This is a genomic window from Streptomyces lincolnensis, assembly GCF_021173675.1.
Classification (GTDB): domain Bacteria; phylum Actinomycetota; class Actinomycetes; order Streptomycetales; family Streptomycetaceae; genus Streptomyces; species Streptomyces lincolnensis_B.
Map to the genome: position 1 here is coordinate 287,199 of NZ_JAIHON010000001.1, position 227,261 is coordinate 514,459.

General features: G+C 72.4%; 204 protein-coding genes and 3 pseudogenes (2 of these 207 cut by a window edge). 93 read left to right on the forward strand and 114 right to left on the reverse strand.

The features are described 5' to 3' along the window. The 4 genes from K4B79_RS01215 to K4B79_RS01230 form a co-directional block, all read right to left on the reverse strand. Positions 1-1,563, reverse strand: the 5' portion of a protein-coding gene (locus tag K4B79_RS01215; protein ID WP_232024732.1) for a vWA domain-containing protein. The gene continues 168 nt to the left of window position 1, outside the view; the window shows 1,563 of its 1,731 coding nt (coding positions 1-1,563); its start codon is at positions 1,561-1,563; its stop codon lies off the left edge, out of view. 59 nt (positions 1,564-1,622) lie between these two features. Continuing rightward, positions 1,623-2,684, reverse strand: coding sequence for an ATP-binding protein (locus tag K4B79_RS01220; RefSeq protein WP_232024257.1), 1,062 nt, complete (start codon positions 2,682-2,684; stop codon positions 1,623-1,625). A 314-nt stretch (positions 2,685-2,998) separates the two neighbouring features. Beyond that, the gene (locus tag K4B79_RS01225) at positions 2,999-5,098 is read right to left on the reverse strand and encodes a phage holin family protein (RefSeq protein WP_232024258.1); all 2,100 of its coding nucleotides are present in this window, start codon (positions 5,096-5,098) and stop codon (positions 2,999-3,001) included. Positions 5,099-5,183: 85 nt separating this feature from the next. After that, the gene (locus K4B79_RS01230; protein ID WP_232024259.1) at positions 5,184-5,585 is read right to left on the reverse strand and encodes a hypothetical protein; all 402 of its coding nucleotides are present in this window, start codon (positions 5,583-5,585) and stop codon (positions 5,184-5,186) included. Between the two features lie 83 nt (positions 5,586-5,668). Between K4B79_RS01230 and K4B79_RS01235 the strand changes: the two genes are divergently transcribed. Together K4B79_RS01235 and K4B79_RS01240 are read left to right on the forward strand one after the other, a co-directional pair. Next, complete coding sequence (locus tag K4B79_RS01235; RefSeq protein WP_232024260.1) at positions 5,669-6,442, forward strand: MBL fold metallo-hydrolase; 774 nt, start codon at positions 5,669-5,671, stop codon at positions 6,440-6,442. After that, positions 6,439-7,059, forward strand: a complete 621-nt coding sequence (locus K4B79_RS01240; protein ID WP_232024261.1) for a DedA family protein — start codon at positions 6,439-6,441, stop codon at positions 7,057-7,059. Before K4B79_RS01235 ends, K4B79_RS01240 begins: the two co-directional genes overlap by 4 nt. A gap of 95 nt (positions 7,060-7,154) precedes the next feature. Here the strand turns inward: K4B79_RS01240 and K4B79_RS01245 are convergent, their stop codons facing one another. From K4B79_RS01245 to K4B79_RS01260, 4 genes are all read right to left on the reverse strand, one after another. Then, on the reverse strand, positions 7,155-8,207 hold the full coding sequence (locus K4B79_RS01245) for an MBL fold metallo-hydrolase (protein WP_232024262.1): 1,053 nt from the start codon (positions 8,205-8,207) through the stop codon (positions 7,155-7,157). Beyond that, complete coding sequence (locus K4B79_RS01250; protein ID WP_232024263.1) at positions 8,204-9,454, reverse strand: aminotransferase class I/II-fold pyridoxal phosphate-dependent enzyme; 1,251 nt, start codon at positions 9,452-9,454, stop codon at positions 8,204-8,206. Before K4B79_RS01250 ends, K4B79_RS01245 begins: the two co-directional genes overlap by 4 nt. 185 nt (positions 9,455-9,639) lie before the next feature. Then, positions 9,640-10,317, reverse strand: a complete 678-nt coding sequence (locus K4B79_RS01255; RefSeq protein WP_232024264.1) for a hypothetical protein — start codon at positions 10,315-10,317, stop codon at positions 9,640-9,642. A gap of 180 nt (positions 10,318-10,497) precedes the next feature. Then, the gene (locus tag K4B79_RS01260) at positions 10,498-11,295 is read right to left on the reverse strand and encodes an RNA polymerase sigma factor SigF (protein ID WP_232024265.1); all 798 of its coding nucleotides are present in this window, start codon (positions 11,293-11,295) and stop codon (positions 10,498-10,500) included. Positions 11,296-11,563: 268 nt separating this feature from the next. Here K4B79_RS01260 and K4B79_RS01265 point away from each other — a divergent pair, with 268 nt between their 5' ends. Continuing rightward, positions 11,564-13,360, forward strand: a complete 1,797-nt coding sequence (locus K4B79_RS01265) for a thiamine pyrophosphate-requiring protein (protein ID WP_232024266.1) — start codon at positions 11,564-11,566, stop codon at positions 13,358-13,360. 72 nt (positions 13,361-13,432) lie between these two features. Here the strand turns inward: K4B79_RS01265 and K4B79_RS01270 are convergent, their stop codons facing one another. The 3 genes from K4B79_RS01270 to K4B79_RS01280 form a co-directional block, all read right to left on the reverse strand. Then, positions 13,433-15,382, reverse strand: coding sequence for a protein-arginine deiminase domain-containing protein (locus tag K4B79_RS01270; protein ID WP_232024267.1), 1,950 nt, complete (start codon positions 15,380-15,382; stop codon positions 13,433-13,435). Positions 15,383-15,604: 222 nt separating this feature from the next. After that, the gene (locus tag K4B79_RS01275; protein ID WP_374208404.1) at positions 15,605-16,531 is read right to left on the reverse strand and encodes a universal stress protein; all 927 of its coding nucleotides are present in this window, start codon (positions 16,529-16,531) and stop codon (positions 15,605-15,607) included. A gap of 72 nt (positions 16,532-16,603) precedes the next feature. Beyond that, a complete protein-coding gene (locus tag K4B79_RS01280; protein ID WP_232024269.1) occupies positions 16,604-16,774 on the reverse strand; it encodes a hypothetical protein in 171 nt (56 codons plus the stop codon). Positions 16,775-16,903: 129 nt separating this feature from the next. Here K4B79_RS01280 and K4B79_RS01285 point away from each other — a divergent pair, with 129 nt between their 5' ends. The 5 genes from K4B79_RS01285 to K4B79_RS01305 are packed head-to-tail and all read left to right on the forward strand — an operon-like array spanning position 16,904 to position 21,073. Next, positions 16,904-17,290 (forward strand): DUF2795 domain-containing protein, encoded by a 387-nt coding sequence (locus tag K4B79_RS01285; protein WP_232024270.1) that lies wholly within the window; start codon positions 16,904-16,906, stop codon positions 17,288-17,290. A gap of 44 nt (positions 17,291-17,334) precedes the next feature. Further along, positions 17,335-17,760, forward strand: a complete 426-nt coding sequence (locus tag K4B79_RS01290; protein ID WP_232024733.1) for a CBS domain-containing protein — start codon at positions 17,335-17,337, stop codon at positions 17,758-17,760. Beyond that, positions 17,757-18,425, forward strand: a complete 669-nt coding sequence (locus tag K4B79_RS01295) for a diguanylate cyclase (protein ID WP_232024271.1) — start codon at positions 17,757-17,759, stop codon at positions 18,423-18,425. The genes K4B79_RS01290 and K4B79_RS01295 overlap by 4 nt, the downstream gene beginning before the upstream one ends. Positions 18,426-18,431: 6 nt before the next feature. Beyond that, on the forward strand, positions 18,432-18,974 hold the full coding sequence (locus tag K4B79_RS01300; RefSeq protein ID WP_232024272.1) for a type 1 glutamine amidotransferase domain-containing protein: 543 nt from the start codon (positions 18,432-18,434) through the stop codon (positions 18,972-18,974). Further along, positions 18,974-21,073, forward strand: a complete 2,100-nt coding sequence (locus K4B79_RS01305) for a catalase (protein WP_232024273.1) — start codon at positions 18,974-18,976, stop codon at positions 21,071-21,073. The genes K4B79_RS01300 and K4B79_RS01305 overlap by 1 nt, the downstream gene beginning before the upstream one ends. A gap of 41 nt (positions 21,074-21,114) precedes the next feature. Here the strand turns inward: K4B79_RS01305 and K4B79_RS01310 are convergent, their stop codons facing one another. Then, a complete protein-coding gene (locus K4B79_RS01310; RefSeq protein WP_232024274.1) occupies positions 21,115-21,393 on the reverse strand; it encodes a DUF6158 family protein in 279 nt (92 codons plus the stop codon). 64 nt (positions 21,394-21,457) lie between these two features. Here K4B79_RS01310 and K4B79_RS01315 point away from each other — a divergent pair, with 64 nt between their 5' ends. Next, positions 21,458-22,573: a baeRF2 domain-containing protein gene (locus K4B79_RS01315; protein ID WP_232024275.1), complete on the forward strand. Its 1,116-nt coding sequence runs from the start codon at positions 21,458-21,460 to the stop codon at positions 22,571-22,573. A gap of 258 nt (positions 22,574-22,831) precedes the next feature. Here the strand turns inward: K4B79_RS01315 and K4B79_RS01320 are convergent, their stop codons facing one another. After that, positions 22,832-24,451 carry an ATP-binding cassette domain-containing protein gene (locus K4B79_RS01320; RefSeq protein WP_232024276.1) on the reverse strand — a complete coding sequence of 540 codons (1,620 nt, stop codon included), beginning with the start codon at positions 24,449-24,451 and terminating at the stop codon, positions 22,832-22,834. A 105-nt stretch (positions 24,452-24,556) separates the two neighbouring features. On the opposite strand from K4B79_RS01320, the gene K4B79_RS01325 reads away from it, so the two are divergent. From K4B79_RS01325 to K4B79_RS01335, 3 genes are all read left to right on the forward strand, one after another. Then, entirely contained in the window at positions 24,557-26,050 is a 1,494-nt protein-coding gene (locus K4B79_RS01325) for a bifunctional phosphatase PAP2/diacylglycerol kinase family protein (protein WP_232024277.1), read from the forward strand. A gap of 122 nt (positions 26,051-26,172) precedes the next feature. Next, a complete protein-coding gene (locus tag K4B79_RS01330; RefSeq protein ID WP_232024278.1) occupies positions 26,173-26,994 on the forward strand; it encodes a methyltransferase domain-containing protein in 822 nt (273 codons plus the stop codon). 42 nt (positions 26,995-27,036) lie between these two features. Then, entirely contained in the window at positions 27,037-27,207 is a 171-nt protein-coding gene (locus tag K4B79_RS01335) for a hydrophobic protein (protein WP_232024279.1), read from the forward strand. A gap of 43 nt (positions 27,208-27,250) precedes the next feature. Here K4B79_RS01335 and K4B79_RS01340 read toward each other — a convergent pair whose 3' ends face one another. The 13 genes from K4B79_RS01340 to K4B79_RS01400 are packed head-to-tail and all read right to left on the reverse strand — an operon-like array spanning position 27,251 to position 37,017. Then, positions 27,251-27,535, reverse strand: coding sequence for a gas vesicle protein K (locus K4B79_RS01340; RefSeq protein ID WP_232024280.1), 285 nt, complete (start codon positions 27,533-27,535; stop codon positions 27,251-27,253). Between the two features lie 17 nt (positions 27,536-27,552). Further along, a complete protein-coding gene (locus tag K4B79_RS01345) occupies positions 27,553-27,735 on the reverse strand; it encodes a gas vesicle protein (RefSeq protein ID WP_020133312.1) in 183 nt (60 codons plus the stop codon). 3 nt (positions 27,736-27,738) lie between these two features. Further along, on the reverse strand, positions 27,739-28,518 hold the full coding sequence (locus K4B79_RS01350) for a GvpL/GvpF family gas vesicle protein (RefSeq protein WP_232024281.1): 780 nt from the start codon (positions 28,516-28,518) through the stop codon (positions 27,739-27,741). Next, positions 28,515-28,850, reverse strand: a complete 336-nt coding sequence (locus K4B79_RS01355) for a gas vesicle protein (protein ID WP_232024282.1) — start codon at positions 28,848-28,850, stop codon at positions 28,515-28,517. Before K4B79_RS01355 ends, K4B79_RS01350 begins: the two co-directional genes overlap by 4 nt. Beyond that, positions 28,847-29,995: an SRPBCC family protein gene (locus K4B79_RS01360; protein WP_232024283.1), complete on the reverse strand. Its 1,149-nt coding sequence runs from the start codon at positions 29,993-29,995 to the stop codon at positions 28,847-28,849. The genes K4B79_RS01355 and K4B79_RS01360 overlap by 4 nt, the downstream gene beginning before the upstream one ends. Further along, positions 29,992-30,687, reverse strand: a complete 696-nt coding sequence (locus K4B79_RS01365; protein ID WP_232024284.1) for a DNA primase — start codon at positions 30,685-30,687, stop codon at positions 29,992-29,994. Before K4B79_RS01365 ends, K4B79_RS01360 begins: the two co-directional genes overlap by 4 nt. Further along, on the reverse strand, positions 30,684-30,947 hold the full coding sequence (locus K4B79_RS01370) for a gas vesicle protein GvpG (protein ID WP_232024285.1): 264 nt from the start codon (positions 30,945-30,947) through the stop codon (positions 30,684-30,686). Before K4B79_RS01370 ends, K4B79_RS01365 begins: the two co-directional genes overlap by 4 nt. Before the next feature lie 9 nt (positions 30,948-30,956). After that, the gene (locus tag K4B79_RS01375) at positions 30,957-31,727 is read right to left on the reverse strand and encodes a GvpL/GvpF family gas vesicle protein (protein WP_232024286.1); all 771 of its coding nucleotides are present in this window, start codon (positions 31,725-31,727) and stop codon (positions 30,957-30,959) included. After that, entirely contained in the window at positions 31,724-32,149 is a 426-nt protein-coding gene (locus tag K4B79_RS01380) for a gas vesicle structural protein GvpA (protein WP_232024287.1), read from the reverse strand. Before K4B79_RS01380 ends, K4B79_RS01375 begins: the two co-directional genes overlap by 4 nt. 52 nt (positions 32,150-32,201) lie before the next feature. Beyond that, a complete protein-coding gene (locus K4B79_RS01385; RefSeq protein ID WP_232024288.1) occupies positions 32,202-32,570 on the reverse strand; it encodes a gas vesicle protein GvpO in 369 nt (122 codons plus the stop codon). Between the two features lie 45 nt (positions 32,571-32,615). Then, on the reverse strand, positions 32,616-33,575 hold the full coding sequence (gene ligD / locus K4B79_RS01390) for a non-homologous end-joining DNA ligase (protein ID WP_232024289.1): 960 nt from the start codon (positions 33,573-33,575) through the stop codon (positions 32,616-32,618). Further along, the gene (locus K4B79_RS01395; RefSeq protein WP_232024290.1) at positions 33,572-35,419 is read right to left on the reverse strand and encodes a transketolase; all 1,848 of its coding nucleotides are present in this window, start codon (positions 35,417-35,419) and stop codon (positions 33,572-33,574) included. Before K4B79_RS01395 ends, ligD begins: the two co-directional genes overlap by 4 nt. Beyond that, the gene (locus tag K4B79_RS01400; RefSeq protein WP_232024291.1) at positions 35,416-37,017 is read right to left on the reverse strand and encodes an NAD(P)/FAD-dependent oxidoreductase; all 1,602 of its coding nucleotides are present in this window, start codon (positions 37,015-37,017) and stop codon (positions 35,416-35,418) included. The genes K4B79_RS01395 and K4B79_RS01400 overlap by 4 nt, the downstream gene beginning before the upstream one ends. Before the next feature lie 165 nt (positions 37,018-37,182). On the opposite strand from K4B79_RS01400, the gene K4B79_RS01405 reads away from it, so the two are divergent. Next, positions 37,183-38,145 (forward strand): LLM class F420-dependent oxidoreductase, encoded by a 963-nt coding sequence (locus tag K4B79_RS01405; RefSeq protein ID WP_232024292.1) that lies wholly within the window; start codon positions 37,183-37,185, stop codon positions 38,143-38,145. Positions 38,146-38,163: 18 nt separating this feature from the next. Continuing rightward, entirely contained in the window at positions 38,164-39,255 is a 1,092-nt protein-coding gene (locus K4B79_RS01410; protein WP_232024293.1) for an enolase C-terminal domain-like protein, read from the forward strand. 44 nt (positions 39,256-39,299) lie between these two features. Here the strand turns inward: K4B79_RS01410 and K4B79_RS01415 are convergent, their stop codons facing one another. Both K4B79_RS01415 and K4B79_RS01420 read right to left on the reverse strand, forming a co-directional pair. After that, positions 39,300-40,352 (reverse strand): SDR family oxidoreductase, encoded by a 1,053-nt coding sequence (locus K4B79_RS01415; RefSeq protein WP_232024294.1) that lies wholly within the window; start codon positions 40,350-40,352, stop codon positions 39,300-39,302. 6 nt (positions 40,353-40,358) lie between these two features. After that, positions 40,359-40,859 carry a phage holin family protein gene (locus K4B79_RS01420; RefSeq protein WP_232024295.1) on the reverse strand — a complete coding sequence of 167 codons (501 nt, stop codon included), beginning with the start codon at positions 40,857-40,859 and terminating at the stop codon, positions 40,359-40,361. 137 nt (positions 40,860-40,996) lie between these two features. Here K4B79_RS01420 and K4B79_RS01425 point away from each other — a divergent pair, with 137 nt between their 5' ends. Next, complete coding sequence (locus tag K4B79_RS01425; RefSeq protein ID WP_232024296.1) at positions 40,997-41,347, forward strand: VOC family protein; 351 nt, start codon at positions 40,997-40,999, stop codon at positions 41,345-41,347. Between the two features lie 14 nt (positions 41,348-41,361). On the opposite strand, the gene K4B79_RS01430 is transcribed toward K4B79_RS01425, so the two are convergent. After that, positions 41,362-42,261: an arginase family protein gene (locus tag K4B79_RS01430; RefSeq protein ID WP_232024297.1), complete on the reverse strand. Its 900-nt coding sequence runs from the start codon at positions 42,259-42,261 to the stop codon at positions 41,362-41,364. 59 nt (positions 42,262-42,320) lie between these two features. Here K4B79_RS01430 and K4B79_RS01435 point away from each other — a divergent pair, with 59 nt between their 5' ends. Then, a complete protein-coding gene (locus tag K4B79_RS01435) occupies positions 42,321-42,668 on the forward strand; it encodes a DUF6204 family protein (protein ID WP_232024298.1) in 348 nt (115 codons plus the stop codon). On the opposite strand, the gene K4B79_RS01440 is transcribed toward K4B79_RS01435, so the two are convergent. From K4B79_RS01440 to K4B79_RS01470, 7 genes are all read right to left on the reverse strand, one after another. Next, entirely contained in the window at positions 42,646-43,206 is a 561-nt protein-coding gene (locus K4B79_RS01440) for a GNAT family N-acetyltransferase (protein WP_232024299.1), read from the reverse strand. The genes K4B79_RS01435 and K4B79_RS01440 overlap by 23 nt on opposite strands. 55 nt (positions 43,207-43,261) lie before the next feature. Further along, positions 43,262-43,492 carry a LapA family protein gene (locus tag K4B79_RS01445; protein WP_232024300.1) on the reverse strand — a complete coding sequence of 77 codons (231 nt, stop codon included), beginning with the start codon at positions 43,490-43,492 and terminating at the stop codon, positions 43,262-43,264. Positions 43,493-43,567: 75 nt separating this feature from the next. Then, positions 43,568-44,491: a S66 peptidase family protein gene (locus tag K4B79_RS01450; protein ID WP_232024301.1), complete on the reverse strand. Its 924-nt coding sequence runs from the start codon at positions 44,489-44,491 to the stop codon at positions 43,568-43,570. Further along, positions 44,488-46,443 (reverse strand): S9 family peptidase, encoded by a 1,956-nt coding sequence (locus K4B79_RS01455; RefSeq protein WP_232024302.1) that lies wholly within the window; start codon positions 46,441-46,443, stop codon positions 44,488-44,490. The genes K4B79_RS01450 and K4B79_RS01455 overlap by 4 nt, the downstream gene beginning before the upstream one ends. A 16-nt stretch (positions 46,444-46,459) precedes the next feature. Further along, entirely contained in the window at positions 46,460-47,764 is a 1,305-nt protein-coding gene (locus K4B79_RS01460; RefSeq protein WP_232024303.1) for a M20/M25/M40 family metallo-hydrolase, read from the reverse strand. Then, on the reverse strand, positions 47,757-48,590 hold the full coding sequence (locus K4B79_RS01465) for a M55 family metallopeptidase (RefSeq protein ID WP_232024304.1): 834 nt from the start codon (positions 48,588-48,590) through the stop codon (positions 47,757-47,759). Before K4B79_RS01465 ends, K4B79_RS01460 begins: the two co-directional genes overlap by 8 nt. A 134-nt stretch (positions 48,591-48,724) precedes the next feature. Beyond that, on the reverse strand, positions 48,725-49,810 hold the full coding sequence (locus K4B79_RS01470; RefSeq protein WP_374208405.1) for a heme/hemin ABC transporter substrate-binding protein: 1,086 nt from the start codon (positions 49,808-49,810) through the stop codon (positions 48,725-48,727). 96 nt (positions 49,811-49,906) lie between these two features. Between K4B79_RS01470 and K4B79_RS01475 the strand changes: the two genes are divergently transcribed. The 4 genes from K4B79_RS01475 to K4B79_RS01490 all read left to right on the forward strand — a co-directional run bounded on the left by K4B79_RS01475 (position 49,907) and on the right by K4B79_RS01490 (position 55,153). Next, positions 49,907-50,716, forward strand: coding sequence for a hypothetical protein (locus K4B79_RS01475; RefSeq protein ID WP_232024306.1), 810 nt, complete (start codon positions 49,907-49,909; stop codon positions 50,714-50,716). Positions 50,717-50,745: 29 nt separating this feature from the next. Further along, positions 50,746-51,705, forward strand: a complete 960-nt coding sequence (locus K4B79_RS01480) for an HtaA domain-containing protein (protein WP_232024307.1) — start codon at positions 50,746-50,748, stop codon at positions 51,703-51,705. A 200-nt stretch (positions 51,706-51,905) separates the two neighbouring features. Further along, a complete protein-coding gene (locus K4B79_RS01485; protein ID WP_232024308.1) occupies positions 51,906-52,445 on the forward strand; it encodes a hypothetical protein in 540 nt (179 codons plus the stop codon). Between the two features lie 86 nt (positions 52,446-52,531). Continuing rightward, positions 52,532-55,153 (forward strand): immunoglobulin domain-containing protein, encoded by a 2,622-nt coding sequence (locus K4B79_RS01490; RefSeq protein ID WP_232024309.1) that lies wholly within the window; start codon positions 52,532-52,534, stop codon positions 55,151-55,153. 54 nt (positions 55,154-55,207) lie between these two features. On the opposite strand, the gene K4B79_RS01495 is transcribed toward K4B79_RS01490, so the two are convergent. The 5 genes from K4B79_RS01495 to K4B79_RS01515 all read right to left on the reverse strand — a co-directional run bounded on the left by K4B79_RS01495 (position 55,208) and on the right by K4B79_RS01515 (position 62,889). Next, entirely contained in the window at positions 55,208-56,155 is a 948-nt protein-coding gene (locus K4B79_RS01495) for an SMP-30/gluconolactonase/LRE family protein (protein WP_232024310.1), read from the reverse strand. Positions 56,156-56,333: 178 nt separating this feature from the next. After that, a complete protein-coding gene (locus K4B79_RS01500; protein WP_232024311.1) occupies positions 56,334-57,059 on the reverse strand; it encodes a class I SAM-dependent methyltransferase in 726 nt (241 codons plus the stop codon). 151 nt (positions 57,060-57,210) lie between these two features. Further along, the gene (locus tag K4B79_RS01505; RefSeq protein ID WP_232024312.1) at positions 57,211-59,676 is read right to left on the reverse strand and encodes a SpoIIE family protein phosphatase; all 2,466 of its coding nucleotides are present in this window, start codon (positions 59,674-59,676) and stop codon (positions 57,211-57,213) included. A gap of 184 nt (positions 59,677-59,860) precedes the next feature. Beyond that, a complete protein-coding gene (locus K4B79_RS01510; protein ID WP_232024313.1) occupies positions 59,861-62,299 on the reverse strand; it encodes an MFS transporter in 2,439 nt (812 codons plus the stop codon). 146 nt (positions 62,300-62,445) lie between these two features. Next, positions 62,446-62,889, reverse strand: a complete 444-nt coding sequence (locus tag K4B79_RS01515) for an SRPBCC family protein (RefSeq protein WP_232024314.1) — start codon at positions 62,887-62,889, stop codon at positions 62,446-62,448. A gap of 171 nt (positions 62,890-63,060) precedes the next feature. On the opposite strand from K4B79_RS01515, the gene K4B79_RS01520 reads away from it, so the two are divergent. The 4 genes and pseudogenes from K4B79_RS01520 (at position 63,061) to K4B79_RS01530 (ending at position 66,482) form a co-directional block, all read left to right on the forward strand. Next, positions 63,061-64,098 carry an Rv2578c family radical SAM protein gene (locus K4B79_RS01520; RefSeq protein ID WP_232024315.1) on the forward strand — a complete coding sequence of 346 codons (1,038 nt, stop codon included), beginning with the start codon at positions 63,061-63,063 and terminating at the stop codon, positions 64,096-64,098. A gap of 136 nt (positions 64,099-64,234) precedes the next feature. Further along, positions 64,235-65,812 carry an alpha/beta hydrolase gene (locus K4B79_RS01525; protein WP_232024316.1) on the forward strand — a complete coding sequence of 526 codons (1,578 nt, stop codon included), beginning with the start codon at positions 64,235-64,237 and terminating at the stop codon, positions 65,810-65,812. Positions 65,813-65,833: 21 nt separating this feature from the next. Next, positions 65,834-65,912 (forward strand): annotated as a pseudogene (locus K4B79_RS48520) (RidA family protein); the annotation flags it as partial. Between the two features lie 42 nt (positions 65,913-65,954). Next, positions 65,955-66,482, forward strand: a complete 528-nt coding sequence (locus tag K4B79_RS01530) for a GNAT family N-acetyltransferase (protein WP_232024317.1) — start codon at positions 65,955-65,957, stop codon at positions 66,480-66,482. A gap of 4 nt (positions 66,483-66,486) precedes the next feature. On the opposite strand, the gene K4B79_RS01535 is transcribed toward K4B79_RS01530, so the two are convergent. Then, a complete protein-coding gene (locus K4B79_RS01535; protein ID WP_232024318.1) occupies positions 66,487-67,071 on the reverse strand; it encodes an adenylosuccinate lyase in 585 nt (194 codons plus the stop codon). Between the two features lie 370 nt (positions 67,072-67,441). On the opposite strand from K4B79_RS01535, the gene K4B79_RS01540 reads away from it, so the two are divergent. The 11 genes from K4B79_RS01540 (at position 67,442) to K4B79_RS01590 (ending at position 82,865) form a co-directional block, all read left to right on the forward strand. Beyond that, positions 67,442-69,259, forward strand: coding sequence for a 3-hydroxyacyl-CoA dehydrogenase family protein (locus tag K4B79_RS01540; RefSeq protein WP_232024319.1), 1,818 nt, complete (start codon positions 67,442-67,444; stop codon positions 69,257-69,259). A gap of 199 nt (positions 69,260-69,458) precedes the next feature. Continuing rightward, positions 69,459-70,259 (forward strand): TetR family transcriptional regulator, encoded by an 801-nt coding sequence (locus tag K4B79_RS01545; RefSeq protein ID WP_232024734.1) that lies wholly within the window; start codon positions 69,459-69,461, stop codon positions 70,257-70,259. Between the two features lie 382 nt (positions 70,260-70,641). Then, positions 70,642-71,979, forward strand: a complete 1,338-nt coding sequence (gene ccrA / locus K4B79_RS01550; protein WP_232024735.1) for a crotonyl-CoA carboxylase/reductase — start codon at positions 70,642-70,644, stop codon at positions 71,977-71,979. 9 nt (positions 71,980-71,988) lie between these two features. Continuing rightward, entirely contained in the window at positions 71,989-74,040 is a 2,052-nt protein-coding gene (locus K4B79_RS01555; protein ID WP_232024320.1) for a protein meaA, read from the forward strand. After that, the gene (locus K4B79_RS01560; protein WP_232024321.1) at positions 74,037-74,999 is read left to right on the forward strand and encodes an HpcH/HpaI aldolase/citrate lyase family protein; all 963 of its coding nucleotides are present in this window, start codon (positions 74,037-74,039) and stop codon (positions 74,997-74,999) included. Before K4B79_RS01555 ends, K4B79_RS01560 begins: the two co-directional genes overlap by 4 nt. A 5-nt stretch (positions 75,000-75,004) precedes the next feature. Next, entirely contained in the window at positions 75,005-75,517 is a 513-nt protein-coding gene (locus K4B79_RS01565) for a MaoC family dehydratase (protein WP_232024736.1), read from the forward strand. A gap of 2 nt (positions 75,518-75,519) precedes the next feature. Further along, entirely contained in the window at positions 75,520-76,725 is a 1,206-nt protein-coding gene (locus K4B79_RS01570; RefSeq protein WP_232024322.1) for an acyl-CoA dehydrogenase family protein, read from the forward strand. Positions 76,726-76,895: 170 nt separating this feature from the next. Further along, positions 76,896-77,552, forward strand: a complete 657-nt coding sequence (locus tag K4B79_RS01575) for a phosphatidylserine decarboxylase (RefSeq protein ID WP_232024323.1) — start codon at positions 76,896-76,898, stop codon at positions 77,550-77,552. A 22-nt stretch (positions 77,553-77,574) separates the two neighbouring features. Beyond that, on the forward strand, positions 77,575-78,393 hold the full coding sequence (gene pssA, locus K4B79_RS01580) for a CDP-diacylglycerol--serine O-phosphatidyltransferase (protein ID WP_232024737.1): 819 nt from the start codon (positions 77,575-77,577) through the stop codon (positions 78,391-78,393). A gap of 87 nt (positions 78,394-78,480) precedes the next feature. Continuing rightward, positions 78,481-81,735: an AfsR/SARP family transcriptional regulator gene (locus K4B79_RS01585; protein ID WP_232024324.1), complete on the forward strand. Its 3,255-nt coding sequence runs from the start codon at positions 78,481-78,483 to the stop codon at positions 81,733-81,735. Further along, positions 81,732-82,865 carry a class I SAM-dependent methyltransferase gene (locus K4B79_RS01590; protein WP_232024325.1) on the forward strand — a complete coding sequence of 378 codons (1,134 nt, stop codon included), beginning with the start codon at positions 81,732-81,734 and terminating at the stop codon, positions 82,863-82,865. Before K4B79_RS01585 ends, K4B79_RS01590 begins: the two co-directional genes overlap by 4 nt. Positions 82,866-82,911: 46 nt before the next feature. Here the strand turns inward: K4B79_RS01590 and K4B79_RS01595 are convergent, their stop codons facing one another. The 5 genes from K4B79_RS01595 to K4B79_RS01615 are packed head-to-tail and all read right to left on the reverse strand — an operon-like array spanning position 82,912 to position 87,775. Beyond that, on the reverse strand, positions 82,912-84,183 hold the full coding sequence (locus tag K4B79_RS01595; protein WP_232024326.1) for an ABC transporter substrate-binding protein: 1,272 nt from the start codon (positions 84,181-84,183) through the stop codon (positions 82,912-82,914). Then, positions 84,180-85,280 (reverse strand): branched-chain amino acid ABC transporter permease, encoded by a 1,101-nt coding sequence (locus K4B79_RS01600; RefSeq protein WP_232024327.1) that lies wholly within the window; start codon positions 85,278-85,280, stop codon positions 84,180-84,182. Before K4B79_RS01600 ends, K4B79_RS01595 begins: the two co-directional genes overlap by 4 nt. Then, entirely contained in the window at positions 85,273-86,163 is an 891-nt protein-coding gene (locus K4B79_RS01605; protein WP_232024328.1) for a branched-chain amino acid ABC transporter permease, read from the reverse strand. The genes K4B79_RS01600 and K4B79_RS01605 overlap by 8 nt, the downstream gene beginning before the upstream one ends. Further along, positions 86,160-86,972, reverse strand: coding sequence for an ABC transporter ATP-binding protein (locus K4B79_RS01610; RefSeq protein ID WP_232024329.1), 813 nt, complete (start codon positions 86,970-86,972; stop codon positions 86,160-86,162). The genes K4B79_RS01605 and K4B79_RS01610 overlap by 4 nt, the downstream gene beginning before the upstream one ends. Before the next feature lie 8 nt (positions 86,973-86,980). Continuing rightward, the gene (locus K4B79_RS01615) at positions 86,981-87,775 is read right to left on the reverse strand and encodes an ABC transporter ATP-binding protein (protein ID WP_232024330.1); all 795 of its coding nucleotides are present in this window, start codon (positions 87,773-87,775) and stop codon (positions 86,981-86,983) included. 232 nt (positions 87,776-88,007) lie between these two features. Between K4B79_RS01615 and K4B79_RS01620 the strand changes: the two genes are divergently transcribed. After that, the gene (locus K4B79_RS01620; RefSeq protein WP_232024331.1) at positions 88,008-89,204 is read left to right on the forward strand and encodes a PucR family transcriptional regulator; all 1,197 of its coding nucleotides are present in this window, start codon (positions 88,008-88,010) and stop codon (positions 89,202-89,204) included. Between the two features lie 39 nt (positions 89,205-89,243). Here K4B79_RS01620 and K4B79_RS01625 read toward each other — a convergent pair whose 3' ends face one another. Further along, positions 89,244-90,362 (reverse strand): glycerate kinase, encoded by a 1,119-nt coding sequence (locus tag K4B79_RS01625; protein ID WP_232024738.1) that lies wholly within the window; start codon positions 90,360-90,362, stop codon positions 89,244-89,246. Between the two features lie 192 nt (positions 90,363-90,554). Between K4B79_RS01625 and K4B79_RS01630 the strand changes: the two genes are divergently transcribed. The 3 genes from K4B79_RS01630 (at position 90,555) to K4B79_RS01640 (ending at position 93,037) form a co-directional block, all read left to right on the forward strand. Further along, a complete protein-coding gene (locus tag K4B79_RS01630; protein ID WP_232024332.1) occupies positions 90,555-91,628 on the forward strand; it encodes an ADP-ribosylglycohydrolase family protein in 1,074 nt (357 codons plus the stop codon). 61 nt (positions 91,629-91,689) lie between these two features. Then, a complete protein-coding gene (locus K4B79_RS01635) occupies positions 91,690-92,184 on the forward strand; it encodes an NUDIX domain-containing protein (RefSeq protein ID WP_232024333.1) in 495 nt (164 codons plus the stop codon). 85 nt (positions 92,185-92,269) lie between these two features. Further along, positions 92,270-93,037: an SIR2 family NAD-dependent protein deacylase gene (locus K4B79_RS01640; protein WP_232024334.1), complete on the forward strand. Its 768-nt coding sequence runs from the start codon at positions 92,270-92,272 to the stop codon at positions 93,035-93,037. On the opposite strand, the gene K4B79_RS01645 is transcribed toward K4B79_RS01640, so the two are convergent. The 3 genes from K4B79_RS01645 to K4B79_RS01655 all read right to left on the reverse strand — a co-directional run bounded on the left by K4B79_RS01645 (position 93,034) and on the right by K4B79_RS01655 (position 97,060). After that, the gene (locus K4B79_RS01645) at positions 93,034-93,546 is read right to left on the reverse strand and encodes a methylated-DNA--[protein]-cysteine S-methyltransferase (RefSeq protein WP_269462963.1); all 513 of its coding nucleotides are present in this window, start codon (positions 93,544-93,546) and stop codon (positions 93,034-93,036) included. The two genes, K4B79_RS01640 and K4B79_RS01645, sit on opposite strands and share 4 nt — an antisense overlap. Before the next feature lie 11 nt (positions 93,547-93,557). Next, entirely contained in the window at positions 93,558-95,045 is a 1,488-nt protein-coding gene (locus tag K4B79_RS01650; protein WP_269462964.1) for an AlkA N-terminal domain-containing protein, read from the reverse strand. A gap of 80 nt (positions 95,046-95,125) precedes the next feature. After that, positions 95,126-97,060 carry a heavy metal translocating P-type ATPase gene (locus K4B79_RS01655; RefSeq protein WP_232024741.1) on the reverse strand — a complete coding sequence of 645 codons (1,935 nt, stop codon included), beginning with the start codon at positions 97,058-97,060 and terminating at the stop codon, positions 95,126-95,128. Between the two features lie 57 nt (positions 97,061-97,117). On the opposite strand from K4B79_RS01655, the gene K4B79_RS01660 reads away from it, so the two are divergent. Further along, on the forward strand, positions 97,118-97,477 hold the full coding sequence (locus K4B79_RS01660) for an ArsR/SmtB family transcription factor (protein ID WP_232024335.1): 360 nt from the start codon (positions 97,118-97,120) through the stop codon (positions 97,475-97,477). A gap of 75 nt (positions 97,478-97,552) precedes the next feature. On the opposite strand, the gene K4B79_RS01665 is transcribed toward K4B79_RS01660, so the two are convergent. Then, entirely contained in the window at positions 97,553-101,461 is a 3,909-nt protein-coding gene (locus K4B79_RS01665; RefSeq protein ID WP_232024336.1) for a glycoside hydrolase family 2 TIM barrel-domain containing protein, read from the reverse strand. Positions 101,462-101,742: 281 nt separating this feature from the next. Between K4B79_RS01665 and K4B79_RS01670 the strand changes: the two genes are divergently transcribed. Next, complete coding sequence (locus tag K4B79_RS01670; protein ID WP_308280361.1) at positions 101,743-102,606, forward strand: response regulator transcription factor; 864 nt, start codon at positions 101,743-101,745, stop codon at positions 102,604-102,606. 172 nt (positions 102,607-102,778) lie between these two features. Here K4B79_RS01670 and K4B79_RS01675 read toward each other — a convergent pair whose 3' ends face one another. Together K4B79_RS01675 and K4B79_RS01680 are read right to left on the reverse strand one after the other, a co-directional pair. Then, the gene (locus tag K4B79_RS01675; protein WP_232024337.1) at positions 102,779-104,026 is read right to left on the reverse strand and encodes an FAD-dependent monooxygenase; all 1,248 of its coding nucleotides are present in this window, start codon (positions 104,024-104,026) and stop codon (positions 102,779-102,781) included. 71 nt (positions 104,027-104,097) lie between these two features. Next, positions 104,098-105,108, reverse strand: a complete 1,011-nt coding sequence (locus K4B79_RS01680) for a helix-turn-helix domain-containing protein (RefSeq protein WP_232024338.1) — start codon at positions 105,106-105,108, stop codon at positions 104,098-104,100. 71 nt (positions 105,109-105,179) lie between these two features. On the opposite strand from K4B79_RS01680, the gene K4B79_RS01685 reads away from it, so the two are divergent. The 9 genes from K4B79_RS01685 (at position 105,180) to K4B79_RS01725 (ending at position 114,438) form a co-directional block, all read left to right on the forward strand. Next, positions 105,180-106,469, forward strand: a complete 1,290-nt coding sequence (locus K4B79_RS01685; RefSeq protein WP_232024339.1) for an MFS transporter — start codon at positions 105,180-105,182, stop codon at positions 106,467-106,469. 9 nt (positions 106,470-106,478) lie between these two features. Beyond that, positions 106,479-107,087 carry an adenylyl-sulfate kinase gene (cysC, locus tag K4B79_RS01690; protein WP_269462965.1) on the forward strand — a complete coding sequence of 203 codons (609 nt, stop codon included), beginning with the start codon at positions 106,479-106,481 and terminating at the stop codon, positions 107,085-107,087. Beyond that, complete coding sequence (cysD, locus tag K4B79_RS01695) at positions 107,084-108,034, forward strand: sulfate adenylyltransferase subunit CysD (protein WP_232024341.1); 951 nt, start codon at positions 107,084-107,086, stop codon at positions 108,032-108,034. Before cysC ends, cysD begins: the two co-directional genes overlap by 4 nt. A 2-nt stretch (positions 108,035-108,036) precedes the next feature. Next, positions 108,037-109,281, forward strand: coding sequence for a sulfate adenylyltransferase subunit 1 (locus K4B79_RS01700; RefSeq protein ID WP_232024342.1), 1,245 nt, complete (start codon positions 108,037-108,039; stop codon positions 109,279-109,281). A 49-nt stretch (positions 109,282-109,330) separates the two neighbouring features. Further along, complete coding sequence (locus K4B79_RS01705; protein ID WP_232024343.1) at positions 109,331-110,047, forward strand: HAD family hydrolase; 717 nt, start codon at positions 109,331-109,333, stop codon at positions 110,045-110,047. A gap of 13 nt (positions 110,048-110,060) precedes the next feature. Further along, on the forward strand, positions 110,061-111,374 hold the full coding sequence (locus K4B79_RS01710) for a transaldolase family protein (protein WP_232024344.1): 1,314 nt from the start codon (positions 110,061-110,063) through the stop codon (positions 111,372-111,374). Between the two features lie 32 nt (positions 111,375-111,406). Further along, positions 111,407-112,555 carry a hypothetical protein gene (locus K4B79_RS01715; protein WP_232024345.1) on the forward strand — a complete coding sequence of 383 codons (1,149 nt, stop codon included), beginning with the start codon at positions 111,407-111,409 and terminating at the stop codon, positions 112,553-112,555. A 77-nt stretch (positions 112,556-112,632) separates the two neighbouring features. Then, a complete protein-coding gene (locus K4B79_RS01720; protein ID WP_232024346.1) occupies positions 112,633-113,520 on the forward strand; it encodes a family 3 encapsulin nanocompartment shell protein in 888 nt (295 codons plus the stop codon). A 3-nt stretch (positions 113,521-113,523) separates the two neighbouring features. After that, a complete protein-coding gene (locus K4B79_RS01725) occupies positions 113,524-114,438 on the forward strand; it encodes a sulfotransferase (protein ID WP_232024347.1) in 915 nt (304 codons plus the stop codon). On the opposite strand, the gene K4B79_RS01730 is transcribed toward K4B79_RS01725, so the two are convergent. From K4B79_RS01730 to K4B79_RS01760, 7 genes are all read right to left on the reverse strand, one after another. Continuing rightward, positions 114,416-114,949, reverse strand: coding sequence for an O-acetyl-ADP-ribose deacetylase (locus K4B79_RS01730; RefSeq protein WP_232024348.1), 534 nt, complete (start codon positions 114,947-114,949; stop codon positions 114,416-114,418). The genes K4B79_RS01725 and K4B79_RS01730 overlap by 23 nt on opposite strands. Next, the gene (locus K4B79_RS01735) at positions 114,946-116,355 is read right to left on the reverse strand and encodes a phytoene desaturase family protein (RefSeq protein ID WP_232024349.1); all 1,410 of its coding nucleotides are present in this window, start codon (positions 116,353-116,355) and stop codon (positions 114,946-114,948) included. Before K4B79_RS01735 ends, K4B79_RS01730 begins: the two co-directional genes overlap by 4 nt. Before the next feature lie 89 nt (positions 116,356-116,444). After that, positions 116,445-117,287, reverse strand: a complete 843-nt coding sequence (locus K4B79_RS01740) for an inositol monophosphatase family protein (RefSeq protein WP_232024350.1) — start codon at positions 117,285-117,287, stop codon at positions 116,445-116,447. Positions 117,288-117,393: 106 nt separating this feature from the next. After that, the gene (locus tag K4B79_RS01745) at positions 117,394-119,247 is read right to left on the reverse strand and encodes a gamma-glutamyltransferase family protein (RefSeq protein WP_232024351.1); all 1,854 of its coding nucleotides are present in this window, start codon (positions 119,245-119,247) and stop codon (positions 117,394-117,396) included. Between the two features lie 129 nt (positions 119,248-119,376). Continuing rightward, positions 119,377-120,195 (reverse strand): class I SAM-dependent methyltransferase, encoded by an 819-nt coding sequence (locus K4B79_RS01750; protein ID WP_232024352.1) that lies wholly within the window; start codon positions 120,193-120,195, stop codon positions 119,377-119,379. 40 nt (positions 120,196-120,235) lie between these two features. Continuing rightward, the gene (locus K4B79_RS01755; protein ID WP_232024353.1) at positions 120,236-120,901 is read right to left on the reverse strand and encodes a response regulator; all 666 of its coding nucleotides are present in this window, start codon (positions 120,899-120,901) and stop codon (positions 120,236-120,238) included. Beyond that, positions 120,898-122,013, reverse strand: coding sequence for a sensor histidine kinase (locus K4B79_RS01760; protein WP_232024354.1), 1,116 nt, complete (start codon positions 122,011-122,013; stop codon positions 120,898-120,900). The genes K4B79_RS01755 and K4B79_RS01760 overlap by 4 nt, the downstream gene beginning before the upstream one ends. A gap of 166 nt (positions 122,014-122,179) precedes the next feature. Here K4B79_RS01760 and K4B79_RS01765 point away from each other — a divergent pair, with 166 nt between their 5' ends. Together K4B79_RS01765 and K4B79_RS01770 are read left to right on the forward strand one after the other, a co-directional pair. Then, a complete protein-coding gene (locus K4B79_RS01765; protein ID WP_232024355.1) occupies positions 122,180-123,256 on the forward strand; it encodes a carboxymuconolactone decarboxylase family protein in 1,077 nt (358 codons plus the stop codon). A 112-nt stretch (positions 123,257-123,368) separates the two neighbouring features. Then, positions 123,369-124,034 carry a hypothetical protein gene (locus tag K4B79_RS01770; protein ID WP_232024356.1) on the forward strand — a complete coding sequence of 222 codons (666 nt, stop codon included), beginning with the start codon at positions 123,369-123,371 and terminating at the stop codon, positions 124,032-124,034. Between the two features lie 31 nt (positions 124,035-124,065). On the opposite strand, the gene K4B79_RS01775 is transcribed toward K4B79_RS01770, so the two are convergent. The 9 genes from K4B79_RS01775 to K4B79_RS01815 all read right to left on the reverse strand — a co-directional run bounded on the left by K4B79_RS01775 (position 124,066) and on the right by K4B79_RS01815 (position 135,731). Next, on the reverse strand, positions 124,066-125,622 hold the full coding sequence (locus K4B79_RS01775) for an NCS1 family nucleobase:cation symporter-1 (protein ID WP_232024357.1): 1,557 nt from the start codon (positions 125,620-125,622) through the stop codon (positions 124,066-124,068). Between the two features lie 113 nt (positions 125,623-125,735). Further along, positions 125,736-126,755, reverse strand: coding sequence for a TIGR03842 family LLM class F420-dependent oxidoreductase (locus tag K4B79_RS01780; RefSeq protein WP_232024358.1), 1,020 nt, complete (start codon positions 126,753-126,755; stop codon positions 125,736-125,738). Positions 126,756-126,766: 11 nt separating this feature from the next. Further along, positions 126,767-128,170 carry a dihydropyrimidinase gene (gene hydA, locus K4B79_RS01785; RefSeq protein WP_232024359.1) on the reverse strand — a complete coding sequence of 468 codons (1,404 nt, stop codon included), beginning with the start codon at positions 128,168-128,170 and terminating at the stop codon, positions 126,767-126,769. Between the two features lie 124 nt (positions 128,171-128,294). Then, complete coding sequence (locus K4B79_RS01790) at positions 128,295-129,137, reverse strand: nitrilase-related carbon-nitrogen hydrolase (RefSeq protein WP_232024360.1); 843 nt, start codon at positions 129,135-129,137, stop codon at positions 128,295-128,297. A gap of 155 nt (positions 129,138-129,292) precedes the next feature. Continuing rightward, on the reverse strand, positions 129,293-130,861 hold the full coding sequence (locus K4B79_RS01795) for a PucR family transcriptional regulator (protein WP_232024361.1): 1,569 nt from the start codon (positions 130,859-130,861) through the stop codon (positions 129,293-129,295). Positions 130,862-130,889: 28 nt separating this feature from the next. Further along, a complete protein-coding gene (locus K4B79_RS01800; protein ID WP_232024362.1) occupies positions 130,890-132,176 on the reverse strand; it encodes an aspartate aminotransferase family protein in 1,287 nt (428 codons plus the stop codon). After that, positions 132,173-133,015, reverse strand: coding sequence for a nitrilase-related carbon-nitrogen hydrolase (locus K4B79_RS01805; RefSeq protein ID WP_232024363.1), 843 nt, complete (start codon positions 133,013-133,015; stop codon positions 132,173-132,175). Before K4B79_RS01805 ends, K4B79_RS01800 begins: the two co-directional genes overlap by 4 nt. Before the next feature lie 192 nt (positions 133,016-133,207). Then, positions 133,208-135,334: a hypothetical protein gene (locus K4B79_RS01810; RefSeq protein ID WP_232024364.1), complete on the reverse strand. Its 2,127-nt coding sequence runs from the start codon at positions 135,332-135,334 to the stop codon at positions 133,208-133,210. Positions 135,335-135,479: 145 nt separating this feature from the next. After that, a complete protein-coding gene (locus K4B79_RS01815) occupies positions 135,480-135,731 on the reverse strand; it encodes a helix-turn-helix domain-containing protein (protein ID WP_232024365.1) in 252 nt (83 codons plus the stop codon). Between the two features lie 32 nt (positions 135,732-135,763). Between K4B79_RS01815 and map the strand changes: the two genes are divergently transcribed. Both map and K4B79_RS01825 read left to right on the forward strand, forming a co-directional pair. Continuing rightward, positions 135,764-136,531 carry a type I methionyl aminopeptidase gene (map, locus tag K4B79_RS01820; protein ID WP_232024366.1) on the forward strand — a complete coding sequence of 256 codons (768 nt, stop codon included), beginning with the start codon at positions 135,764-135,766 and terminating at the stop codon, positions 136,529-136,531. A gap of 173 nt (positions 136,532-136,704) precedes the next feature. Continuing rightward, complete coding sequence (locus K4B79_RS01825) at positions 136,705-139,275, forward strand: ATP-dependent Clp protease ATP-binding subunit (RefSeq protein ID WP_232024367.1); 2,571 nt, start codon at positions 136,705-136,707, stop codon at positions 139,273-139,275. A 6-nt stretch (positions 139,276-139,281) separates the two neighbouring features. Here K4B79_RS01825 and ggt read toward each other — a convergent pair whose 3' ends face one another. Then, positions 139,282-141,078 carry a gamma-glutamyltransferase gene (ggt, locus tag K4B79_RS01830; RefSeq protein ID WP_232024368.1) on the reverse strand — a complete coding sequence of 599 codons (1,797 nt, stop codon included), beginning with the start codon at positions 141,076-141,078 and terminating at the stop codon, positions 139,282-139,284. Between the two features lie 144 nt (positions 141,079-141,222). Here ggt and K4B79_RS01835 point away from each other — a divergent pair, with 144 nt between their 5' ends. Together K4B79_RS01835 and K4B79_RS01840 are read left to right on the forward strand one after the other, a co-directional pair. Continuing rightward, complete coding sequence (locus K4B79_RS01835; RefSeq protein ID WP_232024369.1) at positions 141,223-141,981, forward strand: hypothetical protein; 759 nt, start codon at positions 141,223-141,225, stop codon at positions 141,979-141,981. A gap of 116 nt (positions 141,982-142,097) precedes the next feature. Continuing rightward, a complete protein-coding gene (locus tag K4B79_RS01840) occupies positions 142,098-143,663 on the forward strand; it encodes a CocE/NonD family hydrolase (protein ID WP_232024370.1) in 1,566 nt (521 codons plus the stop codon). Between the two features lie 163 nt (positions 143,664-143,826). On the opposite strand, the gene K4B79_RS01845 is transcribed toward K4B79_RS01840, so the two are convergent. After that, positions 143,827-144,570, reverse strand: a complete 744-nt coding sequence (locus K4B79_RS01845; RefSeq protein WP_232024371.1) for an amino acid ABC transporter ATP-binding protein — start codon at positions 144,568-144,570, stop codon at positions 143,827-143,829. Between the two features lie 126 nt (positions 144,571-144,696). Continuing rightward, positions 144,697-145,104, reverse strand: a complete 408-nt coding sequence (locus K4B79_RS01850; protein WP_232024372.1) for a DUF6278 family protein — start codon at positions 145,102-145,104, stop codon at positions 144,697-144,699. Positions 145,105-145,394: 290 nt separating this feature from the next. On the opposite strand from K4B79_RS01850, the gene K4B79_RS01855 reads away from it, so the two are divergent. Further along, complete coding sequence (locus K4B79_RS01855; protein WP_232024742.1) at positions 145,395-147,116, forward strand: SGNH/GDSL hydrolase family protein; 1,722 nt, start codon at positions 145,395-145,397, stop codon at positions 147,114-147,116. A 41-nt stretch (positions 147,117-147,157) separates the two neighbouring features. Here K4B79_RS01855 and K4B79_RS01860 read toward each other — a convergent pair whose 3' ends face one another. The 8 genes from K4B79_RS01860 to K4B79_RS01895 all read right to left on the reverse strand — a co-directional run bounded on the left by K4B79_RS01860 (position 147,158) and on the right by K4B79_RS01895 (position 157,897). Next, complete coding sequence (locus tag K4B79_RS01860) at positions 147,158-147,937, reverse strand: exodeoxyribonuclease III (protein ID WP_232024373.1); 780 nt, start codon at positions 147,935-147,937, stop codon at positions 147,158-147,160. Positions 147,938-147,967: 30 nt separating this feature from the next. Further along, positions 147,968-148,603 carry an MBL fold metallo-hydrolase gene (locus K4B79_RS01865; RefSeq protein WP_232024743.1) on the reverse strand — a complete coding sequence of 212 codons (636 nt, stop codon included), beginning with the start codon at positions 148,601-148,603 and terminating at the stop codon, positions 147,968-147,970. 51 nt (positions 148,604-148,654) lie between these two features. Then, positions 148,655-149,953: a bifunctional 3-oxoadipate enol-lactonase/4-carboxymuconolactone decarboxylase PcaDC gene (pcaDC, locus tag K4B79_RS01870; protein ID WP_232024374.1), complete on the reverse strand. Its 1,299-nt coding sequence runs from the start codon at positions 149,951-149,953 to the stop codon at positions 148,655-148,657. A gap of 164 nt (positions 149,954-150,117) precedes the next feature. Further along, complete coding sequence (locus K4B79_RS01875) at positions 150,118-152,307, reverse strand: SWIM zinc finger family protein (RefSeq protein WP_232024375.1); 2,190 nt, start codon at positions 152,305-152,307, stop codon at positions 150,118-150,120. Next, on the reverse strand, positions 152,304-155,138 hold the full coding sequence (locus K4B79_RS01880) for a DEAD/DEAH box helicase (RefSeq protein ID WP_232024376.1): 2,835 nt from the start codon (positions 155,136-155,138) through the stop codon (positions 152,304-152,306). The genes K4B79_RS01875 and K4B79_RS01880 overlap by 4 nt, the downstream gene beginning before the upstream one ends. A gap of 93 nt (positions 155,139-155,231) precedes the next feature. Further along, on the reverse strand, positions 155,232-155,813 hold the full coding sequence (locus K4B79_RS01885) for a sugar kinase (protein WP_232024377.1): 582 nt from the start codon (positions 155,811-155,813) through the stop codon (positions 155,232-155,234). Continuing rightward, a complete protein-coding gene (locus K4B79_RS01890) occupies positions 155,810-156,958 on the reverse strand; it encodes an ROK family glucokinase (RefSeq protein ID WP_067442398.1) in 1,149 nt (382 codons plus the stop codon). The genes K4B79_RS01885 and K4B79_RS01890 overlap by 4 nt, the downstream gene beginning before the upstream one ends. Before the next feature lie 201 nt (positions 156,959-157,159). Further along, positions 157,160-157,897 (reverse strand): GntR family transcriptional regulator, encoded by a 738-nt coding sequence (locus K4B79_RS01895; RefSeq protein ID WP_232024744.1) that lies wholly within the window; start codon positions 157,895-157,897, stop codon positions 157,160-157,162. A gap of 129 nt (positions 157,898-158,026) precedes the next feature. Here K4B79_RS01895 and K4B79_RS01900 point away from each other — a divergent pair, with 129 nt between their 5' ends. Further along, a complete protein-coding gene (locus K4B79_RS01900) occupies positions 158,027-159,049 on the forward strand; it encodes a Gfo/Idh/MocA family protein (RefSeq protein ID WP_232024378.1) in 1,023 nt (340 codons plus the stop codon). Between the two features lie 44 nt (positions 159,050-159,093). On the opposite strand, the gene K4B79_RS01905 is transcribed toward K4B79_RS01900, so the two are convergent. From K4B79_RS01905 to K4B79_RS01915, 3 genes are all read right to left on the reverse strand, one after another. After that, a complete protein-coding gene (locus K4B79_RS01905; protein WP_232024379.1) occupies positions 159,094-160,278 on the reverse strand; it encodes a cytochrome P450 family protein in 1,185 nt (394 codons plus the stop codon). 121 nt (positions 160,279-160,399) lie between these two features. Beyond that, on the reverse strand, positions 160,400-161,080 hold the full coding sequence (locus K4B79_RS01910; RefSeq protein WP_232024380.1) for a response regulator transcription factor: 681 nt from the start codon (positions 161,078-161,080) through the stop codon (positions 160,400-160,402). A gap of 198 nt (positions 161,081-161,278) precedes the next feature. Continuing rightward, entirely contained in the window at positions 161,279-162,556 is a 1,278-nt protein-coding gene (locus K4B79_RS01915; protein WP_232024381.1) for a sensor histidine kinase, read from the reverse strand. 171 nt (positions 162,557-162,727) lie between these two features. Between K4B79_RS01915 and K4B79_RS01920 the strand changes: the two genes are divergently transcribed. Then, on the forward strand, positions 162,728-162,928 hold the full coding sequence (locus K4B79_RS01920; protein ID WP_232024382.1) for a hypothetical protein: 201 nt from the start codon (positions 162,728-162,730) through the stop codon (positions 162,926-162,928). Positions 162,929-162,961: 33 nt separating this feature from the next. On the opposite strand, the gene K4B79_RS01925 is transcribed toward K4B79_RS01920, so the two are convergent. Further along, the gene (locus K4B79_RS01925) at positions 162,962-163,357 is read right to left on the reverse strand and encodes a ribonuclease domain-containing protein (RefSeq protein WP_232024383.1); all 396 of its coding nucleotides are present in this window, start codon (positions 163,355-163,357) and stop codon (positions 162,962-162,964) included. Positions 163,358-163,560: 203 nt separating this feature from the next. Here K4B79_RS01925 and K4B79_RS01930 point away from each other — a divergent pair, with 203 nt between their 5' ends. Then, positions 163,561-164,319, forward strand: coding sequence for an SDR family oxidoreductase (locus K4B79_RS01930; protein WP_232024384.1), 759 nt, complete (start codon positions 163,561-163,563; stop codon positions 164,317-164,319). Positions 164,320-164,563: 244 nt separating this feature from the next. Here the strand turns inward: K4B79_RS01930 and alc are convergent, their stop codons facing one another. Both alc and allB read right to left on the reverse strand, forming a co-directional pair. Then, on the reverse strand, positions 164,564-165,748 hold the full coding sequence (alc, locus tag K4B79_RS01935; RefSeq protein ID WP_232024385.1) for an allantoicase: 1,185 nt from the start codon (positions 165,746-165,748) through the stop codon (positions 164,564-164,566). A 55-nt stretch (positions 165,749-165,803) separates the two neighbouring features. Continuing rightward, complete coding sequence (gene allB / locus K4B79_RS01940) at positions 165,804-167,141, reverse strand: allantoinase AllB (protein WP_232024386.1); 1,338 nt, start codon at positions 167,139-167,141, stop codon at positions 165,804-165,806. Positions 167,142-167,432: 291 nt separating this feature from the next. Between allB and K4B79_RS01945 the strand changes: the two genes are divergently transcribed. Both K4B79_RS01945 and K4B79_RS01950 read left to right on the forward strand, forming a co-directional pair. Then, on the forward strand, positions 167,433-168,230 hold the full coding sequence (locus K4B79_RS01945) for an IclR family transcriptional regulator (RefSeq protein ID WP_232024387.1): 798 nt from the start codon (positions 167,433-167,435) through the stop codon (positions 168,228-168,230). Then, positions 168,227-168,871, forward strand: coding sequence for a DUF6304 family protein (locus K4B79_RS01950; RefSeq protein WP_232024388.1), 645 nt, complete (start codon positions 168,227-168,229; stop codon positions 168,869-168,871). The genes K4B79_RS01945 and K4B79_RS01950 overlap by 4 nt, the downstream gene beginning before the upstream one ends. A gap of 218 nt (positions 168,872-169,089) precedes the next feature. On the opposite strand, the gene K4B79_RS01955 is transcribed toward K4B79_RS01950, so the two are convergent. Continuing rightward, positions 169,090-169,380, reverse strand: coding sequence for a DUF5955 family protein (locus K4B79_RS01955; protein ID WP_232024389.1), 291 nt, complete (start codon positions 169,378-169,380; stop codon positions 169,090-169,092). A 207-nt stretch (positions 169,381-169,587) separates the two neighbouring features. Here K4B79_RS01955 and K4B79_RS01960 point away from each other — a divergent pair, with 207 nt between their 5' ends. Further along, entirely contained in the window at positions 169,588-170,190 is a 603-nt protein-coding gene (locus K4B79_RS01960; protein WP_232024390.1) for a nucleotidyltransferase family protein, read from the forward strand. A 185-nt stretch (positions 170,191-170,375) separates the two neighbouring features. Then, entirely contained in the window at positions 170,376-172,010 is a 1,635-nt protein-coding gene (aceB, locus tag K4B79_RS01965) for a malate synthase A (RefSeq protein WP_232024391.1), read from the forward strand. Here aceB and K4B79_RS01970 read toward each other — a convergent pair. Next, positions 172,000-172,329, reverse strand: coding sequence for a SelT/SelW/SelH family protein (locus K4B79_RS01970; RefSeq protein WP_232024392.1), 330 nt, complete (start codon positions 172,327-172,329; stop codon positions 172,000-172,002). The genes aceB and K4B79_RS01970 overlap by 11 nt on opposite strands. Continuing rightward, positions 172,326-173,231, reverse strand: a complete 906-nt coding sequence (locus K4B79_RS01975) for a HipA family kinase (RefSeq protein WP_232024393.1) — start codon at positions 173,229-173,231, stop codon at positions 172,326-172,328. Before K4B79_RS01975 ends, K4B79_RS01970 begins: the two co-directional genes overlap by 4 nt. 160 nt (positions 173,232-173,391) lie before the next feature. Here K4B79_RS01975 and K4B79_RS01980 point away from each other — a divergent pair, with 160 nt between their 5' ends. Further along, complete coding sequence (locus tag K4B79_RS01980; protein ID WP_232024394.1) at positions 173,392-174,333, forward strand: glycoside hydrolase family 16 protein; 942 nt, start codon at positions 173,392-173,394, stop codon at positions 174,331-174,333. 133 nt (positions 174,334-174,466) lie between these two features. Next, a complete protein-coding gene (locus tag K4B79_RS01985) occupies positions 174,467-176,323 on the forward strand; it encodes a serine/threonine-protein kinase (protein ID WP_232024395.1) in 1,857 nt (618 codons plus the stop codon). A gap of 15 nt (positions 176,324-176,338) precedes the next feature. On the opposite strand, the gene K4B79_RS01990 is transcribed toward K4B79_RS01985, so the two are convergent. After that, positions 176,339-177,865, reverse strand: coding sequence for an IucA/IucC family protein (locus tag K4B79_RS01990; protein ID WP_374208406.1), 1,527 nt, complete (start codon positions 177,863-177,865; stop codon positions 176,339-176,341). Between the two features lie 123 nt (positions 177,866-177,988). Here K4B79_RS01990 and K4B79_RS01995 point away from each other — a divergent pair, with 123 nt between their 5' ends. From K4B79_RS01995 to K4B79_RS02005, 3 genes are all read left to right on the forward strand, one after another. Further along, a complete protein-coding gene (locus K4B79_RS01995; RefSeq protein WP_232024397.1) occupies positions 177,989-179,488 on the forward strand; it encodes an IucA/IucC family protein in 1,500 nt (499 codons plus the stop codon). A 65-nt stretch (positions 179,489-179,553) separates the two neighbouring features. After that, complete coding sequence (locus K4B79_RS02000) at positions 179,554-180,825, forward strand: VWA domain-containing protein (RefSeq protein ID WP_232024398.1); 1,272 nt, start codon at positions 179,554-179,556, stop codon at positions 180,823-180,825. After that, entirely contained in the window at positions 180,825-181,637 is an 813-nt protein-coding gene (locus K4B79_RS02005; protein WP_232024399.1) for a hypothetical protein, read from the forward strand. The genes K4B79_RS02000 and K4B79_RS02005 overlap by 1 nt, the downstream gene beginning before the upstream one ends. Positions 181,638-181,739: 102 nt before the next feature. Here the strand turns inward: K4B79_RS02005 and K4B79_RS02010 are convergent, their stop codons facing one another. Further along, the gene (locus tag K4B79_RS02010; RefSeq protein ID WP_232024400.1) at positions 181,740-182,366 is read right to left on the reverse strand and encodes a winged helix-turn-helix transcriptional regulator; all 627 of its coding nucleotides are present in this window, start codon (positions 182,364-182,366) and stop codon (positions 181,740-181,742) included. An 86-nt stretch (positions 182,367-182,452) separates the two neighbouring features. Between K4B79_RS02010 and K4B79_RS02015 the strand changes: the two genes are divergently transcribed. The 6 genes and pseudogenes from K4B79_RS02015 to K4B79_RS02040 all read left to right on the forward strand — a co-directional run. Continuing rightward, positions 182,453-183,661, forward strand: coding sequence for a pyridoxal phosphate-dependent aminotransferase (locus K4B79_RS02015; RefSeq protein ID WP_232024401.1), 1,209 nt, complete (start codon positions 182,453-182,455; stop codon positions 183,659-183,661). Positions 183,662-183,763: 102 nt separating this feature from the next. Continuing rightward, the gene (locus K4B79_RS02020; RefSeq protein ID WP_232024402.1) at positions 183,764-186,145 is read left to right on the forward strand and encodes a hypothetical protein; all 2,382 of its coding nucleotides are present in this window, start codon (positions 183,764-183,766) and stop codon (positions 186,143-186,145) included. Positions 186,146-186,184: 39 nt separating this feature from the next. Next, complete coding sequence (locus K4B79_RS02025; RefSeq protein ID WP_232024403.1) at positions 186,185-186,598, forward strand: hypothetical protein; 414 nt, start codon at positions 186,185-186,187, stop codon at positions 186,596-186,598. A gap of 212 nt (positions 186,599-186,810) precedes the next feature. Continuing rightward, complete coding sequence (locus K4B79_RS02030; RefSeq protein ID WP_232024404.1) at positions 186,811-187,431, forward strand: hypothetical protein; 621 nt, start codon at positions 186,811-186,813, stop codon at positions 187,429-187,431. Positions 187,432-187,484: 53 nt separating this feature from the next. Beyond that, on the forward strand, positions 187,485-187,907 hold the full coding sequence (locus K4B79_RS02035; protein ID WP_232024405.1) for an acyl-CoA thioesterase: 423 nt from the start codon (positions 187,485-187,487) through the stop codon (positions 187,905-187,907). Between the two features lie 128 nt (positions 187,908-188,035). Further along, a pseudogene (locus tag K4B79_RS02040) lies at positions 188,036-188,626 on the forward strand (MFS transporter); the annotation flags it as partial. 99 nt (positions 188,627-188,725) lie between these two features. Here K4B79_RS02040 and K4B79_RS02045 read toward each other — a convergent pair. Continuing rightward, a complete protein-coding gene (locus K4B79_RS02045; protein ID WP_269462970.1) occupies positions 188,726-189,577 on the reverse strand; it encodes an SDR family oxidoreductase in 852 nt (283 codons plus the stop codon). A 97-nt stretch (positions 189,578-189,674) separates the two neighbouring features. On the opposite strand from K4B79_RS02045, the gene K4B79_RS02050 reads away from it, so the two are divergent. Continuing rightward, positions 189,675-190,478 carry a helix-turn-helix domain-containing protein gene (locus K4B79_RS02050; RefSeq protein ID WP_232024407.1) on the forward strand — a complete coding sequence of 268 codons (804 nt, stop codon included), beginning with the start codon at positions 189,675-189,677 and terminating at the stop codon, positions 190,476-190,478. Here K4B79_RS02050 and K4B79_RS02055 read toward each other — a convergent pair. The 7 genes from K4B79_RS02055 to K4B79_RS02085 all read right to left on the reverse strand — a co-directional run bounded on the left by K4B79_RS02055 (position 190,465) and on the right by K4B79_RS02085 (position 196,093). Then, positions 190,465-191,865 carry a nucleobase:cation symporter-2 family protein gene (locus K4B79_RS02055; protein ID WP_232024408.1) on the reverse strand — a complete coding sequence of 467 codons (1,401 nt, stop codon included), beginning with the start codon at positions 191,863-191,865 and terminating at the stop codon, positions 190,465-190,467. The genes K4B79_RS02050 and K4B79_RS02055 overlap by 14 nt on opposite strands. Before the next feature lie 242 nt (positions 191,866-192,107). Continuing rightward, positions 192,108-193,484 carry an 8-oxoguanine deaminase gene (locus tag K4B79_RS02060; RefSeq protein ID WP_232024409.1) on the reverse strand — a complete coding sequence of 459 codons (1,377 nt, stop codon included), beginning with the start codon at positions 193,482-193,484 and terminating at the stop codon, positions 192,108-192,110. Between the two features lie 105 nt (positions 193,485-193,589). Next, positions 193,590-194,483: a factor-independent urate hydroxylase gene (gene pucL, locus K4B79_RS02065; RefSeq protein ID WP_232024410.1), complete on the reverse strand. Its 894-nt coding sequence runs from the start codon at positions 194,481-194,483 to the stop codon at positions 193,590-193,592. Position 194,484: 1 nt separating this feature from the next. Next, positions 194,485-194,880, reverse strand: a complete 396-nt coding sequence (gene uraH, locus K4B79_RS02070; RefSeq protein WP_232024411.1) for a hydroxyisourate hydrolase — start codon at positions 194,878-194,880, stop codon at positions 194,485-194,487. A gap of 5 nt (positions 194,881-194,885) precedes the next feature. Further along, positions 194,886-195,395, reverse strand: coding sequence for a 2-oxo-4-hydroxy-4-carboxy-5-ureidoimidazoline decarboxylase (gene uraD, locus K4B79_RS02075; RefSeq protein WP_232024412.1), 510 nt, complete (start codon positions 195,393-195,395; stop codon positions 194,886-194,888). A gap of 84 nt (positions 195,396-195,479) precedes the next feature. After that, positions 195,480-195,845, reverse strand: a complete 366-nt coding sequence (locus tag K4B79_RS02080; protein ID WP_232024413.1) for a helix-turn-helix domain-containing protein — start codon at positions 195,843-195,845, stop codon at positions 195,480-195,482. Further along, positions 195,842-196,093 (reverse strand): thiamine-binding protein, encoded by a 252-nt coding sequence (locus tag K4B79_RS02085; protein WP_232024414.1) that lies wholly within the window; start codon positions 196,091-196,093, stop codon positions 195,842-195,844. The genes K4B79_RS02080 and K4B79_RS02085 overlap by 4 nt, the downstream gene beginning before the upstream one ends. 136 nt (positions 196,094-196,229) lie before the next feature. Here K4B79_RS02085 and K4B79_RS02090 point away from each other — a divergent pair, with 136 nt between their 5' ends. Beyond that, positions 196,230-197,051: a TIM barrel protein gene (locus tag K4B79_RS02090; protein ID WP_232024415.1), complete on the forward strand. Its 822-nt coding sequence runs from the start codon at positions 196,230-196,232 to the stop codon at positions 197,049-197,051. A gap of 25 nt (positions 197,052-197,076) precedes the next feature. Continuing rightward, on the forward strand, positions 197,077-197,970 hold the full coding sequence (locus tag K4B79_RS02095) for a 2-hydroxy-3-oxopropionate reductase (RefSeq protein ID WP_232024416.1): 894 nt from the start codon (positions 197,077-197,079) through the stop codon (positions 197,968-197,970). 475 nt (positions 197,971-198,445) lie between these two features. On the opposite strand, the gene K4B79_RS02100 is transcribed toward K4B79_RS02095, so the two are convergent. Further along, the gene (locus tag K4B79_RS02100) at positions 198,446-198,994 is read right to left on the reverse strand and encodes a hypothetical protein (RefSeq protein WP_232024417.1); all 549 of its coding nucleotides are present in this window, start codon (positions 198,992-198,994) and stop codon (positions 198,446-198,448) included. 269 nt (positions 198,995-199,263) lie between these two features. Here K4B79_RS02100 and K4B79_RS02105 point away from each other — a divergent pair, with 269 nt between their 5' ends. Then, entirely contained in the window at positions 199,264-199,413 is a 150-nt protein-coding gene (locus K4B79_RS02105; RefSeq protein ID WP_232024418.1) for a hypothetical protein, read from the forward strand. A gap of 73 nt (positions 199,414-199,486) precedes the next feature. Here K4B79_RS02105 and gcl read toward each other — a convergent pair whose 3' ends face one another. Then, complete coding sequence (gcl, locus tag K4B79_RS02110) at positions 199,487-201,271, reverse strand: glyoxylate carboligase (protein ID WP_232024419.1); 1,785 nt, start codon at positions 201,269-201,271, stop codon at positions 199,487-199,489. Positions 201,272-201,518: 247 nt separating this feature from the next. On the opposite strand from gcl, the gene K4B79_RS02115 reads away from it, so the two are divergent. Together K4B79_RS02115 and K4B79_RS02120 are read left to right on the forward strand one after the other, a co-directional pair. After that, complete coding sequence (locus tag K4B79_RS02115) at positions 201,519-202,337, forward strand: hypothetical protein (protein WP_232024420.1); 819 nt, start codon at positions 201,519-201,521, stop codon at positions 202,335-202,337. A 131-nt stretch (positions 202,338-202,468) separates the two neighbouring features. Further along, positions 202,469-202,981: a GNAT family N-acetyltransferase gene (locus K4B79_RS02120; RefSeq protein WP_232024421.1), complete on the forward strand. Its 513-nt coding sequence runs from the start codon at positions 202,469-202,471 to the stop codon at positions 202,979-202,981. A gap of 10 nt (positions 202,982-202,991) precedes the next feature. On the opposite strand, the gene K4B79_RS02125 is transcribed toward K4B79_RS02120, so the two are convergent. Continuing rightward, entirely contained in the window at positions 202,992-204,572 is a 1,581-nt protein-coding gene (locus K4B79_RS02125) for an AMP-binding protein (protein ID WP_232024422.1), read from the reverse strand. Continuing rightward, on the reverse strand, positions 204,569-206,239 hold the full coding sequence (locus K4B79_RS02130) for an AMP-binding protein (RefSeq protein WP_232024423.1): 1,671 nt from the start codon (positions 206,237-206,239) through the stop codon (positions 204,569-204,571). The genes K4B79_RS02125 and K4B79_RS02130 overlap by 4 nt, the downstream gene beginning before the upstream one ends. A gap of 131 nt (positions 206,240-206,370) precedes the next feature. Between K4B79_RS02130 and K4B79_RS02135 the strand changes: the two genes are divergently transcribed. From K4B79_RS02135 to K4B79_RS02145, 3 genes are all read left to right on the forward strand, one after another. After that, positions 206,371-207,222 carry a helix-turn-helix transcriptional regulator gene (locus tag K4B79_RS02135; RefSeq protein ID WP_232024745.1) on the forward strand — a complete coding sequence of 284 codons (852 nt, stop codon included), beginning with the start codon at positions 206,371-206,373 and terminating at the stop codon, positions 207,220-207,222. A gap of 142 nt (positions 207,223-207,364) precedes the next feature. Continuing rightward, complete coding sequence (locus K4B79_RS02140; protein ID WP_232024424.1) at positions 207,365-210,184, forward strand: ATP-binding protein; 2,820 nt, start codon at positions 207,365-207,367, stop codon at positions 210,182-210,184. A gap of 273 nt (positions 210,185-210,457) precedes the next feature. Beyond that, entirely contained in the window at positions 210,458-211,249 is a 792-nt protein-coding gene (locus K4B79_RS02145) for a S1 family peptidase (protein ID WP_232024425.1), read from the forward strand. A gap of 134 nt (positions 211,250-211,383) precedes the next feature. On the opposite strand, the gene dmpI is transcribed toward K4B79_RS02145, so the two are convergent. Together dmpI and K4B79_RS02155 are read right to left on the reverse strand one after the other, a co-directional pair. After that, positions 211,384-211,566, reverse strand: coding sequence for a 4-oxalocrotonate tautomerase DmpI (dmpI, locus tag K4B79_RS02150; protein ID WP_232024426.1), 183 nt, complete (start codon positions 211,564-211,566; stop codon positions 211,384-211,386). A gap of 109 nt (positions 211,567-211,675) precedes the next feature. Further along, on the reverse strand, positions 211,676-212,542 hold the full coding sequence (locus tag K4B79_RS02155; protein WP_232024427.1) for a LysR family transcriptional regulator: 867 nt from the start codon (positions 212,540-212,542) through the stop codon (positions 211,676-211,678). A 602-nt stretch (positions 212,543-213,144) separates the two neighbouring features. Between K4B79_RS02155 and K4B79_RS02160 the strand changes: the two genes are divergently transcribed. Next, on the forward strand, positions 213,145-213,615 hold the full coding sequence (locus K4B79_RS02160) for an FxLYD domain-containing protein (RefSeq protein WP_232024428.1): 471 nt from the start codon (positions 213,145-213,147) through the stop codon (positions 213,613-213,615). A 39-nt stretch (positions 213,616-213,654) separates the two neighbouring features. Here K4B79_RS02160 and K4B79_RS02165 read toward each other — a convergent pair whose 3' ends face one another. Then, positions 213,655-214,758 (reverse strand): winged helix DNA-binding domain-containing protein, encoded by a 1,104-nt coding sequence (locus tag K4B79_RS02165; protein ID WP_232024429.1) that lies wholly within the window; start codon positions 214,756-214,758, stop codon positions 213,655-213,657. A 164-nt stretch (positions 214,759-214,922) separates the two neighbouring features. Between K4B79_RS02165 and K4B79_RS02170 the strand changes: the two genes are divergently transcribed. From K4B79_RS02170 to K4B79_RS02180, 3 genes and pseudogenes are all read left to right on the forward strand, one after another. Then, complete coding sequence (locus K4B79_RS02170) at positions 214,923-216,077, forward strand: magnesium and cobalt transport protein CorA (protein ID WP_232024430.1); 1,155 nt, start codon at positions 214,923-214,925, stop codon at positions 216,075-216,077. Between the two features lie 55 nt (positions 216,078-216,132). Next, positions 216,133-216,288, forward strand: a pseudogene (locus tag K4B79_RS02175) (AzlD domain-containing protein); the annotation flags it as partial. A gap of 91 nt (positions 216,289-216,379) precedes the next feature. After that, entirely contained in the window at positions 216,380-217,108 is a 729-nt protein-coding gene (locus tag K4B79_RS02180) for an SDR family NAD(P)-dependent oxidoreductase (RefSeq protein WP_232024746.1), read from the forward strand. A 110-nt stretch (positions 217,109-217,218) separates the two neighbouring features. Here the strand turns inward: K4B79_RS02180 and K4B79_RS02185 are convergent, their stop codons facing one another. After that, positions 217,219-217,866: a DUF3105 domain-containing protein gene (locus K4B79_RS02185; RefSeq protein ID WP_232024431.1), complete on the reverse strand. Its 648-nt coding sequence runs from the start codon at positions 217,864-217,866 to the stop codon at positions 217,219-217,221. Between the two features lie 169 nt (positions 217,867-218,035). Then, positions 218,036-218,491 carry a hypothetical protein gene (locus tag K4B79_RS02190; protein ID WP_232024761.1) on the reverse strand — a complete coding sequence of 152 codons (456 nt, stop codon included), beginning with the start codon at positions 218,489-218,491 and terminating at the stop codon, positions 218,036-218,038. Positions 218,492-218,613: 122 nt separating this feature from the next. On the opposite strand from K4B79_RS02190, the gene K4B79_RS02195 reads away from it, so the two are divergent. Next, complete coding sequence (locus tag K4B79_RS02195; protein ID WP_232024432.1) at positions 218,614-218,949, forward strand: ArsR/SmtB family transcription factor; 336 nt, start codon at positions 218,614-218,616, stop codon at positions 218,947-218,949. Continuing rightward, positions 218,949-219,698: a cation transporter gene (locus K4B79_RS02200; RefSeq protein WP_232024433.1), complete on the forward strand. Its 750-nt coding sequence runs from the start codon at positions 218,949-218,951 to the stop codon at positions 219,696-219,698. The genes K4B79_RS02195 and K4B79_RS02200 overlap by 1 nt, the downstream gene beginning before the upstream one ends. Before the next feature lie 31 nt (positions 219,699-219,729). Here the strand turns inward: K4B79_RS02200 and K4B79_RS02205 are convergent, their stop codons facing one another. From K4B79_RS02205 to K4B79_RS02215, 3 genes are all read right to left on the reverse strand, one after another. After that, positions 219,730-220,620 (reverse strand): phytanoyl-CoA dioxygenase family protein, encoded by an 891-nt coding sequence (locus K4B79_RS02205; protein ID WP_232024434.1) that lies wholly within the window; start codon positions 220,618-220,620, stop codon positions 219,730-219,732. 15 nt (positions 220,621-220,635) lie between these two features. Continuing rightward, complete coding sequence (locus K4B79_RS02210) at positions 220,636-221,241, reverse strand: TetR/AcrR family transcriptional regulator (protein ID WP_232024435.1); 606 nt, start codon at positions 221,239-221,241, stop codon at positions 220,636-220,638. Between the two features lie 145 nt (positions 221,242-221,386). Continuing rightward, positions 221,387-222,907, reverse strand: coding sequence for an FAD-dependent monooxygenase (locus K4B79_RS02215; protein WP_232024436.1), 1,521 nt, complete (start codon positions 222,905-222,907; stop codon positions 221,387-221,389). A gap of 252 nt (positions 222,908-223,159) precedes the next feature. On the opposite strand from K4B79_RS02215, the gene K4B79_RS02220 reads away from it, so the two are divergent. Both K4B79_RS02220 and K4B79_RS02225 read left to right on the forward strand, forming a co-directional pair. After that, positions 223,160-223,336 (forward strand): hypothetical protein, encoded by a 177-nt coding sequence (locus tag K4B79_RS02220; protein ID WP_232024437.1) that lies wholly within the window; start codon positions 223,160-223,162, stop codon positions 223,334-223,336. 245 nt (positions 223,337-223,581) lie between these two features. Next, on the forward strand, positions 223,582-223,791 hold the full coding sequence (locus K4B79_RS02225; protein WP_232024438.1) for a hypothetical protein: 210 nt from the start codon (positions 223,582-223,584) through the stop codon (positions 223,789-223,791). Between the two features lie 13 nt (positions 223,792-223,804). On the opposite strand, the gene K4B79_RS02230 is transcribed toward K4B79_RS02225, so the two are convergent. Both K4B79_RS02230 and K4B79_RS02235 read right to left on the reverse strand, forming a co-directional pair. Continuing rightward, positions 223,805-224,140: a YnfA family protein gene (locus K4B79_RS02230; protein WP_067442213.1), complete on the reverse strand. Its 336-nt coding sequence runs from the start codon at positions 224,138-224,140 to the stop codon at positions 223,805-223,807. 652 nt (positions 224,141-224,792) lie between these two features. Next, a complete protein-coding gene (locus tag K4B79_RS02235; protein ID WP_232024439.1) occupies positions 224,793-225,599 on the reverse strand; it encodes an SAM-dependent methyltransferase in 807 nt (268 codons plus the stop codon). A gap of 213 nt (positions 225,600-225,812) precedes the next feature. Here K4B79_RS02235 and K4B79_RS02240 point away from each other — a divergent pair, with 213 nt between their 5' ends. Further along, positions 225,813-227,261, forward strand: the 5' portion of a protein-coding gene (locus K4B79_RS02240; protein WP_232024440.1) for a purine-cytosine permease family protein. The gene runs 234 nt beyond the window's last position; the window shows 1,449 of its 1,683 coding nt (coding positions 1-1,449); its start codon is at positions 225,813-225,815; its stop codon lies off the right edge, out of view.

Consider the following 227,261-nt stretch of genomic DNA (forward strand, 5'->3'; position numbering starts at 1 on the left):
GCCGGGCTGCAGCACGGTCCCGCCGCGGCCGTGCACCCGCACCCGGCCGGCGATCTCGGTGACCGGGAGATAGCCGGCGTCGTGCGGGGCCGCGTCGCAGAACACGACCCGCGCGGCCGGTACGTCACGGGCCTCGGCGTACGAGGCGATCGCGCCGAGGGCCTTGCCGAGCAGTACCCGGTCCATCGAGCCGGAGGTGTCCAGGACGACGCCGAAGGTGCAGCGGGCGACCTCCTCGGGCGGGAAGTACCGTCCCGCCCGAGGGATGTCGGGGGTGGCGGCCTGGCGGCGCGCGGGACGGGCGTAGGTCCGTACCGGTTCGGGGCGGGGCACGAACTCGTCGAACCAGCGGGCCAGCCGGGCGTCCCAGGGCAGTGGCGGGTGGCTGAGCGCGCGGATCTCCTCGACCAGGCCGCCGGGCAGGAAGCCGCGCTCCTGCCGCTGGTGCAGGTCCAGGCCCTGGCGCAGGCCCCGCCGGTAGAACTCGTCGAGGTCGACCTGGTCGCGGGGCGGGCCGAGCGGGGCGCCCAGGATGTCGCCGGCGCCCTTGCCGCGCAGGGTGGCCAGCCGGCGCATACGGCGCAGGTCGCCGGCGATACGGTCGTAGACCTCCTCGGCGGACAGGCCGGCCAGGCGCCGGTCGTGCAGCAGTCCCTCGGGCATGGTGCCGACCTGCATCTCGTCCAGCCAGCCGTTGATGACGTAGTCGCAGGCGATGTTGAAGAGGTAGGGGTCGCGGGCGCCGCAGCGGTCGCCGTGGCGCAGGGCGGCGTGGAGCATCTCGTGGGCGAGGATGAACCGCCATTCCTCGTCGTCGAAGTGGCGCAGCGGATTGATGTAGATCTCCGCGGCCTCGGCGTTGACGGCGGCGATCGCGATGCCGTGGGCGTGGGCGATCTCGGCGTCGGCGACCAGCTTGATGCCCGCCGCGATACCGCCGAGCAGGGGGTAGGAGGAGACGAACCAGCTCAGCGCCTTCTCCCAGGGGCGTTGTGGGGCCGGCTGCCCGCTGAGGGAGTCACGGCGGCCGCCCGCCATGTCCATCGCGGCGGACACCGTCCGGGTCAGCGCGGTGGCGAACGCCAGCTGCCAGTCGCGGGGCTGGGACAGGCCCTCCCATCGCAGCAGCAGCTGGTCGGGCTCGGGGCCCGCCGTACCGCAGTGTTCGTAGACGGCCGGGATGCCGTCGCGCCGCCAGCGGGCGGCGAGCTGGTCCTCGTCGCCGTCGGGGTAGGCGGCGGGCAGGTGCTCGGGCGTCCCGCCGACCCGGAAGCCGAGCAGGAAGCGGTTGACGACCACGCAGCGGGCGGCGAGGTCGTACCGGTCGGGCTGGGTGCGCTCGCCCTTCACCGCCGGGACGTGTCCGAAGCCCAGGTGGAGGACGGCGTGGGCGAGCGCCCACGCCCACGCGGCGGGCTCGGCCAGCCGGGCGGGGTGGGCGTGCAGGTCGCCGTCGGAGTCGACGACCACGAGACCGTCCCGGGGCGCGAGCTGGCACTCCTCGTGACGGCAGACGTCGAACTCGACGGCCGCGAGGGCGGGGTTGGTCCGCATCAGCCGCATGCCCTCGGCGAAGGCCTCGCCGGCGAGGTCCCGCTTCTTGCGCGCGGCCGACTTGCGGCTCACCGGCGCGCCTCCACGAGCCGCGGCATGTCCCGCGCCGCCTCGACCAGGAACCACGAGGGCAGGACGGGGTTGCCGTCGGTGTCGGAGGCGATGACGGTCTGGGCCACCTCGACGGAGATCTCCGCGAGCTGCACGAGCAGCGACTTGGCGCGGTAGGCGGTCTGGCGGCCGTTCGCCGACATGTGGTCCTTGCTGACCGGCAGTTCCTGGATCAGACGGCCGCGGAAGGACTCGGCGAGGTAGTAGAGCAGGTCGCGGTCCTCCAGCCGGTTCGGCCAGCGGGCGTCGCCCTTGATGATCGCCTCGATGCCGTACCGGCTGCGCACGATCTTGACGTAGCCGCAGAACGCGGTGGCGTGCGCGGGCGTCAGCGTGCCGTGCGCGAGGACCTTCAGGGTCTCCTCGTCCAGGCCCTGGCCGAAGGAGTGCAGGGCGTCGGAGAGCATGTGCCAGGAGCGGGGCGTGGAGAACGGCTCCTCGGTCTTGGGCGGCTTGGACCACAGGTGGTCGGGGCGGTCGGTGAGGTGGTCCAGGATCCACGGGTGGATGCCGTGGTTCGCCGCCCAGGCCAGCCAGTCCTTGGCGGAGGCGCCCAGGTGGACGTGGGTGAGGCGGTTGACGAGCGCGGAGGCGATGGGCCGGGCCAGCGCGTTGTCGGTGGCGCGGTTGCCGGCGCCGATGACGATCGAACCCTTGGGGAGTTCGTAGTTTCCGATACGACGGTCCAGGATCAGCGAGTAGAACGCCTTCTGCACGTCCGGGGTGGCCGCGTTCAGCTCGTCCAGGAACAGGCAGTACGGCTCGTCCCGGGCGATGGACTCCGGCGGGCAGAACACCGAGCGTCCGTCGCGGATCTGGGGGACGCCGATGAGGTCCTCGGGGGCGAGCTGGGTGCCCAGCAGGCTCACGCACTCCAGGCCCAGGGACTCGGCGAACTCCCTCACCAGGGAGGACTTTCCGATTCCGGGGGCGCCCCAGACGAAGACCGGCCGCACGGTGGCGAGGCCGAGCAGCAGTTCGGGCAGACGGGAGGGCGTGACGGTGACGGCTGCCTGCAAGAGGCTTCTCCTAGGGGGATGTTCGAGACGGACGCACAGGTACGCGACGTCCGGTGCGAACAGTGTGCGCGCCCGCCCGCCGCGGACGCAGCCGATTTTCCGGGCGGCACCCCGGGCCGCGTACCACCGGAGCCGCCGACGGATGGGGCGGGACGAGACGCCCGGGGTGACCGGAATGTGCCCTGGGCAAACCCGCCCGGCGGTGGCACGGTGAGCGACGGTCCTCCGTGAGAAACCGCTTCTTTCGTTCATGGGGGTACGAAAGGAGCGGCGGAGGGAGTGGGTTCAGGGCCCGTGTCCTGGGACACGGGCCCTCAGGCGGCGCGTCTGTCGGGGCGTCCCGTCAGGGGGACCTGGGGGCCGTCCGCCTCGCGCAGCCAGCGGCGCAGGACGCGGTGGATGTGCTCGGCGCCGGTGAGTTCCTGTCCGTCCTCGACGGGTGCGGAGAGGCCGAGCGGTGAGAGCAGGAACGGCCGGCCCTGGGCGCCGCCGAGTCCGCCGTGCGAGCCGATCTGCTCCTCGAAGGCGAGCACCTCGCCCTCGGCCGGGTCGTACCAGGAGTTGACCATGATGTCGGCGGTGTGCGGGAAGGAGTGGGTGCGCCGGACGGCGTCGACGGCACCGGGTCCGAAGTCCGCCAACGGGCCGGGGTTGTCGTCGAGTTCGTCCAGGGGGATCTCGGTGCCGAAGGGGCCGAGTACCACCCCGTCGTGCTCCTCGCTGCGCACCAGCAGGAAGCCGATGCCGGGGTGGTTGGCGAGGGTGGTCAGCAGGGCGGGATGGCGGGCGTCGATCTCCTCCTTGCTCATGCGGTGCGGCACGTCGGGGAAGGAGACCAGGCCGAGGTTGCCGGAGGCCAGCACGATCGGCTCGGAGCGGCGGCTGGAGGGGCGGTACTGCTCGCCGCCCTCCTCGACCGGCCGACGCAGTGCGGCACGGACGGCGGCGCGGGCCTCGGCGCCACTGTGCGTGCGCTCCGCCCTGCGCGGCACGGGCAGTCCGCAGCCGGCCCGGACCAGGTCGCCGAGGGTGAGTCCGTAGCGGGCGCGGAAGGTCTCGCCGGGGCTCTGGCCGTGGTCGGACAGGACGACGATGCGGTAACGGCGCGGGGCGTGCTCGGCGACGTTCTCGATCAACGCCAGGGAGCGGTCGAGGCGTTCGAGGACCTTGGCGGCGTCGCGGCCGGTCGGCCCGGAGTGGTGGGCCACCTCGTCGTAGGCGACCAGGTCGGCGTAGACGGCGGTGCGGCCGGCGAGCATGTCGCCCGTCACCGCGGCGACGACGACATCGCGTTCGACGACGGTGGCGAAGGCGCGGATCAACGGGTAGAGGCCGCCGCGGCCGACGCGCGGGCGGACCTGGTGGACGCGGGTCCGGGTGGACTGCCCGATCTCCCGGCCCACCTCGGCGACGAAGGACATCGCGGTGCGCACCGCGTTGGCCGGGTCGGAGAAGTAGGCGAAGTAGCCCGCGCGGGACCGCGTCTCGCGGCTGCGGCGCCGGGTGGCGATGGACAGCACGAGGGCCTGCTCGTCGGCTCCGCCGCTGAAGAGGTTGCCGCGGCTGGCGCCGTCTACGGTGAGCAGCCCGCCGTCACCGGTGGCCGCGACGGCTCGGCGCTGGAGCTCGGCGGCGCTGGTCGGGCGGTTGCAGACCATCACCTCCCGGCGGTCCTTCTCGTACCAGCGGAACGCCGGCACGTCGTGGTTGCTGCCGTGCAGGATGCCGAGCTGGCTGGCGCCGGTCTGGCTGGACCAGTCGGTGCGCCAGGGGGTGAGCCGGTGGGTGGGTTCGCGCCGCCCGGTGTCGGTGCCGCTCTTGGCCAGCCAGCGGGCCACGGTGGGCATCAGACCCCGGCCGACCGCGTCGAGGAGCACGTCGTGGCCGACGCCGTCGAGCTGGATGAAGACCATGCCGGGACTGGCGGGCGAGGCGGGGCCGGATCTGCGGCGGCGGTCGGCCAGACGGTACAGCCGGCGCCGGTAGGCGTCGTCGTCGCGGACGGCCAGGGCGGCGCCGGTGGCCGAGGCGACGGCGGACATCACGGCGGCGACGACCACGGCGGTCTCGGGGGCGGCGTCGCCCTGTTCGGCCGGGTTCAGGCGCAGCGCGAGCAGCAGCAGGGCGCCGTTGAGGAAGAAGACCAGCAGGCCGAGGACGAGGGCCGGCACGAGCAGCAGCAGCCGGACCAGGAGCGGCCACACCAGGGCCGACAGCAGACCGAAGGCACCGGCGCCGAACGCGGCCGTGACCGCGATCCGGGTCGCGCTGTCGCCGTCGGCGGACTGGAGCCGGAAGTCCGGCAGGATCCCGGCGAGCAGCAGCATCGTGAGGGTGGAGACGATCCACACCGCGACGCTCCGCCCGATCTGACTGGCGACCCGGCGCCAACGCCCTCCACCCACGCCCAGCACACCTCACGTCCTGGCCCGTCGTCGGTGCGGGCCCGGTCCAAGACTGTCATACGGACTGCCGGGCGCCCCCGGGATCCTCGGCGGGTCAGCGGCCGTCGTATCCGGCCGTCGGCATCGACAGCCGGCGGTGGACCCGGGCCTTCATCTGGGCGTCGTACGAGGGTTCCGCGAAGCCGACCGTCTCGACCCGCACCCCGCGGCGGCGGCACTCGTCGAGGAACTCCTCCACGGAGGACAGCGCGCTCTCCAGGACCCGGCGGCTGGGCGCCACGAAGAGGTCGGTGCCCGGCCGCACGCCGTCCCACAGCACGCAGTGGTCGGGGCGCAGTCCGCGGACCAGCAGTTCCCGCCGGACGGTGTAGCCCCGCTCGGCGGCCCAGCGGGCGCACATCGCGTGCTGGCTGCGGGAGTCCACCAGGAAGGGATCCGCGTCCAGCTCCTCCAGCGGCGTCAGACTCGCGATCGCCGTGACCCGAACCGGTCCCATGGTGTCCCCCTCACCTCCGGGTTTCGCCGCCGACCCTACTCCAGCCCGTAGGCTTCGGGGAGTCGCGCGAAGGAGGCAAAGAGGTGCCGGTGGAGATCACCTGGTGGGGTCACGCCACCTGCACGCTCACGGATTCGAACGTGCGCGTGCTCACCGACCCTCTGTTCGCCCGCAGGCTGGCGCATCTGCGGCGGCGCCGCGGCGCGCTGCCGCCGCCGACCGCCTGGCGCGCGGACGTGGCGCTGGTCTCCCATCTGCACGCCGACCACCTGCACGTCCCCTCGCTGGCGCGGCTCGCACCGGGCACGCGCCTGCTCGTGCCCCGGGGCGCACCACGGCAGGTACCGGGGCTGCGCCGGCTCGCGCATCTCCAGGTCCACGAGGTGGCGCCCGGCGACGAGACGCGCGTCGGCGACCTGCTGATACGCGTGGTGCCCGCCCTGCACGACGGCCGCCGGCTGCCGCTCGGACCGCACCGCTCCCCCGCCCTCGGCTACGTCGTCGAGGGCGAGGCCCGCACCTACTTCGCCGGGGACACCGGGCTGTTCGACGACATGGCCAAGGAGGTCGGGCCGGTCGACGTGGCGCTGCTGCCGGTGGGCGGCTGGGGGCCGTACCTCGGTGAGGGGCACCTGGACGCGGGGCGCGCCGTGGAGGCACTGACGCGGCTGGCTCCGCGCAGCGCGGTGCCGGTGCACTACGGCACGTACTGGCCGATCGGGATGGACGCGGTGCGCCCGCACGAGTTCCACACGCCGGGCGAGGAGTTCGTGCGCCTGGCGGCCGAGCGGGCGCCGGAGACCGAGGTGCACCGGCTCGGACACGGCGAGAGTGTGCGGCTGGAGGTCGCGCGGTGACATGGCTGGCCGCCGCGTCGACGGGGGTGACGCCGGAGTCCACGCAGCAGGCGATCGGGTATCCGACGTTGTTCCTGCTGGTGTTCCTCGGGGCGTTGGTGCCGGTCGTGCCGACCGGGGCGCTGGTGAGTTCGGCGGCGGTGGTGGCCTTTCACCAGTCGCTGCCGTTCGCCCTGTTGTTCGTGTTCGTGACCGCGTCGCTGGCCGCGTTTCTCGGGGACATCGCCCTGTACTGGCTGGGGCGGCGCGGGATGGGGTCGAAGAACGGCTCGCGGTGGCTGGAGGCGATCCGGTCCCGGGCGCCGGAGGAGCGGCTCGCCCAGGCGCAGGGGAAGTTGGCGGAGCACGGGGTGTCTGTGCTGGTGCTGTCCCGGCTGGTGCCGGCTGGTCGTATCCCGGTGATGTTGGCCTGTCTGATGGCGAAGTGGCCGCTGCGGCGATTTGTGCGGGGGAACGCGCCCGCGTGCCTCGCCTGGGCGGTGACGTATCAGGTGATCGGGATTCTGGGTGGGTCGCTTTTCGAGGAGCCGTGGGAAGGTGTTGTCGCGGCGGTCGCGCTGACTGTGGTGATCAGCGCGGCGCCGACTGTGTGGAAACGGGTTCGGTCTGCGGGGTGAGGGTGCGTTGCGGGGTGCGGGTCGTATGTGGCTGGTCGCGCCCACGCGGCGGAGCCGCAAATCGATACAGCCCCGCGCCCCTGAGCTTGCGATCCCTAGCCGGCGATATCCAGCACCCTTGAGCCTCCTACCGGTAGGTCCCACAGGTCCTCGCGGGACAGGCCCGCCTCAGCCCACGCCGCCCGTACCCGCGTCAAGGGCTCCAGGACCGGTTCCGCCGACAGGACGAACGTGGCCCAGTGCATGGGGGCCATCCTGCGTGCGCCCAGGTCCTGGGCTGCTCTGACCGCTTCCTCCGGGTCGCAGTGGACGTCGCTGAGCCACCAGCGGGGGTCGTAGGCGCCGATGGGGAGGAGGGCGAGGTCGATGCCGGGGTAGCGGCGGCCGATGTGGGTGAACCAGTGGCCGTAGCCGGTGTCGCCGGCGAAGTAGAGGCGGTGGCCGTCGGGGGCGGTGAGGACCCAGCCGCCCCAGAGGGAGCGGCAGGTGTCGGTGAGGGTGCGCTTGGACCAGTGGTGGGAGGGGACGAAGTCGAAGCGGACGCCGTCCAGTTCGGCGGCCTCCCACCAGTCGAGCTCGGTGACGGTGGTGAAACGGCGGCGGCGGAACCAGGCGCCGAGACCGGCCGGTACGAACACCGGGGTGTCGCGCGGGAGGCGGCGCAGAGTGGGGGCGTCCAGGTGGTCGTAGTGGTTGTGGCTGATGACGACGGCGTCGACGGGCGGCAGCGCGCTCCAGGGGATGCCGACCGGGGTGATGCGGGCCGGGGTGCCGAGGATGCGGCGGGACCAGACCGGGTCGGTGAGCACGGTGAGCCCGCCGATCCGGACGACCCAACTGGCGTGCCCCGCCCAGGAGACGGCGACGGTGCGGGCGTCCGCGCGGGGCAGCGGGCCCGGTGCGTAGGGCAGCCGGGGGATGTCGGCGAGGCCCTCCCGGCCGGGACGGATGGATCCTTCGCGGGCGAAGCGGGCCATGGCCTTGAGGTTGGGCAGCGGGGCGGTCAGACGGTCGTGGAAGCTCCGCGGCCAGCTGCGGCGTTCACCGATCGGTCTGAGGGCGGCGGGGGGTGCGAGGGGGGACAGGGCCGCCGGGCCGCCGGCTTCCTGGGCGGGCGTGCTCGTGGTCGACTCTGACTGCTGCGTCATCGAGGAGGCTCCCATCGCTGAGCGTCGTCGCGGAGATCGTCGAAGACCGATTCCAGAAGGATCAACGCCTGTCGCACATGCGGCAGTTCCAACGGCGCGGGTGATACGAGGCATTCCGCGCGTTCCTGGTCCGTGCCCGCCAGCAGCGCGCCGGTGGACAGGCGGACGCGCAGCGCCCCGAGGTCGTCGCCGAAGCGGTGGCCGCCCGGGGCGGGCATGGCGAGCCGGACGGCGAGGAAGTCCTCCAGTTCCTGGGCGTCGCCGACCCCGTGGGCGGCGAGCGCGGAGCGCAGGGGGCCGAGATCGACGTAGAGATGGCGGCCGGCCTGCGGGGGCCGGGCCACGGCGCCGGCGGTGACGGCGACGGTGTGCGCGGCGGCGGCCACGCGCGCGTGCAGGCGTACGGCGGCGGCGACGCGGTCGGTGACCGGCTCGGGCTCGGTCAGCGCGTGGGCGGCGGCGACGGCGACCGGTGCGGCGACGCGGGCGCCGAGGGCGGTGAGGACGTCGAGCACGCGCGCGTGCAGGCCGTCGCCGTTCGCCTCGGCCACCGGGAAGCGGGCGACGGCGGCCGGCCAGCCGGGCGGCAGCAGGGCGCCGGCCAGGTCGGTGACGACGGTGACCTTCTCGGGCAGCATCTCGGCCGGGCTGAGCAGCACGGTGTCGTGGGGCGCGTGCACGGTGTCCCGCCAGGTCTCGTCGCTGACCAGGTGCAGTCCCTCGCCCGCGGCGGCCTCCACGGCTTCGTGCACCAGTTCGGGCGGCGCCACGGTGGCGGTCGGGTCGTCGGCGACGGACAGCACCAGCAGCCGCGGGTCACCGCCCTCGGCGCGGACCCGGCGCACGGTCTCCAGGAGGGCGTACGGATCCGGGACGCCCCCGCACTCGGCCGCCGTCGCGACATGGAAGACGCGCCGTCCCAGCAGACGGGCGTAGGGCGCCCACCAGGCGGCACAGGGGCGGGGCACCAGGACGTCCCCGCCGAGCGCGGCGGTCAGCGCGAGGAGCAGGGCGGGCGCGCCGGGACCGGCCACGGCGCGGTCGGGCCCGGTGGGCAGTCCGCGCCGGTCCCAGTAGCCGCAGGCGGCCTCCAGCAGCGCGGTGCCGCCGCCGACCGGCTCACTGCCGCCACGCGCCGCCGCTGCGGCCAGGACGGCGGACAGCTCGGGCAGGACGGGCAGCCCGTCGTCGGGGAGCGGCGGCCCGAAGCGGACGGGGCCGCGGCTCTCCAGGTCCGTCCGCGGCATCCGTACCTCCGTGGGGGGCTCTGCTGATCCGCCGCCGGTCGCCGTCCGGCGGGTCCTTCGCTCGCGTGTCCAGTGACCCGTGCGGTGCGGGTCGGTCCTCGGGCTCTGAGTACCCAGGGAGGCGCCCCGCCATGGGCGTCCGGAGGGGTTGCGCCGGTCACACGGACGCGCGGACCGGCCTCGGCTCAGCCGTCCGCGGGTCCCGGCTCCCTGCGGCGCAGCCGGTGCACGGCGGCCCCCAGCGCACCCGCGATCAGCAGCCCTCCGGCCACCAGCGCGGGCACGGAGTCGGTGAACGCGCCGCCCGCCCCGGCCCGGACACCCCGCTGGACGGCCGCGCCGGAGCAGGACGGGTCGTGGGGGTCGGTGTGCGGGTCGGTGCACGGGCGGGCGGGGGCGCAGGAACTCCCCCGTGTCTGCGTGCAGTGCCCGCCGCTCCCCCGGTTCACCGTGAACGTGGCGCTCCACTGTTTGCCCTGCCCGCCCGGCGCCACCGGACAGGTGCCGTCCACGGTCCACGCCGAGTCCCGGCCCACCGCGTCCACCTCGCCCTCGAAGTTCTGCGCGGGGGCGATCCGGGCGGTACCGCTGTAGGCCGGACCGGACACCTCGTCGTCGTTGCCGGGCACCAGCTGAAGCTTGACGGTGCCCGTGTCGAAGGCCTGCGAGGTGGCGTCCATGGTGGCGGGCGGGGTGCCGCCGGTCGGATCGCAGGACACCGACACGGTGACGCTGCCCCCGGGCGACACGGCGCTCGGACTGACCTCGGCGGCCGGCTCCGCGAGGGCGACCGGCCCGGCCGCCCCCAGAACGGCACCGGCCAGAACGGCGACGGACAGGACGCGTGCGCTGCTGCGGCGCATGGGGTGAGCTCCTTAGGCCGACGGCTGCGGGGACACGGCACTCGTGCCCCCACAGCCATCACAGCCCGCCCGCCTCACCCCCGCGCGCGGCCGGACACCATTAGCGGGACGGTGTCGGCCAAGCGGGTGACGTGCACGCCCCGCGCCCGCACGGCGCCAGGCGGCGACGTCCTCACAGCCCTAGGCGGCGATGTCCCGCATCACCTGCTCGCGCACTCGCCCGCAGCACCGGCTGATCAGGCGGGACACGTGCATCTGCGAGATCCCCAGCTGCTCGGCGATCCGGCTCTGCGTCATGTCGCCGAAGAACCGCATGTAGAGGATCGCCCGTTCCCGCTCGGGCAGGGCCGCCAGCCGGGACTTCACGGCCTCCCGGTCCACGACCGTGTCGAGCGCCGGGTCGGGCGAGCCCAGCGCGTCGCTCAGGGAGTACCCGTCCTCGCTGCCGGGCAGCTCCGCGTCCAGGGACAGCGCGGTGAAGCTCTCCAGGGCCTCCAGGCCCACCAGGACGTCCTCCTCGCTCATGTTCGCGCGCTCGGCGATCTCCGCGACGGTGGGCCTGCGGCCGGAGATGGTCTGGGACAGGTCCTGGGAGGCGAAGCGGACCCGGTTGCGCAGGTCCTGGACGCGGCGCGGCACGTGCAGGGTCCACATGTGGTCGCGGAAGTGCCGCTTGATCTCGCCGGTGATGGTGGGCACGGCGTAGCTCTCGAAGGCGTTGCCGCGCTCGGGGTCGTACCGGTCGACGGCCTTGACCAGGCCGAGGGCCGCGACCTGGCGCAGGTCCTCGTAGCTCTCGCCACGGCTGCGGAAACGTCCGGCGAGCCGTTCGGCCATGGGCAGCCAGGCCTCGACCACCTGCTCGCGGAGCGTGTCTCGCTGCGGGCCGGGGGGAAGCTCTGCGAGCTTGCGGAACGCCTCTGCCGTGTCGGGTGCGTCGTCGTGCGGGTGGTGCTTCGCGCTCACTTTGGTCGGCATGGTGCGTCGCAACTCCCTAGGAGGTGCTCTGGGTTGGACGGTCACCGTGGGAGTGCGGACGTGGGCCGGACGGATGGGTACGCCGTCGCGGCGGACAGCCGCTCCCACGGACGTGCCTCCGGTCCGAAGCACTGACAGTGCGCCTGCCCCCGGCCTCCGGGCGCAAACACGGGGCGGGCGGACGCGGACCCGGGGCAGGTTTTCGGCGGACGCGCGGGGTGACTCGTAGGACTGCTGCCTGTGTCATCCATGTCCGGGAGGTCCGTCCATGAGCACCAAGGTCTCCGACCACGTCCTGGCGCGGCTGCGCGAATGGGGTGTGGAGCACGTCTTCGGTTATCCCGGCGACGGCATCAACGGTCTGCTGGCCGCGTGGGGGCGAGCGGACAACCAGCCGCGTTTCATCCAGTCCCGGCACGAGGAGATGTCGGCGTTCCAGGCGGTCGGCTACGCCAAGTTCAGCGGCCGTCTCGGAGTGTGTGCGGCCACCTCGGGACCGGGTGCGATCCACCTGCTCAACGGGCTCTACGACGCCAAGCTCGACCATGTGCCGGTGCTGGCGATCGTGGGGCAGACGCACCGCACCGCGATGGGCGGCTCCTATCAGCAGGAGGTGGACCTGCACACCCTCTTCAAGGACGTCGCCTCCGACTTCGTGGAGACGGTGACGGTCCCCGAGCAGCTGCCGAACGTCCTGGACCGGGCGATCCGCACGGCGTACGCGCGCCGCAGCCCCACGGCGATCATCATCCCGGGGGACGTGCAGGAGCTGGACTACTCGGCTCCCACGCACGAGTTCAAGATGGTGCCCTCGAGCCTGGACCGCAGCTCCTGGACGGCCGTGCCCTCGCAGGAGTCGCTGGAGCGGGCGGCGGAGATCCTCGACTCCGGTGACAAGGTGGCCGTCCTGGTCGGTCAGGGCGCGTCCGGCGCGCGGGCCGAGGTGGAGCGGATCGCCGAGCTGCTCGGCGCGGGCGTGGCCAAGGCGCTGCTCGGCAAGGACGTCCTGAGCGACGACCTGCCCTATGTCACGGGCTCCATCGGCCTGTTGGGCACCCGGCCCTCGTACGAGCTGATGCGGGACTGCGACACCCTGCTGACCATCGGCTCGTCGTTCCCCTACACGCAGTTCCTGCCGGACTTCGGCACAGCGCGCGGGGTGCAGATCGACATCGACCCGCACATGGTCGGGATGCGGTATCCGTACGAGGTCAATCTCGTCGGCGACGCGAAGGCCACGCTCCAGCGGCTGATCCCGATGCTGGACGCGGAGCGCGGAGAGCGCGACTGGTACGAGGCGGTGTGCGACAACGTACGGCGCTGGCGGGACGTGATGGAGCGGCGGGCGCGGCTGTCGGCCGACCCGATCAACCCCGAGTACGTGGCGCACGCCCTGGATCCGCTGCTGCCGGCCGACGCCATCGTCACCTCCGACTCCGGTTCCACGGCGAACTGGTACGCGCGGCACCTGACGATGCGGCCCGGGATGCGCGGCTCGCTGTCGGGGACGCTGGCGACGATGGGCTGCGGGGTGCCGTACGCCATCGGCGCGAAGTTCGCGCACCCGGACCGGCCGGCGATCGCGCTGGTCGGGGACGGTGCGATGCAGATGAACGGGATGGCGGAGCTGATCACCGCGGCGAAGTACCGCGATCTGTGGGAGGACCCGCGCCTCGTCGTCGCCGTCTGGAACAACCACGACCTCAACCAGGTGACGTGGGAGATGCGCGCGATGGAGGGCGCCCCGTCCTTCCTGCCCTCGCAGCAGCTGCCGGACGTGCAGTACGCGGCGTTCGCCCGCTCGCTGGGTCTGACCGGCATCCGGGTGGAGAAGCCGGAGGACGTCGAGGCGGGCTGGCGGGCCGCTCTGGAGGCCGACGGTCCCGCGGTCGTGGAGTTCCTCACCGACCCGGCCGTGCCGCCGATCCCGCCGCACGCCACCTGGGAGCAGATGGAGGCCACGGCCGAGTCGATCCTCAAGGGCGACGCCGACCGGGCCTCCGTGGTCAAGCAGGGCTTCAAGGCGAAGGTGCAGGAGTTCCTGCCGGGCCGCGAGAAGAAGTGACCCGGCTCTGGCTCACGGCTCCGGTACGACCGGCTGCGGCACGGCAGGACTACGGCAGGACTGCGGCTACGGCTACGGCTTCCACCAGGCGGCGGAGGCGTCGCGCAGGGTGTTGGTGCCGCAGTGGATCTCGCCCATGCCGAGGTGGTACGTGTACCAGTCGTCGACGTACGAGACCTTCATGCCGGCGCGGGTGTACGCGGCCGTGACGGCCTCGGTGAAGATGTCCTTGCCCCCGATGACGGGACCCCACTGGCGCGGGGCGAGGTAGCGGTCGCGGGAGAGCAGGATGCCGTTGACGGCACCCGGGACGTAGGCGCTGGTCGAGACGGTGGGAGCCGGTGCGGCGGAGGGAGTCAGCGAGGTGGAGGGAGCCGGTGCGGCGGAGGACGTGCCCTCGGACATCTGCCGCTGCTGGCCGTGCCGTGTGGCGGCCTCCGGTTCGGCCCTGCCGCCGAGACGGCTGAGCAGCGGCACGCGCGTGTCGGCGCTGTCCTGCACGATGCCCCGGGTGTAGAGGGCGGGCACCGGGACGATCTCCTCGTCGGTGACGCCCGTCTCGCGCTTGAGGATCTCCAGGTTGGCGGTGATCTTCCGGGCCGCCATCCGGTTGTCGGACACGAGGTACCGGGAGGCGAGGGCCTGGTCGATGGTCTCCGCGGGGGCGTGGGTGCCGTCGAAGCCGGGGACGGAGAACATCTTCTTCGCCCCGTGACCGTCGCGCTGCGCGTCGCGCAGGAGGCTCAGTCCGGCCTCCGGGTCGGCGATGGCGATCCGCCAGCCGCGCGGGGTGTCGGCCGGCAGGAACTGCACGAACTCGTCGACGTGCCCCACGTGCAGCCATGAGGTGTCCAGCAGGAGCGGGTCCTGCAGGCCCTGGGACTTCAGCAGGGTGCGTATCTCCTGCGAGGGGCGGACGCCGCTGCCGTCCTTGCGCTCGCCCATGATGATCCGGCCGGCCGGGAACGAGCGGCCGCCCTGTGCGTAGGGCGGGATGGTCTCCAGGTTGCCGTAGGAGTTCAGGGTCTCCCAGCCCTGCATGTCCCGGCCCTTGGCCTGCACGACGCCGATGTCCGGGCCGCGCAGCTTCTCGTAGAGCTCGCGGCCCGCCTCGCGGTCCTGGGCGGAGCGCAGCATCACCCGCATCGTGCGCTGCCGTCCGTCCGGGCCGGTCATGGTGAGGTAGGCGGGCTCGACGAAGTCCTGGGCCCAGATGTCCCCGTACTTCTCGAAGGTCACCAGCGGCTTGGTGATGCCGGCCAGCCGGCCCTCCTTCTCCAACGCCCCGACGAACTCGCGCTGGCGCTTGGCCCAGGCGTCGTCGCCGCGGGCCTTGGTGACCATCAGCTGCTGGGTGTCCTGGCGGGCGTGGTGGGTGAGCAGCGGGGCGGCGCGCAGGGTGACCGTGTCGGAGGCCTCGCCGGAGGAGGACGTGATCTTCAGCCGGATCGCCACCCGGCCGTCCCACTTCGCGCTGTCGCGGATGACGTCCTTGCCCTCGACGCCGAACTCGATGCCGCGCCGCAGTTCGGACCGTGTCAGCCGGGTCTGCGCGGTGACCGGCTTCCAGGCGCCGAGCCGGTTGACGAAGACCCGGGTCTGCGCGGCCCCCGTGGTGACCTGGACGCCGGCCCGGGCGTCGGAGGGCAGGTTCGTCATCGGCAGCGAGCGCACCCGGGCCAGGTCGGCCGCGTCGGCCTTGCCGTTGACCTTCGTGTCGGACGCGTCGTTGCAGGCGGTCAGCTGGGCGTCGGACAGCGGACGGCCGCCGGGCCCGGTGGTCGGGCAGCGCTTGCCGTCGTCGTCGATGTTGGGCAGGAAGACCGCTCCCCGCCCGACGGACCAGGTGTCCTCACCGGCGGTGTCGGTGTCACCGGTGAGGTCGACCCGCCCGTCGCGGTCGACGTCCGCCCTCAGGTCGACACGCAGCGGTGGCTCCGCGTACGCCAGGGTCGGGGGTGTCAGCGCCGCCCCCGTCGCGGAGAGGGCGAGCACCACCCGTACAGCGTTTCTCTTGCGCACATCGCGTCCTTTCGTTCCGAGCGGTTCTCCTCCGCCGAGGAGAATGAGTCGGAACGGGCGCTGTGCGTTGCCTGTGAGGTGAGAAGTCCTCCTTGGTGATGAGGAATTGAGAAGGAGGACTACCACTTTCGGCAGGGGAGCGCCCCGCCGACCGGCGGGGCGACGATGTACCTGGAGGGCGTTAACTAGCGGGCGGGTGAGGGGAGTTGCCGCTGTCCGCCGTCACGTACCCGGGCCGTGGGTGCCCTGGTGCGGGACGACGGCGACGGGGGCGGTGGAGTGGTGCAGGACGGCGTGGGTGACGGGCCCGATGTGGGCGCCGAGCGGGATACGGCGGACGCGGCGGCCCACGACGACCAGGGAGGCCTCGCGGGAGGCGTCGACGAGGTGCTGGGCGGGGCTGCCGGAAGGGGACTCCTCGGTGATCTCCAGGGCCGGGAACCTCTCGCGCCACGGGCGCATGACCTCGGCGAGGGCGGTGCGCTCGCGCAGGGCCTGCGAGCCGTGGAGTTCGAGGTCCGCGGAGAGGCCGTAGGCGCGTTGGGCGGGCGGGTTCCAGCCGTGCACGACCCGCAGTGACGTGGCCCGGCGGGCGGCCGCGGCGCACGCGAAGCCGATCGGTCCGCCGTCGGGATGCGCGAGGTCGAGGCCGAGGACGACTGGCCGGAACGGGGTCGCGGCGGACGGGATGCCGACGGGGTCCGGCTCGTGCTCGTCGGCGGCCTGCTCGCCGGCCCGGACCAGGACGACCGGCCGCTCGGCGTGCGCCACGACGGAGAGCCCGACCGAGCCGACCAGGAACCCGGCGATCACGCCCAGCCCCCGCGAGCCGAGGACCAGCAGCTCGGCGTCCTGCGCCGCGTTCATCAGTTCCACGGCGGCCCGGCCGTCCCGCTGCTCGGTGCTCACGTCGAGGCCGGGGTGGCGCAGCCGGACGCCTTCGGCCGCCTCGCGCGGGATCCTCTCGGTCCGGTCCCGCTCCGTCTCGGCACCGGGGAGCGGTGTGTGCGCCATCGGCTCCGGTACCGGCTCCCAGACGTGGACCAGCTTCAGCGGCAGCTCCAGCAGCCGGGCCTCACGGGCCGCCCACTCGGCCGCCGCGCGGCTCTCGGAGGAGCCGTCGAGACCGGCGACGACGGTACGGGTCACGGTGTCCACCTCCTGCACCTCCTGGGCCTCCTGCACCTCCTGGGAGACGACGGTGGGAGACGACGGCCCGCGTCACAGCGTCGGCGTGCGCAGCGTTTCCTGCCGTCCGACCGCCGGGGGCGGGACGACGGCCGGTTCACGGGCGTCGGCCTCGTCGCGCGGGAGCAGAAGTTCCTCGTAGCGGCCCAGCGCCAGCACCACGCCGAGCATGAGGAACGGGATGATCACAGCGAGCACCGCCATGTCCTGTCCTTCCCCAGGAATGTGCGCGGGGGGTGCGGGCCGGGTCTCCCGCCTTCGGGACCGCAAACCCTGTGTCGGCCTCCGGTCTACGGGTACGCGGTGCGGACCCCCGAAGATCTGGAGGGAGACATGCAGCGAGGCAGTGACCGGCTGAGCCGTCACCGTGACGACGAGATGAAGCACGAACTCCAGGGTCTGCTGCGCTCCGGGCACCCCACCCGCAGCGAGGAGTGGCACGACCCGGAGCCGACCGCCGAGGACGACCCGCAGGTCTGGGGCGGACCCGTCGCACCGGGCCGGGCCGGGTCCTCGCTGGAGAGCGTCCGGCTGGACCTGGCCCGGATCCTGGGCCGCGGCGCGTTCCCGGCGACGTCCCCGGAGCTGGCGCGGGTCCTGCGCCGCAAGAACGCGCCCGACGCCCTGGTCGACGCGCTGGAGACGCTCCCCCGCAAGGAGCGCTACACCAACGTCCAGGAACTCGCTCGGGCGCTGACCCGGAGGGAGGGCTCGCCGTGACCGGCGGACACGGGACCGCGACGAGCGAGTTCGTCAGGGACGTGATGACACCCGGTGTGGTCGCCGTCCGCCCGGACGCCTCGCTCGTCGAGGCGGCGCAGCTGATGCGCGCCCAGGACATCGGCGACGTGGTGGTGGCCGACGGGCAGGACGTCGTCGGGGTCCTCACCGACCGGGACATCACCGTACGGGCGGTCGCCGAGGGTCTCGACCCGCTGACGGTGAGCGCCGGCACGGTGTGCACACCGGACCCGGTGGTGGCCGCCCCGAACGACCCGGTGTCCGCGGCGATCGCCCTGATGCGCGCGCGTGCCGTGCGCCGGCTGCCGGTGATCGAGAACGGGCTGCCGGTCGGCATGGTGAGTCTCGGGGACCTCGCCGAGGCGCGGGATCCGGACTCGGCGCTCGCCGACATCAGCCGCGCCGCGCCCGACGGGACGCGGGACTCCGGCGGACGGGACACCCTGTGATCGGGGGGCGCGACCAGGCGGCCGAGATCGCCGCGACCGGCACCACCGTGGACGTCGGGGACGCGACCACCCGCTATCTGCTGTACGGGCTGCTGCCCAGCTGGTTCGTGCCCGGTCTCGCCGACTGGGCGATGCACCGGCGCACCCGGATCGAGGACACCGCGGGGACGAAGGAGTCCCTGATCCACTCGCTGATGATGGCCGAGGTCGGCATCCCCATCGCGTTCACCCTGCGCTACGAGGTCAACCCACTGCTGCTGACCGTGCAGCTGGGCGGGGCGGCCGTGCACGAGGCGACCGCGCTGTGGGACGTGAGGACAGCCGTGGACAGCGACCGCGAGGTCAGGCCGGTCGAGCAGCACATCCACAGTTTCCTGGAGTCGCTGCCGTTCGGCGCGCTGGCCTCACTGATGTGTCTGCACGCCGACCAGGTCACGTCCCTGCTGCGGGGCGGCCGCGACGATCCGGACGCCTGGCGGCTGGTGCCGCGCCGACGACCGCTGTCCCGCGGCTATCTCGCGGGCATCGGCCTCGCGATCGGCACCTGTGTGCTGCTGCCGTACGGCGAGGAGCTGCTGCGCTGCGTGCGCACGGCCCGCCGGAACAAAAAGCGCACCCGTGACGAAACCAAGTGGCAAGCCGAGAAAGCCCAGAAAGGAAGCTGAACCATCATGCGCATCGCGTTTCTGACCGCTCCCGAGGGTGTCGAGCAGATCGAGCTGACCGATCCGTGGCAGGCAGCGGTGGACGCGGGTCACGAGCCCGTGCTCGTGTCGACGAAGCCGGGGACCATCCAGGCGTTCGACCACCTCGACAAGGCGGACACCTTCCCCGTTCAGGAGGTCGTGGGCGAGACGTCGGCGGACTCCTTCGGCGGGCTGGTCCTGCCGGGCGGGGTGGCCAATCCGGACTTCCTGCGGATGGACGACAAGGCCGTGTCGTTCGTACGGGACTTCTTCACGCAGGGCCGTCCGGTGGCCGCGATCTGCCACGCCCCCTGGACCCTCGTCGAGGCCGACGTCGTCCGCGGCCGGGTGCTGACCTCCTGGCCGAGCCTTCAGACCGACATCCGCAACGCGGGCGGCACCTGGGTGGACGAGCAGGTGAGGATCTGCGACCACGGGAACAACAAGCTGGTCACCAGCCGTAAGCCGGACGACCTCAAGGCGTTCTGCGAGGCGTTCCTCGACGTGTTCTCCCAGGAGGCCGCCTGATGGACTCCGCCGACCGCAAGCAGGTCCAGCGCACGCAGTACCACGCGGACGACCCCGCCGAGGGACCGCTCACCACGGACCAGGGTGTCGAGGTCGACCACACCGACGACTCGCTGACCGTCGGCGAGCGCGGGCCGACCCTGATGGAGGACTTCCACTTCCGGGAGAAGCTGACCCACTTCGACCACGAGCGGATCCCGGAGCGGGTGGTGCACGCGCGGGGCGCGGGTGCCTACGGCTACTTCGAACCGTACGAGTCCTGCGCGGAGTTCACCCGCGCGGCCTTCCTCCAGGATCCCGCGGTACGGACCCCGGTGTTCGTGCGGTTCTCGACCGTGCAGGGCCCCAAGGGCTCGGCGGACACCGTGCGGGACGTGCGCGGCTTCGCCACCAAGTTCTATACGTCCGAGGGCAATTACGACCTGGTGGGGAACAACTTCCCGGTCTTCTTCATCCAGGACGGCATCAAGTTCCCCGACTTCGTGCACGCGGTGAAGCCGGAGCCGCACAACGACATCCCCACGGGCGCCTCCGCGCACGACACCCTGTGGGACTTCGTGTCGCTCCAGCCCGAGACCCTGCACGCGATCATGTGGCTGATGTCGGACCGGGCGATACCGCGCAGCTACCGCATGATGCAGGGCTTCGGTGTGCACACCTTCCGGTTCGTGAACGCCGAGGGGCGCGGCACGTTCGTGAAGTTCCACTGGAAGCCGCGGCTGGGTGTGCACTCGCTGGTGTGGGACGAGGCGCAGGAGTGCCAGGGCCGCAACCCGGACTTCAACCGGGGCGACCTGTGGGACGCGATCGAGGCCGGCGAGTACCCGGAGTGGGAGCTGGGCGTCCAACTGGTCCCGGAGGAGGACGAGTTCGCCTTCGACTTCGATCTGCTGGACGCCACGAAGGTCATCCCGGAGGAGCAGGTGCCGGTGCGGCCGATCGGCCGGATGGTGCTGAACCGCAATCCGGAGAACTTCTTCGCCGAGACCGAGCAGGTCGCCTTCCACACCGCCAACGTCGTCCCGGGCATCGACTTCACCAACGACCCGCTGCTCCAGGCCCGCAACTTCTCCTACCTGGACACGCAGTTGATCCGCCTGGGCGGCCCCAACTTCACCCAGATCCCGGTCAACCGGCCGGTGGCGCCGGTGCGCACCAACCAGCGCGACGGCTACCACCAGAGCGCCATCCACCGGGGCACGAACTACTCCCCGAACTCCCTCGGCGGCGGCTGCCCGGCCCACGCCGGGGTGGACGGGCGCGCCTTCACGCACTACACCGAGCGCGTGGACGGGCACACGATCCGGCGGCGCAGCCCGAGCTTCCAGGACCACTGGAGCCAGGCCGCGCTGTTCTGGAACAGCATGGCCGACTGGGAGAAGCAGCACATCGTCGCGGCCTTCCGGTTCGAGCTGGGCAAGGTCGACGCGCTGGCCGTCCGGGCCCGTACGGTCGAGCAACTGGCCAAGGTGGACGGCGAGTTGGCCGCCCAGGTGGCGCGGGGCATCGGGGTGCCCGAGCCTGCCGTACAGGAGACCGCGCACAAGCTGTCCTCCCCCGCGCTGAGCCTGGAGTCGCTGCGCGGCGACGGCTCCATCCGCACCCGGCAGATCGCGGTCCTGGTCACCGACGGCGTCGACGCCGAGCAGGTGACCTCCGTCCGGGAGCCGCTGGCCGCGGAGGGCGCGATCGTGGAGGCGCTGGCGGCCACGGACGGCACGGTGACGGGCGCCGACGGCGAGCAGTACACCGTGGACCGCGCTCTGCCGACCGTCGCATCGGTGCTCTACGACGCGGTGCTGCTGCCCGGCGGCCCGGTGGGCACCCCGCCGACGACGGCGGACCCTGACGCGATGCGCTTCGTGCGGGACGCCTACCGGCACGGCAAGCCGGTGGGCGCGCTGGGCTCGGGTGTGGGCGTGCTGTCCGCCCTCCAGCCCGAGGGGCTGCGGCTGTCGACGGAGTTCCACCGTGTGGTGAGCGACCAGGGCGTGGTGACGGACACCTCGCCGGGCACCGCGAGCGAGGAGTTCACCCGGGCGTTCGTGGCCGCGATCGCGGCGCACCGGCACTGGGACCGGCCGCCGGCGCGCTGCTGAGCCCAGAGCCACCGCCGACCGGGCGGTGTTCCCGGTGGATCTCAGGTGCGGGGAGTCGTCGACTCCCCGCACTCGCGGTCCCGGGCTCCCTCACGGGTGCGGCCCGCGGAGACCGGGCGCCGCGGGTGGCGGCGCAGGTACTCGCCCTCCAGCTGGGCCATACGGTCGTTGTGGGTGCGCAGCGCGTCGTTCGAGCCGTGCAGCAGGGTGTCGTGCCGCGTGCGGTGGATCGTCTCCAGCTCCTTCATGAGCTGTTGGTCGTCCAGCCGGCTGGGTTCGACTCCGGTCATCGTGGTGCCCCGCTCGTCGTGTTCGTTCATGAGGTTCGGGTACCCGCCCGGGACGCAACTTCGCACTACCCCGAGCGGCATCCGGGAGGGAGCCATGGATCTCGCTTTTCTGCATCCACTCTACGAACATCCGGGGCCCTGGGCCTCCGTGTACGTCGGCACCTCCCGGCACACGGAGGACACGCCCCACGAGCGGCATCTGGCGGCCGTGGCCCTGTCGCGGGAGCTGTCCCGGCAGGGTGCCGACGAGGACACCTGCCGGGCCGTGCGGGAGTCCCTGGAGGAGCTCCGGCACTCCTCCGAGCCGCACGGGCGGGCCCTGTTCGCGCGGGCCGGGCGGGTCGTCCTCGACCCGCCGCTGACCCGGGCCCCGGACGGCGACAGCGCCCACTGGGCGCCGCTGCCGCACACCGCGCCCCTGCTGGAGCTGGCCGGGGAGGATCCGGTGTGCGTGGTGGCGTACGTCGACCGCAAGGGCGCCGACTTCGAGCTGCGCGGTGCGCTGGGGCGGCGGGACGCCGGTGCCGTGGCCGGGCGGCAGTGGCCCGTGCACCGGACGAGCTCGGCGGACTGGTCCGAGCGGCACTTCCAGCTGCGGGTGGAGAACACCTGGGAGCACAACGCGGCCGAGATCGCCGACGCGCTCGCGGTCTGCCAGGAGGAGACCGGGGCCGACCTGCTGATCCTCGTCGGCGAGGACCGCGAGAAGCGGTCCGTGCGCGACCGGCTGCCGGCGCGGCTGCACGACCTGGTGGTCGAGGCCGCGCACGGTGCCGGGAGCCGGCTGCTCGACGAGGACGTGGAGCGTTCGCGGGCCGATCATGTGCGGCGGCGGGCCGAGCGGGAGCTGGAGCGGTTCCTCGCGGCGCGTGAGCCCGGTGACGACGGGCGGGCCGGTGCGGTGGAAGGTGTTCCCGCGCTGGTCTCCGCGGCGCGTGAGCACCGTATCGACGAGCTGCTGGTCCGGCCCGGCGGTCCCGACGCCCATCGCGAGGTCTGGATCGGCGAGGAGCCCGACCAGCTGGCCGTCCGGCGCACCGATCTGAAGATCCTTGGCGAGCAGAACTCCTGGTCGGCGCGGGCGGACGATGCGCTGATCCGGTCGGCCGTCGCCACGGGGGCGCCCGCGCTGTCGGTGACCCCCGCCACGTCGTCGGCCGAGGCGGAGGTGCCGGTGGGCGGCCTCGGGGCCCTGCTGCGCTGGAAGTAGGCGGACGCCGGTGGGGGCGGGCGTCCGGGTTTCTCGCCCCCGCCGCCCCTACCCGTCCCATCCCCAGGGGCTCCGCCCCTTCGACCCCGGCGAGGGCCGCGCCCCCTGCACCCCGCTTCGGGGGCCGGCCCCCGGACCCCCGCTCCTCAGACGCCGGAGGGGCTGGGTTTCCCCCGGTCCAGGCAATTTCAGCCCGTCCGGCGTTTGAGGACGAGGCCCCTTCAGGGCCGATCGGGGGTCTGGGGGCGGAGCCCCCAGTCAGCGGGCTCGCTCGACGCGTCGCTCGTCCCAGACCGGTTCCGAGGTCTCACGGACGCGACCGTCCGAGCCGAAGACCAGGTACCGGTCGAAGGAGCGGGCGAACCAGCGGTCGTGGGTGACCGCGAGGACCGTGCCGTCGAAGGCTTCCAGGCCCTCCTGGAGCGCTTCCGCGGACTCCAGGTCCAGGTTGTCCGTGGGCTCGTCCAGGAGGAGCGCGGTGACGCCCTGGAGCTCCAGGAGGAGGATCTGGAAGCGGGCCTGCTGGCCGCCGGAGAGGCGGTCGAAGGCCTGCTCGGCCTGGCCGGTGAGTTCGTAGCGGCGCAGGCGGGACATCGCGGCGCCGCGGTCCTGGGCGTGCTCCTTCCAGAGGATGTCGAGGAGGGTGCGGCCCATCAGCTCGGGGTGGGCGTGGGTCTGGGCGAAGTGCCCGGGCACGACACGCGCGCCCAGCTTCCACAGCCCGGTGTGCGCCACGTCCTCCCCGGCCAGCAGCCGCAGGAAGTGCGACTTGCCGGAGCCGTTGGAGCCGAGGACGGCGACGCGCTCGCCGTAGAAGACCTCCAGGGAGAAGGGCTTCATCAGGCCCGTCAGCTCAAGGCCCTCGCACGTGATGGCCCGCACACCGGTGCGGCCGCCCTTGATCCGCATCTTGATGTCCTGCTCGCGCGGCGGCTCCGGCGGCGGGCCGGCCTCCTCGAACTTGCGCAGCCGGGTCTGGGCGGCCTGGTAGCGGGAGGCCAGCTCGTGGCTGATCGACGCCGCCTGGCGCAGGCTCAGGACCAGCTTCTTCAGCTGGGCGTGCTTCTCGTCCCAGCGGCGGCGCAGCTCCTCGAAGCGGGCGAAGCGTTCGCGCCGCGCCTCGTGGTACGTGGCGAAACCGCCGCCGTGCACCCAGGCGTCGGCCCCGGTCGGCGAGGGCTCCACGGAGACGATCTTCTCGGCGGCCCGGGAGAGGAGCTCCCGGTCGTGGGAGACGAACAGGACGGTCTTGCGGGTCTCCTTCAGCCGCTCCTCCAGCCAGCGCTTGCCGGGCACGTCGAGGTAGTTGTCCGGCTCGTCGAGGAGCAGGACCTCGTCGGTGCCGCGCAGCAGCGCCTCCAGGACGAGCCGCTTCTGCTCACCGCCGGAGAGGGTGCGCACCTCGCGGAACTGCGCCTTGTCGTAGGGCACGCCGAGCGCGGCCGTGGTGCACATGTCCCACAGCGTCTCCGCCTCGTAGCCGTGTGCCTCGGCCCAGTCGGCCAGGGCCTGCGCGTACTGCATCTGGGCGGCCTCGTCGTCGACCGTCATGATCGCGTGCTCGGCCCTGTCGACGGCCTTCGCGGCTTCCTGGATGCGGGGCGTGGACACCGACACGAGCAGGTCGCGTACGGTCGTCTCGTCCCGTACGGAGCCCACGAACTGGCGCATGACGCCGAGGCCGCCGCCGACGGTGACCGTGCCGCCGTGCGGTTTCAGCTCGCCGGAGATCAGCCGCAGCAGGGTGGTCTTGCCGGCGCCGTTGGGACCGACGAGGGCCACGACGGCGCCTTCGCCCACCCGGAACGACACATCGCCGAGCAGCGCCCTCCCGTCGGGGAGGTAGTACTCGAGGTGTGCGGCTTCCAGATGTCCCATGAGGCCGCATTGTGCGGGTCGCCGACGGGGGCGGGCAAACCGTTATCCGGGGGCGATCCGGCGGTATCGCAACAAGAAGCGACCTCGGCAGGGTACTCGTGGCCCATGAGCCCAGATGTCGACCTCACCGTCCCGAAGCCCGGCCACCACGTCCTGCGCGAGAAGCTGCTGTCGCTCGACAGCCGGCTGTTCGAGTTCGCCGCCGAGCGGCACTGGCCGGCCGCCGAGCCGGTCCTGCCGCGGCTGAGCCGGAGCGCGAACCACGGCGTGCTGTGGTTCGCGACGGCCGCCGTGATGGCCGCGAGCCGCACTCCCCGGGCCCGCCGGGCCGCCGCGCGGGGCCTGGCCTCGCTGAGCCTGGCCTCGCTGGCCATCAACACCGTCGGAAAGCGCTCGGTGCGCCGCAACAGGCCCGTGCTGGATCCGGTGCCGCTGGTGCGGCAGCTGAAGCGGCAGCCGATCACCACCTCCTTCCCGTCCGGCCACTCCGCGTCCGCGGCCGCGTTCGCGACGGGGGTCGCCCTGGAGTCGCCGGCCTGGGGCGCGGTGGTGGCCCCGGTCGCCTTCTCGGTGGCCATGTCCCGCGTCTACACAGGCGTGCACTTCCCCAGCGACGTGCTGGCGGGCGCGGCCCTGGGCGCGGGCGCCGCGTTCGTCGTACGGCGTCTGGTGCCGACGCGGGCCCAGGCCGTGCCGCCGGCCCGGCCCCGGGCGGAGGTGCCGGCGCTGGCGGACGGCGAGGGCCTGGTGATGGTGGCGAACACGGCCTCGGGCACCGCCGACCGCGTCCGCGCGCTGCGGGACATCCTGCCCGCGGCCGAGGTCGTCGAGTGCGAACCGGCCGATGTGCGCGCCGAGTTGGAGAAGGCCGCGGCCCGGGCCCGGGTCCTCGGAGTGTGCGGCGGGGACGGCACGGTCAACGCCGCCGCCGAGGTCGCCCTGCGCCACGGCCTGGCGCTGGCGGTGCTGCCCGGCGGCACGCTGAACCACTTCGCCTACGACCTGGGCGTCGAGGGTGTCCGCGATCTGGGACGGGCCGTCCAGGAGGGCGAGGGCGTGCACGTCGACGTGGGGCGCTTCGCGTGCGGCGGGACCGAGGGCGTCTTCCTCAACACGCTGAGCCTGGGCGTGTATCCGGAGCTGGTGCGCGAGCGGGAGCGCTGGACGCGCCGGATCGGCGGCTGGCCGGCCGGGGTGGTCGCGGCGCTGCGTGTGGTGCGCGCCGACCGGCACCCGCTGGAGGCCGAGTTCCGCGGCCGGGCGCGGCCGCTCTGGCTGCTGTTCGTCGGCAACGGCACCTATCACCGGATGGGCCTCGGGCCGGGCCGCCGCAGCGACCTGGCGGACGGTCAGCTCGACGTCCGGGTCGTGCACGGCGGCCGGCGGCCCGCCGCCCGGCTGCTCGCGGCCGCGCTCGCCGGTCCACTGACCCGCTCCCCCGTGCACGCGGCGGTCCAGGTCGGCCGGCTGCAGGTGGCGAGTGTCGCCCCGGGCACGCTGCTGGCCTACGACGGCGAAGTGATCGAGGTGGAGGGCGCGGTGACGCTGGAGAAGCTGCCGCAGGCCCTCACGGTCTACCGGCCGCTGCCTGGCCGCTGATCACCCATCAGTCCGTATGGCGAGACCGGGGGTCTCAGCATCCGGCATGCGAGCGTACGGTGATCCGTATCGCCGGAGGGGTCGCGAGGCCCCTCAGCCGGCATGCCGAAAGGGGATCAGTCATGTCCGGAGCACAGGAGACCGCCGTCTACACGCACGGGCACCACGAGTCGGTGCTGCGGTCCCACACCTGGCGGACGGCCGCCAACTCGGCGGCCTACCTGCTCGGTTCGCTGAAACCGCACATGAAGGTCCTGGACATCGGCTGCGGCCCGGGCACGATCACCGCGGACCTCGCGGAGCTGGTCCCCGACGGACACGTCACGGGGGCCGACCACGCGCCGGGGATCCTGGACACGGCCCGGGCCACGGCCGCCGGGCGCGGTCTGACCAACGTCGACTTCACGGTGGCGGACGTGCACGCCCTGGACTTCCCGGACGACACGTTCTGCGTGGTCCACGCCCACCAGGTGCTGCAGCATGTGGGCGACCCGGTGCAGGCGCTGCGCGAGATGAAGCGCGTGACCAGGCCGGGCGGCTTCATCGCCGTACGGGACTCCGACTACGCGGCCATGACCTGGTACCCGGCGTCCCGGGGGATGGACGACTGGCTGGACCTGTACCGCCGGGTGGCCCGCGCCAACGGCGGGGAGCCGGACGCGGGGCGCCGGCTGAAGTCCTGGGCCCTGGAGGCCGGCCTGACCGACATCACGGCGACCTCCGGCACCTGGACCTTCGCCACCGCCGAGGAGCGGGCCTGGTGGAGCGGCCTGTGGGCGGACCGCACCCTGGCCTCCGCCTACGCGGAACGGGCCACCGGGGGCGGCCACGCCACACCGGAACAGCTGCGGGCCGTCTCGGACGCCTGGCGGGAGTGGGGCACGCACGAGGACGGGTGGTTCTGTGTACTGCACGGAGAGATTCTGTGCCGAAAGGAAGCCTGAACCGCCGTTTTCGGGAAACCCGGAAAGCAGGAGGTTCACATTATGGTTCCCATTCTGCTGGTACTGCTTCTGGTGCTGATTCTTTTCGGTGCCGGATTCGCGGTGAAACTGCTCTGGTGGATTGCGCTGGCTGTTCTGGTGCTATGGCTTCTGGGCTTCCTGATGCGGGGTACGACCGCGGGCGGAAGCAGGGGTCGTTGGTACAGGTGGTGAGGTAGGGCCCCGGCCCCGGGAAGGCGACTCGGTCCCGGGGCAGTCAGTCCCGGGGCAGCAGAGGTCCGAGCGGCCCGAGGTCCAGATTCAGGTCCTCGGGCCGCAGTCCGTACCGCTCGCGCAGTTCGGTCATACGGTCGTCCAGGAGCATCAGCGTCAGGCCGATCCGCTCCTCCTGCTCCTCGTCGAGGTCACCGGCGTCGAAACGGCGCAGCGCCTGGCGCTCCATGAGCTGGCGCAGCAGTTCCACCACGGTGAGCACGAGTTTGACCAGGTCCCGCTCGACGGTGTCGGGTTCGAGGTCGAGGCGGTTGCGTCGTTCGGTCACGTCCGGCTCCCCACGGTTCAGTCTCCCCACGGCGACGGCACCTGCGCGTTCACCGAGCTGATCAGCGCGTTCAGGTCGATGCGGACGAGGTCGACGTCCGCGATGCGCAGGGTGATGTCGCCGGTGATGACGACCCCGCCGGCCAGCAGCCGGTCCAAGAGGTCCACCAGGGCGACCTCACGACGCTCGATCACGGTCACGGTTCACTCCTCCCCGGCGAAGGAATAGGCGGCCCAGGGACCGGTGAGTTCCACCCGCATTCCCGGGACGTCGTCCTTCTGCCGGTCCACCAGTTCCACGAATTCCTCGGATTCCTCGCGCGGCACGAGATAGGCCGCATTGAGCACGTTGCGTCCCGAGGCACCGGAAAGCGTGGCGTTCTGCGGGGCGTGCAGCCGGGAATCCTCGGCGAACGCGGCAAGCGTTTCGTGCAGGCGTCCCGCGAAGGCCTCCGCCCGCTCCCACATGTTCTCGTTCGTGCGCATCCGCATACGCCGCTGCCGCAGATAGTCCCGCCCCGACACGGCCTTTCCCGCCGGAACGCCGTCGTCCGAGCCTGCCCCGCCCTGCGCGCCGTCGGCGGGCTCCGGCTCGGCGTACACCTTGACGCCCCACTCCACCCGGCCGTGCAGCCGCTCCAGGGTGCGCCGCAGGGACTCCTCGCGTTCCTCGATCATCACGCGGACGCCGCTGTCGTCCCGGAAGACGGTGCCCAGGCGCAGCGGCAGCGGGGTGGTGACGACGGTGAGGGCGTCGATCACGCCCTGGTGGGCGCGGGCGGTGGCGGTCAGCCAGTCCAGGTCCTCCAGATGGCTGCGGAGCGGTCCTTCGGCGAAGTCCCGCTCCGGCACGTGGCTGACCACGGCGACCAGGCCGTGGTGGTGCAGCAGTCTGGGGGGATCACCGGCCACCCCGGACAGCTGGGACTGGAGCGGGGTGCCGAAGGGATGGCAGACGGCGTAGACGTACCGCAGTCCGGTCATGGGTTCTCCTCCTCGGCACGGGCGGGTTCGAGTTGTTCGAGGCGCGCGAGCCGTTCACGCAACTCGGCGTTCTCCCGGGCGAGTTCGTCGCGCCGGGCGCGGGAGGACAACGCCGGGTCGTCCTCCCACCAGTCGATGCCCATCTCCTTGGCCTTGTCGACCGAGGCGACGATCAGCCGCAGCTTGATCGTGAGCAGTTCGATGTCGAGCAGGTTGATGCGGATGTCGCCGGCGATCACGATGCCCTTGTCGAGCACCCGCTCGAGGATGTCGGCGAGGTTGGCGCCGCTCCCCTGGCCGTAGGGCTCGGGCACCCGGCTGGGCATGGTCATCGTCGGCTCCCGCCTTCGGCGTACTCGTACTCTTCCTCGTCCTCAGGTGCCTCCGCCTCCGGCTCCGCTGTGTCCTCGTCGTCCTCGTCGTACTCCTCGTACTCGTCCTCGGTGTCCTTCGGCTCCCCGCCGTCGCCTTCGTCCTCTTCCTCCTGATCCTCTTCCTCCTCTTCTCGCTCCTCGTCCTCCGCGTACGGGCCCTCTTCCTCCTCGTCCTCGTACGTCTCCTCGTCCCGTGCCTCGGGCTCCTCGGACTCCTGCTCCTCCTCGGCCACGGCATCGTCGTGGCTCCGGACGACCTCGCCGTCCTGGATCTCGCCGCGCCAGCCGTCCTCGGCCTCGCCCTTGAGGGTGATGAAGCGGGCGTAGTGCTTGAGGTCGAGCCGGGCCCGGCGGCCCTGGGCGCGCCAGATGTTGCCGGTCTTCTCGAACAGGCCCTTGGGGTAGTACTCGATCACCAGCAGGACGCGGGTGAGGTTGTCGGCGAGGCGGTGGAAGGAGACGACGCCCTTGGTGGTGCCCTTGGCGCCCTCCGAGGTCCAGGAGATGCGGTCGTCGGGGACCTGTTCGGTGGTGGTCGCCTTCCAGCTGCGGTTGGACCAGAAGATCTTCATCTGCCAGTCGGTGTGGGTGTCGTCGGCACGGTTCGCGCTCTTGACGCCCTTGGCGAAGGTGGAGAAGTCCTGGTACCGGGTCCACTGGTCGTAGGCCGTGCGCAGCGGCACGCCGACGTCGATGAACTCGATGATGACGGTCGGCTTCTGCCCCGCCCCGCCCTTGCGTTTGCCCTTGCCCTTGCCGCCGACGAGGTTCTTGAAGGCACCGACCACGTTGTCCTTGGCCCGGGAGGCGCCGACCTCCACCGCGCTGCGCACCGGCCCCTTGCCCTCGGCGAGCTTGCGGCCGCCGTCGAGGGCGAGCTTGGCGAAGCCGGGGCTGTTGCCCTCGGCGATGTCGTTCAGCTTGCCGGTGGTCTCACCGAGCTTGTGGCCGACACCCACCAGGAGGCGCTGGACCTGTGCGGCGAGATACTCCTGCACCTCGGCCTTGAGCCGGTCGGCGGCCTCGCTGCGGGCGACGTCGGTGACGGGATTGCTTCTGGCCTTGTCGGTGACGTTCCGGGCGGCACCGAGGGTCTCGGTCATCGCTCGCCGCCTCCCTTCGGCAGCCGGGCCCGCGCGGAACGGGCCGTGTCGCCGGCCGCGGCGGTCTTCTTCGCCGGGCCCGCGGTCTTCTTGGCCGGGCCCGCGGTCTTCTTGGCCGCCGCCTTCTTCGCGGGAGCCTTCCGCGCGCTCTTGGCCGCCTTCTTCGCGGGCGCCTTCCCGGCCGCCTTCTTCGCCGCGCTCGCGGTCTTCCTCCCGGATGTCTTCCGGTCGTCTTCGGCGTCGTCGGCGTCGGCGGTGTCGTCGTAGTCCTCGTCGGACTCCTCGTCCCGCCGGTTCTCCGGCTCCTCGGACTCGGCCCTGTCCTCTTCCTCGTCCTCCTCGTCCTCGAAGCCGAGGTCGGAGGTGTCCGGGACCACGCCCGAGAGCTGGTCGCGGACCTGGGCGGTCCGACCGTGCAGCCGGTCGGCGAGCGCGTCGATCTGCCGCTCGACCATGGCGCCGGAGGCCGCCTTGCCGACACCGCGCAGGTCCTCGCGCAGCTGGTCGCCGATCTCCTTGAACTGCGGGTTGTTCCGCAGCTGTCCGGACACCAGGTCCGCGAGCGCCCGCGGGCTCAGGTGCATCCGCTTGCCGGCCACCAGGGTGCCGACGGCGAACGCCAGTTTCAGTTTCCTGGTGCGTCCCAGGAAGTATCCGGCCCCTACCGCGAGGCCCATTCCCACTCGGTTCATCGTGCCGTCCCGTCACCCGTCCCCACGCCACCGCGCAGGGCGATCTCCAGCCGGTCGAGCAGTTCGTCCTCCTGCCGGTCGAACTCCTCCTCGTCGATCTCCCCCGCCTCCAGCCGTTCCTCCAGCCGGGCGAGTTCGGCCCGGACCGTGGCCGGGTCGTAGTAGAGGCGTTCCGCCTCGCGCAGCACCTGTCCGATCACCCACGCGCTGCCGCGTACCGGTGCGAACGGCAGCAGCAGCACTTCCGAGATCAGTCCCACGGGGCGCCCTCACTCCTCGGCGCTGTCCGCACCGGCCCTGCTGGCCGCGGGCTCGGCGGGCCCGGGGTCGACGAAGCTGTACGGCGGCAGCGGGCCGTTGACCCTGAGTTCGAGGTGCGGATGGCCCTTGCGGACCTGCTCCACCTCGTTGAGGAAGGCCGCGGCGGAGTCCCGGTGCACCAGGAACGAGACGTTGGCGAGCCAGCCGGTGGACTCGGGGCCCACGCTGATGGCCTCGGCGACCGGTTCCAGGGCCCGCTGCACCTCGGTGGCGTCCTCGGCCTCGCGGGCCTTGACGGCCGCGACCACCATCTCGCCGAGTTGCAGCCGCTGCTCGTAACTGCCGCCGCCCGCCTGCCGGTTGGCCTCGGTCAGCGCGCGGATCTCCGGGTTCTCGGACATCACGCGGTGCAGCACGGCCTCCTCGTCGTGCGTGGCCTTGACGTTGTACTCGACCCTGCCGTCGAGGGTGCGCAGCCGCTCCGCGTAGTGGCTTGCGCGCTCGGCCAGCACCCCGGTGACGGTGGAGTCGTCGGGGGCGACGCTGCCGAACCGCATGGGCAGCACGCAGGCGGCCGCGCCGGCCTCGCTGAGCACGTTCTGGTGGGCGAGCAGGTCCCGGCGCTTGGGGCGCAGGCCCTCCGGCGCGTCACTGACGACCGCCGCGAGCTCGCCCTCCTTCAGGATGCGCACGGGGCGCGGCGGGTCGCCGACACCTCCCATGCCCTCCGGCAGCGAAGGGTGGGACGCGGCGGTGATGCCGTACACGTACGTGCTCACTGCTCTTCCTCCTTCCTGCGCGAGGCGGTGGACTTGCGGGCACGCGGCCTGGACTCGCTCTGACCCTCCTCACGGGCCTCCTTGAAGGCACCGGAGATGGTCTCGGCGGCGCCGGACAGCGCTCCCTTGGACTTGCCGCGGGCGCCGGACTCGGTGATCGAGCCGACGACGTCGGGCAGCCCGGGGCTCTTGTTCGGGCCGGACTCCAGGTCGAGCCGGTTGCACGCCTCGGCGAAGCGCAGATACGTGTCGACGCTGGCCACGACGACACGTACGTCGATCTTCAGGATCTCGATACCGACCAGGGAGACCCGTATGAACGCGTCGATGACGAGACCCCTGTCGAGGACGAGTTCCAGAACGTCGTAGAGGCCACTGCTGCCGCCTCCGCCGCCGCTCTGCTGGGCCGGGACAACGGTCATGTCGACCGCGCCTCCTTGTCTGTGGGTTCGTGTGTGGGTGCGGGACGGCGGCCTAGCGGCCGCCCTGCCTGTGTGCGTCGGCCCGCCCGCGTTCGTAACGGCGAACGCGCCGGTAGCCGGTGAGTTGGCCGTCCGGATCGAGGTCGACCTGGTAGCTCGCCATCAGGCTCATCGTGTCGGGCACGCGGGCGAGTTCGAGGACCTCGACCTCCAGGGACCAGCCGTCCTCCGTCTGCTCGAAGGAGGACACGTTCTCGGCGGACATGCCGGTCAGCTCGGCGAGCTGGGCGCGCGCGTGGCGCAGCACCTCCATGGGGGCCGGCCGCTTGCCCTCTCCCGCGTTGTTACCTGTGCCCTTTTCTGCGTCTTTGGGGTTGTTCCGTGAATTCTGTGACTCTGATGAGTTTTTTGTGTTCGTCATGGCCACCTCTCACATGCGGGTGGCCGTTCATGTGTTCGCCAAACCTCAGGGCCTCAACGCGTTGAGGCGCCGGCGCGCCGGCCCCAGGGCGCGTCCCCTGGCCGGCACCCCGGCCCACGGGTTGGTGCGGGCCTGCTCGACGGCGTCGGCGACGGTCCAGCGGCGGGCGTCGAGGTCCGCGTCGTCGAGCTGGGCCCAGGTGATCGGGGTGGCCACGGGGGCGCCCGGCTTGGCGCGGACGGTGAAGGGCACGACGGCGGTCTGGGCATAGGCGTTGCGCTGCACGTCGAGGTAGAGCCGGTCGCCGCGCTCCTTCTTGCGGGCGGCGGTGGTGAGCGTGTCGGGGTGCCCCGCGACGAGGGTGTCGGCCACGTCCCGGGCGAAGGAGCGGACCTCGTCGAAGTCGTGGTGCCCGTCGACCGGGACGATCACATGCAGGCCGCGGGAGCCGGTGGTCATCAGGGCCGAGGGCAGCTTCAGCTCGTCCAGCAGCTCCCCCAGCAGCCGGGCCGCCTCGCGCACCGCGCCGAAGTCGTCCCCGCTGGGATCGAGGTCGAAGACCATGCGGTCGGGCCGCTCGATCCGGCCGACCCGGGACAGCCAGCGGTGCAGGGTGAGGGCGGCCTGGTCGGCCAGGTACACCAGGGTGGCGGTGTCGTCGCACACGGTGTGGCAGACGGTGCCGCCCTCCTTGGGGACCTCGACCCGGTGGATCCACTCCGGGTAGGTGTCCGGGGTGTTCTTCTGCATGAACCGGGGGCCGTCGAGGCCGTCGGGGTGCCGCTCCAGCATCAGCGGACGGCCGCGCAGGTGCGGCAGCATGAAGGGGGCGACGGACCGGTAGTAGTCGACCAGGTCGCCCTTGGTGTACTCCTTCGCGCCGTCGCCGTCACCGCCACCGTCGCTGCCACCGGGGAAGAGGACCTTGTCCTGGCGGTGGATCCGCACGCTGTGCCGGCCTGCCCGGACGGTCCGCGCGGCGCCCCGGGTGTCGTCCGCGCTCACCGCACGACCGCCTCCTCCACGAGCAGCTTCCCTGCCGCCGCGATCGACTCGGCGTCGATGCCGGCCGCGTGCAGCTGCTCCTCGGGGGACGCCGAGCCCGGCATCGTCCGGACGGCCAGGCGGACCAGGCGCGGGGTGGGCCGCCCGTCGAGGAAGGCGTCCAGGACGGCGTCACCGAGGCCGCCCTCCTCGTGGTGGTCCTCCACCGTCATCAGACAGCCGGTGTCCTCGGCGGCCTGCCGCAGGGTGAAGCGGTCGACGGGCTTGACCGAGTACAGGTCGATCACCCGGACCCGGATGCCGTCCCGCTCCAGCGCGTCGGCGGCGGCCAGCGCCTCGAAGACGGTGACGCCCGCCGCCACGATCGTCAGCCGGTCCCCGTCGGAGGACCGCAGCACCTTGCTGCCCCCGATCGGGAACTCCTCGTCGGGCCCGTAGATCACCGGGCTCTCGCCGCGGTTGGTGCGCAGATAGCGGATGCCGTCGAGGCCCGCCATCTCGGCGACGAGGTGGGCGGTCTGGTTGGCGTCGCACGGGTACAGCACGGTGGAGCCGTACACGGCCCGCATCATCGCCAGGTCCTCCAGGCCCATCTGGCTGGGCCCGTCCTGCCCGATGGCGACACCCGCGTGGGAGCCGACGAGGTTGATGCCGGAGCCGCTGATCGAGGCCATCCGCACGAAGTCGTAGGCCCTGGTCAGGAAGGCGGCGAAGGTCGAGGCGTAGGGCACCCAGCCGCGCGCGGCGAGTCCGACGGCGGCGGCGACCATCTGCTGCTCGGCGATGTAGCACTCGATGTAGCGGTCGGGGTGCTCCTTGGCGAAGAACTCCGCCCGGGTGGAGTCGCCGACCTCGCCGTCCAGGGCGACGACGTCACCGCGGCCGGTGCCGAGCGCCGTGAGGGCCTGTCCGAAGGCGTTGCGGGTGGCGACCTCGTCGCCCTTCTCGAAGCGCGGCAGTTCCAGGTGCCCGGCGCGCACGGCGTGCAGCACGCGGGCGGCCGGCGGCTCGTGGACCTCGACGCGGATGTCCCGGACGCCGCCGAGCTCCTCGATCGCCTCGTCGGCGTTCTTCAGCGGCTTTCCGTGCAGCCCCTCGCGGTCCTGTACGTCGGTGACGCCCTTGCCCTTCAGGGTGCGGGCGAGGATCGCGGTCGGCTGGCCCTTGGTGGACTCGGCCTCGCCGTAGGCGCGTCCGATCGCGTCGACGTCGTGGCCGTCCACCTCGACGGTGTGCCAGCCGAAGGCCTGGAAACGGCGGGCGTAGGCGTCGAGGTCGTGGCCGTGCCGGGTGGGTCCGCGCTGGCCGAGCCGGTTGACGTCGACGATCGCGGTGAGGTTGTCGAGGTGCTCGTGCCCGGCGTGCTCGGCGGCCTCCCAGATGGAGCCCTCGGCCATCTCGCTGTCGCCGCACAGCACCCACACCCGGTATCCGGTGCGCTCCAGCCGCTTGCCCGCCAGGGCGATCCCGACGCCGACCGGCAGCCCCTGCCCGAGTGAGCCGGTGGCCGTCTCCACCCAGTCCAGCCGCCGCGGTGTGGGGTGCCCTTCGAGGCGGCTGCCCACCTTGCGGAAGGTGAGCAGCTCCTCGTCGTCGATGGCACCGGCCGCCTTGTAGGCGGCGTACAGCAGGGGCGAGGCGTGGCCCTTGGACAGCACGAAGCGGTCGTTGCCCGGGTGGGCGGGGCGCTCGAAGTCGTAGCGGAGGTGGTTCGCCAGCAGGACGGCCATCAGGTCGGCGGCGGACATCGAGGACGTGGGGTGCCCGGAGCCCGCCGCGGCGGCCGCGCGCACACTGTCGACGCGCAACTGCTGGGCGAGGTCGACGAGTTCACCGGTGTTCATGAGTCTCCTTCCGCGGGGGTGTCTGCGGGAGTGTCGGCGGGCGCGTCGTCGGTGCGGCGCACCGGTCCGGGGGCCTTGCCGGGGTCACCGCCGGGCTGATTGCGGGCGGGTTCGCCGCCGGGCTGGTTCTTGGCGGGCTCACCGCCCGGCTGGTTCTTCGCCGGCTCGGGAGCGGGCCCGTTCCCGGCCGCCCCAGAGGCGGACCGGTTCTCGGCCGGTCCGTCGGGCCGCGTGTCCCGGGCGGTGGCCGCGCCCGGTCCGGACATGGCCTCGGTCTCCTGTCGGCCCGGCGGCCGGCCCGGTACCCGGGCCAGTTCCGGGGAGGCCGTGTCCAGGGGCACCGACCAGGAGCGTACGAGGCCCAACTGGACCGCCTGGCGCGGCAGGACGGAGTCGAGCAGCCAGTCCGCGGCGACCCGGACGCGGTTGCCGGGCATCGCCGCGAGGTGGTAGCCGCGGGTGACCGCGCCGGCCGCCACGCCGGACAGCGGGACGCCCAGCGGGTTGGCGGCGGCCTTCGCCCCGCCCAGGTCCACGACGAAGCCCAGGTCCCGGTGCTCGTAGGGGCGCCGCATGCCGACGCCCAGCGAGGCGGCGATGTTGCGGGCGGCCGTCCGCCCCTGCCGCCAGGCGTGCTGAGCGGTCGTCGGGGTGAACTGCCCGGGGTTGCGCAGGTCGGGCACCGCGGCCGCGTCACCGCACGCGAACACCTCGGGCCGGCCCGGCACTTGGAGGTGCGGGTCGACGAGCAGCCGTCCGCGCTCCATCGGCAGCCCGAGCGACTCGGCGAGCGGATCGGGCCGCACCCCCACGCACCACACCAGCGTGCGCGACTCGACGAACTCCCCGTCGGTCAGCAGCACCCCGTCCGGCGTGGCCTCCTTCACGGAGGTCCCCATGCGCACCTCCACGCCGCGTTCCTTCAGCGTGCGGTCGGCCGTCCGGGAGAGCCGTTCGTCCAGCTCGGGCAGGACCCGGTCGGCCACGTCCAGGAGCAGCCAGCGCGGCCGCATGCCCTCCCGGAGCGGGTGTTTGCGCACCTGCGCGTCGGTGAACAGCTTGCCGTGCGCGGCGACCTCGGTGCCGGTGTAGCCCGCGCCGACCACGACGAAGGTGCACCGGGCGGCACAGCCCGCGGGGTCGTCGGTGGCCGCCGCGAGTTCCACCTGCCGGGTCACGTGGTCGCGCAGGTACAGCGCCTCGGGCAGGCCGCGGAAGCCGTGGGCGTTCTCGGCGACGCCCGGGATGGGCAGCAGCTTGTTGACGCTTCCGGCGGCCAGCACCAGGCGGTCGTAGCCGAGCGTGCCCTCGTCGCCCTCGGGGTCGGTGTAGTGCACGGTCCGGGCGTCCAGGTCGATGCCGTCGGCCTCGCCGAGCACCAGGCGGACGTGCGGCAGGGTGTCGGAGAGGGAGACGGTGACCCGGCGGGGCTCCAGGATCCCGGCCGCGACCTGGGGCAGCAGGGGCAGGTACAGGAAGTAGTCGGTCGGGTTCAGCAGGGTGATGTCGGCCTTGCCGCGGGACATCCGGGACAGTTCCTTCGCCGTCCGGTACCCGGCGAAGCCGGCTCCGACGATCACGATGCGGGGTCGACTCACGGTTCGCCTCCGGGGCTGGTCGCGTACCTCGGGAGCCTTCCGCGTCCCCCTGGTCCAGGCCGCCAAACGTCCGCCCGGGCTCCGTTACGGCCGCCGGTTTCCCCGCCGGGCGCCGGGTACTCGGTCGGCGAACCGCCCGCCCACCCTCGTGGAGGCACTTTCCCCATGCCCGAGTACGGCTACTTCCTCTCGTGCGAGCAGTACGGTCCCGCGGAGCTCATCGAGCAGGCGCGGATGGCCGAGCAGGCCGGGTTCCAGTCGCTGTGGATCTCCGACCACTACCACCCGTGGAACGACGCGCAGGGGCAGAGCCCGTTCGTGTGGTCGGTGATCGGCGCGCTGTCCGAGGCCGTGTCGCTGCCCGTCGAGACGGCGGTGACCTGCCCGACCGTGCGGATCCATCCCGCGGTGGTGGCCCAGGCGGCCGCGACGAGCGCGGTGATGACCGACGGCCGCTTCCGGCTCGGCGTCGGCACCGGCGAGGCGCTGAACGAGCACGTCGTCGGCCATGTCTGGCCGCCCGCGCACATCCGCCTGGAGATGCTGGAGGAGTCCATCCAGATCATGCGGCGGCTGTTCACCGGCGAGGAGGTCAACCACCACGGCACGCACTACACGGTGGAGAACGCCCGCCTGTACACGGTCCCCGACGAGCCCGTCCCGATCGACATCTCCGGCTTCGGGCCCGCGGCGACCAAGCTGGCCGCCCGGGTCGGCGACGGCTTCATCACCATGGCCCCGGAGGCGTCGATGGTGGAGCAGTACCGCAAGGGCGGGGGCGGCGGGAAGCCGGTCAGCGGCGGCACCAAGGTCTGCTACGACACCGACAGGGACGAGGCGGTACGGACCGTGCACCGGCTCTGGGCCAACGAGCAGCTGCCGGGCGAGCTGAGCCAGGTGCTGCCGTCCCCCAGGCACTTCGAGCAGGCGCAGACCCTGGTCACCGAGGACATGGTCCGCGACAGCCGGGTGTGCGGCGACGACGTGGACGAACACGTCGCGGAGCTGAAGAAGTTCGCGGACGCGGGCTTCGACCTCGTCTATGTCAACCAGATCGGCCCCGACATCCGAGGCTTCTTCGACTTCTACCGTACGAAGGTCCTGCCGCAGCTCCAGCAGAGCCGCTGAGCGGATGCGGAGGCCGTGATGAAACTCCGCCCGCCCGTGGTGTCCGTGTACACCGTGCCGACCGACGCCCCCGAGGCGGACGGCACGCTGTCCTGGGACACCACGACCGTGGTGATCGCCGAGGTGAGCGCGGGCGACGCGAGCGGCACCGGCTGGACGTACGGTCCGGCGGCGGTCGGCGACTTCCTGCACGAGCACCTCGGCCCGCTCGTCGAGGGCCGCGAGGCCCTGGACATCCCCGCCCTGCACGACACGATGTGCCGCTCGGTGCGCAACGCGGGCCGCCCCGGCATCGCCGCCTGCGCGATCTCCGCCCTGGACATCGCCCTGTGGGACCTCAAGGCCCGGTTGCTGGAACTCCCGCTGGCCCGGCTCCTCGGAGTGGCCCGGGAGACGGTGCCGGTGTACGGCAGCGGCGGCTTCACGACGTACCACGACACCCATCTGGCCGCGCAGTTGAACGGCTGGGTGCACGGGCAGCACATCCCCCGCGTCAAGATCAAGATCGGTGAGGCGTGGGGGCGCGCGGTCACCCGCGACCTGGCCCGCGTCCGCGCCGCCCGCCAGGTCATCGGGACCGAGGCGGAGTTGTACGTCGACGCGAACGGCGCCTACACGCGCAAGCAGGCGGTGCGCGTCGGCCACGCCCTGGCCGAGCACGGCGTCGGCTGGTTCGAGGAACCGGTCTCCTCGGACGACCTGACGGGCCTGCGCCTGGTCCGCGACACGGTGGTGTCCGACGTGACGGCGGGCGAGTACGGCTACGACCTGCCCTACTTCGCCCGGATGATCGCGGCCGGCGCCGTCGACTGCCTCCAGATCGACGCGACGCGCTGCGGCGGCCTCACCGAGTTCCTGCGCGCCGCCGCCCTGGCCCACGCCCACGGCCTGGAGGTCTCCACCCACTGCGCCCCGCACGTCCACGCGGCCGCGGCGGCCTCCCTGCCCAACCTGCGCCACATGGAGTGGTTCCACGACCACGTCCGCATCGAGGACATGTTCTTCGACGGCGCCCTCGACCCGACCGGCGGCGAGGTACACCCCGTCTGCGGCATCGGCCACGGCCTGACCCTGCGGACGGAGGAGGTGGAGGAGTACCGGGTGGCGTGATCACCGCCCACGTGATCATCGCGGTGATCATCGCGTGGGCGTGCTCACCGGCCTCGTCCACGGCGGCGCAGACCTGCCGTCACCGCGGCACCGAGGCCACCGATCCCGGCCGCCACCAGCCCCGCCCCCAGCCGCCCGCGGTTGCGCGAGACCCAGTCCTGGGGGCTGCCGGACACGGCCTCGTCGTCGAAGCGCCCATGGGCGCCGTGGTCCCGCCCGTGCGGTCCGTCGGCCGGTGCCCACAGGTTGCCGGGACCGGCGTGCGGCCCGTCGTCCTGCTGGGAGTCGAAGCCGGTGCGGGCCAGGTACCGGTCCAGGAACCCGGGGGCCACCGCGTTGGCGATCAGGGTGGCCGCCGTCGACCCGCCGACCCAGTACTCGCGCCGCCGCCCGTGCGAGGCCGCGTGCACGACGGCACGGGCGGCGACCTCCGGCTGGTAGACGGGCGCGACCGGGCGGGCCCGGCCCGGCATCCGGTTCACCACCCAGTCGAACTGCGGGGTGTTGACCCCGGGCAGCTGCACCATCGTCGTACGGACACCGCTGCGTGTGTGCAGCAGCTCGCACCGCAGGGACTCGTTGAAGCCCTGGATGGCGTGCTTGGCGCCGCAGTAGGCCGACTGGAGCGGGATCCCGCGGTAGGCGAGCGCGGAGCCCACCTGGACGATCGTGCCGCGGTCGCGCGGCAGCATGTGGCGCAGGGCGGCCCGGGTGCCGAACACATAGCCCAGGTAGGTCACTTCGGTCACCCGCCGGAACTCGTCCGGCGTGACCTCGGTGAACGGGGCGAAGACCCCGGCGAAGGCGTTGTTGACCCAGACGTCGATGTGCCCATAGGCGTCCACGACCTGCTGGGCGGCGTCGTCGACGGCCTTGGCGTCGGCGACGTCGACGGTGACGACCAGTGCCTCACCGCCGGCGCGCTGCACGTCGTCCGCCGCCGCGGCGAGGCCCTCACGGCCTCGGGCGAGCAGGGCGACCCGGGCGCCGCGGGCGGCGAAGGCCACGGCCGTGGCCCGGCCCACACCGCCGCTCGCCCCGGTCACCACGACGACCTTGCCGTGCCCCGCCGACGCTCCCTCGTGGAAGTCGCGCACCGCGCATCACGCCCGGTGGTGCGGCTGCTCGGGGTCCTCGCCGGGGCGCGGTGCGGTGCCGGGCGCGCCCACCTGGGGCGCGACGGGCGGCATCGGCGGTACCGGCGCGGCCGCCCCGCCGGGCCCCGGCGGGACCAGGGGCATCGTGCCGGTGGTTCCCGGCTGCTGCCCGGCCGCCGCGACCTCGGCCTCGCGCGCGGCCGTCGGACGGGACGCGGAGGGCCGGGCGGCGCCGCGCAGCACATAGGCCAGGGCGCCGAGGATCGCCGCCGTGATGAGGGCGGCGGCCCAGTCGGGCAGGCCGATGGCGAGCGCCAGCCCCACGGCGAGCGCGACGGCCGCGCCCGCGTACAGGGCGACGGCGCCGGAAGCGGCGTAGAGCACGGCCTTGCGGCGTTGCTTGCGGGTCTGCTCGCGCAGTTCCTCGCGGACGGTCTCCCGAGCGACCTGCGCCAGCTCGTCGACCAGATGCCTGTCCAGGTGCTCCAGATGATCCAAGCGGTCCATGCCCGCCGGGTACCCGCACAGCCGTGCGGATAACGCGGGGTGACCCGGGCCAGCGTCGGGGGGGCTCTCGCGGCCGGGGCGGGGGGATCACGTGAAACGATCTCCGCGTCCCGGCCGGTCCAACTAGGCTCGTCCGCATGGACATTCTGGGAGCCACGCTGCGCGTCTGCGTCGACGACCTGGAGACCGCGGTCCCCTTCTACGAGAGGCTGGCGGGCGGCAGAGCCCTCCGCTTCGAACGCGGGGGCGTCCAGGTCGCCGCGGTCGGCTGTTTCCTGCTGATGAGCGGGCCCGAGGCCGAGCTGGAGGTACTGCGCAAGGTCTCCGCGACGATCGCCGTCAAGGACGTCGACGAAGCCCACCGGGTGCTCACCGAGCTGGGCGCCCACATCGTCGCGGGCCCGCTCGCGTCCCCGGCGGGCCGCAATCTGATCGCGATGCACCCCGACGGGATGGTCTACGAGTACGTGGACCGCGGCGGCGCCTGACCCCTCGGCCCAACTCAGTCCCCGACGAGGGCGGCCACCACCACGTCCGCGAGCAGCGCTCCCGCCGTGCCCTCCGGGTCCAGATCGGGGTCGTAGATGGTCACATTGAGGCCGACGCAGTGCGCGGAGGCGAGCAACGGCCTTAGCAGGGCGACGAGTTCGTCGGGCAGCAGGCCGTCCGGGTCGGGGCTGTCGACGGCGGGCATCACGCCCGGGTCGAGGACGTCCGCGTCCAGGTGCACCCAGAATCCGTCCACCTCGGGGATCTCGAAGGCCCGGGCGGTGGCCGTGGCGAGGGCGTCCGCGCCCCACTCCCGGATGTCGCCGACGGTCACGACGGGGATCTTCAGCGCGGCGAGTTCGGCCCGGTCCTCCTCGAACACGTCGCGGATGCCGAAGAACCGGACGTCCTCGTCGCGCAGATAGGGCCGCAGCCCTTCGAGGTCGGTCAGGTCGTCCTGCCCGCGTCCGGTGGCGAGGGCGACCTCCTCGCCGCCCGCCGCGCCGATCCGGTCGGAGTTGCCGGGATGCCGGAAGTCCGGTGAGGCGTCCATGGCGGCCAGGCCGTACCGCCCGAGGCGCCGCAGGGCGAGCGAGGCACCGAGCTGGATGGAGCAGTCGCCGCCGAGGACGACGGGGAAGTCACCGGCGCGCACCAGCCGTTCGACCCGGTCGGCCAGTTTCCGGGTGTACGCGGCGAGCGCGCCCGCGTTGAAGACGCCGTCGCCCTCCCGCCAGTCCCCGCGGTCGTAGCGCGGCGGCACGACCACCCCGCCCTCCAGCGCCCGCAACCGCTGCACGATCCGCTGCTCCCGCAGGGCCCCGGCGAGCTTGTAGCAGCCGGGCACGGTGCCGGGGGCGGGCGGGCGCAGGCCGAGGTTGGAGGGGGCGTCGAGCACGACGATATTCCGCATGCCGGGCATCCTCGCCGAGGTACGGTCGAGCGTCCACCGAGATACGCGAAGGAGCGACAGTGAGTGAGCGGCACACCTACCGGGTGATCGTGCGCGGTGCCTGGGACGGGCTCACCGACGAGGCCCGCGCCCGGCTGCTCGCCGAGGCCGCGGACCACGGGATGGGCAGCATGCGGTTCACCGAGGAGGGATCGCTGTCCTACGAGCCGTCACCGCTGAAGCACTTCTCGATGCGGTACGTGGTGGTGTCGGACGCGGCGGACGGCGAGGAGATGGCGGCGGCGATCGCCGAGGACCGGGCGGCGACGACCCTGGAGGGTCTCGGGTACGGCCACGGTGCTCTGCGGTCGAGTGTCACGGACCTCGACACCATGAAGATCAACTTCAAGCCCGCATCTCGGCGGTGATCGCCCACCGCTCGTGGTCGCGCCAGGCGCCGTCGATGTAGATCATGTTCGGGGAGAAGCCCTCCAGCCGGAAGCCGCAGCTGCGGGCCAGGGCGATGGAGGCGGCGTTGCCTGGCTGCACGTTGATCTCCAGCCGGTGCAGGCGCATCGGTCCGAAGGCGTGGTCGATCACCAGGTTCAGCCCTTCGCGCATCAGCCCCCGCCCGGCGGCGTGCGCGAAGGCGCCGTAGCCGAGCGCCCCGCACCGGAAGCCGCCCTCGACGATGTTGTTGATGTTGATGAACCCGGCGACGGCCCCGGCCTCGCCCCGCTCCGGCGCCTTCTCGCACACCAGGAAGCCCGCCTTGGCCGGATCCTCGATCAGCCGTCCCGCGTAGGCGGTGTAGGCGCTCGCGCCGGTCGGCGGGAAGAGCCAGGGCTGGTGCAGTTCCTTGCTCTCCCGGGCCCGGGCGGTGAACTCGGCGCCGTCCTCGTAGGTGAAGTGGCGTATGCCCACGCGAGGGCCCTCGGCGAGGTAACGGGAAGCGCTGTGCGGCATCCCGCCACCCTACGACGTCGTCGGTTCCGCCGTTCCGGCAAGCCCTACGGCCTCGTCAGTTGCGCCGTTTCATGAAGTACGCCCCGCACAGCGCCCCGATGAGACCGGTGGCGAGCAGGGCCGTCCACAGCGGCATCGTCACCTCCGGGATCAGCAGCCGGATCCTCGTCGTGCGGGTGTTCTCGAAGACGAAGATCAGGGCGAGGACGGCGAGCAGGACGACGACGACCCGCGCGGGCGTCACCACGCCGCCGCGGCCGCCGCGCTCGGAGGTCTTCGGGCTCATGCGACCAGGGTGGGCCCGCGGCCCCGTCCCCGCACGGCGAGGGGCACCCACCGGGTGACCCGACCATCGCGCCCCTCACCGCAGCGCCGGCTCCTCCAGCGTCAGCGTCCCCGCGTCCGCGTCCAGCTCCGCGGCCACCCCGAACGGGATCGTCAGCGCCCCCTCGCCGTGCCCGAACCCGAACTCCTCCACCACCGGCACCCCGAGTCCGCCGAGCCGGTCGAGGAACAGCGCCCGGACGCCGTCGTAGGCCTCGCACTTCTCCCAGGAGCCGAGGAGCACGCCCTGGACGCCGTCGAGCCAGCCGGCGCGCAGCAGCTGGGTGAGGTAGCGGTCGAGCCGGTAGGTCTCCTCCCCCACGTCCTCCAGGCACAGCAGTCCGCCGCGCGCGCCGGGCCGGGCGTGCGGGGTGCCCAGGTCGGCGGCGAGCAGGGACAGGCAGCCGCCGAGGGTGACGCCCCGGGCCCGGCCGGGCAGGAGTGCCGTGCCGCCGGAGGTGATCGTGCGGACGGTGTCCGGGGCGAACAGGGTGGCCTTGAGGTGCTCCTGGGCGTGGGTGTTCTTGACGAAGTCGATGCCGGCCGCCATCGGGCCGTGCAGGGTGACCAGGCCGAGCCGGGTGGCGAAGGCCTCGTGCAGCGCGGTGATGTCGCTGAACCCGAGGAACACCTTCGGCCCGGCCGCCCGCATCGCCTCCCAGTCGAGCAGGTCGACCATGCGCTGCGTGCCGTATCCGCCGCGGGCGCACAGCACGGCGGCCACGGCCGGGTCGCACCAGGCGTTCTGGAGGTCGGCGGCCCGGTCGGCGTCCGTACCCGCCAGGTAGCGGAACTCCGGGTGCCGGTCCAGCACATGGGGGGCCACCACCGGGTCCAGGTCCCAGCCGCGCAGGATGTCCAGGCCGGCCTGGAGCCGTTCCTCGGGGACCGGCCCGCTGGGCGCGACGACGGCCACGCGGGCGCCGGGCGCGAGTCTGGACGGCCTGAGAAGTTCCTTCACTTGGTGAGCTCCAGGGTCGGGACACCGGGCGGGTTCAGGCCGAAGACCTGGGCGTACAGGGAGAGTTCGGACTCCAGGACGCGGATCATGGTCTCCGCCCTGCGGAATCCGTGCCCCTCCCCCTCGAAGGCGATGTAGGCGTGCGGCACCCGGCGGCCCTCCAGGCGGGCCAGGAAGCGTTCGCACTGCGCGGGCGGGCAGATCACGTCGTCCAGGCCCTGGAGGAGCAGGAAGGGCGCGGTGATGCGGTCGGCCTGCTCGGTGGGCGAGCGCTCCGCGTACCGGGCGGGCACCTCGGCGTACGGCCCGACCAGGGTCTCCAGGTACCGCGACTCGAAGTCGTGGGTCTCGCCCGCGCCCCAGCCGGCCAGGTCGAGGATGGGGTAGATGATCGTGCCGCAGGCGTAGACGTCCGTCGTGGCGAGCGAGGCGGCCGCGGTCCAGCCGCCGGCGCTGCCTCCGCGGATCGCGAGCCGGTCGCGGTCGGCGGTGCCCTCGTCTGCGAGGGCCTGCGCGACCGCCGCGCAGTCCTCGACGTCGACCACGCCCCACTGCTCCCGCAGCAGGTTGCGGTACTCCCGGCCGTACCCGGAGGAGCCGCCGTAGTCGACCTCGGCGACCCCGATGCCCCGCGAGGTGAAGTAGGCGATCTCCAGGTCCAGGACGAGGGGCGCGCGCTGGGTGGGGCCGCCGTGCGCCCACACGACGTACGGCGGCAGCTGGTCGCCGGGGGCCGTGCAGGCGGGGTGGTGGGGCGGGTAGACGTGGGCGTGGATCTCGCGGCCTGCCGGGCCGGTGAAGGTGCGGATCTGCGGTTCCGGGTAGTAGGCGGCGTCCACCGGGTCGTCGTGCGGGGCGCCGATGACGCGGGCCCGGCCGGTGCGGGTGTCCAGTTCCACCACTTCGTAGGCGCTGCGCGGGCTGGCCCCGACGGCGACGACCCGTTCACCGTGCACCGCGAGGGTGGGCGCGAACTCGGTCCACGGGCCGGCCGCGTCGACGACCTCGCCGGTCTCGGGGTCCAGGATCCCGAGGGTGGTGGCGCCGCGGCCGTGCACGACCGCGATCAGCCCGCCCTCCAGCGGGGCGAACCAGCGGTGTCCGAGCTTCCACAGGGGGCCGCCGAACTCCTCCTCGCGCGGGCAGAGCGGCTCGCCGTCGCGGTAGAGGTTCCACCAGCCCGTCCGGTCGCTCGCGTACAGCAGACGCCCGTCCACCGACCAGTCGGCCTGCGCGATGGACTCCTCCGGGCCGCCCGCTACCGTCCGGGGCTCCCCGAAGGTCCCGTCGCCCGCGACCTCGGCGACGAGCAACTCGGTGCCGTCCCACGGCATCCGCGGATGGTCCCAGGCCAGCCAGGCGGCGCGCCGCCCGTCCGGCGACAGCCGGGGCCCGGAGACGAACCGGTGCCGGTCGTCGGTGAGTTCACGCACCCCGTCACGGTCCTGGGCGGCCGATCCGTCCAGGGGTACGGCGGCCAGGACGCGCCGCACGTCCACGGGCCCGTCCCCGGTGAACTCCTCCAGCACGCACCACACCTCGCCGTGTTCGAGCCGCACCTGCGGCTCCGCCCAGCGCAGTCCGCCGCCCACCGGGGAGACGGGGGTGAGCGGTCTCGGCGCGTCGCCGCCCGGCCGGTACGCGTAGAGCCGCTGGTCGGCGAAGTGGGCGAAGACGACGAGGGGTTCGCCGTCGACGACCGCTCCGCCCCAGGGCGTGCCGCCGTACTCGATGACCCGGCTGCGCACGTTCCACGGGGCCGGCAGCACCGGCTCCTCGGTGCCGTCGGCGCGCCGTCGCACCAGGGTGCGGCGGCCGCCCTCGGTGGGCCGGGGTTCGGTCCACCAGGCCTCGTCGCCGACGAAGCCGGCGTACTCGGGGTGTCCGTCGTGCGCGGCGGCGAGCGCCGCGTCGATGGGTGAGGGCCAGGAGCCGTAGGCCAGTGTCCGCACGTCGTCCCCCAGACGCCTAGGCGGTGCGCAGGAAGCGGTCGAGTACCCGGACTCCGAAGTGCAGCGCCTCGACCGGTACGCGTTCGTCGACCCCGTGGAAGAGGGCCTGGTAGTCGAAGCCCTTGGGCAGCTTCAGCGGTGCGAAGCCGTAGCCGGTGATGCCCAGCCGCGAGAACTGCTTGGCGTCGGTACCGCCGGACATGCAGTACGGCACCACGTGTCCCTCGGGCGCGAACTCCTCCACGGCGGCCCGCATTTTCGCGTACGTCGGTGAGTCCACCGGTGACTGGAGGGCGACCTCGCGGTGCTGGAACTCCCAGTCCACGTCGGGTCCGGTGAGCCGGTCGAGGGTGGCCCGGAACTCGTCCTCGGCGCCCGGGAGATACCGGCCGTCGACGTACGCGACCGCCTCCCCGGGGATCACGTTGACCTTGTAACCGGCGTCCAGCATGGTCGGGTTGGCGCTGTTGCGGACGGTGGCCTCGACGAGGGCGGCGGCCGGGCCGAGCTTGTCGAGAAGGGCGTCCACGTCCCTGAGGTCCGTCTCGATGCCGTGGAGCGCGGCGAGTTCGGTGAGGGCGGCTCGCACGGTCGGGGTGAGCCGGAGCGGCCACTCGTGGGCGCCGATCCGGGTGACGGCGGCGGCGAGGCGGGTGACCGCGTTCTCCCGGTTCACCTTGGAGCCGTGCCCGGCGCGTCCACGCGCGGTGAGCTTCAGCCAAGCGGTGCCGCGCTCACCGGCGGCGATCGGGTACAGCTCGCGCCCGCCGCCGTCGTGGAAGGTGAACGCCCCCGACTCGCTGACGCCCTCCGTGCAGCCCTCGAAGAGCCCGGAGTGCTCGTCGGCGAGGAACCCGGAGCCGTCCTCGGCGCTGGCCTCCTCGTCGGCGGTGAAGGCGATCACGAGATCGCGCCGGGGCCGTACGCCCCGCCGCGCCCAGTCCCGTACGACGGCCAGGATCATCGCGTCCATGTTCTTCATGTCGACGGCGCCCCGCCCCCACACGACCCCGTCGCGGATCTCCCCGGAGAACGGGTGCACGCTCCAGTCCGCCGCCTCGGCGGGCACCACGTCCAGATGACCGTGGACGAGCAGCGCGTCCGCCGACGGGTCGGTGCCCTCGATCCGGGCGACCACGTTCGTACGGCCCTTGGTGCGCTCCAGGAGCACGGGCTCCAGGCCGGTGTCGGCGAGGAGCGCGGCGGCGTACTCGGCCGCGGGCCGCTCCCGGCAGTCGCCGCCGCCCCGGTTGGTCGTGTCGATCCGGATGAGGTCCGAGGTGAACCCGACGACCTCGTCCAGCGCTTGCCGGTCAGCCATACTGCTCCTCCACGGCGGCCGAGACGATGGTGGTGACCGCCTTGAAGGTACGGATTCCGTCGTACATGCGATCACTGGTGTACGCCACTTTCCGCTCCCCGATCCGCGTCACGCCCGGCACCACGGTGGCGGCCATCGCCAGATGCTCGGCGTCGAACTTCAACGCGATCGTGAACGGCCCGGCGCTCACCGGTTCCTGACGGACCGCCAGGGACGCGGCCTCCTTCGCGGCGGCCCGGATGTCGGCGGCGGTCCTGGCCGGCGTACGGCACACGGCCGCGTACCGCGACACATGGTCCTTGACCGCCACCTTCAGCGCCTCGGGGGCGTAGCCGAGCGCGTCCTCACAGGCCACGTCGTCGCCCGTCACCAGGACGACGGGCACGCCGTACTCCGCCACCACACCGGCGTTGAGCAGCCCCTCGCTCGCCCGCACGTCGTTCAGCCACACCCCGGTGATCGAGTTGGCGAGGTAGGTGTGGGCGAGGACGCCCTCCATGCCGGCGCCCGCGTGGTACCCGACGAACGCGATGCCGTCGACGTCCCCGTGCTGCACCCCCTCCACCATGGACAGCGACTTGTGCCGCCCGGTCAGCATCTCCACCCGCTCGTCGAGCCGTTCGAGCAGCAGGTTCCGCATCGTCCAGTGGGCCTCGTTCACGAGCACCTCGTCGGCACCGCCGTCGAAGAACCCGAGCACGGCCGCGTTCACGTCCGACGTGAACATGGACCGACACCGCTCCCACTGCGGCGTCCCCGGCAGCACGTCGGCCGGCCAGGTCACACCCGTGGCGCCCTCCATGTCGGCGCTGATGAGGATCTTCATGCCTGGTCACGTTACGCGCGCAAGCCGCTACCGGCCAGGAAGCCCAGGTGTTCTCGTGGTGCCGGGGCCTTTCAGTTCGGTGTCAAGCGCCGAACGGCTCCGTGGCAGGCGCCAACGACGTGTACGGCTCCCTCTCACCCGGCATGGATCCGGTCCACCAGGATGTCGATCACCAGCGGTGTGCGTGGACCGAAGCTCAGCAGCACGCCGTCCTCCAGGGTGACGACGCGTCGGTCCAGGCCGGCCGGGGTCTCGCGGATGCCGGGGATGTCGACCAGGCCGTCGACGCCGCCGACGGACTCCAGCCCCTTGTCCATCATCAGGATGACGTCGGGCCGGGCGGAGACGAGGGCCTCGCTGGTGAGGGGGGTGAACGGCTTGTCCAGGCCCCCTTCGACACCCGCGTCCACCGCTCCGGCCGCCGCGATCAGGGAGTCCGCGCCGGACCCCTTGCCGCCCATGAGGTAGACGGCCGCGCTGCCGCGCATGTAGAGGAAGGCCACCTTGGGCCTGCTGCCCTGGGGCACGGCCGCGCGGGCGGCGGCGAGTTCCTTGTCGATGCGGGCGTTGAGGGCCTGGCCCGCGGAGGGCACGCCGAGGGCCTCGGCGATGCGGGTGGTGCGGGTGGAGACGTCGGCGAGTTCGGTGGCCGGGTCGAGGACGACGACAGGGACTCCGGCGCCCCGGATCTGGTCGATGGCCTCCTTGGGCCCGGTGTCGGTGTCGGCGAGGACCACCGTCGGCTTCAGCGACAGCACGCTCTCCGCGCTCACGTCGTGGGCCCTGGTCACCTGGGGCAGCTTCTTCGCCTCGGCGAAGGTGGCGGTGATGTCCCGGCCGACGACCCGGTCCCCGAGCCCCAGCGTGAACACGATCTCCGCCACGCCGCCGTTGAGCGGCAGGATGCGCGAGGCGTCCTTCACGGTCACCCGGCGGCCGTCGGACGAGTCGACGGTGACGGGCAACTCCGGTGCGGGCGCCTTGCCTTCGAGGGGGACGAGAGTGTTCGTCGCGAGCTGCTTCTCGGCCGCCGCCGCCCGCTCGCCGGCCGAGGCCGCGGACGCGCTCGACCCCGATCCCGACCCCACTCCCGACCCCGACTCCGGCGAGGACGAGGAAGGCGAGGTGCCGCCGCAGGCAGCCGTCAGCAGCGCGAGGGCCAGCACGACCGGCGCCAGCCCCCTGCGCCGCGAAGGGAGTTTCCGGCATCTGTCGGACATACGCATCGCTTGGCCTTCCGAGTCTCTCGTGTGACATACCATCGGCCACCAGATTAGGTTAGGTTTACCTTATTAACTACTGGTGGGGGTGTTGACGTGAATGGGGCAAGTGGCCTGCGCGGCAGACGAGTTGCGGGAGCGGCCACCCTCGCGGCGATCGCCCTGACGCTCTCGACGACCTCGCCCGCCACGGCCGCGGGCGGCTCGGCGACGGGCCCCGAGGGCCAGCGGCTCACCGTCTCCAAGTCCTCCGGCCTCGACCCGGCCGGCGAGACGGTGACGGTGTCCGGCACCGGCTACAACACCGAGAAGGGCATCTACGTCGCCTTCTGCGTGGACAACGGCGCCGGGAAGACGCCGACCCCGTGCATCGGCGGCGTCGACATGTCCGGCGAGTCCGGGGCGTCGGTGTGGATCTCCTCCAACCCGCCGTCGTACGGCGAGGGGTTGGCCAAGCCCTACGGCGGCAGCGGGCACAAGGGCACGTTCAGCGTGAAGCTCAAGGTGCGTTCCAAGGACGCGAACACCGACTGCGGCAAGGCCGGCGTGACCTGCTCGGTGATCAGCCGCAACGACCACACCCGCGGCGGCGACCAGAGCCAGACGGTCCGGATCCCGGTCACGTTCGGCGGGAACGGGAGCGGAAGCGGGAACGGCACGTCGGGCGACGGCGGCGCCACCGCGACACCGAGCGCGAGCACCACCGGCGGCACGACGAGCGGCTCCGGCGACGGCGGTTCCGACGACGGCGGTACGGAGTCGTCGAGCGGGCCCCTGGCCGGCACCGGTTCCACCGCGCTGACGGTCGGACTCACCGCCGCCGGGCTGGTCGCGGCCGGCTCCGGCGCCTGGCTCTGGGCGCGGCGCCGTCGTACGGGACACGCGGGCGGCCCGAGCGCGCACTAGGAGCACAGGGAGCAGAGGGAGAAGTGAAGATGACGAAGAGACCCGGCGCCGTCGCCCTGGCGGGCGGCGCCCTGCTCGCGCTGCTGCACCCGGGGGCGGCCGCCGCACAGGGCGGGGAGGCGTTCCCCCGCGAGGTGTCCGGCGGATTCGCGAGCTGGACCACCACCGGCAACCGCCTCGCCGACCGGGGCGTGTCGGTCGACGTGACCGCCCCCGCCACCCGGAGTGCCGCGGACCGTGCCTGGTTCCCGGCCACCGCAGGCGGCGCGAACCCCGAAACCGGCGACGCGGACGTGGAGTTGGCCGGTTCGGCCCAACTCTCCGGCGCCGCACAGCCGTTGACGCTGAGCGGTCTGCGACTGGAGCTGCGCGACGGCACGGGCACGCTCCACACCCGGACGGTCGTCGGGACCGGGGCCCGTGAACTGGCCCTGGCCGACGTGACCTTGGGCGACACCGCCCCCGCCGTCCGCACCGGTGGCGTGACCTGGTCCGGGCTGAAAGCCTCCCTCACGGACGAGGGGGCACAGCTGCTGTCCGCGTGGAGCGGAAACCCCTTCTCGGAAGGGGACGATCTTGGCTTTCTCGACGTGACCGTGGGGACCGGGAGCGCCGGTACCGCGCCCACCCCACCCCCGTCACGGCCGGACGCGCCCTCGGGGCCGTCCGCCACACCCCCGCCCCCGCCCCCGGCACAGGACCCCGAGAAACAGCGGGCGGAACCCGCCGCCTCGGTGGCACGCGCCACTCTGGCCGCCGGCGGCGAACAGACCGTCATCGGCACCGGTTTCGAGCCCGGCGACGTGGTGCTGGTCGCCATCGACGACGATACCCGCCACCAGGCCGTGGCCGACACCGAGGGCCGGATCTCCCAGACCTTCCCGGTGTACGCGACGGCCGACGAGGGCGCGCACACGGTCGCACTCTCCACCGTGACCGGGGAGCGCGCCGCCACCACACGGTTCGAGGTCCAACCCGCCGCGGAGTGATCCGGCGTGTTACCGACACCCTTTGCACACCGAGGAGCGGGCCCCACGGCCCGCTCCTCGGCATGCCCAACTCTCCTGGTCCACCAAGGGCGTTGAGAACGTTTTGCCGACCGTTGACAATTCCACGGAACTCGTATTTAGGTTTGCCTTACCTAACTCCGATCGGAGTGGGGACACCCCAGAAAGGTGAGACGCTCGCCATGAGAGCCGTTCCTTCCGCACGTACCGCCGCCCGCGCCACCCTCGCCGTCGCCGCCTCCGCCGCCCTCACCCTGGGCCTGGCGACCTCCGCCTCCGCCGCCACCTCGACCCGCACGATCGTGGACGGCAGCACCACCTACAACCTGTCGGTGACCGCCCCGAACACCGCCTCCGCGGCCGGCCAGGTCATCAACGTCACCGGCTCCGGCTTCAACACCGGCCAGGGCATCTACGTCGGCCTGTGCGTGGTCAGCGGCGCCCCGGGCGCGGCCAAGCCCACCCCGTGCCTGGGCGGCCAGGACGAGACCGGCGCCACCGGCGCCTCGCACTGGGTCAACAACACCTTCGGCGGCATGTTCGCCAACAGCTCCAAGTTCGGCACCGGCGGCACCTTCAACGTGAACATCTTCGTCAAGGCCACCCTCGACGACGGCCGCGTCTGCGGCGACGACGTCACCTGCGCGATCGTCACGCGCGCCGACCACTTCGACACGGACGACCGCAAGTACGACGTCCACGTGCCCATCACCTTCCAGTAGCCGCCCGCCGGACCGGGCCCTCACGCGGGGGCCCGGCTCTCGCACGACCGGAGTGCCGGGCGCACCCGACACGTGAGGAACTCCCCATGACAGACGACACGCCCGGCCGGCAGCGGCCGGGCCGTACCGGCGGGCCGCGCCTCAGACGCCCCGCGGCTCTGCTGGGCGCCACCGCCCTGCTGGCCGCCGCGGTCACGGCCGTCACCGTCGGTTCGGCCGCCCAGGCCGCCGACACCCCGAAGACGGCCCTCGGCAAGAACGGCCAGAAGCTCTCCGTCTCCGCCTCCGCGAACCTGGACCCGGACGGCGAGACGCTCAAGGTCACCGGCGACGGCTACGACGACACCAAGGGCGTCTACGTCGCCGTCTGCAAGGACAACGGCGACAACCGCATCCCCACCCCCTGCCTCGGCGGTGCCGACCAGAGCGGCGGCAGCGGCGCCTCGGCGTGGATCATCCCCCGGGACGCCTCGGACGAGGGCGCGGGCACGGTCGCCGTCCGGTGGGGCGAGGGCGGCACCTTCGACGTCGAGCTCAAGGTCAGGGCCAAGGACGGCGGCCTCGACTGCCTCCAGGTCGCCTGCTCCGTCGTCACCCGCGTCGACCACAACGCCGCCGGCGACCGCTCCCAGGACGTCCGCATCCCGCTCTCGTTCGAGGGCCAGGACCCCGGTGGCGGGAACGGCGGCGGCGACGGCGTGGACGTGCCCGCCGGCACCGTCAGCTATGTGAAGGCCGCCGAGGCCACCGAGGTCGGCAAGCCGCTGGGTGTCCTGCTCCACCCCGACTCCGGGAAGCTGTACGTCGGTTCGGACAACATCCCGGACACCGGTGACGTCAACGAGGCCGGTCTGTACGTGCTGGACCCCAAGGACGGCAAGGTGCTCAGCCGGGTCGCCCAGGCCCCCGGCTCCACCGGCACGATGCTGCCCCGTACCGTCCAGCGGCTCATCGCCCCGCTCGCCGGTGACGGGGTGGTCTTCCAGTACCCGGTGCGCGGCATCGGCACCGCCAAGGACGGCGACACGGCCGCCAAGGGCGTCTGGCCGCCCGGCTCGACGGTCACCGGGGCGGCTCCCGGCACCGACGCGTCCACCGTCTTCATCTCCCAGGGCGCCGTCCTGTCCGAGATCGAGATCGCCACGGGCGCGGTGAAGCGCACGGTCACCCTCGAAGCGGGCGGTGACCTCGCCGCGGACAGCGCCCGCGGTGTCCTGTGGTCCGCCGAGGGCACGGGCGGGAAGCTGCGCCGCGTCGACGCGCGCTCCCTCGCCGTCACCGCCCAGGTGGATCTGCCCGCCGAGATCCTCTCCTTCGTCCGGGTCGACCCCGAGACCGGCAACGTCTGGGTGGGCACGGGCTATTCGGTGCTCGTCCACGACAAGGACGGCAAGCTCCTGACCACCCTCAAGGGCAAGGACCGGCCCACGGCGGTGGCCTTCGACAGGACCACGGGCGAGGCGTTCGTCCTGCGCGAGGACTACGGCACCGCCGACGACGGCGCGGACAACGTCGGCGCCCTGGAGGTGTACGACAGCGCCACCTTCCAGCAGGCGGCCCAGCCCCTCGCCCTGCCCGGCAGCCGCTCCGCCACCTTCGCGGGTGCCGCCGTGACCCCGGGCGCCGGCTCGGTCTTCGTCACGAACCAGGCCGAGAGCAAGGTCGTCCGGTTCGACCGCCGGGTCTCCCCCGAGGTCACCCAGTCCCCCACCGACCAGTCCGTCGCCCCCGGTGACACGGTGACGTTCGTCGCCGCCGCCACGGGCACCCCCGAGCCCACCGTGCGCTGGCAGGTCAGCCCGGACGGCGGCCAGACCTGGAACACCGTCGAGGGCGCCACGAAGAACGCGTACTCCTTCACCGCGAAGGCGGCGCAGAACGGCTACGCGTACCGGGCCGAGTTCACCAACTCCGTGGGCACCACCCGGACGTCGCCGATCACCCTCACGGTCACCGAGGCCGGCGGCGACGGCGGCGCGGACGGCGGGAACAACGGCGGCGAGGACGACGAACCGTCCGGCACGAAGACCGTCACCGGCCCCGAGGGCCAGAAACTGACCGTCACCCCGGTCAACCACCTCGCCACCGAGAACCAGACCCTGAAGATCACCGGTTCCGGCTACGACGAGGACAAGGGCATCTACGTCGCCCTGTGCGTCGACAACGGCGAGGGCGAACTGCCCACCCCGTGCATCGGCGGTGTCGACATGAGCGGCGCCTCCCACTCCTCGGCGTGGATCTCCTCCAACCCGCCGGACTACGGCGAGGAGTTGGCGACGCCGTACGGGGCGGGCGGTTCCTTCGAGGTCGAGCTGACGGTGGACGCCAAGGACGAGTTCACCGACTGCTTCAAGGCCACCTGCGTGCTCGCCACCCGCGCCGACCACACCCTCTCCGGCGACCGCTCCCAGGACGTGAAGGTCCCGGTCGCCTTCGTCGGCCAGGACCCGGTGGACACCGACCCGGGCACCGGTGACACCGGCGGTACGGGCGGCTCGGGCTCCGGTTCCGGGGGTTCGACGGGCGGCACGAGCACCACGGGCGGCGGCGCCGCTTCCGGCTCCACGACCGGCGGCTCGGGCACCTCGGCCACGGGCGGCGGCAGTCTCGCCTCCACCGGCGTCACCGTGCTCTCCGTCGCCGCGCTCGCGGCGGCCCTGCTGGGCGCCGGCTGGGTGGCCTACCGCCGCGGCCGCGCCGTCGGCTGACCGACGACACCGGGCCCTCCCCTCCGGAGGGCCCGGCCCGGTCGGCCCGAAGGCTCAGATCGACACCGCGACGGCGTTGTACGTCGTCTCCGGCGTCGGCGGGGTCGTGAAGCGCGCGTTGACCAGGTACAGGCGGTCACCGAAGCGGGCGGCCGTGGTCGGCACGTCGAAGCGCGGGTCGGTGACGGTCCGGCGCAGGGTGGCGGTGGTGGCCGCCTTGTCCAGGTCCCAGACGCTGATCAGGTTCAGCCGGTTCTGCACGACGTACAGCGTGCGGCCGATGCGCCACAGGCCGTCGCCGTTGACGACGGTGTCCTGGCCGACCAGCGTGATCCTGGTGGCGTGGCCCGTCCTCGGGTCCACGCGGTACAGCTCGCCCGGCGTGCTCTTGACGACGATCAGACCGCGGCCGTCGGGGGTGTCCACGATGCCGTTGCCGTTGTTGACGTCGGGCAGCTGCACCCAGTCGCCGGTCAGCGGCAGCGTGCGGATCCCGCCCGTCCGGCCGCCGCGCGGGACGCCGTAGAGGAACGCGGCGCGTGAGTCGGTGAACCAGGCGCGGTCGCCGAGGAGGGTCACGTCGTTGATGAAGTGGCCGGTGGGCTCGGAGAGTTGGTGGGTGACGAGGAGCTCGCCGGTGCGGGCGTCGTGCACGCGGGCGACGCCGGTGTTGCCGGCGACGTAGAGCAGCCCGTCGTGGTCGATCTTCAGCCCGACGGAGATCAGGCCGGTGGCCCCGGCGAAGAGGATCGCCCCCTCGCCGGTGCGCAGGTCGGTGCGGTAGATCGCGCCGTTGGCGCGGGAGCCCATGTAGGCGTACGGCTTGCGGCCGATGGCGATGCCCTCGGGGAGGAAGCCGTCGGGCAGCGGGAACTCCGTCGGCCAGGGGGTGTTCGGGGCCGCGACCGCCGTGCCGGTGCCGGCCGTCGCCGTGAGGGCGGCGAGAGCGGCGGCACCGCCCAGCACGGCGCGTCTGGTGGGTCGGGGGTGGGTCGAGCTCATGGGTGGGGCCTCCATGACGTCGGCTGCGCTGACAGATGCTGCTGAACAGTGCCGTCGTAAGCCTTTGCTACTGCACGGTGCTGTCGTAAGCCTTCGTTGACAACTACGTTGACAATGGCGTGAGTTGGCAACGATTTTGCGCCGTCCTGAGTTCCCCGTGACCCGCCCGCCCCCGGTGTCACGTCGTGCGGCCCGCCACCACCCATGTCGAGGGGAGTTCGATCCGCGTGCCGTCGGGCCGGTACTCGGTGGTCGTGAGCGGCAGGTCACCGCCGGCCAGGATGCTCAGCCCGGCCACGTTCAGATACACGGGGATCGCGTCGTCGGCGACCTCGCCGGGTGCGATGCCGTGCCGGAAGATCGGCGCCAGCTTGGGCGGCGGCCCCGCCGAGCCGCCCGCCAGGTCCCGCAGGACCTGCTTGGCGTCCTCGGAGAGTTCGACGAGGAAGGCCCGGCCGCGCTCCCCGACGAGCGCGGCGATCCCGTCCACCAGCGCCTGCCGGTCGTCGGGGTCGGCCTGGTGCAGGACGCCCCGCATGTAGACGTTGGCGTCGCCGAGTTCCGCGTGCAGGGCTTCCGTCTCCCCCTTGTCGGCGGCGTCCAGCGACCGGTAGGACGCCTGTCCCGCCGGGTCGGACCGCCGGGCGTGGTCGAGGGCGGCGCCGGACAGGTCGGCGCCGACGACCCGCGGGAAGCGGTCGGCGAGGAAGCGGGTCTGGGTGCCGTTCCCGCAGCCGAGGTCGATCATCGGCAGCCTGTGGTCCACGAGATGGGGTTCGAAGAGAGCGAGGTGGACGCCGGCCGTCAGCACCGGCTCCGCGTCCCACATCACGCTCCCCTGGTCGCCCGGGGCCTCGCGCCAGAAGCCCTCCCAGGCATCGCGATACCGACTCGTCACGCTCATGTCCAGCTCCCCAGGATGCGACGGCCGCCCGTCCCAAGTGGCGGGCCAGTACGGTGTATCGCGCCTGGTTCACGCCCACAAGCGCACGGCGCATACCTTCACGGCTCGTTCGACACCGGCCGCGGGGCGCGGAGCGGGACCGACCGCGAACTCACCGCCGCGGCAAGGTCAGTTCGAACCAGACCGTCTTGCCCGCCCTCGTACGACTGGCCCCCCACTCCCGGGCCAGCGTACTGACCACCCGCAACCCGCGCCCCACCAGATCCCCGGGCCCCGCGCTCAGCAGGTTCGGCAGCTCGTGGTCGTCGTCGTCCACCTCACACATCAGCGTGTCCCCGCGCACCAGACGCAGTTCGACGGGCCGCCCGTGGGAGTGCCGTATCGCGTTGGTGACCAGCTCGCTGACCATCAGCTCCGCGGAGTCGGCCAGCCTGCCCGCTCCCCACGCGTGCACCTGCTCGCGCACCACCGCGCGCGCCCGTCCCACCTCGGCCGGGTCCGGCCGGAGCCGCCACTCGGCCACGTCGTCCGGCTCGATCCCGTTGAGCCGGGCCATCAGCAGGGCCACGTCGTCCTTGCGCCCGCCCCGCGTGTTGAGCGCTCGGATGATCATGTCGCAGGCGTCGTCCATGGAGGCCGCCGGATGCGCCGCGGACTCGCACAGGGTCGCGAGGCCCACCCCGATGTCCTCGCCGCGCATCTCCACCAGCCCGTCGGTGCACATCACGAGCCGGTCGCCGGGCTCCACGCGCACGCGTACGGACTCGAAGGGCACCCCGCCGACGCCGATGGGCGCACCGGTGGGCAGGTCGAGCAGGTCGCTGCGGCCGCCGTCCGCGCGGACCAGCACCGGTGGGATGTGGCCCGCGTTGGCGAGGTGGAGCTCGCTCGCGATCGGGTCGTAGACGGCGTAGAGGCAGGTGGCCAGGTAGGTGTCCCCGAGTCGCTGGGCGAGGTCGTCGAGCTTGCGCAGCAGCTGGGCCGGGGGCAGGTCGAGCGCGGCCATGGTCTGGACGGCGGTCCGCAACTGGCCCATCATGGCGGCCGAGTTCAGGCCGTGCCCCATGACGTCGCCGACGACGAGCGCGGTGCGGGCGCCCGGCAGCTTCACCGAGTCGAACCAGTCGCCGCCGACGCGTCCGAGCAGCGTGCCCGGCAGATAGCGGGTGGCGATGTCGCAGCCCGCCATGCGCGGCGGGATGTGCGGCAGCATGCTGTCCTGGAGGGTCTCGGCGACGGACTCCTGGTAGGTGTACATGCGCGCGTTGTCGAGCACGAGACCGGCACGGGCGGCGAGTTCGGCGCCGGTGACGCGGTCCATGTCGTTGAACTCGACGCGCTCCGGGTGGCGCAGCAGGATCATGAAGCCGAGGACGACATGGCGTGCCTTCAGGGGCACGATGAGCATGCTGCGGCCGGTGATGAGGGGCCGGATGTCCCGCTTCTCGAACTGCGAGGCGATGGCGTGGCCCATCTGCTCGCTGATGCGGGGGACGAGGACGGGCTCGCCGCTGGTCATGCACTGGAAGAACGGGGTGTGCGCCGGGAACGGCATGGCCTCGCCGACCGGCACCACGTCGTCCCAGCGGCCGGGTTCGTCGGTGTGCTCCAGGGCGACCCGGTGCCACATGGTCGTGGTGTCCGGCACGCCCTCCGGGAACCCCTCACCGGCGACGACCTGTTCACGCAGATAGGTGCCGGCGACGTCGGTGAAGCGCGGCACGACGGCCCTGCTGACCTCGACGATGGTCCGGGAGAGGTCGAGGGAGGTGCCGATGCGCCCGCTGACCTCGTTGAGGAACTCCAGGCGTTCGCGTACGGCGGCGTACTCCAGGTCCTCGACCTCGTCGACGAGGTCCTCCGGGGCCGGCCGGCCCTCGGCGAGGGCGCGGGCGGCGCGCTCGCGGCGGGCCTTGCGCTCGGCGCGCCGGGCCACGCCCCAGTCGGGGGTGACGGGCACCCGGTCGTTCTGGCTGAACTCCAGGACGGGATAGCCCAGTTCGAGGATCTGCGCGACGATCCGGGCGCTCTCCCCGACGCTCATGCTGGGCAGGATCTCGGGGAGCCGGCGGGCCAGTTCCTCGGCGCCGGGGAAGTCGGTGTGCAGGGCGAAGCCGGGCGCGATCCGCTCGACCGCCGCGTCCTCGTCGGCGTCGTCGGGGCCGAACCCCGCCGCGTCCGCGGCGAGGACGAGCAGCCGCTCCCGCCCGGGGCCGACCAACGGGTAGGCCCACCACAGGACATCGGCCCGTGCTCCGCCCGCGCCGCCCGGCACGGTGAGCCGGGCCCGGCCCGCCGCCGGGTAGGACAGTCGGCCGTCGAGGGAGGTCTCCAGGTCGGGCCCGAGGCCGTCGTAGGAGGCGAACCGCCCGTAGGGCGTGGCCTCGTCCTCCTCGGGGAGGGCGCCGGAGACGGGCAGGAGGTCGACGGCCGCCCGTCCGATCGCCTCGTCCTTGGAGGCCCCGAACAGGCGTCGCGCGCCGGTGCTCCAGTGGGACACCAGGCCGTCGCGGTCGACCACGACCACGGCCAGCGGGATGCGGCCCGCGGCGTGTTCCGCCGCGCCGTTCCCAGCTTCGCGGCTGGGAGGTGCGTCCCACTCGGTGCCACGGTCCATGGCCCAGGCCCTCTCTCCCCACGGCTCCGCAAGATCTGTGCCGCCCTCACCACGGTACGGGGCCGGACCGTCGCGATGTGCGGCATTGCGGGAATTCGCCACGGTCGACCGCTCCGGCGCGCGCCCCCGCTCCCTGGCGCTGAGCAGGGGCGATCGGACGTCGACCGAGGTTACTGACGGGTTCTCAGTCCTCGTGCCCCAACTGGAGGTCGCGTTCCGCGCGCTCCCCTCCCGCGACCTTCAGCACGGTGGCGACGGGCGGGTATCCGGCCGCGATGACGGTGTACTCGCCGGTCGACAGGTCACCGAAGCGGAAGGTGCCGTCCAGGCCGGTGGTGAGCGTGTCCACGACGTTGCCCGCCGCGTCGAGCAGCGTCACCCGCGCGTCCTCCACGGCCCGCCCCGCGACACCGGTCCGCACGGTGCCGCGGAGCACGGCGCCGCCGGCGAGTTCGACGTCCTGCCGGGTCTCCCGGGCGGCCCGGACGGTGACGGGCAGGGCGGCCGGGCGGAAGGCGGGCGCGCCGACGGCGAGGGTGTACTCGCCGGCCACCAGCTCGGTGACGGCGTAGCCGCCCTCGGGCCCGGTGCGGGTGCCGGCGACGACCTCGCCGTGCGCGTCGGTGAGCGTGACGGTGGCCTCCGGCACGGGGGTGCCGTCCGCGGTCAGTACCCGGCCGGTGAGGCGTCCGGCGCCGCCGAGGACGATGTCCAGCTCGACCGGGCGCTCGCCGACGGTCACGGAGACGGCCTGCGGCTGGTGTCCGCCGGCCGCGGCGATCAGGACGTACGCCCCGGGGCCCGGGGTGGCCAGCGCGTACCGTCCGTCCTCTCCGCTGCTGCCCCGGCCGAGCTGTGCTCCGGCGATGTCGATCAGGGTGAGCGCCGCGCGGGGCACCGCGGTCGCGTCGGGGTGCCGCACGGTGCCGCACACGGGGGCTCCGGACACGGCGGCTCCGGCGACGTAGGGCGCACGGGCCTGCGGGATCGGGGCGGGCGCGGGCACGGGCCCGTACTCCGGCTCGACCACGTGGTCGAGGGCGCCGTCGGCGGTGGGGTGGGACGCTGCGTCGGTCACCAGGGGGGTCTCCTTGAGGAAGCAGGCGATCAGCAGGCCGAGGACGAGCACCGGCACGAGGTAGAGGAAGATCCGCGGCATGGCGTCGGCGTACGCCCTGATGTAGCCGTCGCGCAGGTCGGGGGGCAGCGCGTGGACGAGCTGCGGGGTGATGGACTCGGGGTCGGGCAGCCCGGCACCCGCGGGCAGCCGCCGCTTCAGCGCGTCGGCGAGCCGGTCCGTGAGGAGGGTGCCGAAGACCGCGGCGCCCACGCTGCCGCCGATCTGCCGGAAGTAGTTGTTGGCGCTGGTGGCGGTGCCGAGGTCGGCGGGCCGGGCGGAGTTCTGCACGGCCAGCACGAGCACCGGCATCACCATGCCGATCCCGGCGCCGAGGACGGCCATCCAGATGCTGTAGTGCAGCCGGGGCGTGTCGACCTCCAGGCGGGACAGCAGCCACATGCCGACCACGGCGAGGGCGCTGCCGATGACCGGGTGGGCCCGGTAGTGGCCGGTGCGGCTGATGAGTTGCCCCGAGATGATCGAGGCGCCGACGATGCCGGCCATCATGGGAAGCATCAGCAGCCCCGACTCGGTGGCGGAGGCCCCGTCGACCATCTGGAGGAAGGTCGGCAGGTAGCTGGCCGCGCCGAACAGGGCGACACCGATCACCAGGCCCACCAGACCGGTGATGTTGAAGACGGGGTCCCTGAACAGCCGCAGCGGGATGAGGGGTTCGGCCGCGAAGCGCTCGGCGACCAGGAAGAGGACGGTGGACACCATGGCTCCGGCGCCGAGTCCGAGAATGACCCGCGAGTCCCAGGCGTGCTCGGTGCCGCCCCAACTGGTCAGCAGGACCAGGCAGGTCGAGGCGGCGGCGAGCAACAGGGTGCCGAGGATGTCGAGGCGTGCCTTCGCGGCCGGCTTCGGCAGCTTCAGGGCGACGGCGACGACGGCGAGCGTGACGAGGCCGAAGGGCACGTTGACGTAGAAGCACCAGCGCCAGGAGAGATGGTCGGTGAAGTAGCCGCCCAGCAGCGGTCCGGCGACGGAGGCCAGTCCGAACACGGCGCCGATGAGGCCCATGAACCGGCCGCGTTCCCGGGGCGGCACGATGTCCGCGATGATCGCCTGGACGCCGATCATGAGTCCGCCCGCGCCGACGCCCTGGAGCGCGCGGAAGGCGATCAGCTGGTCCATGGTCCCGGCCCGGCCGGCCAGGGCGGAGCCGATGACGAAGACGACGATCGCGAACTGGAAGACGCCCTTGCGGCCGAGGAGGTCGCCGAGCTTGCCGTAGACCGGCAGTCCGACGGTGGCCGTGAGGAGGTAGGCGGTGATGGCCCAGGACATCCGGTCCAGGCCGTGCAGTTCACCGACGATCTTCGGCAGCGCGGTGGCGACGATCATCTGCTCCAGCGCGGCCAGCAGCAGCGCGAGCATCAACGCGAAGAAGACCAACCGCACCCGGCGGGGGCTCAGTCGGGGACCGGCGGCCGATGCCGGGGGCGGATCGTCCGGAGGGACGGTGGCCGGTTCGTCCTGTACCAGAGTCGTTCCGCCCACGAACCGCTCCCCTCGTCGCGCCTGCGCATATTTCCCGCAATAGGCGACAACCACGAGCAAGCGCGACGAGTTACGGCGTCATACCGGACCGCGCGGAGATCCACTCGATCCGGTGAGGGGCCCAAGGGGCCCGGGAGAACGGGGACTTACTTCTCGACCTCGGTGGCGAGCCGGTCGAGCACGACGTCGTAGATCCGGCCGAGGCCCTTGGGCGCGAAGGTCTTCTCGAAGAAGCCGCCGATGCCGCCGGCACCCTGCCAGGTGGTGGTGACGACGACCCGGGACTTGCCCTCGCCGGCCGGGGTGACCCGCCAGGTGGTGACCATGGAGGAGTTGCGGTCCTTCTCGACGAGCTCGCCGTCGGTGGGCTCGCTGACCTCCAGGAGGCAGTCCCGGACGCGCTTGCTGGTGGCCTGGAGCTTCCAGTGGACGAGGGTGCCCTCGCCGTCACCGCCCTCGCGCACCTCGTACTCGCTGAAGTGCTCGGACAGCAGCTTCGCACGCGTACCGCTGTAGTCGGCGACCGCGTCGAACACCTTCTCCGCGTCCGCCGCGACGATCCGCTCCGTAGTGGCCTCGACCTGCGCCATCGACTTCCTCCAGGACTTCAAGTTCTCGGGGTTGGGGCAAGCCAACCACCCCGGTCCCCGGCCACCCAAATCGGGGTGCCCGAGACCGATCGGGCGTCGATCAGAAATGCGAGTCGCACGATCAAGGGAACATGTGTTCTATTCTGGGGTCAGTGCTACCGAGGAGGCCTCATGCGCTGGGAGAACCTCACCGACTCCGGCGAACACAGCCGGGCCGACGCCGCCCTGTTCGGCGCCGACGCGGTGACCACCCGCACCTTCGACACGCCCGAGTTCCGCGGGATCACCTTCCACGAGATCCGGGCCCGCTCGATCATCAACCGGGTGCCGGGCGCCTCCCGCATGCCCTTCGAGTGGACGGTGAACCCCTACCGGGGCTGCTCGCACGCGTGCGTGTACTGCTTCGCCCGCAAGACGCACAGCTATCTGGATCTCGACACCGGCATCGGCTTCGACTCGCAGATCGTGGTGAAGACGAACGCCCCGGAGCTGCTGCGCCGCCAGCTCGGCTCCCGCCGCTGGCAGGGCGAGCACATAGCGATGGGCACCAACGTCGACTGCTACCAGCGCGCCGAGGGCCGCTACCGGCTGATGCCGGGCATCCTCGCCGCCCTGCGCGACCACGCCAACCCGTTCTCCATCCTGACGAAGGGCACGCTGATCCTGCGTGACCTGGATCTGCTGACGCAGGCGGCCGAGGTGACCGACGTGGGCATCTCGGTCTCGGTCGGCTTCACCGACGCCGAACTGTGGCGCACCGTCGAACCGGGCACGCCGGCACCGGAGCGGCGGCTGGAGGTCGTACGGGCGCTCGGGGAGTGCGGCATCGGGTGCGGGGTGCTGATGGCGCCGGTGATCCCGTTCCTGAGCGACCATCCGGACCGGCTGCGGGACACCGTGCGGGCGATCGCGGCCTCCGGGGCAACCTCGGTCACCCCGCTGGTGCTGCATCTGCGGCCCGGGGCACGCGAGTGGTTCATGGCCTGGCTGGACCGTCACCACCCTTATCTGGTCCGCCGTTACGAGCGGCTGTACGCGGACGGCTCCTACGCCCCGAAGTGGTACCAACGCCGGATCACCCGTCAGGTCCACGAGCTGGCCCAGGAGTACGGCATCGGTCCCTCCCGCCCGCAGATGCCGCGCCGGATCCCGCAGCCCGAGCAGACGGGACCGGATCTGTCCGAACCGACGCAGCTTTCGCTGATCTGAGAGCATCCGAGCGCATCTCTCGACCCAATTGGGTCAAGTATGAGCGGAATGCGTTCGTCCACACCCTCTTTCCGGGACGATGCGGCGAGGACCGTGAGACTCGCGGTCCGACAACCTCCGTCCTGGGAGGACCCACATGAGAAAACGCGCAGCAGCACTGTGCGGTGCCGCCGTGGTCGTGGCCGCATCGTTCACGGCCGTCCCCGCCGGCGCGAGCACCCCGCAGGCCGCGGCGACCGCTCAGGCCGCGAAGCTCAGCTGGAAGAAGTGCGCCACCACCGACTATCCGACACTCCAGTGCGCCTCGCTCAAGGTGCCGCTCGACCACGCGAACCCGCACGGGAAGCAGATCACGCTCGCGCTGTCCCGCGTCCCGCACACCTCGACGACGTACCAGGGTCCGCTGCTGGTCAACCCCGGAGGCCCCGGCGGCAGCGGTCTGACGCTCGCCGGGTTCGTCGCCTCGTCGCTGCCCAAGGCGGTCGCGGCGCAGTACGACGTCATCGGCTTCGACCCGCGCGGGGTCGGCAAGAGCCTGCCCGCGCTGAACTGCAAGCCGGGCCACTTCGACCCGGTGCGGCCCGACTCCCTGCCGACCACCCCGGCGATCGAGAAGGCCAACATCCAGCGCGCCAAGTCCTTCGCCCGCGCCTGCGGCACGAAGTACGCGAGCGTGCTGCCCTACATCAACACCGTCCAGGCCGTGCGGGACATGGACTCCATCCGCGCGGCACTCGGCGCGAAGAGGATCAACTACTTCGGTTACTCCTACGGCACCTACCTCGGCGCGGTCTACGCCAAGCTCTACCCGGAGCGCGTGCGGCGCCTGGTCCTGGACTCGATCGTCGACCCCACGGGTGTCTGGTACGAGGACAACCTCGCCCAGGACTACGCCTTCAACGACCGCCACCGCGCCCTGATGGCCTGGATCGCGAAGTACGACGCCACGTACAAGCTCGGCACCGATCCGGAGAAGATCGAGGCCAAGTGGTACGCGATGCGGGCGGCCCTGGCGAAGAAGCCGGCCGGCGGCAAGGTCGGCGCCTCCGAACTGGAGGACACCTTCATCCCCGGCGGCTACTACAACGGCTACTGGCCCTACCTCGCCGAGGCGTTCTCCGCGTATGTCAACGACAAGAACGCCGACCCGCTGGTCGAGGCGTACGAGAACTTCGCCGCCGTCGACGCGGCCGGGGACAACGGCTACAGCATCTACACCTCGGTGCAGTGCCGTGACGCCTCCTGGCCCCGGGACTGGAACCAGTGGCGCAAGGACAACTGGGCGGTGTACGAGAAGGCGCCGTTCATGACCTGGAACAACGCCTGGTACAACGCGCCGTGCGCGTTCTGGCCGACGGACTCGCTGAAGCCGGTGAACGTGGCCAACGGCAAGCTGCCGCCGGTGCTGCTCTTCCAGGCGACCGACGACGCGGCGACCCCGTACCAGGGCGGTGCGACGGTCCACCGGCTGCTCGCCCGCTCCAGCCTCGTCGTCGAGCAGGACGGCGGCAACCACGGGATCACGCTGAGCGGCAACGCCTGCCTGGACAAGTATCTGGCCGCGTACCTGACCGACGGCACGGTTCCGCGCGGACACGGCGAGGCCGACGCGGTGTGCGCCGCGCTGCCCGACCCGAAGCCGCTCACCGCGAAGGCGGCGTCCACGTCGTCCCGCAGCTCCACCCTGCACGGCATGCTCGGCTTCCGCGGCTGAGCAGTTGACGGTCCGTCGGGGATTCCCGCCCCCGACGGTGTCTTCCCCGGTGCCCAGTACACCCACGTGGTGCTGGGCACCGGCCGTTTCGTCGCGAGTAATGCGCGGGCCCGCTCGGGCGGGCGGTGCCTAGAGTGCCGCCATGGACGACCCTCCGCTCATCCGCGAGATGACGCTCGCCGACTGCGACCGGGTGGCCGAGATCCGCGTCCGCGGCTGGCAGAGCGCCTACCGGGGCCTGGTCCCGCGGTCCTTCCTCGACGCGATGAGCGTGCCGGAGGAGGCCGAACGCAGCCGGCTCCGCTTCACCACGGCCGGCAGCGGCGTGGCGAACCTCGTCGCCGAGCGCGCGGGGCAGGTCGTCGGCTGGGCCTGCCACGGGCCGTACCGCGAGGGTGAACTCCTCACCGAGGACGCCGAGTTGTACGCCGTGTACGTGGACACGCGGCACGTCGGCGACGGTGTCGGACACGCCCTGCTCCAGGAGTCCCTGCGGCGCTGCACGGCCGCCGGTCACCCCCGGATGCTCCTGTGGGTCATCCGGGGCAACGCCCGGGCCCGGCGCTTCTACGAACGCCAGGGCTTCCGGCCCGACGGCACCGAGGAGTCCTTCGAGGTGGACGGCGTGCCGGTGCCCGAGATGCGGTACACGCGGGAACTGACCGGCTGACGCCTCACCGCCGCTGTTTCGGGATGCGGGCCAGGGCCCTCACCGCCGCCTCCGCGAGTGCCGGATGCGCGAGCGCCTCGTTCAGGACGGGCCGGGCGCGGGCGTCTGCGAGGGTGCCCAGTCCGTCGACGCAGGCCAGTGCCACGCGCCGGTAGGGGTCGTGGGGCCGCAGCCGGCGTTGCAGCGTGGTGATCAGCGCGGGAACGGACTCGGGGGCGCGCAGCTCGGCCAGCAGGCGGACCGGGTGCAGGGCGTAGGCGACACGGAGTTCGTTGGTGGCGAGGGCGGCGGCCGCGCGGGCCGTCCGCGGGTCGCCGAGCCGGGCCAGGGCGTGGGCGGCCGAGGCGCAGCGCGGCGGATCGCGGTGGTTGAGCAGCAGGACGAGCGACTCGAAGGCCCGGCGGTCCCCGGCCACCCCGAGCCGGAACGCGGCCAGTTCCCTGGCCCACAGCGGCTGTCCGGGCTCGGTGAGCACACCCGCCAGTTCGTCGAGGTCCTCGGTCGTGACGAACCGGTCGTACCCGGAGAACGCGCCCTCCCCCGCCTCCCGCCGTAAACGCTCCGTGAGTGATCGCAACTCTTCGTCCATGACCCGCAGCCTAGAGGCGTCGTCGCGGCGAGGGGACATACATCACAAACAACGGGGGCTGGCGCGCTCGTTACCCACCAGTTAAGCTCGGATGAGCGAGTTACCCACTCGTGGCACTCCTTACGGCGGCCTGGTGACGCAGCCGCCGTGAGAGCAGTCGGTTCGGTACCTCGGGTACCGCCTGTACGACCCGGCTTGGGACAGGGCCGGTCGGTTTCCGCCGTACTCCGGGCGTGTGCACGCCCGCGACGACGGCACCGGGCGTGTGCGCTCGCAGCCCGGCATCACCCGCATCTCCCACGCACCCGGTGCGCCCTCGGCGTACCGGGGCGCGTTCCCAGTCGTCACCCCTCATTCCTGGAGTCCCGCGATGGCCGCTCCCCTGTCCGACACCTCTTCCTCCCCGGCTTCCTCCCCGATCAGGACCGTCGCCGTCATCGGCCTGGGCACCATGGGCACCGGCATCGCCGAGGTCCTCGCCAAGGCCGGCCGCACGGTCGTCGGCATCGACATCAGCGAGGCCGCGACCGCCCGGTCCGTCGCCGCCCTGGAGACCGCGACCGCCCGTGCCGTGGAACGCGGCCGGCTGACCGAGCAGGAGCGGGCCGACATGCTCGCCCGGATCAGCACGTCCACCGATCTGCGGACCGCGGCCGACGCCGACCTGGTCATCGAGGTGGCGCCGGAGTCGTACGAGATCAAGCAGCAGATCTTCCGCGAGCTGGACGGGATCGTGCGCCCCGCGGCGATCCTGGCGACCGGCACCAACGCCTTGTCCGTCACCCGGCTGGCCGCCGACTCGGCCCACCCGGAGCGGGTGCTCGGGCTGCACTTCTTCAACCCGGCGCCGGCGATGAAGCTGGTCGAGGTCGTCTCCTCGGTGCTGACCGCGCCCCAGGCCGTCGCCACCGTCACCGATCTCGCCGTCGAGCTGGGCAAGGAGCCCGTGGCGGTCGGCGACCGGCCCGGGTTCGTCGCCGACGGGCTGCTGTTCGGCTACCTCAACCAGGCGGCCGCGATGTACGAGGCGAAGTACGCCTCCCGCGAGGACATCGACGCGGCGATGCGGCTGGGCTGCGGGCTGCCGATGGGCCCGCTCGCGCTGCTCGACCTGATCGGCGTGGACACCGCGCGCACGGTCCTGGAAGCCATGTACGCCGAGTCCCACGACCGGCTGCACGCCCCCGCGCCGATCCTCAAGCAGCTCAGCGAGGCGGGCCTGACCGGCCGCAAGTCGGGCCGCGGCTTCTACACCTACGAGGCTCCGGGCAGCGCCACGGTCGTCGCCGACGCCCTGACCCCGGTCACCGGCGGCTCCGAGACCGCCGGCCGTGCGGTCCGCCGCGTCGGTGTCGCGGGCTCGGGCACCATGGCCTCCGGGATCGCCGAGGTCTTCGCCAAGGCCGGCTACGAGGTGGTCCTCGCCGCCCGCAGCGAGGAGAAGGCGCAGTCCGCCAGGGCCCGGATCGGCAAGTCCCTCGCCCGCTCGGTCGACAAGGGGCGCCTGACCGCGGAGGCCGCCGCCCAGACCCTGGACCGGATCACTCCGGCGGGCTCCTACGACGCGTTCGCCGACGTCGACCTGGCCGTCGAGGCCGTCGCCGAGGACCTGGAGATCAAGCGGCAGCTGTTCGAGGCCCTGGACAAGGTCTGCAGGCCGGGCGCGGTGCTGGCCACCACCACCTCCTCGCTGCCCGTCATCGCCCTCGCCCGCGCCACCTCGCGTCCGCAGGACGTGATCGGCATGCACTTCTTCAACCCGGCGCCGGCGATGAAGCTGGTCGAGGTCGTCCGCACGGTGCTGACGGCCGACGACGTCCACGCCACGGTCCGCGAGGTGTGCGGCAAGGTCAGGAAGCACCCCGTCGACTGCGGTGACCGGGCCGGCTTCATCGTGAACGCGCTGCTGTTCCCCTACCTCAACAACGCGATCAAGATGGTCCAGGAGCACTACGCCTCCCTCGACGACATCGACGCGGCGATGAAGCTGGGAGGCGGCTACCCGATGGGCCCCTTCGAGCTGCTGGACGTCGTCGGGCTCGATGTCTCGCTGGCCATCGAGAAGGTCCTGCACCGCGAGTTCCGCGACCCGGGCCTGGCGCCGGCCCCGCTCCTGGAGCACCTCGTGGCCGCGGGGTGCCTGGGCCGCAAGACGGGCCGCGGCTTCCGCGAGTATGCCCGGCGCTGAGCGGCCGGGCGACTGGTTCACGGACGGCGAGGACCGGGGCGGCGCGGACTGGGGCGGGCTGCTGGATCCGGGCGGGTTCGCGACGCCCGCCCGGCACAGCACTCCCCCGCCCGCCCGGCACGGTGCTCCCCCGGCCGCCGAGGGCCGGGGAAACCGGGGACATGCGCAGCAAGCTGCGCACATGCAGTACGTTCAGGGCATGTCCCAGCCCGCCAAGTCCTCACGTACACCAGCTACGCCCGACGCGCCGGAGAGTGCCGCGGGCAGTCGCGCGGCCGCACAGCGGCTCAAGATGCGCCGGGAACTCGCGGCCGCCGCGATGGAGCTGTTCGCGACCAAGGGGTACGAGGCGACCACCGTCGACGAGATCGCCGCCGCGGCCGGGGTGGCCCGGCGCACCTTCTTCCGGCACTTCCGGTCCAAGGAAGAGGCGATCTTCCCCGACCACGACGACACGCTGATCCGGGCCGAGGCGGTGCTGAACGCGGCGCCCGCGCACGAGCACCCGCTGGACACGGTGTGCCGGGGCATCAAGGAAGTCATGCGGATGTACGCGGCCCGGCCGGAGATCTCGGTCGCCCGCTACAAGCTCACGCGCGAGGTGCCCACCCTGCGCGAGGCGGAGATCGCGTCCGTGGCCCGCTACGAGCGGCTCTTCACCCGCTATCTGCTGGGCCACTTCGACGAGCACGCGCACGACGACGACGCCAACGACGACCCGCTGCTGGCGGAGGTCGCCGCGTCCGCCGTGGTCACCGCCCACAACCACGTCCTGCGGCGCTGGCTGCGGGCCGGCGGCCAGGGCGATGTCGAGGCGCAGCTGGACCACGCGTTCGCGATCGTCCGCAAGGCCTTCGGGACGGGCCGCTCGAACACGTCCAGGCCGGCCGCGGCCACGGCCTCCGCGCAGGGCGAGGTCCTGGTGACGGTGGCCCGCGTGGACACCCCGCTGGACGAGGTCATGCGGACCATCGAACGGGCGCTGCACGAGCGCTCCTGACCCGGACGGCCACCCCCTGAAAGTCCCTTTCTCGTCTGCGTGAGGGCGCAGAACGATCGATCATCGCTCATCTGTTACGTAAAGATTTCACCTGAGCGAACTTTCTGGCACCGAGTGCCTTGCACGGTGACACGCGGTGCCATACGTTGAAGATGTCCGGGCGGCCGGCGTGCAGCGACCTTTCGTACGCCGGCTGTCCCCGCAAGCTCATGGCCTGCGCGCCCGGACGCCTGCGTCACAGGCAACCTCCCGCGCCACAAAGCGCTGCCGAACAGCACCACCGCCGAACCGACGGCACTTTCCACCCAACCCTCAGCAGCACCGACGTAACCATCGGCGCCCCTCCCTCAGGGCGCTCACCGCCGGAGGCAACACCGTGACCGTGAAGGACATCCTGGACGCGATCCAGTCGCCCGACTCGACGCCGGCCGACTTCGCCGCTCTGCCGCTCCCCGAGTCGTACCGCGCCATCACCGTGCACAAGGACGAGACGGAGATGTTCGCGGGGCTCAGCACCCGCGACAAGGACCCGCGCAAGTCGATCCACCTCGACGACGTGCCGGTGCCGGAACTCGGCCCCGGCGAGGCCCTGGTGGCCGTCATGGCATCGAGTGTCAACTACAACTCGGTGTGGACCTCGATCTTCGAGCCGCTGTCGACCTTCGGGTTCCTGGAGCGCTACGGCCGCACCAACGAGCTGGCCAAGCGCCACGACCTGCCGTACCACATCATCGGCTCCGACCTCGCGGGCGTCGTCCTGCGCACCGGCCCCGGCGTCAACGCCTGGCAGCCCGGTGACGAGGTCGTCGCGCACTGCCTCTCCGTGGAACTGGAGTCCTCGGACGGCCACAACGACACGATGCTCGACCCCGAGCAGCGCATCTGGGGCTTCGAGACCAACTTCGGCGGGCTGGCAGAGATCGCACTTGTCAAGTCCAACCAGCTGATGCCCAAGCCCGATCATCTGTCGTGGGAGGAGGCGGCCGCACCCGGACTGGTCAACTCCACCGCCTACCGGCAGCTGGTCTCCCGCAACGGCGCCGGCATGAAGCAGGGCGACAACGTGCTGATCTGGGGCGCGAGCGGCGGACTCGGCAGTTACGCCACACAGTTCGCGCTGGCCGGCGGCGCCAACCCGATCTGTGTCGTCTCCAGTCCCCAGAAGGCGGAGATCTGCCGCGCGATGGGCGCCGAGGCGATCATCGACCGCAACGCCGAGGACTACAAGTTCTGGAAGGACGAGAACACCCAGGACCCCAAGGAGTGGAAGCGCTTCGGCAAGCGCATCCGCGAACTCACCGGCGGCGAGGACATCGACATCGTCTTCGAGCACCCCGGCCGCGAGACCTTCGGCGCGAGCGTCTTCGTCACCCGCAAGGGCGGCACGATCACCACCTGCGCCTCGACCTCGGGCTATATGCACGAGTACGACAACCGCTACCTGTGGATGTCCCTGAAGCGGATCATCGGCTCGCACTTCGCCAACTACCGCGAGGCCTGGGAGGCCAACCGGCTGATCGCGAAGGGCAAGATCCACCCCACCCTGTCGAAGGTCTACTCCATGGAGGAGACCGGCCAGGCCGCCTACGACGTGCACCGCAACCTCCACCAGGGCAAGGTGGGTGTGCTGTGCCTGTCCCCCGAGGAGGGTCTGGGCGTGCGCGACGAGGAGAAGCGCGCCCGGCACATCGACGCCATCAACCGCTTCCGCAACATCTGAGGGGCGTCCATGAGTGAGCGTCAGACCGCGCCGCAGGCACAAAAGGAAAGGGACCGGCCGTGGCTCATGCGCACCTACGCCGGTCACTCCACGGCCGAGGCGTCCAATGAGCTGTACCGGCGCAACCTCGCCAAGGGCCAGACCGGCCTGTCGGTGGCGTTCGACCTGCCGACGCAGACCGGCTACGACTCCGACCACGTCCTCGCCCGCGGCGAGGTCGGCCGGGTCGGCGTGCCGATCGCGCACCTCGGTGACATGCGCCGGCTGTTCCAGGACATCCCCCTGGAGCAGATGAACACCTCGATGACGATCAACGCCACCGCCATGTGGCTGCTGGCGCTCTACCAGGTCGTCGCCGAGGAGCAGGGCGCCGACATCACCCAGCTCCAGGGCACGACCCAGAACGACATCGTCAAGGAGTACCTGTCCCGGGGGACGCACGTCTTCCCGCCGGGACCCTCGCTCCGGCTGACGACGGACATGATCGCGTACACGGTCTCCCACATCCCCAAGTGGAACCCGATCAACATCTGCAGCTACCACCTCCAGGAGGCGGGAGCCACACCGGTCCAGGAGATCGCGTACGCGATGTCCACGGCCATCGCGGTCCTCGACGCCGTGCGCGACTCCGGCCAGGTGCCGCAGGAGCGCATGGGCGATGTCGTGGCGCGCATCTCCTTCTTCGTGAACGCGGGCGTCCGCTTCGTCGAGGAGATGTGCAAGATGCGGGCGTTCGGCCGCATCTGGGACCAGGTCACGCGGGAGCGCTACGGCATCGAGAACCCCAAGCAGCGCCGCTTCCGCTACGGCGTCCAGGTCAACTCCCTCGGCCTGACGGAGGCGCAGCCGGAGAACAACGTCCAGCGGATCGTGCTGGAGATGCTGGCCGTGACGCTGTCCAAGGACGCCCGCGCGCGTGCCGTGCAACTGCCCGCCTGGAACGAGGCGTTGGGCCTGCCCCGGCCCTGGGACCAGCAGTGGTCGCTGCGCATCCAGCAGGTGCTGGCGTACGAGAGCGACCTGCTGGAGTACGAGGACATCTTCGAGGGCTCGAAGGTGATCGAGGCGAAGGTGGCGGGCCTGGTCGAGGAGTCGCTCGCCGAGATCGACCGTATCCAGGAGATGGGCGGCGCGATGGCGGCCGTCGAGTCCGGCTACCTCAAGTCGCAGCTCGTCTCCTCGCACGCCGAGCGCCGGGCCCGGATCGAGTCCGGCCGGGAGAAGATCGTCGGCGTCAACATCTTCGAGGGCACCGAGCCGAACCCGCTGACCGCCGACCTGGACACCGCGATCCAGACGGTGGACCCGGCGGTCGAGGCCCGCGTCGTCGCCTCGCTCCAGCAGTGGCGCGACAGCCGCTACCAGCCGCCCTTCAACCACCCGCGGCCCTGCAAGGCCCTGGAGAAGCTGAAGGAGGCCGCCCGCGGCACCGGCAACCTCATGGAGGCCACCCTGGAGTGCGCCCGCGCCGGGGCGACGACCGGCGAGTGGGCCGGGGCGCTGCGCGAGGTGTTCGGCGAGTTCCGCGCGCCGACCGGCGTGTCCTCGGCGCCGGTCGCGGTCCCGGCGGAGGAGGGCTCGGCCATGGCCGACGTCCGCCGCAGGGTCGACCTGACGGCGAAGGACCTGGGCGTCGGCAAGCTGCGGTTCCTGGTCGGCAAGCCGGGCCTGGACGGGCACTCCAACGGCGCCGAGCAGATCGCCGTGCGGGCCCGGGACGCCGGGTTCGAGGTGGTCTACCAGGGCATCCGGCTCACCCCGGAGCAGATCGTGGACGCGGCCCTCGCCGAGGACGTGCACGCGGTCGGCCTGTCGATCCTGTCCGGCTCGCACGCGCAGCTGGTGCCGGACGTGCTGGAGCGGCTCCGTGTGGCCGGTGCCACAGACATCCCGGTGATCGCCGGTGGCATCATCCCGAATGGTGACGCCGAGCAGCTCAGGGCCGCCGGAGTGGCCGCCGTCTTCACCCCGAAGGACTTCGACATCACCGGGATCATCGGCCGCATCGTCGACGAGATCCGCACAGCGAACAAGCTCGACCCCCTGGAGGTCCCCGCATGACCACGGTCAACCGCCTTCGCCCCCGGCGTTCCTGCCTGGCGGTACCGGGCTCGAACCCCCGGTTCCTGGAGAAGGCCCAGGGCCTCCCGGCGGACCAGGTCTTCCTCGACCTGGAGGACGCGTGCGCCCCGCTCGCCAAGCCCGAGGCGCGGCACACCATCGTCAAGTTCCTCAACGAGGGCGACTGGACGGGCAAGACGAGGGTCGTGCGCGTCAACGACTGGACGACCGAGTGGACGTACCGCGACGTCGTCACAGTCGTCGAGGGGGCCGGCCAGAACCTCGACTGCATCATGCTGCCGAAGGTGCAGACGGCCGAGCAGATCGTCGCCCTCGACCTCCTGCTCACCCAGATCGAGAAGACGATGGGCTTCGAGGTCGGGAAGATCGGCATCGAGGCGCAGATCGAGAACGCGCAGGGGCTGAACAACGTCAACGAGATCGCGACGGCGTCCCAGCGCGTGGAGACGATCATCTTCGGCCCGGCCGACTTCATGGCGTCGATCAACATGAAGTCGCTGGTCGTGGGCGAGCAGCCGCCCGGCTATCCGGCGGACGCCTACCACTACATCCTGATGAAGATCCTGATGGCCGCCCGCGCCAACGACCTCCAGGCGATCGACGGCCCCTACCTGCAGATCCGCAACCTCGACGGCTACCGCGAGGTCGCCCAGCGCGCAGCGGCCCTCGGCTTCGACGGCAAGTGGGTGCTGCACCCGGGCCAGGTCGAGGCGTCCAACGAGATCTTCTCGCCCTCCCAGGAGGACTACGACCACGCCGAACTGATCCTGGACGCGTACGACTACTACACGTCCGAGGCGGGCGGCAAGAAGGGCTCGGCGATGCTCGGCGACGAGATGATCGACGAGGCCAGCCGCAAGATGGCGCTGGTCATCTCCGGCAAGGGGCGCGCGGCCGGCATGCGGCGCACCACCAAGTTCGAGATCCCGGAGGCGTGACGGCCATGCAGTTCGGACGCACCTACGAGGAGTTCGAGGTCGGGGCGGTCTACAAGCACTGGCCCGGAAAGACGGTCACCGAGTACGACGACCACCTCTTCTGCCTCCTCACCATGAACCACCACCCGCTCCACATGGACGCCAACTACGCGGAGAACACGACGGACTTCGGCAAGAACGTCGTCGTGGGGAACTACATCTACTCGCTGCTGCTGGGCATGTCCGTGCCGGACGTGTCGGGCAAGGCGATCGCCAACCTGGAGATCGAGTCGCTCAGGCACGTGGCGCCGACCTTCCACGGCGACACGATCTACGGCGAGACGACGGTCCTCGACAAGACGCCGTCCAAGTCGAAGAACGACCGCGGGATCGTCTACGTCGAGACCAAGGGCTACAAGCAGGACGGCACGCTGGTCTGCGTGTTCCGCCGCAAGGTGATGGTGCCGACCGAGACGTACATCAAGGAGCGCGGCGGCGAGCAGCCCGGCCGCCCCCAGCTCAGGGAGCAGGAGAAGTAACCATGGCGCGACTCGCCCAGACCGCCGGCCTGACGGACATCCAGCAGGAGATCCTGTCCACCGTACGGGACTTCGTGGACAAGGAGATCATCCCGGTCGCGACCGAGCTGGAGCACCGCGACGAGTACCCGCAAGCGATCGTCGACGGGCTCAAGGAGTTGGGCCTGTTCGGCCTGATGATCCCCGAGGAGTACGGCGGTCTGGGCGAGTCGCTCCTGACGTACGCGCTGTGTGTGGAGGAGATCGCCCGTGGGTGGATGTCGGTGTCCGGCATCATCAACACCCACTTCATCGTGGCGTACATGCTCAAGCAGCACGGCACACAGGAGCAGAAGGACCACTTCCTGCCGAGGATGGCGGCCGGCGAGGTGCGCGGCGCGTTCTCGATGTCGGAGCCGGGACTTGGCTCGGACGTGTCGGCCATCAGCTCCAAGGCGGTCAAGGACGGCGACGAGTACGTCCTCAACGGCCAGAAGATGTGGCTGACGAACGGCGGAACGTCAACTCTGGTCGCCGTACTCGTCCGAAGTGACGAAGGACACCCCGAGGGGACGGCGCCCCACAAGTCGATGACGACCTTCCTGGTCGAGAAGGAGCCCGGCTTCGGGGAGGTCCGTCCCGGCCTCACCATCCCCGGGAAGATCGACAAGATGGGCTACAAGGGGGTCGACACCACCGAGCTCATCATGGACGACCTGCGGATTCCGGCCAACCGTGTGCTCGGCGGAGTCACCGGCCGGGGCTTCTACCAGATGATGGACGGCGTGGAGGTCGGCCGCGTCAACGTGGCGGCGCGTGGCTGCGGCGTCGCTCAGCGTGCCTTCGAACTGGGCGTCCAGTACGCCCAGCAACGGCACACTTTCGGCAAGCCGATCGCACAGCATCAGGCCATCCAGTTCAAGCTGGCCGAGATGGCTACCAAGGTCGAGGCCGCTCATGCGATGATGGTGAACGCGGCACGCAAAAAGGACTCCGGCGAACGAAACGACCTTGAAGCGGGGATGGCGAAGTACCTCGCCTCCGAATACTGCAAGGAGGTCGTCGAGGACGCGTTCCGGATCCACGGCGGCTACGGCTTCTCCAAGGAGTACGAGATCGAGCGCCTCTACCGGGAGGCGCCGATGCTGCTGATCGGTGAAGGTACCGCCGAGATCCAGAAAATGATCATCGGTCGCAGGCTGCTCGAAGAGTATCGGCTCCAGGGCTAGATGTCCGGAATGGGGTGTTTTCCTCGAGAAGAAGATCACACCCCGTCAACACTCTTCAGCCGCCGACTCGGCTTCCTGGCTTGCCCAGTTGTGGCCCGCGACCGGTACCATCCCGGGAAAGCCGCCGTCCCCCTCACGCAGCGCGGCATCATCCGCTACGAAGGTCATCCATGCCCCACAGCCAAACCTCTGCACACCGCGACAGCCTGGTAGGCGCACGCCTCGCGCGCGGAGCATCGCCGTGGCTTCTCCCGACCGTCGCCACCGCAGCCCTCAGCCTGGCCCGCGCACGCCGCTCCGGCGCCGCCAAGGCCGTCGCCGTACCCGCCACCGCGCTCGCGGCGGGAATGCTGTGGTTCTTCCGCGACCCCGAGCGCGAGATCGCCCCGGGCCGGGTCATCTCGCCCGCCGACGGTGTGGTGCAGAGCATCATGCCGTGGAAGGACGGTCGCACCCGCGTCGCGATCTTCATGAGCCCGCTCAACGTCCACGTCAACCGCGCGCCGCTCTCCGGCACGGTGACGTCGGTCGAGCACATCCCGGGTGGGTTCGTTCCGGCGTTCAACAAGGAGAGCGAGAACAACGAGCGCGTAGTCTGGCACTTCGACACCGAACTCGGTGACATCGAAATGATCCAGATCGCCGGCGCGGTGGCCCGTCGCATCGTTCCCTACGTGCCGCAGGGCACGAAGGTCGAGCAGGGTGACCGCATCGGTCTGATCCGCTTCGGTTCGCGCGTCGACATCTACCTGCCGGAAGGCGTGGACGTCGCGGTCGAGGTCGGTCAGAAGACCGTGGCTGGGGTGACTCGCATTGACCGTGATTGATCCTGAGACACAGACGGGCTGGGTGCCCGCGGCCGACGAGGTGGACGAAGAGGAGGAGATGCCCCTCTCTCTCCGCCTCTCAATAGCGGACACCCTCACCCTGGGCAACGCCACGTGCGGCTTCATGGCGGTGTACTTCACCACCACCGGCATCCTGATCCCGCACCTCACGGACACCCAGGAATCCGGCATGGCCCGCAACAGCGCGGCCACCGCGGTCATCCTGATGCTCTGCGCGGCGGTCTTCGACCTCTTCGACGGCCTGGTGGCACGCAAGCTGCGCTCCTCACCGATGGGCGCGGAGCTGGACAACCTCTCCGACCTGGTCAGCTTCGGCCTGGCACCGGCGTACTTCGTCCTCGTCTACGGCATGGTCGCCGCCGACGCCTCCCAGCGGGTGGCGGCGGTGGGGGCGATCGTGGTGCTTCTGGCGGTGGTGCTCAGACTCGCCCGGTTCTCCTGCGTGACGGTGAAGGACGGCACCTTCCAGGGCATGCCGTCACCCTTCGGGGCGCTGACCGTGGTCTCGATCGTGCTCCTCGAGCTGCCCTTCGAGGCGACGCTGATGGCGGTCCTGGGGACGGCGTGGCTGATGGTGAGCCGGGTGGAGTACCCGAAGCCGCGGGGCATCCTCGCGGTGGCGATGCTCGCCTGGATCGTCTCGGCGATGGGCCTGCTGGCGGCCTGGGCGTTCGACGCCCCGGGCGGACAGCTGCTCCTGCAGACGGGCTGCGCGCTCCAGCTGGTCATGGGCGCGGTGATCCCACTGTTCGCCACGGCCCGCCGGGTGAACAACTTCCGCGACAACCGGCGTGAGGCACGGGCGGCACAGCTGCCGTAGCCGTAGCCGTCGCACTGTCGTGGAGGGCCCGAACCGCTTCGGTTCGGGCCCTCTCGTTGTCGCGTCCGGGCCGCCACAATGGCGGGCGTGGCGGGCGTGGGGGCTTCGGACGGAGAGCACGTCGAGATCGGGCTGCTGGGCCCGGTCCGGCTGAGCGTCGGGGGCGTGGCGAGGCCGCTGCGGAGCCTGCCCGGGCGGGTGCTGCTCGCCCGCCTGGCGCTCGCGCCCCGCCGGGTCGTACCGGTGACCGGGCTGATCGACGCCCTGTGGGACGCGGAGCCGCCGCGCGGTGCCGTGGGCAACCTGCACAGTTACGTCTCCCGGCTGCGGCGGGCGCTGGGTGACGACCTGATCGCACGCGAGGCGGCCGGGTACCGGCTGCTCCTGGGCCCGGACCGGATCGACACCGGGCTGGTGGAGCGGCTGGTGGCCGAGGCCCGGTCCGCCGCGGTCGCCGACCCGGCGGAGGGTGCCCGGCTGCTCGGCCACGCCCTCGGCGTCTGGCGTGGCGAGGCGCTCGCCGATCTCGCCGACCGCGCGGCGTTCACGCCCGAGCGGGCCCGGCTCGACGAATGGCGCCGGCATCTGCGCGAGGAGTGGTTCGAGCTGCGGCTCGCCGCCGGGGAGGCGGGCGGTGTGCTGCCCGACCTGGAGGAGGCCGTCGCCTCCGACCCGCTGCGCGAACGCCTCCAGCTCCTCTTCGTCCAGGCCCGGCACCGCACCGGGCGTACCGCGGAGGCGCTGGCCGCCGTCGACGCCTACCGGCGGCACCTGGCCGACGAGTACGGCCTCGATCCGGGGCCCGCGATGGCCGAGCTGCGGCAACGGCTGCTGACGGACGATCCCGGGCCGCGGGTGCCCGGGGCGCGGGGGCGGGGGACGGTGACGGGGGTGCCCGCCGCCCCGGGGGTGCCCGCCGCCACCGGAGCGCGGCTCACGGAACGGGCCTCGGCAGGGGCGCGGGCGGCTTCGGGGCTGGCTTCTGGGGCGGCTTCTGGGGCGGCGGGCACCCCGGGCTCGCCCGCCGTTCCGGGCTCGCGGGGCTCAGCACCTCCGGCCGCGGCGGGCGCGCCCCGCCTCACCCCGCCCGCCGATCGGTTCGTCGGGCGGAAGGCGGAGCTGGCGCAGGTGCGGGACGCGGTGCGGGAGCACCGGACGGTGACCGTGGTGGGGCCGGGCGAGGTGGGCAAGACGCGACTGGTGCTGGAGCTGCTGAAGGAGCCGGTGCCGTTGTCCGCGCGCCTCCCGGCGCCCTCGTCCACGCCGCTGCACCTGGTGTCCACGCCGCTGCACCTGGTCGAGCTGGCCGAGGTCTCCCGGTCCGCCGAGGTCGGCGGGGCCGTGGCCACGAGGCTGGGGCTGCGGACCGCGCCCGAGGGGGACGTGACCGCCGTCGCCGACCGGCTGGGGCACGCCGAGGCGCTCCTGGTGCTGGACAACTGCGAGCACCTGTCGGAGGCGGTGCGTGAGCTGGTGACGGAGTTGTCGGCGCGGTGCCGGGGGCTGCGCGTGCTGGCCACCTCGCGGCGACGGCTCGACGTGCCCGGCGAGCGGGTCGTACGCCTCGGGCCGCCGTCGGAGGAGGAGCAGGTGGAGCTGTTCTGCGACCGGGCAGCGCTGCTGCGGGACGGTTTCCGCGAGGCCATGAGCGAGGACGTGCGCGAGGACATGCGCGAGGACATGCGCGAGGACATGCGCGAGGACAGGGCGGCGTCGGCGACCGGGCTGGTGGCCGAGGTGTGCCGGATGCTCGACGGGCTGCCGCTGGCGGTGGAGCTGGCGGCCCGCAGGGAGGCCGTGTTCGGGCTGCGTCAGCTGCGTGAACGTCTGTCCGCCGGACTGGACGTGCTGGAACCGGTGCGCGGGGGCGACCGCGCCACGGCGGTCACCGCGACCGTGGAGTGGTCGCGCCGGCTGCTCGACCCGGACGCCCGGGAGCTGCTCGACCGGCTCTCGGTGTGCCGGGGCGGCTTCGGCGCCGAGGCGGTCGACCATCTCACCCCGCCGGGCGCGGCCCCTCCCGCGGCGCTGCTCGCCGAACTGGTCGACGCCTCACTGGTGGGCTGCGACCTCACCGCCGACCCGCCGCGCTACCGGCTGCTGGAGACCGTGCGACACGCCTGTGCCGCCCATCTGGCCGGGGCGCTCGCCGAGGACGCGCACGCCGCGCACGCCCGGTGGATGCTGGCGCACGCCGAGCGGGTGCACCGGCTGCGGCGGGACCGGTCGCCCGAGGCGGCGGTCCTGTTCCGGCGGGAGCGGGCCAACACCCACGAGGCCCTGTCCTGGCTGGCGGGCACCGGCCGCCGCCGGGAGGCCGCGCGGCTGGCGCTCATGACCGCCATGACGCTCGCCGACGACCCGGACCTGCCCCTGCTCGGTCTCCTGGGCGGCCTCACCCCCGCCCTGCCGGGTGAGCCGGGCGACGACACCGAGGCGCTGCTCGCGCTCGCCTCGGGGGTCGCCGCCTGGCTGACGGGGGACGGGCGGACCTCCGACCGGCTGCTCGGCGCGGCGGTCGAGGCCCTGCCCGACCGGCATCCGCACCGGTGGATCGGGCGCTTCTACCGGCTGGCCAACCGGATGTACCGGGGCGATGTCACCGGCGTCGAGGAGGACGCCACGGCCCTGCTGCAGGACCGGGCCGCGCCGGGCTGGGGCCAGGGGTCGGCGGTGTGCTGCGCGGCCCTGACCCGGGAGTTCGCCGGGGACCACGAGAGCGCCGAGCGGTGGCTGAACCGTCAGGAGGTGCTCCTGACCGAGCTGAGCAGGCTCGACGGCTTCGTCACGTACACGCGGGGCGAGCTGGCCGCGCAGCACGACCCGGCCCTCGCGCTGGCCCTCTTCGACCGTGCGCACCGGCAGTGCCGGGCCCAGGGCAACGTCTACGTCGGGGAGATCGCCGCGGTCGGCCGGGCGGCCGTGCTGATCCGGCTGGGGCGGCACGAGGAGGCCGTAGCGGCCTGTCACGAGCTGCTCGGCGGTCTGCGGCGGCTCGGGATGTGGCCCCAGCTGTGGATGGTGCTGCGGCTGACCGCCGAGCTGATGGTCGCGCTCGGCGACCACGCCACGGCGGCCGCCCTGTTCACCGCGGCCGACAGCGACTCGCTCGCGCCCGCGGTGTTCGGCTCCGACCGGGAGCTGCACGCCGGGATGTGGCGGCGGATCGCGGAGGCGCTCGGCCCCGAGCGGCTGGAGTCGTCCCGCGCCGAGGGACGCGCGGACGGCCGTGCGGGCGCCGCCGAACGGGCCACGAGCGCACTGGCCGCGCGGCTGTCGCAGCGGCCGGCAAGCCGCGGGCAAGGGACCGGCAAGCGGGCCCCGGCACCGTGGAGCCCATGACAACGACACCGAAACCGACACCTTCACCGACAGAGGCCACCGAGGCCGCCCAAGTCGCCGCCCAGGCCGCCGAAGCCGCCCAGGCCGGGACCGAGGCCTTCCTCGGCCGGGTGGTCACCGACTTCGCCGGGGCGTCGAGCGCCCTGATGACCGTCCTCGGCGACCGGCTCGGGCTCTACGGGGCCATGGCCGGCGCGGGCCCCGTGTCCGCCGCCGATCTGGCGAAGTCGACGGGCCTCGACCCACGGCTGGTCACGGAGTGGCTCGCGTCCCAGACCGTCTCCGAGTACGTCGTCCACGATCCGACGGCCGGCACGTTCGAGCTGCCCGAGACCCACGCGGCCGTGCTGGCGCGGGCCGACTCACCGGCGTACCTCGTCGGCGCCGGGGACGTCCTGGCGGGCCACTTCCTGGCGCTGGACGACATCGAGCAGGCCTTCCGCGACGGCGGCGGGCTCGACTACGGCGCTCAGCACCCGTGCGTGTTCAGCGGCATCGAGCGGTACTTCCGCACCGCGTACCTGCACCAGATCGAGTCGGCCTGGTTCCCGGCGGTGCCGGGTCTGGTGGAGCGGCTGGAGCGCGGGGCCCGGGTGGCCGACGTGGGGAGCGGCCACGGGGTGGCCGATCTGCTGATCGGGCGGAAGTGGCCCGCGTCCACGGTCACCGGCTTCGACGCGCACGAGCCGTCGGTCGCCCAGGCCCGCGCGAAGGCCATCGAGGCGGGCAGCCCCGGCAATGTCTCGTTCCGGGTGGCCGACGCCGCCGGGATCGGGCCCGGCCCCTACGACGTGGTCGTCTTCTTCGACTCCCTGCACGACCTCGGCGACCCGCCCGCGGCCCTGCGCCGGGCCCACGAGGTGCTCGCCGACGGCGGGATCCTGGTCGCCGTGGAGCCGTGGTCGACGGACCGGCTGGAGGACGGCATCGGACACCCCACGGTCCGGATCGGCTACGCCTCCTCGACCGCGCTGTGCACGCCGGGTTCGCTGGCCCAGCCGGGACAGTACGGCCTCGGCACCCAGGGCGGACCGGCCCGGCGGATCCAGCTGCTCGCCGAGGCGGGCTTCCGGGAGGCGGGGCTCGCCGCCGACACCGGGTTCAACCTGGTGCTGGCCGCGGTGAAGTGACGTACAGGAGCGGGTGGACGGCCGTGTGTGCCGTCCACCCGCTGTCTCATGCCTCGGGTGTGTACGCCTGCGCCACGTCGGAGGCTCCGGCCTCCCGGACGACCTTCATGCCGCCCGTGGCGCTCTTGTCCGGCTGGAGGATCACGCTCTCCCGGGAGGACGGGGCCGCCGGGTCGGTGAAGTCCTGGGCGATGCCGAAGCCGACGTCGAAGGAGTCGATCGACAGCAGGGCCTTGTCGACGCCCGCCCTGGTGAGGTCCTTGCTCGCGCAGGCCTTCTTCAGGGCCTCGCCGAAGGCCGCGGCCGCGGTCCAGCCGGCCACGACGCCGTTGTCGAGGGAGTCCTTCGGGTAGGCCGCCTTGTAGTCGGCGACGAGTTTCTTCGCCTGCGGGGTGTCCGCGCCGATGGGCAGCGAGGGCGAGGAGACGTAGTAGTTCTTCGCCAGGGCGGGGCCCGCCTGGGTGACGAGGAGCTGGGGTGCGAAGGCGGAGTTGTTGCCGATGATCGGCACGTTGAAGCCGCCCGCGGCGGCGACGCCGACGAGGGAGGCGGCCTGGCGCGGGCCCGCGCTGATGACGATCGCCTTGACGCCGGCCTGCTTGAGGGCGGCGACCTGGGCGGTCATGTCGTTGTCGGTCGGTTTGATCTTCTGCTCCACGACGCTCAGGCCGGCCTCCCGCGCGATGTGCCGGGAGCCGACGAGGGCGCTCTCGCCGTAGTCGCCCTCGAAGTAGACGTGTCCGATCTTGTCGCCCTTCCTGATCCCCTTCTCCTTCATCAGGAAGTCGACGGCGTTCATCGTCTCGATGTCGTACGTGGAGCCGATGACCCGGATGTACGGGCTGCCGAGGAGCGCCGCCGACCACGCCTGCGGCAGGACCAGGACCTTGTCCTGGCCGTCGACGCGCTGCTTGACGGCGGCGACGAACGGCGAGCCGATGAACTGCGCGAAGCCGAGGACCTTCGGTTCCAGCTCGGTGTAGCCGGAGACGGCCTTCTGGGGGTCGTAGCCGTGGTCGCGGACGGACAGCTCGACCTTGTAGCCGCAGACGCCGCCGGCGGCGTTCAGCTGCTTCACGTACAGCTGCTGGGCCTGGGTGACGCTCTTGCCGAGGGTCGCGTAGACGCCGGTCATGTCGGTGAGCGCGCCGAGCGTGATCGTTTTGCCGGAGACGCCCTCGCCGGTCTTCACCCCGCCCGCGGCCGCCTTGTCCCCGTCCCCGTCGCCGGAGTCCTTGGCCTTGGAGCTGCATCCGGCCAGCACGAGCAGTGCCGCGAGGGCAGCCGCGGCGGCCCTGGCACCGTACGTCCTGATCATCGTTCCTCCCCTGGATGGGTTGTGACGCGACGCCCGGCGGCCACCCTGACCAGGCCGCCGGGCAGGAACAGCACCACCAGCACGACGGCGGCGCCGTAGAGGTACCGGGATGCCTCGCCCGGTGCGATCCCGCCCGTGCCGGGGGCGGAGACCAGGGGCAGCGCATCGCTGTAACGGGTCAGCAGCTGCGGCAGCAGGGAGACGAACACCGCCCCGGCCACCGCGCCGGCGACCGAGCCGAGCCCGCCGATGACGATCATGGCGAGGTACTCCAGGGACAGCACGATGCCGAAGTAGTCCGGCACCGTCCGCTGGAACACCAGGGCCAGCAGCACACCCGCGAGGCCCGCGTACATCGACGACAGCACGAAGACGGCGGCGCGGTGGCGGGCGACCGGGACGCCGAGCACGCCCGCGGCGATGCGGTGGTCGCGGATGGCGTTCATGGCCCGGCCGGGACGGCCGCGCAGCACTCCGCGGGCGAACAGCGCGCCGGCCAGGAGCAGGACGAGACCGGCGTACCAGAGCTTCTCCGCCGACCCGAACGGCACGGCGGCGACGAGGAGTTCGCGGTCGTCGAAGGTGAGGCCGAAGAGGCTGAGCGGCGGGACGTCACGGCCGTTGGCGCCGCCGGTCAGGTCGTGCGCGTTGAACATCACGTGCTGGCCGATGAAGACCAGCGCGAGGGTGGCGATGCCCAGGTAGGCGCCGCTGAGCCGGCCCGAGATGGGGCTGAACAGGCCGCCCGCGACGCCCGCGACCAGGACGGCGAGCACGGCCGCGAGCCAGGTCGGCAGGCCGAGGCCGGTGAGGCCGTCTCCGCCGCCACCGCCGTCGCCGCCGTCGGCCGCGAAGACGCAGTAGCCGTAGGCGCCGACGGCGAGGAAGAAGGCGTGGCCCATGGAGAGCTGGCCGGTGGCGCCGGTGAGGAGGTTGATGCCGATCGCGCCGATCGCGGCGGCCATCGCGAACAGGCCCGCCTGGAGCCAGAAGCGGTCCAGGTAGAAGGGCAGCGCGAGGAGGAGGACGGTGCCGGCGGCCCAGACGTACAGCCGTGCGGGCACGGCTCGCAGGGGCCTGAGAAGGGCTTCAGACACGGGCCGGCTCCTTCGTGCCGAACAACCCGGCGGGCCGGATGAGCAGGATCGCGACCATGACGAGGTAGGGCGCCAGGTCGCCGAGACCGCGCCCGAGGAACGTCAGGTCGCTCTGGTAGCCGGTGGCCAGCGACTCCGTGACGCCGACCAGCAGGCCGCCGACGAGTGCGCCGGTGGTGGAGTCCAGTCCGCCGAGGATGGCGGCCGGGAACGCCTTCAGCGCGGCGAGCGAGGTCGCCCGTTCCAGGCCCGGCGTCGGGAAGACGGTGAGGAACAGGGCGGCCACGGCGGCGAGCCCGCCCGCCACCGCCCACGCGCCCAGCGAGACCCGCCCCAGCCGTACGCCCATCAGCGCCGCCGTCTCCGCGCTCTCCGCCGCCGCGCGCATCGACACGCCCCAGGAGGTGTACCGGAAGGCCAGCAGGAACGCGGTGATGAGCAGCGCCGCCGCCACGAACGCGGCGATCCGGGTGTGCGCGAGGGAGATCGGTCCGAGCGCGAGGACGGCGTCGCCCCAGGGGTCGCCGAGCGCGAGGACGTCGGTGCCGATACGGCGGGTCAGTTCGGTGGTGAGCAGGATGTCGACGCCGATGGTGACGATGGCCAGGACGCTGTGGTCGGAGCCCCGGTAGCGCCGCATCACCAGGAACTCCACGGCCGCGCCCACGAGCGCGGCGCCCGCGATCCCGACGAGCAGCGCCGGCCAGAAGCCGAGATCGTCGTGGAGGGTCGCGGTGACATAGCCGCCCGCGAGCAGCAGCGAGGCGTGGGCGAAGTTGACGACCTCGGTGGCCCGGAAGATCACCACGAACCCGAGCGCGATGAGCGCGTAGACCGAGCCCAGCGAGACGCCGTTGAGCAGGATCTCGGCGAAGGTGCTCATGATCCGGCCCCCAGGTAGGCGCGTACGACGGCGGGATCGTTCTGTACGTCGGCGGGGGCGCCGTCGGCGATCCGGCGCCCGAAGTCGAGTACGGTCACGGCGTCCGCGAGCCGCATCACCACCCCCATGTCGTGTTCGACCAGCACGATCGAGATGCCGAGGCTGTCCCGGACGCCCGCGATCACGGCGGCGGTCCGGCGCCGTTCGTCGGCGGTCATGCCGGCGACCGGCTCGTCCAGGAGCAGCAGGCGCGGCTCCATGCACAGCGCGCGGGCGAGTTCGGCGAGCTTCTGCTGCCCGTACGGCAGGGAGCCCGCCGGGCGGTGCAGGCAGTCGGCGATGCCGACGAACTCGGCGATCTCGCGGACGCGGGCGCGGTGCAGCCGTTCCTCGCGGGCCGCCGAGGGCAGCCGCAGTCCGGCGGCGAGGAAGCCGGTGCGGGTCAGCCGGTGCCGGCCGAGGAGCAGGCTGTCCTCGACCGTGGCCAGCGGCGGCAGCGCGAGGTTCTGGAAGATGCGGGCCACTCCGAGGTCGGCGATGCGGTGCGGCGGCATGCCGGTCAGCTCGTGGTCGCCGAAGCGGACACTGCCCCCGGTGGCCCGGTAGACCCCGGAGAGCACGTTGAAGCAGGTGGACTTGCCGGCGCCGTTGGGGCCGATGAGGGCGTGCACGGTGCCGGGGCGGACGGTGAAGCAGACGTCGTCGAGGGCGGTGAGCCCGGCGAAACGGACGGTGAGATTCCGGACGTCGAGGGTGTCCAGGGGGGTGTCCCCGGTGGTGCCCACGCCGGTGCCCACGCTGGTGTCCATGCTGTGGCTCACCCCTTCCAGCGGGTCAGCGTCCGCCGTACCGCCCGCTCGGCGTCCGCCGCCGCGTCCTCGTCGACCACGCCCAGATAGCGGCGGCGCACCTCGTCGGAGGCGGCCAGTTCCGGGGCCGGGCCGGAGAGGGTGACCTCGCCGACTTCGAGGACGTACGCGTGGGTGGCGAGCCGCAGGGCGAGGGCGGCGTTCTGTTCCACGAGGAGGACGGAGGTGCCCTGGGCGTTGATCTCGCGGACGGTGTCGGCGATCCGCTCGGCCATGAGCGGGGCCAGGCCCAGCGAGGGTTCGTCCAGGAGCAGGACCCTGGGACCGGCCATCAGGGCGCGGGCGACGGCGAGCATCTGCTGTTCGCCGCCGGAGAGCAGACCGGCGCGCTGCCCCGCCCGTTCGGCGAGCACCGGGAAGAGCTCGTGCACCCGCTCCAGGGCGGCGGCCCGGCCCGAGCGATCACCGCCGAGGGCGCCCGCGCGCAGATTGTCGGCGACCGTCATCCGGGCGAACACCCGCCGGCCCTCCGGTACCTGGGACACCCCGGCGGCGACCACCCGGTCCGGCGGCAGCCGGTCCAGCCGTCGGCCGCCCAGGCTCACGCCGCCCTCGGTGACCGCGCCGCCGTGGAAGGACAGCGTCCGGCTGATCGCCCGCAGCAGCGTGGACTTGCCGGCGCCGTTCCCGCCGAGCACCGTCACCACGGCTCCCTCGGGCACCTCCAGGGACACCCGGCGCAGTGCCCGCACGGGTCCGTACCCGACCGACAGGTCGTGTACGACCAGTCCGGATCCGCCCATGGACTTCCCCCTGTCGTCACTCGGTGGCGTAACTCGATGTCGTCATGCGGTGTCGTCATGCGGTGTCGTCACTCGGTGTGGCGCTCACCCCAGCACCGGCCGGGGCGTCCGTCCACGGCCCGAGGCCGAAACGCTGCGGGTGCCCAGCGGGCCGGGCCGGGGGTTGTGCGCGCGCACAACACCGCGTGTCAGGGGCCTGTGCGCGGCGGCCTGCAGGTGGCATCCTCCGGCCATGGGAGGGCGACGGCCGCGGACCGGTCATGACTGGAAGCTGCTCGCGGAGTCCTGCGGGGCTCTGCTGGAACGAGTGCCGGAACTGGTGGACGAGCATCTGCGGCAACTCACCGAGTACTCCCCCGTCTACGGGCAGGTGCTCCCCCACGACCAGCAGTGGCGGGAGGCCGAGGAGGCGTTCCGGATCGGCATCGAGACGATCTCCGCGCCCCGGGACTCGCCGCGCCGCGATCTGGAGTACGCCGAGGACGCGGGCCGGCGGCGGGCCCGGCAGGGGCTGCCGCTGGACCTGCTGGTGCACGCCTACCGCAACGCCGGCTATCTCGTGTGGGACGCGCTGGTGGAGGGGGCGGCCGGGCGGGAGCCGGAGCGGCTGGGGGCGCTGATGCGCTCGACGACGATGGTGTGGTCGGCGGTGGACGCGCAGGCGCAGGCCGCCTCGGAGGCGTACCGGGCCACCGAAGCGGAGCTGCGGCGGCGGACCGACGAGCAGTTGCAGGCGCTGCTCGACGCGTTGCTGGAGGGGCAGCAGACGCCGGGGCTCGCCGCGCGGGCGGCCGCGGGCCTGGATCTGCCGGAGCACGGGCCCTACGTGGTGGTGGTGCTGCGTGCCGAGCGGCGGGAGGCGTGCGAGCGGCCGGTGGGCGGTGCGGGGTTCCGGTTCGTCTGGCGGATGCGGGCCGACTGCGAGGTGGGGGTCGTGGCGCTCACGCCCGGCCAGGGCCTGGACGGGGTGGCGCGGGCGCTCGACGGGCGGTGCTCGGGGCCCGGCGGTATCAGTCCGGTGGTGCCGGGCCTGGCCGAGCTGGGGCGGGCCCGGCGGCTGGCCGAGCTGGCGCTGCGCACCTGCCCGCCGGACGCCACCGCCGTCGTACGCCTGGACCAGCGGATGCCGACCGCGCTCGTGGTGAGCCAGCCCGAGCTCGCCGACCGACTCGTCTCGGACGTGTTCGGCGAGCTGCTCACGCTGGAGCCGGGCGACCGGGCCGTCCTGCTGGAGACCCTCGACGTGTGGCTGACCTGCGAGGGCTCGGCGGGCCGGGCGGCCGGACGCCTGTACTGCCACCGCAACACGGTCTTCAACCGGCTACGGAGGCTGGAACAGCTGACCGCACGGTCGCTGGCCCGGCCACGGGATCTGATCGAGATGACGTTGGCGCTGGACGCGTACCGGTTGTCGGGCGTGCGCAGGTGAAGGCACCCGGATCCCGGACCCCTCCCCCCGCCCGGCCTCTCAGGTCAGGAAGTCCCGGGCGATCTGCTCGGCGACCCGTTCCAGGATGGGGCCCGCGTCGGCGATGCACTTCGCCACGTCGGGCTCGGCGTCGGTGAGCGGGTAGACCCGGCGGATGCCGGCGCGGCCGAGGGCCTCCGGGGGCAGGGCGAGGCGGCCGCAGACCGCGACGACCTCCTTGTCGGCGGCGCGGGCCGCCGCGGCGACGCCGGCCGGGGCCTTGCCGTGCAGGGTCTGCTCGTCGAGGGAGCCCTCGCCGGTGATCACCAGCGTGGTCTTCTCCAGCGCGGCCGCGAAGCCCAGGACGTCGAGCATGACCTCGATGCCGGGGCGGAACCGGGCGCCGACGAGCAGGGCGCCGTAACCGATGCCGCCGGCGGCTCCCGCGCCCGGGGCGGCGGCGTGCTTCGCGGCCTGCGCGCCGACGGTCTTCTCCAGCACCTCGGCGTAGTGGGCCAGGGCCGAGTCCAGCGTCTCCACGTCGTCCGGGGAGGCGCCCTTCTGCGGGCCGTAGACCGCCGGGGCGCCCTTCGGGCCGGTCAGCGGGTTGTCGACGTCGCTGGCGAGGACGAACTCGACGGACGCCAGCCGCGGGTCGAGCCCGGACAGGTCGGCCGAGGCCAGGGCGGCGAGGCCCTCGCCACCCGGGGGCACCGGTTCGCCCTCCGCGTCCAGGAAGCGCGCGCCCAGCGCGGACAGCATGCCGGCGCCGCCGTCGGTGGTGGCGCTGCCGCCGACGCCGAACACGATGGTCCGCGCGCCCGCGTCCAGGGCTGCGAGCAGCAGTTCGCCGGAGCCGTACGTGGAGGCCGTCAGGGGGGCGAAGACACCGGCGGGCAGCCGCTGGAGGCCGCTCGCCTCGGCCATCTCCACGACCGCGGTGTCGCCGCGCAGCGCGAACGCGGCCGTCACCTCGTGGCCGAGGGGCCCCGCGACCCGCACCTCGTGGCGCTCGAAGCCCGCGGCGACCGCCGCGGCCACCGTCCCGTCGCCGCCGTCGGCCACGGGCAGCGCCTCCACCTCCAGGCCCGGTACGACCCGGCGCAGCCCCGCCGTCACCCGCTCGGCGACCTCCACGGCCGTCAGCGAGCCCTTGAACTTGTCCGCGGCGATGAGCACGCGCTGTGTCACCAGTTGTCCCCTTGCTCTCCGGGCCCCACGAACGCGAGGCCAGTCGCGCCGCTGCGACCTTAACCGCAGGACACCCCCGCCGTCATGCCCCGCCCGGACCCTGGGACGGCCCCGGAAGCCGACTGTGCGCGGCGGCCCGAACCCCGGGCGGACCGCCCCGGAATCGGGTAGACCGGAACCATGACCCCTGTGGGCACCGAGCCAGAGCTCGCCGACCGCGTCCTCGGGGGCTGGCTGGGCCGGATCGCGGGCAACATGCTCGGCAAGCCGGTCGAGCAGGGCGACCTGTGGACGCGGGACCGGATCGACCGCTATCTGCGGCAGGCCGCCGCACTGCCGCTCACCGACTACCTGCCCGAGCCCGTCGGCGAGAGCGACGGCGTCGAGCTGCGCCCCGAGTGGCGTCAGTGCGTGCGCGGCCGCATCCACGGCAGCTGCCGCGACGACGACGTCGACTACGCCATCCTCGGCCTGGACCTCCTGGAGACCCACGGCTTCGGCTTCAGCACCGAGCAGGTCGGCGAGCTGTGGCTGCTCAGACTGCCGTACCTGCAGACCTTCACCGCCGAGCGGGCCGCGTACCGCAATCTGGCCAACGGCCTCAAACCGCCCCTGACCGCCACCTACGACAACCCGTACCAGGAGTGGATCGGCGCCCTGATCCGTGCCGACGTCTACGGCTGGACCTCCCCCGGCGCCCCGCGCCGCGCCGCCTCGCTCGCCCGCCGGGACGCGGTGCTGTCCCACACCGGCAACGGCGTGTACGGCGCGATGTGGGCGGCGGCGCTGGTCGCGTCCGCGTTCACGGCCGGCACGGTCCGGCAGGCGGTGGACCAGGCCCTGGCCGTCATCCCCGGCGGCAGCCGGCTCGCGCGGACCGTGCGGCGGGTCGTGTCCCTCCACGACACCCGGATGACCTGGGAGGACACCCTGACCACGGTGGCCGAGGAGACCGCCGGGCTCGGCTGGATCCACACCGTCCCCAACGCCGCCGTCCTCACCGCCGGGCTCCTGTACGGCGACGGCGACTTCACCCGCACCATCACCCTCACCGTCCGGGGCGGCCTGGACACCGACTCCAACGGCGCCACCGCGGGCTCGGTGGCCGGCGTGCTCACCGGCGCGGAGGCCATCCCGGCCCAGTGGAAGGACCCGCTGGAGGACACCGTGCACAGCGCGGTGTTCGGCTTCGACGGGGTACGGATCAGCGAACTGGCGGAGCGGACGGTGCGGTTGGTGGAGACGGAGGGCTGAGGGCGGGGCCCCGGGCCCGGACGCGCGCGGTCCGGGGCCCGGCTCTGGTTACCCTTCCTGGATGACCACCACCCAGGACTTCGCCACCTACATCGCCGGTCTCCCCCGCGTCCTCGCCGGCGCCGCCGCCCTCTTCCGCGACACGGCGGGCCGGGTGCTGCTCGTCGAGCCCAACTACCGCGAGGGCTGGGCGCTTCCGGGCGGCACGATCGAGTCCGACGACGGCGAGACCCCGCGCCAGGGCGCCCGCCGCGAGACCGCCGAGGAGATCGGCCTCGACCGCGAACTCGGCCGCCTCCTCGCGGTGGACTGGGTGCACGGCGCGGGCCGCCCGCCCCTGGTGGCCTACCTCTACGACGGTGGCGTCCTGCCCGACGACGCCCTGGAGGCGATCCGCCTCCAGGAGGAAGAACTCCTCTCCTGGCGCCTCGTCCCCCGCGAGGAACTCCCCGCATACCTGCCGGGCTCCCTGGGCCGCCGCGTCCTGGCCGCCCTGGACGTCCTGACGGAGGGGTCGGGCACGGCGGAGCTGGAGAACGGGCACCGGGTGGCCTGAGCCGAGACCCGCCTCCGGCGGACGGCCACCCCACCGTCCCGATATGCGGTCGCCCCGTCCCGTCCGGTCGACCTACCCTCGCCCCATGACCAAGCCCCTCGTCGCCCTGCTCAGCGGCGCCGGTGTCTCCACCGACTCCGGGATCCCCGACTACCGCGGCCCGAACGGGCTGTGGCGCGAGGATCCCGAGGCCGAGAAGCTGGTGACGTACGAGTACTACATGGGCGATCCGGAGATCAGGCGGCGCTCGTGGCGGATGCGGCGCGAGAACCGGGCGCTGAAGGCCGAGCCGAACGCGGCGCATCTCGCCGTGGCGGAGCTGGAGCGGGCCGGGGTGCCGGTGCGGGTGATCACGCAGAACGTGGACGGGCTGCATCAGCTGGCCGGCGTACCGGCCCGCAAGGTGCTCGAACTGCACGGCACCGCACGGCAGTTCGTGTGCACCGGGTGTCACGTCCGGGGCCCGATGGAGGACGCGCTCGCCCGGGTCGAGGCCGGGGAGGAGGATCCGGCGTGTCTGGAGTGCGGCGGGATCCTCAAGTCGGCGACCGTGATGTTCGGTGAGCACCTCGACCCGGTGGTGCTGGGCGACGCCCTCGCGATCAGCAAGGCGTGCCAGGTGTTCGTCGCCGTCGGCAGCAGCCTCCAGGTCCACCCGGCGGCGGGGCTCGCCGGGGTCGCCGCCGACCACGGGGCCCGGCTGATCATCGTCAACGCCGAGCCGACACCGTACGACGACCGGGCCGACGAGGTGATCCGGGAACCGATCGGGACAGCGCTGCCCGCCCTGCTGCGTCGGCTGCGGGAGCCGGGTGCCCAGAGGACGCCCGGAGGACGCCCGGAGCGCGTCTAGAACAACACCGCCCCCCGTTCGAAGTCCAGCAGGCGGCGCTTGCGGTCCAGGCCGCCGCCGTACCCCGTGAGGCTGCCGTCGGCGCCGACGACGCGGTGGCAGGGGACGATGATGCCGACCGGGTTCTTGCCGTTGGCGAGGCCGACGGCACGGGAGGCGGCCGGGTTGCCGAGGGCGTCGGCGAGTTGGCCGTAGGAGCGGGTCTCGCCGTAGGGGATGCGGCGCAGTTCGTCCCAGACGGTGCGCTGGAACGGGGTGCCGTGCAGGCGGAGTTCGAGGGTGAAGTCCTGCAACTCGCCCGCGAAGTAGGCCTTCAGCTGGTCGGTGGCCTCGCCGAAGGCCGGGAGGTCGTCGCGGGGGCCGAAGGACTCCTCGGGTGGGCGGTGGCGTTGGTCGGTCATGTAGAGGCCGCACAGGACACCGTCGTCGGCGACGAGGGTGAGGGGGCCGTACGGGCTGTCGATCACGGTGTGGTGCCTCTTGGCGTTCATCGCATTCATCGGGTTCATCGCGTACGTCCTTACACGGGCAGGAAGTTGATGGGGTGGCTGTCCGTCGCCCACAGGTACTGGACGGCGTACGCCCGCCAGGGGCGCCAGGCCGCCGCGCGGGCCGTGAGGGCCGCCGGGGTGGCGGGCAGGCCCAGGTCCTGGGCGGCGCGGCGGATGCCGAGGTCGGTGGGGAGGAAGGCGTCGGGGTCGCCGAGGGCGCGCATGGCGATGACGTCGACGGTCCAGGGGCCGAAGCCCGGGAGGGCCAGCAGCCGGGCGCGGGTCTCGGACCAGTCGCTCTCCACACCCAAGTGGAGTGAGCCGTCGGCGAGTTGGCCGACCAGGGTGGTGAAGGTGGTGCGGCGGGTGCGGGGCATCGCCAGTGACTCGGGGTCGAGAGAGGCGAGTCGCTCGGGGGTCGGGAAGAGGTGGGTGAGGCCGCCCTCGGGGTCATCCACCGGATCGCCGTACGCCGCGACCAGGCGGGCCGCGTGGGTGCGGGCCGCGGCTGTGGAGACCTGCTGGCCGAGGACCGCGCGGACGGCGAACTCCGCCTCGTCCACCGTGCGGGGTACGCGTCGGCCGGGGGCCTTGTCGACCAGGGGCGCGAGCAGCGGGTCCGTGCGCAGCTGGTCGTCCACGGCGACCGGGTCGGCGTCCAGGTCGAGCATGCGGCGGCAGCGGCTGATGGCGACGGTCAGGTCGCGCAGGTCGGTGAGGGTGAGGCGGCAGGCGATGTGGTCGGGCTTCGGGGTGAGGGCCACGATGCCGTGGCCGTACGGCAGGCGCAGCGTCCGGCGGTACGCGCCGTCCCGCCACTCCTCGACGCCGGGGACGGCGGTCGCCGCGAGGTGGCCGAAGAGGTTGTCGGGGTTGAGAGGGGCGCGGAACGGCAGGCGGAGGGAGAGCGCGCCGGAGGTGGCCGGTGCCTGGGCGTCCCGCTTCGGCAGGCGGGCGCGCAGCTCGCTCGGGGACAGCGCGAAGACCTCGCGCACGGTGTCGTTGAAGGTACGGATGGAGGAGAACCCGGCGGCGAAGGCGATCTCGGCCATCGGCAGCGGGGTCGTCTCGATGAGGAGGCGCGCGGTCTGGGCGCGCTGGGCGCGGGCGAGGGCGAGCGGGCCCGCGCCCAGCTCGGCGAGCAACTGGCGTTCGATCTGCCGGGTGCTGTAGCCGAGCCGGGCGGCGAGACCGGGTACGCCCTCGCGGTCCACGACGCCGTCGGTGACGAGCCGCATGGCCCGGGCGACGAGGTCGGCGCGCTGGTTCCACTCCGGGGAGCCGGGGCTGGTGTCGGGGCGGCAGCGCTTGCAGGCCCTGAAGCCGGCCTGCTGACAGGCCGCCGCGCTCGGGTGGAAGGTCATGTTCTCGGGCTTGGGCGGCACCACCGGACAGCTGGGCCGGCAGTAGATGCGGGTGGTCAGGACGGCCGTGAAGAACCAGCCGTCGAACCGCGCGTCCTTGGACTGGACCGCGCGCACGCAGCGCTCGGTGTCGGTGTGCATTCCCCTCTGCATGCCTCAAGGATCGACCACGAACCGGCCGGAGGCTGGCGAGAATCCGACATCGACCTGGGCTGTCCAGCGCCCGTCCCGGGTCAGCCCCGGGCGCTCGTGCCCTTGTCCGGCCGCCACGCCGACTCCCTCAGCAGCCGCAGCCCGTTCAGGCCGACCAGGACCGTCGAGCCCTCGTGCCCGGCGACGCCGAGCGGCAGCGGCAGGTGTCCGATCAGGTCCCACAGGACCAGCCCGGTGATGAAGACGCCCGCGATCACCAGGTTCTGCACGACCAGGCGGCGGGCGGCCCGGGAGAGGCGTACGACGGCCGGGACGGTGGCGAGTTCGTCGCGTACGACGACGGCGTCCGCGGTCTCCAGCGCGAGGTCGGAGCCCGCCCGGCCCATGGCGATGCCGGAGTGGGCGGCGGCCAGGGCGGGGGCGTCGTTCACGCCGTCGCCGACGAAGAGCACCTTGCGTCCGGCGGCGTGCAGATCGCGCACGGCGTCGACCTTGTCCTCGGGCAGCAGTTCGGCGCGGACGTCGGTGAGGCCGGTGGCGCGGGCGACACGGGCGGCGGCCCGGGGGTTGTCGCCGGTGAGCAGGACGGGGGCGGTGCCGGTCAGGGCGGTGAGGGCGGCGGTGGTCGCGGCGGCGTCGGGGCGGAGGCGGTCGGTGAGGGTGAGGGTGCCGACCGGGGTGCCGTCGCGGGTGACGAGGACGACGGTGGCGTCGCTGTCGGCGTCGTCCGCGCGGCCGACGGTGATCGTCCGGCCCTCGACCACGGCCGTGACCCCGCGTCCCGGGGTCGCGGTGAAGTCCTCGGCGGGCGCGATCCGCAGGCCGCGCGTCCGGGCGGCGGCGACGATCGCGCGGGCCAGGGGGTGCTCGCTGGGGTGCTCGGCCGCGGCGGCCAGGGCGAGCAGGTCGTCCTCGCCGAGGCCGGAGTGCGGCAGCGGGGCCACGCCGGTCACCTCGGGGGCGCCCTCCGTCAGCGTGCCGGTCTTGTCGAGGGCGGTGGCGTCGATCTCGCCGAGGCGTTCCATCGCGACGGCGGACTTGACCAGGACGCCGTGCCGGCCGGCGTTGGCGATGGCGGACAGCAGCGGCGGCATGGTGGCGAGGACGACCGCGCACGGCGAGGCGACGATCATGAAGGTCATCGCGCGCAGCAGCGCGTCGGTGAGGTCGGCGCCGAAGGCGAGCGGGATCGCGAAGACGGCGACGGTGGCGGCCACCATGCCGACGGCGTACCGCTGTTCGATCTTCTCGATGAACAGCTGGGTGGGCGCCTTGGTGCGCGAGGCCTCCTCGACGAGGGTGACGATCCGGGCGATCACGGAGTCCGCCGGGTCGCGCTCGACGCGGACGCGCAGGGCGCCGGTGCCGTTGAGGGTGCCCGCGAAGACCTCGTCGCCGGGGGCCTTGGCGACCGGGAGAGGTTCGCCGGTGATGGTGGCCTGGTCGGCCTCGCTCATCCCGTCCAGCACCTGTCCGTCGGCGCCGATGCGCTCCCCCGGGCGGACCAGGATCAGATCGCCGACGGCGAGCTCGGCGGTGGCGACCGTCTCCTCCCGGCCGTCGTCGGTGAGCCGGGTCGCGGTGGCCGGCGCGAGGTCGAGCAGCCCGCGCACCGAGTCGGCGGTCCGGGCGGTGGCCAGGGCCTCCAGGGCGCCGGAGGTGGCGAAGATGACGATCAGCAGGGCGCCGTCGCGGACCTGGCCGATCGAGGCCGCGCCGAGGGCCGCGACGATCATCAGCAGATCGACGTCCAGGGTCTTCTCGCGCAGCGCGCGCAGTCCTTCGAGGGCGGGTTCCCAGCCGCCGGTGGCGTAGGCGACCGCGTACAGGGGGCCGTACAGCCAGGCCGGGACACCGCTCAGGTCCAGCGCCAGTCCCAGCAGGAAGGCGACGGTCGCCGCGAGGGCCCAGCGGGCCTCGGGCAGGGCCAGGACACGGGTGCGGCGGCGGGGGGCGGGACGGGCGGACGTGGGCACGGCGGTGGGAGTGAGAGTCGTGGACACCCGCACCACCATACAGGAACACATGAAGACTCATTCATCTGTTCATGTGCGATGGGTAAGATACCCGCCATGGGTCATGGAGCCGCGGCAGCGCAGACAGCCACCGAGCGCGTACGTCTGGACGCGGACAACGTCGCCAAGGTCGCGACCACCCTCCAGGCCCTGTCCACTCCCTCCCGGCTGCTGATCCTGGCGCGCCTGCGCGAAGGACCGCTGCCCGCCACGGAGTTGGCCGCGGAGGTGGGCATGGAGCAGTCGGCCTGCTCGCACCAGCTGCGGCTGCTGCGCAACCTGGGTCTCGTGGTGGGTGAGCGACGCGGCCGGTCGGTGGTGTACGCGTTGCACGACCACCATGTCGCCGAACTCCTCGACCAGGCCGTCTACCACGTGGAGCACCTGCGCCTCGGCCTCAACGACCCCGCCGAGTGACGTGAGCCGGCGTCACCCGTAGCCGCCAGGACGTCGGGCCGGGACGCCGAGTCGACGGCGTCCCGGCCCGATCGGTCACTGCGTCGCGGTCGGACGGCGTGAGGCCGTCATCGCCTCGTCGACGTCCGTCAGCGGGCGCAGCCGGTAGGTGTACGTGTAGTCGCGGTCGGCGAAGAGCTTGTACTCGTCGTGGGTGTGCGCGCCCCAGCTGTTGTCGCCGCCGACGCCCATCTGCCGGTGGTTGAGGCGCAGGACGACCTCGTCGCGGGGTGTGAGCTGGTAGTCGTGGCGGGCCCCGACCGAGAGGTCCTCCGGGGTGAGGTGCGAGGCGTTGACCTCCAGGAGCGGCTCGCCGCTGACCAGCAGGCCGACGCCGTCGCGGCCGGTCAGCGCGGCCCAGCGGACGTCGGTCTTGTTGCCGTTCTCCTGCGGGCGCAGATAGGAGGTCCACTGCCCGGAGACGGTGCCGGAGTACAGGCCCACGTCGGTGCCGTTGTTGCGGTCCCACATGTTCTCGTCGGGGCCGCGGCCGTAGTAGTGCAGACGGTCGAGGCGGCCGGGCAGGAGCAGCAGGGTGCCGACCTCGGGGATGTAGGGCAGTGAACCCGCCCCCGGGTGCAGGGTGTTGTCGACCTTGATCTCGCCGTTGCCGAAGACGGTGTAGGTGGTGGTGTACGTCGACTCGACGGTGGTGGGCAGGGTGCCGGTGACCTTGATCTCGACGGCCTTGTCCCGCAGGGTCTGCACGCTCACGCCGGTGACCTCGCGGGCGGCTCCGGCGTCGCGCCAGGTCTGGTTGCGGGTGTGGTGGCCGTTGCCGCGGTCGTTGTCGGTGGGCGCCCGCCAGAAGTTCGGCACGGGGCCCGAGGTGATCAGGCGGACGCCCTTGGCCTCGTACGAGGTGATGGTGCCGGTGGCCTTGTCGACGGTGACGGAGAAGCCGCGGCCGCGGACGGTGACGGACTTCTCGCCGTCGTCGTGGCGCAGGGCCGGTACGCGGTCCAGCGGGACGGGGGTGACGGCCGGGACGGCGGCGGCGACGGGGAGTTGCTGCTTGGCCACCTCGAAGCCGGCCTTCGCCCACTTCGTGGACTCCTTGGTGGTGAAGGACAGGTGCAGGAAGTACTCGGTGCCGGGCGCCGGGTTCGCCGGGACCTTCACCGGGAGCGTGATGTCCTTGCTGCTCAGCGGCGGTACGTCGAGCTGGTCGCGGGTGAGCCGGCCGCGCTGGACGACCTCGCCGTCGGCGACCAGGGACCAACGGCCGTCGAACTCGCGGACGTTGGTGAACAGGTATTCGTTGGTGAGGGTGACCCGGCCCGAGGTGACGGTGTCGCCGGAGGCGGGCGCGGTGTTGATCGCCTGGTAGATCTGCTTGACCTCGACGGACTTGCCGGTGCCGCCGCGGTCGGCGGTGATGATGCCGTCCCCGGCGAACGCCCCGTCGTTGGGGTTGTCGCCCCAGTCGCCGCCGTACGCGTAGAACGTCTTGTCGCGGGACCGCTTCTCGTCGAGGCGGGCGGTGGCGGCGTCGAACCAGAACCGCACGCCCTCGTCGCCGGGTCCCCGGCCCTCGGAGGCCAGTTCGGCGGCGCCGAGGGCACGGGCGTAGACGCGGGCCCGCCGGATGGTGCCGCTGAACTCGCGGGTGGGGTTGTCGACGTCGGTGGCGAGGGAGAGGGAGGCGGTGTTGTTCGCGGGCCGCCGGGTGGTGGTGCGGGTGGCCCGGGCGACGCCGTCGACGTAGAGCGTCAGCGTGCCCGCGTCGGCGTCGAAGACGCCCGCGAGGTGGTGCTCGCGGCCGGTCCAGTCGTCCGGCAGCGCCCAGGTGGCGGTGACCCACTGGCCGCCGCCGTGGATGAAGAACTCCAGGTTCCGGCCCGACTGCTTCAGGGCGTACTGGGTGTCGCCCTTGGCGACGATGGGCTGGTGGTACCCGAAGTAGTGCGGGGTGACCCAGGCCTCCAGGGTGAGCGAGCCGGTGAGGTCCAGGCCCGCGTCACGGGCGAAGACCGTGCCGCCGGAGACCCCCTCCTGCCGGGTGAACGTGCCGGCGGGAGCCATGATCTCGCCCCGCAGCGCGGCCGGTCCGGACTCGGTGAGCAGCTTGCGGGTCGGCGTGGGCCACTTCAGCGCCTGGTCGACGAAGTCCCAGATCCAGCCGCCCTGGAGCACGGGGTAGCGGCGGACGAGGTCCCAGTACTTCTTGAAGTTGCCGTTGGAGTTCCCCATGCCGTGCGAGTACTCGATCATCACGTACGGCCGGGTGTCGCTCGTGTCCTTGGCCCTCGCCTCGACCCGCTGCGGGCTGTCGTACATCTCGGAGCGGATGTCGCTGATCCCCGGCCGGTCGTCACCCTCGTACTGGATGACGCGGGTGGGGTCGTAGGAGCGGATCCAGTCGTACATGGCGTTGAAGGTGCTGCCGCCGCCCGCCTCGTTGCCCAGCGACCAGATGACCACGGAGGCGTGGTTCTTGTCGCGGTGGACCATGTTGCGGGCGCGGTCCACACAGGCCACGGTCCAGTCGGCGTGGTTGCCGGGGTACTCGCCGCGGATGCCGTGGGTCTCCAGGTTGGTCTCGTCGACCAGATACAGGCCGTACTCGTCGGCGAGTTCGAGCCACAACGGGTTGTTGGGGTAGTGCGAGGTGCGGACGGTGTTGATGTTCAGCCGCTTGATGATCCCGATGTCCTCGACCATGTCCGCCCGGGTGAGGGCCGAGCCGCGGACCGGGTGCATCTCGTGCCGGTTGGTGCCCCGGAAGGAGACCGGCCTGCCGTTGATGCGCATCAGGCCGTCCTTGAGCGCGAACTCGCGCAGACCGACCCGGTGGGAGAGCGTCTCGACCACCTTGCCGGAGGGGTCGCGCAGCCGGAGCACGGCGGTGTAGAGATACGGGTGCTCGGCCGACCACAGGCGCGGCGCGGGCACCGCCTTCGCCGCCTGTACGGTCGTCTCCTCGCCGGCGTCGAGCGCCACGGCCTGCTGGAGCGGCCGGGGCCACACCGGGTGCCCGCCGGCGTCGTAGAGCTGGGTCTCGACGGAGTACCGGCCGGCGCCCTTGCCGCCGTAGTCGCGGACGCTCGCGGTGACCGACAGCTCGGCCGCCCTGTAGTCGTCGCTCAGCGGGGTGTCCAGCTTGAAGTCGCGCAGGTGCACGGCCGGGGTGGAGTAGAGGTAGACCGAGCGGAAGATGCCGCTCAGCCGGATCATGTCCTGGTCCTCCAGCCAGTCGCCGTCGGAGTAGCGGTAGACCTCGACGGCGATCTGGTTGGTGCCCGGCTTCAGGTGGCGGGTGATGTCGTACTCGGCGGGGTCGTAGGAGTCCTCGTGGTAGCCGACCAGTTCGCCGTTGATCCACACGTAGTGGGCGGACTTGACGCCTTCGAAGTGCAGGAACGTCCGGCGTCCGTCCCAGTCGCGCGGGAGCGTGAAGGTGCGCCGGTACTGGCCCACGGGGTTGTGGCGGGTGGGGGCGGCCGGGGGCTGCGCCTCCTCGCCGCGGCCGTTGGGGCCCCACCACGGGTAGGTGATGTTGACGTAGATCGGGGCGTCGTAGCCGTGCAGCTGCCACGCGGAGGGGACGGGGATGGTGTCCCAGCCGGAGTCGTCCAGATCGGTGCGGTGGAAATCGGCGTCCCGGTCGTCGGGACGGTCGGCGTAGGCGAACTTCCATCTGCCGTCCAGGCTCTGCCGGTACGGCGAGCGGGTGCGGTCGGCGGCGAGGGCCTGGCCGAGGGTCGCGTACGGCATGAGCGTGGCGTGCGGCGGCTCGGAACCCAGCCGGAAGACGGTGATCTGCCCGTTCCACTCCGGGGTTCCCTCGGCGGCTCCCTCAGCCGCTTCCGTCCGTCCGGCCGCGTACGCCCCCACGGGCGACGCGGACAGGGCGAGCGCGCCGAACACGGCGGCTCCGCCCTCCAGAAGACGGCGGCGGCTGACCGCCGGACGGCCGGCGGGGGTCAGGTGGGGGTGCGGCATGACGGTGGCCTTCCTCGGTACGACGGTGACGTGCGCGAACTGAGGGTGCGTCAGAGCCAGAGGAACACTAGAACCCGAACAGAACCGAAGCAATGATCTCGTCTGAATTTGTGCGGTCCTGTTGGTCCGCAGGGGCTTCTCTCGGCCAGTTGTGACGCAGACCACTACAGAAACGGCGCCGTTTCGATAGATGGCGGAGGTAGCCTCAACTCAATGAGATGAACGAAACCGTTTCGTTCAGAAGCGGTGAGTTGCGGTACGGAGAGTTCAGGAGGAAGGGCATGACCACTGTTCTCGTGGTGCACGAACAGTCCTTGCAGCGGCTCGGTCTGCGCATGCTCCTGGCGGCCCAGCCCGGTCTGACCGTGATCGGCGAAGCGGCCGGCGAGGTCGAGGCGGTCCGGACGAGCGAGCGGCTGCACCCGGACGTCGTCGTGATGGACGGCGGCGGCCTCGGCACCCGCGGTATGGAGAGCGTGCGCGGCATCGCGCGTTATTCCCGCGTCCTCCTGCTGAGTCCCTCCCTGGACGACGCCCCCATGTACGCCGCCCTGCGCGCCGGGGCCGGCGGCTTCGTCCTCCCGGACGTCACCCCCGAGCAACTGGCCGCCGCCGTGCACTCGGTCGCCGTCGGCGACGCGGTCGTCTCACCCGGCCTGACCCGCGAACTCATCGACGCCGTCCGTAGGGAACGCCCGCCGACGGCCGCCCCCGGACGCACACACCGGCTCGACAGCCTCACCGGGCGCGAACGCGCCGTCCTCACCGCGGTCGCCTGCGGCTTCTCCAACGCGGAGATCGCCGAACGGCTGTCGATCGCCCCGACGACCGTGAAGTCCCACGTCAGCAACATCCTCACCAAGATCGGTGCCCGGGCCCGCGTCCAGGCGGTCACCTTCGCCTACGAGACGGGGCTGGTGCGCCCGGCGGTGGCCGGTCCGGAGTGGTGGGCCGGGGCCCCGACGAGCGCCCTGCCCCGTCCGGCGGAGCCCCTGGCGCGCGGTGCGGCGGGTGCTGCGGCAGGTGCTGCGGCGGGCGGGACGACAGGTCCGGCGCCCTCGGCGGTCCCGGCGCGGACGACGGCCGCACAGTCGGCGGTTCCGAGCCGACGCGCGCAGGCGCGGCCGCTGGCGACGGCGGCCTGACAGGCCGGGAGCACCGAGCGGCGACGAACCGCGGCCGCGATCGGGGAGCGAGGCACGGCGCGGGGCGCGCCGGGTGGGCGGATCCGGGCCGCCGATCGGAGGAGCCTCCGGCCGGAGGCCGGACAAGGCCGGTGGCCGAAGCTGCTCGGAAGCCGGAGGCCGAGCGCCGTGGTCACGTCCTCTCGCCGTCCGTGTCCCGGTACAGGTAGTGGGCCGTGCCCGAGAGGGTGGCGCGCGCCCAGGCGGCCATGTCGGCGGGGCCCATCGTGTCCCAGTCGGGGGTCCGCTCCACCTGGGCGCGGCCGATACGGCGGCCCAGGGCGGTGAGCCGGTTGGCCTCCTCGCGGCGTTCGGCGTCGTAGCGGGTCAGCGCCTCGTCCGGTGACGCGGTGGTCCGCAGAGCGCGCTCCAGGCAGCGGGCGTCCTCGATCGCCTTCACGGCACCGCTCGCGGTGTGCGGCCGGGTGAGCGCGCCGGCGTCGCCGGCGAGGACGACGCCCGAGGCGGCGTAGCGGGGCAACGGCAGGTCCAGCATCGGCTGCACGGCGATCGCCGAGTCGGCGCAGGACTCGACGACCTCCGCCCACCGGGCCGGGAAGTGCCGGCGCACGACGTCCTTGACGCGGGCCGCCAACTCCGGGTCGGCGCCCGGTGGATAGGCGGCCGAGGGGTCGTACGGCGTGCCCGCGGGCGGGAACATGTACACGCCCCAGTTCAGCAGGCGCCCGCCGTCGGTCGCCGGCATCAGATAGAAGATCCCGTGCCCGCCGGGAAAGACCACGGTGACCAGCGCCCGCTCCGCCTCCCGCACGACGGACCGGCTCAACGCGGTCTCCGGCAGGCAGCCACGCCACAGCGCGTATCCCGCGTACTCGGGCACCGCCTCCGGCGCCACCAGCGAGCGGACCACCGACCGGTGCCCGTCGGCGCCCACCACCAGGTCGTAGCTGTGCTCCTCACCGTTCACCAGGATCGTGGCACCGCCCGTGCCACCCTCCCGGTGCACGGCGTCCACGCGTGAGCCGGACCGGTACTCCGCCCGTTCCACCCGGGCGCGCAACGACCGCCACAGCAGGTACCAGTTGCAGACGGCCACCTCCATCGGCTGCCGCCACAGCTCGCGTTCACCACCCCGGTCCGTCACGTGCAGCCACGCCCGCTCGGTGACCGGGAGGAACGGCATCGCGGGATCCAGGTACCCGGTCTTCACCCACTCGTCCAGCAGCCCGGGCGGTACGGCGATCCCGAACCCGCGGTCCGCGAAGCCCCGTTCGGTGCGCTCGTGCACCACCACGTCGTAGCCCGCGCCGGTCCCCGCCACCGCCGCCGCGCACCCGGCGACACTGCCGCCCACCACCGCCATCCGCGCCACCGTCACTCCCCCGTCCCGGCCGGTGTGCCCGCTGCCTCCGACCCGCACCGCTTTCCACGGTGCGGGGGTGCCATCCCGTTGGCAAGGGGCGCGCGGGCGCGACGGGCGGAAACGAGCGGTCAGTCGGCCTGTCCGTCGGGTGCCCCGTCGGCGTCGGCCCGCAGACCGGTGGACTCGGTGAACGCGCGCCGGTAGGCGGCCGGTGACACGCCGACGACGCGATTGAAGTTGCGGCGCAAGGTCGTCGCCGTACCCATGCCGACCTGGGTGGCGATGTGCTCGATGCTCTCGTCGGTCGTCTCCAGCAGTTCCTGTGCGCGACGGATGCGCTGGGCGAGCAGCCATTGCAGGGGGCTGGTGCCGGTGAGCGCGATGAACTGGCGGCTGAAGTGGCGCAGGCTCATGTTCACCCGGCGTGCGAGCTCGGCGACCGTGACCGGTTCGTCGAGCCGTTCCCTCGTCCGGTCGAGCAGGGCGGACAGTCCGTACCGGTCGCCGGCGGAGCCCTGGCCGTCGTTGCCGGGCAACGGGGTGGCGATGAACTGCGCCTGTCCGCCGGCCCGGTGCGGAGCCGCCACGAGCCGTCGCGCCAGCGTGTTGGCCATGACCACGCCGTGGTCGTTGCGGACCATGTGCAGACAGAGGTCGATCCCGGCGGCCTGGCCCGCGGAGGTGAGCACGTCGCCGTCGTCGATGTACAGCACACCGGGGTCCACCTCGACCTCCGGATACCGCTCGGCCAGCCGTCCGGTGTACATCCAGTGGGTGGTCGCGCGCCGCCCGTCGAGCAGCCCGGCGGCGGCCAGCACGAAGGCCCCGGTGCAGATGGAGGCGACCCGCGCGCCCCGGTCGTGCGCCGCTCGTACGGCTGCCACCAGGTCGGCGGGCGGCCGGTCCATGGCCTCGTCACAGGCCGGGACGATCACCGTGTCCGCCTTCATCAGGTCATCCAGCGTGTGCGATGCCTCGGAGCGCAGCCAGCCCCCGACATTGGCACCGGGGGACGCGCAGACGGCCAGCTCGTAGCCGGCCCCGGCCGCCTCCGGATTTCCGGGTCCGAAGATCGTGCAGGGGATGGAGAGCTCGAACAGAGGCATCCCGTCGGTCACGGCCAGCGCCACGGTGGTCATGGCACGAATTGTACGCTCGATGTCCTTTCGGCCGGTTGAGGAGGCCGTCGGCCGGCGCGAGGGTCGTAGACATGAGCAATCCGACAGCACACACGTACCGGGAGACCCACGGCGAGGAAACCCGGCTCTCCGGGGCCACGGGCCGTGCCTGGCTGGCGATCGCCCTGGGGGTCGCGGCCGTCGGCTGGGGCGCCAACCAGTTCGCGCCGCTGCTGTTGATGTACCGCTCGGAACTGGGCGTCGCGACGACCACGGTGGAGGCGACCTACGCCCTCTACGCGGTCGGACTGATCCCCGGGCTGCTCCTCGGGGGCCCCTTCTCCGACCGGTACGGCCGCCGTCGGGTGCTCGTACCGGCGCTGATCATCTCGGCGCTCGCCAGCGGACTGCTCATGCTGGCCGGATCGGGGCTGAGCTGGCTGTTCGTCGGACGCCTTGTCGCCGGCGCCGCCAGTGGGGCGGCGTTCAGCTCGGGCACCGCGTGGATCAAGGAGCTCACCGTCAGCGGTTCCGGTCAGGACGAGCACACCGGCGCCCGGCGCGCGACGGTCGGGATGACCACCGGCTTCGCCGTGGGTCCGCTGATCGCGGGTCTGCTGGCGCAGCTGGCACCGAACCCGGTGGTCAGCTCCTACCTGCCGCATGTGGCGCTCACCCTCGCGACCGTTCCCTTCGTGCTGCGGACCCCCGAGGTCCACCGGCCGAACGAGGAGGCCAGGCTCTGGTCCCGGCTCCACCTGTCCGAGGCGAGCAGCCGCCGGTTCTGGAGCGTCGTCGCGCCGCTGGCACCCTGGGTGTTCGGCGCGTCCTCGATCGCCCTGGCTTACCTTCCCGGTCTGGTCCTTGACCGGCTCGGCGACAACGCGCTGATGTTCAGCGCGGTCGTGACCATGCTGACCATGGTCGCGGGCATCGCGGTGCAGCCCCTGGCGCGTCGGGTCAACCACCCGGACAAGCCCCGTCTGATCGCCACCTCGCTCGGCATCGTGGTGGCCGGACTGCTGCTCGGCTCGCTGGCCGCGACGACCGTGCACTGGTGGCTCGTCGGCATCGCCGCGCTGGTGCTCGGCGCCGGCTACGGCTGCTGCCTGGTGTGCGGCCTGATGGAGGTGCAGCGCATGGCGGGCGCCGAGAACCTGGGCAGGCTGACCGCGATCTTCCAGGCGCTCGCCTATCTCGGCTTCGGGGCGCCGTATCTGCTGGCCGTGATCGAGCACGTGGTGCCGGCCTCGGAGCTGCTGTTGCTGACCGCCGTGCCGGCGGTGCTCACCCTCGCCTGGACCACCTACCGGGCCACGCACGGGACGGACCCGGCGAAACAGCGGAAAACGACCGCATCCGGCTCCGCGGTGCGGGGGTAGTCGCACCGGATGGCCGTCATTCCGCGAACCGATCACAGCAGTGAGGTGACCGACTTGAGCACGAGTCCGATATGCACGTGCCGGCCCGGTGGAACGGTGTGGCTCATGGGGCTGCCGAGTTCGGGCAAGACGACGATCGCGAGGTCGGTCGCGGACCGGCTGCGGGAGGAGCATCGCAGGGTGGAGACGCTGGACGGGGACGAGATCCGCGGCTCGCTCTCGGAGGGGCTGGGTTTCTCCCGGCAGGACCGGGACAGCAACGTGCGGCGCACCGGACTGGTGGCGGAGATCCTCGCCCGCAACGACGTCCTGGTCCTGGTGCCCGTGATCGCCCCCTACGCGGACAGCCGCGAGGCGGTACGCGAGCGCCACGAGCGCAGTGGGACGCCCTACCTGGAGGTGTACGTCGCCACCCCCTCCCGGGTGTGCGCCGACCGCGACGTGAAGGGCCTGTACGCGCGGCAGGCGGCCGGTGAGTTATCCGGCCTGACCGGTGTCGACGACCCCTACGAGGAACCGGCGAGCCCCGATCTGGTGCTGGAGACACACCGCCAGGACATCCAGGAGTGCACCGCCGCGCTGCGGGCGCTGCTCGTCGAGAGGGGACTCGCCCGATGACCACCACGACGACACGGACGACCGAGGACCGGACGGCGGACGACGCCGGGCTCCACACGCTCACGCACCTGGACATCCTGGAGGCGGAGGCGGTGCACATCTTCCGGGAGGTGGCCGGGGAGCTGGAGCGCCCGGTGATCCTCTTCTCGGGCGGCAAGGACTCCGCCGTGATGCTGCACCTGGCGCTCAAGGCGTTCGCGCCCGCGCCGCTGCCCTTCGGGCTGCTCCATGTGGACACCGGCCACAACTTCCCCGAGGTGCTGGCGTACCGGGACCGCACCGTCGAGGAACACGGACTGCGGCTGCGGGTGGCCCGCGTGCAGGACTTCATCGACTCCGGTGAGCTGCGTGAGCGTCCGGACGGGACCCGTAACCCCCTCCAGACCGTGCCGCTGCTGCACGCCATCGGCGAGGGCCGCCACGACGCGGTGTTCGGCGGCGGACGCCGGGACGAGGAGAAGGCACGCGCCAAGGAGCGGGTGTTCTCGCTGCGCGACGAGTTCGGCGGCTGGGATCCGCGCCGGCAGCGGCCGGAACTGTGGCAGCTGTACAACGGCCGGTGCTCCCCCGGCGAGCACACACGGGTCTTCCCGCTGTCGAACTGGACCGAGCTCGACGTGTGGCAGTACATCGCGCGCGAGAGGATCGAACTGCCGGCGATCTACTACGCGCATGAACGATTCCTCTTCTTCCGCGACGGCATGTGGCTCGCCCCCGGTGAGTGGGGCGGCCCGAAGGACGGCGAACGGACCGCGACCCGCCGGGTGCGCTACCGCACCGTGGGCGACATGTCCTGCACGGGAGCGGTCGATTCGGACGCCGACACCGTCGAGCGGGTCATCGAGGAGATCGCCGTGGCCCGGCTGACCGAACGCGGTGCGACCCGGGCCGACGACAAGATGTCCGAGGCCGCCATGGAGGACCGCAAGCGCGAGGGGTACTTCTAGCCATGACCGTCGACACACTTCGGTTCGCCACCGCGGGCTCCGTCGACGACGGCAAGTCCACCCTGGTCGGACGACTGATGCACGACTCAAAGTCGGTCCTCGCCGACCAGCTGGAAGCCGTCGAGCGGGCCTCCCGCACCCGCGGCAAGGACACTCCGGACCTCGCGATGCTCACCGACGGCCTGCGCGCCGAGCGGGAGCAGGGCATCACCATCGATGTCGCCCACCGCTACTTCGCCACCCCGCACCGCCGGTTCATCCTGGCCGACACCCCGGGGCATGTGCAGTACACCCGCAACATGGTCACCGGCGCCTCGACCGCCGAGCTGGCCGTCGTCCTGGTGGACGCGCGGGCCGGCGTGGTCGAGCAGACGCGCCGGCACGCCGCGGTGGCCGCCCTGCTGCGGGTCCCGCACGTGGTACTGGCCGTCAACAAGATGGACCTGGTCGACCACGACGAGACGGTCTTCGGCCGCGTCGCCGAGGAGTTCGGTGCCTACGCCGCCTCTCTCGGGGTCCCCGAGATCACCGCCGTTCCCATCTCCGCGCTGCACGGGGACAACGTGGTGACCGCCTCGCCGAACATGCCCTGGTACGGCGGCCCGACCGTGCTCGGGCACCTGGAGAGCGTGGACGTCGACCACGACCCGACGCAGGACGTGGCCCGGTTCCCGGTCCAGTACGTCATCCCCGCGCCGCCCGAGGAGCCCTCCGGCCGCGGCTGCGCGGGCCAGGTGGCCTCCGGTGTGCTGCGGGTGGGCGAGCCCGTGACGGTACTGCCGAGCGGGCGCCGCAGCACCATCGCGGGCCTGGACGTACTCGGCCGGTCCGTCGACCTGGTCCGGGCTCCCCAGTCGGTCACCGTCCGGCTGACCGACGATCCGGACGTCTCCCGCGGTGACATGATCGTGCCCGAGGACACCTCGGTGACGCCGACGCGGCATCTGACCGCGACCGTCTGCCATCTGCACGACACCCCGCTCGAACCCGGCTCCCGGGTGCTGCTCAAGCACACGACACGGACCGTCAGGGCCGTCGTCGAGGAGATCCCGTCCCGCCTCGCGCTGGACGACCTCTCCCAGCACCCGGCTCCCGGGCACCTGGCGGCCAACGACATCGGCCGGGTGGTGCTGCGGCTGTCCGAACCGCTGCCCGTCGACCCCTACGCCGACTCACGGCGCACCGGTTCCTTCCTGCTCATCGACCCCGGCGACGGCACGACCGTCACGGCCGGGATGGTGTGCTGACCCGTCGCCGCTCCCCCCACTTCGCCGCCTCACGCAGAGGGTGATGAGCATGTCCCACTTGGTGATCTTCGACTGCGACGGCGTCCTGGTGGACAGCGAGACCCTGTCCGCCGAGGTCATGCGGACCATGGCGCGGGAACTCGGCGCCTCCTTCACCGGCGACTCCGCGCTCGCGTTCATCCAGGGCCGCAAGGTGGCCGAATGGACGGCCGAGCTCGGCGAGATGGTCGGCCGTGAACTGCCCGAGGAGTTCGTCCCGGAGTTCCGGAAGCGCTGCACGGACGCGTTCGACCGGGATCTCGTCGCCACGGACGGGATCGAGGACGTGCTCACCGCGATGGAACCCCCCTTCTGCTGCGCCTCCAGCGCGCCGATGCAGAAGATCCTTCACGTTCTCGGCCACACCGGGCTGCTGCACTTCTTCCCGGAGGGCCGCCTCTACAGCGCCTACGAAGTGAAGGTCTGGAAGCCGGACCCCGGACTGTTTCTGCACGCGGCCGCGGCGCACGGCGTTCCGCCGGAGCGATGTGCGGTCGTGGAGGACAGCGCACCGGGCGTACGGGCGGGTATACGGGCGGGAATGACCGTCTTCGCCTACGCGCCCGACGGAATCCCGGCCATCGGCGAGGGAGCCGGACAACCCGGCACCTCCGAAGAGCCCGAGGGTCACCTCACGACGTTCACCTCCATGCGGGAGCTGCCGTCATTGCTACGCCGATGGCGCTCGACGCTCCCCGACCACACCAGTCCCCTACAGCACCCCTGAAAGGGATGCCCTGATGTCTGTTGTGCACCGATCCCACCTCCGCGCGCCCGCCGCGAGGCACACTCGGGAAACCGACGGCTCCACCGGCCTGAGCGTTCTGGAAAGGCTCCAGCGGACCAACCGTTCCGCCGAGATCTGGTGGGACTCCCCGCCCCTGGACTTTCCGGCCTGGCGCGACGAGGTGCTCAGCCGTGCTCCCGCTCCGGCGGTTCGCAAGCGATGGGCCGCCCAGTTCGAGCGGTTCATGACTCCGAACGACCCCGAGGGGTCCTTAGTGCGCGGGGTGACGACGAATCCGTCACTCATCGCCAAGAGCGTCCTCAACGCACCCCAGAAGTGGTCCCGCGAGGTCCGGCGGCAGGCCACACAGCAGAAGACGTTCGACCCGGAGTCGGTGTTCCGGCTGATCTACCGCGAGGTCGTCGCGCAGTCGGCGATCGCCATGGTGCCGATGTGGCAGCAGACCGACGGCCGGTACGGCTGGGTGTCGGCCCAGCTCGACCCGCGCAGCATGTTCGACCCGGACAGGATGCTCGACGAGGCGCTGACCCTGGCCCAGCAGAGCCCCAACGTGATGGTCAAGGTGCCGGGCACGCCCGCGGGGTACGAGGTGATCAGGGAACTGGTCGCCAGGGCCGTCTCGATCAACAACACGCTCACCTACACGGTGCCGCAGTTCCTTGCCTGCGTCTCCGCGGTGGAGGACGGACTCGCGGCGGCGGAGCGGGCCGGCATCGGCACCGACCGCTGGCGTGCGGTGATCACGCACATGATCGGCCGCTACGGCTCGCACGGCGACCTGCTCAAGGAAGCCGGCGAACTCGGTGTCGAGCTCGGCCCGCTGGACGTGCGCTGGGCGGAGGTCGCGGTGCTGAAGCGGATCCAGCGGATCCTCGGTACCCGTCACCACCCGGTGAAGATGCTGCTGTCCAGCCTGGAGGTCGAGGACCCGTGCGTCGGCACGGACGTGGTGAGCATGCATCTGGAGCAGACGGCCGGGGCGGACATCGCCTACACCTGCAAACCGGCCTTCGTCGAGGCGACCATGCGACGCGAGGAGGACCTGGTCGGCTTCGCCCCGGACGCGATCGACCAGCCGGTGCCCCCGGACGTCCTGGCCCGGCTCAACCGGCTGCCGTACTTCCGGCGGGCCGTCGAACCGGACGGTATGCGGCCGGAGCAGTTCGCCGATCACGGCGCCTTCGTCACCACCCGCTCCGAGGTGAACCACAACACGCGCCGGCTGATCGACTTCATAGAGCACCACATCGACGAACTGCCCGTGTCCGTGCGGTACGCCGGGTACGCGGGCGGACGCCGCTCCTGACCAGCCCACCGACAGCGAGGAAGGACGGACAGATGTCCCTGGACCATCCGGACCGCGAGAAGCCGCTCATCATGGTGGTGGGCTGCGGCGACCTGGCCGCGCGGCTGCTCAGCATGCTGCTGCACACACCGGACACCAACCGGGTCGTGCTGGCCGGCCGGGACGTGGAGAAGATGACCAGGACGGTGAACCTCGCCAGGTTCACCGCGACGAACCTCGGTCTCATCCCCGAGGTGACCGTCGAACGGATCGACCTCGACGACGTCGCCGCGACCGCCGGGACTCTGGCGCGGGTGCGGCCGGACATCGTCTTCATGGCGGCGTCCCTTCAGTCGTGGCGGATCATCACGAAGCTGCCCAAGGAGCACTTCGAAGCGCTGGACGAGGCCCAGTTCGGCCCCTGGCTGCCCATGCACCTGACGCTGAACCACCGGCTCGCCGCGGCGGTCCGCGAATCCGGCACGGCACCGAAGGTGCTCAACGCGGCCTTCCCGGACGCGGTCGGCCCGATCCTGGACAAGGTCGGGCTGGCCCCCACGGCGGGCATCGGCAACGTCGCCAACATCATCCCGGCGCTGACCTTCGGCTACGCCATCGAGGCGGGCGTCGATCCGTCCTCGGTGGAACTGCGCCTGGTCGCCCAGCACTACTTCAGCCACTACGTCCCCCGGTTCGGCAACGAGGGCAACGGGCGCTACCACATGTCGGCGACCGCGCACGGCAAGCCTCTCGACGACGTCCCGCACGGGGCGGTCTTCGCGCACCTCAGCGGCCGGCTGCGCAGGCTCGGCGGAGACGCCGGCCAGTTGCTCACCGCCTCCTCGGCGATGCGCGTCCTGCACGCGATGGCGACCGACAGCGGGGTGCGGGCCCACGCCCCCGCCCCGAACGGGCTGCCCGGCGGCTACCCGGTGCGGGTCGGCCGGGACGGCCCGGCCTTGGACCTGCCGGACGGGATGCCGGTGGACACCGCCGTCGCGATCAACGAGGAGTGCCAGCGGGCGGACGGCATCGACCGCATCGACGACGACGGGACGGTGACCTTCGCCGAACGCGAGATGTCGATCATGAAGCGGCTCCTCGGCTACGAGTGCCGGACCATGCCGCTGGCGGAGTCCGCGGACTGGGCCGAGGAGCTCGACGCCAAGTACCGCGCGTACGCGGCACGCGTCACCGGCTGAGCCGGCGGCCGAGGCGCGGCCCGTCCCCGAACGACCGCACTCCTGACCTGTTCCACCTCACCCCCATGGGAGACGAGATGACCACCCAGCAGCTCGGCAGTGAGATCGAGATCCCCTACGAGGACTCGTACAACGAGAACCTCACCCCCGGCGAGGACTTCGCGCGGTGCGTCGCGTCGAGGACCGACGAGGACGAGGTCGTCGTCCCGTTCCACGCCTACCTCCCCGCGTCCTTCCCCCTGTTGAAGACCCGGCCCCGCTACATGGTCCGGCATCTGCTCAAGGTGGGTCGGGTCCGCGAGGGACACGGCGACTACCTGGAGGAGTTCACCCGGGTGGACGTGGCACCGAGCGGCATCGCGTACCAGGCGACGCCGGAGTCCACCTTCGGCTCCGCCCTGCGGACGGCCGGCTTCACCGACGTGGAGATGGCGCTGAACGTGCCCGTGGAGTTCGTCCGCAAGCCCGGATTACTGGCCAGCTTCATCGACTACCGCATGTTCGTCCGCATGTGGACCCAGGAGAACGAGATCCTGCTGTACGGCAGCAAGGACGGCGCGGTCGAGGGCCTGCTCAACATGAAGGGCCTGCGCACCCGGTCCGGCCGTGGGGACGTCTTCCGGGCGCTGTCCCTCGCGGCCTGCGAGGTCGAGGAGACCGGCGGCTCCTGCGACGGCATCGTCATCCACCCGGAGCTGTACTGGCTCGCCGCGGAGAACGGGTTCCTGGAGAGGTTCAAGAGTGCGGGCATCACCGTGTCGCGCACCCGCATGATGCCCCGGGGCAGCGCCCTGCTCGGCGACTTCCGCGCGGGCGCGACCCTGCTCAATCCCAACATCTCCACCCTCACGCTCAGCAAGGACCCGCGGGCGGCGGACCGACGGATCATCACCGCGCGCACCAGGATGGGACTCGCGGTGCACGTTCCCCAGCACTTCGTCCTCCACCACCACGAGGAGGACTGAGCGGTGCCCGCCGGCAAGCCGCAGATCCTGTACATCACGGGCATGATGCGCTGTGGCAGCACCTTCGTGGGCAACGTCCTCAACGAACTGCCGGGCGCGGTGCACATCGGTGAGCGGTACTTCCTGTGGAAGAACGCACTCCTGCGGGACGGTACGAACTCCTTGTGCGGCTGCGGACTTGACCTGCTGAAGTGCGAGGTGTGGTCCGGTCATCTCGGCGAGGTGGACGACCGCAAGGCCCGACGGCTGTGGGGTCTTCAGGAACGTCACCTGCGAACGCGTCACACCGCCGCACGCCTGGCGGAGTCGCGCGGACGCAGGGCCGCCCCGGCCGAGGTGGGTGAACTCGGTGACGCGATCGCCGCGGTCCACCACGGCATCACGGCCGCGAACGGCCCCGGGCTGATCATCGACAGTTCGAAGAACGCGGCGGACGCGGCGGTGCTCGCCCGGCGTCAGGACCTCGACGTCCGGCTGCTGCACATCGTGCGGGACCCGCGGGCCACCGTGTCGTCGTACCTGTCGCCGAAGCAGTACCTGGAGCGGATGAGTGCGGCGAGGACCCTGTCCTACTGGGCGGGATTCAACCTGGCGTCGGAGGCCGTGGGCCGGTCACTGGGCGACGGACGGTATCTGCGGATCCGCTACGAGGACTTCGTCCGGCGGCCCCGCGCGGTCACCGGGGACATCGCCCGGTTCGCGGGACACGAGGACATCTCGGCGATCGGGTTCGACGAGGACTCCTCCGTCCTGCTCGGCACCAACCACACCATCACCGGCAACCCCGACCGGCTGCGACAGGGCCGAGTGCAGATCAAACGGCACGAGCCCTGGCGAGAGAGCATGTCGCGGCCCGGGAAGCTGGCGGCCTTCGCCGGGGTGGCGCCCCTGATGCTCAGGTACGGCTATCGCGGTTAGGCGTGCGAAGCCGCGCGGCGAACGCCTCGTGGGACCGCTCGTCGAAGAGGACGAACCTGACCTCCTCGACGGCGGTCCGCGTGCTCCGTACCGTCTCCACCGCGATCCTCGCCGCATCGTCCATCGGCCAGCCGTAGATCCCGGCGGACACGGCCGGGAAGGCGACGGTACGGGCGCCCAGCTCGTCGGCGACACGCAGGGACGCGCGGTAGCAGGACGCCAACAGCTCGGAGCGATCCTCCTGTTGGCTGTACCGCGGACCGACCGTGTGGATCACCCAGCGGGCGTCCAGCTCACCCGCGGTCGTCGCGACGGCCTGGCCGGTGGGGAGGCCCTTGCCATAGTGACCGGCCCGGAGTCTGCGGCAGTCCGCGAGGATCGCGGGACCGCCCCGCCGGTGGATGGCCCCGTCGACCCCGCCGCCGCCCAGCAGCGAGGAGTTGGCCGCGTTGACGATCGCGTCGGCGCTGACGCGGGTGATGTCGCCCTGGGTGAGGGTGAGGGTGGTCATGTCTGACGGAGCCTCCTCCAGACCGCCTTCGCCGCGTTGTGGCCCGACATGCCGTGTACGCCGGGGCCGGGCGGGGTGGCCGAGGAGCAGATGAAGACGGCCGGGTGCGGGGTGCCGTAGGGGAACAGGGAGATCTTGGGGCGCAGCAGGATCTGGAGGCCGGCGACCGCGCCGGAACCGATGTCGCCGCCGACGTAGTTGGCGTTGCGGGCGGCGAGTTCGGGCGGGCCGGCGGTCGCGCGGGCGAGGACGCGGTCCCGGAAACCCGGGGCGAAACGCTCCAGTTGACGCTCGATGGCGTCGGTGAGGTCTCCGGTCCAGCCGCTGGGGACATGGCCGTACGCCCAGAAGACCTGCTTGCCCTCCGGAGCCCGGCCGGGGTCGACGACGCCGGGCTGCACGGTGATCATGAACGGCCTGTCGGGTGCCCGGCCCTCCCGGGACGCGGCCCGCAGGGCGGTGCCGATCTCGGCGCTGCTCGCGCCGATCTGCACGGTGGTGGTGCGGTGGGCCTCCGGCGCGGTCCAGGGCACGGGGCCGTCCAGCGCGTAGTCGACCTTGAAGACGCCGGGGCCGTACTTGTAGCCCGCGTAGTGGCTGCCGAAGCCGGCGATGCGCGCGAGGGCCGTGGGTGAGGTGTCGAAGACGTAGGCGCGGGCGGGCGGCAGGTCGTCGAGGCGCTTGACCTCGTAGTCGGTGTGGATGGTGCCGCCGAGGTCCTTGAGGTAGTCGGCGAGCGCGTCGGAGATGGACTGCGAGCCGCCGCGGGCCACGGGCCAGCCGCGGGCGTGCGCGGCGAGCGCGAAGACGAGGCCGACGGCGCCGGTGGCGAAGCCGCCGAGCGGGGCCATGACATGCGCGACGAGCCCGGCGAACAGGGTCCTGGCCCGCTCGTCGCGGAAGCGGCGCATCAGCCAGGTCGACGGGGGCAGGCCGACGAGGCCGAAGCGGGCGAGGGTCACCGGGTCGCGGGGCAGCGCGGTCAGCGGCAGCGACATGAAGTCCCGGACCAACGTGTCCCACTGGGGCAGGAAGGGCTCCACCAGCCTGCGGTACGTGCCCGCGTCGCGCGGTCCGAAGGAGGCGGCCGTCTCGCCGACCGAGCGGGCCAGGACGGCGGCGGTGCCGTCGGGGAAGGGGTGCGCCATGGGCAGGTCCGCGTGCAGCCACTGAAGGCCGTAGCGCTCCAGGGGCAGCGCGCGGAAGGCGGGTGAGTTGATGCCCAGCGGGTGGGCGGCGGAGCAGGGGTCGTGCCGGAAGCCGGGGAGGGTGAGCTCCTCGGTGCGGGCTCCCCCGCCGACGGCGTCGCGGGCCTCGAAGACGGCCACGGAGAAGCCACGGCGGGCCAGCTCCACGGCGGCCGTCAACCCGTTCGGCCCCGCTCCCACCACGACCACATCGAGCATCGACGACACCTCGGACCCCTTCGTCAGCCGATGGCCAGTTGAGGTCAGGATATGACGGGGTACCGACAGGCCCGTCCCGGGAGCCGTCTCTACCGCCCCCGCAGCAGTTCGACCACCCGCCGGGCCGTCGCCTCGTCCCGGGCCGCGGTGAACGGGAGGGTGTTGTGGCCGGTGATGCGGAAGGGCTCGCCGGAGCGGGTCAGGTGGGTGCCGCCCGCCTCCTCGACCAGGAGGATGCCCGCCGCGTGGTCCCAGGCGGCCTCCCAGGAGAAGGCGACCGCGTCGGACTCCCCGCGGGCGACCGCGAGGTACTCCAGGCCCGCCGAGCCGCAGGGGCGCGGGGCGACACCGTCGGTGCGCAGGCCGAGCAGGGCGCGCTTCTCGTCGTCGGTCGTGTAGTCCGGGTGGGAGGTGGCCACGCGCAGGTCGCGCCCCGGTTCCGGGGAGCCGGCGCGCAGCCGCTCGCCGTCGAGGAACGCGCCCCGGCCGCGCACCGCCGTGGCCATCCGGTCGGGTACGGCGGCATAGGTCCACGAGGCCCTCAGGACTCCGCCCTGGGCGAGGGCGACCAGGGTGCAGAAGCCGGGGTCGCCGTGCACGAACTGCCGGGTGCCGTCCACGGGGTCGACTATCCAGACCGGGGCGTCGCCCTGTATCGCCTCGTAGGACAGCGGGTTGGCGTGCACCGCCTCCTCGCCGACCACGACCGAGCCGGGCAGCAGGGCGGCCAGCACCTCGGTCAGGTACAGCTCGGCCTTGCGGTCGGCGTCGGTCACCAGGTCGTGCGGCGCGGTCTTCTGCTCGATCTCGTGCGCGGCGAGCCGGCGGAAGCGCGGCATGATCTCCGCGGCGGCCGCCTTGCGCACGGCCTCCTCCACGTCGGTGGTGTGCCGGGCGAGAAACTCGTCGATGGTTTCCTTGTTCTCGATCATGACTCCATGAGAGCACGCGTCACTGACAATCCCCACCCTTGAGTCGCACGGCCGGTGGAATCGGCGTGAACACGGGGTACCGCGGGCCGCCGGGCCCGCCCGGGCGTCAGCGTCCCACCGCGTACCCCTGCATGCCCCGGGGATTCGCCGCCGCCGACAGGATGCCGGTCCGCGGGTCCCGTGCGACCGCGCACAGCCGCCCCTCCGACCAGGGGGCGCCCACGGTCACCTCGTGCCCGCGCCGGCGCAGCTCCGCCACGATGCCCGGGTCCGTGCGGGCTTCGACGGTGACGCTGCCCGGTCGCATGCCGCGCGGGTAGAAGGAGCCGGGGAAGCTGTCGTTGTGCCAGTTCGGGGCGTCGATCGCGCCCTGGAGGTCGAGGCCGCCGCGGACCCGGGCGCGCAGCGCGACCGCGAGGAGGAAGTGCAGCTGCCACTGGTCCTGCTGGTCCCCGCCGGGCGTACCGAAGGCCAGGACCGGGACCCCGTCGCGGAGCGCGATCGAGGGCGTGAGGGTGGTGCGGGGGCGGCGGCCCGGGGTGAGCGAGTTCGGCAGGCCCTCCTCCAGCCAGGTCATCTGGAGCCGGGTGCCGAGCGGGAAGCCCAGCTCGGGCACGACGGGGTTGGACTGGAGCCAGCCGCCGCTGGGGGTGGCGGCGACCATGTTGCCCCAGCGGTCGACGACGTCGAGGTGGCAGGTGTCGCCCCGGGTGGAGCCGTCGGCGGCGACGTCCGGCTCACCGGGCACGGGCGAGGTCGGCGGCTTGGCGACCGTGGGCTCCCCCGTCCCCATCGCGACCGTCGGCTCCCCGGCGCCCAGGGGGTCGAACCTGGGCTCGCCCGTGGCCACCAGGTCGGCGTAGGCGCTCAGCCGCGGGGTGCGCCCGCCCGGGCTGCCCGGCCGCAGCTCGTGGGAGGCCTTGTCCCCGACGAGCTCCCGCCGTGCCGCGTTGTACTCCTCGGACAGCAGCTCGGCGAGCGGCACCTCGGCCGCGTCGCCGTACCATGCCTCCCGGTCGGCCATGGCGAGCTTGCAGCCCTCGACGAGCAGGTGGACGTAGTCGGCGGACCCGTACTCGGGCAGTTCGGGCGGGAGCAGGGCCAGCTGCTGCAGCAGGACCGGGCCCTGGCTCCAGGGGCCGGCCTTGCACACGGTCCAGCCGTTCCAGTCGTACGTCGCCGGCGTCTCGTAGGTCGCGGACCAGTCGGCGAGGTCGGCGGCCGTGAGCGTGCCGGTGTGGCGCTCGCCGCTGGTGTCCATGGTGGGCCGCCCCGCCTGCCGCACGAGCGCCTCGGCGATGAAGCCGGTGCGCCACACCTCGCGGGCCGCCTCGATCTGCTCCTCCCTCCCGCCCGCGCCGGCGACCTCGGCGAGCAGCCGCTTCCAGGTGGCGGCGAGGGCGGGGTTGCGCAGCAGCTCGCCGGGCCGGGGCGCCTTCCCGCCCGGCAGGTACACGTCCGCCGACGTGGTCCACTCCGTCTCGAAGAGCTCCCGGACCGTCTCGACGGTCGCGCCGACGTTCTCCACGGGCGGGTGCCCGTGCTCGGCGTACCCGACGGCGTACTTCAGGACGTCGGCGAGCGGCTTGGTGCCGTGGTCCCTCAGGAGCAGCATCCAGGCGTCGAAGGCACCGGGGACGGCGGCGGCGAGGGGCCCGGTGCCGGGCACGAGGTCCAGCCCCAGCGCCTTGTAGTGCGCGACGCTCGCCCCGGCGGGCGCGACCCCCTGCCCGCACAGCACCCGCACCTCGCCACCGGCCGGGGCGAGCAGGATCGGCACCTCACCCGCCGGCCCGTTGAGGTGCGGCTCGACGACGTGCAGCACGAAGGCACCCGCCACCGCCGCGTCATAGGCGTTGCCGCCGTCCTCCAACACCGCCATCGCCGACTGCGAGGCCAGCCAGTGCGTGGAGGACACCATGCCGAAGGTGCCCTGGAGAGTGGGTCGGGTGGTGAACACGGACGGCTCCTCACAGCACGACGACGATCGGATGATCGTACGCAGCCGTACCCAACGCTCCACGGCCGTACGCGGCCCCGCGGCCGACGAGGCACTCGACACGCTCGGCGCACTCGGCGCCGTACACGGCTACCGCGGGCGCCCGCCCGCCGTGAGCAGATGCCCGCTCACTCCCAGCAGCGACGGCTCGGACTCGATGTGCCGGCTCGCCGCCAGCACGGCTTCCCGGCGCTCCGGGTGGTCCAGCCAGTCCTCGATCCCGCCCATCAGCCAGGCGGCCCCCTCGACGCCGTACTGGCCGTCGACGGTGAGTCCCGCTTCCCCGAACTCGGTGATCACCTCGTCCGGTCGGGCGAAGTACGCCCGGGTGAACAGGCCGCCCTCGTGGTAGCGGTGCCGGCCGTCCGTCAGGGTGGTGTCGGTCCGCTCGCGGTGGCCCGGGTCGAAGTACCGCTCCTCCCGCAACAGGTCGTGCAGTTGCGCGAACCGGTTGATGGTGGCCGCGACCACCGGACCGCCCGGCCGCACCACCCGGTGCGCCTCGGCCAACGCCCGTACCCGGTCGGCCCGTTCGGGCAGGTGGTACAGCGGGCCGAGCAGCAGGACCACGTCGTACGAGGCGTCGGCGGCGGCCAGGTCGCGGGCGTCCCCGAGCCGCGCGGTCACCCCCGGCAGCCGGGACGCCTGCTCGACATGGAGCGGCACGGGATCGACGAGGTCGACCTCGTGTCCGTCCTCGGCCAGCCACGCGGCGTGGATGCCGCTGCCGCCGCCGACGTCCAGCACGCGGGCAGGTGCCGGGGGCAGTAAGCGCCGCAGTACGTCCTGCGTGCGCCAGTACTCCAGCCGTCCGGCGGGGGCGCCGCCCTCTCTGAGACGGGCGTCCTCCTCGCCCCGGGAGTAGTAGGCGAGGATCTCCTCGTGCACCTGTGGTGTCGTCTCGGTCATCGCCCCAGACTGATCGTCGCCGGCCGCGGCGGGCAACGACTTATCCGCTGCCGCGTGCGGTGACCAGGCCCGACTCGTAGGCGAAGACGACCAGTTGGGCCCGGTCGCGGGCGCCGAGCTTGGTCATGGCACGGCTGATGTGCGTCTTGGCCGTGAAGGGGCTGATGACCATGTGCGCGGCGATCTCCTCGTTGGTCAGTCCCCGCGCCGCCAGCGCGGTCACCTCGCGTTCGCGGCGGGTGAGGCATTCCAGGCCGGGGGCGGTGGTCCGGTCCGGGGGACGGGAGACGAACTCGCCGATCAGGGTGCGGGTGACCGACGGGGAGAGCAGGGCCTCGCCGCGTGCGACGACCTCGATGGCCTGGAGGAGGTCGGCCGGCTCGGTGTCCTTCAGCAGGAAGCCGCTCGCGCCGGCCCGCAGCGCCTCGAAGACGTACTCGTCCAGGCCGTAGTTGGTGAGGATCACGACCCGGACGGCGTCCAGGGCGGGGTCGGCGGCGATCCGGCGGGTCGCCTCGATGCCCGTCATGACCGGCATCTGGACGTCGATCAGCGCGATGTCGGGCACCAGCGCGCGCACCAGCTCCACGCCCCGTTCCCCGTCCGCCGCCTCCCCGACCACCTCGATGCCGTCCTCGGCGTCGAGCAGGGCCCGGAACCCGGCGCGCATCAGCGCCTGGTCGTCCACGAGTGCCACGGTGATCATCCGGTCTCCCCCAGCGGCAGTTCCGCCCGTACCGAGAAGCCGCCCTCCGGACGCGGGCCGGTGTGCAGGCCGCCGCCGAGGGCCGTGACGCGTTCGCGCATGCCGGTGAGGCCGATGCCGGGCTCCGGCGGGCGGTCCGGGTCGGCGGTGCCGTCGTCGTCCACGCGGATCGTCACGTCGTCGTCGCCGTAGGCGAGTTCGACCCGGACCTTCGCCCCGCCCGCGTGCCGTGCCGCGTTCGTCAGCGCCTCCTGGACGATCCGGTACACGGCGCGGTCGAGGGTGGCGGGCAGGGGCCGTTCCTCGCCCGTCACGGTCAGGTCGACGGCCAGGCCCGCCGCCCGCGCCCGCTCCACCAGCAGCGCGGGCGTGCCGCCGGTCGGCTCGTCGGTGCGCAGGATCTCCAGCGTGGCGCGCAGCTCGCGCATCGCCTCGCCACCGGCCTCCTGGATGGCGAGCAGCGCGGGCGGCACCTCCTCGCCTCGCTTGCGGGCCAGGTGCACCGCGACGCCCGCCTGGAGCTTGACGATGGAGATGCTGTGGGTGAGCGAGTCGTGCAACTCCCGGGCTATGCGCAGACGTTCCTCCCCGGCGCGGCGCAGGGCCGCCTCCTCGCGGGTGCGTTCGGCCTCCAGGGCGCGTTGTTCGGTCTGGCGCAGGTACGCCTGCCAGTTGCGGTCGGCCAGCCCCGTCACCACCGCGCACAGGAACCAGCCCGCGAGCAGGGCCGCCCTCTCGGCCACCTCCCCGTTCGTCGGGTCCGTCGCCACGAACGCCGCCAGGTACACCCCGCCCGCCCCGGCCGCCCATCCCCGGTGTCCCACGCGGGAGGCGGTGTGCATGGCGGCGAGGACGGGCAGCGCGGCGATCGGTCCCGGGTGCGCGTGCAGGACGTACGCGGCGCCGGTCGCCGTCGCCACGGCCAGTACCGCCAGGGGTGCCGCGCGGTAGAAGGCCAGGGCGGCCGAACCCAGCACGATCAGTGCGTGGTCGACGGCCGTGGTGTCGCCGTCGAACGCGGCCGTGGTCACGACGAGGGCGCCGACCACGACCGCGAGGGCCGCGTCGGCGAACCGTCTGCGTGCGACCTGGTCGACCACGTGTCCGCTCATGCACGCACGCTAGCTCCCGGCGCCGACCCCCGCGTCAGCCCTGTGGACAACTCCCGTCCTACTCCCCCCGCAGTAGTCCGCCGCCGGTGCCCGCCCGCCGGCGCAGCCCCGACTGTCTCCGGCCGTACGACGACCGCGCCCGCCCCGGACACGCAGGCTGCTGTGCATGTCCACACCCTTCCGTTCCACACCCCGTTCCGCACCCCGTTCCACCTCCTTCCGCTTCACCGAACCCCTGCCGCCCAAGTCGGCCACCGGTCGCGTCGCCGAGGTGTACGACCAGATCGCCCGCGACTTCGGCATCGCCGAGCCGGCCACCTTCGTCGTCCTGTCCTCGGCCCCCGAACTCCTCGCCGCGACCTGGGCGTTGATGCGCGAGTCGCTGATCGCGGGCCCCGGCGGCCGGACCGGCAAGGAGCTCGCGGCGCTCGGGGTGTCGCGTGCCAACCAGTGCCCGTTCTGCGTGGACGCGCACACCGTGCTGCTGCACGCCACCGGCGACCACGCGCTCGCCGAGCGCATCGCCCGCGGGGAGCGCCCGGAGAACAAGGAGCACGCGCGTGTGCTCGACTGGGGAGGGCACACGCGCGTGCCGGGCGCCGACTTGGAGCCGTATCCGTTCCCGCGGGAGCACGCGCCCGGCTATCTGGGCACCGCGCTCGCCTTCCACTTCATCAACCGGATCGTGTCGGCCCTGCTCACCGAGCGGCTGCTGCCGGGCAACGCCCAGCGGTTCCGGACGGTACGCAGCCTTGCGGGCCGCACCCTCGCCCGCACGGTACGGCGTCCCGCCCGGCCCGGCGCGGCCCTCGCGCTGCTGGACCTTCCCGACGCCGGTGAGGCCCCCGCGTGGGCGGCCGGCACGGCCGTCGGCCCGGCGTACGCGGCGCTGCTCAGGGCGGCCATGGCGGGCGCCGGCCTGCTCGACGGCGACGAGCCGGACCTCGTGGAGGACACCCTTCAGGAGTGGGACGGCACCCATCCGCCGCTCACCCTCGACGGGTTCCCGGACCGCCGGGAGCGTCCCGGTGCCCGTCTCGCGCTCCTCGCGGCGCTCGCGCCGTACCGGATCACGGCCGAGGACGTGGCGGCCTGGCGGCGCCCGGAGCACACCGATCACTGTCTGGTGCACCTGGTGGCCTACGGCGCGTTCCTCGCCGTGGACCGTGTCGAGTCGGCCCTCCCCCGTCCCATCACCCGGACATACACGGACACATGGCGCACCGACAAGTGGGCACAGTGACAGCCCGGGTACGGAGCGAGTTGACACTTTCGCACCACAGGGACTCGTGTGACACTGTCGTCCCGTCCGCAGTGCGGACCACCTCCGCACCGTCCCCCACGAAAAGTGCGCCGTGCGTCCTCTCTCCTTGCCGCTCGCCCTCACCGCACGTCTGTCGCCGGTCGTCGTGCTCGCCGTGTCGGGATGGGCGCTGACCTCCGGACCGGCCGACACCTCGGCCGCAGGGCCCAAGGACGAGCAGCCGACCGGGCCCCGGTCCGCCTCCGCCCCGGCGACGGCGGCGGCCTCGAAGACGTACGCCACCGCTCCGGCACCCTGCTCCGCCATGGCGAAGAAGACGGTCGAGTCGCTGGTACCGGGGGCAAAGACAGCCGGCAAGGAACTCCGCTCGACGGACTCCAAGCTGCGCCGCACCTGCTCCTGGAACGCGCTCAAGGGGTACGACTACCGCTGGCTCGACGTCTCCTACGAGATCATGGAGTCCGACGAATCGGCCCGGAAGTCCTACAAGGAGACCGTCACCGAGAAGAGCGGCGGCGGTGACGTGCCCGGTCTCGGGGACTCGGCGTACTCGGTGGTGAACCTCACCACCGAGGACAAGCAGGAGACCCGTGAGGGCGTGGTGGTGGCCCTGGTGTCCAACGCGCTGGTGACGATCACGTACAACGGCAGCGACTTCGAGTCGAAGAAGGCGCCCGGTACGGACGAGATCAACAAGGGCGCCATCAAGGCCGCCAAGGAGGCGGTGGCGGTACTGGAGGACGGCCCGAAGAGCTGACCGTCCTCCAGTACCGCCACCGCACGGCCCGTCAGGCCGCGATGCCCTCCTGGTCCCTGCCCTTCGGCAGCATCAGCGCGACGTACAGCGCCAGGGACGCGGCCAGGCCCACTGCCCAGCCGTAGTCGGCCAGCGGCTTGAGGAACGGGATGAGTCCGTCCGTCGGGAACGGCCCGGTCTTCGTGCCGTCGGCGCCCACGCCCGAGTAGGACCCGCCGACCGCGAGGAGACCGCCGACCACGAAGGCGGCGATGGCCCGCCAGTTCCAGCCGTTGGTGTACCAGTAGCGCCCGCCGGGCGTGTACAGGTCCGCGAGGTGCAGGACCGTGCGGCGGACGATCCAGTAGTCGGCGATGAGGATGCCCGCGACCGTGCCGAGCAGACCGCCGACCACGCCGAGCCAGGTGAAGATGTAGAACTCGGGCGTGGAGATCAGCTCCCACGGGAAGATCAGGATGCCGACGACACCCGTGATCAGCGCGCCCGTACGGAAGTTGATGAGCTTCGGGGCCAGGTTGGCCAGGTCGTAGGCCGGGGAGACGACGTTCGCCGCGATGTTCACGGAGACGGTGGCGACCAGCACGACGACGAGCGCGAAGAGCAGTCCGAAGGCGTTGTCCGTCTTGGCCGCCAGCTCCACCGGGTCCCAGATCGCCGTGCCGTAGACGACCTCGGAACCGGAGGTGACCAGCACGGCGAGGATCGCGAAGAGCGTCATGGTCGTGGGCAGGCCGAGGGACTGACCCCAGGTCTGCGCCTTCTGGCTGGCCCCGAACCGGGTGAAGTCGGGAATGTTCAACGAGAGGGTCGCCCAAAAGCCGATCATTCCCATGAGGGACGGGAAGAAGACCGGCCAGAAGTCGGGTCCCCAGCCGAGCTTCGAGGGCTGGTCGAGGAGCGCGCCGAAGCCGTCCGCCTTGACGGCGATCCAGACCAGCAGCACCAGGGCGCCGACGATCACGAAGGGCGCCGCCCAGTTCTCGAAGTGCCGCAGGAAGTCCATGCCGCGCCAGATGATGGCGATCTGCAACGCCCAGAAGAGCAGGAAGCACAGCCACAGCGGCCACGGGTTGCCGGCGATCTGCCCCGCGTTCTCCCAGTGCCCGCCGGTCAGCTTGGAGCCCAGCGCGAAGATGCCGCTGCCGCCGATCCAGGTCTGGATGCCGAACCAGCCGCAGGCCACGGCGGCCCGGATGAGCGCCGGGATGTTGGCGCCGCGCAGACCGAAGGAGGCGCGGGCCAGGACCGGGAAGGGGATGCCGTACTTGGGTCCGGCGTGCCCGGTGGCCAGCATCGGCAGCAGCACGATGATGTTGGCCAGGGCGATGGTGAAGACGGCCTGCTTCCAGTCCATCCCGAGCGCGACCAGGCCGGAGGCCAGGGTCCAGCTGGGGATGCAGTGGGCCATGGAGATCCACAGCGCCGCGAAGTTGTACGTCGTCCACTTGCGCTCGGAGACCGGTACGGGACGCAGGTCCTCGTTGGCGAAGGGACTGTCGGCGGGGAAGGCCTCGGGGCTGAGTTCGATCCGGCCGGAGACGTCGGCGGACTGCGGTATCGGCGACCCCGTGGGGACTGTTTCGGTCATGAGCAGGCCAATCGATCAGAATGGGAGGGGACAGGCCGTGCGGGGGCCTCGGTACCTCCCTTCCCGGGACGGCGGGAAGGGAGGCGGCAAGGTGTGGGGGGTCGCGGGGACGGTCAGCCGTTGACGGCGGGGATGACCTTCGAGCCGTAGGCGTCGATGACGGCTTCCTGGGCGTCGTGCATGTCGTACACGGCGAACTGGTCCACGCCCAGTTCGCGCAACGCGTTCAGCTTCTCGATGTGCTTCTCGACCGGCCCGATGAGGCAGAACCGGTCCACGATCTCGTCGGGCACGAACTGGGTGTCGGGGTTGCCGCTGCGCCCGTGGTGGGAGTAGTCGTACCCCTCACGGGCCTTGATGTAGTCGGTGAGTTCGTCGGGTACGGCGGCGGAGTGCTCGCCGTACTTCGAGACCAGGTCGGCCACGTGGTTGCCGACCATGCCGCCGAACCAGCGGCACTGCTCGCGCGCGTGGGCGAGCGCCTCGGGCGAGTCGTCCTCGGTGACGTACGCGGGGGCCGCCACGCAGATCTTCACCTCCGACGGATCGCGCCCGGCGGCGACGGCGGCGTCCTTGACCGCCTTCACCATGTACTCGGTGAGGTACAGGTCGGCGAGCTGGAGGATGAACCCGTCGGCCTCCTCGCCGGTCATCTTCAGTGCCTTGGGGCCGTACGCGGCCATCCAGACGGGCAGTTCGGCGTCCTCCTTGATCCAGGGGAACCGCACGACCGTGCCGCCGAGGTCGGCCTCCTGCCCCGAGCCGAGCGCGCGGATGACCTTCATGGCCTCGCTGATGCGCGCCAGCGTGTTGGGCGTGCGGCCCGCGACGCGCATCGCGGAGTCGCCGCGGCCGATGCCGCAGACCGTGCGGTTGCCGAACATGTCGTTGAGGGTGGCGAAGGTGGAGGCGGTGACCTCCCAGGTGCGGGTGCCCGGGTTGGTGACCATCGGGCCGACCTTCAGCTGCGAGGTGTTGGCCAGGATCTGGCTGTAGATGACGAACGGCTCCTGCCAGAGCACGGCGGAGTCGAAGGTCCAGCCGTAGGTGAAGCCGTTGCGTTCGGCCCGCTTCATCAGGCTGACGACCTTCGAGGCCGGCGGGTCGGTCTGGAGAACGAGTCCGAAGTCCATGGGCGCCACTCCTAGGTGAGGTACTGACAGGTGGAGCGGGCCACGTACGCGCCCTGACCGGCGTGCCCGGTGTACTCCCGCTCGGTGATGACGAGTTCGCCGCGTGAGAGAACGGTCTCCACGCGGCCGGTGACGCGCTTGCCCTCGTACGCCGAGTAGTCGACGTTCATGTGATGGGTCTCGACGGACAGGACCTGCTCGGCGTTCGGGTCGTAGATGACGATGTCCGCGTCGGCGCCCGGGGCGATGGTGCCCTTCTTCGGGTACATGCCGAACATCCGGGCCGGGGTGGCGCAGGCGATCTCGATCCAGCGGCGGCGGGTGAGCTGTCCGTCGACGACCGCCTGGTGGAGCAGGTCCATGCGGTTCTCCACGCCCGGCAGACCGTTGGGAATCTTGGAGAAGTCGCCGCGGCCGAGATCCTTCTGGCCCACGAAGCAGAAGGGGCAGTGGTCGGTGGAGACGACCTGGAGGTCGTTGGTCCTGAGTCCCTGCCACAGCTTGGCCTGGTGCTCCCGGGGCCGCAGCGGGGTCGAGCAGACGTACTTGGCGCCCTCGAAGTCGGGCTCGGCCATGTTGTCCGTCGACAGGAACAGATACTGCGGGCAGGTCTCCCCGAAGACGTTGAGCCCCTCGTCGCGCGCCCGCGCCAGCTCGGCCACTGCCTCCATGGCCGAGACGTGCACGACGTACAGGGGGGCGCCCGCGACCTGCGCGAGCTTGATCGCCCGGTGGGTGGCCTCGGCCTCCAGGAGCGACTTGCGGACCTCGCCGTGGTAGCGCGGATCGGTCTCGCCGCGGGCCAGGGCCTGTTCGACCAGGACGTCGATGGCGATGCCGTTCTCCGCGTGCATCATGGCCAGCGCGCCGTTCTCGGCGGAGCGCTGCATGGCGCGCAGGATCTGGCCGTCGTCGCTGTAGAAGACACCGGGGTAGGCCATGAACTGCTTGAAGGAGGTGACTCCCTCCTCGACCAGCAGGTCCATCTCCTTGAGCGTGTCGTCGTTCACGTCGGCGACGATCATGTGGAAGGCGTAGTCGATCGCGCAGTTGCCCTCGGCCTTGGCGTGCCAGGCGTCCAGGCCCTCGCGCAGGCTGCGGCCGACGCTCTGCACCGCGAAGTCGACGATCGTCGTGGTGCCGCCCCAGGCCGCGGCCCGGGTGCCGGTCTCGAAGGTGTCGGAGGCGAAGGTGCCGCCGAAGGGCAGCTCCATGTGGGTGTGGCCGTCGACGCCGCCCGGGATCACGTACTTCCCGGTGGCGTCGAGGACACGCTCCGCCGTCCAGGCCTCGGCGGCGGGGGTGCCGCTCGCGGCGAGGGCGGCGACCTTGCCGTCCTCGATCAGGACGTCGGCGTGGATCTCGTCGGACGCGGTGATGACGAGACCGCCGCGGATGAGGGTGCGGCCGGTCATGGGTTCACGCTCCGTTCGGTATTCGTGAAAGTGCCGGTTGTCGGGGGCTGCTCGCGCCCACGCGGCGGTAGCCGCATGTCGGCGCTGCCCCGCGCCCCCGAGGGGCGCGAGGTCACCGTCGGTCTTACGGCGCCGTCAGCGGGCCGTACGCGTCCGGGCGGCGGTCGCGGTAGAACTGCCAGCGGTCGCGGACCTCGCGGAGCTTGGCCAGGTCCAGGTCGCGCACGACCAGTTCGGTCTCCTTGTCGCCGGCCACCTCGCCGACGAACTGGGCCTCCGGGTCCACGAAGTACGAGGTCCCGTAGAAGTCGTTGTCGCCGTACTCCTCGACCCCGACCCGGTTGATCGCGCCGACGAAGTACTCGTTGGCGACGGCCGCCGCCGGCTGTTCCAGCTGCCACAGGTAGCCGGACAGGCCGCGCGAGGTGGCCGAGGGGTTGAAGACGATCTCGGCGCCCTCGAGACCCAGCGCCCGCCAGCCCTCCGGGAAGTGGCGGTCGTAGCAGATGTAGACACCGATCTTCCCGACCTTGGTGTCGAAGACCGGCCAGCCGCTGTTGCCGGGGCGGAAGTAGAACTTCTCCCAGAAGCCCGGCACCTGGGGGATGTGGTGCTTGCGGTACTTGCCGAGGTAGGTGCCGTCGGCGTCGATCACGGCCGCCGTGTTGTAGAGGACGCCGGGCTGCTCCTCCTCGTACATCGGCAGGATCAGGACGAGGCCCAGCTCCTCGGCCAGCGCCTGGAAGCGCTGGACGATCGGGCCGTCGGGGATCCGCTCGGCGTACTCGTAGAACGCCTTGTCCTGGACCTGGCAGAAGTACGGTCCGTAGAACAGCTCCTGGAAGCACAGGACTTGGGCGCCCTGCGCGGCCGCGTCGCGAGCGGCCTGCTCGTGCACCCGGATCATCGATTCCTTGTCGCCCGTCCAGGCGGTCTGGAAGAGGGCGGCACGGATCACTGTGCTCATCGGGACCTCCGGTCGCTCGGTGTGCGAGGAGCCTAGGAAGTCCGAAAGCCTGCTTTGAGTTGCACGGTGTCACGTCTGCGGGGGTCGGGCGTGGCACGGTGTCACGCTGTCGAGAGCCCATGTTTCACCGCCGTTTTCCCAGGTCGTGGCAGGTTTCAGCGTTGTTGCGCGTCGTGCGCCAGGAGCGCGATGTGCACGGACGCGGCCTGCTCGAAGTCGTCGAGGTCGACCCCGAGCCGGGTCTGTATCGCCTCCAGGCGGCGGTAGAGCGCCGGTCGCGAGACGTGGTGGAGCTGGGCGGTACGGGACTTGTTGCGTCCGGTGGCCAGATAGGTCCGCAGGACGGCGAGCAGGTCCTCCCCCGCCCCGCACAGCAGCCCGTCCAGTTCGCGCTCCGCGAAGGACTGCACCTGCGGGTCGTCGCGCAGCAGCCGGATCAGCCCGCGCAGATGGACGTCCTTGAGGCGGACGACGGCGGGGAGCTCCAGCACGGCCGAGGAGTCCGCCACCGCGTCGGCGACGTGCTGGGCCTCGCGCAGGCCGGCGGGGACGTCCTCCCAGAGGATCCGCGGGTCGGCCGAGGCCACGACGGTCCGCGCGGCCTCGGAGCGCACGCGCGCCGCGAAGTTCGCCGTGAGCACCGCGGCGTCCTGGTCCCTGGCCAGGCTCAACAGCACGGCGGTGGCGCCGTCGGCGAGTTCGGCCACGAGCCCGGGCAGGCCCAACAGCCGTAGGACCCGGTCGAGTTCGGCCGGATCCGCGTCCCGTACGACCAGCGGGACGAAGGTGCGCCGGTTGACCGGAAGTCCCGCCGCCCGCGCGCGCGGCAGCAGCTGCCGTGCCGGTACGACTCCGCTGACCAGGTCGGTCAGCAGGCTCTGCGCGGACTGTTCCTCCCAGGTGTGGGCGGAGGTGCCGCCGAGCATGCGGTGCAGCACGAGCGCCTCGGCGGCGCGGTCGGCGAGCAGCCGCCCGGTGGCGGTGTCGCCGCGGTAGCCGCACAGCAGGATCCGGCCCCACCGCTCCCCGCGCCCGCCGAGTTCGGCGCGGATCCAGCCGTCGCCCTCGCTGCCGCCGGCCTGGCGGGCGATGCGTTCCCAGTCGCGCAGTACGTCGTCGACGGCGGGCCGCTCCCCGGCCGTGGCCAGCACGCGGTGGGCGAGGTTGGTGACGACGACGGGGCAGGCGCTGTGGTGGGCGATCTCGTCGAGCAGATGCTGCAGCGGGGCGCCCGCGGTGATGAGTGCGGTCAGGGCGGTGCGGACCGCCTCGGACATGCTCACGGCGGCGAACTTGCGCCGCACCAGCCGGGCCTGCACCTCCTCGGTCAGCTCGGCGAAGGGGAACGGCCGGTGCAGGACGACCATGGGCAGCCCGCACCGCTCGGCCGCCCGGCGCATCACCTCCGGCGGGGCCGGGAAGGCGCGGCCGAGCCCGAGGACGACGGCCGCGGCCTCCGCGCGGTGCAGGGACTGGATGTACTCGGCCTGCTTGCCCGGGTCGCCGGCGAGGAGCACGCCGGTGGTGAGCACCATCTCGCCGCCGCTGAGCATCACTCCGACGTCCGGGGCCTCGGCGACGTGCACCCAGCGCACCGGACGGTCGAGCTGGCCGGCTCCGGCCACCACCTCGGGTTCCCCCGCGAGGACCCGCTCCAGGGCGAGGACCTGACGGACCGACAGGACCGGTGCGACCGGCTCCCAGGTCTCCGGGATGGTGGCCATGGCGGTGTTTCCCTTGCTCTGGTCGTTGCTAGTGGATGCTCCTCAGAGCGCTCTCCAGGATCGCGGCGCCCTCCTCGGCCTCCGCGACCGTGAGGGACAGGGGCGGGGCGAGGCGCAGGGCGCTGGTGTTGTGGCCGCCGCCCTTGCCGATGAGCAGCCCGCCCGCGCGGGCCGCTTCGAGTACGGCGCTCGCGGCATCCGGGTCGGCCTGGTCCGTGCCGGGTTTGACCAGCTCGATGCCGATCATGAGTCCCCGGCCGCGCACCTCCCGTACCCCCGGGGTCTGCGCGGCGACCGCCCGCAACCGCTCGATGAGCAGTCCGCCGACGCGCCGGGCGTTGCCCTGGAGGTCGTGTTCCAGCAGGTAGGTGAGGTTGGCGAGGCCGGCCGCCATGGTGATCTGGGTGCCGCCGAACGTCGAGATGCTGTTGGCGTCCAGGCAGTTCATGATCTCGCCGCGCGCCACGACCCCGCCGATGGACATGCCGTTGCCGATGCCCTTGGCGAAGGTGAGGATGTCCGGCGGGCCGTTGCGGTCGTGGGCCTGCCAGCCCCAGAAGTGCTCGCCGGTGCGGCCCCAGCCGGTCTGCACCTCGTCGGCGATCCACAGGATGCCGTGCTCGTCCAGCACCTCGCGGAAGGCCGCGTACAGGCCGTCCGGCGGTGAGGTGAACCCGCCGACGCCCTGGATCGGTTCGGCGATCAGGGCCGCGGGCGGGCGGGTGTGGCCGAGCAGGTCCTTCAGGTCCTCGACGCAGGCCGCGATGAAGTCGTCGTCACCGAGAGAGGCGTACGGGCCGCGGGTGCGCACGCCGCCGTGGACGTAGAGCGTCTGGAGCGGGGAGAGCGAGGTGGGCGACCAGCCGCGGTTGCCGGTGATGCCGACCGCGCTGAAGGAGCGGCCGTGGTAGCTGTTGCGCATCGCCAGGATCGTGTTGCTGCGGCGATAGGTCGTCGCCAGCAGCAGGGCCGTGTCGTTGGCCTCCGTGCCCGAGGTGGTGAAGAAGACCCGGGCGTCCGGGATGCCGCTCAACTGGGCGATCCGCTCGGCGAGTTCGACCATCGGGCGGTTCAGGTACAGGGTCGAGGAGTGGATGATCCGCCCGGCCTGCTCGCTCACCGCCTTCGTCACCTCGGGCAGCGAGTGCGCGGTCATCGTGGTGAGGATGCCGCCGAAGAAGTCGAGGTACTTGGTGCCCTCGGCGTCCCAGACGTACCGGCCCTCGCCGTGCGTGATCTCCAGGGGGTCCTCGTAGTAGAGGGCGAGCCAGTCGGGCAGGACGGCCCGGTGGCGGCCCAGCAGGTCCTTGGTCACGGCTGTACCAGCCCTTCGTAGGCGTCGGGACGGCGGTCGCGGTAGAAGGCCCACTGCTGCCGGACCTCTTCGATCAGGTCGAAGTCCAGGTCGCGGACGACGAGTTCCTCCGCCTTGTCGCCGGCGGTCTCGCCGACGAACCGGCCGCGCGGGTCGACGAAGTACGAGGTCCCGTAGAAGTCGTTGTCGCCGTACTCCTCGATGCCGACCCGGTTGATCGCGGCGACGAAGTACTCGTTGGCGACGGCGGCGGCCGGCTGTTCCAGCTGCCAGAGGTAGGAGGACAGGCCGCGGTGGGTGGCGGACGGGTTGTACACCAACTGAGCGCCGTTCAGGCCGAGTTGGCGCCAGCCCTCCGGGAAGTGGCGGTCGTAGCAGATGTAGACGCCGACCTTGCCCACGGCGGTGTCGAAGACCGGCCAGCCGACGTTGCCCGGTTTGAAGTAGTACTTCTCCCAGAAGCCCTTGACCTGGGGGATGTGGTGCTTGCGGTACTTGCCGAGGTAGGTGCCGTCGACGTCGATCACGGCCGCGGTGTTGTAGTAGAAGCCGGACTGCTCGACCTCGAAGACCGGGACGACGATCACCATGCCGGTCTCGCGCGCGAGTTCCTGCATACGACGGGTGGTCGGCCCGTCGGGCACCGGTTCGGCCCAGCGGTAGTGCTCCGGCTCCTGGACCTGACAGAAGTAGGGGGCGTTGAAGACCTCCTGGAACCCGATGATCCTCGCACCCTGCCGGGCCGCCTCGCGGGCGTGCTCCTCGTGTTTCGCCACCATGGACTCGGTGTCGCCGGTCCAGGTGGCCTGGACCAGAGCGGCGCGTACGACGTTGGCCATGAGCTGCTCCTTCGACGGGACGCCAGAGCCTCTACGCCCGTAGACGAAGGCCGTAGAGGCACGAACGTAAGCCTCCTCGGCGGCCTTGCCAAGACCATCGTCGTTAACCCGCTGAGTCGATCACGTTTCACACCCCTGTGGGTGAGCGACCGGGCCGATGACCAGCTTTGTCGGGAGCCTGTCAGGCGGATGTCAGGCGGAATGTCCGGCGACACGGAGGGCGTGGACCAGGTCCCAGTGGCGCTCGTCCGAGACGCCCCGCGCGGCCGCCACGAGCAGCGGTACGAGCGTGCGCGGATCGGGCTCGGCGCTGCGCGCGGCCTCCTCCGGGGTGCGGACGCGGACGTAGGCGTCGAGCAGGGCGCGGGCCTCGCGGTGGCGGCCGTCGCCGGTCATCGCCAGGACCGCCCGGCCGATCTCCACGGCCGGCCGGGCCACCCCCTGCCGCAGGATCTGCTCCCCGTCGGGGCCGCGTCCCGCCTCCCTCAGCGCGTCGGCGGCGGCGACGAGTCCGTCCGCGGGCAGGGAACCGGCCTCCCACAGGAGCGTCGCCCAGTCGGCGCCGAGCCCGGCCCGGTGGAGCTCCACGGCGAGCAGCGGGTAGCGGGCGGCCGGCCAGTGCGCGATCTCGGCCAGCAGCTCGTGCGCCTCACCGCTGCGGCCCTCCCGCCGCAGCCGCACCAGCCGCTCGACGGTCCGGACGGTCTCCCGCCGGGCCTCCGCGTCCAACGGCTCGGGCGCCGGTTCCGGCGTCCCCGCCGCCTCCCGCCCGGCCTCCGCGGCCCCGGCGAACCGGGCCCCGCGCAGCCGCCGCCCGCTGACCGCGGGCGCCGTCGGCAGCTCCGGCACGGCGGTCGGGGGTACGACGACCGGTGCGGCCTCCTCCTCCACCATCCCGGCGAACCGGGCCCCGCCGCGGCGACGCTTGCGCTGCTTGGCGGTCGGTGCGGGGGCCTCAGGCGGTGGGGCGGTGGGGGGTGCCTGGTGAGGGGTGGGGGTGGGGGCTTGTGGGGCTGCGGTGTACCGGCCGTATGCGGGGTCTTCCTCCGGTTGGGCCGTGGAGGCCGACCGGTGGGTGCCGAGGGCGTTGTCCTGTGGCTGCGGCGCCGGGGCCGGCCGGTCGTCGTGCGAGGCGGGCGCGCGAGGGGCGTACTCGTCGCGCAGGGGGCCTTCCGGGGCCCGCGTGTCAGGGCCCGGAGCCAGGTGGTGGCGGTCGGGGGCCTGAGGCGTGTACTCCGCGTCGGCCTCCGGCCGGGCGGCGCGCTGCTGCGGCATGACGGGGAATCCGCCGTCCTGAGCAGCACCGCGGGAAGCGGGGCCGTACGCGCCGCTGCCCTCGTGGGAGCCGCCGGTCTCCCAGCGGCCTTGGCCCGAGGACGTCCCGAAGACACCCGGTTCCTCCGTGCCCGCCCCGAAGGAGTCGCCCGGGTGCGCGCGGGTCCCATGAGCCCTCTCCGCGTCCGGTCGCGCACCGAACGCGCCGTCCTGGTCCGGGTCCGTGTGGCCCCCGCGGAAGGACTCGACGTCCGATCGCGTCCCGAACGAGTCACGCGCGTCCGGGGCCGTGCCGGCCCCCCGCAAACCGTCCGCGCCGGGACGCGCCCCGAACGCTTCGCTCGTGTCCGAGTCCGCGCGCGCCCCTTGAAAGCCCCCGGCATCCGGCCGCGCCCCGAACGCTCCCCCCGCGCCCGGGTCACCACCGTCCGCACGCCCCTCGGCTGCCGGTTGATAACCCCCGTCGATACGGAACGGCCGACCGGCACGAACATCGGTTCGACTGCGGGGCATCTCCCGGACCGGGCCACCGGTCGCGCGGCGGTCCAACTCGGCCATGCGGGAACGGAGTTCGGCGCAGCGGCGGGTCGCGCGTTCGTGGTCGTCGCGGGCCCAGGCGAGGTCGAGACGGAGGGCGTCGGCCTCCTCGCGGGTGGCGGCGGAGGCGAGCAACCGTCCGAGTTCCGCCTGCCGTTCGGCGGCGTAGCGCTGCTCGCGGAGCATGACGTCGAACCGGTCACCGAGGGCGTCCCGGCCGCCGGGCCGGGCGTCGTGGGCGAGGAGCGCGTCGGCGTGCAGGACGCGGGCGCGTTCCGCCTCGGTGGCGGCGAGGGCCTGGCCGTGCTCCGCCGCGAGGTCCTGGAGGAGCGCCTCCACCACGTCCCAGGGCGGTATCTCGGCACCGTCGAGGCAGGCCCGCATGCCGTCGGGGTCGCGCTGCCAGAACACCCCGCACCAGCCGCAGCCCTGGTCCAGGCGCGCCAGCAGTCCGTTCAGGTAGTTCGCGAACTCCCTCACCCGACCCGGGAGTTGACCCACAGCCATCGCCCAGCTCCCGCCCGACCGGAACACTCCGGTCCGTAGGCAACACCAGCCGTGTTACGGGACTGCTACGGGGAGTTTTCCGCAGCAGTGCAGGTATCTCATCACACACGCCCGGCCACTGAGCGTCAGCCGCCCCGCGCGCCCCTCACGCGGGCACCGGCGCACACAGTCCGGCCAGTTCGTCCATGGACAGGCCGAGGGCCCGCGCCAACGCGGCGACCGTGAAGAAGGCCGGCGTCGGGGCCCGGCCGGTCTCGATCTTCCGCAGCGTCTCGGGGGAGACACCGGCGACGGCCGCGACCTCCGTCATGCTGCGGCCGGCGCGGGCTTCACGCAGCAACAGCCCGAGCCGCTCGCCGCGTTCGCGTTCTTCAGGAGTGAGAGGGGTGCGCACCATGACACCATTCTAATACCGGTATAGTAATTGGCATGGTGGAGCTGAAGACAGACACATCGATCGACGCCATGTACGAGGCGGGCCAGGTCGTCGGGCGCGCCCTGACGGCCGTGCACAAGGCCGCCGACGTCGGCGTTTCCCTGCTGGAGCTGGACGAGGTGGCGCGCGAGGTGCTGCGGGAGGCGGACGCGACGTCGCCCTTCCTCGGCTACCGGCCCTCGTTCGCGCCCACGCCCTTCCCCGCGGTGATCTGCGCCTCCGTGAACGACGCGATCGTGCACGGCATCCCGACCGGCTACCGGCTGCGCGACGGCGACCTCGTCTCGATCGACTGCGGTGCCCAACTGGGCGGCTGGGCGGGCGACTCGGCGATGAGCTTCGTCGTCGGCACGCCCCGCCCGGCCGACCTGCGGCTGATCGAGACCGCCGAACGGGCACTGGCGGCGGGCATCGAGGCGGCCGTCGTGGGCAACCGCATCGGGGACATCGCCCACGCGATCGGAACGGTCTGCCGGAACGGCGGCTACGGCATCCCCGACGGCTTCGGCGGCCACGGCATCGGCCGGCGTATGCACGAGGACCCGCCGGTGCCGAACGAGGGCCGCCCCAGGCGTGGCATGCCGCTGCGGCACGGCATGGTCCTCGCTATCGAGCCCATGCTCATCGGCAGCGGCAAGGACGGCTACCACGAGGCCCCGGACGGCTGGACCCTGAAGACGAACGACGGCTCCCGCGCGGCCCATGTCGAGCACACGGTGGCCATCACGGACTCGGGGCCGCGGATCCTGACCGCACGCTGAGCCGCGCGCTGAGCCGCGGGCACCGCTGAAGGTGCCCGCACCCCCCGTTCGTGCGAAGGTGTTCTACGAACGCGCGCCCCAGGTGTAACCGGCTCCCACCCGGGTTACCCGACCCCGGCACGTCGATCAGCGAGGGCGTCCCAGGCCCCGCAGGGACGCCGGATGGGAACGCCATGACCAGCGGCTTCACCGGACCGGAGGGCTACGACGCCTTCGGCGAATTCCTCGCCCGCTTCTTCGGCGGACCGCGCACAGGTCCCCGCCGGATCGACATCGGCAGGCTGCTCAGCCAGCCCGCGAGGGAGCTGGTGCGGGGTGCCGCCCAGTACGCCGCCGAGCACGGCAGCCGGGACCTGGACACCCAGCATCTGCTGCGGGCCGCACTGGCCGCCGAGCCGACCCGGAGTCTGCTCAGCCGCGCCGGCGCGGATCCGGACTCGCTGGCCACCGAGATCGACGAGCGCTCCGGCCCGGTCCAGCACCCGCCGGGCGAGGCACCGCCGCCGACCTCGCTCTCCCTGACCCCGGCCGCCAAGCGCGCCCTGCTGGACGCACACGACCTGGCGCGGTCCCGCGGCGCCGGCTACATCGGCCCCGAGCACGTGCTCACCGCGCTGGCCTCGAACCCCGACTCGGCGGCCGGGCACATCCTCAACTCGGCCCGGTTCGCCCCCGCGGGCCTGCCCCCGGAGGCGGCGCCGGACGCCCCGCAGTCCCGCCCCGAGCGCCCGCGCGACACCGGCACCCCCACGCTCGACAAGTACGGCCGCGATCTCACGGACCTCGCCCGCCAGGGCCGTATCGACCCGGTGATCGGACGGGACGACGTGATCGAGCAGACCATCGAGGTGCTCTCCCGGCGCGGCAAGAACAACCCGGTGCTCATCGGGGACGCGGGCGTGGGCAAGACCGCCGTCGTGGAGGGCCTGGCCCAGCGCATCTCCGAGAACGACATCCCGGACGTCCTGGCCGGGCGGCGGGTCGTCGCCCTGGATCTGACGGGCGTGGTCGCGGGCACCCGCTACCGGGGTGACTTCGAGGAACGGCTGAACACCATCGTCGGGGAAATCCGCTCCCACTCCGAGGAGTTGATCGTCTTCATCGACGAGCTGCACACCGTCGTCGGCGCCGGAGGCGGCGGCGAGGCCGGTTCCCTGGACGCCGGGAACATCCTCAAGCCGGCCCTGGCCCGCGGTGAGTTGCACATCGTGGGCGCGACGACGCTGGAGGAGTTCCGCCGGATCGAGAAGGACGCGGCGCTGGCCCGCCGTTTCCAGCCGATCCTGGTCCCGGAGCCCACCACCGCGGACGCGCTGGAGATCCTGCGCGGCCTGAGCGACCGCTACGAGGCCCACCACCAGGTCCGCTACAGCGACGAGGCGCTGGTGGCCGCCGTCGAGCTGTCCGACCGCTACCTCACCGACCGCCGGCTGCCGGACAAGGCGATCGACCTCATCGACCAGGCGGGCGCCCGGGTACGGCTGCGCGCCCGCACCAAGGGCACCGACGTACGGGCGTTGGAGCGCGAGGTCGAGCAGCTCGTCCGGGACAAGGACCAGGCCGTCGCCGACGAGCGGTACGAGCAGGCCACACAACTGCGGGACCGCATCGGCGAGTTGAAGCAGCGCATCGCCGAGGCCGCCGGCGACGACGAGGCCGACGAGGGCCAGCACCTGGAGGTCACCGCCGAGGCGGTCGCGGAGGTCGTCTCCCGGCAGACCGGCATCCCGGTCAGCAGCCTCACCGAGGAGGAGAAGGACCGCCTGCTCGGCCTGGAGCAGCACCTGCACGAGCGGGTCGTCGGCCAGGACGAGGCCGTACGGGTCGTCGCGGACGCCGTCCTGCGCTCCCGCGCCGGGCTCGCCAGCCCGGACCGACCGATCGGCAGCTTCCTGTTCCTCGGCCCGACCGGCGTCGGCAAGACCGAGCTGGCCCGAGCCCTTGCCGAGTCCCTGTTCGGCAGCGAGGAGCGCATGGTCCGCCTCGACATGAGCGAGTACCAGGAGCGCCACACCGTCAGCCGCCTGGTCGGCGCCCCGCCCGGCTATGTCGGCCACGAGGAGGCGGGCCAGCTCACCGAGGTCGTCCGCCGCCACCCGTACTCACTGCTGCTGCTGGACGAGGTGGAGAAGGCCCACCCTGACGTCTTCAACATCCTCCTCCAGGTCCTCGACGACGGCCGCCTCACCGACTCCCAGGGCCGCACGGTCGACTTCACCAACACGGTCATCGTCATGACCAGCAACCTCGGCTCCGAGGCCATCACCCGACGCGGCGCCGGCATCGGCTTCGGCGCGGGCGGCGCCGAGGCCGACGAGGAGGCCCGCCGCGAGCAGATCCTGCGCCCCCTGCGCGAGCACTTCCGCCCCGAGTTCCTCAACCGCATCGACGAGATCGTCGTGTTCCGCCAGCTGACGGGCGATCAACTACGCGAGATCACCACCCTGTTGTTGGAGAACACCCGCCGCCTCACCCAAGCCCAGGGCATCACCCTCGACTTCACCGACACCGCCGTCGACTGGCTCGCCGAACACGGCTACCAGCCCGAATACGGCGCCCGCCCCCTACGCCGCACCATCCAGAGGGAGGTGGACAACCAACTCTCCCGCCTGCTCCTCAACGGCACGATCAAGGAGGGCAGCACGGTGATGGTGGACGTGAATGAGGGCCACTTGTCATTCCGGCCCGCCGGAGCGCCTCTTCAGGGGCGCGGGGAACTGCGCGACCAGCCCCCACGCACCTGAAGACAACTACGGCGCGGGGTACACCACTTGCGCAGACCCCCCACCCCGCCGCACAGTCTCAGCCGCCGCCAGCCACTTCCCCCCAGGCAACCGCTGCACACCGGTAGCCGCCCCGATCTCAGGGTTAAGCCGGAACACGTGCCCGATCGCCTCCAACCGAGCCCTCAACCCACCGTTGTACAACCCCGGTTCCAGCTCGGTCTGCGCCGCGTTCCTCTGACTCGCCCGCGGAGCAGCAATCGCGTCCACCAACGGCAACCCACGATCAAGGAACCCGGTCAGCACCTGCAACACGGTCGTGATGATGGTCGCCCCACCCGGTGACCCCACCGCCACCACAGGCCGGCCGTGCTGGTCCAGAACGATCGTCGGCGCGATGGAGGACCGCGGCCGCTTCCCCGGCCCCGGCAGGTTCGGGTCGTGCACGGCCGGATTGGCCGGAGCGAAGGAGAAGTCCGTCAGTTCGTTGTTGAGGATGAACCCACGCCCCGGCACGGTGATCCCGCTGCCACCGGTCTGCTCGATGGTCAGCGTGTAGGAGACGACGTTCCCCCACTTGTCGGCCGCCGTCAGATGCGTGGTGTTCTCCCCTTCGTACGTCGTGGGAGCCGCCGTCCCGCCGCTGGAGCAGTCCGCGGGGTGACGCGGATCCCCCGGCGCCACCGGACTGGTGAGCACCGCGTCGTCCTTGATGAGGCAGGCCCGCGAGTCGGCGTACCGCTGTGACAGCAGCTCCTTCGTCGGTACGTCCTCGAAGGCCGGGTCCCCGACCCACCGCCCCCGGTCCGCGAACGCGACCCTGCTGGCCTCGATGAAGCGGTGCAGGTACTGGACGTCGCTCGCCTTGGACAGGTCGGTGTTCTCCAGGATGTTGAGGGCCTCGCCGACCGTCGTGCCGCCGGAGGAGGAGGGCGCGATGGAGTAGACGCCGAGCCCGCGGTAGGAGGTCTTCGTCGGCTTCTGGAGCTTGGCGCGGTAGGCGGCGAGGTCCTTCTCGGTGAGGTCGCCGGGGCGGGCGTTCCATCCCGAAGCCGGGTCCACCGGCGGCTTGTTCACGGTGTCCACGATGTCGTCGCCGAGGTCGCCGTGGTAGAGCGTGCCGACGCCCTTCCGGGCCAACTCGGCGTAGGTGCGGGCGAGATCGGGGTTCTTGAAGGTCGAGCCGACGACCGGCAGCTGTCCACCGGGGAGGAACAGCTTCGCGGTGTCGGGGAAGTACCGGAACCGGGTCTCGTTCGACGCCGTCTGCGAGCGGAAGGTGTCGTCGACGACGAACCCGTCCCGGGCGATCCGCTCGGCGGGCTTCAGGACGCTGCCGAGCGATCTGCTGCCCCACTTGCCGAGGGCCGTGGCCCAGGTGGCGGGCGTGCCCGGTGTGCCGACGCTCAGACCGCTGCTCACGGCGTCGGCGAAGGCGAGCGGCTTGCCGTTCTCCAGGAACAGGTCGGAGCCGGCCGTCAGCGGTGCCGTCTCCCGGCCGTCGATCGTGTGCACCGTACGGGACTTGGCGTCGTAGTAGACGAAGTAGCCGCCTCCGCCGATGCCGGAGGAGTACGGCTCGGTGACGCCGAGCGCGGCGGCCGTGGCGACGGCCGCGTCGACGGCGTTGCCGCCCTTCTTCAGGACCTCGATGCCGGCGGCGGAGGCGTCCGGGTCGACACTGGCGACGGCACCGCCGTAGCCGACGGCCACCGGGGTTTTCGCGGGTGTGCTCCGCTCGGCGGGTGGCGCCGCCGCCCCCACCGACACCACGGCGGCCGAGACCGCCAGTACCGAGAGTTTCCGCGCGACAGGGCGACGCATGCGTACCTCCAGTCCAGGACCGTCCGCGCAGCGTAACCACATCGCCGGGGCCCTGACAGCCCCCATCGGGCCAGGTGTCGCACGAACGCCACACATCGAACACCGGTACGTACCAGTCGCGTCGGCCCGCTAGCATGCGCGCCCATGAATGACGACGTGCGCAACATCGTTCTGGGTGTCGTGGCCGCCGGTATCAGCGCGGCGCTCGGCTGGCTCGCCCGGACCTACCTGTGGAAGCGGAAGCTCCGCCGCAAGCAGGCCTTCTTCGGGCTGCCCGACAACTCCGAGTCGCTGCTCGTCGTCAACCGCGACGCGGGCAGCCCCGATCTCGCGGTGCACCGCTTCGACGTGTTCGCGCTCCTGGAACTCGCCGCGCTCATCAAGGACTGCGGCGCGCACGCCGAGGTGGTCACCCAGGACCAGGCGCGGCAGGGCTTCGGCGAGCGGACGGAGTTCTGCATGGGCGGTCCGGGGTCGAACCGGCGCATGGCCGCCCATATGCACGCCATGCTGCCCGGTGTGCGGGTGAACACCGACCCCGATCCGGGCCCGGACCGGCTGGCCTTCCAGGTCGGCAGCGAGCGCTACCGCATGGAGCCCGGCCTGGTCGAGTACGTGCTGCTGGCCCGGCTCACGGCCGGGCAACCGGGGCTGACCCGGCCCGTCTTCCTGTTCTGCGGCCAGCGCGCGATCACCAACCAGGGCGCGACCCGCTACCTCGCCCGCAACCACGAACGGCTGGCCCGCAAGCACGGCAACAACTCCTTCGTCCTGCTGCTGAAGGTCGTCAACTCGCAGGCCTACGGCCCCGATGTCGTCGAACTCGTCGCGGACGTCACCCGGGAGGCACAGGCACCGCTGCCGGCACCCGCGGCTCCACGCAACTCCCACCGCGCCACCTGAGTTCCAGCACATTTCGGCAATCGTTACTCCCACGTAACCTACCGACGGGTTACCTGCGGTAAGAGGGCGAGGTTACCGTCTGGTCACTTTGCACTTACACGAGTAGGGAGTGACCCGTGGGACACCCTCGCAAGGCCCTGCGTACGACCGCCGTGGGCGCCGTCTCGGCGACGCTGATCGCCGGTGGCGTCCTCACGGGCACCTCCACCGCGGCCGCGGCGCCCGGCATCCGCTTCGTGGACATCGCCGGCGACGGCGGCACCGTTCTGAAGGCGAACGTCCTGACGCCGGCCGACGCCGACGGCACCCGCCGCTACCCGCTGCTCGTGCTCCCCACGAGCTGGGGCCTGCCCCAGGTCGAGTACCTCGCGCAGGCCCAGCAGCTGGCGAACTCCGGCTACGTCGTGGTCAGTTACAACGTGCGCGGCTTCTGGCAGTCGGGCGGCGAGATAGAAGTCGCGGGCCCGCCCGACACGGCCGACGCCTCCAAGGTCATCGACTGGGCGCTCGCGCACACCCCGGCCGACGCGCGCAAGGTGGGCATGGCGGGCGTCTCGTACGGCGCCGGCATCAGTCTGCTCACCGCGGCCAAGGACAGCCGGGTCAAGGCGGTCGCCGCCCTCAGCGGCTGGGCCGACCTGATCGACTCGATCTACTCGGGCCGCACCCAGCACGTCCAGGCCGCCGGTCTGCTGGACGGCGCGAGCCTGGTCACCGGCCGTCAGAGCGCCGAACTCCGGCAGATCTTCGACGACTTCTACGCCTCGAACCTGGCGAAGGAACACGTCATGATCGAGTGGGGGAAGAAACGTTCGGCCGCCACATACGTGGACCAGCTGAACAAGAACGACACCGCGGTCATGATGGCCAACGCCTGGGGCGACACGATCTTCCCGCCCAACCAGTACGCGGACTTCTACGAGAAGCTGACCGGCCCGAAGCGGCTGGAGTTCCGTCCCGGCGACCACGCGACCGCCGAGCTGACCGGTCTGTTCGGCCTGCCCAACGACGTGTGGACCGACACCGAGCGCTGGTTCGACCACTACCTCAAGGGCGCGGACAACGGCATCGATCGCGAGCTGCCGGTCCGGCTCAAGTCCCGTTCCACGGGCGGCTACGAGGGCTATCCGGACTGGAAGTCGGTCGGCGAGACCCGTAGGAAGATCGCCCTCGCGGGCACGAGGACGATCCGCGCCAACGTCGACTCCGGCGCCAACGGCGGGGTCGTCTTCCTGTCCAGCATCCTCGACCAGGTCGCGCAGCTGCCCCCGGTCGCCTCGATCCCCCTGCTCCCCCGCCGCTGGGCCGCCGTGTGGCAGTCGGGGAAGTACCCGGCCGCCCAACAGGTGCGCGGCACCGCGAAGTTGCACACCACCCTCACCCCGACCAAGGAGAGCGGCACCCTCGTCGCCTACCTCTACGACGTGGGGCCGCTCGGCCTCGGAAAGCTGGTCTCCAACGCGCCGTACACCTTCCACGGGCGGACGCCCGGGAAGCCGTTCGACATCGACCTGGAGCTGTTCTCCACGGCGTACGACGTCCCGGCAGGGCACCGACTGGCCCTGGTGGTCGACACGGTCGACCCGCTCTATGTCGAGCACAACCCGTCCGGCGCGCAGCTGACCTTCTCCTCACCGGCGAACGACCCGTCGTACGTGTCGATCCCGCTGCGCGAGCAGTGATCTCCGGCCGGCGCCGGGCGGGTATGGCTCTGTGAACTGCCACCCCCCTTACGGTCCAGGGGCCGTGGGGGGACCCCCACCCGGCAGCAGCGTCCCTGATTCGGCCATGGGGATGAACGCCACATCGTAGTCGAGGCCACGGAACACGGTTCGTCTCCCCCGCTCAGTGCTTGAGGATCTTGGAGAGGAAGTCCTTGGCGCGTTCGCTGCGCGGATCGGTGAAGAACCCCTCGGGGGTGCGGTCCTCGACGATGCGGCCGTCGGACATGAACACCACGCGGTTGGCGGCCGACCGGGCGAAGCCCATCTCGTGGGTGACGACGACCATGGTCATGCCGTCACGGGCGAGTTGCTGCATGACCTCCAGCACCTCGTTGATCATCTCCGGGTCGAGGGCCGAGGTCGGCTCGTCGAACAGCAGCGCCTTGGGCTCCATGGCGAGCGCGCGGGCGATGGCCACCCGCTGCTGCTGGCCGCCGGAGAGCTGCGCCGGGTACTTGTCCGCCTGGTCGGCGAGGCCCACCCGGTCCAGGAGTTCGCGGGAGCGCCGGTCGGCCCGCTCCTTCTTGTACTTGCGGACCTTGACCTGCGCGAGCGAGACGTTCTGGAGGACCGTCTTGTGGGCGAACAGGTTGAAGGACTGGAAGACCATGCCGACCTCGGCACGGAGCCCGGCGAGGGCCCGGCCCTCCTCCGGCAGCGGCTGTCCGTCGAGCGTGATGGAACCGGAGTGGATGGTCTCCAGTCGGTTGATCGTCCTGCACAGCGTCGACTTCCCCGACCCCGAAGGGCCGATGACCACGACCACCTCCCCCTTGCCGACGGTGAGGTTGATGTCCTGAAGGACATGCAACTCCCCGTAGTACTTGTTCACGTCCCGCAGCTCGATCAACGGATCGACGGCCATGCCCAGCCCTACCCACTCTCAGCTGTGTCGTAGGTGCCGCAAACTATCCGGGCAAGATCGGAGTTAAGGGACGACACGCACCTTTCGGGCATTAGCCGTATTTACGTCGCACTGTGGGCCAGGGTTTCACTCCTCGGCGACTTCGGCGTACAGCTGGGAGAGCTCCGGTACCCCGCTCGCGGCCCACTCGTGGCCGGAGGTCACGACGTCGAACTCGCGCCCGGAGGCGAGCCGGATCACGGGCTGGCCGTCCGGTCTCAGATCCCAGCCGGCACCGGGAACGGTCCGCACGAGGACCGTGCCGAGGTAGAGCCCGGCGTCGTTGCCCAGCCAGTGCAGTACCTCCTCGTCGTCCCGCCAGCGCGGCACCAGTTGATCCAGAGCCTCCAACGAAGCCGCCGTGTCGTCGAGTTGGACGCCCTCCCGGGACGCCTGGGAGCGCAGTAGCTCGCACTCGGAGAGGAGTTCGGCGATGCCCTCGGGGTCGGGGGTGCCGGGTTTCTCGCTCCGGTTGCCCAGAAAAGGGATCTTCATATGCCCAGCGTGACACTCACCCCGCCGCGCGCACCACAGGCGCGCTGGCCGTCGATTCCGGTCGACTTCAGGCCGAGTTCACGCATGGCGCGTTGACGCGTCACCCGTGTCTCTCTAGCGTCGCGATGCGTCTTTTGTCACGTGGTGAGCGGGAGGAGCCAGCCGTGCGCGGAAGCATCCGGAGGTGGGCCGGTTTCCGGGGATACGCCGGTTTCTGGGACGACCGCCTCGGCTCCCACGGCCACGTCGCTCTCGTCGCCGTCCTCGTCCTCGCCGCCCTGTGCGCGGCCCTGGCACCGGCACCCGCTCCACGGGCCGCCGCCGTCCCCCGGGCGGCCGGGCCCGTCCCGCTGGAGCGGCTCTTCGACAACACGGCGGTCGGCGAGGACTCCCGGCCGCAGGCGGCGGACTTCGACGGTTCGGGCGCCTCCCTGTCCGCCCAGGACCTCGCGAACGCGGGCTGGACGCCCGGCCGCACGCTCACCGTGCGAGGCGCGCACCTGACGTGGCCGCGACGGCAGCCCGGCGAGCCGGACAATGTGCGCGCCGCCGGACAGGACGTCCGTGTGACGGGCCGCGGCGACGCGCTGGCCTTCCTGGTGGCGGGCACCGGCGGAGACACCGTGAGCGGACCGGGCACGGTCTCGTACGCCGACGGCTCCCGCTCCCCGTACCGCCTGACCGCCCCCGACTGGCGCACGGGTCCCCTCGCCACCAAGGCGGTCGCCCTGCCGCACATCAACACCCCGGACGGTCAACTCGCCGAGCAGGCGCGGCTGTACGTCGTGACGGTCCTGCTGGCCGAGGACCGCGAGGTCGTCTCGGTACGGCTGCCGCGCGCCGGTGATCTGCATGTGTTCGCGGTGTCGGTGCGGGCCACCACGCCGGGCTGGAGCGGGAGTTGGGCCGCGGCCACCTCCGGGCTTCCGGCCGTGGGGCCCTGGGCGGACCGGACCGTGCGGCTGGTGGTGCACACCTCGGCGGGCGGGCCCCGGGTGCGGCTGCGGTTCGACAACACCTTCGCGGCCACGCCGGTACGGATCGGGCGCGCGACGGTGGCCGTGCAGGCGACCGGCGCCCGGGCGCGAGGGGTGCCGGCGCGGCTGTCCTTCCGGGGCGCGGCCGGGGTCGACATCCCGGCGGGAGCGCAGGCGTTCAGCGATCCGCTGACCTTCGCGGTGCCGTCGGACACCAACCTGCTGGTCAGCTTCCACCTGCCCCGGACCGTGTCCGCGGCGCCCGTGCACCGGCTCGCGGTGCAGCGGTCGTACGTGAGCGGGCCGGGCGACCACACGGCGGACCGGGCCCCGACGGCGTACACCACGGTCCTGACGAGCTGGCCGCTGCTGACCGGGGTGGACGTGGGCGGCGGGCCGGGGTCGGTGGTGCTGCTCGGCGACTCGATCACCGACGGGGACCAGTCCACGATGGACGCGAACCGGCGGTGGCCCGATGTGCTGGCCGCCCGTCTCCTGGCCCAGGACGTGGTCCCGCGCTATGGCGTGCTCAACCAGGGGATCTCCGCGAACCGTGTGGTCAGCGACCGGTATCCCGGCGACGGGGTCTCCACGGACTCGGGCGGGGTGAGCGCCCTGAACCGCTTCGACCGCGATGTCCTCGCCCAGACGTCCGTCCGTACGGCGGTGGTGTTCGAGGGCGTCAACGACGTGCGGTGGGGCGCCACGGCGGACCAGGTGATCGCCGGTCTCCGGGAACTCGCCGACCGGGGCCGTGAGCGCGGGCTGCGGATGCTGGCGGCGACGATCCTGCCGTGCGAGGGCGAGGCGCGGTGCACGGCCGTGGTGGACGCGGAGCGGGTCGCGGTGAACACCTGGATCCGGGAGGCCGGGGTGTTCGACGGTGTGCTCGACTTCGACGCGGTGGTCCGTGACCCCGCGCGTCCCCCGCGGATGCTGCCCGCGTACGACAGCGGGGACCATCTGCATCCGGGGGACGCGGGGCTCGCGGCGCTGGCCGAGTCGGTGGACCTGGGCCTGTTGCGGAGGGCTTGAGCGTGTTGCAGGGGGGCCTGGGTCCATCCGGGAGGCTGTCGCTACACGTCCAGGTCCACCACGACCGGCGCGTGGTCCGACGCGCCCTTGCCCTTGCGCTCCTCGCGGTCGACGTAGGCGTCGGTGACGGCCTTGGCGAAGGGTTCGTTGCCGTAGACCAGGTCGATGCGCATGCCGCGGTTCTTGGGGAAGCAGAGCTGGCGGTAGTCCCAGTAGGTGTAGGGGTGCTCGTACTTCAGGGGGCGGGGGACGACGTCGGACAGGCCGGTCTCGCGCAGGGCGGCGAGGGCGGCGCGCTCGGCCGGGGTGACGTGGGTGAGGCCCTCGAAGGCGGCCACGTCGTAGACGTCGTCGTCCGTCGGGGCCACGTTGTAGTCGCCCAGGACGGCGAAGGGGCGGCTGCCGCCCGCGTCGCCCGCGACGGCCGCCTTCAGGGCCTCGAACCACTGGAGCTTGTAGGCGTAGTGGGGGTGGTCGACCTCGCGGCCGTTGGGCACGTACACCGACCAGACGCGGACCGGGCCGCAGGTCGCGGCGATGGCCCGGGGCTCGGGGGCGCCGTCGTAGCCGGGGTCGCCGGGCAGGCCCTTGACCACGTCCTCGACGCCTACGCGGGAGATCACCGCCACGCCGTTCCACCGGCCGGTGGCGTGGACCGCCGCCTCGTAACCGGCCTCGCGCAACTGGTCGAACGGGAACTGCTCCTCGGCCAGCTTGGCCTCCTGGAGGCACAGCACGTCGGTGCCGCTGCTCTCCAGCCAGGCCAGGAGCCTCGGCAGGCGGGCGGTGATCGAGTTCACGTTCCAGGTCGCGATGCGCATGCCTGACAACCTACCGGGCGGCTCCGACAGTCAGAGCAGAGCCGCCTCACCGGGCGCGAGGCGCAGGTGTTCCGTGCCGCCGAGGGTGCCGATCTGGTTGTCGTAGATGGGACGCGCGAGGTCGGCGAGGAGGGCGTCGTGGATGTCGTAGGCGCGCTGCGGCTTCACCTCGCGGACGTAGTCGATGACCTCGGAGATCTTGCTCCAGGGGGCCATCACCGGGAGCATCAGCGTCTCCACGGCGTGGTCGGGGACGGTGAGGGCGTCGCCGGGGTGGAAGACGCTGCCACCGTCGACGAGGTAGCCGACGTTGGTGATGCGCGGGATGTCCGGGTGGATGACGGCGTGCAGTTCGCCGTGGACCTGGACGTCGAAACCGGCCGCGGTGAAGGTGTCGCCGTGCCCGACGGTGTGCACTCGGCCGGGGAAGGCGGTGGAGATCTTCTCGGCGACCGACTTCAGGGTCCAGATCTCGGCGGCCGGGTTGGCCTCCAGGGCCGCGCGCAGCCGCTCCTCGTTGAAGTGGTCGGGGTGCTCGTGGGTGACGAGGATCGCGTCCGCGCCGACCGCGGCGTCCTCCTCGCTGAATCCCCCGGGGTCGAGGACGAGGGTCTGTCCGTCCTTCTCCAGGCGGACGCAGGCGTGCGACTTCTTCGTGAGCTTCAGCGTCATGGAGCCATCCTGCCTCGGTGGTCGGACGGGGGGCCGGAGGGGGGCTCAGTCGGTGGGGGTGGTCTCCTCGCGGATGACCTGCTGGGCCACCTTGAAGGCGCTGTTCGCGGCCGGTACGCCGCAGTAGACGGCCGCCTGGAGCAGCACCTCCTTGATCTCGGTCGGGGTGAGGCCGTTGCGCAGCGCGGCGCGGGTGTGGAAGGCGAGCTCCTCCAGGTGGCCGCCGGCGACCAGGGCGGTGAGGGTGACGCAGCTGCGCGAACGCCGGTCCAGGCCGGGTCGGTCCCAGATCTCGCCCCAGGCGTAGCGGGTGATGAACTCCTGGAAGTCCCCCGAGAACTCGTCGGCCTGCGCCAGCGCCCGGTCGACGTGCGCGTCCCCGAGCACCTCGCGGCGCACCTTGAGACCGGCGTCGTAGGGGTCCGGGCGCCCGGCGGCCTGCGGCTGCGCGGCGGCGGGGGCGATCTCGGCGATGGCCACGGGCTGCGGGGGCGCGGCGGCCAGGACCGGCTTGACCGGGGATGCCTGGATCGCCGTCATCCCTGTGGTGGAGTCGAAGCCGGGCTGCCAGGCGGTGGAGAAGTGTCTGACCAGCAGATCGGTGACGGCGGCGGGCTGCTCGACCGGCACCAGGTGGGAGGCGCCGGGGACGACGGCCAGGCGGGCGTCCGGGATGCCGGCGACCAGGGTGCGGGCCTCGGCCGGGCCGGTGACCTGGTCGTCCGAGCCGACGAGGACGAGCGTGGGCGCACCGACGCGGCCGAGCTCCGGCCGGACGTCGAAGGAGGCCAGCGCCTCGCAGGAGGCGATGTAGCAGCCGGGGTCGGTGGTTCTGACCATCTGTACGGCCCACTCGGTGATCGCGGGCTGCGCGGCCGCGAATCCGCTGGTGAACCAGCGGTCGGGCGAGGTGCGGGCGATGGGGTCGAGGCCGTTCGTGCGCACGATCACCCCCCGCTGCCGGAACTCGTCGGCCGTGCCGAAGCGGGGCGAGGCGGCGATCAGGGCGAGCGAGGCGAGGCGCTCCGGGTGGCGCAGGGCCAGTTCGATGCCGACCGCGCCGCCGAGGGCGCAGCCCGCGTAGCCGAAGCGCTGCACGCCGAGTCCGTCGAGCGTCGCGAGCAGCCGTGTGGTGAGGTCGGCGACGGACCCGGCCGGGTAGGCGGGCGCGCCGCCGTGCCCCGGCAGGTCGAACCGGAAGACGCGCCACTGCTTGGCCAGCTCGGGCACCTGCCGGTCCCACATGTGCCATGTGGTACCGAGCGAGGGGCCGAGGATGAGCACCGGGGCGTCTTCGGGGCCGTCGAAACGGTACTGAAGGGCGGGAGTCTTCGTCTCACTCACCGCTCCACGCTAACCGTCTTTTCTTACCTCGCGGCCTCGGGGCCCCCACTCCTCACACCTCACTCCCGAACATCCGTGGAGATTTCTCACACGGCCTTCACCGGATGCCGCGTTCTCGCACCGAACGGACAGTTTGGGCGCCCCTGGTCCGGCCGTGACGGCTCTCAGAGGTCGCCCGGGGTGCCGAGGCCCGTCAGGGCGCCGACCGGGTCCAGGTCGGGGGTGCCCCGGGGCCACCAGTCGTCCCGGCCGGGTTCCGACTCGTAGACGTACCAGAGGCCGTCGCGGCCGAGGCGGAGCTGGACATGGCCGCGCGGGTGAGTGAGGCGGTTGCGCCAGGGGCGGAAGACGGGGAGGTCGGCCGCGAGGAGCAGGGGGCGGGCGCGGTCGAAACGGCCGGCCGGCGGGTCCCAGGGCTCTTCGAGTACGGCCAGCCCCTCCAGGCCGCCCTGCCGCCACGCGGCGACCGCGCGTGCCAGGTCGGCCGGGGTGCGGTCGGTGGCGGTGGCGAGCGAGGAGTAGAGGCCCCGGGTGCCTGCCGTGAGTCCGGAGCCGGGGCGGGCCGCGGCGAGCCGGACCGCGTCCTGCCACAGGGTGAGCTCGCCGACCGGGTCGCGGCCGGTGGCGAGCAGGGCGTGGGCGCGGGCCGCCGCGTCGGTCGCCAGCTGGTCCAGTGCGAAGGGGTCCGGGCCGCCCGCGGTCGCGGGGTACACCGGGGGCTGCTCGGGATGCGGCGGAACCGGCAGGGGCGGGGGCAGCGGCGGGAGTCGGCGGGGCGCGAGGGCCTCCGTGGCCCGTACGCCGGGCAAGGGCGCCGGTCCCTGTTCCTGGGCGGCCCTGGCCGCTCGGGCTGCGCTGAGCCGGGACAGGGCGTCCAGCAGCTCGCGCTCACCGCGGCCGCGCAGCAGGAGCAGCACGAACGGGTCGGCGTCCAGCAGCCGTGCGGTCTGGTAGCAGAGGGCCGCCGCGTGCTTGCAGGGGTGACCGGAGTCGGGGCAGCTGCACCGCGGGTCCAGCTCTCTCGGGCCCGGCAACAGCGGCACCCCGGACTCGGCCAGCGACGGGGGCATCTCCCTGTCGAGCAGCGCGGCGATGTCCCCGGTCCGCTCGGCCGCGCCGTGCAGCAGGCGGTCCCAGTCCTCGTCGTCGAGCGTGCGCAGTCTCACCTGCACGCGGTACGGCCTGGGCCGGCTGCCCCGCACATAGGCCAGCACGAGTCCGGGCGTCACCGTGATCGCGTCCACATGGCCCTTCTCGGCGTAACCACGGCCCCGCACCAGCCGCTTGGCGTCCAGCGCGCCCTTCTCCAACGCCTCGACCCAGGCATTGCCCCACCAGGTCCGGGCGAACCCCTCGTCGTCGGACTCCCTGGGCCGGGGCGGAAAGGCCGGGAAGGTACGACGCAGATCGCCGTCGCGGGAGGGGGCGGCCATGGAGGGGACCATGGAGTGCGGGGTGCCGGGTGAGGGGTCGGTGGTCCGGTCCGGGACCTCGGGAGCAGCGGGGACCGTGACCGCGCTGCCGCTGTCCTGGGGATCCCGGCCCGCCGTCGACGCCTCGTCCGCCGAACCACCTTGTGGAGCGCCGCTGTTGTCGCCCCGGTCGACCTCCGTCGGCATCTCCTCGTCAGGCATCCGGAAGGCGTCGGCCAGCAGCTGCCGTACGTCACGCGCCCGCGGGCCGACGGCCCGGCGGGACGCCTCACCGCGCACCGGGGCCGCGGGCGGGGTGCGCCGTGGCGCGCGTGCCGCCCGGCCGGCCGGGGGTGCGGGGTCCGTGGGCGCCTGCCGTGCCGCACTGCGCGCCGCACGCAGCGCCTCGCGCGCGGCGTCACCGGGACGGGTGTCCCCCCGCCTGGAGGTGTCGCCCTCGACCGCCGGAGCGAGGTCCGCCGCCTCTTCGGTGTGATCCGTTCCTTCGTCGTCGCCGTGGTCGCCCGGAGTGGCCTGCGGGTCCACGACGGGCGTCCTCGCACCTCCGACGTCCCCTTGCGCCTCGTCGCCCACGTCCCCGGGAGCGGGCTGCGCGCAGGAGGTGTCGTCGGCGGCGGGAGCGGAGCCGCGCCGGGCGGCCACGGCCTGCCGCAGGGCCTCACGTGCCACGTCACCGGGCCGGGACGCCACCGGCTTCGCGGCCACCGCGGGTCCCTCGGCCGCCGTCGTCTCGGGGGGCGGGTCCTCGGCCCGCGGCACCATCCGCTTCTCGTCCGGACCCCGCTTCTCGTCCGGGCCCGGTTGCTCGTCCGGTTCGGGGCGCGCCCGCGAGGGCTCGTCCGGTCCGGACTCGCCGCGGCCGGCCCGCTCCCGGGCCTCCCGCAGCGCGCGGCGGGCCTCGTCGGCGGGGTGGGGGGTCATGAGGTGCTCCGGAGGCGGACCAGGTCGGACAGCTCGCGGTCGGTCAGTTCGGTGAGGGCGGACTCGCCGGAGCCGAGGATGGCGTCGGCCAGGGCCCGCTTGGCCTCCAGCATCTCGGCGATACGGTCCTCGACCGTGCCTTCGGTGATGAGGCGGTGGACCTGCACGGGCTGGGTCTGGCCGATGCGGTAGGCGCGGTCGGTGGCCTGTTCCTCGACGGCCGGGTTCCACCAGCGGTCGAAGTGGACGACGTGACCGGCGCGGGTGAGGTTCAGGCCGGTGCCCGCCGCCTTGAGGGACAGCACCAGCACCGGGGTCGCGCCGCTCTGGAAACGGTCCACCATCCGTTCGCGCTCCGGTACCGGAGTGCCGCCGTGCAGCAGGTCGACCGGGACCGCGCGGGCGGCGAGGTGGGAGGTGATCAGGCGGGCCATTCCGACGTACTGCGTGAAGACGAGGGCGGAGCCGTCCTCGGCCAGGAGGGTGTCGAGCAGTTCGTCGAGGAGGGCGAGCTTGCCGGAGCGGGCGGCGAGGCGGTCGACGGCCGTGGGCGGGACGTTCTCCTTCAGGTACAGCGCGGGGTGGTCGCAGATCTGCTTGAGCGCGCCCAGCAGCTTCAGCACCAGACCCCGGCGGCCGATGCCCTCGGCCGTCTCGATGGCGAGCATCGACTCGCGCACCACCGCCTCGTAGAGCGCGGCCTGTTCACGGGTGAGCGGGACGGGGTGGTCCGTCTCGGTCTTGGGCGGCAGTTCGGGGACGATGCCGGGGTCGGACTTCTTGCGGCGCAGCAGGAAGGGGCGGACGAGACGGGCGAGCCTGGCCACCGCCTCCTCGTCCTCGCCGTTCTCCACGGCGCGCGCGTGCCGGGAGCGGAAGGACTTCAGGGGGCCCAGGAGGCCGGGTGTCGTCCAGTCCAGCAGTGCCCAGAGCTCGGAGAGGTTGTTCTCGACCGGTGTGCCGGTCAGGGCCACGCGCGCGGGGGTCGGGATCGTGCGCAGCGCTTTCGCCGTCGCCGAGTAGGGGTTCTTCACGTGCTGGGCCTCGTCGGCGACGACCATGCCCCACGGCTGCTGGGCGAGGACGGGGGCCGCCGAGCGCATGGTGCCGTACGTGGTCAGGACGAAGCCGCCGTCGAGGTCCTCCAGGGTGCGGTCCGGACCGTGGAAGCGACGGACGGGGACGCCGGGGGCGAATTTCGTGATCTCGCGCTGCCAGTTGCCGAGCAGGGAGGCCGGGCAGACCACGAGCGTCGGTTCGCTGCGGGCGCGGCGCAGGTGCAGGGCGATGAGGGTGATGGTCTTGCCGAGGCCCATGTCGTCGGCGAGGCAGCCGCCCAGGCCGAGTGAGGTCATCAGGTCCAGCCAGGCGAGACCGTGGAGTTGGTAGTCCCGCAGGCGCGCGTTCAGCCCCGGGGGCGGTTCGGCGGGCCGTACTCCGGCCGTCAGGCGTTCGCGCAGGGTGGCCAGGGCGCCGACGGGGACCGCCTCGACGGTCTCGCCGTCGACCTCCGCGCTGCCGGTGAGGGCGACGGAGAGCGCGTCGATCGGGTCCAGCAACCCCAGTTCGCGCTTGCGGGCCTTGCGGACCAGGGCAGGGTCGACCAGCACCCACTGGTCCCGGAGGCGGACGACCGGGCGGTGCGCCTCGGCCAGCGCGTCCATCTCGCCCTCGCCGAGCGGGTCGCCGCCGAGCGCCAACTGCCAGCGGAACTGGAGGAGTTCCTCGCTCTCGAAGAACCCGGTGCCGTCGGTCGCCGAGCCCGGAGCGGGCCGGACCACGGCGGCGGCGGTGAGGTCCTGGGCCAGGTCGCGGGGCCAGTGCACGGCGACCCCGGCCGCCGCGAGCCGGGTCGCCGCGACACCGAGCAGGTCGCCCAACTCCTCGTCGGACAGGGCCAGTACGTCGGGCACGTCCTGCTCGGTGAGCCGGTCGAGCGGCGCCCAGACGCGGGCGGCGCGGCGCACGGCGAGGGCCGCGTCCACGCGTGCGCGGGGCCCGAACGCCGCGTCCCTCTCGCCCGCCCACAGGGCCGCCGCGTCGGCCACGAGGGTGGGGTCGGCGAGGCTGTGCACCTGGACGATCGCCGCTCCGGCGCTGCGGGCGCCGTCGCCGTCGTCGTCGAACAGGTCGTAGGCCGAGAGGTCCAGGCGGAGCGAGATCCGCACGCCCGCGTCCATACCGGCGGCGACCTCGGCGGCCCAGTCCCGGGCGTAGGGCAGGCGCTGCGCCTCACGCGCGGCGAAGGGCCGGCCGGAGGCGTACGGGGCGGCGGGGGTGCGGGGCAGGGTGTCGGCGACCGCGTCCAGGAAGGCGCGCATCAGCGCTTCCGGTTCGGGCAGCCGGATCGGGCCCGGGCCGGGCAGCGGGACCGCGTGTCCTTCGGACGGCAGGGCGGCGGCGATCGCCCTCAGGTGGGCGATGTCGTCCGGGTCCAGGGGGCCCGCCCGCCAGGCGTCGTGGCCGGTGGCGGTCAGGCCGGGGAGCAGCCGGCCGCGGGCCGCCAGCCGCAGCGCGTGCAGCGCGGCCGCGCCCCAGCACGCGGTGGCGGGATGGGCGGCGGGGTCCCGCCGGGCGCCCGCGAGCAGCGGCAGGGCCTGGGCGAGGGGCAGCGTGAGCGCGGGGGCGGTCCGGCGGCGCACTCCGGCACCATGGCGTCGTACGACGGTGATCTCGCCGTCGGAGGAGGTCAGCGGTTCGTCGTCGGGGTCCCAGAAGGCGACGCGGCCGTGCCGGGGCACGGGGTCGGGCAGGAACACGGCCGCGAGCCGGACGGGAACGGCGTCCACGCCCTTGGCCTCTCGCTCGGCCACCGCGGCCATGTCGCGCATACGTCCTGTCACCTCCCGCCCGTCTGCCGGATCAGTCGTCCTCGACTCTACGGGCGGGGTCTGACAATCGGCTCCGGCGACCGGCCGGGCCCGCTACGGAACCGTGCGCGAGACGACGAACACCATCGGGGCGGCCGGGTCGGCCAGGTTGACGACGACGTCGTGCGTGGGGGCGGGGTTCTTCTGCTTGTGGACGAGACCCGACCAGGCGCCCGGCCCGGCGAACGACCAGCCGGTGACGGACTGGTCGCGGGCACTGATGGTGATCCTTCCCGGCTTCAGCTCGGCCGGGTTGACGCCCATGCCGGTGAGGAAGGCGTCCAGGCCCGCGTCCGTGGTGCGGAACTGGACGTAGAGGCGGCTGGTCTTCCAGTTGTTGGTCTCGTAGTAGGCGATCCGGTCCGCCGGGTGCGGGACCGGCACCTCGTAGATACGGCGCTGGAGCTTGGACGGCCAGCCCTCGCTGAGGCCGGTCGCCGAGTACTTCGCCTCCTTGTCCCTGCCGCTGTTGCGGCTCTGGTTGGCGGAGATCATCAGGTAGCCGGCCGGGACGCCGATGAGCAGCACGATGATGGTCAGCGTCAGCGCTCGGCGGCGGATCATGTGGCGCCGGTCCTCCGTCGGCCGCTCCGGCTCGTCCGGAGATCCGACGTGGCCCGGGAGGGAAGCGGTCACGCGGACCCCTGGGACGTGCGACGGGCCTCCGTGTACCGCTCGTAGCGCTCGTACCGCTCCACCCGGCGGCGATTGGCGCGCCGGAAGCGGCGGGCGACGAGGCGGGCGAGGTCGGCGGCGCCGACCATGCCGGCCTCGGGACCGAGCTGGGCGCGGGCGATGCGGGCCTCGGGACGGTAGCCGCGGCCGGTGAGCTGGCGCTTGAAGGCGTCCCGCGCGGGGCCGATGAGCAGGTCGTCGGCCGCGCTCACACCGCCGCCGATCACGAAGCAGGACGGGTCGAGGGCCGCCGCGAGGTTGGCGATGCCGACGCCGAGCCACTGGCCGATGTCCTGGAGCAGCTCGATGCACATCGCGTCGCCCTCGCGGGCCAGCTCGGTGATCATCGGCCCGGTGATGTCGCCGATGTTGCCCTTGACGTGCTCGATGATCCCGTAGGCCACCGGGGAGTCGGCGGCGGCCAGCTCGCGGGCCTCCCTGACCAGCGCGTTGCCGGAGCTGTACTGCTCCCAGCAGCCGCGGTTGCCGCACGGGCAGCGGTGTCCGCCGGGCACGACCTGCATATGGCCGAACTCGCCGGCAACGCCGTACTTGCCGCGCTTGACCTGCCCGTCCTCCAGGATCGCGCCGCCGATGCCGGTGCCGAGGGTGATCATGACGAGGTGGTCCTCGCCGCGGCCGGCGCCGAAGCGCCACTCGGCCCAGGCGGCCGTGTTGGCGTCGTTGTCGACCAGCACGGGCACGGCGAGGCGGCCCGCGATGCGGTCGCGCAGCGGCTCGTTGCGCCAGGACAGGTGGGGCGCGAACAGGACGCGGTTGCGGTCGGCGTCGACCCAGCCGGCCGCGCCGATGCCCACCGCGTGCACGTCGTGGCGGTCGGACAGGTCCAGGACCAGTTCGACGATGGTGTCCTCGACGACCTTGGGGCTCTTGGACTTGTCCGGCGTCTCGGTGCGGACCTTCTCCAGGATGTTGCCGTCGGCGTCGACGACGCCCGCCATGACCTTGGTGCCGCCGATGTCGATGCCGACCGTAGGCACGCGGGGCGCGGTCAGGTGCGAGCGGCGCTCCCTTGTGCCGACCGTGCGGAGCGCTGGCGCGCGGCGGGAGCCGATGGGGGCGCTGAAGTTGCCGTAGGTGCTCATCAAGGCCCGATTCTGCCTCACCGTGGGTGTGGGTGCCGTACGGGGGAGCAAAGGGGGATGCCGACTCGTTGCCGGGTGCGGGTGCGTGGGGGCTGGTCGCGCCCCGCGGCGGAGCCGCACATCGATACAGCCCCGCGCCCCTTTAAGGCACCCCGTGCCTTTGAAAGCACCCGTCCCCTCAGGCGAAAGCACCCCGTGCCCTCAGGGGCGGACCAGGAGCTGGAACTCGAAGGAGTAGCGGGTCGGGCGGTAGGTGTGGGTGCCGTATTCGACCGCGCGGCCGGTGTCGTCGAAGGTGATGCGTTGCATGGTCAGGAGGGGGGCGCCCTCCTGTTCGGCGAGGCGTTCGGCCTCGGCGGCGGTGGCGGCGCGGGCGCCGATGGACTGGCGGGCGCTGTGCAGCGTGATGCCCGCGGCGCGCATCATGCGGTAGAGGCCGGTGGACTGGAGCTGCTCGGTGTCGAGGTCGAGCAGACCGGGGGGCAGGTAGTTGCACAGGTGCGCCATGGGCTCGCCGTGCGCCAGACGCAGCCGTTCCACGCGGTGTACGTCGCTCTCCTCGGCGACACCGAGGGCGGCCGCGATCTCGGCGGGCGCCGGGACGACCGTGTTGACGAGGACCTTGGTCGCGGGGCGCTGGCCCGCCGCCTCCAGGTCGTCGTAGAGGCTGCTGAGCTCCAGGGGGCGCTTGACCTGGCTGTGCACGACCTGGGTGCCGACGCCGCGGCGGCGCACCAGCAGGCCCTTGTCGACGAGCGACTGGATGGCCTGGCGGACGGTGGGCCGCGACAGGCCGAGCCGGGCGGCCAGCTCGATCTCGTTGCCCAGGAGGCTGCCGGGCGTCAGTGCCCCGTGCTCGATCGCCGCCTCCAGTTGCTGGGACAGCTGGAAGTACAACGGCACGGGACTGCTGCGGTCCACACGGAGATCGAGCGTCACGGTCGGATCCACTTCTGGTTTCGGCACGGCCCGAGCGTAGCTCCGTGCGTTGTTGACGGGAAGTTGTGTAGTTCGATTGTCAGGACATACGCATTGACAGCGTGGGGTCTCCGCCCACATTTTGTTCACATGCGCATCGGGGTCATCGGTACGGGCCGCATCGGCACCATTCACGCCAACACACTCAGCCGGCACCGGGAGGTCGGCTCCTTGATCCTCACGGACGCGGACCCGGCACGGGCCCAGGATCTGGCGCACCGGCTGGGCGAGACGGCGGCGCCCGGAGTGGACGAGATCTTCCGCTGGGGCGTGGACGCCGTGGTGATCACCACGTCGACGTCGGCACACGCCGAACTGATCGGTCGGGCAGCGCGCTCGGGGCTGCCGGTGTTCTGCGAGAAGCCCATCGCGCTCGATCTGGCGGGCACCTTACAAGCCATCGGCGAGGTCGAGACGGCGGGCACGGTGCTCCAGATGGGCTTCCAGCGCCGCTTCGACGCGGGCTACACGGGGGCACGCGAGGCGGTGCGCTCGGGGCGGCTCGGGCGGCTGCACACCGTGCGGGCGCTGACCTCCGACCAGGCGCCGCCGCCGGCCGCGTATCTGCCGGTGTCCGGCGGGCTGTACCGGGACACCGCGATCCACGACTTCGACGTGCTGCGCTGGGTGACCGGGCGCGAGATCCTCGACGTGTACGCGGCCGGGTCCGACGCCGGCGGGCCGATGTTCCGTGAGGCGGGTGACGTGGACACGGGGGCGGCGCTGCTCACCCTGGACGACGGCACGCTCGCCACGGTGACCGCGACCCGGCTGAACGGCGCGGGCTACGACGTGCGGATGGAACTGGCCGGGGAACTGGACCAGATCGTGGTCGGTCTGGACGACCGGACGCCCATCGCGTCCACCGAGCCGACGGGGCCGCCGGCCGCGGACAAGCCGTGGACGGGGTTCCTGGAGCGGTTCGGGCCCGCCTACGAGGCCGAGTTGTGCGCGTTCGTCGACGTGGTGCGGGGTGAACTGGCCAACCCCTGCGACGGGCGCGAGGCCCTGCAGGCCCTGCGGGTGGCCGAGGCGTGCGAGGTGTCCCGGCGGGAGCGCAGGGTCGTGTGGCTGGCGGAGATTCCGGGCGGGGACGGGTCGGCGGCGCTGTGAGCCGCCGGTGAGGCAGGCCGCCTCACCGGGCCGCCGCCGACGGGCTACCACCGCACCGGCAGGCTGCGCAGCCCCCGTATCAGCATGCCCGGCAGCCACTCCCCCGGTGGGCCGTCGAGGGTGAGGGCGGGGGCGCGGTCCAGGAGGGAACGCAGGGCGGTGCGGGCCTCCAGACGGGCCAGAGGGGCGCCCAGACAGAAGTGGATGCCGTGGCCGAAGGCCACGTGGCCGCGGGTGTCGCGGTGGATGTCGAAACGGTGCGGCTCGGGATAGCGGGCCCCGTCGCGGTCGGCGGCGCCGAGGCCGATCATCACCGGGTCGCCCTGGGCGATGGGGACGCCGGCGATCTGCAAGGGCTCGGCAGCGTACCGGAACGTGGCGTTCTCCACCGGGCCCTCGTAGCGCAGGGTCTCCTCGATCGCGTTGTCCACGAGGCTCATGTCGGCGCGCAGGGCGGCGAGTTGGTCGGGGTGGGTGAGCAGGGTGTGGACGGCGTTGGTGATGAGGTTGACCGTCGTCTCGTGGCCGGCGATCAGCAGCAGGAAGGCCATACCGCGCAGTTCCGCCGGGGAGAGCCGGTCGCCGTCCTCCGCGGTGGTCCGGATCAGGTCGCTGAGCAGGTCGTCGGCGGGGCCGGCGGACCGCTTGTCCTCGATCAGCTCGGTGAGGTACTCGCCGAGCCGCAGGACGGCGTCGTAGGAGGTGTCGGAACTGGTGGGTGCGACGACCTCCGTCGACTGCTTGCGGAACTCCGCGCGGTCCATCTCGGGGACGCCGAGGAGCTCGCAGATCACCGTGATCGGCAGCGGGTAGGCCAGCGACTCCACCAGGTCGGCGCGGCCGAGCGGCAGCATCGCGTCGAGCAGGTCGTCGGTGATCTCCTGGACCCTGGGCCGCAGGCGCTCCACCCGGCGCATGGTGAAGGCGCGGGAGACTAGTCCGCGCAGCCGGGTGTGCTCGGGCGGGTCGGTGCCCAGCAGGTGGCGGCCGATCAGCTGCTCGTCGTTGAACACCATGCCGATGCGCCGGCCGTCCTTGGAGAGCCGGGGGTCGGCGAGCGCGGCCCGCACCTCCTCGTGGCCGACGACGAGCCACGACCAGTAGTCGGGCAGGGACCCGGGGGGTCGTATCCGGTGCACCGGGCCCCGCTCGCGCAGGTCGGCGTAGACCGGATGGGGGTCCGCGCGGAACGCGTCGCCGTACTCCCCGAGATCGATCACGTCGGCCATGGTGTCCCCCTCCTGTCCCGCAGCCCTCTGTCTCTGTCGTTTCTCTGTTTCTCTGTGTCTCTGTGTCTCTGTGTCTCTGTGTTTCTCTGTCCCTCACCCGCCCAACGTCCGGCGTCGCCGTCTAGTGCCCGTCCTCCCCCACGTCCTCCAGAAGTCCCGCGTCGTACGCCAACAGGGCGATCTGGACACGGTTGTTGAGGTCGAGCTTGGCCAGGATGCGGGAGACGTGGGTCTTGACCGTGGCGACGCTCATGAACAGGGCGGTGCCGATCTCGGCGTTGGACAGGCCCCGTCCGACGGCGACGGCCACCTCGCTCTCCCGGTCGTTGAGGACGGCGATCCTGGCACGCGCGCGCGTGCGGCGCGTGTCGGCGGAGTTGCCGGCCGCGTGTGCCATCAACTGGCGGGTCACCGTGGGCGACAGGACGGGGTCGCCGGCCGCGACCCGCCGGACCGCGGCGAGGATCTCCGCCGGCGGGGTGTCCTTGAGGACGAAGCCGGCGGCTCCGGCGCGCAGGGCGCGCAGCACCTGCTCGTCGGCGTGGAAGGTGGTCAGGACCACGACCTGCGGGGCCTTGGGGCGGGCACGCAGCCGCTCGGTGGCGGTCAGGCCGTCCATCGCGGGCATCCGGATGTCCATGAGGACGACGTCCGGGCGGGTGCGGTCGACGAGCTCCTCGACCTCGCCGCCGTCGGCGCCCTCACCGACGATCTCGATGTCCTCGGCACCGCCCATCATCAAGGACAGGCCGGCCCTGACGAGCGGGTCGTCGTCGACGAGGAGCAGTCTGATCACAGTCATGACTCCCACGTAATCACGGTTGCCGGGCACGGGTGAGCGGGTCGAGCACGCTTGGCCGACGGCCGGTCCTCAAGTGGAGCGGCACGAAGCGTCGCGCCAACGTGCGTGTGCGGGCCCGGTGTTGACGCGACGACGGTGTGGCCGCGACTGGCCGGGGCCGTCGGGTTCCGTCCCCTCGCCTCACCTGGTGCCCCCGTCTCACCCCCACGGCAGCCGCGCCCGTACCCGGAAGCCTCCGGTGCCGTCCGGGCCGTGGTGCAGGTGGCCCCCGGCGAGGGTCGCGCGTTCGGTCAGGCCGATGAGGCCCTGGCCGGAACCGGGGACGTGGGGGACGTCGCCCTCGGGGGGCGGGTTGCTGACGGAGACCTCCAGGCCCTCGCCCGGGGCGCCGGTGACGGTCAGCGTGACCTCGGCGCCGGGGGCGTGTTTGCGGGCGTTGGTCAGGCCCTCCTGGGCGATGCGGTACGCGGTGCGGCCGATGGAGGCGGGGACGTCGGCGGGGTCGGTGACCCGGCTGTCGAGGGTGACCTTCATGCCCGCCTCGCGGGACTCGGCGACGAGCACGTCCAGCGCGGCGAGCGTCGGCTGCGGGCGGCCCGTGTCGTCGGACTCGCCCGCCCTGAGCACGCCGATGATCTCCCGCAGGTCCTGGAGCGCCTCGTGCGCGCTCTCCCGGATGACTCCGGCCGCCCGCGCGACCTCCTCACGCGGCGCGTCCGGCCGGAACTCCAGGGCGCCCGCGTGCACGCTCAGCAGCGTCAGGCGGTGGGCGAGGACGTCGTGCATCTCGCGGGCGATGGACTCGCGGGCCAGCCGCTGCGCCTGCTCCGCGCGCAGTCGCGCCTCGTTCTCGGCCCGCCGCGCGCGGTCGCGGAAACTCAGCCAGAGCTGCCGTTTGGCACGCACGACCACGCCCCAGCCGACCAGCGCTGCGGTCAGCAGGACGAAGATGACGACCGAGGTCAGGTAGGGCAGTTCGGGGTCGGGGCGCAGCCAGAAGTAGACCGGGATCAGCGCGATGTTGATGCCGCCCACCCAGGCCACGTACCGGAAGGGGCGGTGCACCGCGAGCGTGAACAGGGCGAGCAGGCAGGCGCCGCCCGCGGTGTCGGAGATCATCCCGATGGGAACGGTCGTGACGGCCAGCCCGACCGGCCAGCGGCGGCGCAGCCACACGGCGGCGCAGGCGAGCGCGCCGATCCACTGGTCGAGGACGGCGAGGCCGTCGGACACATGGGGGTTCTCGGTGACCGCTTCGGCGCCGACCAGACCGACGAGGACGGCCACCAGGAAACAGCTGAAGTCGACGATCCAGTCGCGCGCGGTGCGTCGGGGCCGCCGCCCGCGCGAACCGGCGTCGGTGTCGGCACCGGCGTCCACCTCGAACCCGTGGGCGACGGCGGACGGCAGCAGCCAGCGCCGTCCCGGGAAGGCCGGCGGGTCGGGCACCGTCTCGTCACCACTCACATTCGACAAATCTACGCAGCGCGGACCCGCGCCACCTCCCCGCGCACACGATCGTCGACCAAAGTCGCGGAGGCCGGAGACTTTCGGCGCGGCCGGAGCCGCGGAACCGAGGCTTCCGTCGAACGCGTCTCGCCCCGCGGCCGATGAACGTGGGGGGACCGCGGGGCGAGAGTCTGTGTCATGAAGCAGCTGCTGGAACTACTCGGTTTCATCGCCCTGGTGCAGGGCGTGATGGGGCTGCTGCACGAGTTCACCGACTGGCGTCTGGGACTCGTCCAGCGGATCGACTTCTTCGACGGCTACGAGATCTACGCGAGCGTCACACTGATCGTGCTGGCGTTCGCGCTGTTCGCCGCCGCCGGGAGCCGGAGGTCCGGCTGAGCTCGGACCGGACCTCCGCCCCGGTGGCCGCGGTCAGCAGCCGTAGTTCACCAGGTCGAACGTGGCGTAGTGGTCGGCCGTGTAGTAGTCCTCCCGGGTCTCCTCACCCGTGACGATGCGGCGGGCACCGCGCGTGGAGGAGCCGGGCGTGATGACCGTGTACTCGTGGTAGTAGCCGCTCGACTGGCTGGGCAGGACGCCTTCCCGGTTCTGGAAGACGGTCCCGTCCTGGGAGTACGGGTAGGGGCCGCCCTGCTCGATCAGGTCGAGCGTGTCGTGCGCCTGCGAGGGCAGTGCGCTGTAGCAGATGCTGCCGACGGCCGTGGCGGCGGCGTTCGCCGAGGTCGCGGTGACGGTGCCGCCGAGGAGGACGGCGGACAGGAGGGCGGCTGCGGCGCCGATGCGTGTTGCGCGTGGGGGGAAGTTCATGACGTCCATGATGACGCGCGTAGACAGTGGCATGTCAATGTCAACTTCGGAGAATTTCCCGTCAAGTCCGATCCGTTTTCGCGAAGTTAACCTGCCGCCCGGCGTCTTCACGAACGGCCGGTCGGCGAGCGGGCCGCCGGGGGCCGGATGTCGACGTCCGTTCGCCGCCAGCGTGCGGGGAGCGCGGGCGCTGGGATGGGGACATGAATCAGCGAACGCGTGTCGAAGGAACGAATCTGGACGGCAAGGTGGCCCTGGTGACCGGTGGGAGCCGGGGTATCGGGGCGGCGACGGCTCTGCGGCTGGCGCGGGAGGGGGCGGATGTCGCCCTCACGTATCTGAACGGCAAGGACGCCGCGGAGGACGTCGTACGAGAGATCGAGGCGCTCGGGCGTCGGGCGGTGGCCCTGCGGGCCGACTCCGCGGATCCGGAGGAGGCCGCGGGGGCCGTGGCCCGGACGGCCGAGGTGCTCGGGGGGCTGGACGTCCTCGTGAACAACGCGGGCGTGGGGGTGCTCGGGCCCGTCGAGAGTCTGTCCCTCGCCGATGTGGACCGGGTTCTCGCGGTCAATGTGCGCGGGGTGTTTCTGGCCTCTCAGGCGGCCGCGGGGGTCATGGGCGCGGGTGGGCGGATCATCACCGTCGGGAGTTGTATGACGCAGCGGGTGCCGGGGGCCGGGGGGACGCTCTACGCGATGAGCAAGTCCGCGTTGATCGGGTTGACGAAGGCGCTTGCGCGGGAGTTGGGGGTGCGGGGGATCACGGCGAACATCGTGCATCCCGGGCCGGTCGACACGGACATGAATCCGGCGGACGGGGTGTTTGCGGCGGGGCAGGCCGCGTTGACCGCGGTGGGGCGGTTCGGGACGGTGGAGGAGGTGGCCGGGGCCGTGGTGTATCTGGCGGGGGCGGAATATGTGACGGGGGCGGAGTTCTCTGTGGATGGTGGGCACGCGGCGTGAGGTGGGCGGGGGCGTTTTTCGCCCCCGCCGCCCCTACCCGTCCCATCCCTGGGGCTGCCGCCCCCAGGGGGCTCCGCCCCCTGGACCCCCGTATCGGCCCTGAAGGGGCCTCGTCCTCAAACGCCGGACGGGCTAACAGTGCGGGACGGGCTGACAGTGCGGGTGGGTGGGGGATCGAGAAGGCAAGAGGTCGTGCTCGAACGTCGGACTGGCCGAGATGGCGCGCCGCCCCGCCGTACCCCTGTCAGCCGCCCAGTTCCCGATGCCGGGACGCCAGGGCGGTCGCCCCCGTGTCCGTGAGGGAACCGAACAGGCGGAGGCGGGAGATTCCGCCGTCGGGGTAGATGTCGACGCGGGCGTGGGTGGCGAGGGTGGGGGTGGGGAGGACGAAGCGGTGGTTGGTGTCGGGCTGGAGGCGGGTGCGGGGGAGGATCTCCGTCCAGGTGCCGGCCTCGGCCTCCTCCGAGCCGGCAGCGCCCGCCGCACCCCCCGTGTTCTCGGCACCGGGCGCGTCGCGGACCGACACCGATGCCCAGCCCGCGCTGTTGCCCTTCAGGTACGCCGTGTCGATCTCCAGGGCGCGGATCAGGGACTGGGCGACGAGGCGGTAGCGGATCCAGTCGTGGCCCTGGTCGCGGCGGCGGCGGGTTTCCCAGCCGTCGTCCATCTTGCGGGAGCGGCCGGGCTGGATGGTGTTGGACGCCGGGGAGTAGAAGAGGTTGGAGGCGTCCTCGGCGCGGCCGCCGTTCTCCAGGGCGACCACGTCGAAGGTGCCCAGGGCCGAGAGCCACGCGGGATCGGGGATCACCTCGCCGTGGACGCGGAGGCGGGCGATGCCGCCGTCGGGGTGCTGGTTGACGCGGAGGTGGGTGAAGCGCTGCTCCAGGGAGACGGCGAAGCCGTTGGCGGCGTGGCCGCCCACCGGGGTCCGCGGGACCAGAGTGGTCCACTTCACGTCGGCGCCGAGCAGGTCCTCGGGGGACGGGGAGCCCGCCACCGACGTGCCCTCGACCGACACCGCCTGCGGGTAGTTGCCGCGGAAGTGGGCCGTGTCGACGACGATCCCGCGGATCACGCCCGGGGCGCCGAGGCGGACCAGGGCCCAGTCGTGGTCCTCGGCCGTGGGCCACGGGTGCTCGGCCGAGGCACCGCGGCGGCGCCTCGTCTCCCAGCCGTCCATGATCTTGCCCTTGTGCCCGAAGTGCTCCGGGTCGAACTCGGCGGGCCCGGGCACCAGCAGGTTCTCCCGCTGGGCGAAGAACTCGTCGTTCGCGGCGACGACCCCGGCGCCGAGCCGCCGGTCGGCGAGATCGGCGTACCGGGTGAAGGGGAAGTCGGCGGTGCGGTAGTCCGCGTAGGGGTCACCGCCTCCGTACGGGTTCGCGTCGCCGGTGAAACGAGCCAAGGGGGTTGCGGGCTGCGCCGTCACGGGATGTGCCTTTCGGGGGTCGGCCGCTGCGGGTGCGGGTGCGGGGTGGGTGGGGTCAGGGGGTTCGCGTGAGGAGTTGGCCCTTCGGGTCCGTGAACTCGCCGTCCGCGACGATGCGTTCGCCGCGCAGCCAGGTCGACTTCACCACGCCGTACAGGGTCCTGCCCGCGTACGCCGTGACGCGGTTGCGGTGCTGGAGGGCCGCCGGGTCGACGGTGAAGGTCTCGTCGGGGGCGAGGACCGCGAAGTCGGCGTCGCGGCCGGCCTCGATGGCGCCCTTGCGGGACAGGCCCACCAGCGCGGCGGTCCGGGCGGACATCCAGCGGACCACGTCCTCCAGCGAGTGGCCGCGCCCGCGCGCCTCCGTCCACACCGCCGCGAGGCTCAGTTGGAGGCCCGAGATGCCGCCCCACGCCGTCGCGAAGTCGTCGGTCTTCAGGTCGGCCGTGGAGGGCGAGTGGTCGGTGACCACGCAGTCGATCGTGCCGTCCGCGAGCGCCTGCCACAGCAGGTCCTGGTTGGCGGCCTCGCGGATGGGCGGGCAGCACTTGAACTCGCTGGCGCCGTCCGGGACTTCCTCGGCGGTCAGGGTCAGATAGTGCGGGCAGGTCTCGACCGTGAGGCGGACGCCGTCCGCCTTGGCCTCGGCGATCAGGGGCAGCGCGTCGCTGGAGGACAGGTGCAGCACGTGCACGCGCGCGTCGAGGCGCCTGGCCTGCGTGATGAGGTGCGCGATGGCGGTGTCCTCGGCGTCGCGGGGGCGGGAGGCGAGGAAGTCGGTGTATCGGGGGCCGCCCTGCTGGGGGGCGGCGTCGAGGTGGTGCGGGTCCTCCGCGTGCACGATGAGCAGGCCGTCGAAGGAGGCGATCTCGGCCAGCGAGCGGGCGAGTCCGTCCTGGTCCAGGTGCGGGAACTCGTCCACACCGGACGGCGAGAGGAAGGCCTTGAAGCCGAAGACGCCGGCCTCGTGCAGCGGGCGCAGGTCCTTGACGTTGTCGGGCAGGGCGCCGCCCCAGAAGCCGACGTCGATGTGCGCCTTGTCGGCGGCGACGTCCTTCTTCGTACGGAGGTGGTCGACCGTGGTGGTCGGCGGGAGGGAGTTGAGCGGCATGTCGACGAGGGTGGTGATGCCGCCGGCGGCCGCGGCGCGGGTGGCGGTCCAGAAGCCCTCCCACTCGGTACGGCCGGGGTCGTTGACGTGCACATGGGTGTCGACCAGGCCGGGCAGCAGGACGTCGTCGCCGAGGTCCTCCAGGCGGGCGCCCTCCGGGACGGGAGCGTCGTACGGCAGGACGGCCGTGATGATTCCGGCGGAGACGGCGACCGAGGCGGCGCGTGTCCCTTCCGGGGTGATGACGCGCGTCGAGCGCAGCACCAGTTCTACGTCGGACACCCGGGCCCCTCTCGCTCTGCCTCTGTCTGCCTCTGTCGCCGTTTTACTTCCGGGAAACGGGATTTACTTCCACGTAACGGAATTCAACGATCTGTTGAAGGAGTCTTCACTCCCACCCTCACGCCGTCAAGAGCACCCCTTCCCCGGCGGACCCCGAGGCCCACACTCTGGACGTTTCCACAAGACGGAATTAACATTCCGGTGAGCAGAACGTAGCTACGCACAAGCGGGGAGTCAACCGACTGACGGGTAGGCTTCTGCCCTTGCCGCCAGCCGCGAAAGGAACGCGCCGTGCCGACGTCCAGCGCCAGCACCACCGACTCCGCCAAGTCCTCGTCCGGCGGTGGGGTCCAGTCTCTTGAGCGCGCCTTCGACCTGCTCGAACGGATGGCGGACGCGGGCGGCGAGGTCGGCCTGAGCGAGCTGTCCGCGAGCAGCGGTCTGCCGCTGCCCACCATCCACCGGCTGATGCGGACGCTGGTGGTCTGCGGCTATGTGCGCCAGCAGCCCAACCGGCGCTACGCCCTCGGGCCGCGGCTCATCCGGCTCGGCGAGTCCGCCTCCCGGCTGCTCGGCACCTGGGCCCGGCCGTATCTGGCCCGCCTGGTCGAGGAGACCGGCGAGACGGCGAACATGGCCCTGCTGGACGGCGACGAGATCGTCTACGTGGCGCAGGTGCCGTCCAAGCACTCGATGCGCATGTTCACCGAGGTCGGCCGGCGTGTGCTGCCGCACTCCACGGGCGTCGGCAAGGCCCTGCTGGCCAACACCCCCGACGGCGAGGTGCGCGCCCTGCTCGCCCGCACCGGCATGCCCGCCGCGACGGACAAGACGATCACCACGCCCGACGGCTTCCTCGCCGCGCTGGAGGACGTACGGCTCCAGGGCTACGCGGTCGACGACAACGAACAGGAGATCGGCGTCCGCTGCCTCGCGGTGTCCGTCCCCGACTCCCCCACCGCGGCGGCCATCTCGATCTCGGGCCCGGCGGGCCGGGTCACCGAGGCGGCGACGGAGCGGATCGTCCCGGTGCTCCAGCAGGTGGCGGCCGAACTGTCCCAGGCGCTGGCGACCCAGAACCCGGGATGACGGCCCCGCGGCGCTGGCCCGGCCGGTACACCGACCGGCACGGCTCGCAGGAACTCGTCTTCGAGACCGACGGCCGGGAGTCGATCCGTACGACGATCAGGGGCGTCCGATTCGAGGGCGACACGATGGACACGCTGGGCGCCCTGAACGGGGATCCGGCCGAGGCTATGTTCACCTTCCTCGACGGGGACCTCTGCTCCTGCCTCCTGGAATGGGGGCTGCCGCTGCCCGTCGAGGTGGAGGGTGAGGGCGAGCGGACGGCCACGCTGGACTGCGCGCTGCGGCTCGACGGACGCGACTACGCCTCGGGGCCCCTGTACGACTTCGAGGAGGCGCTGGAGCGGATCGCGCTCGCGCTGCCCCGGGACACCCGGCTCAAGGCGTGCGTCGCGTGCGCCTGGTCCGACTACCACCCGGTCGGCCACGCCATGATGTCCGGGCTCGCCTGCTTCCGGGAGGCCAAGGACGTCTACCGGCTGTGCGACGGCAAGAAGGGCCCGCACGGCATCCTCACCATCTGGCCGCGGCACACCGAGTTCGTCCAGGAGACCTGGCTCTGCGACCAGTTCGAACACCGCACGTCGGACCGGGGCTACCGCAACGCCTTCCCGTACCGCGGCTGGCGGCCCCCGGAGAGCTAGAGCCTGTCGTTTGGATCACGCCGGCGTCGCGGGGTGTGGCACGCGCATCTGCGGCGTTGTCGTCGGTTGCCGACTCCCCCACGCTCGAATGCGCTCGCGCGGGGGGACCCCCATCGCGTCGACGCCCTCCTCCGCCTTGCAGCCGCACGCACCACACCCCGCTCGGGCCCCTCGAGACGCGCAGTCACTCGCAGCCGACCTGATCCAAACGACAGACCCTAGGTCCTGTCCGGCCGGTCGCCGAAGAGTTCCACCGCGGCGCGCACCTGGGACAGGCCGTGGGACAGCGCGCTGACGGAGCCGATCGCACCGGCGATCAGGAGCAACGAGCGGCGCAGGCGCGGGATTTCGGGGTTGCCGCCGATCGTCATCGCGGCCAGCACGGCGAGTTCGTCCTCGGCGATGCCCCGGTCGGTGAACTCGGCCGGGTGCGCGGCGAGTTCGCGGCGCAGCCGGGACACCGCCGTCCGCAGTTCCGCCACTCTGGGATCCTCGTCGCTGCCGGTCACCGGTCTCTGTCCCAAGCTCCGCAACACAGCTCTCCCCCACCGCACTCCGTCGTGCGCCCGCCCGTTCCCGCCCTCGCCGCGTCTGTCGGGCGCCGGGGGGGCGCGCGGGTCAGTAAACGCCACCGGATGCCGTACGCGCCACTGCCGGGACCGAAATTCAGCCCCGCGCAACCCGGCGCACGCCCGCGCGTCAGGTATGCAGGACGCATGACGGACAACGAACAGCCGGCGGTGGCCGGACTGCTCCTCGCGGCGGGCGGCGGCCGACGGCTGGGCGGCCGCCCCAAGGCACTGCTCCCGCACCGCGGCCGCCCCCTCGTCGAGTACGCGGTCGGCGTCCTGCGCGCCGCCGGCTGCACCCGCGTCCACGTGGTCCTCGGGGCCGCGTCGGACGCCGTACGGGAGCGGGCGGAGCTCGGCGACTGTGTGCCGGTGGAGAACCCGGACTGGGCCGAGGGCATGGGCTCCTCCCTGCGGGCCGGGCTCGGCTCGCTGGCCGGCACGGGGGCGCGGGGCGCGCTGGTCTCGCTGGTCGACCAGCCCGGCATCGGTCCGGAGGCCGTACGCCGGGTGCTCGGCGCGTTCCGGGAGGAGAGCTCGCTCGTCTCGGCCGCGTACGACGGCGTGCGCGGGCATCCCGTGCTGCTCGGTTCCGCGCACTGGGCGGGCGTCGTCGCGACTGCGACCGGCGACCGGGGGGCACGCGCCTATCTGAAGGCGCACGAGCAGACGATCACGCTGGTGGAATGCGGGGACGTGGCACGGCCCTACGACATCGACACGGCCGCGGACCTCGTGCACCTCCAGTGAGCGGGGCGGCACCGAGCGCCACCTTGCCTCGATCAGGAGAATCTCGACATCAACAAACCATTGAAGTTCCACGATGAGGAAACTAGTATCCACTGATCAGAAGCGCCCCACCCTCCCCCAGGGCGCCGCTCGCCGTACCCGGTTCGACTGGCACCCGGTGCCACCGTTGAAGGAAGTGACCGCTCATGTCCGCACCAGCGCCGTCCCCGCTGGCCATCGTCGACGCCGAGCCCCTGCCCGGGCAGGAGGAGGTCCTCACCGAGGCGGCCCTCGCCTTCGTGGCCGAGCTGCACCGCCGGTTCACGCCCCGGCGTGACGAGCTCCTCGCCCGCCGCGCCGAGCGCCGCGCCGAGATCGCCCGCACCTCCACGCTCGACTTCCTCCCGGAGACCGCCGCGATCCGCGCGGACGACTCCTGGCGGGTGGCCCCCTGCCCGCCCGCGCTCCAGGACCGCCGCGTCGAGATCACCGGCCCCACCGACCGCAAGATGACCGTCAACGCCCTCAACTCGGGCGCGAGGGTCTGGCTCGCGGACTTCGAGGACGCCTCGGCGCCGACCTGGGAGAACGTCGTGCTCGGCCAGGTGAACATGGCCGCCGCGTACACCCGGAGCATCGACTTCACGGACGAGCGCACCGGCAAGTCCTACGCCCTGAAGGACGACTCCGAACTCGCCACCGTCGTCATGCGCCCGCGCGGCTGGCACCTGAACGAGCGTCACCTCGTCGACGCGGACGGCACCCCGGTCCCCGGCGCACTGGTCGACTTCGGCCTGTACTTCTTCCACAACGCCCAGCGCCTGCTCGACCTGGGCAAGGGCCCTTACTTCTATCTCCCGAAGACGGAGTCGCACCTCGAAGCCCGCCTGTGGAACGACGTGTTCGTCTTCGCGCAGGACTACGTCGGCATCCCGCAGGGCACCGTCCGCGCCACCGTGCTGATCGAGACGATCACGGCGGCGTACGAGATGGAGGAGATCCTCTACGAACTGCGCGACCACGCCTCGGGGTTGAACGCGGGCCGCTGGGACTACCTGTTCTCCATCGTGAAGAACTTCCGTGACGGCGGCGCCAAGTTCGTCCTCCCGGACCGCAACGCCGTCACGATGACCGCCCCGTTCATGCGCGCGTACACCGAACTCCTCGTCCGCACCTGCCACAAGCGCGGCGCGCACGCGATCGGCGGCATGGCGGCGTTCATCCCGTCCCGCCGGGACGCCGAGGTGAACAAGGTGGCCTTCGAGAAGGTCCGCGCCGACAAGGACCGCGAGGCGGCCGACGGATTCGACGGATCCTGGGTGGCCCACCCCGACCTCGTGCCGATCGCCATGGAGTCCTTCGACAAGGTCCTCGGCGAGCAGCCGAACCAGAAGGACCGCCTGCGCGAGGACGTCCACGTCGAGGCCGCCGACCTGATCGCCGTCGACTCCCTGGACGCCAGGCCGACGTACAACGGCCTGGTCAACGCCGTCCAGGTGGGCATCCGTTACATCGAGGCCTGGCTGCGCGGCCTCGGCGCGGTCGCCATCTTCAACCTCATGGAGGACGCGGCCACCGCCGAGATCTCCCGCTCCCAGATCTGGCAGTGGATCAACGCGGGCGTGGAGTTCGAGCACGCCGGGAGCACGGTGAAGGCCACCCCGGAGCTGGCCCGCGCGGTCGCCGCCGAGGAACTCGCGAACATCCGCGCCGAACTCGGCGAGGAGGCCTTCGCCGCCGGCCACTGGCAGCAGGCCCACGACCTCCTCCTGGAGGTCGCCCTCGACGAGGACTACGCGGACTTCCTCACGCTGCCGGCCTACGAGCAGCTCAAGGGCTGACGTCCTCCTGCGCGGCCTTGTCCGAGTGGCCCAGGGACTTCCCCGGGGCCACTCGGTCGCGTACGGCCCGCTTCACCGCGGTGGGCTCGGGGAAGCCCTGTTCGCGGCGGTCCCAGACCACCTCGTCGTTCACCCGGACGACGAAGACGCCGCCCTTGCCGGGCTTGAGGGCCAGTTCCGTCAGCTCGGTCTCGAAGGTCGTGAGCAGTTCCTGGGCCAGCCAGGCGGCACGCGGCAGCCAGCGGCACTGTGTGCAGTACTCGATCTCGACGCGCCGGGCGTCCGCGAGCTCGATGTCGATCCACTGATCGTCCGTCATCCGAGGTGTACCGCCCCATCCTGTTCCACGGCCGGCCTGCCGTGCAGGTCGGGGACCCACTTCAGCCAGTCCGGCCGTCCTTGCTGTGTCCTCGCCGCCCGCTGGGCCTCCTCGGCGGCGAGTTCCTCCCGGGAGGGGAAGTCGGTGGGCAGCCACGCCGCGGAGGCCCGCACGCGCGCGTGGAGGTGGGCCACGTAGGCCTCGCGGGCCTCGTCGGGGGTCGCGAAGCCGGTGAGCCAGGCGTCCGGCACCTCGGCGGTGATCTCGCGCAGCAGCCGCTCGGTGACCAGGGGCGCCAGCTCGGCGTCGGCGGCCCGGACGTCGGGGCCGTAGTGGCCGAGGGCGTGGTGGCGGAAGTCGTAGGGCTTCGCCGGGTCGGTGCCGTCCCAGCGGTGGTGGAAGACGAGGGCGGCGCCGTGGTCGATCAGCCACAGGCGCGGGGGCACGGTGCCGAAGGTGGGCCAGACCATCAGGTTGGAGCTGTGGACCGTACGGTCCACGTTCACGGTCAGCGCGTCCAGCCAGACGATCCGGCCGGCCTCCAGCGGGTCCAGGGGGAAGACGGCGGCGACCTCGGGCGTGAAGTCCTTCGCGCCCGGCAGGTAGTCCATGCCCAGGTTGACGCCCCCGCTCGCCGTGTGCAGGTCGCGCACCTCCTGGTGGGGCTCGTGCGCGGCGATCGCCGGGTCGAAGTGCACGAGGACCAGCTCGGGGAACCTCAGCCCGAGGGCGCGGGCCAGCTCGCCCACGATCACCTCGGCGGCCAGCGCCTTGCGGCCCTGCGCGGAGCCGGTGAACTTCACGACGTACGTGCCCAGGTCGTCGGCCTCGACGATGCCGGGGACGGATCCGCCCTCCCGCAGGGGCGCGACGTACTGGGTGGCGGTGACCTCTCTCAGCATGCTCGCGGGCCCCACGTCTCGTTTTCCGGCATGAGGCGAGCATAGTGACCCGGCGGAAAGCGCACACGGCGCTCCGGTTCCGGGGGCGTTCCGGAGCTGGTCTCCCGGAGGCCCGCGCGCGAGGATGCTGTGTCCGGCACACCGTCGAGGGGGCCTCGGGATGGGTTCGCACGCGGCACGGCACCGGCACCACGGCAGGCGGGCCCTGGTGATGGCGGTGGCCCTGGCGATCGCGGCCGTGCTGCTGGGACTCCCCCGGGCCGACGGAGCCCCCGCCCGCGCCTCCGCTGCCGGCTCCGCCGCCGTGTCCGCCGACGCCTGTCGCACGGTGGGCGACCGGCTCCCCCGGGGCGACTGTGGGCCCTTCTGGCAGGTGCTCGCGGAGGACTTCAACGGTGACCGGGTGCCGCTCGGCGCGTTCAGCGGCTGCGACCACCACGTCGACACCTCCGGCGCCCACTGCGAGGGGTTGAGCGGCGCGTACCGCGACAACTGGTGGGCCTATCCGACCGGTTGGCGCGACACCGCCAACAGCCGGGACCGGGACGTGGTGGGTGTCTACCACCCCGAGGACACCGTGAGCGTGGGACCGGCGGCGAACGGCGACGGGAGGATGTCCATCCGCATGTGGCGGCCCGCCGACGGGGGCCCGGTGCACGCGGCCGCGGTGGTTCCGCGGGCGGTGATGGAGATGCGGTACGGCAAGTACAGCGCGCGGATCAAGGTGGTGAAGCCGGCCCCGGGCTACAAGTCCGCCTGGCTGCACTACGGCGGAGGCTGCGAGATGGACCACCCCGAAGGGGAGTGGACCGGCTCCCTGACCGCCTTCCACCATCCCTGCGGCGGCGGCGAACAGGGGTACTTCCCGGGAGCCGAGGACTGGACCGAGTGGCACACCGTGTCCACGGAGTGGACGCCGGGCCACGTGCGCTTCTTCGTCGACGGCCGGCAGATCGGACACGACACCCGCGAGGTACCGGACCGTCCGCTGTCCTGGGTGCTCCAGAACGAGAGCGCGCTGGAGGGACCCGGGGCGGCACCGGGGAGCAGCGCACAGCTCGACATCACCTGGGTCGCGGCCTATGCGTACGACTGGAAGTGACCGCTCGTGCGACGAAAGTGACCGAACTCCTGAAGTCGCGCACGGGCTGGGTTAGCCTCGTCTTCCAATTCGGATGGCGAACTGGTGTGCGCCTGACATGACTTCGAGGGATTCCTTGTCGGGACAGCAGCCCATGCCGGCGGACGACGTGACCGCCGCCCTGCGGCAGACCGGTGCCTCACCCCTGCGGCTCGGTGACCCGCGGCGGGTCGGCCCCTACGTACCCGTGGCGCTGCTGGGCAGTGGCGGCATGGGGCGGGTCTATCTGGCCCGGAACGCGGGCGACGGTCCGGGGCTGGTCGCGGTCAAGGTGATCAGGCCGGAGTACGCGGAGGATCCGAGGTTCCGGCGCCGGTTCGAGCGGGAGGCGTCGGTGCACGCCCGGCTGCGCACCCGGCACACACCGCGGTTGTGCGGCACGGGCTTCGAGGACGAGCTGCTGTGGATGGCCACGGAGTACCTTCCCGGCTTCGACCTGGCCGAGGCCGTGCGGGAGGACGGGACCCTCGCGGTCCCCGCGGTCTGGCGGCTGGTGGCGGAGCTGGGGCAGGCCCTGGTGGCCCTGGGCGCCGAGGAGATCGTGCACCGGGACCTGAAGCCGTCCAACGTGCTGCTGACCGTCCGGGGCGCCCATGTGATCGACTTCGGCATCTCCAAGGCCGTGGACGCGAGCGCGATCACCGGTACGGGCAACCGGGTGGGGACTCCCGCCTACATGTCGCCCGAGCACCTGAGGGAGGGCCGGTCCGACTCCGCCTCGGACGTGTTCTCGCTGGCCGGGACGCTGGTCTACGCGGCGACGGGCCGAGCCCCGTTCGGCGACGGCACCGGCGTCGACGTGATGCACCGGGTGGCGTTCGAGGACCCGAATCCCCAGGTGGTCGAGGAGGTCGCGGCGGCGGACGCGGAACTCGGCGCGCTGCTCACCGCCTGCCTGGCCAAGGAGCCCGAGCTGCGGCCCACCCCGCGGGAGCTGGTCGACGCGGCCGGCGCGCGGTCCGTGCCGTCGGCCTGGCCCGAGCCGCTGGGCGGCAGGGTGCTGGAGCGGCAGCGGGCGTACGAGGCGCTGCACCGGTTGCCCGTCGCGGACATGGCCCGGCTGCGGTCCCCGGGTGCCCCACCGCCGGCCCCGCCCGCCCGGATGTCCCGTCCCGCACCCGTACTCATCCCTGAACCCGCGTCCATCCCTGAACCCGAGGCCGTCCCCGAACCCGGATCCGCCCCTGAACCCGCTCCCGTCCCTGAACCCGCGCCCGCCCTCGGATCCAACCCCGCCCTCGGATCCAGCCCCGCCCCCGAGCCTCCCGCGCGGGCCGAAGGCGGCCCCGCGGACGCCCCGCCCTCCCGGTCCCGGCGGAAGCCGTTGCTGATCGCCGTCGCCGGTGTCTCGGCCTGCGCCGTGGCCGCGACGGCCCTGCTGCTCGTCCGTCAGGATCCCCCCGCCGTCGCCTCTCCGGAGACCGGTGTCACGGGGACCGTCGGCACCGGCCCCGGTGCCGGATCGACCACCCGGTTACCCCCGAGCACGGGCGCACAGGCCCGCCCGGAGGTCGACGGCGCCGCGAACGAGAGCGTCGACGACCGGACCGGGACCACCTTCCCGCGCCCCGGGGCCTCGGACTCCGCCGACGAGGGACGCGACGACGCCCCTCCCGCGGGCACCGGCTCGGACACCTCCCCCTCCCCCACTCCGTCCACGGCCGACCCGTCCGCCGACACCGGCACCGACACCGGCTCCGCCCCCTGGCTCTCCGACTGCACCCACTACTCGGGCAACGGCCGCACCCGCCTCGGCGACAGCGGCAAACGGGTCCAGCAGGTCCAGTGCATGCTGACCAAGCGCGGCTACGGCCTCGGGGGCTCCGAAGCCGACGGCGAGTTCGGGACCGGCACGGAGAGCGCGGTGCGGGCGTTCCAGAGCGACCGGGGGCTGGCCGCGGACGGGGTCGTGGCCCACGACACGTGGGGCGCGCTGCGCAGCACCGAGTGACCCGCGCCGACGCGGCTACGTCCCGTCGAGGGCCAGCGGGTTGGGCAGCGGCAGATAGCGCGCGTCCGCCCCGTCCGCGCCGGTCCAGCGCAGCAGCAGGTTGGTCTTGCCGGGGAGGGTCGGCGAGGCGAGCAGGGCGGTGATCTCGGGCAGGTCGTGCCGGGCCAGCTCGCGGCGCGCGGCCGGCCAGGGGTCGAGGCCGGGGTGCCGCTCGGCGAGGGCGGCGGCGACCTCCAGCAGATGGTTCACGACCAGGCAGTACACCAGCCGCTCCCACCCGGCCGCCCGGGACACCTCCGGCAGCAGCTTCACGCCCTCGGCGTCCCGGAACAGCGCCTGCACGGGCGTCCCGGCCGCGTCCACCGCCACCAGTGTGTTCTGCAGATGCGCTTCGAGTACGACGCCGTGGTCGGCGAAGGCCGCGAGGGCGGGCGGGACGACCGCGCCGAGGTAGGCCTGCCACCAGGCCGCCGGGTCCTCGGCGCCGTCGAGGGGGCTGCCGTCGAAGCCCTCCACCAGACCGGCGGCCAGCAGCGGGGTCGCACCGGGCCGCACATGGTCGCGCAGTCCGTCGCGGACGAGGACGGCGAGTTCCTCGAAGGCGAAGTCCGCGGTGCGGTAGCCGCGATCGCTGAGCCAGGCCCCGGGCCCGGACGCGCAGGCGGCGGTGGCCGCCGCGTCGATCCGGCGCAGCTTGAGCAGGTCGTGGCGCCACAGGCGGCGGATGTCGTTGGTGATGCGCACGTCGAGGCTGAACTTCAGGAAAAGATCGGGCCCGGGCGCGTACACCGTGCGGATCGCGGCCGTGGGCCAGGTGTCGAAGCCGGTGGTGCCGAGCCGGATCAGGCGGCCGTCGGCGAAGGCGGGCGCGAGGTCGACCAGGTCGAGCTGCCAGGGGTGGGCGGGCAGCAGCCGGTACCCGGGCGGTGCCTCGCCGAGCGCGTCGAGGGCCGAGGTGTCGCCGTCCTCGACGACCGTGTCCTCGCGCAGCCCGAGCAGCGTCAGCGGGAACCGGGCGTGGGCCTCGGGGGCGTAGGGCAGCCAGCGGGCGGCGGGGCCGCCGCCACGGGCCTTGGGGGCGGGGTGGTGGGGGTGGCCGGTGACGAGGCACTGCTCGGAGCGCAGATACGGGTCCTCGGGGGGCACGGCCCCGGCACGCGCGGTGAGCAGGGCGGCCACCGCGTCCCGGCTGTCGGACATCTCGGCGGGCAGTTCGGGGTTGGACAGGCCGGTGTACCGGACCAGCTCCTCGGCGACGAGCTTGACCAGCTCGGGATGGCGGACGGGATGCCAGCCGTCCGCGACGGCCACCTCGGGGTGGCCGGGCCTGCGGTCCCCGCGCACCCGCAGCAGCCTGCCTCCCGGCAGCCGGTGGATCCGTTGGCCTCCGGGTTCCCCGGTGTGCGGGAGGGGTTCGGTCACCTCCCGCAGCAGGCAGTTCAGCAGGGGCGCCGCCGCGTAGGCGTCGGCGCGGGCCCCGATGTCGTCGCTCGGGACGGCGTCGGCGGGGGCGGGCGGGGGGAAGGGATCCACGCGTTCCACTCGTTCTCTGGCGGTCTGTTCAGGCAGAGACGATCAGTATGGAGGTCGTCACCCCCTGTCGTGACACCCCCCTGGCCGCCTGTCGTGACATCGACATCGCCTTCGTACCCGAGGAGCCCGACCGTGCACCGTCCCCCCACCGCCGAGGCCGAGGTCGCCGCCGAGCTGGCCGCCGTACGCCCCGGCCTCGTGCCCCGGTACTCGGCCGAGCTGCCCGGCGCCCGCGCGGCCGTGCTGACGCGGCTGTGGCGTGCCCTGACCCACGAGCCGCTGCCCTGGATCGCCGACCGCGAACCCGGCCGGGAGGGGCTCACCCTGCGCCTTCGGGACGGCCGCCGGCTGCACGGTCCGGCCCCGGACCCGTACGCCACGGCCGCGTACGTCACGGCCGTACGCCTGGACGAGGTGACGTACGACGATCCGGCGCGGCTGATGGCCGATCTGGCCGTAGCGCACGGTACGGCCTTCGCCACCGAACTCGGTCACAGTGTCGCCTCGATGGCGCTGTCCCGGGCCGGGCAGGAGCCGCGCCCGGCCGCGTGGCCGGTGACGGACTGGGGGTGGGAGCAGCGGGTGGTCGACGGGCACCCGTACCACCCCAACTGCCGTTCCCGGCCCGGTTTCTCGGTGGCCGAGCAGCTCGCGTACGGGCCCGAGCACGGGCCGCTGGTGCGGCTGGGACTGCTGCCGGTGCCGGTCGGCGAGTGTCTGGTGACGGGCGAGTGGCCGTCCGAACTGCGGGACGGCGGACGGCTGTTGGTGCCGGTGCACCCCTGGCAGGAGGAGCACGTGCTCAAGCGGTCCTGCGAGCGCGGGATCGACGCGCATCCGCTGATGTCCCTGCGGACCCTCGCCCTGCCCGACGGACCGCACGTCAAGACCGCGCTGAGCGCCCGTCTGACGTCCTCGGTGCGGGACATCTCCGTGTACTCGATCTCCCTGTCGGCGACCCTCTCGGCGTTCGCGGAGACGCTCGCGGCCCGCATGGACGGCCTGCTGCACTTCACCCGCACCGAGGGCGCGATCACGGCCGACTCCCCCGATCTGGCGGCCGTGCTGCGGGAGTCGCCGCAGGTGTACGCGGCGGCGGAACGCGGGGAGCGGGTCGTGCCGGTGGCCGCCCTTCCCACCACCGGCCTGCCCGCCTCCCCCGGCTGGCTCGCCGACTTCGCACGGATCGCCCTGACGGCCGGTCTGCGGCTGCTGGACCTGGGCGTGGCCCTGGAGGCGCACGGGCAGAACCTCCTCGTCGTGCTGTCCGCGTCGGGCGCCCCGCTGCGCCTGGTCTACCGCGACCTGGCCGACATCCGGGTGAGCCCGGCCCGGCTGGCCCGGCACGGCATCCCGGCCCCCGGTCTCACCGGCCGGATCGTCACGGACGACGTGCCGACCCTGCGGAGCAAGCTGTTCGGGTCCCTGGTGGCCGGAGCGCTCGCCGGGACGGCGGGTTCGCACGCGGTGTTGCGGGACGCGCTGGGGACGGCCGTACGGGATCTGCCACCCACGCCCGATCTCGCGGCGCTCCTCGAACAGCCGCTGCCGGCGAAGGCGTTGACGCTGATGCGGTTGTCTCCGGGGACGCCCGGCGACCAGTGGACGCAGCTGCCCAATCCACTGCGATGACGGTCCGGCCGGCCGCCTGAGCGGCCGTTTTGGAGCGGGGCACTCCTGATCAATAGGATCCGCCGATGATCACAAGTAAACGGCTGGCGGCGGGCGCGTGCGCCCTGCTCGCCGCCCTGACGGCCGGGCTCGCCCTCCCGGTCGCGGCCCACGCCGGTGAGCCCGTTGGCGGGGCCACACCCCAGGTCGACCTGGTCCTCGACGTGAGCGGCTCGATGCGCGAGCGGGACATCGACGGCGGCACCCGGATGGCGGCGGCCAAGCAGGCCTTCAACGAGGTGCTGGACGCGACCCCGGAGGAGGTGCAGCTCGGCATCCGGACCCTGGGCGCCAACTACCCGGGCGACAACCAGAAGACGGGCTGCAAGGACACCGCGCAGCTCTACCCGGTCAGCACCCTGGACCGCACCGAGGCCAAGTCGGCGGTGGCGACCCTCTCCCCCACCGGCTGGACCCCGATCGGCCCGGCACTGCTCGCGGCCGCCGACGACTTCACCGAGGGCGCGAGTTCCAAGCGGATCGTGCTGATCAGCGACGGCGAGGACACCTGCGCCCCGCTCGACCCGTGCGAGGTGGCCCGCGAGATCGCCGCCAAGGGCATCGGACTGACCATCGACACCCTCGGCCTGGTCCCCAACACCAAGATGCGGCAGCAGCTGAGCTGCATCGCGGAGGCCACCGGCGGCACCTACACCTCGGTCGAGCACACCGACGAACTCACCGACAAGGTCAACCAGTTGGTGGACCGCGCGGCCGACCCGGTGGTGACACCGGTGGCCACCGAGGGTGCGACGAGCTGCGCCGACGCGCCGACGCTGAAGTCCGGCCTGTACACCGACCGTGAGGAGTTCGGGCAGCAGCGCTGGTACCGGGTGGACGTCGGGCCCGGCCAGGAGCTGCGGGCCTCGGTGAGCGTGGCGGCCGACCGGGCGGTGAACCCGGGCTACGGAGTACTGCTCAGGGCGGTCACGACGCACGGCCGGGAGATCGTGCGCGGCGAGGCGGCGGGCACCGGCCGTACCGATGTGATCTCCACGGGCCTGCGGTACCCGAAGACGGAGAGCGACTCCGACGACGACGAGGCACCGGCGGAGGCCGTGTGCCTCCAGGTCACCCACGCCTTCTCGGCGTCCGCCGGGACGAAGACCACGCCCGGTCTGCCGCTGGAGCTGACCGTCGATGTGGTGGACGGGCCGTCGCAGGCGGCCGACGTGGCCTCCTTCGGCCTCGGACGCGGCTGGTGGCTGCTCGGCGCGCTCGTGCTCGTCGGCTTCCTCGCCGGTGTGCTGTGGGGCTGGCTGTCACGCTGGCGGGTCGCGGTCTGGAGGACCAACTGATGCGGATCACACGAGCGTTGGGCGCCGCGGCGCTGCTGCTGGGACTCGCCGCCGCCCCCGCGGCGGCCGACTCCTCGCCGTCCCCCTCGGCGTCGGCGGACGGTGACGCGCCCACCCGGGCGGGCACCTCCTTCCGTACGGCCACCGAGATCGAGCAGGGGCAGACGGCCACGGCGGACGGCTCGGCGGGCGACTACCTGTACTGGTCGTTCCCGGCGGACGCCGGCCAACGCCCCACCGTCAAGGCGACGGTGAAGCTGCCCGAGACGCACGCCGCCGAGACCTGGCAGGTCGACGTGTACGACGGTCTGCGGCGCCGCCAGGCCTGCCAGTACGGCGCGCAGACCCGCACCGCGGCGGCGGACGCGGCCTCCGTGGAGCTGACCTGCGTGCTGCGCACGGTCCGCGCCTGGTCGGAGCCGTGGGCGAACGACCCGCTGCCGGGGACGTACTACGTCCGGCTGACGGTCACCGATCTGGCAACGGCCGACCTGGGCCTGCCCGTCGGGGCCGAGGTGCGGGCCGACTCCAAGGACATCGGCGGTTCGGCCGCGGTGGACGGCTCGCTGACCGAGCCCCTGGTGCCGGGGATCGCGGTGAAGTCCCAGGCGGAGAACGGCGGTTCGGACGCGGAGTCCGGGTCCGCCGTCCTGTCGGCCATCGAGCCCGAGGACGGCTGGTCCTCGGGCTGGTGGTCCGACCGGTGGGTGTGGACCGCGGTGGGCGGTGTGCTGGCCGCGCTCGCGGGCATCGGCGGGTACGCGCTGACGCGGGGGGCGGGGCGGCCGAGGAGGGTGCCGCCGGGAGCCTGACGATCGTCAAGCACCGTACTGGGAAGGCCCGCTCCGGCGGGCCTTCTTCATGAGCGGGCCGGATCAAGGGGCCGTCCGAGTGGGACCGTCCGAGTGGGCCGTTCACCCTTCGCGCAGCGCCTTCGCGAGCGTCCCGTCACCGGTCACCTGGACCCGGCCGGCCCTCACCGAGTCCACCAGGCTCACCTCTCCCCGGCTGATGGCCGTGCAGACGCCGGTGTCCATCACCAGCCGGGCGTCGGGGTCCTCGGGTGCGGGCCCCTCGCCGTAGAGCGGGCCGTCCGTGGCCCCGACGTACAGATGGAAGTCCCCTTCCTCCAACCGGACTTCGACCAGGCCACTACCTTCCAGAGCGCGCAGCAAAGGCAGGGCGAACCAGTGGGCGCGTACGGCGTCCGTGGGCCGGCGCTCGCCCAGCTCGGCCTGGCCCCAGGCTCCCAGGGCCTGGAGCACGGGCTGCAACTCCCGTCCGCGTCCGGTGAGTTCGTAGACGTAGGCCGCTCCGGGCGGCGGCAGCCGGCGGCGGGTCGTCAGGCCGTCGCGTTCCATGTCCTTCAGCCGGGAGGCGAGTACGTCCGTGCTGACGCCCGGGAGGTCGGCGTGCAGGTCGGTGTAGCGGCGCGGGCCGGCCAGCAGCTCCCGGACGATCAGAAGAGTCCAGCGGTCGCCGACGACGTCGAGCGCGCGGGCGGCGGAACAGTACTGGTCGTAGCTTCGGCGAGGTGACATGCGACGCAGTCTAGACATGTTGTTGGACTTTCCAAGCTCGAACTTGGTAAAACCAAGCAACACCACAACCGGAGGGGCGTAAGCGCATGGAGTTCCGGCAGTCGAGCAAGCTGAGCGAGGTCTGTTACGAGATCCGCGGCCCGGTGATCGAGCACGCCAACGCACTGGAGGAGGCGGGCCACAGCGTCCTGCGCCTCAACACCGGCAACCCCGCCCTCTTCGGCTTCGAGGCGCCGGAGGAGATCCTCCAGGACATGATCCGGATGCTGCCCCAGGCGCACGGCTACACCGACTCCCGGGGCATCCTCTCCGCCCGCCGCGCGGTCGCCCAGCGCTACCAGACCCTCGGCCTGGAGGTCGACGTCGACGACGTCTTCCTCGGCAACGGCGTCTCCGAGCTGGTCTCGATGGCCGTCCAGGCGCTGATCGAGGACGGCGACGAGATCCTCATCCCCGCCCCGGACTTCCCGCTGTGGACCGCGGTGACCACGCTCGCCGGGGGCAGGGCGGTGCACTACCTCTGCGACGAACAGGCCGACTGGTACCCGGACCTGGAGGACATGGCCGCCAGGATCACCGACCGCACCAAGGCCGTCGTCATCATCAACCCGAACAACCCCACCGGCGCCGTCTACCCGAAGGAGATCGTCGAGGGCATCCTCGACCTCGCCCGCCGCCACGGCCTGATGGTCTTCGCGGACGAGATCTACGACCAGATCCTCTACGACGACGCCGTGCACCACTCGGCCGCCGCGCTCGCCCCGGACCTGGTCGTGCTGACCTTCTGCGGTCTGTCCAAGACGTACCGGGTGGCCGGCTTCCGCTCGGGCTGGCTGGTGGTCACCGGCCCCAAGCAGCACGCCCGGGACTACCTGGAGGGCCTGACCATGCTGGCCTCCATGCGGCTGTGCGCCAACGCCCCCGCCCAGTACGCCATCCAGGCCGCGCTCGGCGGCCGCCAGTCCATCCACGAGCTCACCGCGCCGGGCGGACGCCTGCGCGAACAGCGCGACGTGGCCTGGGAGAAGCTCAACGAGATCCCCGGGGTCTCCTGCGTCAAGCCCAAGGGCTCCCTGTACGCCTTCCCCCGCCTCGACCCCAAGGTCCACAAGATCCACGACGACGAGAAGTTCGTCCTGGACCTGCTCCTGCGCGAGAAGATCCAGGTCGTCCAGGGCACCGGCTTCAACTGGCCGACCCCCGACCACTTCCGCATCCTGACGCTGCCCCACGCGGACGACCTGGAGGCGGCGATCGGGCGGATCGGGCGGTTCCTCAGCGGGTACCGGCAGTAGCCGGTGGTGCGGATGGGGTTCACGGTCGCCGACAGGGGGGATGCCATGGGGTACGGGCCCTGATTCCGGGGCCGGGGGGAATCGGGGACCGGGGGGACCCAGGTGTTCTTGCCACATCGGCGTGCGTCGGGCCCGCTTTCGGCCCTACGCGGCCGTCTCACGCTGCTGGTCCTGCTCGTGGTGCTCGCGGGCAGCCCGTGGGTGCAACGGCCGCTGAGGGAGTACTTCGAGCGGAAGCTCTACATCGAGGGTTCCGACAGCAGGCTCCTGCGCTGGCTCTCCGAGGGCGCGTTCGTCCCCCGGTGGGACGTCTCGGCGGATCGGTACGGCAGCACGTCCGCGCTGGTGGTGAACGATCTCGCCACCCTGGCGCTGATACTCGGGCTCGTCCTTCTCGCCTCGCGGACGGCGGCCCGACGCAGGCCGCGCTGGATCCGCTGCCTCGCCGTGGGCGTGCTGGTGTCGGCTCTGTCCAACCTGCTGTGGTGGGGTCTGCACGACGCCTTCGTCTCCAACGTGCGGCTGGCACCGGCCGACCTGCTGCTGGAGAGCCTGCTGCGCAGCGCCCTCGTCTTCGGACTGGCGGTCGGCGCGCTGCTCGCGCTCCTGACGGCCGGTCTGCCGCACACCGCCACCAAGAACCCCGTCGGCGCCCTCGCGGCGCCGCTCCGCCGCTGGAGAGAGGGAGGGCTCGGCATGACGACCGCGCCGGTCCACATGCCGGTCGGGAGCACTCCGGGTGACGTCACCCGGTACCTGTGCGCCGCGGCCTACGTGGACGAAGCATTCGCCGACCGCGTGCTGGAGGACGTCCTGGCCGACGAGGCCGGCGCGGTGGCCCCCTCGCCCGACGTCGACCTGGTGACGGTCGTACGGCACTGTCTGACGGCACAGGAGATGCGGCAGCGCCGGGATCGGCGGCTGCTGGGCGCGTTCACCCTGGTCGCCGTGTTCGCGCCGCTGTGGCTGCTGTTCGTCGGGGTGTTCCTGTCGTCCACCGGCCGGGCGGGCGGCCGGCCCAGCCTGGCCACCCGCGGCCGGCACCAGCCCGGGCGCCGCGTGCTGGTGGGCACGGCCGTCACGGCGGGCATCGCGGTGCTCCTGGCCTTCCTCTTCGGCCTCGCCGTCTCGGCGCTGCCCGCCCCCGCGTTCGTGAGCTGGCTGCTGGGGGCCTACCTGGCCGGGGTACCGGCCGCGCTGGTGTCGGTCGCGGCGGTGGCGCTCGCGTACCTGACGGTCGTAGGCCATGAGCTCGCCGTGGACCGGCTGCTGCGCACGACCCTGACCCGCGAGGCGTTCGCCCGGCGGCCCCGCCCGACCGTGCCGCCGCGGCGGTGGATGGCCGGGCGGCTGGCGGCGATCCGGGAGGCGCAGGAGGGGAACGTCACGGTGTACAGCGGCTACACGCCCTTCCTCGGCTACGCGTCGCCCGCCTCGCGGTGGTCGCTCGCCGTGCCGCTGCTGCCCGCCGACGGCCCCGTCGCCGAGGCGTCGCGTCCGGCCGGGCCGCGGACGTTCACCGTCACCGAACTCGTCGAGCACGTACGCGCGCGGCTGCGGGCGACCGCGACGGCGGCGGACGCGACGGTGGACGGCGTGACGGTCGACGGCGTGACGGTGGACGGCATGGCAGTGGACGGCGTGGCAGTGGACGGCGTGGCGGCGGACCGTGCGCGGGACCTCGGGTCCCTCGTCGTGGAGGACCGGGTCTTCGCGAGCGGCACGGCCGTCGGCGACGACGATCGGTTCGTCAAGGCCACGAGCATCGCCCCGGTCGCCCGCCTGTCGGCCGAGGAGGTCGCGCGGATCATGCGGCACCCGACGGGGGCGGTCCGTCACTGTCTGGCCGTCCATGTGCCGCTGTGGGGCGGGGACGTGGTGCCGAGCGTGTTCCTGCACTTCTCCACCGAGGGCCGCACGCTCCATCTGCACTGCAGCAACCACGTGCTCGGCCCCGTGCGGGCCGACTACCACGTGGTGGACCGGCTGCGCGGGCCCCTCTCCCCCGACGCGCGACGCGGACTGCTGCTGGACGCCGTCCCCCGCACCGGCCGGGCCTTCTTCGCCGCCCCGTTCCGGACGCTGCGGCAGGCCCGCTTCGAGGAACGGCACAGCAGACGCATGCTGGACGAGCTGAAGGCCCTCGAACAGGATCCGGTCTACGACTTCGGCGCCCGGCTGAGCGTCCGGGAGCTGGCGGTGAGCCCCGACTACCACAACTACTTCCAGGTCGTGGACGCCGCACGGATCACGTCCCTGGTGGAGCGCCACACCCTCGCCGCGATCCGGGAGTTCCTCGACGCGCGCGGCTACGACATCACCGACTTCCGCGCCCAGCAGCAGACCATCCTCAACCAGGGTCTGATCCAGCAGGGCGGCATGAGCATCATCGGCAACCAGGCGATCGGCACGGGCGCGACCGCCACGCAGAACGTCCCTCAGCAGTCCGGCGCGACCGCCCCCGTCGGCGGTCCCGGCAAGTAGTCCCCGCGAGTAGTCCCCGCAAGCAGGAGTGGAGTCCTCATGACGAGCAACGACGACGGGCGCCAGGATCCTCCGGTCAACAACGGCCTCATGATCAGCGGTGGCACCCACTACGTAGGCAACCAGGCCGTGGGGCACCGCGCCCAGGCGTTCTCCGGCTCGGTCTCCTTCCAGCCGCAGGACGCCGAGCGTACGGCCGAACTCCTCGGGTACGTCGAGCGGTTGCTGGAGGAGCACCGGGCGGCGCTCGCCGATCCCGAGGCGACGAGCAGGGAACTGCGGCGCCTGCGCGAGGAGCTCGACGAGCCCGAACCGCAGCCCACGGTCCTGCGGCGGGCCCTCGACCGGCTCAACGAGTTCGTCCAGCCGGTGACGCCCCTCGTCGTCGCGGTGGGACAGCTCGCGCAGTCGGTGCAAGGGGTGCCGGGAGTTCCGGGGGTGCCGGGGGTCTGAGGCCGTGATCCGGAGGGGCGGCGGGGTCGAGGGCGGGCCCGGTGGTCGGTGGATGGCGATCGTCGGGTGGTGATCCCCCGGTGATGATCGACGGGTGGAATGTCAGACCCTCGTCGTAGCCTTCGAAGCGACGGGGCCGGTGATCAGGCCGGCGATGAGGTCGGTGATCAGGCCGATGATCCGTACAACCCGTCGCCAGGAAGGAGCGCGCCGTGACCCGACCGCCGACCGCCGCCCAGCGGCGTGTGATCGATGCCGCCGACCCTGTGACCGGGCGTCTGAAGGGGACCGAGGCCCAGCTCGAAGCGCTGGTCAAGCGGGGGCTCGCCTTTCGGCATCCGCGGCCGCCGCACGACCACTTCCTGACGCCGGCCGGGCATCGGATACGCGAGGCCGTCGAGGTGGTCCCCGAGGCCCCGGCGGCGCCCAGTGGGGTGTTCGCCGCCCGCGTCGGGGGTGAGCCGGAGCCGCCGGAGGGCGGGCCGGGCCGGGTCCGTGAGGTGCACAGCGCCTGGCAGGGACTGCTCGAACTGCGCCGGATGACGAACACGGACGGTGACACGGACCGGCCCTGCGGCTGGGAACGCGCCCATCTGGTGCAGGCCGCCGCGCTCGCCCTGGAGGCGGCCGGGCACCCGCCGGAAACAGGGGGCTCGCCCGGCTACCGGGTGCGCGCCACCCCGCAGCCGGAGGCCGTCGCCGTGTACGCGCAGGACGGCGCGAAGCTGTCTGCCTGCGCCGCCACGCTGGAGAAGGCGGGCTGGCAGCCCGGCGAGTACACGGAGCCGCGCACACGGGTCCGCTATCTGCTGGCGTCACCGCGCCGGGCGTGATGGGCATGCCAAGATCGGTCGATCAGGATGTCCACGAACGACAAGGGGAAGCCGTGTCCGAACCGTTTTCCGTCCCGGTGACCGTCCGTGGCTACGAGACGGACGTCCAGGGGCACCTCAACCAGAGCGTCTACATCAACTACGCGGAGCACGCCCGCTGGTCACTGCTCCAGGCCGCCGGGATCAGCCAGTCCGGTCTCATCGGCAGCGGCATCGGCCCGGTCGCCCTGGAAACCACGATCCGCTACCGGCGAGAGCTGCTGGCGGGCGACGAGGTCGAGGTGACCTGCGCCTTCGTGTGGGGTGAGGGAAAGACCTTCACCATCGAGCAGACGATATCCAGGACGGACGGCACGGTGGCGGCCGAGATCACCGCGGTGGGCGGCCTGCTGGACCTCCAGGAGCGGCGGCTGGTGGCGGACCCGCGCGCGTACTTCAAGGAACTGGCGTCGGACCCGAGCCTGTTCGGCCTCTGAACCGCGCAGGCCGCGTAGGCCAGGCAGGCCGAGCATGCCGCGGCCCTACGCGTCCGCCGGTTCCGCTTCGCGCTCGCCGTCGTAGGCCGCGCGGGCCTCGGCGATGTAGACCCTGTTCCGTTCGGCCCATCGCGACGATGTACGGCTTCCAGTTCATCGGCGCGCTCTACGTCCAACAGGTGCTGGGCTACGGCGAGTTGCCCACCGGTACGGCCTTTCTGCCGGCTCCGGTGGCGATCGGCGTGCTCATGCTCGGCCTGTCCGCGCGGACCATCGGCCGGTTCGGCGCGTACCGGGTACTGCTGGCGGGGCTCGCGCTGATCACCGTAGGCATGGCGCTGCTGGGCCGGGCACCCGCCGACGGTTCGTATCCCACCGACGTCCTGCCGCCGCTGCTCCTGCTCGCCGTCGGTTTCGCTGCCGCGATGCCCGCGCTGACCGGGCTCGCCATGTCGGGCGCCCGCGAGGAGGACGCGGGGCTCGCCTCGGGCCTGTTCAACACCACCCAGGTCGTGGGCGGTTCACTGGGCCTCGCGGTGCTCTCGGTCCTGGCCGCGAGCCGGACCGAGGGGCTGCTCACCCAGGGTGCGGACCTCGTCCCGGCCACGGCGGAGGGCTACCAGCTGGCCTTCCGGGTGGCGACGGCGATCGCGGCGGCGGCCCTGGCGCCGGCGGCGGCCCTCCTGCGGCCGGGCTCCGCCGGGACGGGCCGCGGCTGACGCGGGAGGGGTGGCGGGCCCGGCAGCCCGGACGCACGCAGGACCGCGGGAGCCGGGGGCGAGTCCCCCACGGCTACCGGCGTCGGCTCCTCTGCCGCGTCACCCCTCCCCGAACACCCCTGCGTGGTCCCGCGCCCACTCCCGATAGGTCCGCGCCGGGCGGCCGAGGACCTCCGGCACATCGGGGGTGACGACGGCGTTGCCACCCCGGCGGACGAAGGCGGTGGCCACGACGAGACCGTCGGCCACCTCCTCGCCCATGCCCCATCCGAGCGCGTACTCCCGGATCTCCGCCGTCGAGAGGTCCTGTGCGGTGACGGACCGCCCGAGGATCTCGGAGAGCACGGCGGCCTGCCCGGGCACGCTGATCGTCTCCGGCCCGGTGAGCGTGTACGTCCGCCCGGCGTGCCGCTCCTCGACGAGGGCACGCACCGCCACCTCGGACACGTCACGCGGATCGACCACGCCCTGCGGCCCGTCACCGGTCAGGTTCGGCACGGGGTCGCCCGCGCGGATCGCGTCCGCCCAGCTCCGTGTGTTCGAGGCGAACGTCGAGGGCCGCAGGATCGTCCACTCCGCCCCGCTGTCCCGCACGGCGCCCTCCCCCTCGACGTGCCAGAAGGCGCTCGGGCCCAGCTCCGGGTCCCCGGTCCCGATCGCGGAGAGCTTCACCAGACGGGGTACGCCCGCCGCCCGTGCCGCCGCCACCAGGTCGACGTCGTGGCGTGTACCGGGGCCGGGAACGCCCACCAGGAACGCGGCCGTCACCCCGGACAGCGCCGGCTCCAGCGAGCCCGGTTCGCGATAGTCCCCGCGGACCACTTCCACACCGTCCGGCACTCGGGCCCCGGCCGGATCGCGGGTCAGGGCACGCACCTTCTCGCCGCGCGCCGCGAGTTGTCGTACGACTTCACCGCCGATGGTGCCCGTGGCACCCGTCACCAGAATCATGACGACCACGGTGACGGGCGCCCGTCCCCGGTCTCTAGGAGATTCCGGCACGGTCGGAAGCCGCCGTACGGGCGGGTGGCGCGCTTACCGTGGGAGGGTGACCGACGCCCTCGACGAGCACCCCCTCTCCCTGCCCGACGCGCTGCGCCCCTGGATCGCCGACATCGAATCGGTGTCCGCCGAGGGCGAGTTGCCGAAGGCGTTCACCCATGTGCCGGACACCGCGACGAAGGTGGTCGTACGGGTGGAGGACACCGGCCGGCGCGACGCCCTGGTGGTCGGCCCGCGCACCCGCGCCTCGTATCACGCGGAGGCCGGGAAGCGGGTGGTGTCCTGCGTCCGGATGCGCCTGGAACCGGGCACGGTCGGCCCCCTGTTCGGCGCCCGGGCGGCGGACCTCGTCGGACAGGTCGTCCCCCTCGGCGAGCTGCCGACCGGGACCGCCCGCCGCCTCGCCGCCGAACTGATCGACCTGGCACCGGACGAGATGCCGGCCCACCTCGCGAAGCTGCTCCCGAGCCGCCCGGCCCCGGCCGCCGACCGCTCCCGCGCGCTCCTGCTCCGGGCCGCCGTCGACGCCCTGTCCACCCGCCCGGGGCGCACCGCGTCCCAGGTGCAGGACGTCGCCCGCGAACTTGCCGTCAGCGAACGGCAGTTGCGCAACCTCTTCGCCGAGGGCGTCGGCCTCTCCCCCAAGCACTACGTCCGCATCGACCGCGTACGCCATGTCCTCCACCACGCCACCCAGGCCCCCTGGGCGGAACTGGCCGCCACCACCGGCTACTACGACCAGTCCCACATGACCCACGACTTCCGCACCCTGATGGGCGTCCCACCCCGCTCCTTCTTCACGGGCCGCCTGCCGCGGGCCCGGCCCTGCCAGGCGTTCAGCCGGGGGTGACCGCCTCCATCGGGTGCGTCACGTCCTGCGCGTCCCGACCCCCGCCCACATGGTTGAAGACCAGGTTGAGCAGGACCGCCGCCACGCAGCCCGTGGAGATGCCGGAGTCGAGGACGATCCTCGCCGTCTCCGGGAAGGCGTGGTAGAACTCCGGCGCGGTGATCGGGATGATGCCGACGGCGAGGGAGACGGCGACGATGAGGACGTTGTTGTCCTTGTCGAGGCCGGCGCGGACGAGGGTCTGGATGCCGCTGGCGGCGACCGAGCCGAAGAGGACGACGCCGGCGCCGCCGAGGACGGGGCGGGGGACGACGGCGATGAGGGAGGCGGCGACGGGGCACAGGCCCATCAGGACCAGGAAGGCGCCGCCGGTGGCGACGACGTAGCGGCTGCGGATCCTGGTCATCGCCACCAGGCCGATGTTCTGGGCGAAGGCGCTGCACATGAAGCCGTTGAAGAGGGGGCTGATCGCCGAGCCGAGGGTGTCGGCGCGCAGGCCGGCCGCGATGGTCCGCTCGTCGGCGGGGCGGTCGACTATCTCGCCCAGCGCCAGCATGTCGGCCGTGGACTCGGTCATGGAGACCACCATCACCACGCAGAGCGAGACGATCGCCGCCGCCTGGAACTGGGGTGCGCCGAAGTGGAAGGGGGTCGGGAAGCCGACGACGGCCGCGTCGGCGACCGGGCCGAAGTCCGTCGCGCCGAAGGGGATCGCGAGGAGCGTGCCGGCCACCAGGCCCAGCAGGACCGCGATCTGTTTGACGAACCCCCGGGTGAAGCGGCGCAGGAGCAGCACGATGACGAGAGTCGCCGCGGCCAGGCCCAGGTTGGTCGTCGAGCCGTAGTCCCGTGCCGTGGGGTCGGGGCCCTGCGCCCAGCCGAAGGCGACCGGCAGGAGCGAGACGCCGATCAGGGTGATGACGGTCCCGGTGACCACCGGCGGGAAGAAGCGGATCGCCTTGCCGAAGAACGGGGCGGCGAGGAAGCCGAGGAGTCCGGCGACGATCACCGCGCCGAAGATGACCGGCAGGGCGTCGGACCTGTCGTCGGTGGAGGCCACGATCGCGGTCATGGGGGCGACACCGGCGAAGGTGACGCCGTTGACGAAGGGCAGCCGGGCGCCGATGTTCCAGACGCCGAGTGTCTGGAGGAAGGTGGCGAGGCCCGCGGTGAACAGGCAGGCGCCGGTGAGGAAGGTCAGGTCGGTGGCGGAGAGGCCGATGGCCGCGCCGACGATCAGGGGCGGGGCGACGACCCCCGCGTACATCGCGGCCACGTGCTGGAGGCCGGTGGTCGCCATCTTCAGGGCGGGCAGTTTCTCGTCGACCGGGTGGACGACCGGGTCGACCGGGGCGACTGGATCGACTGGGTCTACGGGCACGGGCATTGCGGCTCTCCTCCGGTCGGTTACACGGCAGCTCTGGCGTGGGTTTCAGGGAGGTGGTGCGCGGTCGTGCGGGACCGAGAAGACGGCGGGGGACCGTTCCGGGGCGCGCGCGTCCGACGCGCGCCCCGGTCACGGCCGCCGTGCACCCTTGTGGGGTGCGCGGCCACCGGCCGGGAGCCGTCCCTCCCGGCCGGAGATCAAGTGCCGTACAGGTGTACGGAGTTCAGCGGCGGTACCGGAGTTCAGTGGCCGGCGATCCGCGCCAGCCGCTGCGCCTCCTGGCGCGTGGCGCGGGCGATCGCGTCCTCGTCGGCGGTGAGCAGCCGGTTGTCCTCGACGATCTGGCGGCCGTCGACGAAGGAGGCGGTGACCGGGGCCGCCGCGCCGAAGACCAGCGCGGTCACCGGGTCGGCGATCGAGGCGTGGGCCAGTGTGTCGAGCTTCCACAGGACGAGGTCGGCGAGCTTGCCCGGCTCCAGCGAGCCGATCTCCGCGCTGCGGCCCAGGACTTGGGCGCCGCCGTACGTTCCGAGGCGCAGCGCCTGACGGGCGTTCAGGGCGGCTTCGCGGTGCGCTCCGAGGCGGTTGATGAGCAGGGCGTTGCGCAGTTCGGTGTGGAGTTCGCCGGACTCGTTGGAGGCCGTACCGTCGACGCCGAGGCCGACCGGGACGCCGGCCGCGAGCATGTCCGGGACGCGGGCGATGCCCGCCGCCAGCCGGGCGTTGGACGAGGGGCAGTGGGCCACGCCGGTCTTCGTGCGGGCGAAGGCGGCGATGTCGGAGTCGTTCATGTGGACGCAGTGGGCCATCCACACGTCCTCGCCGAGCCAGCCGGTGGACTCGAAGTAGTCGGTCGGGCCCATGCCGAACAGCTCCTTGCAGAACTGCTCCTCCTCCACGGTCTCCGAGCCGTGGGTGTGCAGCCGCACGCCGAGCCGGCGGGCCAACTCGGCGCCCTCGCGCAGCAGTTCGGTGGAGACGGAGAACGGCGAGCAGGGTGCGACGGCCACCTGGGTCATGGCGTCGAAGGAGGTGTCGTGGTGCCGGCGGACGGTCTCCTCGGTCGCGGCGAGGGCGCCTTCGAGGGTCTCGACGGCGAAGTCCGGCGGCAGACCGCCGTCCTTCTCGCTGCGGTCCATGGAGCCGCGGGCGAGGGTGAAGCGGACACCCATGTCGCGGGCGGCGCCGATGATCGCGCCGGACAGGTCGCCGGAGCCCCGCGGGAAGACGTAGTGGTGGTCCATGGCGGTGGTCACACCGCCGCGGGCCATCATCGCGAGCGAGCCCCGCGCGGCGGCGCGGACCATGTCCTCGTCGATGCGCGCCCAGGTCGGATACAGCGCGACCAGCCAGTCGAAGAGGTTGTGGTCGGTGGCCAGGCCCCGGGTGATCCACTGGTAGTAGTGGTGGTGGGTGTTGACCAGGCCGGGGGTCACGAGATGGCCGGTGGCGTCGATACGGCGGGCGACGTTCGCCAGGCCCTCGGGAGCCCTGCCGGCCCCGACCGACTCGATGCGGTTGCCGGCGATGACGACGTGACCGGAGGAGTGTTCCGTGTCGTGGGCGTCCACGGTCGCGATCGAACAGTTCTCGATGACGATGCGCCGGTCTGCTGCCATGGTTCGTCCTTTGCGCTATGGGGAGAGGGCACGGCAGGACCCCGGGAGTTTGAGTGCCGCGGCCGGCAGGCCTCGCTGTCGGCCGCGGGTGCCGAGAAGGAGTTGCTACAGGTTGCTCAGATCCACCGGGATCCGCGGCTCGACGCCGTCCCGGAGGACGGTGGCCTCGATCAGGCCGTAGGGCCGGTCGGCGGCGAAGTACACCTCATTGTCGTTCTTGAGGCCGAAGGGCTCCAGGTCGACGAGGAAGTGGTGCTTGTTCGGCAGCGAGAAGCGGACCTCGTCGATCTCGTCGCGGTGCTCGATGATCCGCGAGCCCATCTGGTACAGGGTCTGCTGGAGCGAGAGGGAGTACGTCTCGGCGAAGGCCTGGAGCAGGTGCTTCTTCACCTGCGCGTACGACGCTTCCCAGTCGGGCGCGGGCTGCGTGTCGTCGGTCCAGTTGAAGCGCCAGCGACCGGAGACCTCGGTGGCGAGGATACGGTCGTACGCCTCGGGCAGGGTCGTGTACTTGTCCTTGACGTAGCCCCAGAACTCGGAGTCGGTCGAGTTCATGACGGTCAGGTCCTTCAGGCCGGAGACGACCTCCCACGCCGAACCGTCGTACGTGATCTGCGCGACCCGCGTCTCCTGGCCCGTGCGGACGAAGGAGTGGGCGCCCTCGCGGGTGTGCTCGATCCGCTCCCAGCCGTACTCCTCGACGCGGATCCGCGCGGTCCTGATCGGCTCCTGCGAGGTGACGAAGTGGCGGGCCAGGTGGATGCCGAACTGTTCGGCGGACTCGATGCCGTGCTCCTTGGCGAACGCGTACACCGTGTTCTTGGTGGTGTCGGTCGGCAGGACATGGGCGTTGGAGCCGGAGTAGTGGACCTCGTCCATGTCGCCGCTCAGCGACACGGAGACGTTCAGGTCCTTGATGTGGTGGGTGGCGCCGTCCCGCGTGATCTTGACGACTCGGTTCTCGGCCTTGCCGTACTGGTTCTGGCCCAGGATGGGCATGCTAACTCCCTCGGTATACGGAGTAGCCGAACGGGTTGAGCAGCAGCGGTACGTGGTAGTGCTCGCCCGGCACGACGGCGAACGTGATCGCCACCTCCGGGAAGAACACACCGGCACCGCTGTCCCGGTTCGCGGGGGCGTCCTGCTGCGCATCGGCTTGCTTGTTCGAGAAGTACGGTTCGACCTCGAAGTCGAGCCGTACGTGGGTGGTTCCCTCCGGCAGGGCCGGCAGGTCCTTGCACCGTCCGTCCCCGTCGGTCGCGCTGCCTCCGAGCGCCTGCCAGTCCGCGTCCCGTCCCGGCCGGGCGGCGAGCCGGACGGCGACGCCCTCGGCGGGGCGGCCGACGCTGGTGTCCAGGATGTGCGTGGACACCGAGGCGGTCGTGCTCGTGCTCATGGTGCTCAGTCCTCTTCGACGATGCGGGCGAGCCGGATACGGTTGATCTTGCCCAGCTCGGTGCGGACGATCTCGCGTTCCAGCTCGGGCGGGTTGCCGATCCGCTCCTTCACCGCGTCCCGCATCTGCTCACCGGTGCGGCCGGTCGCGCAGATCAGGAAGACATGGCCGAACCGCTCCTGGTAGGCCAGGTTCAGCTCCAGCAGTTCCGCCCTGAGGGCCTCGGAGGCGCCGGCCATGCCGCGCTGCTCGCGGGCGGAGGTCGGGTCGCCGGGCTTGGGGCGGCCGATCGGCGGGTGGCCGGCCATCGCCTCGGCGAGGTCGTCGGCGGTCAGCTCGGCCATGGCGGCGTCGCCCGCGGCGTAGAGGTCCTGTGCCGTCGCGTAGGGGCGGGCGGCGAGCAGACGCCGAGCCCACGCCGTGGAGGCGCACACCTCCCGGAGGACCGCGTCGGCCGCGTGCTCCTCCAGGCCGTTGAACCGGGCCAGGCCCAGGGACGTGGATGTCGAAGTCACGGGAGTCAGCTAACGCCTCCACGCGACATCACGTCAACACTTTGTTGAAAATTCGGGGTTACGAAACCCGGGTGGGCCCGCTCCCTACGATTTGTCCCGGTTCAGATAGTTGTAGACCGTGAAGCGGCTGACCCCGAGGGCGCTCGCCACGGTCTCCACGCCGTGCCGCACGGAGAAGGCGCCGCGCGCCTCGAGTATCCGTACGACCTCCTGCTTGGCCTTGCGGTCCAGGTCGGCCAGGGGCCTGCCCTTCCTGCGCTCCATGGCGGCCAGGATGTGATCGAGGGAGTCCGCGAGCTGCGGCAGCCGTACGGCGACGACGTCGACGCCCTCCCAGGCGAGCACGACGTCGTCGGGGCCGGCCTCGTCGGGCGGGACCATGTCGCCGCCCATGGCGTCGACCAGCGGCTTCACTGCCGCGATGAAGGGCTCGTCGCCCGTGCCGGTCACGCCCCGCCCTCCCCGATCACGTTGACCTGGAGCGAGATCCGGGTGGCGCCGGACTCCAGGGTCCTGCGCAGCAGGGCGTCCACGGCGTCGAGCACCGCGTCGGCGCCCCCCTCCGCGGTGTTGCCGAAGGGGCCGACGTCCACCGCGTCGAGCTCGGCCGCCTCGATGACCTCACGGGCCACCAGCGCGTGCGCGGGGGCCTCGTCGAGATCGAAGGGCTCGGTCGTGAACTCCACTCTCAATCGCACGGGCACAACCTAACGCGCTGTGTCGTTTTCCGCCGAGCCCTCTTGACAAGCTCCGACACCCGACGGCAATCTTCCAATAAGCAGAAACCAACTTCCGCAATACGGAAATACTCGACACGGAAGGGGAGCGCCCGCGATGGGATTCGCAGAGCAGCGCTTCAACGTCAACCTGTCGATCCTCTTCACGGAACTCCCGCTCCCGGAGCGTCCCGCGGCCGCCGCCGCGGCGGGCTTCACCGCGGTCGAGCTGTGGTGGCCCTGGGTCGACTCCCCCACCCCCGAGCGGTCCGAGCTCGACACCCTGAAGAGGGCGATCGAGGACGCGGGCGTCCAGCTCACGGGCCTGAACTTCTACGCCGGGCAACTGCCGGGCCCCGACCGGGGCGCACTGTCGATCCCGGGCGAGGAGTCGGAGCGGTTCCGCGCCAACATCGACGTGGCCGCCGACTTCGCCGGGTCGCTGGGCGCCACGGCGCTCAACGCCCTGTACGGCAACCGCGTCGAGGGCGTGGACCCGGCCGAGCAGGACGCGCTCGCGCTGGAGAACCTGGAGCTCGCGGCCCGGGCCGCCGACCGGATCGGCGCGATCCTGCTGATCGAGGCCCTCAACAAGGCCGAGTCGCCGCTGTACCCGCTGGTGAGCGCGCCCGCCGCGGTGGGCGTCGTCGACAAGGTCAACGAGGCGACGGGCCTGGGCAACGCGCGTTTCCTGATGGACCTCTACCACCTGTCCATGAACGGCGAGGACCTGCCGGCGGTGATCGAGGAGTACACCCCGAAGACCGGCCATGTGCAGATCGCCGACACCCCCGGACGCGGCGCGCCCGGCACCGGCTCCCTGCCGTTGGCGGACCTCCTCGACCAGCTCGGCAAGTCCGGTTACGACGGCTGGGTCGGCCTGGAGTACAAGCCCGGCGACCGACCGAGTTCCGAGGCCTTCGACTGGCTGTCCCGCTGACTCCCCGCTACGTGAGAGGCACCCCATGAGCAGCACACTCCCCCGGATCGCCTGGATAGGCCTCGGCATCATGGGCTCCCCCATGTCCGAGAACCTGATCAAGGCGGGCTACGACGTCACCGGCTTCACCCTGGAACAGGACAAGCTGGACCGCCTGGCCGCCGCCGGCGGCACCGCGGCCTCCTCGATCGCCGAGGCCGTCCGGGACGCCGACGTCGTCATCACCATGGTCCCCGCCTCCCCGCAGGTCGAGGCGATCGCCTACGGTCCCGACGGCATCCTGGCCCATGCCCGCCCCGGCGCCCTGCTGATCGACATGTCCTCGATCACCCCGCAGACCTCGGTCGACCTCGCGAAGGCGGCTGCCGCGAAGGGCATCCGGGTCCTGGACGCCCCCGTCTCCGGCGGTGAGGCGGGCGCGATCGAGGCCGTGCTGTCCATCATGGTCGGCGGTGAACAGGCCGACTTCGACGAGGCACGGCCGATCTTCGAGGCGCTGGGCCGGACCATCGTGCTGTGCGGTCCGCACGGCTCGGGCCAGACCGTGAAGGCCGCGAACCAGCTGATCGTCGCCGTGAACATCCAGGCGTGCGCGGAGGCCGTGGTCTTCCTGGAGAAGTCGGGCGTGAACCTGAAGGCCGCGCTGGACGTCCTGGGCGGCGGGCTGGCCGGCTCGACCGTGCTGACGCGCAAGAAGGACAACTTCCTCCAGCGCGACTTCAAGCCGGGCTTCCGGATCGACCTGCACCACAAGGACATGGGCATCGTCACGGACGCCGCCCGCACCGTCGGCGCGGCCCTGCCGGTGGGCGCCGTGGTCGCCCAACTCGTCGCGAGCCTGCGCGCGCAGGGCGACGGGGGCCTGGACCACTCGGCGCTGCTGCGCGCCGTGGAGCGGCTGTCCGGCGCCCCGGTCTGACCCGAGACTTCCGGTCCGCGGCGGTGCCGACACCTGTCATGTCGCGCCCAGGCCCGCCGCGGACCGGAAACCCACGCCCCGCCCCGCGCGGGGCCGAACTCCCTTCCCGCGCCCGGCCGCCGGGGGGACCCGGATGAGGGGTGGTCCCCCGGCACCGGGCGCGGGGAGGGTGAGGACCGCGGCGGCGCGCGAGCCAGTGCGGTGGTGAAGGTCCGGGGCCCGCTTCTTCGACCTGAGGGAGGCGGACCCGCGGTTCCGTCGCCGCCGCCGCGGTCCCGACACCATCCCCCGCCACACCGGCCCGAGAGCGCCGGATACGGAACGGTCCCGTATCCGGCGCTCTCGGGCGTTTCCGGACCCGGCGCCCCTCCACCCACGTACGCCACCGTGCGTACGCCGCCTACGGAACCCTCAAATCAACCTCTGAACCGGCGTCGCGAGGCTTCAACCGCCCCCTGCCGAGGGCACATTCTCGTCACGTGGGGCCCGCCGGCACGGGGGCGGCGGGCCTCACGCCGGGGGTGTCATGGACAGCGGTACGACGGTCCGGCTGGAGCCGTGCGCGGTCGCGCTGCTGCGGGGCGGTCCCCGCGCCGCCGTCACGGTCGCCGTGCTCGCCCTGCGTCTGCGGGGCGTCGCCGACGCCGGCCGACCGGGCACGGTACGGGCATCGGGGGAGCCCGTGGGCGCGGGGCAGACCCTGCCCGCCCTGTGCGCGGCCGTCCTCGCCGCCCTTCAGGAACCCGTGGCCGTACGGGACTTGGCGGCGGTGCCGGGCGTACGGCGGGCGCTGGGAGAGCTCCGGGGCGACCTCGTGAGCGCCGGTCCGTGGCGCGGGTTTCCGCCCCACCCGACCCGCGCCGGGCGACGCGCGCTCGACGCCCGGTGCGCGGCCGTCCTCGCCCTTCTTCAGGAACCCGTGGCCGTACGGGACTTGGCGGCGGTGCCGGGCGCACGGCAGGCACAGGAAGAGCTCCGGGGCGACCTCGTGAGCGCCGGTCCGTGGCGCGGGTTTCCGCCCCACCCGACCCGCGCCGGGCGACGCGCGCTCGACGCCCGGTGCGCGGCCGTCCTCGCCCTTCTTCAGGAACCCGTGGCCGTACGGGACTTGGCGGCGGTGCCGGGCGCACGGCAGGCACAGGAAGAGCTCCCGGCGCGACCTTATGAGCGCCGGTCTGGCGCGTCGGCTCCCACCCGACCCGCGCCGGGCGACGCGCGCTCGACGCCCGGTGCGCCGAACGACCGCTCCCCCGCGACCGCAAGGGTCTGTCGGCGGACGACATCGTCTCGGCGGTGGCCCTGCACGGCGAGCCCGCCCTGCGCGTCCTCTCGGGTCGCTTCGCCCTGCGGGCCGGACTGATCGCCCGCGTCGAGGTGGCGGACAGCGGTCTCCCATGGCACTCCGCGCGCTCGCCGTACTCCTGCGGGGCCGTCTCGGACTGAACCCCGCCGGGGCATGCCGAAGGGGCGGCCCTCCCTCCGGCGGGCCGCCCCTTCGATGAAGTCACCGGGCGCGTCAGACCTTCAGCGTCCTGATCGAGGTCGGGGCGTGCCCCGGCTCGGTGGCGATCTCCTCGAACTCCACGACGTTGCCGATGTCGTTGGTGGTCGACATCGAGATGTTGGTGACGCGCTCCAGGATCGCCTCCACCACGACCGGCACCCGGAACTCGGCGGCGAGCTTCTTCGCCTGCTCGAAGGCGGCGCCCAGTTCGTTCGGGTCGGTCACCCGGATCGCCTTGCAGCCCAGGCCCTCGGCGACCTTGACGTGGTCGACGCCGTAGACGCCCAGTTCGGGCGAGTTGATGTTCTCGAACTCCAGGTTGACCTGGAAGTCGATGTCGAACGCCCGCTGCGCCTGGCGGATCAGGCCGAGGTAGGAGTTGTTGACGAGGACATGGACGTACGGGATCTTGTGCTGCGCGCCGACGGCCAGCTCCTCGATCATGAACTGGAAGTCGTAGTCGCCGGAGAGGGCCACGACCTGCGCGTCCGGGTCCGCCGTGGCGACGCCCAGCGCGGCCGGGACGGTCCAGCCGAGCGGGCCCGCCTGACCGCAGTTGATCCAGTGGCGCGGCCGGTAGACGTGCAGCATCTGGGCGCCGGCGATCTGCGAGAGGCCGATGGTGGAGACGTACCGGGTCTCGGGGCCGAAGGCCTTGTTCATCTCCTCGTAGACGCGCTGCGGCTTGATCGGGATGTCGTCGAAGTGCGTACGGCGCTGGAGGGTGGCCTTCTTCTCCTGCGCGGCGGCGGCCCAGTCGGAGCGGTCGGGCAGCCTGCCCGCGGCCCTCGACTCCCGCGCCACCTCGACGAGGAGCGTGAGGGCGGCCTTCGCGTCCGAGGTGATGCCGAAGTCGGGGGCGAAGATCTTGCCGATCTGGGTGGGCTCGATGTCGATGTGGACGAAGGTCCGGCCGGCCGTGTAGACGTCGAGCCTGCCGGTGTGGCGGTTGGCCCAGCGGTTGCCGATGCCGAGGACGAAGTCGGACTCCAGGAAGGTGGCGTTGCCGTAGCGGTGCGAGGTCTGGAGGCCGACCATGCCGGCGTTCAGTTCGTGGTCGTCGGGCAGGACGCCCCAGCCCATCAGGGTCGGCACGACCGGGATGCCGGTCAACTCGGCGAACTCCACGAGGAGTTCGCAGGCGTCGGCGTTGATGACACCGCCGCCGGCGACGATCAGCGGCCGCTCGGACTCGTTGAGGAGCCGGAGCGCCTTCTCGATCTGGGCGCGGGTCGCGGCGGGCCGGTAGGCCGGGAGCGGCTCGTAGGTCTCCGGGTCGAACTCGATCTCCGTGAGCTGGACGTCGATCGGCAGGTCGATCAGGACCGGACCGGGACGGCCGGAGCGCATCAGATGGAAGGCCTGCTGGAAGACGCCGGGGACCTGGGCGGCCTCCAGGACGGTCACCGCCATCTTCGTGACCGGGGTGGCGATGGACGCGATGTCGACGGCCTGGAAGTCCTCCTTGTGGATCACGGCGGTCGGGGCCTGGCCCGTGATGCACAGGATCGGGACGGAGTCACCGGTCGCGGAGTACAGGCCGGTGATCATGTCGGTGCCGGCCGGGCCCGAGGTGCCGATGCAGACGCCGATGTTGCCCGGGTGGGTGCGGGTGTAGCCCTCGGCCATGTGGGAGGCGCCCTCGACGTGCCGGGCGAGGGTGTGGTGGATGCCGCCGGAGGCCTTGAGCGCCGCGTAGAAGGGGTTGATCGCCGCGCCCGGGACGCCGAACGCGTCCGTGACGCCCTCGCGCTTGAGGATCTCAACTGCCGCGCGGGCAGCGGTCATTCGAGCCATCGAGTACTCCTGCTTCGGCTGTCGGAGTGCCACTCCCGTCGCGCCCTGCGGTGAGCTTCTTCCGTATCGCGGAAATTAACTTCTACTATCTGGAAGCAATGTAAGGCGCGGCCCAGGGAGCGTCAAGGGAGTGGGCGCCGGCCGGCGACGGGTGGTGTGGCGTTGGCGCAACTTCCTGTCGCCGCCGCCCGCGGGAGAGCACTATGGAGCCGCTGTCGCTGTCCGACGCGAGGTTCTGGAGTGGGCCATGGCCGAGAGCATGCCGGTGCGGTGCCCGGCCTGCCGCCGCGAGCATCTCTACGCCGCGCCGCCCTACCCGTGCGTGTGCGGTGCGCCCGTCTCGCCACCACTGGACCCCCGGGGCGTCCCGACGACCGTCACGCACCGGGCCTGGGACGACGGCTGGATCACCCTCCGGTGCGGTGCCTGCGCCCGCGAGAACCAGTGGCCGTACCCGGAGCTGGGCTGCACGTGCGGGGCCGTCCTGCGGATCGCGGTGGCCGACGCGTCCGGCGTGACGGGGGTGGCGGCTGAGGGCGATGCGTCCGCCGAGAGCGGGGCGGTGCCGGAGCGGGATGTCTCCGTCGAGCCCGGGTCGGTGCCGGAGCGCGGCGCGTCCGCCGAGACCGGGCCGGTGCCCGAGCGCGGCGTGTCCGCCGGGGCCGGGCGTGACGGTCGCCGTCGGGCCTTCCAGCCCATCGCGATCCGTACCGCCCGGGACGCGGTCACCGTCGCGGCCCTGTATCTGCGGTGGCTCGGCTACCAGGACATCCGGCGGGCCGACCAACGGCCGCCGTCGGGCATCGGCCTCGCCGCCCGTGGTCTGCTGGCCCAGGTGGATCCGACCGTGCGCCCCGCCTCCGAGCGGGACGTGGAGTGCCTCTGGCTGACCGCCATGACCGAGTCCTCCCGCTGCGTCTACTTCTCCCTCGCCGGCTACGCCGACCCCGCCCGCCACCGCGCCGACTCCCTCGGCATCCCCCTCTTCGTCCTCGACCTCACGGGCACCCCGCAGCCGGTCAACACCCTCGCCGACGAACTCGACGCGACGGGGGCACAGGCCTGACGGCCTCGTACCCCAGGGTGGGGAAGGCCGGTCGCGGCCGGAGACCGGCACCGGCGGAAGGCCGAGTGCCGGGCACGCGCGGGGCGGAAATCGGCTCGCCCTCGGCGGGGCCGGGGGATCAGACTCGGTGGGTGCGTATTCGCGGTGGGGCCGTCGACGAGTTCGAGGTGGTCCGGGAGATCGAGCGGGCCGCGGGGGCGGCGTTCCGGGGGCTCGGGATGGGGGCGGTCGCCGACGACGAGCCGCCCGGGGCGGACGTGCTGGAGGGGTTCCGCCGGGCGGAGCGGCTGTGGGTCGCGGTCGACGAGGGGGACCGGCCCGTCGCCTATCTGATGGGGGAGCCCGTGGACGGCGCCTTCCACGTCGAGCAGGTGTCGGTCCACCCCGATGCCGCCCGGCGGGGCGTGGGCCGGGCCCTGCTCGCGTACGCCGCCGATCACGCGCGCGGGCAGAACCTCACGGCGCTCACCCTGACCACCTTCGCCGAGGTGCCGTGGAACGCGCCCTACTACGCCCGCCTCGGCTTCCGCGTCCTGGACGAGGCCGACCTCACCCCCGGCCTGCGCCACATCCGCGCCCACGAGGCGAGCCTCGGCCTCGACAGATGGCCACGGGTCTGCATGCGCCGCCCCCTCGGCGACTAGCGTCCGCCCACTACCCCGCGTACCTCTCCCGCAGCTCGACCTTGCGGATCTTCCCCGACACGGTCATCGGGAAGGACTCCAGGATCCGCAGCCGGCTGGGCACCTTGTAGTGGGCCAGCCGGCCCTCGCAGAAGGCGCGCAGTTCCTCCAGGGTGGGCGGGTCGGCCGGGTCGCGCGGGATGACGCAGGCGAGGACCTCCTCGCCGTAGTGCTCATGAGGGACGCCGACGACCTGGACGTCCGCGATCTTCGGGTGGGCGTAGAGGAACTCCTCGATCTCGCGGGGGTAGATGTTCTCGCCGCCCCGGATGATCATGTCCTTGATGCGGCCGACGATCTCGACGTAACCGTCCTCGCGCATCACCGCCAGGTCACCGGTGTGCATCCACCGTCCGCTGTCCACCGCCTCCGCGGTCTTCTCGGGCTCGTTCCAGTAGCCGAGCATCACGCTGTAGCCCCGGGTGCACAACTCGCCCGCGGTACCGCGTGGTTGGGTGGCCCCGGTGGCCGGGTCGACGATCTTGACCTCGATGTGCGGCAGGACGCGGCCGACCGTGGCGGTGCGGTGTTCCAGGTCGTCGTCCCGCCGGGTCTGCAGGGACACCGGGGACGTCTCGGTCATGCCGTAGCAGATGGAGACCTCCGCCATGTGCATCTCGGCGACCACCCGCTTCATCACCTCCACCGGACAGGGCGAGCCCGCCATGATGCCGGTGCGCAGGGAGGACAGGTCGTACGTCGCGAAGTCGGGCAGGTTCAGCTCGGCGATGAACATGGTCGGGACGCCGTACAGGGAGGTGCAGCGTTCCTGCTGGACCGCCCGCAGGGTGGCCGCGGGTTCGAAGGACGGGGCCGGGATGACCACGCAGGCGCCGTGCGAGGTGGCGGCCAGGTTCCCCATCACCATGCCGAAGCAGTGGTAGAAGGGGACGGGGACGCAGATCCGGTCCTGCTCGTCGTAGGCGACCAACTCCCCCACGAAGTAACCGTTGTTGAGGATGTTGTGGTGGGAGAGCGTGGCCCCCTTGGGGAAGCCCGTCGTGCCCGAGGTGTACTGGATGTTGATGGGGTCGTCGCAGGACAGTTCCTCGTACGGCACCGGTGTGCCCCGGGACAGGAACGCCTCCCAGCCGGGGTCCCCGATGTACACGGTCTCCCTCAACTTCGGGCACCTGCCCCGCACTTGCTCGACCATCGCCCGGTAGTCGCTCGTCTTGTGGCCGAGGGAGGCGAACAGCAGGGAGACACCGGCCTGGTTGAGGACGTACTCGACCTCGTGGGTGCGGTAGGCCGGGTTGATGTTCACCATGACCGCGCCGATGCGGGCGGTGGCGTACTGGACGAGCACCCACTCGGGGCAGTTGATCGCCCAGATGCCCACCCGGTCGCCCTTGACGACCCCGCTCGCGAGCAGTGCGTACGCCAACGCGTCGACGTCGGCGGAGAACCGCGCGTAGGTCCAGCGCCGCCCGGAGGGCACGTCGACGAGCGCCTCGCGGTCCGGCCAGGCGGCGACCGCCCGGTCGAGGTTCGCGCCGATGGTGTCGCCCAGCAGCGGTGTCGTACCGGTCCCGTGGGTGTAGGAGTTCACCGGAAGTCCTCCTCGCGGTATTCGGCGTCCGAGCCGGCGGCCGTGGCCTCGCGCAGTTCGATGCGGCGGATCTTGCCGGAGACGGTCTTGGGCAGGCCGCCGAACTCCAGGCGGCGGATCCGCTTGTAGGGGGCGAGGACCTCGCGGGAGTGCTCGAAGAGCACCTTCGCGGTGTCGGGTCCGGGCTCCCAGCCCTCGGCGAGCACGACGTAGGCCTTCGGGACGGCGAGCCGCAGCTCGTCGGGCGCGGGCACGACGGCCGCCTCGGCCACCGCCGCGTGCTCCAGCAGGGCGCTCTCCAGCTCGAAGGGGCTGATCTTGTAGTCGGAGGCCTTGAAGACATCGTCGGCCCGACCGACATACACGACATAACCGTCTTCGTCCCGGCTGCCGATGTCGCCGGTGCGGTAGTAGCCGCCCGCCATCGCCTCCGCCGAACGGTCGGGGTCGCCGTGGTAGCCGGTCATCAGGCCGACGGGCCGGGTGGACAGGTCGAGCGCGATCTCGCCCTCGGCCGCGCCGGGCGCCCCCGAGACCGGGTCGAGGAGCTCCACCCGGTAACCGGGGCTGGGGCGGCCCATGGAGCCGGTCTTCAGTTCCTGGCCGGGGCTGTTGGAGACCTGGACGGCGGTCTCGGTCTGGCCGAAGCCGTCCCGGATCGTGACGCCCCAGGACCGGCGGACCTGCTCGATGACCTCGGGGTTGAGCGGCTCACCGGCGGCGACCACCTCGCGCGGCGGGGTGCGCAGCTGGGTCAGGTCGGCCTGGATGAGCATGCGCCACACCGTCGGCGGGGCACAGAACGTGGTCACCCCCGCGCGGTCCATCTCGGCCATCAGCCGGGCCGGGTCGAAGCGGGTGTAGTTGTGGACGAAGACGGTCGCCTCGGCGTTCCAGGGGGCGAACAGGTTGGACCAGGCGTGCTTGGCCCAACCGGGCGAGGAGATGTTCAGGTGCACGTCCCCCGGCTTCAGACCGATCCAGTACATCGTCGCCAGGTGCCCGATCGGGTAGGACACGTGGGTGTGCTCGACCAGCTTGGGGCGGGCGGTCGTACCGGAGGTGAAGTACAGCATCAGGGGGTCGTCGGCCAGGGTCGGGCCGTCGGGCAGGAACTCGGCGGAGGCGGCGTAGGCGTCCTCGTAGGGCTGCCAGCCCTCCTGGAGGCCGCCGACGGCGGTGCGCGTGTAGTCACCGGGCACGTCGTCGAACTTCGCGGCGTCCTCGGCGCGGACCAGGACGTGCCGCACCTGTCCGCGCTCCACCCGGTCGCGCAGGTCGGCGGGGCCGAGCAGCGGGGTGGCCGGGATGACGACGGCCCGCAGCTTCATCGCGGCGAGCGCCGTCTCCCACAGCTCGGCCTGGTTGCCCAGCATGACCAGGATCCGGTCCTCCGCCCCGACCCCGCGCTCGCGCAGCAGGTTGGCGACCCGGTTGGAACGTTCGGACAGGTCGGCGAAGGAGAGCCGGATCTCCGAGCCGTCCTCCTCGACGATGTGCAGGGCGGTCCGGTCGTTGCCGTCCGCGATCACGTCGAACCAGTCGAGCGCCCAGTTGAAGTGCGCGGGCCGCGGCCAGGTGAAGCCCTCGTAGGCCGTGGTGTAGTCCTCGCGGTGTTCCAGCAGGAAGTCACGCGCGCTGCGGAAGAGCTCCGTCGCCGTCGTCATCCGTTCGTCCTCCTTGATGCCGGCACCATTGCCGGGCGGCTCCATGCCATCGTGTAATCCGTGATGCAGGTCTCACTACCCCCGAACGGGGGTGTGTGCCGCAGCGAAAGGGCGAGTACGTGGCAGCACAGATGTCCCCCTCGGCGGAGATCCGGAACGCGCTGGTACGGCTGCGCCGCTCGACCGGGCTCCCGGTGGCCTTCGGCGGCCTGGTGGAGCCGGGCCGCCGGCACATGCGCATCAGCGAACTCAACGGCACCGCCACGGCCGCGCTGAGCGCCCTGGCGATCACCTCCGGCTACGGCCTCGGCGGCAAGGCCGTCGCCCTCGCCCGCCCGTGCGCGGTCGCGGACTACTCCGCCTCACGGCAGATCAGCCACGAATACGACGCCGCCGTCGCCGCGGAGGGCCTGCGCTCGGTGCTGGCGGTCCCCGTCGTCGTACGACGGCGGGTGCGCGGGGTGCTCTACGGCGCCCTGCGCGACGCCCGGCCGCTCGGCGACCGCATGCTGAGCGCGGCGGTGGCGGCCGCCCGGGACGTGGAGCAGGCGCTGGTGGTGGCGGACGAGATCCGGGAGCTGCTGGCGGCCGCCCGGCCCGAGCCGGCGCCGGGCCCCCGGGAGGCGGCCGGGTGGGAGCAGGTCCGGGAGGCGCACGCGGCACTGCGGGCGCTGGCGCCGCGGATCACGGACGAGGCGCTGCGGGCCGAGCTGCTCGCCGCGTGCGGGCTGCTGGCCACGCGGCCCGGACAGCCGGGCCGGACCGGGCGCGCCGGGCCGCCGGCGGACGTACGTCTGACGGCCCGCGAGGTCGATGTGCTGGCCTGTGTGGCGGCGGGGGCCACGAACGCGGTGACCGCCGAGCGCCTGGGCGTGACCGCCGAGACGGTCAAGGGCTACCTGCGCTCGGCCATGCGCAAGCTCGGTTCCCGTACCCGTGGGGAGGCCGTCGTGGCCGCGCGTCGGGCGGGGTGGTTGCCGTAGGCCCCGCCGATCTTCCATTCATGGCGCCCCGGGCCGAATTTCCCCCCGCGACCATGTTGTTATTTCCCTCACCACCACGTTCGGCCGAATTCCAAAGCCCGTTGCCTAATATTGGCCAGGACACGACACTTGGAGGGGAGCGGTGACCCTGCGACGGGACTTCCAGGAGCCTGCCCGAAGCCGCCCCGACCTGGTCATCGGCCGGGAGGAGCTGTTCGGCGCGGCGCGCGAGCAGCTCCTCGGCGGCGGCAGCGTGCTGCTGCACGGCCCGGCCGGAATAGGAAAGTCGACGATCCTGCGGACATTGGCGGCCGATTACGCCGGCGCGGCCCGCACGGTGTTGCGCTGCTCGGCGACCGAGTCCGAATCCCACCTCCCCTTCCTGGCGCTCGCCGACCTCTTCGGACTGGTCGCCGACGAGGTGTCCGGACGGCTGCCCGCGGCCCAGCGCACCGCCCTGGAGTCGGCGCTCACCGGCCGCGGCGAGTCCACCCTCCAGCGCGACGGGCTGGCGCTGCGCCTGGCCGTGCTGTCCGTGCTGCGCGCGCTGGCCGCCGAGGGCCCCGTCCTGATCGTCGCGGACGACCAGCAGTGGCTGGACCCGGCGAGCGCGGAACTCCTCGGGTTCGCCGCCCGCCGCCTCGGCGACACGCCCGTGCAGCTGCTGTGCGCGGTGCGGACAGAGGGCCAGGAGTACGACCGACATCTACGCGCGTTGCCCCCGGACTCCCTCGCGGTCCGGCTCAACCCGCTCTCCCGCACCCAGGTGTCGGAGCTGCTGACCCACCGCGGCTACACCGGCCTGCCCCGCTCCACCGTCCGGGACATCCACCGCACCAGCGGCGGCAACCCGCTGTTCGCCCTGGAACTGGGCCGCGCGCTGGCCGAGAACCCGACCCCGCCCCGGCCGGGCGAGCCGCTGCACGTGCCCACCTCGCTGCGGGCCCTGGTGCTCAAACGGCTGGACATGCTGTCGGACGAGGCGCGCCGCACCCTGCTGGTGGCGAGCGCCGGCGCCCGCCCCACCCTCGCCCTGCTGCACGAGGCGGGCCGGAAGAACGCCGAGGCGGAGACCGCCCAGGCGGCGGCGCTCGGGCTGCTGGCGACGGAGCCGGAGGGGCCCGCCGTACGCTTCGCGCACCCGCTGATCTCGGCCGCGCTGTACGCGGAGGCCCCGGCCCAGGAACGGCGGGCCGCGCACGCCGCGCTGTCCACCGCGGCCTCGGACCCCATCGAGCGCGCCCGGCACCTGGCGCTGGCGACCACCGGCACGGATCCGGAGGTGGCGGCGCGGCTCGCCGAGGCGGCGGCGCTGGCCCGGGACCGCGGGGCGCCGTCGGTGGCCGCGCAGCTCGGGCTGCTGGCCGCCCGGCACACCCCGGCCGACAGCGTGCCGGGCTCCGACGAGCGCCGGTTGCAGGCCGCCACGGACGCGATCACCGCCGGTGAGATGGATCTCGCCCGGGACATCGCCCGCGAGGTGCTCACCCGGGCCAGCGTGCCCGCCGAGCGGGTGCGGGCCTGGATCATGGTGATCGAGTCGGCCGGACACGCGCTCGGCGACGTCGACGCCGTCTTCCCGCAGGCCCTGGCCGACGCCGGTGACGACCCGGGACTGCTCGCCCTGGTCCACTACCAGCTGGCCTGGCGCGGTCTGGTCGTGGAGGGCGACTTCGCGGAGGGCCGGGAGAAGGCGGCGCACGCCGCCGAACTGGCCGCCCGGGCCGGCGACCGGCGCACCGAGCTGCTGGCGCTGGCCTTCCAGGCCCAGACCGAGACCCTGATGGGCCACCCCGACGCCCCCGTGACGATAGAGCGGGCGCTCCAGGAGCCCCAGGACCCGCAGGTGGCCTGCCACCACAACGGACCGGGCCTGGCCCGCTTCCGCTGGCTCCAGATGAGCGACCAGCTGGCCGAGGCCCGCACCGCCGTCACCGCGCTGCTGCGCGAGGTGCGCAGACGCGGCATGGTCGAGAGCGAGGTGCACTTCCTGCGCCTGCTCGCCGAGACCGAACTGCGCTCCGGACACTGCGGGCGGGCCCTGGACCTGGCCCGCGAGAGCCTCCGGCTGGCCCGGGACTCCGGGATCGGGGAGGTCGCCTCGGCGCTGCTCACCTCGTTCGCGGAGGCGGCCGGCGGCGATGTGAACCGGGCGCTGACGCTGGCCCAGGAGGCGGTGGAGCACGCCGAGGGCATCAGCGACCAGATGTACGTCTCGCGCGCCCTGGCCGCGCTCGGCCACGCCCAGCTGGTGGCCGGGGACGCGCCGGGCACGGTCCGGTCGCTGCGCCGGGTGCGGGAGCTGGAGCAGGGGCTCGGCATCACCGACCCGGCCCGCGGCCGCTGGCACGGCGACCTCGCCGAGGCCCTCGTCAGGACCGGTGAGATCACCGAGGCGCAGGACCTCATCGCGCAGAGCCGCGAGCAGGCGCTGCGGCTGGGCCGCGACGGCATGCTCGCCGTGCTGGACCGGGCCGAGGCGCTGGTCCGTGCCGCGCGCGGCGAACACCAGGCGGCCATGGGCCAGTTGACGTCGGTACAGGACCGGCTCGGCAAACTGGGCTACGGCCTGGAGGAGGCCCGGGCCGCCTTCGCGCTGGCCCGCCTGCGCACCCGGCGGCCGGGTCCGACGTCGTACGACGAGGCCGCGCGGCTGTTCCGGCGCTGCCGGGCGCTGCCCTGGCTGCGGCAGGTGGAGGCGGCCGCCGTCCCGGCGCCGGTGGAGCCCGCCGTCGACCCCTCCCCCGCGCTCGACACCCTCGACGCGCTGGCCGGGCTCGCGGCGATGGAACGTCAGGTGGCCGCGCTGGTCATGGAGGGCGCGACCAACCGGGAGATAGCCGCCCGTCTGTTCATCAGCGTCAAGACGGTCGAGGCGACGCTCACGAGGGTCTACCGGAAACTGGGGATCCGATCGCGGGTCGACATCGTCAGACTGGCGGCGGGCCGCCGTACCCAGTGAGTCCCGGCCCGGGTCGCGTCCGGCCCGGTCCCCGGACTCCGGAGTCCCGTGTGTTTCCGGCAGGTTACTCCTGCTCACACGGGGTTTGACGGCGGCCGACCGAGGGTTTTCCCTGCCCAACTCCCTTAGGGGGTTCCCTCATTGGGAGGGGGAACTGCCGCGTTCTAGCTTATGAACGTGCCGCTCGCCCGGTCACACGGGGGTCGGTCCCGCGACCCCCGTGCACAACCCCACCCGCGCGTCCCCCACCGGCAACCCCCACCGAGGAGACCCATGTTCGGGCTCAACCGCGCCAAGAAGACCGCCGCCGTCCTGGCCGCCACCGCTGCCGCCGCCACGACCGCGCTGGTCGGCGCACCCTCCGCCGTCGCCGCTCCCCAGCCCATCGTCGGCGGTACCACCACGACGACGACCGCGTACCCGTTCATGATGCAGATCACGGACGCCTCGCAGAACCAGTTCTGCGGCGGCACCCTGGTCTCGCCCACCAAGGTCGTCACCGCTGCCCACTGCATGGTCGGCGAGACCACCAGCAGTGTCAGAGTCGTCGGCGGGCGCACCTACCTCAACGGCACGAACGGCACGGTCGCCCAGGTCAGCAGGATCTGGATCCACCCGAGCTACACGGACGTCACCAACGGCGACGACGTGGCCGTGCTGACCCTGTCCACGTCGATGCCGTACACCACGGCCTCGTACGTCTCCTCCTCCCAGACCGGCGTGTACGCGGCCGGCACCACGGCCCGCATCCTCGGCTGGGGCACCACCTCCTCGGGCGGCAGCTCCTCCAACCAGCTGCGCACGGCGACCGTTCCGACCGTGTCGAACACCAGCTGTGCCAGTTCCTACGGCTCCGACTTCATCGCGAGCGACATGGTCTGCGCCGGATACACCTCCGGCGGCACCGACACCTGCCAGGGCGACAGCGGCGGTCCCCTGCTCATCGGGGGCGTCCTGGCAGGGATCACTTCTTGGGGCGAAGGCTGCGCTGCGGCCGGTTACCCGGGCATCTACACCCGGCTGACCACCTTCTCCAGCCAGGTGACCACCCAGGTCAACTCCTAGTCCCAGAAGATCTCCTGAGTATCTCTCAGGTGAGTAACCAGGGGGCGTTGCGGGCCTCCACGAGCGGCCCGCAACGCCCCCTGTCCATGTGGTCCATGTGGTCCATGTGTTCTCCCCGGGCGCCCGCGTCCGGGCTACTTGTCCGCGGTGAGCTTTCCCTCGGCGCCCCAGCTGTCGGCGGGGACCTCGTGGATCCAGACCTGGACGGTCTCGGCGGGGATGCGGTACGCGTCGACGAAGGCGTCGGTGACGCGCTTGACGAGCTCGCGCTTGAGCTCGATGTCGCGCGGGCCCTGCTGGACGGTCACGATCGGCATGGCTGAACTCCCTTGCTCGCTGCGCCCGTCGGTCGGGCGGTCGCGTTCGGTGGGTCCAGTCCAGCGCGTGGCGGGTCCGCGACCAAGAAGCAGTCCGCGACCGCAGCGATCAGTTCTCGTGATCGGCGCAGGCCAGCAACAGGGTGTCCAGATGCGGCGGGGTGGCCGAGGCGGGCACGGCCAGTCCCGTCGACAGGGCGAGACCGGGTGCCCGGAACGGTACGAAGGCCACGCGGGGGCTGCGCAGCACGCGCGCGTGGGAGGCGTAGACGACCGTCCACAGGGGGCGGGTACCGATGGTGGCGAGGGTGTCCTGGAGCGAGCTGTTGGCCGGGCCCGGCAGGGGTTCGAAGCCCGCCTCCCGGCAGGCACCGACGACCAGGTCCACGAGGGCGGGGTTGGCACGCCGCTCCGTGAGGGTCAGCGGGAGTCCGGCGAGGTCCCCTACACCGATCTCCGTCCGGGCGGCGAGCGGGTGCGTGGCCGGGAGGGCGACCACCAGGGGGTCGGGCCACAGGGGCAGCACCCGGACGCCCTGCACCGGTTCGACGCCCCGGACGAACGCGGCGTCCAGCCGCCCGCCCGCGACCCGGGCCAGCCGCTCGGCGACCGGCAGGGAGTGCAGTTCCACGGACACGCCGGGCGCGCGCCGCGCGAACGCGGCCAGCACGCGGTCCAGATGCTCCCCGAGCCCGGTGCTCGTCCCGATCCTCAGCCCCGGCGGCGGGGCGACGGCGGCACGGGCCCGGTCGACCGCCGCCAGCACGGCCCGCGCCTCGGGCAGCAGCCGCTCGCCCGCCGCGGTGAGCCGCACGTGGCGTGAGGAGCGGTCGAAGAGTTCGGCGCCCAGCTCCCGCTCCAGCCGCCGGATCTGCTGGCTGACCCCGGACTGCACGATGTGCAGCCGCTCGGCCGCCCGCCCGAAGTGCAGTTCCTCGGCGACGGTCACGAAGTAGGTGAGCTGCCGCAGTTCCATGACCGGACTGTAGAGCCCCGCCGCCCGGACCCGCTCACCGGCCGGGGACCCCCGGTGTCCGCGGGGCGCCCCGGACGCTTACCGTGTCCCTCTCAAGCACGAGGATCGTGGGGGGTCGCATGTCGTACGGGTATCCGGGACCGGAGAGACAGCCGGGCGGGCAGGCGGGCGGACCGGCTGACGGGTGGCCGGGTGGGCAGGCCGGGGATCAGCCGGGCGGGCAGGCCGGGGATCAGCCGGGCGGGCAGCCCGCGGACCGGGTGGCCGGGCAGCCCGAGGGGCGGCCGGGGGAGGCCGGGAGCCGGGCTGGAGTGCCCGGGAGCGAGCCTGGAGGACCGGAGGTTCCGCCGGTCGCACCACCGGTCGTACCGCCGGCCCCGCCGGTTCCGCCGTCGCTCGCACCGTCGGCCGCCCCGCCGGTTCCGCCGCAGTCGCAGTGGCAGGCGCCGGGAGCGGAATGGCAGGCGCCGGGGCCCGAGTGGCAGCAGCAACCGCCGCCTCCGCCGGGCTACGGATACCCCGGGCCGGGATGGGGCGGTCCCCCGCCCCCGCCGCCCCGGAAGAGCAACACGGGCCTGATCGTCGGCCTCAGTATCGCCGGCGTGGTCGTGCTCCTGCTCATCGCGGCCGGCGTGGTCGGTGTCATGGCCGTCAACGACGCCACCAAGGACGGCGGCCCGCTGGCCGACGCCACGGCCTCGGCCCCGGCGCAGAGCGACGAGCCGTATGACGAGCCGAGCGCCGAGGAGAGTCCCGCCGCGGAGGAGCCGACGGACGAGCCGTCCGACGCGTCCGGCCCCGAGGGCGATGTGAAGATCACCCAGTGCGAGGTGGACTCGCTGACGACCTGGGCGTCGGCCGAGGTCGCGATCACGAACAGCACGGAACAGACGGCGAGTTACATCGTGAGCGTCGAGTTCGTCGACCCGTCGGGCAAGCGGGTCGGTGACGCGCTGGCGGCCACGGAGAACCTGGCGCCCGGCCAGAAGGCGGAGGAGACCGCACAGGGCCTGGACACGATCAAGGGCGAGATCGACTGCAAGGTGACCGAGGTGACGCGGTACGAGCAGTAGGCGGCGGGCGCCCGCTCCCGGGCGGGCTTCGGCGCGGTCCTACCGAAGGACGGTACCAAAGCGGATGTCGTACGACGACCCGGGGTGCATGACCTTCAGCATGCGCTGCCCCTCCTCGGTGACCTCGCCGCGCTGCTCCTTGGTGAGGCGGGCGAAGGGCTCCACGACGAGGGCGTCGCTCTCCAGCCTCCACACGCCGGCCAGGAATCCGTCGACGAGGAGGGCGCTGTGGGCCTGGTTGCCCTGCCAGGTGCGACCCCAGTGCTCCGGCGGGACCACGCGGGTGCGGTCGGCGTGGGAGAGCAGGAGGTTGTCGAACTCGGGCAGGAAGCGGGGCGGGGCCGGGGTGTCCGGGTCGGGGCGGGGAGCGTCCGGGAGGTCGAAGAGCTCGACGCCCTTGTCGTCCCGGAAGGTGACCAGGCGCGGGCGCAGGCGTTCGAAGGCGTCGCGCAGGCGGGTCAGCCCTGCCCAGGTCTGCATGTCCTTGACGGAGGCCGGGCCGAAGGCGGCGAGGTAGCGCAGGACGGTGGCGTCGGGCGCGGGTGCCGGTTCGGCGGGGCGCCCGAGCCAGTGCTCGGCGGTGGTCAGCGCGACCTGGCCGCTCCTGCCCCACAGTCCGCGCGGGGTGACCTGGACGAGCGGCAGCGTGCAGCGGGCGGCGACCGCGAGGGACTGCGGGTCGGCGTCCGGCCACTCGACGGACAGCGCCTCGCGCAGCTGCTTCATGGTGCGTGGCTCGGCCTCGACGAGGTCACGGGCCAGCCGGGCGAGCCGGTCCAGGTCGACGCCCTCAAGCCCCTTGCGGAAGACGGTGAGTTCGCGGTCGCGGGCGGGCTGCACCAGCGGGCGCAGAGTGAGGCAGTCGTCGGCGGTGTGGGTGTGGATGGTCGAGCGCAGGGTGACGATGCGGACGACCCGCCGGCCGGCCATCGACGCGGACAGCTCCTCGGGGTCGAAGCCGTCGAGGCGGGCGGCGAGGGCGTAGTACGGCGGCTTCACGTTCTGCGCCTGGAGGCCGACGAGGTGCTCGACGGCCTGCTCGGCGGTCAGGGCCGTACGGCGCAGGAGCAGCTGGCGGTCGAGGGTCGCGCGGTTGAGGGCGCGGACACCGAGCACGGGGGCCGTGGAGGTCGTCTTCGTCATACCGGGCACGCTAACGGCGATCGCGGACACCTTCGGTCCTCAACTCTCACGGAATCCCGGACAGCCGTCCACTCGCCCGCCGTTTGCCCCGTATATCCTGCCCGGTGATCACGCGGACCCCTTCGGATCCCGCAGACGTCGGCTCGACCCGAGAGGCCGCCACGATGTCCGAGCGACGCGCCCGCCCCGACGCGAAGAACTCCCGGAAGTCCGCCTGGCGCCGCGCCCTGACCCCACCGACGGCGCCACCGGCCGAACCGCCGACGCCCGCCGAGTCGCCCGCCCCGGAAGCGGAACCGGAGAGCATCGTCCAGGCGGCCCTGTACCGCGACGGCATCCGCGTCTCGACCCCCGCCACCCTCGCCGAGACCTACCGCGAACTGCACGAGCAGCCCTCCGGCATGGCCTGGATCGGCCTGGCCCGCCCCACCGAGAACCAACTCCTCTCCCTGGCCTCGGAGTTCGACCTCCACCCCCTCGCCGTCGAGGACGCGATGGAGGCCCACCAGCGTCCCAAGCTGGAGCGCTACGGCGAGACCCTCTTCGTCGTCCTGCGCGCCGCCCGCTACCTCGACGCCCCGGAGGAGGTCGACTTCGGCGAACTCCACGTCTTCGTCGGCCCCGACTTCGTCATCACCGTCCGGCACGGCGCGGCCCCGGACCTGTCGGCGGTCCGCCACCGCATGGAGGGCTCACCGGACCTGCTGAAACTGGGCCCGGAGGCGGTCCTCTACGCCATCCTCGACGCCGTGGTCGACGGCTACGCCCCGGTCGTCGCCGGCGTCCAGAACGACATCGACGAGATCGAGACCGAGGTCTTCCGCGGCGACCCCGAGGTCTCCCGCCGCATCTACGAACTCTCCCGCGAAATGGTCGAGTTCCAGCGCGCCACCCGCCCCCTCGTCGGCATGCTGCACGCCCTCATGGCCGGCTTCGCCAAATACCGCACGGACGAGGAACTGCAACGCTATCTCCGCGACGTCGCCGACCACGTCACCCACACCAGCGAGCGCGTCGACGGCTTCCGCCAGGCCCTCGCCGACATCCTCACCGTCAACGCCACCCTCGTCACCCAACAACAGAACGCGGAGATGCGCGCCCTGGCCGAAGCGGGCTTCGAGCAGAACGAGGAGATCAAGAAGATCTCCTCCTGGGCGGCGATCCTCTTCGCCCCCACACTCGTCGGCACGATCTACGGCATGAACTTCGAGGACATGCCCGAACTGGGCTGGAGCTTCGGCTACCCCTTCGCGATCGGCCTGATGGGAGTCGTCTGCGTCAGCCTGTACGTGATCTTCAAGCGACGGGACTGGCTGTGAGCGATCGCCACGAGAAGGGTCGCAGGGGCACGGGAGCGAACTCACCTGGAGCCGGCGCGACCTGCCCGTCACCCACTCGCGGGTCCTGGCCCCGGCGGCCGCCCTCACCGTCACCGTCGGGCTCCATCTGTGGCGCCGAAACGCCCTGTTGAGCATCCTCGTCGGCACGGCCGTCCACGTGGCGTTGGCCGGCGTCGTCTTCGTGTCCTGAGCGCCGGGAAAGGTACCGTCGAGGCCTGGCCGGACCGGGGCGCATCGGCGCGAGGGGGTTCCTGGCACGCGAGGGAGAGGCGGGTGTGATCGTGAGTCGGATCCTGGTGACCGGTTCCGCGGACGGCCTGGGACGGGCCGCGGCGGACGCGCTGCTGTCCGCCGGGCACGAGGTGGTGGTGCACGCGCGGAACCAGGAACGCGCGGCGGGCCTCGACGCGTTGTGCGAGCGTGGGGCGCGCCTCGTCGTGGGCGACTTCGCCGAGCGGGACGCCGTACGACGTGTCGCCGCCGAGCTGAACGACGGCAAGCCGCTCGACGCGGTCGTCCACAACGCCGGGGTGTGGAGCGGGCCGGCCGTCATGCCGGTCAACGTCATCGCGCCGTACCTGCTCACGGCTCTGCTGCGCGGGCCGCGCCGGCTGGTGTACCTGAGCAGCGGCTCGCATCTCGGCGGGCGCCCCTCGCTGGACGGGGTCGACTGGCGGGGCGCGAAGGCGGGGTCCTACGCCGACAGCAAGCTGTTCGTCACGGCGCTCGCGGCCGCGGTGGCACGGCTGCGCCCCGGCGTACTGAGCAACGCCGTCGATCCGGGCTGGGTTCCGACGAGGATGGGCGGCCCGAACGCGCCGGACGACCTCGAACTCGGCCACCGCACCCAGGAGTGGCTCGCCTCCAGCGACGATCCCCAGGCCCTGACCACCGGCGGCTACTGGTACCACCGCGAGCGGCTGGACCCGCACCCCTCCGTCCACGACGAGGACTTCCAGGACCGCCTCCTCCGGGCACTGGCGGAGGAGACGGGCACCGAGCTGCTCTGAACGGCCTGACCGGCCTGAACGCCCTGACAGGGGCGCTGATCGCCGATCGCCGGCCGGTCGGGTACGCGAGAGGCGCCCCGGTGGCCGGCGATGCGCCGTACCGTCTCGTCTCAGGCCGACTTCCCTCCCGTGCACGCCGCGCCCGGCTCCGGCGTCTGGTCGCCCTGGACGTACTTGGTGAGGAACGCGTTCACACGCGGGTCCGAGGCGGAGTTGACGTTCAGCTGCTTGCCCCAGGCCGACAGGGTGATCGGGGAGGACTGGTCGGCGTAGGGGCTCATGAGGGTGTACGGCGTCCCCTGGACCTTGTCCTTCAGGGCGCTGACGTCGGTGTCCGCGGCCTTGTCGTTGTAGGTGATCCAGACGGCGCCGTGTTCGAGGGAGTGGACGGCGTTGACCTCGGCTATCTCCTGGTCGTAGACGTCGCCGTTGCAGTTCATCCAGACCTGGTGGTGGTCCCCGCCGACCGCCGGGGACATCTTGTAGTCGACCGGCGTGGTGACGTGGTTCTGGCCGAGGTCCTTGAAGCTTCGCTCGCCCTTGATCGGGGCGGCGGCCGCGCGTTCCTCGGCCGCGTTCTCGGCCTGGCTGCGGTCCACGAGGTACCAGCCGCCGCCGATCACACCGGCGACGATGACCCCGCTGCACACCCAGGTGATCATGCGGTTGCGGCGCTCGCGGGCCTCCTGGGCGCGGCGCATCTCTTCGACCTTGGCGCGGCGTTCGGCGCGCTGGGCCTTGGTTCGGGACGATCCCATGGCATGTCCTTGTCCCCACCGTGCGGGCGACGGCGCGCCGGAGCGGTGGTGCGGTGGTGCGGTGGTGCGGTTCGGGTGGTGGCGTCCGGCGCGCTCGCGGATGCGGCGGCGGGACGGGGCGGCGGGCACGGCGGCGCGCGAGGGCACGCGGCCGTGCGGTCGGCCGCTCCTAGATCCGCTGGACCTGGAGTTGGTGGATGCCGGGGGTGCGGGCGAGATCGGGCGGTGCGCCTCGAACGGGCGGTGCGCCGGGCGTGCCGAGGGTGGACACGTCCACGGCACGGGGGCAGGGCGCCGGCAGGGGCGAGGCGGTGTTCGCGGCGGCTCCGGTGGTGGAGCGGCCGTGGGTGTCGCCGGGCCCGTGCTCGGTGTTGGGGCAGGTGCGGTCGGCCTCCACGGCCGCGACGGCGCGGGCTCCGGCGCCGGCAGCAGCGAGGACGGACGGTTCTGCCGTCGTCCCGCCGGCGGAGACCGAGGCGCCCGGCGGCGGGGAGGTCTCGGCGGAGGTGTGGGTGCAGATCGGCAGCACCCACATCAGGACGGCGAGCAGCGCGGCCCAGCGCAGCACGACGAACGGGGCCGTGTCTCCCGCCCCGCCCCGCGGTCCCTGGCGCCGGTTGTTCATCGCGGCAGATCGTAACCAACGGCGCGGCGGGGACGGGACGGGGCCCGGACAGTCGATGGTCCATGGCTCATGATTAATGGTTCATGGTTTCCTGAATTCAAGGTTCTGCGTATCGTCGGGGTGTGCTGACCCTCGCCTCCGACATCGACGCCCTGGCCCGTTTCGGCCGCGCGCTCGCCGACCCGATCCGCTGTCGCATCCTGCTCGCGCTGCGCGATGCCCCGGCCCATCCGGCCGACCTCGCCGACAGGTTGGAGATCTCCCGTACCCGGCTCTCCAACCACCTCGCCTGCCTGCGCGACTGCGGGATCGTCGTCGCCGTCCCCGAGGGCCGCCGGGTGCGGTACGAACTGGCCGACCCCCGCCTCGGACACGCCCTGGACGACCTGCGCGGGGCCGTCCTCGCCGTCGAGGCCGACCGCAGCTGCGCGGACGCGGAAGAGAAGGGCTGCTGCTGATGACGGCCGTGCCCCTCGGTCCCGCGCCGCACCGCCAGTCCCAACTGGCGGGGCGCATACGTCTGTTGGTCGCCGCCACCATCGCCTACAACGTCGTCGAGGCGGTCGTCGCGATCGCCGCGGGGGCCATCGCCTCCTCCACCGCCCTGATCGGCTTCGGCCTCGACTCGGTCGTCGAGGTCTCCTCGGCGGCCGCGGTCGCCTGGCAGTTCTCGGCGCGTGAGCATGCCGTACGGGAGGCACGGGAGAGGACCGCGCTGCGGATCATCGCGGTCTCCTTCTTCGCGCTGGCCGCCTATGTCACCGTCGACGCCGTCCGGGCCCTGACCGGCGCCGGGGAGGCCCGGCACTCCACGGTCGGCATCGTGCTCGCCGCGCTCTCGCTCGTGGTCATGCCGTTCCTGTCCGCCGCCCAGCGCCGTGCCGGACGCGAACTGGGTTCGGCGTCGGCTGTCGCCGACTCCAAGCAGACCCTGCTGTGCACCTATCTGTCGGCCGTCCTGCTCGTCGGCCTGCTGGCCAACTCCCTGTTCGGCTGGAGCTGGGCCGACCCGATCGCCGCCCTGGTGATCGCCGCCGTGGCGGTGAAGGAGGGGCGGGAGGCATGGCGGGGGGACGGCTGCTGCGCCGTGCCGGTGTCCGCGGGGTCTGCGGTGACCACCGGGGTCACCGAGACCACCGACGTCACGGGAGTCACAGGAGCTATAAAAGCCACTGACCGGGATTCGCACGGCTGCTCCTGCTGCTGACCTCCGTACGGGCGGCGCCCGCCACGGGCCTTCAGGAGACGGGATCCAGCAGGCGCTTGGGGTGCATCCCGTCGACCATGCCGAGGAAGGGCGGGTGGATGCTGTAGCCGAGCATCCGGCGGATGTCCTCGGACACCGCACGGACCGTGTCGCGGGTGGTGGACAGCGTGAACGCCTCCTGCGGCCGGAGCCAGGGCTCGCAGTACTGGGCCGTGACCGCCAGGCGGGCGTCGGCGGAGGTGTTGGCACCGCCCCCGTGCCACAGGGTGCCGACGAAGAAGACGCAGGAGCCGGGCGGCATGACGGCCTTCACGCGGGTGTCGCCGTCGGCCGGTCGCCGGCCGTCGCCCCAGTGGTGGCTGCCCGGCAGGACCACGGTGGCGCCGTTCTCCTCGGTGAAGGCGTCGATGGCCCACACGGTGGCCGCGCCCAGCGCCGGCCGCGGGCGGGGGACCGGGTACATGCCGTCGTCGTGGTGGAGCAGTTGGGCGTCCTCGCCGGGGAGGATGTTGATGACCTGGAGCTGCGAGAGCAGGTGGTTGGGCATCAGCAGCCGGTCCAGCAGGGCCAGCACCCGCGGGTGGTCGACCAGGCGGTCGCAGGCCCGGGTCTTGTCCAGAACGCTGTAGAGGCGCTGGGTGGCCCGGCCCTCGAAGGTGTTGCGGCCGGTGTGGTCCAGCAGGGGCGTCACGGCGGCCCGGACGTCCTCGCACTCGGACTCGGTGAGCAGGTCGCGCAGGATGACGTAGCCGTCGCGTTCGAGGGCGGCGAGGTCGGCGTCGACGGTCGCGGCGGGGACGGCGGCGCCGCCGCTCGCCGTGGCCCGGTGACGTCGGGCCAGGTCGGCGTGGAGGCCGTCGAGCGAGTCGATGGTGTCGACCCGGGCGGGACCGGGGTCAGGAGCGTCGGACGTGCGGGACATGGGGTGGTGCTCCCCTCAGGAGGAGGACGGTGGTGAGGTCAGTCCCACGGCTCCGGAGACGAAGGTCCACAGGTGGCCGACGAGTTCCTCGGCGGGCGGGCGCGGGGTGCGGGTGAGGGCGGTGGAGATCAGGGCGTGGGTGCCGCCGAGGGTGGCCGCGGCGAGGAGTTCGGGGTCCCGGTCGGCGGGGAGTTCACCGGCGTGCTGGCCACGGGCCATGTTGCGGGCGCCCAGTTCGATCAGCGCGTGCAGCCGGCGGGCGTTCGCCGCGGCGACCTCCGCGTCGCCGACCAGGCCGCCCAGGACCACGGGGGCCAGCGGTTCGGCGTACAGGAAGGCCACCCAGTCGTCGATCCGCCGCTGCTCGCGCTCGGCCCAGGTGGCGGCGGCGTACTCACGGAGGGCCGCCGCCTCCCCGAGGCGCTCGTAGAAGTCGTCCAGCACGGCGATCAGCAGGCCGCTGCGGGTGCCGAAGTACCGGTAGGGCAGGCCCGTGCTGACCCCGGCCCGGCGGGTGACCGCGGCGACCTCCAGCTCACCGGTGGCGGCGAGTTCCTCGGCGGCGGCGCGCAGCAGCTTCTCCCGTGAGCCTGCGGATCTGGGTGTCCTGGATGCGGTCATGACAGCGAGTTTAAGTTGAGTTCAACTCATTATTCCAGCCCCCCCCTGCTTGGGCGGTCCAGATTCCGGTGGTACCAGGGAGCCGGCGCGCCGGGCGGTCGTCAGACGGGAAGCCACCGCGCGTCAGAAGGGAAGCCGGCGGTCGTCAGCGGGGAAGCCACCGGTCGGCATAGGCGCGCAGCCCGTCCAGGTGCGCGCCGCGGGCCACATGGCCGAGGTAGCCGTCCGGGCGTACGAGGCCCTGGGCGACCTCCGGCCAGGGGCCCTCCGCGGCCAGACGGTGGACGGTGAGCAGGGTCTCCCGGCCGCGCAGGAGGGGGGCGAGGCGTTTCTCGGACCACAGGTGGGGCGGGCCGGTGAGGAGCAGGTGCCAGCCGGGGGCGGCGGTGCGTGCCTGGAGGCCGCGGGGCAGGTCGGGCAGCCGGTCCCCGGCACGCGGGCCGCGCGCCGGCGGGCGGGTTCCGGCGCGGGAGAGGGGGCTGGGCCGGTAGTGGATGCCGAGTTCCGAGACGGTACGGAAGATCCGCCCGCGCAGTCCGGTCGAGCGCAGCGCCAGCGGGATCAGCCGCGGGGCCAGCCGGGTGCGCGCCAGCCGTAGGAGGGGGTGGTGGCCCGTGGCGAGGGCGAAGGCGCGGTCGGTGAGGCCGCGGACGCCGTGGCCGACGGGGGCGCGCTCGCTCTCGTACGTCGCCAGCAGCCGTTCGGGTGCCCTGCCGTGGCAGACCTGGGCGAGTTTCCAGCCCAGGTTCAGGGCGTCCTGGATGCCGGTGTTCATGCCCTGGGCGCCGGCCGGGCTGTGGATGTGCGCCGCGTCGCCGGCCAGGAAGAAGGGGCCCGAACGGTAGCGTGCGGCGCCCCGGTTGTGCAGGCGGAAGGCGGTCGCCCACACCGGGTCGCGCAGCACCAGGCCGTCCGGCGTCCAGCGGTCGACGATCCGCTGGAGGAGCTCCCGCGTCACCTCGGCGTCGACGGGCGTCCCGGGCGGGCGCATCGCGAGCATCCGCCAGGTGGCCGGTTCGCCGAGCGGGAAGAAGAACAGCATCCCGGCGCCGGTCGGATAGCTGTGCGCGGCGCCCTGCTCCAGCCCGTCGACCTCCAGGTCGGCCAGCAGGAACGTCTGCGGATAGGCGTACCCCTCGAAGCCGATGCCCGCCTGGGTCCGTACGGTGCTGTGGGCGCCGTCGCAGCCGACGACGTACCGGGCGCGCACGGTCTCCTCCGCGCCGTCCCGCCGCAGCCGGCAGGTGACGAGCCCGCCCGTCCGCTCCGCCCCCACCAGCTCCGTGCCCCGCTCGACCTCGACGTCCCGCGCGGCCAGCCAGGTGCCCAGGACGCGCTCGGTCTCGGCCTGCGAGAGGAACAGCAGGAAGGGGTACGGCGTGTCGTCGCAGCCGATGTCGAACAGCGGCAGCCGCACCACCCGCCGCGGCAGATGCAGACACAGCCGGACCGCCGGGTTGCCCCGCTCGACCAGTTCCTCCGTGATCCCGAACCCGGCCAGGGCCTCCAGGGTGCGGGGCTGGATCGCGAGCGCCCGGGACTCCCGTACCCGGTCCAAGGAGCGGTCCACGATCCTGAACCGGGCCCCGTGCGCGCCCAGTTGGGCGCCGAGGGCGAGTCCGGTCGGTCCCGCGCCCACCACGAGCACGTCCAGCGGAGCCGTCATGACTCCACGGTAGTGCTTCAGCATATTTGCGTGGAAGCGCAAGTATCGTCGTGGGACGAGGAGCGGGCCGAGCGGTCGGTGACCGTACTCAAGGCGGTCGCGGACCCTTCGCGCTACCGGCTGCTGTAGGCGCTGAGCGGGCGGGAGCTGCCGATCGGCCGTCTCGCGGAGTTCATCGAGTTCATCGAGTTCATCGGCGCGCACGTCCCGGCCACCTCACAGCACCTGGCGAAGCTGCGCGCCGCCGGGCTGGTGCCGTCCCGGCGGGAGGGCGCCCGGATCTTCTACCGGGTGGCGGGTCCGCAGGCGCGGGCTCTGCTGGAGGGCGCGGCGCGGGCGGCGGACGCGGCGCAGGCCGCGTCGGCCGGTGGGGCCGAAGCCGGTGCCCGCGCCGTGGGCGTCCGGCGCAGGGCGGTCGTCGGGCACTGAGGGCTCACGCCCCCGTCCGGCGCCAGGCGGCAAGGACCACGGCCGGTTCCCGGCTGATCCGGGCGATCGCGCGCTCCGCCGGGGTGTTGTCGGCGCCGCGGGGGGGATGTCGGCGCGCATCCGGACCCGGCCCTCCTCCCCCGCCACCGTGTCCGGAGAGGGCGCGGCGCAGGCCGATCAGGCCGAGGCCCCGCCGGGGACCGCCCGGACGCGGACCACCGAGACCGGTACCCTCTCCCGCCACCGTGGCGGTCGACCACCGCGTGCAGCAGGGTGCGGACATGGGCCTCGCCCCGAGCGGCGACCACGGCCTCCACGCGGTACGGCGTGCGCACCTCGTCACCGGATCCGGGCCGCCGGTCCAGGTGCCGCGCGAGTCCGCGTACGCCGATGTCGGCCGCGACGATCACCGCCGCTCGCGGGGGGGCTACGCCGCCACCCGGAGCCTGGCGTGAGAAGTAGCCTCGGTCAGTGTCCGCGCGGGGCGTACATGATCACGGCCATGCCCGCGAGGCAGATCAGCGCGCCGGTCACGTCGAAGCGGTCGGGGCGGTAGCCGTCGGCGACCATGCCCCAGGCGATCGACCCGGCGACGAAGATGCCGCCGTACGCGGCCAGGATCCGGCCGAAGTCGGCGTCCGGCTGGAGGGTGGCGACGAAGCCGTACAGGCCCAGGGCGATGACACCGGCCCCGATCCAGACCCAGCCCCGGTGCTCCCGCACGCCCTGCCAGACCAGCCAGGCACCCCCGATCTCGAACAGCGCGGCCAGGACGAACAGGAGGACGGAACGGGCGACGAGCACGGGGCGAGTCCTTCGGTACGCGAAGTGAGCGGGCACGGCAGTGCGGGCGAGGCGTGGGCAGGCCCAGGAGACGGGACACCGAGGAGGGGGACACCCCCCGACGTCCGGTCCGCACACCGGTGACGGTAGCCCCTCGGCCTCGCTCCTCCAGCCGAGGGGCACGGTCGTAGCGCGATCGCGGACCGAACCGGATCCGGTACGGCGGCAGGGGCGGCGATGGGTGCGGCGGCGGCGCCGAAGTGGACCGCCTGGCCGCCGCTGCCGGTGGCGGCGGCGCTGCTCCTAGCGCCCGCGGACCGCCGGGCCGCGCCGCGGACCAGGTCACGGCCCTATTGGTGGCGGCGGTCGCGGCGGCGCCGAGCACGCCGGCCGATCCGCACGCCTCCATCGAGCACGCGGCGCTCCTCCCACCCAGCTCGGCGGGGACCAGCTCGCCCGCTACCCGGTCACCTGCTCGCCACCACGCCCCCGGCGGACACACCCTCGCCATCGCGGCCCCGGCGATGAGCACCCTCCCGGTGAGCGCCCGGCCGGTCGCACGCCCGCCCCGCACACCTTCGCAGGGCTGCCCCAACTCCCCCTCCCGGCCCACGAGTCGGGGCTCGTAAGCCCCCGCCCCCCGCGCCCAGTCACCCACCCGATCAAGCCCACGTCACCGCTTGCGTCCCACCCCGCAGTACGCGTCGACCCCCGCGGGAGCGGTCGTGTCGGAGTCGGGGCGCCACTCGGGAACGCGGACGACGCCGGGGTCCAGCAGGTCGAGGCCGTCGAAGAAGGCGGCGATCTCGGCGACGCTGCGTACGTAGTACGGGACGGCGCCGCTCTTGTTGTAGGCCTCCGACGCGGCGATCATGCCCTCGCTGGTGGCGGTGCTGTCGCTGATGACCAGGTAGCTGCCCGAGGGCAGTCCGGCCATGAGGCGGGAGACCAGGTCGCGGGCCTGCGCGTGGTCGGCCACGTGGCCGAGGGTGTTGAGGATCATCAGGGCGACCGGACGGGACAGGTCCAGGGTGCCGGCGGCGGCCTCCAGGACGGCCTCGGGCTCGTACAGGTCGGCGTCCAGGTAGGCGGTACGACCCTCGCGGCTGCTGGTGAGCAGGGCGTGCGCGTGGGCGAGGACGACGGGGTCGTTGTCGACGTAGACGATGCGGGCGTCCGGTGCGACGCGCTGGGCGACCTCGTGGGTGTTGTCGGCGGTGGGCAGGCCGGTGCCGACGTCCAGGAACTGCCGTACGCCCTGCTCACCCGCGAGGTGGCGGACGGCGCGGCCCAGGAAGTGGCGGCTGGTGAGCGCCACGTCGACGAGGCCGGGGAAGATCTCCTTGATCTCGTCCCCGATCCGCTGGTCGACCTCGTAGTGGTCCTTGCCGCCGACGAAGTAGTTCCAGAAGCGGGCCGAGTGCGGCTTGGAGGTGTCGATGCGGGCATCCGCCCGGGCAGCGGCGGTGGGGTCGGACACGGCAGGTCCTCCTGCGGGTCGGCGTCGGTGATCAGGCACCAACGTAGGTGAACCTCCGGTGCGCACAGGCGGGTTCGGCCCACACACCCCTCACACACCGTGGAGTTTTGGCCAACCCTTTCACCGCCCCCCTTCACCCTCTTCACGTGCGGAAACGTGTCGTTCATTGAGTACGCCACCCGAGGTAACAAGCGGTTTCTAACGTCTCCCCCCATGGATTCTGGGTTGTATACACAGTCGGACACGGCCGAGGCGCGGCCCGGCGCGATCGCGCCGGGGAAGACGGACCAGGCGGTGAAGGAGACCCTGGAGGACTACACCCTCCGCTTCGCGCCCCGCAGCTACCGGCGCTGGACGCCGATGGTGGTGGCGACGACCGCCCTCGGCGGCATCGCCTACATGGCCGACTTCTCCATCGGCGCGGGCATCGGCCTGGCCCACGGCACCGGCAACGCCCTCGTGGCGATCGCCGTCGCCGCGGTGGTCATCTTCGTCACCGGCTTCCCGCTGGCGTACTACGGAGCCCGCTACAACATCGACCTGGATCTGATCACCCGCGGCTCCGGGTTCGGCTACTACGGCTCGGTCCTCACCAGCGTCATCTTCGCCAGCTTCACCTTCATCTTCTTCGCCCTCGAAGGCTCGATCATGGCCCAGGGCCTCAAACTGGGCCTCGGGCTGCCGCTGTGGCTGGGCTATCTGGTCTCCACGCTGATGGTGATCCCGCTGGTGATCTACGGCATGAAGGCGCTCAGCAAGCTCCAGGTGTGGACCACCCCGGTCTGGCTCGTCCTGATGGTCGCCCCGCTGGTCTACCTGATCGCCACCGACCCCGGCACGGTCGGCCGCTTCCTCTCCTACGCGGGCACCGACGGCGAGGGCGGCGTCAACACCGCCTCCGTGCTGCTGGGGGCCGGCGTCTGCCTGTCCCTCATCGCCCAGATCGGCGAGCAGATCGACTACCTGCGCTTCATGCCGCCCAAGACCGAGGCGAACAAGCGCAGTTGGTGGACCGCGGTCGCCATGGCCGGTCCCGGCTGGGTGGTCCTGGGCGCGCTCAAGCAGGCCATCGGGGTCTTCCTCGCCGTCTACATCCTGGCCGAGGTCGGTCCGACGGCGGCGCCCGAGCCGATCCAGCAGTTCCGCGGCGCCTTCGACGCGATGATGCCGTCCTGGCTGGTGATCCCGCTGGCCGTGGCGCTCGTCGTGATCAGCCAGATCAAGATCAACGTCACCAACGCGTACTCCGGTTCGCTGGCATGGACCAACTCCTTCACCCGCGTCACCCGGCACTACCCCGGCCGGATGGTCTTCGTCCTGGTCAACCTGGGCTTCGCGCTCGCGCTGATGGAGGCGGACATGTTCAGCTTCCTCAACAGCATCCTGGGCTTCTACTCGAACTGCGCCATCGCCTGGGTCGTCACCGTCGCCACCGACATAGGCGTCAACAAGTACCTGCTGAAGATCTCCCCGCTCCGGCCGGAGTTCCGCCGGGGCATGCTGCACGCCGTCAACCCGGTCGGCGTCGTCGCCTTCGTCGCCGCCTCCGCGCTGTCCATCGCCATGTACTTCCACGCCCTCGGCGACACCCTCCAGCCGTACTCCCCCGTCGCCGCCGCCGTCATCGCCTTCGTCCTCACCCCGCTGATGGCCGTCGTCACC

Bases quoted from the DNA above. Each gene is read 5' to 3' on its own strand.
- K4B79_RS02200 (WP_232024433.1), top strand. From the start codon at position 218,949: ATGACGGCCGTGCCCCTCGGTCCCGCGCCGCACCGCCAGTCCCAACTG.
- K4B79_RS02090 (WP_232024415.1), top strand. From the start codon at position 196,230: ATGGGATTCGCAGAGCAGCGCTTCAACGTCAACCTGTCGATCCTCTTC.
- K4B79_RS01605 (WP_232024328.1), bottom strand. From the start codon at position 86,163: ATGAGCACCTTCGCCGAGATCCTGCTCAACGGCGTCTCGCTGGGCTCG.
- K4B79_RS01905 (WP_232024379.1), bottom strand. From the start codon at position 160,278: ATGGCCGACGTGATCGATCTCGGGGAGTACGGCGACGCGTTCCGCGCG.
- K4B79_RS01900 (WP_232024378.1), top strand. From the start codon at position 158,027: ATGCGCATCGGGGTCATCGGTACGGGCCGCATCGGCACCATTCACGCC.
- K4B79_RS01380 (WP_232024287.1), bottom strand. From the start codon at position 32,149: ATGACCGTTGTCCCGGCCCAGCAGAGCGGCGGCGGAGGCGGCAGCAGT.
- K4B79_RS01385 (WP_232024288.1), bottom strand. From the start codon at position 32,570: ATGACGAACACAAAAAACTCATCAGAGTCACAGAATTCACGGAACAAC.
- K4B79_RS01750 (WP_232024352.1), bottom strand. From the start codon at position 120,195: ATGACCGAGACGACACCACAGGTGCACGAGGAGATCCTCGCCTACTAC.
- K4B79_RS01910 (WP_232024380.1), bottom strand. From the start codon at position 161,080: ATGACTGTGATCAGACTGCTCCTCGTCGACGACGACCCGCTCGTCAGG.
- K4B79_RS01355 (WP_232024282.1), bottom strand. From the start codon at position 28,850: ATGACCATGCCCAGCCGGGTGCCCGAGCCCTACGGCCAGGGGAGCGGC.
- K4B79_RS01680 (WP_232024338.1), bottom strand. From the start codon at position 105,108: ATGACCACCGTGGCGCTGGCCGTGACCGACGGGATGCCTCTGTTCGAG.
- K4B79_RS01810 (WP_232024364.1), bottom strand. From the start codon at position 135,334: ATGGCTGTGGGTCAACTCCCGGGTCGGGTGAGGGAGTTCGCGAACTAC.
- K4B79_RS01875 (WP_232024375.1), bottom strand. From the start codon at position 152,307: ATGACCCCCCACCCCGCCGACGAGGCCCGCCGCGCGCTGCGGGAGGCC.
- K4B79_RS02190 (WP_232024761.1), bottom strand. From the start codon at position 218,491: ATGAACAACCGGCGCCAGGGACCGCGGGGCGGGGCGGGAGACACGGCC.
- K4B79_RS01735 (WP_232024349.1), bottom strand. From the start codon at position 116,355: ATGCTCGATGTGGTCGTGGTGGGAGCGGGGCCGAACGGGTTGACGGCC.
- K4B79_RS01765 (WP_232024355.1), top strand. From the start codon at position 122,180: ATGTCCACACCCTTCCGTTCCACACCCCGTTCCGCACCCCGTTCCACC.
- K4B79_RS02145 (WP_232024425.1), top strand. From the start codon at position 210,458: ATGTTCGGGCTCAACCGCGCCAAGAAGACCGCCGCCGTCCTGGCCGCC.
- K4B79_RS01730 (WP_232024348.1), bottom strand. From the start codon at position 114,949: ATGACCACCCTCACCCTCACCCAGGGCGACATCACCCGCGTCAGCGCC.
- K4B79_RS01960 (WP_232024390.1), top strand. From the start codon at position 169,588: ATGACGGACAACGAACAGCCGGCGGTGGCCGGACTGCTCCTCGCGGCG.
- K4B79_RS01700 (WP_232024342.1), top strand. From the start codon at position 108,037: ATGACCGTCGACACACTTCGGTTCGCCACCGCGGGCTCCGTCGACGAC.
- K4B79_RS01425 (WP_232024296.1), top strand. From the start codon at position 40,997: ATGGACATTCTGGGAGCCACGCTGCGCGTCTGCGTCGACGACCTGGAG.
- K4B79_RS01280 (WP_232024269.1), bottom strand. From the start codon at position 16,774: ATGGCGGTGCTCGCTGTGATCATCCCGTTCCTCATGCTCGGCGTGGTG.
- K4B79_RS02130 (WP_232024423.1), bottom strand. From the start codon at position 206,239: ATGACGACGGCGACGGAGCTCTTCCGCAGCGCGCGTGACTTCCTGCTG.
- K4B79_RS01630 (WP_232024332.1), top strand. From the start codon at position 90,555: ATGACCCCTGTGGGCACCGAGCCAGAGCTCGCCGACCGCGTCCTCGGG.
- K4B79_RS01505 (WP_232024312.1), bottom strand. From the start codon at position 59,676: ATGGACCGTGGCACCGAGTGGGACGCACCTCCCAGCCGCGAAGCTGGG.
- K4B79_RS01685 (WP_232024339.1), top strand. From the start codon at position 105,180: ATGAGCAATCCGACAGCACACACGTACCGGGAGACCCACGGCGAGGAA.
- K4B79_RS01255 (WP_232024264.1), bottom strand. From the start codon at position 10,317: ATGCGCCGCAGCAGCGCACGCGTCCTGTCCGTCGCCGTTCTGGCCGGT.
- K4B79_RS01715 (WP_232024345.1), top strand. From the start codon at position 111,407: ATGTCCCTGGACCATCCGGACCGCGAGAAGCCGCTCATCATGGTGGTG.
- K4B79_RS02000 (WP_232024398.1), top strand. From the start codon at position 179,554: ATGATCACAAGTAAACGGCTGGCGGCGGGCGCGTGCGCCCTGCTCGCC.
- K4B79_RS01985 (WP_232024395.1), top strand. From the start codon at position 174,467: ATGCCGGCGGACGACGTGACCGCCGCCCTGCGGCAGACCGGTGCCTCA.
- K4B79_RS01360 (WP_232024283.1), bottom strand. From the start codon at position 29,995: ATGACCGAGACCCTCGGTGCCGCCCGGAACGTCACCGACAAGGCCAGA.
- K4B79_RS01525 (WP_232024316.1), top strand. From the start codon at position 64,235: ATGAGAAAACGCGCAGCAGCACTGTGCGGTGCCGCCGTGGTCGTGGCC.
- aceB (WP_232024391.1), top strand. From the start codon at position 170,376: ATGTCCGCACCAGCGCCGTCCCCGCTGGCCATCGTCGACGCCGAGCCC.
- K4B79_RS02010 (WP_232024400.1), bottom strand. From the start codon at position 182,366: ATGTCACCTCGCCGAAGCTACGACCAGTACTGTTCCGCCGCCCGCGCG.
- K4B79_RS01465 (WP_232024304.1), bottom strand. From the start codon at position 48,590: ATGAAGATCCTCATCAGCGCCGACATGGAGGGCGCCACGGGTGTGACC.
- K4B79_RS01640 (WP_232024334.1), top strand. From the start codon at position 92,270: ATGACCAAGCCCCTCGTCGCCCTGCTCAGCGGCGCCGGTGTCTCCACC.
- K4B79_RS02005 (WP_232024399.1), top strand. From the start codon at position 180,825: ATGCGGATCACACGAGCGTTGGGCGCCGCGGCGCTGCTGCTGGGACTC.
- K4B79_RS02095 (WP_232024416.1), top strand. From the start codon at position 197,077: ATGAGCAGCACACTCCCCCGGATCGCCTGGATAGGCCTCGGCATCATG.
- K4B79_RS01655 (WP_232024741.1), bottom strand. From the start codon at position 97,060: ATGGTGGTGCGGGTGTCCACGACTCTCACTCCCACCGCCGTGCCCACG.
- K4B79_RS02055 (WP_232024408.1), bottom strand. From the start codon at position 191,865: ATGCCCGTGCCCGTAGACCCAGTCGATCCAGTCGCCCCGGTCGACCCG.
- K4B79_RS01710 (WP_232024344.1), top strand. From the start codon at position 110,061: ATGTCTGTTGTGCACCGATCCCACCTCCGCGCGCCCGCCGCGAGGCAC.
- K4B79_RS01265 (WP_232024266.1), top strand. From the start codon at position 11,564: ATGAGCACCAAGGTCTCCGACCACGTCCTGGCGCGGCTGCGCGAATGG.
- K4B79_RS01645 (WP_269462963.1), bottom strand. From the start codon at position 93,546: ATGAACCCGATGAATGCGATGAACGCCAAGAGGCACCACACCGTGATC.
- K4B79_RS01365 (WP_232024284.1), bottom strand. From the start codon at position 30,687: ATGAACCGAGTGGGAATGGGCCTCGCGGTAGGGGCCGGATACTTCCTG.
- K4B79_RS01430 (WP_232024297.1), bottom strand. From the start codon at position 42,261: ATGCGGAATATCGTCGTGCTCGACGCCCCCTCCAACCTCGGCCTGCGC.
- K4B79_RS01420 (WP_232024295.1), bottom strand. From the start codon at position 40,859: ATGGACCGCTTGGATCATCTGGAGCACCTGGACAGGCATCTGGTCGAC.
- K4B79_RS01560 (WP_232024321.1), top strand. From the start codon at position 74,037: ATGACCACGGTCAACCGCCTTCGCCCCCGGCGTTCCTGCCTGGCGGTA.
- K4B79_RS01445 (WP_232024300.1), bottom strand. From the start codon at position 43,492: ATGAGCCCGAAGACCTCCGAGCGCGGCGGCCGCGGCGGCGTGGTGACG.
- K4B79_RS01660 (WP_232024335.1), top strand. From the start codon at position 97,118: ATGGGTCATGGAGCCGCGGCAGCGCAGACAGCCACCGAGCGCGTACGT.
- K4B79_RS01410 (WP_232024293.1), top strand. From the start codon at position 38,164: ATGAAACTCCGCCCGCCCGTGGTGTCCGTGTACACCGTGCCGACCGAC.
- K4B79_RS02155 (WP_232024427.1), bottom strand. From the start codon at position 212,542: ATGGAACTGCGGCAGCTCACCTACTTCGTGACCGTCGCCGAGGAACTG.
- K4B79_RS01845 (WP_232024371.1), bottom strand. From the start codon at position 144,570: ATGGCCGTCGATCCGTTGATCGAGCTGCGGGACGTGAACAAGTACTAC.
- K4B79_RS01565 (WP_232024736.1), top strand. From the start codon at position 75,005: ATGCAGTTCGGACGCACCTACGAGGAGTTCGAGGTCGGGGCGGTCTAC.
- K4B79_RS01850 (WP_232024372.1), bottom strand. From the start codon at position 145,104: ATGAAGATCCCTTTTCTGGGCAACCGGAGCGAGAAACCCGGCACCCCC.
- K4B79_RS01490 (WP_232024309.1), top strand. From the start codon at position 52,532: ATGACAGACGACACGCCCGGCCGGCAGCGGCCGGGCCGTACCGGCGGG.
- K4B79_RS02165 (WP_232024429.1), bottom strand. From the start codon at position 214,758: ATGACGAAGACGACCTCCACGGCCCCCGTGCTCGGTGTCCGCGCCCTC.
- K4B79_RS02205 (WP_232024434.1), bottom strand. From the start codon at position 220,620: ATGTCCCGCACGTCCGACGCTCCTGACCCCGGTCCCGCCCGGGTCGAC.
- K4B79_RS01335 (WP_232024279.1), top strand. From the start codon at position 27,037: ATGGTTCCCATTCTGCTGGTACTGCTTCTGGTGCTGATTCTTTTCGGT.
- K4B79_RS01260 (WP_232024265.1), bottom strand. From the start codon at position 11,295: ATGCCGACCAAAGTGAGCGCGAAGCACCACCCGCACGACGACGCACCC.
- K4B79_RS01595 (WP_232024326.1), bottom strand. From the start codon at position 84,183: ATGATCAGGACGTACGGTGCCAGGGCCGCCGCGGCTGCCCTCGCGGCA.
- K4B79_RS01815 (WP_232024365.1), bottom strand. From the start codon at position 135,731: ATGGTGCGCACCCCTCTCACTCCTGAAGAACGCGAACGCGGCGAGCGG.
- K4B79_RS01880 (WP_232024376.1), bottom strand. From the start codon at position 155,138: ATGCGCGACATGGCCGCGGTGGCCGAGCGAGAGGCCAAGGGCGTGGAC.
- K4B79_RS02210 (WP_232024435.1), bottom strand. From the start codon at position 221,241: ATGACCGCATCCAGGACACCCAGATCCGCAGGCTCACGGGAGAAGCTG.
- cysC (WP_269462965.1), top strand. From the start codon at position 106,479: ATGGCCGTCATTCCGCGAACCGATCACAGCAGTGAGGTGACCGACTTG.
- K4B79_RS01980 (WP_232024394.1), top strand. From the start codon at position 173,392: ATGGGTTCGCACGCGGCACGGCACCGGCACCACGGCAGGCGGGCCCTG.
- K4B79_RS01860 (WP_232024373.1), bottom strand. From the start codon at position 147,937: ATGCGCATCGCGACCTGGAACGTGAACTCGATCACCGCCCGCCTGCCG.
- K4B79_RS01290 (WP_232024733.1), top strand. From the start codon at position 17,335: ATGACACCCGGTGTGGTCGCCGTCCGCCCGGACGCCTCGCTCGTCGAG.
- K4B79_RS01310 (WP_232024274.1), bottom strand. From the start codon at position 21,393: ATGAACGAACACGACGAGCGGGGCACCACGATGACCGGAGTCGAACCC.
- K4B79_RS01300 (WP_232024272.1), top strand. From the start codon at position 18,432: ATGCGCATCGCGTTTCTGACCGCTCCCGAGGGTGTCGAGCAGATCGAG.
- K4B79_RS01620 (WP_232024331.1), top strand. From the start codon at position 88,008: ATGGGAGGGCGACGGCCGCGGACCGGTCATGACTGGAAGCTGCTCGCG.
- K4B79_RS01545 (WP_232024734.1), top strand. From the start codon at position 69,459: ATGTCCCAGCCCGCCAAGTCCTCACGTACACCAGCTACGCCCGACGCG.
- gcl (WP_232024419.1), bottom strand. From the start codon at position 201,271: ATGGCTCGAATGACCGCTGCCCGCGCGGCAGTTGAGATCCTCAAGCGC.
- K4B79_RS01590 (WP_232024325.1), top strand. From the start codon at position 81,732: ATGACAACGACACCGAAACCGACACCTTCACCGACAGAGGCCACCGAG.
- K4B79_RS01610 (WP_232024329.1), bottom strand. From the start codon at position 86,972: ATGGACACCAGCGTGGGCACCGGCGTGGGCACCACCGGGGACACCCCC.
- K4B79_RS01250 (WP_232024263.1), bottom strand. From the start codon at position 9,454: ATGCCGCGGACGGACCTGGAGAGCCGCGGCCCCGTCCGCTTCGGGCCG.
- K4B79_RS01705 (WP_232024343.1), top strand. From the start codon at position 109,331: ATGTCCCACTTGGTGATCTTCGACTGCGACGGCGTCCTGGTGGACAGC.
- hydA (WP_232024359.1), bottom strand. From the start codon at position 128,170: ATGACCGGCCGCACCCTCATCCGCGGCGGTCTCGTCATCACCGCGTCC.
- K4B79_RS01470 (WP_374208405.1), bottom strand. From the start codon at position 49,810: ATGTCCGACAGATGCCGGAAACTCCCTTCGCGGCGCAGGGGGCTGGCG.
- K4B79_RS01500 (WP_232024311.1), bottom strand. From the start codon at position 57,059: ATGAGCGTGACGAGTCGGTATCGCGATGCCTGGGAGGGCTTCTGGCGC.
- K4B79_RS01540 (WP_232024319.1), top strand. From the start codon at position 67,442: ATGGCCGCTCCCCTGTCCGACACCTCTTCCTCCCCGGCTTCCTCCCCG.
- K4B79_RS01285 (WP_232024270.1), top strand. From the start codon at position 16,904: ATGCAGCGAGGCAGTGACCGGCTGAGCCGTCACCGTGACGACGAGATG.
- map (WP_232024366.1), top strand. From the start codon at position 135,764: ATGGTGGAGCTGAAGACAGACACATCGATCGACGCCATGTACGAGGCG.
- K4B79_RS01720 (WP_232024346.1), top strand. From the start codon at position 112,633: ATGACCACCCAGCAGCTCGGCAGTGAGATCGAGATCCCCTACGAGGAC.
- K4B79_RS01615 (WP_232024330.1), bottom strand. From the start codon at position 87,775: ATGGGCGGATCCGGACTGGTCGTACACGACCTGTCGGTCGGGTACGGA.
- K4B79_RS01755 (WP_232024353.1), bottom strand. From the start codon at position 120,901: ATGATCACCGTGGCACTCGTGGACGACCAGGCGCTGATGCGCGCCGGG.
- K4B79_RS01315 (WP_232024275.1), top strand. From the start codon at position 21,458: ATGGATCTCGCTTTTCTGCATCCACTCTACGAACATCCGGGGCCCTGG.
- K4B79_RS01925 (WP_232024383.1), bottom strand. From the start codon at position 163,357: ATGAACTTCCCCCCACGCGCAACACGCATCGGCGCCGCAGCCGCCCTC.
- K4B79_RS02170 (WP_232024430.1), top strand. From the start codon at position 214,923: ATGTCCGAGCGACGCGCCCGCCCCGACGCGAAGAACTCCCGGAAGTCC.
- K4B79_RS01825 (WP_232024367.1), top strand. From the start codon at position 136,705: ATGACCAGCGGCTTCACCGGACCGGAGGGCTACGACGCCTTCGGCGAA.
- K4B79_RS01780 (WP_232024358.1), bottom strand. From the start codon at position 126,755: ATGGACTTCGGACTCGTTCTCCAGACCGACCCGCCGGCCTCGAAGGTC.
- K4B79_RS02060 (WP_232024409.1), bottom strand. From the start codon at position 193,484: ATGGCAGCAGACCGGCGCATCGTCATCGAGAACTGTTCGATCGCGACC.
- K4B79_RS02215 (WP_232024436.1), bottom strand. From the start codon at position 222,907: ATGACGGCTCCGCTGGACGTGCTCGTGGTGGGCGCGGGACCGACCGGA.
- K4B79_RS01795 (WP_232024361.1), bottom strand. From the start codon at position 130,861: ATGGCCACCATCCCGGAGACCTGGGAGCCGGTCGCACCGGTCCTGTCG.
- K4B79_RS01535 (WP_232024318.1), bottom strand. From the start codon at position 67,071: ATGGACGAAGAGTTGCGATCACTCACGGAGCGTTTACGGCGGGAGGCG.
- K4B79_RS01775 (WP_232024357.1), bottom strand. From the start codon at position 125,622: ATGACCGAAACAGTCCCCACGGGGTCGCCGATACCGCAGTCCGCCGAC.
- K4B79_RS01440 (WP_232024299.1), bottom strand. From the start codon at position 43,206: ATGCCGCACAGCGCTTCCCGTTACCTCGCCGAGGGCCCTCGCGTGGGC.
- K4B79_RS01320 (WP_232024276.1), bottom strand. From the start codon at position 24,451: ATGGGACATCTGGAAGCCGCACACCTCGAGTACTACCTCCCCGACGGG.
- K4B79_RS01970 (WP_232024392.1), bottom strand. From the start codon at position 172,329: ATGACGGACGATCAGTGGATCGACATCGAGCTCGCGGACGCCCGGCGC.
- K4B79_RS01635 (WP_232024333.1), top strand. From the start codon at position 91,690: ATGACCACCACCCAGGACTTCGCCACCTACATCGCCGGTCTCCCCCGC.
- K4B79_RS01305 (WP_232024273.1), top strand. From the start codon at position 18,974: ATGGACTCCGCCGACCGCAAGCAGGTCCAGCGCACGCAGTACCACGCG.
- K4B79_RS01530 (WP_232024317.1), top strand. From the start codon at position 65,955: ATGGACGACCCTCCGCTCATCCGCGAGATGACGCTCGCCGACTGCGAC.
- K4B79_RS01480 (WP_232024307.1), top strand. From the start codon at position 50,746: ATGACGAAGAGACCCGGCGCCGTCGCCCTGGCGGGCGGCGCCCTGCTC.
- K4B79_RS01650 (WP_269462964.1), bottom strand. From the start codon at position 95,045: ATGCAGAGGGGAATGCACACCGACACCGAGCGCTGCGTGCGCGCGGTC.
- cysD (WP_232024341.1), top strand. From the start codon at position 107,084: ATGACCACCACGACGACACGGACGACCGAGGACCGGACGGCGGACGAC.
- pucL (WP_232024410.1), bottom strand. From the start codon at position 194,483: ATGCCCATCCTGGGCCAGAACCAGTACGGCAAGGCCGAGAACCGAGTC.
- K4B79_RS01805 (WP_232024363.1), bottom strand. From the start codon at position 133,015: ATGGCCAACGTCGTACGCGCCGCTCTGGTCCAGGCCACCTGGACCGGC.
- K4B79_RS01515 (WP_232024314.1), bottom strand. From the start codon at position 62,889: ATGGCGCAGGTCGAGGCCACTACGGAGCGGATCGTCGCGGCGGACGCG.
- K4B79_RS01485 (WP_232024308.1), top strand. From the start codon at position 51,906: ATGAGAGCCGTTCCTTCCGCACGTACCGCCGCCCGCGCCACCCTCGCC.
- K4B79_RS01520 (WP_232024315.1), top strand. From the start codon at position 63,061: ATGCGCTGGGAGAACCTCACCGACTCCGGCGAACACAGCCGGGCCGAC.
- K4B79_RS02185 (WP_232024431.1), bottom strand. From the start codon at position 217,866: ATGGGATCGTCCCGAACCAAGGCCCAGCGCGCCGAACGCCGCGCCAAG.
- dmpI (WP_232024426.1), bottom strand. From the start codon at position 211,566: ATGCCGATCGTGACCGTCCAGCAGGGCCCGCGCGACATCGAGCTCAAG.
- K4B79_RS01555 (WP_232024320.1), top strand. From the start codon at position 71,989: ATGAGTGAGCGTCAGACCGCGCCGCAGGCACAAAAGGAAAGGGACCGG.
- K4B79_RS01930 (WP_232024384.1), top strand. From the start codon at position 163,561: ATGAATCAGCGAACGCGTGTCGAAGGAACGAATCTGGACGGCAAGGTG.
- K4B79_RS01570 (WP_232024322.1), top strand. From the start codon at position 75,520: ATGGCGCGACTCGCCCAGACCGCCGGCCTGACGGACATCCAGCAGGAG.
- K4B79_RS01245 (WP_232024262.1), bottom strand. From the start codon at position 8,207: ATGACGCAGCAGTCAGAGTCGACCACGAGCACGCCCGCCCAGGAAGCC.
- K4B79_RS01950 (WP_232024388.1), top strand. From the start codon at position 168,227: ATGACGGCCCCGCGGCGCTGGCCCGGCCGGTACACCGACCGGCACGGC.
- ggt (WP_232024368.1), bottom strand. From the start codon at position 141,078: ATGCGTCGCCCTGTCGCGCGGAAACTCTCGGTACTGGCGGTCTCGGCC.
- K4B79_RS01760 (WP_232024354.1), bottom strand. From the start codon at position 122,013: ATGAGCGGACACGTGGTCGACCAGGTCGCACGCAGACGGTTCGCCGAC.
- uraH (WP_232024411.1), bottom strand. From the start codon at position 194,880: ATGAGCACGAGCACGACCGCCTCGGTGTCCACGCACATCCTGGACACC.
- K4B79_RS01405 (WP_232024292.1), top strand. From the start codon at position 37,183: ATGCCCGAGTACGGCTACTTCCTCTCGTGCGAGCAGTACGGTCCCGCG.
- K4B79_RS01790 (WP_232024360.1), bottom strand. From the start codon at position 129,137: ATGAGCACAGTGATCCGTGCCGCCCTCTTCCAGACCGCCTGGACGGGC.
- K4B79_RS01330 (WP_232024278.1), top strand. From the start codon at position 26,173: ATGTCCGGAGCACAGGAGACCGCCGTCTACACGCACGGGCACCACGAG.
- K4B79_RS01740 (WP_232024350.1), bottom strand. From the start codon at position 117,287: ATGATCGAGAACAAGGAAACCATCGACGAGTTTCTCGCCCGGCACACC.
- K4B79_RS01670 (WP_308280361.1), top strand. From the start codon at position 101,743: ATGACCACTGTTCTCGTGGTGCACGAACAGTCCTTGCAGCGGCTCGGT.
- K4B79_RS02015 (WP_232024401.1), top strand. From the start codon at position 182,453: ATGGAGTTCCGGCAGTCGAGCAAGCTGAGCGAGGTCTGTTACGAGATC.
- K4B79_RS01835 (WP_232024369.1), top strand. From the start codon at position 141,223: ATGAATGACGACGTGCGCAACATCGTTCTGGGTGTCGTGGCCGCCGGT.
- K4B79_RS01350 (WP_232024281.1), bottom strand. From the start codon at position 28,518: ATGACCGGACTGCGGTACGTCTACGCCGTCTGCCATCCCTTCGGCACC.
- K4B79_RS01575 (WP_232024323.1), top strand. From the start codon at position 76,896: ATGCCCCACAGCCAAACCTCTGCACACCGCGACAGCCTGGTAGGCGCA.
- K4B79_RS02115 (WP_232024420.1), top strand. From the start codon at position 201,519: ATGGCCGAGAGCATGCCGGTGCGGTGCCCGGCCTGCCGCCGCGAGCAT.
- K4B79_RS01975 (WP_232024393.1), bottom strand. From the start codon at position 173,231: ATGCTGAGAGAGGTCACCGCCACCCAGTACGTCGCGCCCCTGCGGGAG.
- K4B79_RS01325 (WP_232024277.1), top strand. From the start codon at position 24,557: ATGAGCCCAGATGTCGACCTCACCGTCCCGAAGCCCGGCCACCACGTC.
- K4B79_RS02025 (WP_232024403.1), top strand. From the start codon at position 186,185: ATGACGAGCAACGACGACGGGCGCCAGGATCCTCCGGTCAACAACGGC.
- K4B79_RS01395 (WP_232024290.1), bottom strand. From the start codon at position 35,419: ATGAACACCGGTGAACTCGTCGACCTCGCCCAGCAGTTGCGCGTCGAC.
- K4B79_RS02045 (WP_269462970.1), bottom strand. From the start codon at position 189,577: ATGATTCTGGTGACGGGTGCCACGGGCACCATCGGCGGTGAAGTCGTA.
- K4B79_RS01495 (WP_232024310.1), bottom strand. From the start codon at position 56,155: ATGAGCTCGACCCACCCCCGACCCACCAGACGCGCCGTGCTGGGCGGT.
- K4B79_RS01665 (WP_232024336.1), bottom strand. From the start codon at position 101,461: ATGCCGCACCCCCACCTGACCCCCGCCGGCCGTCCGGCGGTCAGCCGC.
- K4B79_RS01230 (WP_232024259.1), bottom strand. From the start codon at position 5,585: ATGGGACCGGTTCGGGTCACGGCGATCGCGAGTCTGACGCCGCTGGAG.
- K4B79_RS01460 (WP_232024303.1), bottom strand. From the start codon at position 47,764: ATGGCTGACCGGCAAGCGCTGGACGAGGTCGTCGGGTTCACCTCGGAC.
- K4B79_RS02135 (WP_232024745.1), top strand. From the start codon at position 206,371: ATGTCCCCCTCGGCGGAGATCCGGAACGCGCTGGTACGGCTGCGCCGC.
- K4B79_RS01920 (WP_232024382.1), top strand. From the start codon at position 162,728: ATGAAGCAGCTGCTGGAACTACTCGGTTTCATCGCCCTGGTGCAGGGC.
- K4B79_RS01890 (WP_067442398.1), bottom strand. From the start codon at position 156,958: ATGAGCACCTACGGCAACTTCAGCGCCCCCATCGGCTCCCGCCGCGCG.